The sequence below is a fragment of the Microbacterium nanhaiense genome (assembly GCF_014646015.1).
Taxonomy (GTDB): domain Bacteria; phylum Actinomycetota; class Actinomycetes; order Actinomycetales; family Microbacteriaceae; genus Microbacterium; species Microbacterium nanhaiense.
This window is the reverse complement of the sequence record NZ_BMMQ01000004.1, coordinates 1-230,686: the sequence shown is the minus strand read 5'-3', so window position 1 is coordinate 230,686 and position 230,686 is coordinate 1. Positions and strand designations below refer to the sequence as shown.

Genomic DNA, 230,686 nt, shown 5'->3' with positions numbered 1-230,686 from the left:
CCTCGAGGGTGTCGGGGAAGTGCACGATGTACTTCTCGTCGTTCGACGGCCACGGCACGTCCGGCTCGCCGGCCTCGAGCGGAGCGCCGACGGAGTGCACTGTCCGCACCCACGAGGCGCCGCCCGCGATGAGCTCGGTCACGGCGCTGCCGACGCGGGTCATGATCGCGATCGACGCGACCGCGTAGGGGCTATCGGTGATCTGCACGCCGAGCTGCGAGATCGGGCCGCCCAGCTTGCCCATCGAGAACGGTACGACGAACATCGTGCGGCCCCGCATGGATCCGTCGAAGAGCCCGGCGAGCGTCTCGCGCATCTCGCTCGGATCCGCCCAATTGTTCGTGGGGCCCGCGTCGATCGGGCGCTCGGAGGCGATGAAGGTGCGCGACTCGAGCCGCGCGACATCGCGCTCGTCGCTGCGGGCGAGGTAGCTGCCAGGGCGCTTGTCCTCGTTCAATCTGATGAGGGTGCCGGCATCGACCATGTCCTGCAGCAGCGCCGCACGCTCGCCATCGGATCCATCGACCCAATGGATCCGGTCGGGCCGCGTGAGGGCGGCCGTGCGCTCGACCCACGCGACGAGTTCGGCGAAGGCGTCGGTGTCGTAGGAGGGCTGCGCTCCGTATGCGTCGAGTCGTGAGGTGTGGGCGGTGGTGATGGTGGTGTCGATGAGGACCAATGCGCTCTCCTTCGAAAATCCGCGATACGGCAACGTCAGAACGAGCTTTTCGCATCTTCGGCGCTATTTGTTGAGGGGTATCGAGTAAAAAAGGGGAATTCTTTCGAAATGCGCAAGCCTCAAGGGGAGGCCGTTGACGGGCTCGGGCGCCTCATTCTCCACAAGTTATCCACAACGAGGCTCGCGTTCTCCCCAGATCGGCGCGCTCTCTCCACGCCGTAAGAGGCGTTCTCCACGGCGGCGAAGGGGTTTTCCCCGGAGTTATCCACAGATTCATCCCCAGCTGGGGAGAATCACACGCGTGTTATTCACACGCGGGGGAGAGGGCTGTGGAGAATTACAGCGGTGTGATTCGCGCACGCACGGCAAACGACACGCCCCGCCCGGACGGATCCGGACGGGGCGTGAGGACGAAGGTCAGCGGGTCAGCGCCAGCGCGTGGCCATGATGAGGCCGATGAAGGCCAGGCCGCCGCCGATCAGGAGGTTCCACGCGCCGATGTCGGGAATCGGCAGCGTCGATCCCGACATGTAGAACACCAGCACCCAGGCGAGGCCCAGCAGGAAGAAGGCAGCCATGACCGGCTTGAACCATGCGGGGTTCGGCAGGGGCTCACCCGGGATGTGGGTGATCTCGTCTTCTTCGTCGTGCTTCTTGCGCGCCATGGGGATCAGTCTACGGGAAGATCGCGGGGCGCCCGGAAGCAGGACAGAGCCGGATGCCCCCAGTCCCCCCCCCCCCGGGGACATCCGCCCCTGGTCTCTCACTCGGCCGGGGGCATCAGCACCGAGTCGATGAGGTACACGGTGGCGTTCGCGGTCTGCACGCCGCCGCAGAGCACCATCGCGTCATTCACCATCCACTCGTCGCCCGAGCCGGTCACCTCGACGTCGGCTCCCTGCACCGTGGTGTGCATGCCCGCGATGTCCGCGGGCTCGATCTGGCCGGGGACGACGTGGTACGTCAGGACCGAGGTCAGCAGATCGGCGTCGGTCGACAGGGTGTCGAGCGTTGCCTGGTCGACTGCGGCGAAGGCGTCGTCGACGGGAGCGAAGACGGTGAACTCGTCGCCGTTGAGCGTGTCCACGAGATTCACGTCGGGGTTCAGCTGGCCGGAGACCGCCGAGACGAGCGTCGTCAGCAGCGGGTTGTTGGACGCGGCCACGGCGACCGGATCCTGAGACATGCCCTGAACGGATCCGGGCCCGTCCGGCACCATCGACGCGTAGTCGGCACATGCCGGTCCGACGAGGTTCGCCGCCGGGTCCATCGCGCCGTCGGTGGCGTCTTCCGTCGGCTCCTCGGCCGGTGCGTCATCGGCGGGAGTCTCCGCGGGCATCGTCTCGGGAGCCTCTGACGCCACGGCGTCGTCGTTCTCGGGGGCGTCATCGCCGCCGGACATGCACCCCGTCAGGGCGATTGCTGCCGCGAGCGTGAAAGTGATTCCGCCGCCGATTCGAAGGCTGTTGCGCAACATGGGGTCCTCCTGGGTTGAGATCTGCGCCGTGCGGCGCTCCCGCCGGGGTGGCGGTTACAGGGCATTCGACGCCGCGCCCGAAACGGATGGGAAGAATTTCTCGGGGCCCCGAATGCCAATCCGGCGGCCCCGATGCGTCGAATACCTCTGCATCACCAGCGGAGGATCTCATGACACTCGTCATCATCGGCTTTCTCGGAGGCCTCATCACGGGCATCTCGCCCTGCATCCTGCCGATCCTGCCCGTCGTGTTCCTCACGGGCGGCGCGCAGTCGGCTCAGACCGGCACGAACGGCGAACCGACGGCGGCGGGGAGGTCGCGCCCCTACCTCGTCATCGCCGGATTGATCGTCAGCTTCACGGCCGTGACGCTCGCCGGCTCGCTCGTGCTCGGCGCGCTGGGTCTGCCGCAGAGCTTCCTGCGGTGGGCGGGGATCGTCGTTCTCGCCGTGCTGGGCATCGCCCTGATCGTGCCGCGCCTGGAGCAGCTTCTCGAGCGACCGTTCCAGTGGATCCCGCGCCGCGAGGTATCGAACGAGCGCGGGGGCTTCGGCGTGGGGCTCGCCCTCGGCACCGTCTTCGTCCCCTGCGCGGGACCGGTGCTCGCGGCGATCATCGTCGCCGGGTCCACGGGCCGCATCGACGCGGGAACAGTCGTGCTGACGGTCTCGTTCTCGCTGGGCGTCGCGATCCCGCTCCTCGCGTTCGCGCTCGCCGGCCGCGGCGTCGTGCGGCGGATCCGTGCCTTCCGCAACAGGGAGCGCGGGTTGCGCATCGCGGCGGGCGTCGCGATGCTGGCGCTCGCGGGCGGGCTCGTCGTCAACGCCCCCGCGTTCCTACAGCGGCTGGTCCCGGACTACACGGCCGCGCTGCAGCAGCCCTTGGCCGAGGACGAGGCCGTGCAGGAGGCGCTGAGCCTCGGCGGGCTCGTGACCGACGAGAACCGGCGGCTCGACGAATGCCTCGGCGCGGGCGACGAGCTCGCGTCCTGCGGCCCCGCGCCCGAGATCCGTGGCATCGACGGGTGGCTGAACACCCCCGGCGGTGAGGCCGTCTCGCTCGAGGATCTGCGCGGCGAGGTCGTGCTCATCGACTTCTGGGCGTACTCCTGCATCAACTGCCAGCGCAGCATCCCGCACGTCACCGCCTGGGACGACGCCTATCGCGACGCCGGCCTGCGGGTCATCGGTGTGCACTCGCCGGAGTACGCCTTCGAGAAGGATCGCGGCAACGTCGAGGCCGGTGCCCGGGATTTCGGCATCGAGTACCCCGTTGCGCTCGACAACAGCCTGGCCACGTGGACGGCGTACCGGAACCGCTACTGGCCCGCGCACTACCTCATCGACGCCTCGGGCACCGTGCGCCACATCGCCTTCGGCGAAGGGAACTACGAGGTCACGGAGAAGCTCATTCGGCAGCTCCTGGCGGACGCAGACCCAAACGTCGCGCTGCCGGCAGCCACAGACATCGCCGACGAGACGCCCGAGCTCGGATCCACGACCCCCGAGACCTTCCTCGGCGCGGCGAAGGAACAGACCTTCGGCGGATCCGAGGAGTACCGGCAGGGGGAGCGGGAGTTCGCGCTGCCGGAGGAGCAAGCGGCGGACACCTTCGCGCTCGACGGTACCTGGGAGATCGGAACCCAGGCGGCCACGCCGTCGGGCGAGGACGGCACGATCCGCCTGCGCTATCGCGCGGACGAGGTGCGGATCGTCGTTGCGGGCGAGGGAACCCTGAACGCCGAGGTCGACGGCGAGCGGACGGACATCGAGGTCTCGGGCACGCCCCGGTCGTACTCCGTGCGGGCGCCGAGCGGATCCGCGGAGGGCACGATCGAGGTCGTCGTACCGGCCGGCGTCGAGGTCTACTCCTTCACCTTCGGGTGAGCGGGCCCGGCGCGGCGGCCGCCCTCACGGCGAAGCGACGAAGGAATAGGGCATGCTGATCTCTATGACCCATGGCGGCGAGACGGCGGGCGCCGCGCACTCCGATGACGGCGACGTGTACGACGCGCTACTGCAGCGGATCGCGCGCCGCGACAAGCCCGCCTTCGCGGCGCTCTACGACCAGCTCTCGCCCCGCGTGTTCGGGCTCGTGCTTCGGATCGTGGTCGACCGGGCGCAGAGCGAGGAGGTGCTGCAGGAGGTGTTCCTCGAGGTGTGGGAGAAGGCGGATCGCTTCGCCGCCGACCGCGGCAGGGGCCGGGCGTGGGTGTTTATGATCGCGCACCGGCGCGCGGTTGACCGGGTCAAGTCCGCGCAGGCGAGCGTCGACCGCGATGTGCGCACCGGCCGCCGCGACCTCGAGGTTCCGTTCGATGCGGTCGCGGAGGACGCGGAGGTCCGCGTGGAGGGCGAGCGCGCACGTGCGGCGCTGGATCAGCTCCCCGCGGCGCAGAGGGAGGTGCTGGCGATGGCGTACTTCGACGGATACAGCCAGAGCGAGATCGCGGTGACCCTGAGCACGCCGCTAGGCACGGTAAAGACGCGAATGCGTGATGGTATTGCTCGCCTGCGGAAGGCGATGGGGGTGGCGGAATGATGACGGACGACGAGTTCGAGCAGCTCGCGGCGGGAGAGGCCGTGGGCGCCCTGAGCGACGACGAACGACGCGTGCTCGAGGCCGAGGCGGCCCGGGATCCGCGGCGCGCGGAGCAGCTGCTCGAGGCGCGGCTCGCGGCCGCCGCCTTCGCGGAGACGACCGCGGAGGTCGCTCCGCCCGCACGGATCCGCGAACAGCTCCTGGCGAGCATCGAGGCTGCCCCCGAGCCCGAGCCCGAGCCCGAGCCCGAGCCCGAGCCCGAGCCGCGCGCTCGCCGCCGGTGGTTCGCGCTCGCCGCGGCCGTTGCCGGCCTCGTCGTGGTCGGAGGCGGCGCCTATGCGCTCGTGTCTCAGCTGACGCGGCCCGCCGAGGTCGTCGCCCTCGACGAGATCGAGAACGCGGAGGACGCCGCGTCCGCCAGCGCCGCGCTGTCGACCGGCGGAGAGGTGACGCTGCACTGGTCGGTGGAGCTCGGCCAAGCGGTCATGACGGCCGACGAGCTGCCCGACATCGACGACGACCACGAGTACGAGATGTGGTTCGTGCGCGAGGACGGCCCCGTCTCCGCGGGCGTCTTCGATGAGGACGAGAACGCCGTGGCGCTCATCGACACCGAGATGCGGGAGGGCGATGTCTTCGCCGTGACGGTCGAGCAGGCCGGCGGCTCACCGTCCGGTCAGCCGACGACGGATCCCTTCGTCGTCATCGCGACGTCCTAGCCGTTGGCGTTCCCGGAGCCCTTGCCCTCGGAGCCCTTGTTCTCCGCACCCTTGTTGCCCGTGCCAGAGTCGCCCGTGTCCTGATTCCCCGAGCCCTCGTTCTCGCCGCCCGGATCCTCGGAGCCGACCTTCACCGGCGCGCACACCCGCAGGGTCACGGTCGAGTGGATGTCGACGTCTCCCGCGGCGGGGTTCTGCGTCTCGACGACGAGGGGGTTGGTGGCCGTGCAGCCGTCGTCGCGCGTCTGCGTGACGGTAAGCCCGAGGGCCTCAAACTCCTTCTTCGCGAGCTCGTAGGGCATACCCGTCAGGTCGTTGATGGTCACGCGGCCGGTCGCGACGGTGAGGTCGACCCGAGACCCCTCGAGGACCTCCTCGCCCTCGTCGACCTCGTCGCCATCGACCTCCGCGGCCAGCACGGTTCCCGCGGCGGCCTCGGGGTCGTTCAGGGGCAGGATCCGCCCGAGCTGCAGGCCGCTATCACCGTCCAGCGCGGCGCGGGCGGCCTCCTCTGTTCCGCCGACGAGCGATGGAATCTTCGCCATGAGCGGCCCGTCGGAGACGAGGATGTCGACGTGCGCGCCGAGCTCCAGCGAGGTGCCGGGGCCGGGCTGGGTCTCGATCACGGCGCCCTCCGGCACGCTGTCGCTCGGCTGCGACGACACCTGCACCTCGAGCCCGTCCGCCGTCAACTCCCTTTCGGCGGCCGATGCCGTCCACCCCGTGACGTCGACGACGTCGACCGTGTCGGCGACCCGGAGATCCATCGGATCCGACTCGACGACCCAGAAGGCGAGGGCGGCGACCGAGGCGACGATGAGGGCGATGGCAGCCCACACCCACGCCGTCGGAGGGCCGGACTGCGTGCGGGCGACGCCGTTCTCGCTCGACAGCTCGGCGAAGGTGTGCTCGATCTCGTGCTGCGCGCGCCGCTGGTCTCCGTAGAGCTCGTCAGCGAGGTGCGTCAGCTGCCGCTGGGACAGGGTCTTCCCGTCGAGCGCCGCGTCGAGCGCCTCGCGGAAGGTCGCGGCGTCGGGGTAGCGCTGTGCCGGATCCTTCGCGAGCGCCCGCATGACGATCGGGTCGAGCTGGGCGGGCGCGTCGGGGTAGCGCTGCGTGGGCGGAACCGGCGCCTCCCGCACGTGCTGGTACGCCACCGCGACGGGGGATCCGCCGACGAACGGCGGTCGGCCCGTGAGCAGCTCGTACAGCACGACGCCGGTCGAATACAGGTCGGCGCGCGCGTCGACGGGCTCGCCCTGGGCCTGTTCGGGGGAGAAGTACGCCGCCGTTCCCAGGATCGTCGTCGTCTCCGCGACCGTCGCGGAGGTGTCGCTGACGGCGCGGGCGATGCCGAAGTCCATCACCTTGACCTGGCCGTCGTCGGTGACCATGACGTTGCCCGGCTTGATGTCGCGGTGCACGACGCCCGCGCGATGCGAATACTCGAGCGCCTCGAGGATGCCGTCGACGTAGCGCGCCGCGTCCTCCGCGGAGAGCGGCGCGTCGGCGGCGATCTCGCTCAGCAACCGCCCGCGCACGAGTTCCATGACGATGAACGGCGTGTGCGTGATCCCGCCCGCCGGGTCGTCCTCGAGGTCCTCGCCCGCGTCGTACACCCGCACGATCGAGGCGTGCGCCATGCGGCTGGCGGCCTGCGCCTCGAGGCGGAACCGCGTGCGGAAGGTGTTGTCGCGGGCGAGGTCCCTGTCGAGGATCTTGATCGCCACAGTGCGGCCTAGGGTGAGATCGTAACCGCGGTGCACAGTGGCCATGCCGCCGCGGCCGATCAACGAGTCGACGCGATAGCGGCCCGAGAGGATCCGCTCCTCCGGCGCCTGCAGCGCCTGCGTCGGCTCGTCTGTCACGTTCTGGCCTCTTCCCCCGGGATCGATCATGCTACCGGAAGCACCCGACGCGTCGGGGATGCTCTCGGCTCCGCCGCGGGCTAGCCGGCGTTGTTCGCGCCGCCCGGCTGGCCGTTGCCGTTGCCGTTGTTGGCGTTCTCGGGGCCGTTCGTCGAACCGCCGTCGGCCGGGGGCTCCGTCTCGTCGCCGGGCTCCGCCGGGGTGCTCGGCTCCTCGGTGGGCTCCGAGGCCTCGGTGGTGGGCACGGGGGCCATCTCGGCGGGCGCGGAGTCGCGCTCGCTGTCGCCGCTCCGGCAGATCGCGGTGTACGACGCGCCGACGAGCGGGGCGTCCGAGTCGATGAGCACCTGCGTCACGAAGCCATCCGGTCCGAACACGCGCTCGGTCGCGCCGGCCTCGTCACCCGTGTGCGTCGCGCCGGTGAGGCTCACGCGGAATCCGGCGAGCTCGCCCGTGCCGGTGGGGCAGACGAAGTCGGCGTTCCAGCTGAGCTGCACGGTCTCGCCGCGCACCAGCTGGTCGGTGTCGAACTGTGGTGCCGCGCTCGGGGCGGGGATGTCGATGAGGGGGCCGTAGGTGGACGCGGTGACGACCGACCCCTCGTCGACGAATCCGCGCGGCTCGAGCTTGTAGATCACGTCGACGTTCTCGGCCGTCGCGGCGGCCTCGCCGGTCTCGCAGGTGAGCGCGATCTTGGCTTCCTTGTCGTGCAGGATCTGCTCGGCCTCGGCGCAGGTGTGCCCCTCGAGCCCCAGCGACTGCACGTCGACGAAGATCGAGGTCGGCGTCGGCTCGACCGACGGCTCCTCGCTCGGCGTCGCCACCGGATCCGGCTCGCTGCCCTCCGGTTCGCCGCCGAACTGTCCCGAGACGACGCCGTAGACGGCGCCCGCGATCACGACGACGAGCAGCACGATGAGCGCGATCAGCGGGCCCGTCCAGGGGCTGCGCTTCTTCTTCGGCTTCGGCGCCTGCTCACCCATGGGCAGCGGCGAGGTCGTCGGCATCATCTGTGTTGCGCCGCCGGCGGCGCCCAGCAGCTGCGTGACCTCGTCGGCCGCGGGGCTGCCGGCGTTCGCGAGCATCGGCGCGGCCGCGATTGCGGCGTTGATGTCGCCGCGGCGGAGCGCGTTGCACGCCCGAGAGACGGCGGCCGCGGAGGCGGGGCGCTCGTCGGGCTTCTTCGCAATCATCGACATCACGAGCTGACGCACCGGCGCGGGCAGGCGCTCGGACAGCGGCGGCGCCGTGTCGTTGATCTGCGCCATCGCGATCGCGACCTGCGACTCGCCCGTGAAGGGTCGGCGGCCCGCGAGGCACTCGTACGCGACGATGCCGAGCGAGTAGATGTCGGTCGCCGGGCTCGCCGGGTGACCCGACGCCTGCTCGGGCGACAGGTACTGGACGGTGCCCATGACCTGACCGGTGGCCGTCAGGGGCACCTGGTCGGCGATGCGGGCGATGCCGAAGTCGGTGATCTTCACGCGCCCATCGGGCGTGATCAGCAGGTTGCCCGGCTTGATGTCTCGGTGCACGAGGCCGGCCGCGTGCGCGGCCTGCAGCGCGGAGGCGGTCTGCGAGATGTAGTCGAGAACCGTGTCCGCGGGCAGCGCGTGGTCGCGCTCCAGGCGCGTCGACAGCGCCTCACCCGGCACGAGCTCCATGACGAGGTACGCGGATCCGTTTTCCTCGCCGTAGTCGAAGACGCTCGCGATGCCCTCGTGGTTCACGAGGGCGGCGTGCCGGGCCTCGGCGCGGAAGCGCTCGAGGAAGCCCGGATCCCCCATGTATTCGTCTTTGAGGATCTTGATCGCGACGGTGCGGCCGATGACGTGGTCGGTGGCCTCCCACACCTCGCCCATTCCGCCGATCGCGATGCGCGAACTGAGCTCGTAGCGTCCGCCGAACGTCACACCCTGGGTTGGCCTCATTGTGCGAGCACCGCCTCCATGACCTTCTTCGCGATGGGAGCCGCGATCGAATTTCCATCTCCTGATTGACCCTGCCCGCCGCCGTCGGCCACCATCACGGTGACCGCAACGTCAGGATCCTCCGCCGGGGCGAACCCGGTGAACCATAGCGTGTATGGGTCGTTCTCGCCGTTCTCCGCGGTGCCCGTCTTACCGGCAACGTCAACGTCTTCTATTCTTGCATTCGACGCCGCGCCGCTCGCGACGGAAGACGCCATCATCTCGGTAACGTCTTTGGCGATGTCCGCATCGATCGGCGTGCCGTATTCACTCGGCTCGAACTTCTTCTGCACCGAGAGGTCGTCGCCGACGACCTGATCGACGAGCAGCGGGTTCATCTCCACGCCGCCGTTCGCAATCGCCGAGGTCCACATGTGCACCTGGAGCGGCGTCGTGGTGATCTGGTTCTGGCCGAAGCCGAGGCGGGCCGTCTGACCCGTGTCGAGGTCGGCGCCGATCGTGGATTCGACGGTCGGCAGCGGCAGCTCGAAGCTCGATTCGAAGCCGAACTTCTCCGCCTGCTCGCGGATGGCGTCGTCGCCGAGCTCGATGGCGAGCTGGGCCATGGGCACGTTGCAGCTGAACTTGATGGCGTCCGCGAGCGTGACGGTCTTCGCCGAGCTGCCACCGCACGTGCCGTAGGGCGCGTTGACGATCTCGCGCGTCGTGCCCTCCGGCGTGTAGGTGGCGGTGTTCTCGAAGGTGCTGTCGGCCGTGAAGTCGCCCGAGGCGAGGGCCGCGGCGGCGACGACGAGCTTGAACGTGGATCCCGGTTGATACAGCTGGTTGATGGCCTTGTTGCGCAGCGGGTCGCCCTCGGCGGCCGCGTAGTCGTTCGCGGCGGCGTTGGCGGCCGTGCCGTCGTGGGAGGCCACGGCGTTCGCATCGAAGCCCGGCGTCGACACGAGCGCGAGGATCCGGCCGGTCTTCGGGTCGCTGGCGATGACCGCACCCTTGTAGCCGCGCTCGGTCAGCGCGCCATACGCGGCGCGCTGCACCTCGGGGTCGAGCGTGAGCTCGATCGAGGATCCGCGGGCCTCCTGGCCCGTCACGACCTGGTTCAGGCGGGCGAGGAAGCCCGAGTTCGCGAGGTTCGAGAGCTCCTGCGTCATCGACTGCTCGATGCCCGTGGCCGAGTTCAGGGCGGGGTTGAACCAGCCCGTGATGCCCGACCAGACGTCCGAGTCGTCGTAGACGCGCTGGAAGCGATAGGTGTCGTTCGTCGAGGTCGAGCGGGCGATCTGCTCGCCGCCCGCGATGATCGGCCCGCGGCGCACGTCGTACGAGTCGTAGAGCGTCCGCTTGTTGCGCGTGTCGGCCGACAGCGATTGTGCCTGCACGACCTGGATCACGCTCGTCGAGACGAACAGCGCCAGGAACATGCACACCACGATGATGCTGAGGCGTCGAATTTCCTTGGTCATCAGCCGATCACCGCCCGGGGTTGCCGGCGAACGGCGTCGCTGATGCGCAGGAGGAGCGCGACGATGAGCCAGTTCGCGAGGAGAGAGGATCCGCCGGCCGCGAGGAACGGAGTCGTCAGGCCGGTGAGGGGGATGACGCGCGTCACGCCGCCGACCATGATGAACACCTGCAGGGCGATCGTGAAGCTCAGGCCCACCGAGAGCAGCTTGCCGAAGTCGTCCTGGCCCGCGACGCCCACGTGCGCGCCGCGGCTGGCGAAGATGAGGTACAGCGACAGGATCGCGAAGACGCCCACGAGCCCCAGTTCCTCACCGAGGCTGGGAATGATGTAGTCGCTGCCGGCGACGGGCGTGATGTCGGGGCGCCCCTGGCCGAGACCGGTCCCGAACATGCCGCCGTGCGCCATGCCGAACAGGCCGTTGACCAGCTGGAAGCTCGCGTTCGACGAGGCGTTGTAGAGGTCGTCGTCGAGCGCGTGCAACCACTGTTCGAAGCGGCCGTGCACGTACGGCATCACGAAGGTGGCGGCGACGGCGCCGGCGCCCGCGAGCAGGACGCCGATGAGCACCCATCCCGTCTTCCCGGTGGCCACGTAGAGCATCGCGACGAACATGCCGAAGATGAGGATTCCCGTGCCGAGGTCGCGCTGCAGCACGATGATCGCCATCGAGATCAGCCAGATCACGAGTAGCGGGCCGAACTCGCGCGCCCGCGGGAAGGTGAATCCGAGGATCCGCTTGCCCGTGGAGGTCAGCGACTCGCGGGTGCGGACGAGATAGCCCGCGAAGAAGATCGCGAGGCAGATCTTCGCGATCTCGCCCGGCTGGAAGTTGAAACCGAAGATGCTGATCCACACGACCGCGTTGCCGCCGCCGTTGAGGAACGGGACGAACGGCAGGGCGAGGAGCACGACGCCCGACAGGCCGAAGATGTAGGTGTACCGGAACAGCACGCGGTAGTTGGCGAGCGCCCACACGAGCCCGATGCACAGCGCGATTGACAGCATGGTGTAGAGCATCTGGTGCTCGCCCGCGTTCGACGTCTCGGCGTCCCAGTGGGCGACGTAGGCGAGGTCGAGGCGATAGATCATCGCGGTGCCGAGGCCCGTCAGCATGAGCGCGACGGGCACGAGGAACGGATCGGCCTGCGAGGCGCGGATCCGCAGCGCGACGTGCAGCGCGACCGCGAGGACGCACATGCCGCCGACGAAGCCGAGCACCTCGGTGTCGAGCGCGCCGAGCGCACCGAACTGCACGAGCGCGAACGCACCGAGCGTCAGCGCGATCGCGAAGATGAGCAGCACGAGCTCGCGGTTGCGCAGCCGCTGAGGCTTGCGCATGCGCCGCAGCGCGCGCTTCACGCCCCGATCGGGGGCTTGTACGTCGGTCACGAGTCACCTCCGTCGTCGGTCGCCCGCGCGCGCAGATTGTCGACGATCTGCTGGGCGTGCTCGAGGGATCCCGCGGGGATCGTCTCCTCCGCGCGGAACAGCCACGCGTCGGGGAGGGTCTCGAGCAGGATGCCGGTGTCTTCGTACACCGTCGAGAACGTGATCGGGCCGATCGATTGCTGGATGCCCTGGTAGATCACGACGCTGTCCTGATCGGTGCCGACGTAGTACCGCGTCTGCGTCCAGTCGTAGAACGCCCAGGCGCAGGCGACGATCGCGGCGATGAGGAGCACGATCGCACCGATGCCGACGATGCGGCGGCGGCGCGCGCGGCGCTTGTCCTCCTCGATGAGCTCCTCGAGGTACTCCGTGTCGGGCTCGAAGTGGCTCGGCACGTTCGCGGCGGCGCGCTGCGGGTGCAGCCAGCCCGTGGGTAGCAGCGAGCGCGAGGCGGGAACGACCACGCCGTCGGGGTTCGACGCGGATCCGACGATCGTGGGCGTGCCCGTGTAGAGCGGGTGCTGGCCGCCCACGTCGACGATGACGATCGTCACGTTGTCGGGTGCGCCGCCGTCGAGCGCCTGCTTCAACAGGGCGTCCGCGGTGCGCGCCGGCGGCATGTGGCGGTCGAACAGCTTGGTGATGTGCGTCTCGTCGACGACGCCCGAGAGGCCGTCGGAGCACAGCAGCCAGCGATCGCCCGGGCGGGTCGGCATGATGAAGGTGTCGACCTCGGGGTTCGCGTCCATGTCGCCGAGAACGCGCATGAGCACGGAGCGGCGGGGGTGGTATCGCGCCTCCTCCGGCGTGATTCGCCCGGTCTCGACGAGCCGCTGCACGAAGGTGTGGTCGGTCGTGATCTGGGTGAGGGCGCCGTCCCGGTAGAGGTAGATGCGGCTGTCGCCGATGTGACCGATCACCGCGTATTCGTCGACCATGACGATGCCGCTCACGGTCGTGCCGAGCCCCGCGAGCTGTGGGCGTTCCTGCGCGGCCTCGATCAGGTCCTGCGCCGTCGAGGTGATGGTCGTGCGCAGGGCCGCCTCGGCCTCGGCCGTCGACTCGAAGTGGTGGTCCAGGTGCTGGATCCGGTCGATCGCGATCGCGGAGGCGACGTCGCCTCCGGCGTGCCCGCCCATGCCGTCCGCGACGACGAACAGGTTCGAGCCCGAATAGCCCGAATCCTGGTTGTTGGAGCGCACGCGACCGGTGTGACTGATCGCGGCGCTGGAACCCTGGAAGACCATCCCGGGAGCTATCCTCGCAGCTCGAAGGTCGTCTGGCCGACCGTGATGGGTGCCCCGATCCGCACCGCGACGGGGGAGTTGGGCGACACCTTCGCGCCGTCGTGGAAGGTGCCGTTGGTCGAGTCGAGATCCTGGATCATCCACTGATCCGCGTAGCGCACGAGGCGGGCGTGGTGGCTCGAGGTGTAGTCATCGCGGATCACGAGACCCGATTCCGCCGAGCGGCCGATCGTGAGCGGCTCGGATCCGAGCGGGATTTCGAGGCCCGCGCGCGGACCGGCCGTGATCACGATGCGATTGGTCGAGGCGGCCGTCGCCTGCTCGGATGCCCGCGCGGGCGGCGGCGTATCGACCGCGACCGGACGCGGTGCCGGAGCCGCGGCGGGCTGGGCGGGATGCTCCAGTTTGCGCACCCGTCCGCCGAACACGTCCGCGCGGAGCGCGAAGATCAGCACGAAGACGAAGACCCACAGCAGCAGCAGGAAGCCGTACTGCAGAACGAACAGAGTGAGTTCGCTCATCACTGCCCCCTCTGGAAATCATCGATGATCTGCGTTGCGTTCTGCTGCCCCGCCAGTACCTGACGGCCCGCCTGCGACGCGAGAATGCGGAAGACGATGTTCGTCCGGCCGATCGTGATGGTCTGGCCATCGGCCAGGAGGGCCTGCGAGACCAGTTCGCCGTCCAGGCGGGATCCGTTCGTGGATCCGAGATCGTGCACCATGCCGCGGGTGCCGTCCCACAGCACCTCGACGTGGCGTCGGCTGGTGCCCGCGTCGGCGAGCGGGATGTCGGCGTCGGAGCCGCGGCCGATGATCGTGCGGGCGCGGGTCACGGGGTAGCGGCGGCCGTTGATGTCGAGGGCCGCCTGCCAGACGACGTCGCCGTCGACCGCTCCCGAGGACACCTGGATCGTGCCGGTCTGTACATCCTCGGATGTACGCATCGAGATCGTCAGCGGGCCGGCGAAGGTGTAGCCCTGCGAGGTGCCGTGCTCCTGCGCCTTTGCGTGCAGTTCCTGCCGGAGCGCGGATCCGAGGGGCGAGAGCCGTTCGGCATCGGCCGGGCTCAGCAGGACGTCGTAGGAGTTCGGAGCGAGGATGCGGTCGCGGCCGATCACCTGAGCCCGCGTGTCCATCTCGCGGCGCAGCGCCGCAACGATCTCCACGGGCTGGACGCCGCTGCGGAAAGTCTTCGCGAATGCGCCGTTGACGGCGCGCTCGAGGCCCCTTTCGAAGCTGTCAAGCAATCCCACAGTGCTCCTTGGGGTCGGACGGGCGAATAGCGTCATGGTACTTGGAGGGCCTGACATCCCGAATCCAACCTCAGGATGATTCCACAGGAACCACGCGCGGGCGACGCGATTTCGCGTAGGCTCTTGGCGCCATGCTATGCTGACGAGGTTGGGTTTCACCCGGCAATAACTACACACGCGCAAGTGGCGGAATCGGTAGACGCGCTGGCTTCAGGTGCCAGTGTCCTTACGGACGTGGGGGTTCAAGTCCCCCCTTGCGCACTCGACATCGGGTCCCCCTGGTCGCGGCATTCGCCGCCACCAGGGGATTTCTCGTTGTATCTGTCGCGGGGGCGACCCCGAGGGCCCCGGCGCCTCTTCCGCGTCGATGAGCGCATTTGATCGATTTCCTCGCATGCCGCGAGGCTCGCTCCACGATGGATCCGACGCCCAGGGACGGGCGTCAGCGATCTGATTCGAGGAGGAAACAGATGACGGAACGAAACAAGAGACGCGTCGCATCGATCGCCCTCGCCGCCGTCGTGACGGCCCGCCTGTGCGTCGTTCCGGCGACCACGGCGCTGGCGCAGCCGGGCGGGGCCGGACAGGATACCGGCGGCGAGCGGATCATGGAGCGTCTGGATCGCGGAGTGGTCGCGGTGCGCTCGGGGGAGTCGGATGTGCTGGTGAGCTGGCGCCTCCTCGGGCTGGATCCCGAGGGCATCGGCTTCGTCGTCGAGCGCTCCACGAACGGCGGCGAGTACGAGCGGCTCACCCGACAGCCGCTCACGGGCGGCACGAACTTCGTCGACTCCACGGCGGATCTCTCCGCAGAGAACGCCTATCGCGTCCGCGCCGTCGCGAAAGGCTACCCGGGAAAGCCCAGCGAGGCGTTCGTGCTGACGGCCGATCATGCGGTGGAACCCGCGGTGCGCGTGCCGCTGCGCGATGGCGGTCCTCGACGGGATGACGGGCGAACTGCGCGCGCACGCCCCCATCCCCGACGACTACATCGCCGATGGACCGATGTACGCGCGTCTCGGCGTCGGTCACCTCGACGGCGTACACCCTAGCCTCGTCGCCTATATGAAGAACCGCGTCGGGAACACGGGCGAGAGCGGCCGTGGCTTCAACCTGATGTACCTCGCGTGGAGCTTCGACGGCGACGCGCTGACGCAGCAGTGGAAGTTCCTCCGGGGGGATCAGGACCTCCCCGATGGCCACAACACGCGCATCGTGGACGTCGACGGTGACGGCCGCGACGAGATCGGCGAGATCGGTTTCGTCCTCAACGGCGACGGAACGCTGCGCTACAGCCTCGCGTCGCAGGACATCATTCACGGTGACCGGTGGTACATCGCCGACATCGATCCCTCGCGCCCGGGCCTCGAAGGGTACGGCATCCAGCAGGACCACCCGCGCGGGATCCTCGATTATTACTACGATGCGGCCACGGGCGAGGTCATCTGGACGCACAGCGCCCCCGTCCCGGCCGACGCCGGACGCGGCATGGTCGCCGATATCGACCCCCGCTTCCCCGGAATGGAGACGTGGTCGAACAACGGCGAGGTCAACTACGAGCAGAGCACGCCGGTGGGCCTGTACAACGCGCCGACGAACGAACTCACGGAACCCGACACGACGAAGCAGCCGTGGCCGCACATGGGGGTGTGGTGGGACGGGGATCCCCTCCGGGAACTCTTCTCCAATGACCCCGTGCCGACAGCCCGGGACGCGCGAATCGTGAAATGGGATCCGGAGAACCCCACCGACCGGCAGACCGTGCCGCGGGTTCTGACCTTCGGCGACCACGGCGCCGTCACGGCGCTCGGGAACTCGGTGTATCCGACGCTGATGGCGGACATCATGGGCGACTGGCGCGAGGAGGTCGTGCTCCCCAGCGCCGAGTTCGACGAGCTGGTCATCTTCACGACCGATCAGCCGAGCGATCTGCGGCTCTACACCCTCGCGCACAACCCGGCCTACCGGAACGCGATGACGCTCAAGGGATACCTGCAGTCGAGCAACGTGGATTACTTCCTCGGACACGACATGGTCGCGCCGCCGGTGCCGAATATCCGCTACGCAGGAAATGGGCACCCGCGGAAATAGCCGCGAAAGAGCGCCCCGGGGGCGGAGGACGGCACCGCTCGCCCCGCCCTCGGGCACCCGGTAATCACGACATTGGGCGTGTCTGGTATCGCGAGGATTCATCCATGTATCCTGGAGTGAGACGTCCTCTCTCGGTCGTCCGGCCCTCACTGTTTCCCCCCAACGGTGAGGGCTGTTTCTTGTTTTTTGCGACCAATCTGCACTAAACCCTGTTGCAAAGCAGGGTGCGTGGGTTAGCGTGGGCACGTCGGCGCGAAATTGCGTCGACATTCGCTCCAAAAAGAACGGCAGTACATGAGCACGCAGGGCACCGTGAAGTGGTTCAACGCGGAGAAGGGCTTCGGCTTCATCTCCCCCGACGAGGGCGGCCAGGACGTCTTCGCGCACTTCAGTGCAATCAAGATGGACGGATACCGCGCGCTGGAGGAAAACCAGCGCGTCGAGTTCGACGTGACGCAGGGCGACAAGGGCCTCCAGGCCGAGAACATCGTCGCTATCTGAGACTTTCAGACCCGGGCCTCGCATCTCCTCGAGATGCGAGGCCTTTCTGTGTGCGCGACGCCCTCGTCAGCGGCGGCGTTTGCGGAACTTCGCCAGCGCGGTGGCGTCCTCCGCGTCGCGGCGGGCGCGGCGCGACGCGTCGAGCGCCTCGATCGGATCCTGCGCCTGGCGGGCCAGCGCCATCTCGCGCCGCGCGCTGTCCAGCCGCACCCGGGCGTCGACCTCGGCTCCCGTGACGACCGCCTCGGCGCGCGCGAGCGCGCTGCGGGCCGCGGCGAGGGATCCGGGAAGCGCGCTCCGCGCCCCGCGCAGCCGCTGCTGCTGCGTGCGTGCGTCGGCCAGGGCGATGTCGAGCTGGTCGCGCAGGCGGGCGATCCGCTCGTTCGCCGCGACGGGGCGGCGCGGGGCGATCTGCATCGCCGAATCGAGCGCGGCGGAGGCGACGCGGATCGCCTCGGCGAGCTTCGGCGCGTGCTCCGGATCCATCGCGAGCTGGGTGCCGGCGGCCGCGCGGATCGCGGCGGCCGCGCCCTTCTGCTCGTCGCCGATCGCGAGCGCCGCGTGCTGCACGAGGCGGTGGGTCTCTTCGAGCAGCTGGGAGGCCTGCTCCGCGCGCACGAGCGCCTTTTCGCAGGCGGTGAGGTCGTCGCGGGCGGAGCGCGAGGGATCCGCGGCCTTCTCCTCCGCGGCGCGCAGGTGCGTGCGAGCCGCCTCGAGGGCCTCCCTGGCCTCCTCGTCGGCCGTCGCGGCGTCCTCCCATTCGCTCTCGTCGGCGATCCGGGCGAGCTCCTCGCGCAGCGCGGCGGGGTCGCCCATGCGGGCCGCGAGCTCGTCGACGCGACGGCGCGCGACGGCGACCTGCTCCACGGCGTTCGAGTTCTCCGCGAGCCACGCCTCGTTGTCGGCGTGGGCGCGCTCGATGACGTCGAGCGCCTTCTGCACCGCGATCGTCAGCCGCTTCGATTCGGCGAGCTGCCGCGCCGGGAGCACCTCCTCCGCGGAGGCGGCGCTGTAGGCGGCGAAGGCGTCATCGCGGGTGTGCTGGGCCGTGAGTCGGGCGCGGCGGAGCGAGGCGGGCGGGCGGCCGTCGTACAGGGCGCTCGACATCCCGATCTCGAGATCCAGCTCCTCGGTCGCATCATCGAGCCGGACGAGCAGTGAGCCGAGGTCCTCGAGCGCGCGCGACGCCCGAGCTCGCGCGCGCTTACCGCGCCGCGCGAGGCGCACGCCGACGACCACCGCGACCACGACGAGCGCGGCGGATCCGAAGACGATCAGCGCGGGGACGCCCCACCGAACGAGCGTGTCGACCGTGGTCTCGTCCATGGTTCAGCCCAGCAGCGCGTCGCGGAGCTCGGCCGGGCTCTCGACCGCGAGCACCGAACCCGCCTCCTCCTCGGGGGAGCCGAAGCCCCAGCGTGCGAAGATGACCGGAACGTCGAAGCCCGCGGCCCCGTCGACGTCGTGGTGGCGGTCGCCGACGAGCACGGGCCGCGAGACGTCGACGCCGCGCGAGCGCATGTCCTCGAGGGCCCTCCCGAGCACGTCGGCCTTCGTGTCGTTGACGCCCGGCGCCGGCGTGGCTCCGTGCACGGCGACGAAGAGATCGGTCAGCTGGAAGTGCTCGAAGATCGCGTCGATCTGATTGCCGGGCTTCGTGCTGGCGGTCGTCTGCGGGATGCCGGCCGCGTGCACCTCGCGGATCACGTCGACGATGCCGTCGTAGAGGCGCACGGACTTCGCGTAGCCCTGCTGGCCCGCCAGCTGCCGGTAGCGCGCTACGGCGATCGTCGCCTCGTTCTCGTCGAGCCCCGCGAGGAGCTGGAAGGACTCGAGCATGGGCGGGCCGATCCAGCGGTTCACCTGATCCGCGGGGATCTGCGGGCGGTCGAGCTCGCGGAGCACCACCTCGATGCGCGGCAGGATTCCCGCCGAGGCATCCGCGATCGTTCCGTCGACATCCCACAACACACACGAAAATCGCGAACTCCCCATGGGATCCACCCTAGCCGAGCGTCAAAACAGGGTCGGGACGCCCGAGTCGATGCCCTTCATCCGCTCGTAGTCGAGGACGAGGCACTCGATTCCGCGGTCGCGGGCCAGCACGCGCGCCTGCGGCTTGATCTCCTGCGCGGCGAACACGCCCCGGATGCCGGTCAGCAGCGGGTCGCGCCCCAGCAGGTCGAGATAGCGCGTGAGCTGTTCGACGCCGTCGATGTCGCCGCGCCGCTTGATCTCGACGGCGATAGGCGCGCCGGACGCGTCGCGGATCATGAGATCGACGGGGCCGATCGCCGTCGGGTACTCGCGGCGGACGAGGCTGGAGCCCTCCGAGACGAGGTCGACCTGCTCGGCGAGGAGCCGCTGGAGGTCGGCCTCGACGCCGTCCTTGATGAGGCCGGGGTCGACGCCCAGATCGTGGGTCGTGTCGTGGATGATCTCGTGGATTCGCACCGTGAGCGTGTCGCCCGTCTTCTGGTGCGTCACCCTCCACGCCTCGATGACGCCCGCGCTCGCCAGCTCGTCGTCGACGTCGATCGCGTCGAGGCGGCACGGCGGGCTCATCCAGTTGAGCGGCTTGTAGCTGCCGCCATCGGAATGGATGAGCAGCGAGCCGTCGCCCTTGTGCATGAGAACACGGGTCGCGAGCGGCAAATGGGCGTTGAGGCGCCCCGTGTAATCCACGGAGCACCGGGCAATAACGAGGCGCACATATCGAGGTTATCGGCCGGGACATACTGGCGCGCCGGTAAACTACAGGAAACCCGCCGCCAGGTGCACGACGACGAGGAGCCACACTGATGATCGCGATCCTTGCCGTGTTTGGGATCGCCAGTGTCGTGCTCGTGCCGCTCACGCGAATTCTCGGGGCCCGTGTCTTCTACCTCGGCGCGCTCGTGCCGATCGCGGCGCTGGTGCACGCGCTCGCCGTCGGTCCCCGCGTCGCGGACGGAGACATTCCCTTCGAGGCATACACCTGGATCCGGCCGCTCGGCATCGAGCTCTCGCTGCGCATGGACACGCTGGGCTGGGTAATGACGCTCATCGTCACCGCCGTCGGCGCGCTCGTGATGATCTACTGCCGCAACTACTTCCGCGGCTCGAAAGAGGGCGTGGGGCGTTTCGCCGGCGTGCTGATGGGCTTCGCCGGGGCGATGTACGGCCTCGTGCTCACCGACGACCTCATCGTGCTCGTGATGTTCTGGGAGATCACGAGCGTGCTGTCGTACCTGCTGATCGGTCACACCTACGTGCGCGCCGCATCGCGCCGCGCCGCGCTGCAGGCGCTGCTGACGACGACCCTCGGCGGACTGGTCATGTTCGTCGGCGCCGTGATCCTCACGGTCGTCGCCGGCACGACCAGCATCGACGCGATCCTCGCGGATCCGCCAGCCGGCGCGCTCGTCGACGCGGCCCTGGTGTGCCTACTGATCGGCGCGCTCAGCAAGTCGGCGATCTTCCCCTTCCACTTCTGGCTCCCGGGCGCGATGGCCGCGCCCACCCCCGTCAGCGCCTATCTGCACGCGGCCGCGATGGTCAAGGCGGGCATCTACCTCCTCGCCCGCTTCGCCCCGGCCTTCGCCGAGGCCGCGCCCTGGCGGCCGATCCTCGTCTCCCTCGGCATCTTCACGATGCTGCTCGGCGGGCTCCAGGCGCTGCGCGAGGTCGACCTCAAACGCGTCCTGGCCTATGGAACCGTCAGCCAGCTCGGCTTCATCGCCGTCGTGATCGGCTTCGGCACGCGCGACACCGCCCTCGCGGGCCTGACGCTCGTCGTCGCCCACGCGATGTTCAAGGCCGCGCTCTTCCTCGTGGTCGGCATCATCGACCGCCAGCTCGGAACCCGAGACATCGACAAGCTCAGCGGCGTCGGGCGCCAGGCGCCGACGCTCATGGTGATCTCGATCATCGCCGCGGCCTCGATGGCGGGCCTGCCGCCCCTGGCGGGCTTCGTCGCGAAGGAGGCCGCCCTCACGAGCTTCCTCGACGAGGCGCTCGCCGGATCCGCATGGGCGTGGGTCGCGATCGTCGGCATCGTGCTCGGCAGCGTGCTCACGACCGGCTACGCGATCCGCTTCGTGTGGGGCGCGTTCGGCCGGAAGAAGGACGCGCAGGGCCGCCCCCTCGACGAGACGTCCTGGCCGGACCCGCCCATCGGCTTCCTCGTCAGCCCCCTCGCGCTCGCCGCCGCGACGATCGCCGTCGGCCTCGCCGCCCCGGTCGTCGGCAGCGTGCTGGAACCGTACGCCGACCTCGCGGGGGAGGGGCACTACCACCTCGCACTCTGGCACGGCCTCGAGCCGGCCCTGGGGCTCTCGGCCCTCGCGATCGGCCTCGGCGTCGTCGTGTTCTGGCTCTCGATCCGCACCGGGTGGGACCGCAAGAAGCGGCTCCTGGGCTTCCAGGCCACCGATGTGTACTACGTCGTCACGCGCGCCATCGACCGTCTCGCGGTCTTCATCACGGGGCGCACCCAGACCGGATCCCTGCCGATCTACGTCGGCACGATCTTCATCGTGCTCGTCGGCGCGGAGGCGGCCGTGCTGCTCTCCGGCGGCGAGTGGCGGTTCTCGCTCGACGCCTGGCAGCACCCCGTCCAGCCGATCGCGGCGCTCCTCATGATCATCGCGGGCTTCGTCGCCGTCAGGGCGCGCAAGCGGTACACCGGCGTCGTCCTCGTGTCGGTCACGGGCCTCGGAATGGTGACGCTGTTCGCCTTCCTCGGCGCCCCCGACCTCGCGATCACGCAGGTGCTCGTCGAGACCGTGACGCTCGTCGCCTTCACCCTGGTGCTCCGCCGGATCCCGTCCCGCATGGGCAGCCACAACGGCTCGGGTCACCCGATCCTGCGCGCCGTGATCGGCATCGCCGTCGGCGCGACCATGGCGGTCGTCGCGGTCGTCGCCGCCGGCGCCCGGATCCACGAGCCCGTCTCGGTCGAGTGGGCGGAGCTGGCGTATCAGATCGGCCACGGCAAGAACGTCGTCAACGTCGCGCTCGTCGACCTGCGCGGCTGGGACACCATGGGCGAGCTCAGCGTGCTCGTGCTCGCCGCGACGGGCGTCGCCTCGCTCGTGTTCGTCACGGCGCGGGCCGACCGTCTCGTCGAGGCGCGCGAGAAGCTGCGCGAGCAGATCCCCGGGCGCGCCCGCCGCAGGGCGGCCCGCCGCCCGCTCGTGGAGACCTCGGACGGTCTGCGCGTCGAGCGCGGCGAGAGCCGAAGCGGTCAGCGCGCGTGGCTCGTCGGCGGAACGACCCTCGTCTCGGAATCGCGTTCGCTGATCCTCGAAGTGATCGTGCGGATCCTCTTCCACACGATCATCGTCGTGTCGATCTTCCTGCTCTTCGCCGGGCACAACCTGCCGGGCGGCGGCTTCGCGGGCGGCCTCGTCGCGGGCCTCGCGCTCGTGATGCGGTACGTCGCGGGCGGGCGCTACGAGCTCGGCATCGCCGCGCCGACCGACGCCGGGCGCATGCTGGGCTTCGGGCTCCTGCTCGCCGTGACGACGGCGGCGGCGCCCATGCTGATGGGCCTGGATCCGCTGACGCGCGCCGTGTGGGAGGCGGAGATCCCCGTCATCGGGCACATCGAGTTCGTCACCTCGACCTTCTTCGACATCGGCGTCTACCTCGTCGTCATCGGGCTCGTGCTCGACGTGCTGCGCGCGCTCGGCGCCGAGGTCGACCGACAGATCACCGACGCCCGTGAGACGGAAGGAGCGCGCTCGTGACCGTATCGACGACTCTCGTCATCGTGATGGCGGTGCTCTACGCCTGCGGCGTGTTCGCGATGCTCGAGCGCAGCCTCACGCGCGTGCTCATCGGCTTCCTGCTGCTCGGCAACGCGACGAACCTCCTGCTGCTCATCTCGATGGGCTTCCCCGGCGTCTCGCCGTTCTACGGCGCGGAGGGCGCGAGCGATCCGCTGCCGCAGGCTCTCATGCTCACGGCGATCGTGATCACCTTCGCCGTCAGCGCCTTCCTGCTGGCCCTCATCTACCGCTCCTGGCAGCTCGGCGAGGCCGACACCGTGTTCGACGATGAGGAAGACATCTCGCTCCGGGTGCGCGCCGAGGAGACCGAGGACGCGCTGGACGTCGAGGAGGAGTCCGCCGAGACCGAGGACGAGCTGACCACCGACTTCACCGACGGCGTGGTGTCGCCCATCACCACGGCGGTCGAGCTGAACCGCGACGAGGAGTCGACCCGATGAGCCTGCTGGTCCCCCTCTTCGTCATCCTGCCGCTGATCGGCGCGGCGCTCACGCTGCTGCTCGGGCGCCGCAGCCGCGCCCAGGTGACGGTGTCGGTCGTGACCCTGTCGGCGACGTTCGTCCTCGCCGCCGTCATGCTCGTCACGGTCGACTCGGGCACACCCCTCGCGGTGTCGGTGGGCGGGTGGCCGCTGCCCTTCGGCATCGTGCTCTACGTCGACAGGCTCGCCGCGATGCTCGTTGCGGTCTCGAGCGTCGTGCTGCTCGCGGTGCTCCTGTTCTCGGTCGGTCAGGGCGCCGCGGACGGTGATTCCGAGACGCCGATCTCGATCTTCCACCCCTCATACCTGATCCTCTCGGCGGGAATCTTCAACTCCTTCATCGCCGGTGACCTCTTCAACCTCTACGTCGGTTTCGAGATCCTGCTCGTTGCCTCGTACGTCCTGATCACCCTCGGATCCACCGAATCCCGGATCCGTACCGGGACGGTGTACATCGTCGTCTCGCTCGTGTCGAGCATCGTGTTCCTCTCGGCGATCGCGGTGATCTACGCGTCCCTCGGCACCGTGAACATGGCGCAGATCGCCGAGCGCATAGACGAGATCGCTCCGAATGTGCAGATGATGCTGCACGTGATGCTGCTCGTCGGCTTTGCCGTGAAGGCGGCGGTCTTCCCGCTGTCGTTCTGGCTCCCCGACTCCTACCCGACGGCGCCGGCGCCCGTCACGGCCGTGTTCGCCGGGCTGCTCACCAAGGTCGGCGTCTACGCGATCATCCGCACCGAGACGCAGCTCTTCAACGACAGCGACCTCAACATCGTCCTCGCCATCGTCGCGATCGCGACGATGGTCGTGGGAATCCTCGGCGCGATCGCGCAGGCCGAGCTCAAACGGATCCTGTCGTTCACGCTCGTGAGCCACGTCGGCTACATGATCTTCGGCCTGTCGATCGGCACGGCGGAGGCGATCGGCGCGACCGCCTACTACGTCGTGCACCACATCGTCGTGCAGACGACCCTGTTCCTCGCGGTGGGGCTCATCGAGCGCTTCGCCGGATCCACGTCGATCGTGCGCGTCAAGGGGCTGCTGAAGGCCGCGCCGCTCATCGCGGTGCTGTACTTCATCCCCGCGCTCAACCTCGGCGGCATCCCGCCCTTCTCGGGCTTCATCGGCAAGTTCGCGCTCTTCGAGGCGGCGGCGGGCGTCGGATCCGCGATCATGTGGGTCTCGATCGGCGCGGGAGTGCTCACCTCGCTCCTCACCCTGTACGCGCTCATGCGCGCCTGGAACCTCGCCTTCTGGCGCGGTGGCGACGAGGCCGCGGACGTCGAGGCGGAGGCGCGGTTCAGCTACCTGACCAATGCCCCCGCCGCCGACGAGCAGGGCGAGCGGCGCGTCATCCCGAAGGTGATGACCGGTGCCACGCTCGGCATGGTCGCCGTCACCGTCGCCCTGACGGTGTTCGCAGGGCCGCTCTACGAGGTGTGCGAACGCATCGGTGAGGCGCTGCTGCAGCCCATCTCGCTCGTTCAGCTCGAGGATGTGGAGCAGACGACATGACAACCGCTCGCGAACAGGTCCTGCGGCTGTGGGTGCAGCTGCCCTTCTTCATCTGGCTCGTCGTGCTCTGGATGCTCCTCTGGGGCCAGCTCACCGTGCTCGCCGCCGTGACGGGCATCGTCGTGGCGGTCGTCGTCACCAACGTGTTCCGCCTCCCGGCCGCGGAGCTGACCGGCCGCGTCAACCTGTGGTGGCTCGTCGTCGCGATCGTGGCCTTCCTCGGGCACCTCGTCGCGGGCGCCGTGCAGGTCGCGTGGCTCGCGACCAAGCCTGGACGGACGCAGACCGCGATCATCCGAAGCCCGCTGCGCATCGACGACGACCTCATCATGACCCACGTCGCGGTCGCGCTCTCGCTCGTCCCCGGCAGCACCGTCATCGAATCCGACCGCACCAACCGGGTGCTGTTCATGCACGTCCTCGACGTCACCTCCGCCGAAGACGTCGAGAAGTTCCGGCGAGGTGCGCTCAAATGGGAGAAGCTGATCGTCCGGGCGGTCGGATCCCGGGAGGACCTGCGGCTCGTCACGGACGAGGTCCCCGTATTCGCCGAGCGCCGACGGGAGGAGGCACGATGACGGTACAGGCCGTTCTCATCGCCGCGATCGCGCTCGTCTTCACGGTCGCGGCGCTGCTCGCGCTGATCCGCATGATCAAGGGCCCCTCGATCCTCGACCGCGCCATCGCGAGCGACGTGCTGTTGAGCGAGGTGCTGTGCATCCTCGGCACCGAGGCCGTGATCAACGAGCACACCTACACGCTGCCGATCATGCTCATGATCGCCGCCACCGGCATCCTCGGCACCGTCGCGGTCGCCCGCTTCGTGGCCCGCCGCGACCGCGCACAGCAGACGGAGGGCGAACAATGACCCAGACGATCGCCCTCGTGCTCGTGCTCATCGGCGCGCTCCTGTGCCTCACGGCGTCGATCGGGCTGCTGCGCTTCCCGGACGTGCCCGCGCGTCTGCACGCCGCGACGAAGCCCCAGGTCCTGGGGATGATGATCATCGCGGTCGGCGTCGCGGTCGCCCTGCACAGCTGGACGGCGTTCGCCTTCCTCGTGCCCGTCGTGCTCATCCAGCTGGCGACCGCGCCGATCTCCGCCCACATGGTCGCCCGCCAGGCCTATCGCAACGGCAGCGTCGATCGCGACACGATCGTCATCGATGAGCTCGCCGATGACATCGAGGCCCAGCGGGATTCGGGCTAAGCCCGCGAACGTATCCTGAACGCATGGGATCCGACAAGAAGGCCAAGAAAAAGGGCCCGAAGAAGAAGTGCTGCAAGTCGAAGCCGCGCTGCAAGCGGTGCCCGATCCGCATGCTCGCGGAGGGGCGGCTGGATCCCGAACTCGCCCGCGAACTGTTCCGCAACGAACGCAATCGCAAGCAGGCGAAGAAGGAGAAGCTGAAGGTGTGAGGGGTTCCCCGGGCCGCCCGGCACGAGGAACCCCCGCGCTCAGTTCTGCTCTCCGCCGCCCTCGATCATCCAGGTGACGCCGAAGGCATCGACGAGCTGACCGAACCAGGACCCCCACGGCGCCTCGTTGAACGGGAGCTCGACGGACCCGCCCTCCGAGAGGCCCTGGAAGAGCCGCTCGAGCTCGTCTCGATCGTCGCCGTACAGGCACACGACGACCTTCGGGTTCTCGGCTGCGCGCGGCTGTTCGCCGTCGGCGGCCATGATGGTGACGCCGCCTTCGGTCTCGAGCTGGCCGTGCATGATCCAGTCGGGGTCGCCGCCCATGCCCTCCATGGGCAGGTCGCGGTAGTGCGTCAGCGTCACCTCGCCGCCGAGGACGCGCTGGTAGAAGTCGAGCGCCTCAGCCGCTCGGCCCTCGAGCATGATGTACGGAGCCTGCTTGAATCCCACGATGACCTCTCTCGCCGATGCCGGCGCCGAATGCCCCGGACGATGCGATCATCACACGCGGCGCCGGAATGCGGAAGGGCTTCCGCGTGCCTCATCCGGCCCGCAGCGCGGGGAGCACGAGTTCGCCGCCGCGCACGTTGATGCCGCGGGCGAGGGCGGCGTCCGCCTCTTCCCAGCCATCGCGGACGAGACGCTGGACGTAGGGGAGCGTCGCGTTCGTGAGCGCGCGGGTCGCCGTCTCCGGCACGGCCCCCGGCATGTTCGCGACGCGATAGAAGATGCTGTCGTGCACGCGGAAGGTCGGATCGTCGTGCGTCGTCGGCCGGGAGCCCTCGAAGCACCCGCCCTGGTCGATCGCGATGTCGACCAGCACGGATCCCGCGCGCATGCCGCGCACCATCTCGTCGGTCACGAGCTTCGGTGCGGCGGATCCGGGGATGAGCACCGAGCCGATCACGAGGTCCGCGGCGGCCACGGCCTCCGCGATCGCGAGGGGTGTCGAGGCGCGCGTCGAGAGCCCGTTGCCGTAGCGCGCCTCGAGTTCGCCGAGTCGGCGGGCGTCGACGTCGAACACGGTCACCTGGGCGCCGAGGCCCAGCGCGTTCGCGGCCGCGCCCTCGCCGGCGACGCCCCCGCCGATGACGACGACGTTCGCGCGCGGTGCGCCCGGAACCCCGCCGAGGAGCGTTCCGCGGCCGCCCTGAGAGTGCATGAGGTGGTACGCCCCGACGGACACCGACAGGCGACCCGCGATCTGACTCATGGGCGTGAGTAGGGGAAGCGACCCGTCCGGGAGCTGCACGGTCTCGTACGCGATCGCGGTCGTGCCCGCCGCGAGGAGGGCCTCCGTGAGCGGTCGGTCGGCCGCGAGGTGCAGGTAGGCGAAGAGCGTGAGATCGGAGCGGAGGAAGCCGTACTCGCTGGCGATCGGCTCCTTGACCTTGATCACGAGCTCGGCCTCGCCCCACACCTCGTTCGCCGTGTCGACGATCCGGGCGCCGACCGCGGCATAGGCGGCGTCGGCGATGCGGGATCCCTCGCCCGCTCCGGCCTGCACGAGCACCTCGTGCCCGCTGCGGACGAGTGCGTCGGCGCCGCTGGGGGTGAGGGCGACGCGCTCTTCGTTGTTCTTGATCTCGGTGGGTACCGCGATTCTCATAACGACCTCCTTGTCATACACCTTGTGGGTGTCAGACGAGCATCGCAGATCCCGACCCGGGAACGCGAGAGGCCCGCGGATCCACGGGGATCCACGGGCCTCTCGGCGGATGCGATCAGTCGGTGCCGGTGTCGAAGGCGGCCGACTCGCCGACGCTGTCGAGCGTCTCGTTGTCGATCGGGGTGACGCTCTTGGCGATCTGCTTCGCCTCGCCCTGCTCGAGCTGGCCGATGAGCTCCGCCGTCGTGCCGCCGATGAGGCCGCGCGAGACGTAGTTCTCGAGACGCGCGCGCGAGTCGGCGATGTCGAGGTTGCGCATCGTCAGCTGGCCGATGCGGTCGCCGGGGCCGAAGGCGGCGTCCTCGACGCGCTCCATCGACAGCTTCTCGCCCGCGTAGGAGAGCGAGGGGCCGACGGTGTCGAGGATCGAGTAGTCCTCGCCGCGGCGCAGGCGGATCGTCACGGTGCCGGTGATCTCGGATCCGACCCACTTCTGGATCGATTCGCGCAGCATGAGCGACTGCGGCTCGAGCCAGCGGCCCTCGTACATGAGGCGGCCGAGGCGGCGGCCCTGCTCGTGGTAGGTCGCGAGCGTGTCCTCGTTGAGGATCGCGTTGGCGAGGCGCTCGTAGGCGATGAACAGCAGCGCCATGCCCGGGGCCTCGTAGATGCCGCGGCTCTTGGCCTCGATGATGCGGTTCTCGATCTGGTCGCTCATGCCGAGGCCGTGGCGGCCGCCGATCTCGTTCGCCTTGAGGACGAGCTGAACGGCGTCGGTGTACTCGGTGCCGTTGATCGCGACGGGGCGACCGGCGTCGAAGGTGACCGTGACGTCCTCGGTCTGGATCTCGACCGAGGGATCCCAGAACTTCACGCCCATGATCGGCTCGACGGTCTCGAGCGAGACGTTCAGCTCCTCGAGGGTCTTCGCCTCGTGGGTGGCGCCCCAGATGTTGGCATCGGTCGAGTACGCCTTCTCGGCGGAGTCGCGGTAGGGATAGCCGTGCTCGACGAGCCACTCGCTCATGCCCTGACGGCCGCCGAGCTGGCTGACGAACTTGGCGTCGAGCCACGGCTTGTAGATGCGCAGGCGGGGGTTGGCGAGCAGACCGTAGCGGTAGAAGCGCTCGATGTCGTTGCCCTTGTACGTGGATCCGTCGCCCCAGATGTCGACGCCGTCCTCGCGCATTGCGCGCACCAGCAGCGTGCCGGTCACGGCGCGGCCGATGGGGGTCGTGTTGAAGTAGGTGCGGCCCGCCGAACGGATGTGGAACGCGCCGGTCGCGAGCGCCGACAGGCCCTCTTCGACCATGAGCGGCTTGCAGTCGATCAGGCGCGACTTCTCGGCGCCGTATTCGAGCGCGCGGGCGGGGATCGACGCGATGTCGTCCTCGTCGTACTGGCCGAGGTCGCCTGTGTAGGTGAAGGGGACAGCTCCGGCATCGCGCATCCACGCCACCGCACAGGAGGTGTCGAGACCTCCGGAGAAGGCGATCCCGACGCGCTCACCGACGGGGAGGTTCTCAAGAACGTTCGACATGCGCTCAATTCTAGTCGGGGCGCGGTGTGAGACCGACCGAGGGGGCGGCGGTGCGCGAGGGGCGGCTTCCGCACCGTTCTTCCCCGCGCCATCTCCGCGGGGTAAAATGCGTCGGAAGCCATCAAGCACGGGGGTAGACGTGGGCGAACGAGCGGATCTCCGCAACGGCACGAAGAAGAAGGGCCGCAAGGCCGGGAACATCGTGCTCGGCGCGCTCGGCGGCCTGCTCGTCGCGGGCGGCGTCGCGCTGCTGCTCGGCGTGTGGCTCATGCCCGAGACCGTCGAGAAGGGCTACGGGGCCCTCAAATCGGGCTACCGCGGCACCGTCGACAAGGTGCAGGAACAGGTCTTCGACGAGTACCCCACCGTGGCGCTCGGCGTGACGGGCGACGAGAGCGACCTCGACGTCGCGTGCCGCACCGGTGACACCTACCACACCTTCACGATCATGAAGTCGTACGAGCGCGACGGGGTGCCCCCGACGGCAGCGGCGCACAATAATTGCGGCGGCGACGTGCTGCTCCCCTGGGAAGAGGGGCAGAAGATCAACATCGAGGGCGACGGCGAGGACGGCCTCTACGAGATCATCGACATCCGCTACACCCCCAAGATCTGGGCCACGACGGAAGACCTCATCGGGCTCGAGGGCGAGCTCGCACTGCAGACGTGCTTCTACGGCGAAGACCGCATGAAGTTCATCGGTCTGCAGAAGGTCGAAGAGAGCTGATCTCAGGGCGATTTCCCCGCACCCGATAGACTGGGCTTCCAGCACCCGAATCTCAGGGGGATAACGCATGCCCGGAATCGTGATCATCGGCGTCCAGTGGGGCGACGAGGGTAAAGGCAAGGCCACGGACCTGCTCGGTGAGCGCACCGAGTGGGTCGTGAAGTTCAACGGCGGAAACAACGCCGGCCACACCGTCGTCATCGGCGACGAGAAGTACGCCCTGCACCTGCTCCCGTCGGGCATCCTCTCGCCGGGCGTGACGCCCGTCATCGGCAACGGCGTCGTCGTCGACCTCGAGGTGCTCTTCCAGGAGATCGAGGCGCTCGAGTCGCGCGGCATCGACACGTCGAAGCTCAAGATCTCGGCCAACGCCCACATCATCACGCAGGCGCACCGCACCCTCGACAAGGTGCAGGAGCGCTTCCTCGGCAAGCGCCAGATCGGCACGACCGGTCGCGGCATTGGCCCCGCGTACGCCGACAAGATCAGCCGCGTCGGCATCCGGATCCAGGATCTCTTCGACGAGTCGATCCTGCGGCAGAAGGTCGAGGGCGCGCTCGACCAGAAGAACCACCTGCTCGTGAAGATCTTCAACCGTCGCGCCATCACGGTCGACGAGATCGTCGACGACCTGCTGAGCTACGCCGAGCGCGTGCGCCCCATGGTGGTCGACGCCAGCCTGCTGCTCGATGAGGCCCTCGCCCGCGACGAGGTCGTCGTCTTCGAGGCCGGCCAGGCCACGATGCTCGACATCGACCACGGCACCTACCCGTTCGTCACCAGCTCGTCGGCGACGGCCGGCGGCGCCGCGACCGGATCCGGTGTCGGCCCGAACCGCCTCGACCGCATCGTCGGCATCGTCAAGGCCTACACGACGCGCGTCGGCGCCGGCCCCTTCCCGACCGAGCTCTTCGACGAGCAGGGCGAGTGGCTGCGCCAGCAGGGCTTCGAGTTCGGCACCACGACGGGCCGCTCGCGCCGCGTCGGCTGGTACGACGCGCCGATCACGCGCTACGCGACGCGCATCAACGGCATCACCGACCTCGTCGTGACGAAGCTCGACGTGCTCACGGGCCTCGAGGAGATCCCCGTCTGCGTCGCCTACGAGGTGAACGGCGAGCGCATCGACGAGGTGCCCGTCAACCAGAGCGACTTCCACCACGCGAAGCCGATCTACGAGAACTACCCCGGTTGGTCCGAGGACATCACGGGCGCCCGCACCTTCGAGGAGCTGCCCCAGACGGCGCAGGACTACATCCTGAAGCTCGAGGAGATGAGCGGCACCCGCATCTCGGTGATCGGCGTCGGCCCCGGCCGCGACCAGGTCATCGTGCGCCACGACCTCGTGGACTGACCCGCCCACGTGAAGACGCCCTCCCCGGTGGGAGGGCGTCTTCACGTGTCCGGGCCGCCGCCGACGGTGTTCCGGTCGCAGAATCTGCTCGGCACTCGGGCGCGAGGAGCAGATTTTGCGACCGGAGCCGGAGCCGGGTCAGGCGAGGGCGGATCCGTTGACGGCGCGGTCGGGGATGCGGCCGGCGACGATCTGGCGGGCCTGGTCGACGGTGTCCATCGCCTGCACGTGGCGGGCCGCGGCGGTCATCCCGGCCGAGTGGGGCGTCGCGACGACGTCGGGGCGCCGCGCGAGGCGCAGCGGCGGCGTCTGGTCGAGCCCCGACCCGACGTCGAGGCCCGCGCCGCGCAGGATCCCCGCGTCGAGCGCGCGCTCGAGCGCCGCCTCGTCGACGAGCTCGCCGCGCGAGAGGTTGAGGAAGATCGCGCCGCGCTTCATGGATCCGAAGGCGGCATCGTCGAAGAGGCCGCGGGTCTCGGGGACCGACACGGCGAGGCAGGCGACGACATCGGCGGTCGCGAGCAGCTCCGCGAACTCGAGGCGCTCGTAGGGCGCCTCCGCCGACGGATCCGCATAGACGACCCGCATGCCGAGCGCGGACGCGAGGCGGGCGAGCTCGCGGCCGATGCGCCCCATGCCGACGACGCCGAGCGTCGCACCGCCCAGTTCCATGCCCTGCCGGGTCGGCTGCTCGGTACCGGCGAGGAAGGCCTCACGGGCCCGGGTCATGTCGCGAGCGACATCGATCGCGAGCGCGATGGCGTGCTCCGCGACGGCGCGCTCGAAGCCCGAGGAGGTGTTCGCGACGACAACCCCCGCGCGCGTCGCCGCGTCCACGTCGATCGTGCTGACGTCCATCGCGCCGCGGATCACGGCGCGCACGCGCGGATCCCGCTTCTCGAAGAACGCCGCGTCGACGCCGACCGAGCGGTGGGCGATGACGATGTCGCATCCGCGGGCGGCGTCGGCGAGCGCCGCCTTCTCGATCACCTCGCCGGTGTCGTTGCGCACGACCTCGCCGAGCGCCTCGAGCGCCTGCAGCGCACCGGGGCTGTAATACCGCTCCAGCTCGTCGGCGGTGTAGGCGAGGAAGATGCGGGGGCGATGAACGGCAGCGGTCATGTGGGCATCGTATCGCCGCGCCGGCCCATCGCCCCCGCATCGTGGAGCCGCTGGCTACGCCACCTCGCGCCGCGAGGTGCGCCAGAAGCCGAGGAGGAGCGGCGCCGCGCACCAGAGGAGCGTGGCAGTGGCCAGGTGCGCCCATTCGGTCGCCGTCAGCGATCCGTCCATCAGCGGCAGGCTCGCGCCCGTCAGGTCGATCCACGGCACGAGGTCCGACAGGGCGGGGATCAGCGCCAGCACGCTCACGAGCAGCGGCAGCGCGACGAAGGCGACGATCGCGAGCGGGGTGCTGAGCAGCAGCAGCCCGAGCCCCACCCCGAGGGTCACGTACAGCGCCATCGTGCCGAGGTACCCGAGCACGCCGCCGCCGTCGAGTTCCCAGGATCCGCTGCCGTCGAAGAACGCGATGCCGATGACGTTGACGACGGCGGCCGCGAGATAGGTGGCCGCGACCATCGCGACGCCCAGCACGAGCGAGGCGATGAGCTTCGCGAGGTTCACGAGCGTGCGGCGCGGTTCGAGCGCGAAGGTCGCGAGGGCGGTGCGCTGCGTCCACTCGCCCGTCGCGGCCATGACCCCGATGAACGGCAGGAGGAACGACCAGCCGCTCGAGGCGAAGAGCACGAAGGAGGCCCAGTCGAGGCCCGAGCCGTCGTCGGTGAGGAACAGCGGAAGCGCGGTCGCGCCGATCGTGATGACGGCGATCGCGATCAGCAGCCACGCGCTGGCGCGGGTATCGACGGTCTTGCGCAGCTCGACGCGCACGTGTCGGAGGAACGGGATCCGCTCACCCTCGAGCACGGCCGGGTGGGTGTCGGTCACGGCGCTCATGCGGCGCGCTCCTCTCGGGCCGAGTCGCCCGTCGCGGCGAAGTAGGCGTCCTCGAGCGAGCCGCTGCGCGTCAGCTCCTCGCGGGATCCCTGCGCCTGCACGCGCCCGGATCCCATGATCACGATGTCGTCGGCGACGGCGTCGACCTCGGACAGCTGGTGGGACGAGAGCAGCACCGTGCCGCCCTCGTCCGCGAAGCCGCGCACGAGCTCGCGCATCCACCGGATGCCCGACGGATCCAGCCCGTTCGCGGGCTCGTCGAGGATCAGCACGGCGGGATCCGCGAGCAGCGCCTGCGCGATGCCGAGCCGCTGGCGCATGCCGAGGGAGTATCCGCCGGTGCGGCGCGCGGCCTCCTTCTTCGAGAGCCCGACGCGGTCGAGCGCGCGGTCGACGGATCCGTCGCCGAGGCCCATCGTCATTGCGGCGAGCCGCAGGGTCTCGCGGCCCGTGCGGCCCTTGTGCGTCGCCGACGCGTCGAGCAGGACGCCGACGTAGCGGCCGGGGTTCGGCACGTCGACGAAGGAGGCGCCGAGGATGCGCGCCTCGCCGTCGTCCGGGCGGGCGAGGCCGACGAGCATGCGCATCGTCGTGGACTTGCCGGCGCCGTTGGGGCCGAGGAAGCCCGTGACCCGGTAGGGGCGGGCCGTGAACGAGACGCGGTCGACCGCGGTGTGGCCGCCGTATCTTTTGGTGAGGTTGCTGGCTTCGATCATGCCGCCCACGATTCCCGGTGCGTACGGTGCCGCGCATCCCGCGCGAGGCTCGACCGCCTCCGCCTTTCGGCTATGTTCTTCCCCATCTGGCTGAGGCAGAATCGAGACCATGACTCCCGCAGAACTCGCGAAGACCGTCGACCACACGCTGCTCAAGCCCGAGGCGACGCGCGCCGACGTCGAGGCGCTCATCGCCGAGGCGGCCGCGCTCGGCACCTACTCGGTGTGTGTTTCGCCGAACATGCTTCCCGTGACGGTCCCCGAGGGGCTCAAGGTCGCCGTCGTCTGCGGCTTCCCGAGCGGGAAGCACGACAGCTCGATCAAGGCCGCCGAGGCGCGCCTCGCCGCCTCCCAGGGGGCCGACGAGATCGACATGGTCATCGACGTGGGTGCCGCGATTGAGGGCCGCTACGCCGACGTCGAGGCCGACATCCGCGCCGTTCGCGAGGCGATTCCGGGCGTCGTGCTGAAGGTCATCATCGAGTCCGCCGCCCTCAAAGACGAGCAGATCGTGGCCGTCTGCGAGGCCGCGCGCGCGGCGAGCGCCGACTTCGTGAAGACGTCGACCGGCTTCCACCCCGCGGGCGGCGCCTCGGTGCACGCCGTCGAGCTCATGGCCCGCACGGTCGGCGGCGAACTCGGCGTGAAGGCCTCGGGCGGGATCCGTTCGTGGGCCGACGCGACCGCGATGATCGCCGCCGGCGCCACGCGCCTCGGCCTCTCGAGCACCCGCGCGGTGCTCGACGGCGAACAGGCCGCCGCCGGCTACTGAGCCGCGCCGATCCACCTTTCGGTGGATGGTGCGGTGCGGACCCGCTGATTAGGCTCGAACGGGTGAGCTCAGCGGATCCGCGGATCGACTTCGCGACGGGCGCGCGCCTGCGCGTCTGGTCGCGGATCTGGCGATACCTCCTGGTCGTGTTGCTGTCGGTGATCGGCTGGTTCGGCGTCTACGGGCTCTTCGCGATCGCGGTCGACGAGGGAACCGCCGCGGACTCGACGCAGTTCTGGGTCCTGTCGCTCGTCGATCCCGTCATCTGGCTGATCGCAATGGGGCTCTTGCCGTTCCGGCGGCGGATCCCCGCGACGGTCGCGGTGACGGCGAGCCTGCTCTCGGCGTTCTCGGTCATGGCGGCCACGGGGCCCGCGCAGCTCGCCGTCGCCTCGAACGCGACGCATCGACGGTGGCGATCCATCATCGCGAGCATCGTCACCGGAGTCGTCGCCGCGACGCTCTACAACCGCTTCGTTCCGACCGGCTATGTCGAGGAGACGCCGTGGTGGATCGACGTGCTCGGCGCGGCCGTCGGCTTCGCGCTCCCCGCCGTCTTCGGCCTCTACATCGGCGCCAGGCGGGCGCTCATCGCCTCGCTCCACGACCGGGCGCTCGAGGCCGAGCGCGAGCGGGAGCTGCAGATCGCCGCAGCCGAGGCGGGCGAGCGCACCCGCATCGCCCGCGAGATGCACGACGTGCTCGCGCACCGCATCTCGCTCGTCGCGATGCACGCCGGCGCGCTCGCCTATCGCGACGACCTGACGCGCGATCAGGTGCGCGGCACCGCGGTGCTCGTGCAGGAGAACTCCCGCCGCGCCCTCGCGGAGCTCAGGCAGGTCCTGGGCGTGCTGCGCGCCGACGGCGCCGAGGGGATCGAGCCGCCGCAGCCGACCCTCGAGACGCTGCCGACGCTGATCGACGAGGCCCGCGCCGCGGGTGCGGTGGTCGACGCGTCCGGATCCGTCGCGGGCGAGGCGCCCGAGCTCGTCTCGCGCACGGCGTTCCGGATCGTGCAGGAGGCGCTCACCAACGCCCGCAAGCACGCCCCCGGCGCTCCGATCCGCGTGCGCGTGGACGGCCACGCGGGCGGCCTGCTCGCGGTCGAGGTCACGAACGGCGCCGCGCGCGCCGGCGCCGCCGCGATCCCCGGATCCGGGATGGGGCTCGCGGGGCTCGCCGAGCGCGTCGAGCTCGTGGGCGGGACGCTCGAATACGGCCCCGACGGCAAGGGCGGCTTCGCGGTGCGCGCGTGGCTGCCGTGGGAGGAATGCGATGAGTGAGCCGATCCGTGTCGTGCTCGTGGACGACGACCCGCTCGTGCGGGCGGGGCTGACGATGATGCTGGGCGGCGACGCGGGCATCGAGCTCGTCGGCGAGGCCGCGAACGGCCGCGAGGGAGTGGACCTCGTCTCGCGCCGAAAGCCCGACGTCGCCCTGATGGACATCCGCATGCCCGTCCTCGACGGGCTCGCGGCGGTCCGCGAGATCGTCGCCGGCGGATCCGGAACCCGCGTCATCGTCCTCACCACCTTCGACGCCGACGACATGGTGCTCACGGCGCTGCGCGACGGCGCCGCAGGCTTCCTCCTCAAGGACACCCCGCCCGCCGACCTCGTGGACGCCGTGCGGCGAGTCTCCCGCGGCGAGCCGATGCTCTCGCCGAGCGTCACGCATCGGCTCATCGCCGCCGCGACGGGCTCCCGCGCACAGGACGCCGACGCGCGGGCGCTCGCCGAATCGCTGACCCAGCGCGAGCGCGAGGTGGCGCTCGCCGTGGCGCGCGGCCTGTCGAACGCCGAGATCGCCGCCGAGCTGTTCCTCGGCGTCGCGACCGTGAAGACGCATATCGCGCACCTGTTCACGAAGCTCGACGCGGGCAACCGCGTGCAGCTCGCCCGCCGGATCCACGACGCGGGCCTGCGGTAGCGGAGGCGACCCCTGGCACGTCGTCGCGACCGCCGATAGCCTGGCCGCATGGCATCCGCATACCTCCGGTATCCGCACATCCATCGAGACCAGATCGCCTTCGTCGCAGCCGACGACATCTGGGTCGCGCCCGTCGAGGGAGGCCGAGCCTGGCGGCTCACGAGCGATCGCGCGCCGGTGCGCCAGCCGCGCTTCTCGCCCGATGGCGAGCACATCGCCTTCGTCTCGCACCGGGACGGCCATCCCGAGCTCATGGTCGCCGGTCTCGCGACGGGCGAGGTGCGCCGGCTGACGTACTGGGGAAGCCCCGCGCTGCAGAACTTCGGCTGGCTGGACGACGGCCGCGTCCTCGTCGGATCGAGCGCCGGCGAGTCGGAGATCCGCCACACGGTCACGAAGGCGGTCGCGCTCGACGGCAGCGTCGAGCGCCTCGAGATCGGCATGGCGTGGGGCGTGGCCCTGCACGCCGACGGCCGCCAGGCCCTCGTGACACCCGGAAGCCGCCCTCCCGCGTGGTGGAAGCGATACCGCGGCGGCACGGCCCCGCGGCTGTGGATCCGTGAGCCGGGCGGCGACTGGGCGCGCGTGCTCGGCGGCGACGAGGCCGCGATCGTCGATCCGATGTGGCTCGGCGACCGCCTCGCCTTCGTCTCCGACCGCGCCGCGCGCTTCCCCGACCGCGCGGACGAACAGGCCAATATCTGGATCCTCGACGGCGACGCGCCGCGCCAGCTCACCTTCCAGACCGCGGCCGACGGCTACGTCCGCGACGCGACGAGCGACGGCTCCCGGATCGTCTGGTCGAGCCGCGGGCGGATCCGCGTGCTCGACTCGCTGGACGGCGAGCCGCGCACCGTCGAGATCGAGGTGCCGGGCGCGGCCCCCGAGCCCGTCGCGCTCGATCCGAGCGAGAACCTCACCGAGCTCGCCCCCGATCACACGGGCGACGCGAGCCTCGCCATCTGGCGCGGGAAGCCCTTCTGGCTGACGCACCGCCAGGGCCCCGCCCGCGCGCTCCCGGGCGCCGAATCCGGTGTCCGCGCGCGCGAGGCCGTCGTGCTCGGCACGACGGGGCGGGCGGCCTACGTCACGGACATCGAGGGGGAGGACGGGATCCAGATCGTCGGCGCCGACGACGCCTTCCCGATCCTCACGGGGCAGCTCGGCCGCGTGCTGCACCTCGCGGCGTCGCCGAAGGGCGACACGCTCGCGTCGATCTCGCACGACGGATCCGTGCGCCTGATCGACGTCGAGGCCGCGTCGGCGCGCGAGGTCGCGCGCTCGCCGCAGGGCGAGGCCATGAGCCCCCGCTTCTCGCCCGACGGCCGCTACCTCGCCTGGTCGCAGCCGACGAGCGGCGAGGGCGAGCTGCACGCCCTGTGGATCGTCGAGACGAGCGACGACGCCGAGCCCGTGCGGCTCACCGACGGCCGCTTCCACGACCACTCGCCCGACTTCACGCGCGACGGCAAGCACCTCGTGTTCCTGTCGAACCGCACCTTCGACCCCGTCTACAACGCGCAGGCGTTCGACCTGTCGTTCGCGGGCGCGACGCGGCCGTGGCTGCTGCCGCTCTCGGCGACCGATCCGGCGCCCTTCGGGCCGAGCGCGGACGGGTGGCGCTTCGCCGCCGACAAGCGTCGCCTCCGACAGCAGTCCTCGCCCGACCTCGACGCCGAGGGCGCCGATCAGCGCGTCACGCCGTTCCCCGTGCCATCGGCCGACTACCGCGACCTGCGGGCGACCGCGGGCGGCGTCGCGTGGATCGCCGAGGGCGCCGACGTGGGCCGGCTCGGATCCCGCAGGGCGGGGGTGCCCGGCGAGAAGCAGCCGAACCGCCTCGAACGATGGTCGTTCGACGATCGCGAGGTCGTCACGGTCGTGGAGGGGCTCGACGAGTTCGAGGTCTCGGGCGACGGCGAGCGGATCCTCGTGCGGAAGGACGGCGACGCGAGCATCGTGCGGGCGACCCGCAAGGCCGACGGGGGCGAGCCGCCCATCTCGATCGATCTCGCACGCCTGCGATTCCAGCTCGACCCACGCGCGGAGTGGCTGCAGATGTTCGACGAGAACGCGCGCCTCATGCGCGATCACTTCTGGCGCGCGGACATGGATGGCGTCGATTGGGAGGCGGCGACCGCCCGCTGGCGCGAGGTCGTCCCCCTCGCCGCGAGCCACGACGACCTCGTCGACATCATGTGGGAGCACGTGGGCGAGCTGAACACCTCGCACGCCTACGTCCTGCCCGCCTCGCCGCTCGGCGACGCGTCGAAGAAGCTCGGCTTCCTCGGCATCGACGCCTCGCCCGTCGCCGACGGCTGGCGCATCGACCGGATCCTGCCCGGCGAATCGAGCGATCCGGGCGCGCGCTCGCCGCTGCTCGCCGCCGGTATCGGAGCGCGGGAGGGCGACGTGATCACCGAGATCGACGGGGCGCCCGTGGATCCCACGCTCGGGCTCGGCGCGTCGCTCGTCGGCGCCGCCGACAAGCCCGTCGAACTGACCCTGTCGCGCGAAGGCGAGACGCGCCGCGTCGCCGTCGTCCCCCTGCCCGACGAGCAGGCCCTGCGGTACCAGGACTGGGTGCGCTCGCGGCGCGAGTACGTGGCCGAGAAGTCCGGCGGTCGCCTCGGCTACCTGCACGTGCCGGACATGCAGGCGCCGGGCTGGGCGCAGCTGCACCGGGATCTGCGCACGGCGAGCGCCGCCGAGGGCGTGATCGCCGACGTGCGGTACAACCGCGGCGGGCACACCAGCCAGCTGGTCATCGAGCGGCTCTCGTCCCGCGTGATCGCCTGGACGCACGCGCGGCAGTACGAGCAAATGGTCGCGGATCCGGATCGCGCCCAGCGCGGCCCGGTCGCGTTCGTCGCGAACGAGTTCTCGGGATCCGACGGCGACATCGTGAACGCCCGCGCGCAGGCGCTCGGGCTCGGCCCCGTCATCGGCGCCCGCACCTGGGGCGGCGTCGTCGGCATCGACAGCCGATACGAGCTCGTCGATGGCACCCGCGTTACCCAGCCGCGCTACGGCTACTGGCTCCAGGGCAAGGGCTGGGGCGTGGAGAATCACGGCGTCGATCCCGATATCGAGGTCATCCACGACCCCGCTGATCTCTTCTCCGATGCGGATCCGCAGCTCGACCGCGCGATCGCCGAGCTACTCGCGGCGCTCGAGGCGAGCCCCGCGTCCGCCAAGCCCGAGCTGGGGGCGCCGAAGGTGCGGTGAGGGCGGGGGTCAGCTCCCCGCCTCGAACGCCTCCCGGTCGGCCTCGCTCAGCAGCTGTCGTGAGATGAACGTCAGGTCGAGGCCCTCGAGCGGGTCGTCGCCGACGCGCGAGGCCTCCTCTCGCGCACGGGCGTCGCCCGAGGCGTCGTTCGCGAGGTCGGTGATCGTCGCATAGAACAGCGTCGGCTCCGGGCCCGCGAAGCTCGCGTCCATGCGCGACGAACCGTACTCCCACAGCGACTGCTCGCGCGGGTCGGCGCTGCCGTAGAGCGACTCGAGCACGCTCTCGTCGACGGATCCATCGGGCACGTTGAGGGGGTAGAGCGCGTAGTACGCGCCGTCCCGGGCGAGCACCTCGTCGATGATCGACATCGCGCGGAGCTTCTCGTCGTAGTCGTGGAGCGGCTGCTCGGTGCGCCACGTGGGCGAGAAGTACTGCTGCAGCAGCGACTCGCCGCCGTAGCCGTTGCGTTCGCGGCGCGTGCTCGCGTCGGTGATCTGTACCCAGGTGTAGCCGAGCTCGTCGCTCAGCCGGTCGCGGATCTCCTGCGAGAGCGCGTCGGTGCTCGCGATGACCTGCTCCAGCGAGGGAGCGTTCAGCACGGCCCCGGAATCGATGCCCCGCACGCCCGGGTAGGCGAGCCGCGCGCGATCCTCCTCGCTGAGGGTTCCCGAGACGTCCCCCGCGGTGGTGGGGAACATCGCCCCGAGCGCGGCGGCCGTGCCGGCGTTGCAGACGAGCGCGATCGTGAGGGCGACGCCCGCGAGCACGCGCCCGCGCGGCACGCAGAACGCCGCGATGATCATGCCCACGACGACCGCCTGACCGAACAGTACCCCGGGCGAGAGCACGAGCTGGCCTTCCCCCGAGAGCAGCGAGAGGCCGAGAAGCAGCGCGAACAGGGCGGCGCCGCAGAGCGCGATCCAGCCGAGCGGGTGCGCACGCGGGCCGCGGGGCCGGGGGCCCGGCGCCACGAGGTCGCCGATGAAGGGACGGTCGGGGAAGCGGCGCTCGTGCCGGTAGCCGCCCTCCGGCGGCAGCGGCGGCGCGCCCTCGCTGCCGGCGACGTAGTCGCGACCGAGGCGCCTGTTCGAGCGGGCGCGGGCGTCGGAGCTCACCATGGCCTCTCCACCCCGGATCCCGAGCCGCCGTTCTCCTCGCCCTGCCGCTGCTGCTCGTCGCGCTGGCGCTGGCCCTCCTGGAGTCGATCCTCGATGTCGCCGAGAGCGTCGTCGTCCTGCGGCTGCTCCTCCTGCTCCTCGGGCTCCTGCTCCGGCGGCGGATCCTGCTGCGGCGGCTCCTGCATCTTCTCGCGCAGCCGCTGCTCGCCCTCGTCGAGCTCCTGGTCCGGATCCCGGGAGGGATCGGGAGACTGCTCGCGCGCCTCCTCCGAGCGGCACTCCTTCGGCATCTCGAGCGTGATCGTCAGCGCCTCGCCGTAGAGGCGGGTCGCCCAGTCCGGATCCGCGGCCCGGGCCTGGTCGCCCATGCGCTCGATGACGAGCGCGAGGTTCGTGCGCACGGGGCACACGTCCAGGCCCGTCGCGAGGCCGAGCGCGCCCTCGAAGCTCGCGCGCGCATCGGCGAGGCGGTCCGCATCGGCGAGGGCGACGCCCTTGTCGTAGGGCGCCTTCCACTCCTCGAACCAGTTGGCCGGTTCGAGATTCTCGGCACGGGCGATGCCCGCGGGGCCGTCTTCCTGCACGTGCGCGGCGATGGCGCCCTGGGCGAAGACGTACATCGAGATCCACTTGCCGACGAGGGCGAGCGCGAGGAGCACGACGGGGATGCTCGCGACCGCGATCCACAGCCGCGCCTGGCGGCGGCGATCCGGCGTTCGGGCGTCGCTCATTCGAGCCTCCGCACATCGGTGATGGTCTGCCGCACCCTGCGCGCCGCGCCCGCGAGCTCCCAGGCGAGCAGTCCCGCGGCGACGAGGGCGAGGATCCACGACAGCTCCGTGCGCGCGCCGACGCTCGCCGAATCGGCGAGCGATGCCGACACCCGCGGAGGGTCCGGCAGCGCGAGCGGCGCCTCGGGGGAGCGGTGTGCGTAGCTCACGCCGAGCTCCGCCGCCACGCGGGCGAGGTTCTCCTCGTCGATGACCGACATCGCGTCGGCGCCGTCGTACTGCAGGTACTCCGGATCCGTCTCCTCGCCGAGGCGCCCGGTGTCGACCCGCATGCGCCCGCCCTCGGCGGTGCCGTAGCCGAGCACCGCGCCGCCGGCGACGAGGTCTGCGGCGCCCGCGAAGGAGGTCGGATCCGTCTCGGCGGTCTGCTCGCCGTCGCCGAAGTAGAAGACGAACTGGGCGCGTGGGGCGGCGGCGGCCGTCACGGTGGAGGCCTGCGCGAAATCGTCGGCCGCGTCCTCCTGGGTCGTCAGAACCTGAGCGAGCAGGGGAGCGGCGACGCCGATGTCGGACCCGCGGGCGTAGGCGGTCGTCGGCGGGGTGAGCACCTCGAGGGCCGACATCACGGCGTCGACGTCGGTCGTCAGCGGCAGGCGCTGCGAGGCCGAATTGTCGAAGGTGATGAGCGAGAAGCGGGCGCCCGGGTACGCGTCGATGAGCTGCTGCACGTCGGCACGGACGCCGTCGAGGCGCGGACCGCCGTCCCAGTCCTCCGCGACCATCGACGTCGTGCTGTCGACGACGAGCACGACGTCGACGTCGGCGACGACCTGCTGCGCGGATCCGTCGGGCAGCCCCGGCCGCAAGGCGAGCGCGACGCACGTGAGCACGAGCAGCAGGCGGGGGATCCAGACACCGCGGCGGCCCGCATCGGCGATAAGCCGCCAGAGGACGAGGCCCACCGCGGCGATCGCGAGGACCGCGATCAGGGCGGGGTGGGCGATGGGAAGGAAGCTCATGCGCGCACCGTCCACAGCACGATCAGCAGCGCCGCGACGGCGGCGCAGAGCCCCGCGATCCACGGCGCCGGGGCGTCGGTCCAGACGACGCGATCGTGCTGCTCGATCGCCGCCGCGTCCTGCTTCTCGACCTCCGCGACGATGTCGCCCACCGTCGTCTCGCCGCGCAGGGCATAGGCCTGACCGCCGGTCGCCTCCGCCGCCCGCACGAGATCGTCGCTCACGGCCGAGGCGTCCTGGATGGGGTTCAGCGCGAAGACGCGGATGTCGTTGCGCGCCGCATAGTCGGCCGACTGCTCCAGCGACATGATCGCCGCGCCCTCGAGCTCGTTGTCGGTCGCGAGGATGATCGACCGCGAGCGGTCCTCGCCGGCGCGGTCGAAGCGCAGCGCGCAGGCCGCGAGGCCGTCGCCGATGAGCGAGGATCCGGGGCCATCGAGCGTGCCGACCCAGTGCTCCGGGATCTCGCCCGAGGAGGTGCCCCAGTCGATGCTCTCGCGCAGCGACTGGATGTGCGTGCGCACGAAGCCGTAGTCGTCGGTCAGCGGAAACACCTGCACCGGCGAGGCGTTGAAGATGGTCAGGCCGATGCGCTCGCCCTGGAAGCCGTCGAGCAGCTCGTCGAACACGTCGAGGATCTCGATGTCGACGTCGCTCATCGAGCCCGACACGTCGAGGCAGAGCATCACGTCGCGGCTGTGGTTCTCGGGGGTGACCTGCTGCACCGACATCGGCTTCGCCGCGATCACGCCGCCCGCGAGCACCGCGAGCGCGCCGAGGCCGCACACGGCGCCGAGGCCGATCGCGCGGATCCGCGCGGCGCGCCGCACGGACGCCATCCCGCGGATCCGCTCGGCGCGCGCGACGAGGGCGCCGGCGCCCTCGCGCGGGCGGCGCGGCCAGAGCAGGCCAGCGGCGATCGCGAGGATCGCGACGGCCGCGGCGACGAGGATCCACCAGGGGTTCGTCAGTGCCATCCCGTCACCACCCTTCGCGCGGCCTCGGCGCTCGCAACGGGGTCGATCGGCGGGCCCTCGACGTAGAGGCTCGGGTAGAAGTGCCGGCGCACGGCATCGATGAGCTCGGGGCTCAGGCCCCGCGCCTGCAGCTCGGCGAGGGAGAGCACCGGCGTTTCGACGCCCGTGTACTCGTTGACGAAGGCGCGCGTGATGCGGCTCAGCTCCGCGTTCGCCTCCCGGGGGCGCAGCCGGCGCGCCGCGTATCGCGCCTCGACGGAGTCGATCAGGTCCAGGTGCTCGCGGCGGAGGGCATCGAGGCGCGCATCGAGCGAGGCGACGGGCTCGGGGCGCTCCCGCGGAGGGCGCGTGAGCGCCCAGACGAGCCACGCCCCCGCCGCGAGCACCACGAGGATCGCGACGGCGAGCGCCAGCCACCACCACTCGTACTGAACAGGCGGGTACAGCTCAGGAACCTCGGACACGGGGCCTCCTCGCGAGCATCCGCAGGATCCGCGGCACCGCCGTGTCGGCGTGCGCCAGCTCGGTGTGGCTGACCTCGAGGCGGTCGAGCAGCGCATCGCGCTCCGCATCGTCGCGGGCGCGCCGCTCCGCGATCTCCGCCGCCACCCGGCGGTCGCCGCGCAGGTGCGCGGGAACCACCCAGCGGGTGCGCGCGTCGACCGCGTCGCGCGGCGCGATGGGGTCGGCGTCGCGCACCGCCACCCACAGCACGTCGTGCTGCGCCTGCAGGCGGCGGAGGAGGCGATCCTCGCGCTCGTCGAGGGGCTCCTCTCCCGCGACGACCACGACGATCGAGCGGCGCTTCACCGTGCCGACGACCGACTCGAGCAGCGCCGCGCGGTCGCTGGGCGCGGATCCATCCCTCGCGCGGTCGCGGATCGCTCGGAGGGTGAGCTCGAGCGCGCCCTCCGAGCGCCGCGCGGGCAGGCGGCGGGATCCGCTCGCGTCGCCCACGATGACCGAGACGTCGTCGCCGTGGCGGTGGGCGAGCAGGCCGATGGCGCCCACCGCGAGGATCGCGAGCTCGAACTTCGGCCGCTCGTCGGGGGAGAGGGAGGCCATGTGGAGCCCGGTGTCGACCGCGAAGACGACGGAGTGCATGCGCCGCGCCCGCGAGCGCTTCACCAGCAGCTCGCCGTGGCGGGCGGTCGCCTTCCAGTCGACGTCGCGCACGTCGTCGCCGAACTGGTAGTCGCGCAGGTCTTCGAAGTCCATGCTGCGGCCGCGCACGAGCGAGGCGTAGGCCCCGTCGAGCGGGTGCGCCGAGGCGAGCCGCGTGTGCACGAACAGGCGGCTGGCGACAGCGGGCAGCAGGGACGTCATGATGTCAGGGGGTCGGCACCGCGGCGAAGATCTGGTCGATGAGATCCTCGCTGCGCACGCCGTCGGCCTCCGCCTCGAAGGTCAGCAGCACGCGGTGGCGGAGGATCACGTGGCGGAGCGAGCGCACGTCCTCCGGGAGCACGTGCGAGCGGCCCTGCAGGAGGGCGAACGCCCGCGTCGCCTGGAGGAAGGCGATGGACCCGCGGGGGCTCGCGCCGTACTTGATGTAGCGCGCGTTCTCCTCGCCGATGTAACCGGCCGGGTTGCGCGTGACGTACATGAGGCCCACGATGTAGCGCCGGATCGCCTCGCTCACGTGCACACGGGCGGCCGTCCGCTGCAGGGTCTCGACGTCGGCGAGCGTCGCCGACGGCGCGAGGTGCCGCGCCGGATCCAGCACGCCCGAGTCGATGCGCGACAGCACCTCGAACTCCTCCTCGGGGCTCGGGTACGACACGATCTCCTTCAACAGGAAGCGGTCGAGCTGCGCCTCCGGCAGCTCGTAGGTGCCCTCCTGCTCGATCGGGTTCTGCGTCGCGATCACGAGGAACGGCTTCGGCAGAGGGTGCACCTCGCCGCCGATCGTCGTCTGGCGCTCCTGCATCGCCTCGAGCATCGCCGACTGCGTCTTCGCGCTCGAGCGGTTGATCTCGTCGAGCAGCACGAAGTTCGAGTGCACGGGGCCGAGCACGGTGCGGAACGACGACGCCTGCGCGTCGTAGATCTGGGTGCCCGTGATGTCGCTCGGCAGCAGGTCGGGGGTGCATTGGATCCGGCGGAAGCTCGCCTGCACAGTGTCGGCCAGCGACTGCGCCGCGGTCGTCTTCGCCAGGCCGGGCACCGACTCCAGGAGGATGTGGCCGCCCGCGATCAGGGCGATCAGCAGGCTGGCGCGGAGCCGCTCCTGCCCGACCATCTTCGCGGCGTACGCGGACGAGATCCGCGAGATGATGTCGCCCGCGACCTGGAGCTCGCCCTCGGCGAGCGGGGTGTTCTGATCGACCATGCGGATCCCTTCCGTCTACGTCCACGCTATCGGCCGCGTCTGGGCCCGGGCCGCGAGGCGCACGGCGCGGCGGGGCCTTCGTCGCGGTGGTGAAGCCCGATAGCATTTCCGCATGACCGACGCGACTGCGGACCCCATGGCCGAGCTGCTGCGCCTGCGCGCCAGCATCGACAACATCGACGCCGCGCTGACCTACATGCTCGCCGAGCGCTTCCGCTGCACGAAGCAGGTCGGGGCGCTCAAGGCGGCGCACGACCTGCCCGCGAGCGACCCCGCCCGCGAGGAGCGCCAGACGACGCGTCTGCGGCAGCTCGCGGAGGACGCGGACCTCGACCCCGAGTTCGCGGAGAAGTGGTTCAACTTCGTCGTCGCCGAGGTGATCCACCACCACATGCAGGCGAAGAACGCGGGCTGACTCACCCTAGGTATTCGCTACGCGACCGCACTCGCGGGCCCGCGATCCCGCGGATCCGCTGCGCGGATCCGCCCGCCAGGCCCGAGCCAGCGGCCCGCGGGTGCGGTCGCTCCGCTCCGGGCCGAGGGGCCGGTCGTGACGGTGCGAGAGGCGGCGGTTTAGCGCTCGAGGTGACCCGCGATGCGGCGGCGGAGCTCTTCGTCGGCGGCGTTCGAGATCACGATGAGGCCGTCGAGCTCCTCGCGCACCCGGCGGTACGCCGTTTGGCGTTCGGCCGCCGTCGCCGACTGGTCGACCGCCACGTTCAGCATGTGCTGCGCGCGGTCGAGGCGCTGGCGCTCCGCCTCCGTGAAGCCGCTCGCGCGCACACGCCGCGCCTCCTGCTCGGCGACGTCGAACGCGACCTCGAAATCGTGCACGGCGTCGCGGTACTCCGCATAGGCCTCGGCGTCGATGCGCTCCTGCGCCGACGACGGCCGGAGCGCATCGGCGACCTTCTTCGCGCGCAGGAACGCGCCCGTGTGCGGATCCCGCCCGTCGCTCATCGTCGGAAAGGCGATGAGCTTCGCGGCGTCGAGCTCGTACTCGAGCCATCGGCGCGACACCTCGTCGTGCGTGTCCATGAGCCGCTGCACGCGCTTCGCGCGGCCCGCGGCGTCGGCCTGCTCGACGGCCTCCGGATCCGTCGAACCCGCGAGTGCCCTCGCCCGCGCCTTCGCGTCGATCAGCTCGAGCTTGCGCTTGTGCCGCAGCTTCTGCTGCTTCGACGTCCACGAGCCGAGGGCGCTGAAGCCGCTGCCGATCGCCCCGCCGAAGACGAGCAGGAGCCACCAGTAGCTGCCGAGGAAGTGAAAGAGGGGCTCCATGCCGCCCAGCCTATGGCCACAGGCCCGCGGCGCCGAGCGCGCCGCGGGCCTGGTCGTCGGAACGGATCACACCGTGGCCCGGCGCAGGGTGGCGTAGGTGCCGAGGGCCAGGACCGCCGTGAGCACGAGACCGCCGAGGGTGACGTTCAGCGCGCCGACGTCGGCGAACCACGTGACCACGGGGACCCACCACTCCATCTTCGTGATGGCGAAGATGGCGATGGTGATGGCCAGACCGAGGGCCACGCTGATCGACACGACGGCGAGCGTGCCGAAGCGCTTCCAGATCGTCGCCATCCAGAACCCCACGACGAACAGGAGCACGGTCGCGGTGAAGTATCCCAGCCAGGCGGTCACCCAGCCCGATTCGAACAGATACGGCAGGTACGCGATTCGGCCGTTCATCCAGAAGCCGTCGGTGAGGGCCTCGATCCCCGCGAGGACGAGGTAGATCGATGCCATCATCGCCCCGGCGATCGCGCCGAGAAGCAGGGTTCCGACGAAGAACTCGCGTCGCGTGACGCTCATCGCCTGCGAGAACGGGAACGCGAGCGTCATCGACTGCACGCCGAGCGCAACGAAGTACCACAGGGGCGCGTTCGCGGCGCCGACGATCTTGACGTCATCGCCCGGGATCAGCCCGATGATGATGAGTGAGATCGCGACGGCACCCGCGAGCACGAGCAGGGGCACCCACACGAGCGACTGCGTGTTGATCAGCTGCAGGCGCACGACGCCCAGCATGCGGTTGGTGTGAGGCCGAGGTGCGGCCGTGGCGGTAGTCATCGCAGGGCTCCTTCTGTGTCGTTCGCGTTCTGGTGGTGCTGGGTCAGCCGCACGATCAGCTGCTGCAGCGGCACGGGGGCGAGCTCGAGGCCCGAGGCCTCGACGCGCCGGCGCTCGTCCGGGGTGAGCGTGCCGAGGAAGGTGACGCTCGCGACGCGGCCGAGGCTCTCGCGGTGCAGGACCTCGCGGCCCGCGACGAGGGCGTCGACGGTCTCCGCGTCGCCGACGACGTTGGTCGCCTGATCGCGGGTCTCCTCGGCCGACTGATCCATGATGATCCGGCCCCCGTCGATCACGATCACGTGCTCGATGAGGTGCGAGATCTCGTCGATGAGGTGGCTCGAGAGGATCACGGTGCGCGGGTGCTCCGCGTAGTCCTCGAGCAGGCGGTCGTAGAAGATCTGGCGCGCCACGGCGTCGAGCCCCAGGTACGGCTCGTCGAAGAAGGTGATCTCGGCGCGAGACGCGATGCCGATGATCACGCCGACGGCCGAGAGCTGGCCGCGCGAGAGCTTCTTGATGACGGTCTTGAGCGGCACCTGGAACTCGCCGATGAGCCGCTCGCACAGCTCCTGATCCCAGTTCGGGAAGAACATGGCGGCGGAGCGGAACGCGGTGCGCGCCGTCGCCTCGTCCGGATACTTCTGGCTCTCGCGCACGAAGCACAGGCGGCTCAGCACGCGCGGGTTCTCGTAGGGATCCTCGCCGAAGACCCGAACGGATCCGCTCGTCGCGAAGTTCTGCGCCGTCAGGATCGACATGGCGGTGGTCTTGCCCGCGCCGTTGCGCCCGAGCAGGCCGTAGATCGTGTTGCGCTCGATGTCGAAGCTGATGCCGTCGAGCGCCGAGGTGTTCTTGTAGGTCTTCGTGAGATCGCGGACCTGGATGACGGAGTCCATGGGATGTCCTTTGATGGAGGCTAAGAGGTGCGGGCGGCGCGCTCGGTGATGAGCTGCGTGACGTCATCTGCCGTGAGGCCGAGCTTCCGGGCCTCGGCGATGAGCGGTGCGACGTAGGTGTCGGAGAAGGCGGCCTTGCGCTCGCCGAGCACCTGCTCGCGGGCGCCGGGGGCGACGAACATTCCGATGCCGCGGCGCTTGTAAAGGATCCCCTTGTCGACGAGCATGTTCACTCCCTTGGCTGCGGTGGCGGGGTTGATGCGGGCGAATGCGGCGATCTCGTTCGTCGAGGGCGCCTTGTCTTCTTCGCGGAGGGTCCCGTCGACGATCTGGTCTTCGACCATCTCGGCGATCTGCACGAAGAGCGGCTTGCTCTCGTCCATGCGTCCTCCTTGGTGACTTGGTTAGTTACTTGACTAATGAACCATGTTACTTCGGGGGTGTCAAGGGTTTTGTGGATCTTAGTTTTTGGATCTTGGTTTGCGGTTTGTCTTGCGACCGCTACGCGATCGTGCGGGGGGTGGAGGACCCGGGGTGTCTGGGTGCGTGGGGGGCGTGTGTGCTTGGGGTGCTGTGTGTGTGCTTGGGGTGGGCGCGAAAAAGCGCCGGTCCTTGAGGGGACCGGCGCTTTTGGCGGGGTTCAGCCGAAGAGTGCGAGGAGGACGGTGGATCCGCCGCCGCCGACGATCAGGGCGACGACCACGATCCACGCGACCGCGCGGATCCGGCGGTTGCGGCGCGTCAGGCGGCCGTAGTCTTCGTCGGAGATGCCGTCGTAGGACGAGTCGCTCACGCGGGCTCCACGACCATCTCGCCGAAGTACTTCGGCAGAGTCTCGGTCGACATGGCGCGCAGCTCGGCGGCCGTATACGAGAAGACGTCCTGCACCTCGAGGACCGGCTCGGTGTCGGTCACGCCGATGCGGAGCACCGGGTAGCCCCGGCCCTCGCAGAGGCCGCGGAACTTGACGTCCTCCTCGCGGGGAACCGTGACGATGACGCGACCCGTCGACTCCGAGAACAGGGCGGCGGTCAGGTCGACGCCATCGCGGTCCATGAGCTCGTTCAGCCACACGCGGGCGCCGACGCCGAAGCGCATGACGCCCTCGGCGAGCGCGAGCGCCAGGCCGCCCTCGGAGAGGTCGTGCGCGCTCGAGACCATCCACTCGTCGCGCGCCCCCTGCAACAGACCCGCGAGGCGCTTCTCGCCCGCGAGGTCGACCTTCGGCGGGTGGCCGCCGAGGTGGCTGTGGATGACGTCGGCCCAGGCGGATCCGTCAAGCTCATCGGCCGTGGTGCCGAGGAGGTAGATGTTCTCGCCGGCGTCCTGCCAGCCGCTCGGGATGCGGCGCGAGACGTCGTCTATGATGCCGAGCACGCCGACGACGGGCGTCGGGTGGATCGGGGTGTCGCCGGTCTGGTTGTAGAACGACACGTTGCCGCCCGTGACGGGCACGCCGAGCGCCATGCAGGCATCCGACAGGCCGTCGACGGCCTGCTCGAACTGCCACATGACCTCGGGGTTCTCGGGGCTGCCGAAGTTGAGGCAGTCGGTCACGGCGGTGGGCACGGCGCCCGTGACGGCGACGTTGCGGTACGCCTCCGCCAGGGCGAGCTGGGCGCCCGCGAACGGGTCGAGCTGGCAGTAGCGGCCGTTGGCGTCGGTCGCGATCGAGAAGCCGAGGCCCGACTCCTCGTCGACGCGGATCATGCCGGCGTCGTCGGGGAACGACAGCGCCGTGTTGCCGAGCACGTAGTAGTCGTACTGGTTGGTGATCCAGCTCGTGTCGGCGAGGTTGGGGCTCTTCACGAGCTTCTCGAACTGCTCGGCGGCCTCTTCGGGCTTCGAGATGCGGGGCAGGCGCGCGGCCGAGTCGGCCTGCAGCGCGTCGATCCACGTCGGGTAGGCGACGGGGCGGTCGTACACGGGGCCGTCGACCGCGACGGTCGAGGGATCCACGTCGACGATGACCTCGCCGTTCCACGTGATGACGAGGCGGCCGTCGCCCGTGACCTCGCCGAGCACGCTGGTCTCGACGTCCCACTTGTTCACGACGGCCATGAAGGCGTCGAGCTTCTCGGGGCGCACGATCGCCATCATGCGCTCCTGCGACTCGCTCATGAGGATCTCCTCGGCGGTGAGCGAGGGGTCTCGCAGCAGGACGTTCGTGAGCTCGACGTTCATGCCGGATCCGCCGTTCGCGGCGAGCTCGCTCGTCGCGCAGGAGATGCCGGCGGCGCCGAGGTCCTGGATCGCCTCGACGAGCTCGTCCTTGTAGAGCTCGAGGCAGCACTCGATGAGCACCTTCTCGGCGAAGGGGTCGCCGACCTGCACGGCCGGCCGCTTCGTGGGGCCGCCGTCGCTGAACGAGTCGGAGGCGAGGATCGAGGCGCCGCCGATGCCGTCGCCGCCCGTGCGGGCGCCGAAGAGCACGACCTTGTTGCCGGCGCCCGTCGCGTTCGCGAGGCGGATGTCCTCGTGGCGCATCACGCCGACCGCGAGGGCGTTGACGAGGGGGTTGGCCTGGTAGACGGAGTCGAAGACCGTCTCGCCGCCGATGTTCGGCAGGCCGAGGCAGTTGCCGTAGGAGGAGATGCCCGACACCACGCCGTGCACGACGCGTGCGGTGTCGGGGTCGTCGATCGCGCCGAAGCGCAGCTGGTCCATGACCGCCACGGGGCGGGCGCCCATCGAGATGATGTCGCGGACGATGCCGCCGACGCCGGTCGCCGCGCCCTGGAAGGGCTCGATGTACGAGGGGTGGTTGTGCGACTCGACCTTGAAGGTCACGGCCCAGCCCTCGCCCACGTCGACGACGCCCGCGTTCTGCCCCATGCCGACCATGAGGCGTTCCTTCATCTCATCGGTGACCTTGTCGCCGAAACGGCGCAGGTACTTCTTCGAGCTCTTGTACGAGCAGTGCTCGCTCCACATGACCGAGTACATCGCCAGCTCGCCCGAGGTGGGGCGGCGCCCGAGGATCTCGCGGATCTGCTCGTACTCGTCGGGCTTCAGGCCCAGAGCGCCGTACGGCTGTTCCTTATCGGGGGTGGCGGCGGCGTTCTCGACGGTGTCGGCGACGTGTTCGGTGGTCACGCGTGAGCTCCATGAGTCAGGAGGGGCAAGATGCTCCCATTCTAGGCGCGCGAGCTGGGATCCCGGAGCGCGGCCCTTTTGGCGCAGCCCCCGGAGGAAATGCCCGCGCTGCCCGGCGCGTGGCCATGGCCAGAAAGTGCGGAACCGGCCCGGAAGTGCGGAGGGTGTCGCAGGTCTGATCCGCAGTATTGGATACACCCGCATTTCGCGCCCGCACCCGCTAGCCTCGCCTCATGCGCCGGATCCTGCTTGGGCTCGCCGCGATCGTCACGATCGCGGTCGGGCTGGGGGTGCACGCGCTCGGATCCGGCTTCGCGGGCGACGCGGCGGGCGATGTGCTCTACGCCGTGCTGATCTACCTGCTCGCCGCGATCGTGCTGCGCCGGGGTGCGTGGATCCTCGCACTGGCATGGTGCGTCGGCGTCGAGTTCTTCCAGCTGACGGGATGGCCGGCGGCGTGGGGATCCCCGTGGACGCTCGTCTTCGGCAGCGGCTTCGCCTGGACGGACCTTGCGTTCTACGCGATAGGCGTCGCGCTCGCCGCGGGCATCGACCGGGCGCTACTCGCGCGCCGGGTTCGCGGTGATACCGGCGATCGCGGTGCGGTATGACCGCTCGATGATCCCGCGCAGCACGCCCAGATCACAGGCCTCGAGGTCCTTGACGTAGAGGCAGCCGACACCGGAGGTGTGCGGGCCGAGCGTCTCGAGCGCGGCCGCGTGGGCGTCGATGCCGTCGGGCAGGTAGATCGACATCGCGGCCTTGCGCGGCGAGAAGGCCGCCGCGGGCGCATCGCCCTCGCGCCCCGACGCGTAGCGGTAGTGGTGGCTGCCGAAGCCGACGATGCTGCGGTCGACGACCGGATCCTCGCCCGTGATCTCGCGCATCATCGCCAGCAGCGTGACGGCATCGCGCCGCCGCTTGGCGGGCACGACCTCGGCGAACGTCTCGTCCATGCGCCCAGTATGCGCCTAGCGGGGGTACAGCACGCGGAAGCGCTCGCAGACCATCGGCATGTCGCCCGAGAAGGGGCGGCCCACGTCGATGTGATCCTCGAAGAACTCGCGGTGGATGCGCCGCCACGACTCGAGCGTGCGGTCGTCCTCGCCCTCCGCGTAGGCGTGCTCGGACGTCACCTCGTCGAACTGTACGACCTCGACCGATTCGGTGAGGAGCACGGCCCGCGGCTCCCCGGATCCATCGAGGACGATGTCGTGGCCTCCCGCGACCGGCAGTGGCTCGCCATCCTTCTCGTAATCCCACCCGTAGCTCGCGGTGCCGGTCTTGATGCCTGCCAGCACGAGCGCGAGCAGCTCATCGGCCTGCTCGGGCGTCGCCCCGAATCCCCAGGCGCGCTCGGCGGGCGGCGGATCCGCGGGCAGCTCGGGCACCGCCGCGCGTGCGGCGGCCCAGAACGTGGGAATGTCGGTCACCCGCCCAGTCTAGGCGCCGGTCGATTCCGCGGAGTTGGCCCCGTACTGCGGAGGAAAAGGGCACAAGGATCCGCACGTGCGGGTCAACTCCGCAGGTGCGGGGCGCGAGTCTAGGCGCGCTTGTGGACCGGGCACTCCGCGGGCGCGGCGGCGGGCGCCGCGGGGCGCGCGTCGATGCCGAACAGCGTCTCGACGGCGGCGAAGACGGCCTCGGCGTCGCCGGATCCGGCCGCCTCCTTCGCCCGCACCGTCGGCGTGTGCAGCAGCATCCCGGTGAAGTGGCGCAGTGCGTCGGCGATCTCGTCGGATCCGCTGCGCTCGAGCTCGCGCTCGAGCACGCCGAAGACGTGCTTGCGCAGAGCGATGACGGCGGGCTGCGCGTCCTGCTCGCGGCTCTCGCCGACGAACTTCGCGGTGGCGTCGCGCACGATCTCGCGGGCGGCATCGGTGGCCTGGAGTTCCTCGAGCGGCGCGTGCACGCGGATCGTCTCGAGGTCGAGCAGCGTCACACCGGGAACGGACGCGACGTCGGGATGCACGTTGCGGGGAAGGCCCAGGTCGATCACGAACAGCGGGCCCTCGTGCTCGCCGGCGCGGAGGGTATCGGCGGTGAGGACGGGCTCCTCGCGCGAGGTGCAGGTGATGACCATGTCGGCGCCCGCGGCGGCGTAGGCGAAGTCCTTTTCGCCGAAGACCTGCGGAAGGCCGTGCTTCGTGGCGAACTGGCGGCGGCCGGACGGCGAGTAGACCGTCACGCCCCGGACCCCGCGATCGCGGAGGGCCGCGAGGGTGGCGGCGGCGTAGGCGCCCGTGCCGACGAGCAGCACATCGAGCTCCGACCAGTCGATGAGGCGGCTGTCGGCGAGTTCGAGCGCGAGCCGGACGAGCGAGCGGCCGGCCCGTCCGAGGGCCGTGGAGTTCTTGACGGTCTTCTGCGTCTCGGTCGCGCGTTGGAAGAGCCGCTCGAGTTCGCTCGTCGTCGTTCCCTGCTGGCGGGCCTCGTCGAGCGAGCGGCGCACCTGGCCGCCGATCTCGCCCTCGCCGACGACGACCGACTCGAGTCCGGACGCGACGGCGAAGAGGTGCTCGACCGTGTGCCGGCCCTGCGTGACGACCTGCGAGGCGTCGAGCTCGCCGATGGGCACTCCCGTCGCCTCGGAGAGCGCGGCTCGGGCAGCGGCAACGGCGGCATCGGGGGAGGAGGTGTCGACGTAGGCCTCTACGCGGTTGCACGTAGAGACGACGACGGCACCTGCGACCGACGGATGCTCGGCGATTGCCGGGGCGAGGGGCGCAGTGTGGCCGCTCAGACGTTCGAGCACCTCGAACGGAGCGGTCTGATGACTCGCAGAGACACACAGCAGCACAGTTGACTATTCTACAGCGCGTCGAAGCTAGATCTGAATGATTCCAGAGAAGATAGGTCACCCTTACCTGACGCGGCCCCGCATGGATCCGCTCTATATTGGGCCCATGAGCATCGACCGCGCCCCGCGCCGCGTCGCCGCGCTGCCGCCCGCGATCCGCATTCTCGTGGTGTTGGCCTGCTCGGTCGTGGCGCTCGTGGGTATGTGGCTCGCGCGCGACGTGATCGGCCCGCTCGCAATCGGCGCGGTCATCGTCATCATCTGTTATCCGGTCGGGATGACGATCAATCGCTGGGGCGCGCCGCGCTGGGTCGGATCCACCGCGGTGATCCTGCTCGGATACGTGATCCTCGGCGTGCTCGCGGCCCTGCTCACGTTCGCGATCACCGAGTTCGTGCGCCTGATCACCGAACTGATGCCCGACCTGACGCGCCTCACCCAGCAGGTCTATGTCTGGCTGCGCGACCTGGGGGTCGATGCCGAGATCGGAACCCAGATCTCGACCCTGCTCAACACCTCGCGGGTGATCGACCTCGCCACCTCGCTGTCCGGAAGCGCCATCGGGGTCGTCACGGCTCTGTTCTTCGTGCTCGCCTACGTCATCTTCATGAGCGTCGACGTGTCGCGATACGCGCGCGCCGAAGAAGCCTTTGGCCCCAAGGTCCGCCCCGTGCTCGACCGGATCCGCGACTACTGCGCGGGCGTGCGGCGGTACTTCGTCGTCAACGCCGTCTTCGGTCTCATCGTCGCCGTCGTCGACACCATTTCGCTCTACATTCTCGACGTGCCCGCCCCGCTCGTCTGGGGGATCCTGTCCTTCGTCACGAACTTCATCCCGAACGTCGGCTTTATCCTGGGGCTCGTGCCACCCGCGCTCATCGCGCTCATCACGAACGACTGGGTGACCGCGCTGATCGTCGTCGCCGTGTACATCGTCGCGAACGTCACCCTGCAGGTGCTCGTGCAGCCGAAGTTCGTGAGCGACGCCGTCGGCATCACGCTCACGCTGAGCTTCTTCTCGGTCATCTTCTGGACGGTCGTGATCGGCCCGCTCGGCGCGATCCTCGCCGTGCCCCTCACGCTGCTGGTGCGCGCGCTCGTGCTCGAGTCGGATCCGGCGCACAGCTGGCTTCGCTGGCTCACGGGAGACGACGAGGCCGCGGAGCGTTCGTGGCGGGAGCCGCGCACCCCATAAACGCGTCAGGCGCAGGTGCAATGATTGAACCATGGCCCACGACGCACCTCTGGTAGCCGCGCTGCGCGGCGAACGCCCCGATCGTCTCCCCGTCTGGTTCATGCGCCAGGCCGGCCGTTCGCTGCCCGAGTACCGCGATCTGCGCGTGGGTACGCGCATGCTCGACGCGTGCCTCACCCCGGACATGGCGGCCGAGATCACGCTGCAGCCCGTGCGCCGGCACGACGTCGACGCCGCGATCTTCTTCAGCGACATCGTGGTGCCGCTCAAGATGGCGGGCGTCGAGGTCGAGATCGTGCCCGGCCGCGGCCCCGTGTTCGACAGCCCCGTCCGCACGGCGGGCGACGTCGCGCGGATCACGAGCATCCCGGCGTCGGCCGTCATCGACGCCGCCGAGCCCATCCGCGAGGCCGTGCGCATCACGACGCAGGAGCTCTACGGCCGCGGCACGCCGCTGATCGGCTTCGCCGGCGCGCCCTTCACCCTCGCCGCCTACCTTGTCGAGGGCGGGCCGTCGAAGGAGCACATGCGCGCCCGCGCCATGATGCACTCCGACCCCGACTCGTGGAACCGCCTCGCCGGATGGCTCGCCGAGATCTCGGCGGCCTTCCTCGGCGTGCAGGTCGAGGCCGGCGCACAGGCCGTGCAGCTCTTCGACTCCTGGGCCGGATCCCTCTCGCGCGCCGACTACCGCGCGTATGTGCAGCCGCACTCCGCGCGCGCGCTCGGATCCGTCGCGGGCGTGCCGCGGATCCACTTCGGCGTCGGAACCGGGCCGTTCCTCGACGACATGACGCTGGGCGGCCTCGCCGATGCCGTCGGCGTCGACTGGCGTATGCCCCTGGCGGAGGCGGCCGCCCTCGTCGGCCCCGACACCACGCTGCAGGGCAACATCGACCCGGCCATGCTCCAGGCGCCCTGGGAGGTTCTCGAGGCGCACGTGCGCGACGTCGTCGAGTCGGGCAGGGCCGCGCGCGCCCACGTCGTCAACCTCGGTCACGGCGTGCCGCCCGAGACCGACCCCGCTGTGCTCACCCGCATCGTCGAGCTGGTGCACGCGCTGTGACGAACGAACCGCAGTACGACCTCGCGGATCTCGCCGAGCGCGCCGCCGGGCGCCACGTCGTCGTGGTCGGCGCCGGCGCCTCCGGGCTCGTCGCGGCGCGGGAGATCGCGCGGCTCGGGATCCGGGTGACGGTGCTCGAGTCCGCCGCGAGCGTCGGCGGCGCCGTGCGCTCCGGCGATGTCGGCGGGATCCGCCTGGACCTCGGCGCGGAGAGCTTCGCGACCCGCGGGGGACACGTGCAGGCGCTCATCGACGAGCTGGGGCTCGCGGGCGACGTCGTCGAACCGGATCACTCGGCCGGCGGTGCGTGGGTCGCGGGACTTTCCGGCGGGGGAGCCGCGCCGCTCCCGAAGGGCGGGATCCTCGGGATCCCCGCGAACCCCTTCGCGGACGACGTGCGCCGCGTGATCGGCTGGCGCGGCGCCTGGCGCGCCTACCTCGACCGCCTGCGCCCCAACCTGCGGATCGGGCACGCCGATTCGCTCGGTCAGCTCGTGCGCTCGCGCATGGGCGCGCGCGTGCTCGACCGGCTCGTCGCGCCCGTCACGAGCGGCGTCTACTCGGCGTCGGCCGACGACATCGACCCCGCGATCGCGGCGCCAGGGCTCAACACGGCGCTCACCCGCGCCGGCTCGCTCAGCGGCGCCGTGCTCGAGCTGCAGGAGCAGCGGCGGACCGCACCGGGAGGCGCCGTCAAGGGGATCCGCGGCGGCATGGCGCGGCTCGTCGAGGCGCTCGCCGCCGATATCGCGGAGCGTGGCGGTGAGGTGCGCACGGGCGTCTCCGTCGTCTCGATCGACGAGGGCGCCGACGCCGCCTGGAGGGTCGTGACCGACCAGGTCGAGACCGACGAGGACGGCGCCGAGGCGCCCCTCGCGCTCGACGCCGACGCCGTCATCGTCGCGACCGAGGAGGCGACGGCGCGACGCCTCCTCGCGCCCCTCGTCGGATCCGGCCTCGCCGCGGCACTGCCCGCGCCCGGGCCCGCGGTCGCCATCGCCACCCTCGTGCTCGACCTCCCGGCGCTCGACTCCGCCCCGCGGGGCACGGGCGTGCTCACCGTCCCCGGATCGCACCGCGCGAAGGCGCTCACCCACGCGACGGCGAAGTGGGCCTGGGTGCGCGAGGCGGCCGGCAAGGGAACCCACGTCGTCCGGGTCTCCTTCGGCACGGTCGCGGAGGATCCCGCCACCGATGGCCTCTCCGCGCAGGAGCAGACCGAACTGGCCCGCGAGGAGGCCGCCCGCCTCCTCGGGATCGAGATCCCGGCGGGCGCGGTCCGCGGATCCCGGCTGGAGCGCTTCCAGCAATCGCAGCCCGCCGCGACGCACGGCCAGCGCGAGCAGGCCGAGACGGCGCGCGCGGCGATCCGCGCCGTGCCGACGCTCGGCGCGGTCGGCGCCTGGCTCGCCGGAACCGGCCTTGCACAAGTCGTTCCCGATGCCAAGGCCGAAACAGATCGCGTGCGCCGCGCGGTATTGTTCGGCGACCAGTAACGTAGTTTTAGCGAAGAGCGACACGACGAGGGGGATCCCCATGCGAGGAAAGATCGGGCTGGTCATCGGCCTGGGTGCCGGATACGTGCTCGGTACGCGGGCCGGACGCGCGCGCTACGAGCAGATCAAGAAGCAGGCGGAGAAGGTCTGGGAGCTGCCGCCCGTGCAGAAGCAGGTCGACCGGGTCAAGGCAGCCGCGAAGCGCCTGCCGGGCGCCGCGATCGCGTTCGTGCAGTCGAAGACATCCGACGCGAAGGCCTCGGGCGCCACGATGACCCCCGCGCAGCCGTCGCCGGCGTCGTCGGCTGACGCGAAGGCGGATCTGCGATGACGGAGCACAAGAAATCGCCCCTGCGCGACCGCGCCGACGACGGGCTCTTCACCCTGATCGGCGACGTGCCGCAGCTCGTGAAGAACCTCATCACGGCTGAGCTGAACGCGCTCAAGAAGTACGTCGGCCAGCTCGTCAAGCACGGCGGATGGACGCTGATCTTCGCGATCGCGGCGCTGTTCTTCCTGTTCTGGACCGTGCCCGCGTTCCTCGCGTTCCTCATCATCCTGCTCGACCTGTGGATGCCGCTGTGGGCCTCGGCGCTCATCGTCCTCGGCATCGGCGTCGTGATGATCGCGGTGTGCGGGCTGTGGGCGTACGTGCGCCACGTGCGCGCCATCATCAAGCTCGAATCCCCCGGCGCCGCGGCCAGGGCCGACGCCGCCATCGTGAAGGAGTTCGCGGATGAGTTCTGAGCTGCCCGACACCGTCGTCCCGAGCGGGATCAGCGACCCCGTGCAGCTGGCGAGGGCCGAGCTGAAGGCCGCGCTCGCCGCGATCGAGATCAAGGCGAACTACCCGCGGCGCATCAAGGAGGCCTCGGGTCGGATCGCCGCGAAGGCCCGCACCATCGCGGAGAAGAAGCCGGTCGTCGCGCTCACGGGCATCGTGGTCGGATCCGCCGCCGTCGGATCCGCCGTCTGGGGTATCGCCCGCGCGATCTCGCGCTGATCCCGCGCCCGCGCCGGCGACCCCGCAAGGCTGGGCGCCTCGATTCGCCGTTGTCAGGTCGCGGGAGGATGATGGGGGTATGGCAGATTTCGAAGCTCCCTCCGGTGACAACTACAGCCTGTGGACGGTGTGGCGCCGCGACCAGCAGCACCCCGTGTCGAGCGACGACAGCGCTGAGCTGCAGCGCGTCGTCGACGAACTTGCGGCGAACGGCGTGACGATCCGCGGTTTCTATGACGTGAGCGCAATGCGCGCCGACGCCGACCTCATGGTGTGGCTGCACGGCCCCGTCGCGGAAGACCTGCAGGCCGCGGTCCGGCGCCTGCGCCGCACGGCGCTGCTCGAGAACCTCGTCATCAGCTGGAGCGGGATGGCGGTGCACCGAGACAGCGAGTTCAACAAGTCGCACGTCCCCGGTTACCTGCGCGGTGAGCGGGCGCGCGACTGGCTCACGGTGTATCCCTTCGTGCGCAGCTACGACTGGTACCTCCTGCCCGACGACGAGCGCCGCACGATGCTCGCCGATCACGGACGCAAGGGCGCCGCGTTCAAGAGCGTCGTCGCGAACACCATGCCGGCCTTCGCGCTCGGCGACTACGAGTGGATGCTCCCGATGGAGTCCGACGTGCTCACCGACCTTGTCGACATGATGCGCGACCTGCGATACACCGACGCGCGCCTCCACGTGCGCGACGAGCTGCCCTTCCACACGGGCCGCCGCATCGACGTCGCCGAGGTTCCCGAGGTCGTGCGGTAACGACCATGGATGCCACGCAGCCGATCCGCCTCGGAACCCGCCGCAGCCGCCTCGCCGTCGCCCAGTCGGGCCTCGTCGCCCGCGAGCTCGAACGCGTCTCCGGGCGCCCCGTCGAGCTCGTCCAGATCACCTCGGAGGGCGACACGAACCGCGCCTCGCTGGCCTCCCTAGGCGGCGCCGGGGTGTTCGCGACGCGCCTGCGTGAGGCGCTGCTCGCGGGGGAGTGCGATCTGCTCGTGCACTCGCTCAAGGACCTGCCGGTCGAGCAGGCCCCCGGGCTCGTCATCGCGGCGACGCCCGCGCGCGTCGACGCCCGCGATGTCGTGATCACCCGCGACGGCACCCCGCTCGCGGAGCTGCCCCGTGGATCCCGCGTGGGCACCGGATCCCCGCGCCGCGTCGCGCAGGTCCGCCGCGCGAACCCCGGCGTCGAGGTCGTGGACATCCGCGGCAACATCGACTCGCGGATGGGGCGCGTGCGCGACGGCGAGCTCGATGCCGTCGTGCTCGCCGCTGCGGGCCTGACGCGGGTCGACGCCGACGGGGGCGAGATCCCCACGGTCGCGGGCCTGTTCGTCGAGGCCCAGAACCTTCCCGGCTGGCCGACGGCCGCCGGGCAGGCATCGCTCGCGGTCGAGACCGCCGCGGATGCGGATCCGCAGCTGCTCGCCTGGCTCGGAGAGCTCGACGCGCCCCTCACGCGCTTCGCCGTCACGCTCGAACGGGCCATCCTCGGGGGCGTCGAGGCGGGTTGTCACGCGCCCGTCGGAGCGCACGCGTGGACGAGCGATTCGCACGTGCACGTGCGGGTCGATGTGTACGGCGCGGATCATCACGAAGACGTCACACTCGACCACTCGGAACCCGTTGTGGGTTTCGAATCCCTGATTGAAGGGTATATTCAGGCACGAGGCAGCGGTGCGGCTGCCGACGGTTCGGACCTTCTGGTCCGGGCACGCGAGATCGGTCACGGTCTCGCGCGTCGGCTGCTCGACAACGGGGCGGCTGACATTGTGACAAGAGAGGCAGCCCCTACTACATGACGAAGGACGTCAAGGCCGATAAACCGCTCACCGGTTGGCGAGTTCTCGTTCCCCGCGGAGGCCCCTGGGGCGACGACGTCGCCGCCAAGCTGCGAAACAAGGGCGCCATCCCGGTCGTCTCCCCGCTGATCAACTTCGCTCCGCCCGAGGACAGCTCGGAGCTCGAGCGCGTCATCGCGGAGCTCGCGATCGGCCGCTACGACTGGCTCACCGTGACGAGCGCGACGACCGTCGACGTGCTGCACGCCTATGGCGCGAAGATCCCCGCCACGACCAAGGTCGCGGCGGTCGGCGAAACGACGGCCGCGGCCCTCGCGTCGGTCGGGTACCCCGTCGATCTCGTGCCCGAGGAGGAGAACTCGGCCTCCGGCGTCGCCCAGGCGATGATCGAACTCGAGAAGGATCCGGTGCGGGTGCTGTGCCTCCGCTCGGAGCTGGCCAAGCCCGAGCTGTCGCTGCGGCTCGCGGAGGCCGGTCACGATGTGACCGCCGTCGTGGCCTACCGCACGGTCGGCGTCCCGGCGACGGAGCGCGCCGAGCGTGACGTCAACAACGGCCGCATCAACGCGATCCTCGTGACGAGCGGATCCGTCGCCGAACAGGTGCGCACGCAGTTCCCCGACATCCCCGAGCAGACGGTGATCGCGGCGATCGGCCCCCGCACGGCGCAGGACGCGCGCGAGATCAACCTCCCGATCCGCGTGATCGCGCCCGAGCGCACGATCGAGAGCCTCATCGACACGCTCGGCGAGTACCGGGTCCCCGAGCCCACGACCGCCGCTCTGCAGATTCCCCCGACCGACGTGCTCCACCTGCCGCTCGATCGGGATCACGAAGAAGGCAAGTAATCCCCATGGTGTTCCCCACGCATCGCCCCCGCCGGCTGCGCCAGTCGGCCCCCGTCCGACGCCTCATGGCGGAGAATCACCTCGTGCCCAGCCAGCTCGTGCTGCCGCTGTTCGTGCGCGAGGGCATCTCCGAGCCGCAGGCGATCTCGTCGATGCCGGGGCAGAGCCAGCACACGCTCGACTCGCTCCGCCGCGTTGCCGCGGAGGCCGCCGAGGCGGGGATCGGCGGCGTGATGCTCTTCGGAGTGCCCGCCGTGCGCGACGCGGTGGGTTCGGGCGCTGACGATCCCGACGGGATCCTCAACGTCGCAACGACCGCGCTGCAGCAGGAGGTCGGCGACGCCCTCGTTGTGCAGACCGACCTGTGCCTCGACGAGTTCACCGACCACGGACACTGCGGTGTGCTCCGCGCCGACGGCGCCGTCGACAACGACGCGACGCTCGAACGCTACGTGTCGATGGGCATCGCGCAGGCGCGGGCGGGCAGCCAGCTACTGGGACTGTCGGGCATGATGGACGGCCAGGTCGCCGCGATCCGCGCCGGTCTGGACGCCGAGGGATTCACCGACACCATCATCATGGCCTACTCGGCGAAGTACGCCGGGGCGTTCTACGGCCCCTTCCGGGAGGCCGTCGACTCGCAGCTGAAGGGCGACCGCCGCACCTATCAGATGGATCCGCCCAACGCCCGCGAGGGCGTGCGCGAGGCGCTGCTCGACGTCGAAGAGGGCGCCGACATCGTCATGGTCAAGCCGGGCCTGCCCTACCTCGACGTGCTCGCGGAGGTGCGCGCCGCCGTCGACGTGCCCGTCTGGGCGTACCAGGTGTCCGGCGAGTACTCGATGGTCGAGGCCGCCGCCGAGCGCGGCTGGATCGACCGTCGCGCCACCATCCTCGATTCGCTCGCCGCGTTCAACCGCGCGGGCGCCGACGCCGTGCTGACGTACTGGGCGACGGAGGCCGCCGGCTGGATCCGCGAGGGGCTGTAGGGGGTCCGCCTCCCGCGGTTCGCGCCGCGCACCTCGTGATGCATGCATCAATGTATACTTGAGGCATGATCGAACTTCCGTGGAGCAACGCCGGGGCGACGACGATCGCTGATCGCGTCGCCGGGTCCCTCGCCCGCCGCATCGCCGAGGGCGAGATCGAGCCGGGGGAGGTGCTGACCGAGGTCGAGGTCGCCGCCGAGTTTGAGGCGAGCCGCACGCCCGCGCGCGAGGCAATGCTCAAGCTCGAGCGCTGGGGGCTCGTGCGCCTCGCGCCCAAGAAGGGCGCCGTCGTGACGAACCCGTCGGCGAGCGAGCGCCGCGAGCTGCTCGCGGTGCGATCGATGCTCGAGGCGAGCGCGGCGGCGTCGATCGCCGCGGATCCGGCGGCGCGCGAGCGCCTCGCCACCCTCCTCGACGAGAACCTGCGGGGGCAGGGGGCCGCGCTCGCGGATCCGGAGCGCTTTGCCCTGCTCGACTACGCCTTCCACCTCGAGATCATCGGGCATGACGACAACCGCGTCGTCGCCGAGATCTCGCGCTCGCTCGCGCCGCGGCTCTACCGGCTGACGCACCTCGCGGTCGTTCACGCCGTCGATCTCGGGCGGCTTCACGCCGAGCACGTCGCCCTCGCGGGCGCGCTGAGCGAGGGCGACGCCGAGCTGTTCCGCGCGCTCATGGCGCAGCACATCGGTGCCGGCCACGCGGGTTACGAGGTGTCGGAATGAGCGGGGCCGTCCCCCTCCTTTCCGTGAGATCTCACTCTTTTCGCGAGCCCTCCTCCGCGAGATCGCACTCTTTTCGCGAAGTCGCACTGAATTCGGTGAGATCTCGCGAAAAGAGTGAGATCTCGCGGGGCGGGGTGCGCGCGGGCGCGGGCGCGGGGTCCGGGATCCGGGGCGCGCGATGAACCGGCGCGCGTGGCTGCTGCCCGCGCCGACGGTGTTCGTGCTCGCGTGGGGCGGCAACCACTTCACGCCGCTGCTGCACCTGTACGAATCGCTCGGCGGATACGCCCCGTGGCAGGCCAACCTGCTGCTCGGCATGTACGTGTTCGGGCTCGTCCCGGGCCTGCTCGTCGCGTCGGCGTTCTCGGACCAGCACGGCCGCCGGCCCGCCACCTGGATCGGCCTCGCGGCCTCCGCGATCGCGAGCGGCCTGCTCGCCGCGGGGTTTGGATCCTTCGCCCTGCTCTGTATCGGACGCGTCTTCGCGGGCCTCGGCGTGGGTGTCGCGATGTCGGTGGGATCCAGCTGGATCAAGGAACTCTCGTCCGGCGCGCCCTCGCCCACGGCGGGCGCGCGGCGCTCGTCGATGACCCTGACGCTGGGCTTCGGACTCGGCGCCGGCGTCACGGGCGTGCTCGCGCAGTGGGGTCCGCTCCCCGCCGAGCTTCCGTACTTCGTGCACCTGGCGCTCTGCGTGGTCGCGGCCGCGGCGCTCCTGCGCGCGCCCGAATCACTGGATCCGGCCCGCCGCGCCGCGGGCCCCTGGTGGAAGGATCTGCGGGTGCCGTCGGCGGCGCAGCGCCCCTTCCTGCGCGTCGTTCTGCCGGCGGCGCCGTGGGTGTTCGCGGCCGCCGGCGTCGCCTACGCGATCATGCCGAGCGTCGTTGAGCACCGGCTCGGCGCGCACGCGACCCTCTACGCCACGGCGCTGACGGTCGTCACCCTCGGCGTCGGCGCGGTGTTCCAGACTCTCGTGCCATGGCTCAATCGCGTCACCCGCGGACGCGCCCTCATAGTGGGGCTGTCGGGGATGACGGCCGGCGTGATCCTCGCCGCCGTTTCGGCCGAGATCGGGGATCCGGCGCTCGCGTTCCTCGTCGCCGCGGTGCTCGGAGCGTCGTACGGCGTGTGCATCGTCTCGGGCCTCGTGGTCGCGCAGAGCCTCGCGACGCCGAGCGACCTCGCCGGCGTCACGGGCGTGTACTACTCGCTGACGTACGTCGGATTCCTCCTCCCGACGCTGGTCGCCGCGCTGCTGCCGGTGATGAGCTACCTGACGAGCCTGATCATCATCGCTGCCGTCTGCGCGGCGTGCCTGCTGGTGGTGGCCCGCAACCTGCGGGTGCGGTGAGTGCTGCCCCGCCCCGCGAGCGCACAAGATTTGCCCGAACGCCTACGTTATTTCGTATCCGTTCGGGTAAAGCTTGTGCGTTCGGCGGATGTGACGCTCGGCGCGAGACAATAGGCACATGGATCGCAACGACTCGCTCTTCGCCAGCGCTCAGAAGGTCATCCCCGGCGGCGTGAACTCGCCCGTGCGGGCATACGGATCCGTCGGTGGCACGCCGCGCTTCCTCGCCGAGGCGAAGGGCGCGTACGTCACCGATGCCGCGGGCCGCGAGTACGTCGACCTCGTCGCGACCTGGGGCCCCGCCCTGCTGGGCCACGCGCATCCGGCGGTCGTCGAGGCCGCCCAGCGGGCGGCTGAGCGCGGACTGTCCTTCGGCGCCCCGACCGAGGGCGAAGTGCAGCTCGCGTCGCTGATCTCCGAGCGGGTCCGGGCGGGTGGCCTGTCCCCGGTCGAGGAGGTGCGACTCGTCTCGACCGGCACCGAGGCGACGATGACGGCGATCCGCCTGGCCCGCGGAGTCACCGGGCGCGACCTGCTCGTGAAGTTCGACGGCAACTACCACGGCCACTCCGACGGGCTGCTCGCGGCAGCCGGATCCGGCGTCGCGACCCTCGCCCTGCCGGGCACGGCGGGTGTTCCGGCGTCGGTCGCCGCGTCGACGCTCGTCGTCCCCTACGGTGACCTCGACGCCGTGCGCGAGGTCTTCGCCGCGCGCGGCGGCAACATCGCGGCCATCATCGTCGAGGCGGCGCCCGCGAACATGGGCGTCATCGAGCCGCCCGAGGGCTTCAACGCGGCCCTTGCCGACATCGCGCACGCCGCCGGATCCCTGCTGATCGTCGACGAGGTTCTCACCGGCTTCCGGGTGCACCCCGCGGGCGAATGGGGGCGCCAGGTCGAGGCCGGCCACGCCTACACCCCCGACATCATGACCTTCGGCAAGGTCGTCGGCGGCGGCATGCCGCTCGCCGCGCTCGGCGGCAGCCGCGAGGTCATGGAGTACCTCGCCCCCGTGGGGCCGGTGTACCAGGCGGGCACGCTCTCGGGGAACCCGCTCTCGGTCGCGGCCGGCATCGCGACGCTCGAACTCGCGACGCCCGAGGTGTACGCGCACCTCGACCGTGCCGCCGATCGCGTGATCGCCGACCTGACCGCCGCGCTCCGGGCCGAGGGCGTCGCGCACTCCATCTCGCGCGTCGGGTCTCTCTTCGGGCTCGCGTTCATGCCGGAGAAGCCGGCGGACTACGAGCAGGCGAAGACGCAGGAGGCGCACCGCTTCACGCCGTTCTTCCACTCGATGCTCGACAGCGGGGTGAACCTGCCGCCGAGCATCTACGAGGCCTGGTTCGTCACCGCCGCCCACGACGACGCGGCGCTCTCGCGCATCGCGGAGGCGCTCCCTGCCGCCGCCAGGGCAGCCGCCGCCTAACGCGCGGAGTCCGGCGACGATCGTTCGCGGGTCAGCGGAACGATGCGCCCTCCAGGTCGAGGAGGAACCTCTTCACGTCCTCGCGGCCGGAGAACTCGCCCAGGGATCCGTCGGCGCGGATCACGCGGTGAACCGGGACCACGAGCGTCAGCGGTGTGAAACGGCAGGCCGTGCCGACGGCGCGGTGCGCGCGCGGACGCCCCGCCATCTCGGCGACCTCGCCATAGCTGGCGGTCTCGCCGTGCGGGATTTCGGCGACGCACTGCAGCGCCATCCGCGCGAAACCGTCGGTCAGGGCCCAGTCGATGGCGACGTCGAACGTCGTCCGGGATCCGTCGAAGTACTCGCCGAGCTGGGATCCGAGCCCCGCGATGTCCTCGTCGGCGGCCGCGAGCGAGCCGCGGATCTCCTGCGCGACCGAGTCGACGACCCACAGCGGATCCTCGGCCGTCCCGAGCGCGACGACCGCGTCGGAGGCGGTGAAGACGGCGACCGCCGCCCCGATCGGCGTCGCCGTGACGGTGTACCTGTAGCCCTGAGCTGCCATGTCCCACTTCCGGTCGTTATCCGCGCACTAATGCCACATTAAGTGGGACACGGGTCGGGGTGTGTCCCACTTAGTGCGGGTATGGGGGTGTGATTTCCGCGTTAAGTGGGACATGGGGCGGGGTGTGTCCCATTTGGTGCGGGTATGGGGGTGTGATTCCCGCATCAACTGGGACACGGGTCAGAGCGTGTCCCACTTAGTGCTTATAGGCCGGCGCCATTCCCGCATCAAGTGGGACACGCCCCACCCGGGACACGCCCCGCCCCCTACGCCGCGGTGCGGGCGCGGGCGGCGTTGAGGAGCGCCGCGGTGCGGGGGCCGACGCCGAGTTCGTACGCCTCGTGTAGGTGCTCGACGGTGTCGACGTCGCGGCGCAGGGTGTTGGTGGCGGGGATCGGCAGGCGCACGTGGCCCGCCTGCGCGTGCTTCTCGGCGGATCCGGATCCGAAGTGCGGTTCGAACGTCGCGGGGCTGCGCCAGGCGACGAACACGGATCCGGTCTCCTCGACGTCCGGGACGAAGGAGCGCTCCTCGGCGGTCGCCGAGAGCAGCGCGCGGTCAAGGTCGTTCGAGCGCAGTGCGGGCAGGTCGCCGAGCATGGCGGCCCTGGCGTCGTGCGTCGCGCGCTCGAGTCCGGCGCGCGCGGCCCCATTGAGCCCCATTCCCGGATCCGAGACCCACCGAGCACCCTCGATCTGCTCGACGCCGGCCTGCACATCGGCATCGCTCGTCACGACGACGACCTCGCCGACGGCCTCAGCTCGCGCGGCGGCCGCGATCGTGTCGAGAGCGATCGCGAGGGCGAGCTGGGGGCGGTCGGTTCCGGCGAGCTCCAGGCGGGTCTTCGCCGCCTGGGTGGTCTTCACGGGAATGATGACGCTCCAGAGCATGGGATCCCTTCGGGGGAGGACAGGGCAGGCCCTAGGCTACCGCGGCGCGGAGCCTCGGCAAGACATCGCGACCATAAATGTCGAGGAATTCGGCCTGGTCGTGGCCCGGATCGTGGAAGACCAGGTGCGTGAATCCGAGGTCGAGGTAGCGCTGAATCTGCGCGACGTGCTCGTCGGGGTCGTCCGAGACGATGAAGCGGCTCGCGGCGCGTTCAATGGGGAGCTTCTCGGCGAGACGCTGCATCTCGATCGGGTCGTGCACGCCGGTCTTCTCCTCGGGGCTGAGAGCGAGCGGCGCCCAGAACCGGGTGTTCTCCAGGGCTTTCGCCCGGTCGGGGCGGAACGACACCTTCACCTCGAGCATGCGGTCGACGCCCGTCTGCCCGCCCTTGGCGAGCCCCTCCTCGAAGGCGGGGATGAGCGTGTCGGCGTACAGCGAAGGATCCTTGCCGCTCGTGGTGATCCACCCGTCGGCGATCCGGCCCGCGAGGCGCGTGGCCGCGGGGCCCGAGGCGCCGATGTAGATCGGGACCTCCTGCTCGGGGCGGTCGTAGATCGTAGCGTTGCTCACTCGGTAGAAGTTTCCGTCGTAGCTGACGCGCTCGCCGCGCCACAGCTCGCGAATCAGCAGGATCGCCTCCTTCATCCGCTGGAAGCGCTCGGGCGGATCAGGCCACGCCTGTCCGAGGGTGACCTCGTTGAGCGCCTCCCCCGTGCCGACGCCGAGGATGATGCGACCGGGGTTCATGGATCCGAGGGTCGCGAACTCCTGCGCGATCACGCCCGGGTGATAGCGGAAGGTCGGCGTGAGTACCGAGGTGCCGAGCGTCACGCGCGAGGTCGCCTGACCGGCGGCGCCCAGCCACGGGATCGCGGCGGGCGCGTGCCCGCCCTCGTGCATCCACGGCTGCAGGTGGTCGCTGAGGAACACCGAGTCGAAGCCGTTCTCCTCCGCGCCCACGGCATAGTCGAGCAGCTCGCGCGGGCCGAACTGCTCGCTCGAGGCCTTGTATCCGAAGCGGATGGTCATGAGAGTGCTCCTTCGAGACGCTGCCGGAATTCGGCGACGGTGCCGGGCCACAGCAGGGCGAGTGCGCCGCTGCGTTCGTCAACGTACCAGTTGTGGCAGCCGCCCGTCAGCCAGGGGGTGCGCGCGGCGCGACGCGCGATGTCGGCGGTGGATGCGCTCTCGGCCTCGTCCGTAACCGCGACCCAGCCGCCGCGCGCGATGAGCCGGGCCGCGAACGACGCCTGCGCCTCCGAGATGAGGATCGACGAGTTGTGGCCCAGCGACGCGTTCGGCCCGTTGAGGACGAACAGGTGCGGGAACCCCGCGACGAGCGTCGACGCGACGGCCGTCATCCCGCGGGACCAGTGCGCGTCGAGCGTCTCCCGCTCGCCCGTGACGAGCGCCGCGTAGGGCTGCCGGGTCGTCTCGAAGCCGGTCGCGAGCACGACGATGTCGGCGTCGTAGCGCGCGCCGCTCGCGGCGACGAGTGCGGATCCGTCGACCTCCGCGAGCGCCGATGGCTCGAGCGCGATGGATCCGTCGGCGATCGCCGGGTAGAAGTCGTCGCTCAGCAGTACCCGCTTGCAGCCGAAGGCGTAGTCGGGCGTGAGCTGCGCGCGCAGCAGCGGATCCGGAACCTGCCGCGCGAGGTGATCGCGCGCGGCCGATTCGGCGGCCGCGGCCGCGGCCGGATCCCCCGATCGCGACGCGAAGCGCGCCTCGCCCTCGGCGTAGAGCGCGTCGCGGTGCGCGGCGAGCAGGGCCGGATCCGCCTCGAAGGTGCGTATCTCGGATCCGTCGACCGCGCGATCGCCGCGCGGCACGATCCACGCGGGGGTGCGCTGGAAGAGGGTGACGCGGGCGCCGAGGCGGGCGAGCGCGGGCGCCAGCTGCACGGCGGTGGCTCCCGTGCCGACGACGGCGACGCGCTTTCCGGTGACGTCGACCGAGTGATCCCACCGCGCGGAGTGGAACAGCGGGCCCGGGAAGGAGCCAAGCCCCGGAATCTCGGGAATCTTCGGCTCGGTGAGTCGGCCCGCGGCCAGGATCAGGTTGTCGGCAACGACCTCGCGCGTACACAACGACGCAGATTTTGGGGTCGGTGCCCCGGATGAACCCGTTTCCGGCCGAGTCAGCCGAAAATCTGCGTCGTCGTGTACGGCGAGGGTGATGCGCCAGGCGTCGCCGTCCCAGCGGGCGGAGGTCATCGTCGTCCCGAGCATCAGCTGGTTCGCCAGGCCCTCCGATTCGACGACGCGCTCCAGGTAGTCGCGGATCTCGGCGCCCGGTGCGAAGACGCGCGACCAGCGCGGCCACGGGTGCGACTCGAGGCCGTACAGGTGCGAGGGCACGTCGCACGCGATGCCCGGATAAGTGTTGTCCCGCCAGGTGCCGCCCACGGATGAGGCCCGCTCGACGACGAGGAACGAGGTCACACCGGCGTCGCGCAGCGCGAGCGCCTGCGCGATGCCGGCGAAGCCCGCCCCGACGATCAGGGCGGAGGCGCGCACGGTCACGGGCGCTCGCCGGATCCGGATCCGCGGCCGCCGCCCGCGGGGGTCGAGCCCCGCGACACCTCGCCGTAGGCGGTCGTGCGCTCGCGCAGCGGGCGGAACAGCGGCTTCACGAGGGCCCGGGCGGCATCGAAGGTCAGCTCGGATCCGGCCTCGACCCCGCTGGCGGGGCCGACGCGTCCGTCGAGCAGGGTGCCGCCGAGGTCGTCGCCGCCCGCGTTCAGGAGGGTCGCGGTGGTGGCGAGCCCGAGGCGCGTCCACGGCACCTGGATGTGCGCGATCGTGCCCGACAGCATCAGGCGCGACACGGCCACCATGGCGCGGTGCTCGTCGATCTCCGCGCGGCCCTCGACGAGGGGCGTGCCCCAGCCGGGCATCGGGATCGGCACGAACTCCGTGAAGCCGCCGGTCTCGCGCTGGATCCGCAGCAGCTCGCGCAGGTGCGCGATGCGTTCCTGGGCGGTCTCGACGTGGCCGTAGAACATGACGGACGTCGAGGTGAAGCCGGCGCGGTGCGCGGCGGTGACCCCGCGGATCCAGCCGTCGATCTCGATATCGGTGGGGGCGACGATGCGACGCACGCGCTCGGAGAGGATCTTGACGCCCGTGCCCGGCACCGTGTCGACGCCGGCGTCGCGGAGCGCCGCGAGCGCGTCGTCGAGGCCGAGGCCCGCGCGCTCGGCGAAGTCGCGAACGTCCTGCGGCCGGTAGGCGTGCAGGTGGATGCCGGGGGCCGCGGTCTTGATCGTGCGGGCGATCTCGAGGTAGCCCTCGGCGGGGCCGGCGACGACGCCCTGCACGCAGATCTCCGTCAGCCCGAGCTCGGCGGCGTCGCGCGCCATCTCGGCGAGAAGCGGCAGATCATAGCCGCCCGGCTCCGCGGATCCGTAGAGCGCGGAGGAGATGTTGCGGTTCGCGACGATCGAGACGGCCTCGCCGACGGTGTAGCGGCGCACGTCGTCGGCGGCCTGCGCGACGGCGTCGAGCTCGTCGCCCGTGGCTGTGAGCAGCCGCACCCACTCGGAGTCGTCGAGGGATCCGGGATCCTCCGCCGCCCGCTCCACAAGCGCTGCGACGAGCCCGCCCGGCGCGAACAGCACGGCGTCCGCCGCCTCCGCGCCGCCGCCGTGCGGCGATCCGGCGTCGGCGGCGTGTGCCGACCCGAGACTCGTGGGAGCGGTGTTCTCGCGGGCGAGGCCCGTGTCGGGATCCGCGAGGGCCCGCGTCGCCGCGCGCATCTCGGGGGCGAGCCACTCGTCGGTCAGATACTCGGGATGGGCGGTCAGGCGCTCCCGCAGCGCGAATCCGAGCTCGGCCGTGCGCGCGGCGAGATCGTCGAGGTGCGGCCAGGGGCGCTCGGGGTTCACGTGGTCGGCCGTGAGCGGAGACACCCCGCCCCAGTCGTCGGCGCCCGCGCGCGCGAGCAGCTTGAGCTCCACGACATCCTGCAGATTGGGCGGCACCTGGATCCGCATCCGCGGCCCCATCACGAGCCGCATCACGGCGACGGCCGCCGCGTACTCCACGAGCTGCGCATCGGCGGCGTTCTGCATCGCGGTGCGCGGCTTCGCGCGGAAGTTCTGCACGATGACCTCTTGAACGTGGCCGTGCTTCTCGTGCGCGTCGCGCAGCGCGACCATCGACTCGGCGCGGTCGCGCAGGCTCTCGCCGATACCGACGAGGATGCCCGTCGTGAAGGGGATCCGCGCGGCACCCGCATCCTCGATGACCCGGAGGCGCACGGCGGGATCCTTGTCGGGGGATCCGTAGTGCACCTCGCCGCGGTTCTCGAAGAGCGCCCGCGACGTCGTCTCGAGCATGATGCCCATCGACGGAGCCGTGGGGCGGAGCATCGCGAGCTCCTCCGGGTGCATGACGCCGGGGTTGATGTGGGGGAGTAACCCCGTCTCCTCCCGGATGAGACGCGCCATGTCGGCAACGTACTCGAGGGTCGACGCGTAGCCGTGCTCGTCCAGCCACGCCCGCGCCTCGGGCCAGCGGTCTTCCGGGCGGTCGCCGAGCGTCAGCAGAGCCTCCTTGCAACCCTTCGCCTGCCCCTGCCGGGCGACCGCGAGCACCTGCGACGCCGACATGTAGGCGGGCTTGCGCTTGGCGAGCAGCTGGTTCGGGGTATCGACGAAGACGCAGTAGTGACACCGGTCTCGGCAGAGCGTCGTCAGCGGGATGAAGACCTTGCGCGAGTAGGTGATGACGCCCTCGCGGCCCGCGAGCCGCAAGCCCTCGTCGCGGGCGGATCCGGCGAGATCCAGGAGGCGGTCGAAGTCGTCTCCGTCCGCGGCGAGCAGTGCCTCGGCTTCATGGGCATCGAGGCGCTCGCCGCGGGCGGCGCGGTCGAGGGCGAGAGCGAGCGGAGTCATCCCTCCCAGTCTTCCACCGACTCCGCCCGCGAGGCGCGCGACTCAGGCGGCGGCGATCGTCAGCGTGACCGTGCTCCCACCACGTCGACCTCGCGACCTCGCTCGTGGTGCGGGAGACGACGGCCCCGCCGCGCCACTGAACGGCGCAAGCGACGAGCGGTTCGCCGCGCCGCCGCGCGGCGCGGGGGCGGAAGTGCCAGGATAGAGGTCATGGTCAGGCTGCTGGTGGATTCCGACGCACTCGAGGTGCAGCTCTCCCCGCTGGAGCGCGCACTCGCCGTTCGAAAGGAGAGCGTGCGCATCGACCGAGCCCATATTCGCAAGGTGCAGTTGACCGAGGATCCGTTCACCTGGCTGCGCGGCGTGCGCGCGCCCGGCGCCCACGTTCCAGGGCGCCTGGCCTACGGCACGTGGAGGTCGGTCTTCGGATCCGACTTCGCCGCCGTGCGCACCGGCCGGCCGGGCGTGGTCATCGACCTCGAGGGCGACGACGAGTTCGAACGGATCGTCGTGACCACCCGACACGGTGTCGGCCTCGTGAAGGCCTTGCAGCGCGAGGGCGTCGACACCGGCGACGTCGCCGAGCTCGACTGAACCCGCGGGGTCAGTCGCCGTCGCCGTCGGCGCCGTCGAGGCCCTCGCCCGGGAACGGGTCGATCTCGATGACCGTTGTTGTGGCGCCATCCACGCCGCGCGGCTCGAACATGGCCTCGATCTGAGCGACGCCGTCGATGTTCTCGGCGCGCGCCTCCTGGGTCTCGATGTCGGCCTCGATGTCGTTCATCTGCGCCTCGATCTCGCCGGCGCGCGCGAACGCGGCGGCGAGGCCGGGGGACACGAGACCCTCGGGGAGCTCCTCGTCGGAATCCTCGTCGTCCGAGCGCAGTCCGTGAGCGAGACCGGCGAGACCCGCGAGCCCCGGCAGCGCCCCGCCCGCCAGCGCCGCGGCGCCCGCGGCGCGACCGCGCGGGCCGGAATCCTCTAGGGATCCCGCGTCTTCCGGGCCGCCGAAGACATCGGCATCGTCGCGATCGGCGCCGAGGTTCCCGTCCGCGGGATCGGCCGCCGTACGGCTGTCGTGGGCTGTGCCGAAGCTCGCGGCCGGGAAGGCGCCGTTCGGGGCCGCCGCGGCGGATCCGGCTCCGCTCTCCGGCGCCGCGAGACTCGCCGCCGGGAACGCCGCTGCGCTCGGATCGGCCGGCTGCACCGCGGACGTATCCGCGTTCTCACCGGTCGCGTCGCTCTCGTTCTCGGCCGGATCCTCGGCGGATCCTGCTGCCAGGGTCGCGCCGGCCGCCAGGGTCGCGCCCGCCGCGAGGGCCGCGGCGCCCGCCGTGGCCTCCTCGCGGGGTTCCTCGGTGGCGTTCGGGTCGTCGTCGGCGGCGCCAGCGGCGTCTGAGTCGTCGGCGCTGTCGGCGGCGTCCGCCTCGGTTGCGTCCGCCTCGGTGGCGTCCGCGTCGGTGACGTCCGCGTCAGCCGCGCTCTCGCGGGCGGCGTTGTCCGTACCCGCGCCCGTGAGGACCTCGTCGAAGGAGAGGGGTGCGGGGGCGAGCGCCGCCGTGCGGGCGGGGGCGACCCAGGATCCGTCGATGATCTGCAGGTAGACGTCCTCGAGCGTCGGACCGCGGTGCGTGAGCGTCGTCAGCGCGATGCCGGCGGTCTTCGCGAGCGCACCGATCTCCGCGGTCGTCGTGTCGTCGATCGCGAGGCCCGAGCGCAGCACGCGGAACGACAGCCCCGCCTTCGTGAGCGCGTCGGCGAGCGCCGGGCGGTCCTCGGCGTCGACGGTCACCATGCCGCCCTCAGCATCGGCGAGGAGCTCGATGGGTCCCTCGAAGAGGAGTCGGCCCTCGTTGAGGATCAGCAGGGCATCGGCGACCTGTTCCACCTCGCTCAGCAGGTGCGAGGACATCAGCACGGTGCGTCCCTCGTCGGCGAAACCGCGCATGAGCAGGCGGATCCAGCGGATACCCTCGGGGTCGAGGCCGTTCGCGGGCTCGTCGAACACGAGCACGCCCGGATCCCCGAGCAGCGCCTCGGCGACCGCGAGACGGTGCTTCATTCCGAGCGACAGGCTGCCGATGCGCATATCGCCCATCTCGGCGAGGCCCACGATCTGCAGCACCTCGCGCGCGCGCGACGCGCCCACGCCGATGCGCCGCGCGGCGCGACCGAGGTACTTGACGGCGGTCTTGCGCCGCGCGCGCTCGAGGGGTGCGATCGACATCACGGCGCCGATCGAGGAGGCGGGCTTCGCAATGCGCGTGTACTCGGTGCCGCCGATGGTCGCCGTGCCGCTCGTCGCGCGCAGATCGCCGAGGAGCATGCGCAGCGTGGTCGTCTTGCCGGCACCGTTCGGGCCGAGGAACGCGGTGACCCGACCGGGCTCGACGCGCGCCGTGAGATCCTCGACGGCTGGCGTATCGCCGAACGTCATCGAGACACCGACGAACTCGATCACCTTGCCTTCGCTCACGGTACCCTCCCTAGAAACCAGCGCGCCCGAGCGGGAACGTTCTCCCATCTTGTCCGAAAATCCTGGATCCTTCCGTATCTGAGGACGAGTAGCGTGAAGAAAGTGACCCAGACTTTCTTCGACGAGCGGATCCTCGTCACGAAGCACACGGCGCTCGGACGAATCACGATCGACCACCCGCGGGCGATCGGCGCCCTCGATCGGTCCATGGTCGAGGCCTTCGCGCACGCCCTCGAGGGGCTCGCCGTCGATACCGACGTCGATACGCTGCTGCTCGACGCCACGGATGAGCGCGGCTTCTGCTCGGGCGGCGATCTGCGTCGCCTGCACGGGCAGATCACGGCCGGCGATCTCGCGGGCGTCGACGGGTTCTTCCGCGCGGAGTACCGGCTGAATGCGGCGATCGCGGCGTTCCCGCACCCGGTCGTCGCCTTCGCGAACGGCGTGACCATGGGCGGCGGCGTCGGCCTCGCCTGCCACGCGCCGGTGCGCATCGTGACCGAGACCTCGCGGCTGGCGATGCCGGAGACGCGCATCGGGTTCACCCCCGACGTCGGTGGCACGCTGCTGCTCGCGAACGCGCCCGGACACGTCGGCGAGTACCTGGCCCTGACGAGCGCCGAGATGGATGCCGCCGACGCCATCTACGCGGGCTTCGCCGACCACCTCGTGCGCGGCGAGGACCTCGGCGCCGTGCGCGATGCGCTCGAGACCCGCGCCGATCCGTCGACGCCGGGCGAGCTGATCCTGCTCTTCGACGAGACCCCGGAACCGTCCGCGCTCGCCTCCGCGCGAGGCTGGATCGACGATGCGTTCTCCCGCGGATCTGTCCCGGAGATCCGCGCCCGCCTGACCGAACTCGCGGAGCAGGCCGACGACGGCGCCACGCACGATCTCGGCGCGCACACGCCCGCGGCGGCCCTGGCGCTGCTCGAGCAGCGCCCGCCGCTGGCTCTCGCGATCACGCTCGAGTCGGTGCGCCGCTCGCGCGAGACGAACGACCTGCGCGCGGCGCTCGAGCAGGAGTACCGACTGATGATGTGGTACGTCGAGACCCAGCCCGACATGGTCGAGGGGATCCGCGCGCACATGATCGACAAGGATCGCGCACCGCGCTGGACCCTCGCGACCGACGCCGAGGTCACCCCCGCCCTCGTCGCGGAGGCCTTCGACCACAAGGTCACCCCCCTCTTCCCCTAACCCCGGGTCCCCTAACCCCGGGCCGTCCATATGCGCGGGTGCCCGCCCCGCCCGCCCCGCCCCGCGTGGACGCGCCCGCCGTCCCGGCGCCCGCGCCGCCGTTCGAATGACACTTTTGGGTAGTCAAACGGGGTTCAACCCCCGAAAAGTGTCATTTGAACGGTGTGGGGATTGCGGTCGGTTACGCCGGTGACACCCGAAAGAAACCTCGATTGCGTATGGTGGGGTGCTCAGCGACCAGGAGGGGAGACCATGGTCAGCAGGAAACAGAACGGCGCCGCCGGGGCGTTCGGCGCGTTCGGCGTGTGGTTGGGCGAGGGCACGTGGGTGCCCGGCACCGCCGCCGTCGCGGAGCGCCTCGGCTATCGCACGCTCTGGATCGGCGGCTCGCCCGCCGCTGACCTCGTCTGCGTCGAGGCGATGCTCAACGAGACGGAGCACGTCACCGTCGCGACCGGGATCGTCAACATCTGGCAGGCGGATCCGCTCGAGGTCGCCGAGTCGTACCTGCGGATCCAGGAGGAGCACCCGGGGCGCTTCGTGCTGGGGATCGGGTCGGGGCACCGCGAGGCGACCCCGGAGCGCGTGCGACCCCTCGCCGCGCTGAACGACTATCTCGACGTGCTCGATGACGCGGGGGTGCCCGCCGAGGCGCGCCTGCTCGCGGCGCTCGGCGACAAGACACTCGCGCTCGCGGCGCGGCGCTCGCTCGGCGCGCACCCGTACCTGACGACGCCCGCGCACACCGCGCACGCCCGGCGGATCCTCGACCAGACCCGCCGCGAGCTGCGGGCGCCGGCCGCGGCGCCCGAGAACCCCCACGCGCCGTCCGCGGAAGCGGAGGCAGATACACGGGCGGACACAGGTGCCGAGGCGCCGGGCGAGACCTCGGCGCCCGTGCTCGCACCGGAGCTCAAGGTCTCGCTCGACGCCGACCGCGAGGTCAGCCGCCGCCGTGCCCGCGAGTACCTGTCGCGCTATTTCCGTCTCGAGAACTACGTCGGCACGCTGAAGCGGTTCGGATCCGCCGAGCGCGCCTTCACCGACGCCGACTTCGCGGACGGCGGATCCGACGAGCTGGTCGATGCCGTCTGCGCGAACCCCAGCGCGGAGATTGCCGCCCTCGGCCTGCGCGCCCACCTCAAGGCGGGAGCCGACCACGTCGCCGTCCAGCCCATCGGCCGCGACATCCTCGGCGACCTGGAGCGCGTCGCCGACGCCCTAGGCCTGACGAAGGACTAACCCAAGAGACCACCCCTCACCAGAGGCGTCTGCCCCCTCTACCTCCCGCCCATCCCAGTCGCCCCCAACACCCCAGTCCCCAACACCCCAGTCCCCAGCACCCCATCCGACTCCACCCACTACCGACGCCCCTCACGCACCCACCCACGCATGCGAGCGCTCCCACCCACGCAGGCGAGCGCAGCGGATGCCGAGGGGGCGCCGCAGGCATCGGGACTGGCGGTGAGAGGCCGCGTAGCGGCCTCGAGGGGACTGCGGCGCCCCCTCGGCATCCGCGGAGCGGCCCCGGCAACAGGCGGCCCCGGATAGCGCAGCGACCGAGCAACACAGCGCTCCAGGAAACGGCCGGACCCGGAAGAGCAAAAAACGAGAACGCGGACGCCGAAGCGCCCGCGTTCTCGTTGAGGGAGACTTACGCCTCGTCGACTCCGGAGTCGGAGGCGTGTTCGAACTGGCTCTGGTAGAGCCGCCAGTACGCGCCCTGGCGTGCGATGAGCTCGTCGTGGCTGCCCTGTTCGACGATCGAGCCGTGCTCCATCACGAGGATGAGGTCGGCGTCGCGGATCGTGGAGAGGCGGTGGGCGATGACGAAGGATGTCCGCCCCTCGCGCAGTGCGGCCATGGCCTTCTGCAGGAGCAGCTCGGTGCGGGTATCGACGGAGCTGGTGGCCTCGTCGAGGATCAGCACTTGTGGCCGCCGCACGAAGGCGCGGGCGATGGTGATGAGCTGGCGCTCACCGGCGGAGACGTTCGCCGCGTCTTCTTCGAGCATCGTGTCGTAGCCCTCGGGGAGCGAGTGCACGAAGCGGTCGACGTAGGTCGCCTCGGCGGCGGCGTGTACTTCCTCGTCGCTCGCGCTGGCGTTGCCGTAGCGGATGTTCTCGCGGATGGTGCCGGCGAACAGCCACGGATCCTGCAGAACCATGCCGGTGCGGGAGCGCAGGTCGCCGCGGGTCATCTCGGCGATCGGCTGGCCGTCGAGCAGGATGGCGCCACCCTTGGTCTCGTAGAACCGCATCAGCAGGTTGACGAGCGTCGTCTTGCCGGCGCCGGTCGGGCCGACGATCGCGACGGTCTGCCCGGGCTCGACCCGGAACGACACGTTGTCGATCAGCGGCTGCTCGTCGGTGTACGAGAAGCTGACGTCGCGGAACTCGATGATGCCACGGCCGTCCTCGGGGACGGTCGGTGCGTCGGTGGCGTCCGGATCCTCTTCGTCCTCGTCGAGGAGCGCGAAGACGCGCTCGGCCGAGGCCGTGCCCGACTGCACGACGGGCAGCATGCCGCCGAGTTCGGTGAGGGGCTGGGTGAACTGCTGGGAGTACTGCACGAAGGCCTGCACGTCACCGATGCGAATCTGGCCGCCAGCGACCATGATTCCACCGAGCACGGCGATGCCGGCGTAGCTGAGGTAGCCGACGAACTGCATCGACGGCATCATCACGCCCGAGAGGAACTGCGCCTTGAACGACGCCTCGTAGAGTTCTTCGTTCTCGACCTGGAACGCCTCGGTCATCGACTTCTCGCGACCGTAGACCTTCACGAGCGCGTGGCCGGAGAACGACTCCTCCACGCGCGAGTTGAGGCGGCCGACCTTCTTCCACTGCGCCTGGAAGGCCTTCTGCGACTTGGGGCCGATAATGCCCATGATCACGCCGATGAGGGGCAGGGCGATGAGCGCGACGAGGGCGAGCTGCCACGAGATCGAGAACATCATGGCGACGACGCCGATGACCGTCAGGAACGAGGTGATCGCGCCGGACAGCGATTGCTGCAGCGTCTGCGTCATGTTGTCGACGTCGTTGGTGACGCGGCTGATCAGCTCGCCGCGCTGCACCTTGTCGAAGTAGGATAGGGGCAGGCGGTGAATCTTGCGCTCGATGTCTTCGCGCACCCGCCACATGGTGCGCACCATGATGACGTTGATGATGTAGCCCTGCAGCCACTGCAGGATCGAGGCGACGACGTAGACCGCGACCGCCCACAGCACGACGACGCGCAGGCTCTCGAAGTCGATGCCGCCGCCCGGGGAGAAGCGCTCCATCTTCGCGATGATGTCGGCGATGTCGCCCTGACCGGCGGCCTCGAGGGCCGCGACGGCCTCGTCCTGCGACATGCCCTCGAACTGGGCGCCGTAGGTCTTGGAGAGGACGCCCTCGAAGACGATGTTCGTCGCCTCGCCGAGGATCTTGGGGCCGGCGACGGCGAGGACGACGCCGATCGCACCGAGGAGCGACGCTAACGCGAACGCCCACTTGTATGGCGCGAGCAGGCCGATGAATCGGCGGAAGCTTGGCCAGAAGTTCTGCGGCTTGCCGCCCATCGCTCCGGGCTCGTTCGCTCCGGCCGCGATCATGGCCTCCTGGCCGGCCTGGTCTTCGTCGTGCAGAGCAGTGCTGTCGCTCATACTCCGACCTCGCTCTCGTCGGCGCCCATCTGCGATTGCGCGATCTCTTGATAGGTGGTGCTCGTGCGGAGCAGCTCTTCGTGTGTTCCGTAGCCGGCGATCTTGCCGTCGTCGAGCACGAGGATCCGGTCGGCGTCGACGATCGTCGACACGCGCTGGGCGACGACGATCTTCGTCACCTGCGGCAGCTCGCGCCACAGCGCCTGCCTCAGGCGGGCGTCGGTCGTCAGGTCGAGCGCCGAGAACGAGTCGTCGAAGACGAGCACGTCCGGCTGGCGCACGATCGCGCGGGCGATGGCGAGGCGCTGCCGCTGGCCGCCGGAGACGTTGGTGCCGCCCTGCGCGATGGGGGAGTCGAGGCCCTCGGGCTTCTCGCGCACGAAGTCGGCCGCCTGGGCGATCTCGAGCGCATGCCAGAGCTCGTCGTCGGTGGCGTCCTCGCGCCCGAAGCGGAGGTTCGACGCGATCGTGCCCGCGAAGAGGAAGGGGCGCTGGGGCACGAGGCCGATGCCCTTCCACAGCTCGTCGAGGTCGGCCTGCGTCACGTCGACGCCCTGCACCCGAACCGCGCCGCTCGTGGCGTCGAACAGGCGGGGAATCAGCGAGACGAGGGTGGTCTTTCCGGATCCGGTCGAGCCGATGATCGCGACCGTCTCGCCCGGGTCCGCCCGGAAGGTCACGTGCGACAGGATCGGCTGCTCGGCCCCGGGGTAGGTGAACGACACGTCGTCGAACTCCACGACGCCGGGCTCCGGCATCTCGGTGATCGGGTTGGCGGGGCGCGTCAGCGACGATTCGCTGTCGAGCACCTCGCCGATGCGGTCGGCCGAGACGGCCGCGCGAGGGATCATGATCGCCATGAAGCTCGCCATCATGACTCCGCCGAGGATCTGACCGACGTACTGCATGAACGCGAAGAGCGTTCCGACCTCGGTGTTGCCCGCGTCGACCTCGATGCCGCCGAACCAGACGACGCCCACGATCGTCACGTTGAGCACGAGCATGACGAGCGGGAACATGAGGACGAAGAGCGAACCGACCTTGCGCCCGACGACGTAGATGTCGGTGTTGGCGAGCCGGAAGCGCTCCTCCTCGATCGATTCGCGCACGAAGGCGCGCACGACGCGCACGCCGGTGAGCTGCTCGCGCATCACGAGGTTCACGGCATCGAGCTTGCCCTGGAAGCTGCGGAACAGCGGGACCATGCGGCTGATCACGGCGGCCGCGACGATCAGCAGCACGGGGATCGATACCGCGAGGATCCAGCTGAGGCTGACGTCCTGGCGCAGGGCCATGATGATGCCGCCGATGGCCATCATGGGCGCCATGATGAGCATCGTCGCGCTCATCATCGCGAGCATCTGCACCTGCTGGACGTCGTTGGTGTTACGGGTGATGAGCGAGCCGGCGCCGAAGCCCGACACCTCGCGCTCGCTGAAGCCGCTGACGCGCTCGTAGACGTCGCGCCGCACGTCGCGGCCGAGGCCCATCGCGGCCCTCGCGGCGCAGAAGGTGGCGATGATGGCGGCGAGGATCTGACCGAGCGCGACGAGGAGCATCCACAGCCCGGTGCGCACGATGTAGGGCACGTCGCCCGCCGTCACACCGGTGTCGATGAGGTCGGCGTTGAGCGTCGGCAGGTACAGCGCTGCGAGCGCCGACGCGAACTGGAAGATCAGCACGCCCGCCAGCAGGATCTTGTACCTGGCGAGGTACTGCACGAGAAGTTTCAAGAGCACGATATGAAGCCAACCATGGACCACCGACATTTGACACGCGTCCGGCGGTATTTAGGGCGAATCCGCCAGAATAGGCGCCATGGCACTCACCTTCCGCGCCGCGCACGAGCAGATCTCCCCGTTCCGACGAGTCGCGATGCCGGAGGGCACCGCCCGCGCCTGCTACAACGAACCCCACCTCGCGCCCATCGCGGGGCTCGCCGAGGCGATCGCCGCCGAGATCCCGCACCTCAACGAGTACGGCTCGAGGTCCGAGCAGGCCGCCCGCAACATTGCCCGCGCGCACGGGACGGATCCGGACCGCGTGCTGCTCGGGTCCGGCAGCATGGACCTCATCCGCGCCCTCATCGGGTCGCTGTGCGAGCCGGGCGACGAGGTCGTCTTCAGCTGGCGCACCTTCGAGGGCTTCGTCGACGCATGCCGCGTGCACGCGGCCCAACCCGTCCGCGTGCCGACCGCGGGCGACGGATCCCACGACATCGACGCGCTCCTCGCCGCGATCACGCCGCGCACGCGGATCCTCCTCCTCGCGAGCCCCAACAACCCCTCCGGCCGAGCACTGACGCGCGAGCAGCTCGCGCGGCTCATCGACGAGGTGCCGGACACCGTCGTGCTCGCGCTCGACGAGGCCTATAGCGAGTTCGCCTCGAGCCCGCGCGCCGCGTTCGTCGCCCCGATGGAACGCGAGTTGATGAAGACGCCCGAGAACGTCGTGGTGCTACGCACCCTCTCCAAGGGCGCCGCGCTCGCGGGGCTCCGCGTCGGCTACCTGCTCGCGGATCCGATGGTGGTGCAGGCGGTCGCGAAGATGCGGACGCAGAACGGCGTCGACCGGCTGGCGGTCGCGGCGGCGGAGCACTGCTTCTCGCCCGACGGCCTCGCCCAGATCGAGGACCGCGTCGAGTGGATCAAGGCCGAGCGGCAGCGCATCGAGCGGACGCTGCGCGACCGGATGGAGCGCGCCGAGATCGACGGCAAGCCGCACATCGACATCTCGCACTCGGACGGCAACTTCGTGTGGCTGCCCGTGGGGGAGCGCGCCGAAGATCTGGGGGCACACCTGATCGAGGCGGCACGCATCAACGCCCGCGTCTACGCGGGCGAGGGAGTGCGGTACACCGTGATCGAGGAGGCCGTCAACGACGCGTTCATCGACGCGGTCGCCGAGTGGGCGATGCGTTAGGAGCTCTGCCCGGCTCGAACGGCCAGGCCCACGAGACCGCCCGCGACCGCGATCGCCAGCAGCGCGCTCGCGATCATGGCGATCGTGATCGCGAGGGGCGCGTGGGCGAAGATGACGACGGCGCACAGCACGCAGGCGACCCCCGCGATGATGGCGGCGCTCACGGCATACGTTGCGCGCATGTTCATGTCGGACACCCTAACCCGCTGCCGCTATGAATCGGAAGATCTACTTGCCGAAGCCGAGCAGCTCGAGCGGGTGCGAGAGCCGCCACTCGATCGACGGGCGCGGCAGCTCCTTGGTCGTCGTCAGCGGAACGGTCGTGGATCCGAACTCGCCCGTGATCGTGACCGTTCCGACCTCGGTTCCGGCGGGGTCGCCCAGGTCGACGTCGTAATCGACCACGACCTCGGCCTCCTCACCGTTCCAGAGGCTGAGCTCGGCGGTGTCGGCGGCGATGACGTTCGTCGAGGCGCCCCAGGGCGCCGTGACCGTTCCGACGACGGTGCCGGCGGCCATCGCCTCGACGGGCTGCAAGGCGTCGGTCACGGACTGCAGCAGCTCGCGGGTCTGCTGGCCGAACGGCGTCTGCTCCGTCGGCTCCGGCTGCCCCGTGACGACCGAGTACACGCGCACGGTCTCGGCGTCCGGGTCGTCGGAGAGCGGCACATCCGCGGCGGCCATCAGGTTGTAGCGGACGTGCTCCCAGGTGTTCAGGTGGCCGGTCTTGATGCCGACGACGCCCAGTTCGCCGAGGAGCGGGTTCGAGTTCTCGACGAGGCCCGCGCCGGGCAGCACGACCTCGTCCTCCCCGACGATCTCGGCGAAGGTCGGATCCTGCATCGCGATCTTCGCGATCTCGACGAGATCCGTCGCGGTCGACTGGGTCTGCGGGTTGATGCCGGTCGGCTCGAAGAGGTTCGTGTCGCTCAGCCCGTGGTTCTGCAACCACAGCAGCGCGTCGGCGCGGAAGGCGTCGCGGTTGAAGTCCCACAGGTTGTCGACGAGCTTGTTGACGTAGTTTCCGGCCGACGACAGCATGATCCCCTCGAGGATCTGGCGGTAGGTGAGGGTGCCGTCGACGGGCACCGGCAGCACGGACTCGCCGCTCCACAGCAGGGCGTCGTACTGCTGCTTATCGGCCCAGCCGAACTCGTACTCGGGGCCGTCCTCGCCCGGGGCGAGCGGCTGCTTCTCGAGGATCGTCATGACGGTGATGACCTTCGCCAGGCTCGCCGTCGGCACCGGATCCAGGCTCACCTCGTCACCGCCGGGGGTGAGCGGGGTGGCATCGTCGCCGACGAGGATCGCCGACTGTCCGACCTCCGGCCACGGCAGGTTCGCGACGGGCGCGACGGGGGTCGAGATCTCGGCCTCGGATGCCGTCGGGGCGACGTTCTGGAGCGGCCACACCGCGAACGCGACGACGTAAACGACCGCGAGGATCAGCGCCGTGACGAACGGGGCGATGATCGCGCCCACCCAGCGGCGGCGTCGCCGCGGCACGATCGACACCGCCGTCGCGATCGCGGGCGCCTGACCCGAGGCGACGTTCTCCGACGCCAGCCAGGCGAGAGCCTGCTCGGTCTCGTTGCTCGCGTCGTTCGGCACGTAGGTCGTCTTGATCGGCTGCGCGCTTGCGCCGCCGGACGGCTCGCTGGTCGACACGTCGTTCTCCTTGCTGATGTACGTCTTCGATCCCGAGGCGGATCCGCCGCCGGACCCGGCGATCACGTCGGCGAAGCTCGCCTCGGCGGCGGGGGCGAACGCCGGGGCGAGCACGGGCACGGGGGCCGTCGCCTCGTCGCCCGCGGCCTCGTCGACCGACTCCGCGTCGGCCTCGTCGTCCGTGCCGTCATCGATGATCTGCGGATCCTCGACCGCCGCGGGCGCGGCCGCAGCGGATCCGCGGCGGAAACCGCGGAACATCTCCGCGAAGATTCGAACGGAGTCGGTGTCCGCGGGGGGTTCTGCGGGCGAGCTCGCCGGCGCATCGGCCGGCTCCTGCTGCGCAGCCGTCGCGACCGGTGCGGTCTCGTCGGACACGAACAGTCCGAGGAACGCCGGCACGATCCCCGTCTCCGCGGCGGGCTCCGCATGGGGCTGCACGGGGCGGGATTCGTTCGCGGACGCCGCGGCGGTGGTGCTTGGGCCGTCCGTGGGGGCGGACGCGTCGCCGGGTTCGGGGGCGCCGGAGCCGATCACGGGCGTTTCCGTGTCGCGCGGTGCGGCGTCGTCCGCCGCGGCAGCGTCGCTCGAATCGGCGTCGACGGGCTCGACGTCTGTCGTCACTGTCTCGCCCGCTGTCTCGTCCGCCGGCTCGTCGGCGGGTGCGGTCGTGTCCGGCGCGACCGCGGCGTCGGCGGGTTCGCCGAACACCTCGCGCTCGTCGCGCTCGTTCGTGTCCTCGAGACTCCCCACGCGGTCAACTTACTGGATCCAGCCTGAGATCATCGCGCGGGCCCGCCGTGTGCTGTTCACGATTCGGTGACGTTCCCGCGGAATACTCACCCGAGCGTCACACAGGCCCGGTCCGCGAGGCTTCCGTAACGGCGCTCGAGGCGCTCGCGCAGCGCATCGACGTGCGGGTTCGCGCACTCGATCGCGAACGCCGACATCATGTCGTCGGTGATGAGCCGCCCCATCTCCGCCCATTCACCGCGGCGGCTCGCGGCGTGCAGCGCGTCTGCCGCCGCCTCCCACCCGTGGAGCTCCATGACCCCTCGGTAGCTCGGGGTGGATCCGTAGAACGCGATCTGCTCGCGCACCGCGCGCTCACTGGCCGCGCGCGCCGCATCGTCGGATCCGGTCACGACGAAGGGAGTCACGATGACGTCCGTCCGCTCCCGCCCGACGCGCTCGCGCCCCTCCGCGAGCGCGGGCAGGCTCACCTGTTCGAGGTACTCGGGGGTCGTGAACGCGTGCGCGATGAAGCCCTCGGCGGCCTCACCCGCGAGCCTCGTCATCGCGGGACCCACCGCCGCGAGCCACACGTCGGGCGTGCCATAGGGATTCGGGCCGGGCGAGAACATCGGCGTCATCAACGTGTGCGCGTAGTGCTCGCCCTCGAACGCCAGTCGCTCGCCCGACTCCCACGAGCGCCAGATCGCCCGCACAGCGCCGATGAACTCGCGCATGCGCGGGGCGGGAGCCGACCACGGCATCGAGAAACGGCGTTCGATGTGCGGCTTCACCTGCGATCCGAGCCCCAGCGCGAAGCGTCCCCGGGAGGCGAGCTGGGCGTCGTTCGCGGCCTGCGCGACGATCATCGGGTTGCGCGCGAACGCGACCGTGACGCTCGTCGCGGTGCGGATCCGTTCGCTCGCGCTTCCCGCGAGCGCGCACGCGATCAGCGGATCGTGCGCGAGTTCGGGGAACTGGATCCCGGCGAAGCCCTCGCGCTCCGCGCGGCGGGCGGCTGCGACGGCACTGTCTGGAGCGGCGTCCCTGACGCCCAGATCGATCTGCATGGCACCCAGCCTGCCGCGGCGCGCGGGCCAGCGCACGTCACTTGTAAGGCAGGCACAATCCGGCGCCGCTCCCGGGGCGGAGGATGCGCCGCCCGCCGCGCACGAGGCGTCACGGGCGGCGCATCGGCGATCAGCTACAGAGCTCGACGATCTTCGTCTGCGCGTCGGTGAGCTTCTGCGAGGCGTCGGTGAACGCGGCGGTGTCGGCACTGGCGGGATCCTCGGCGGCGGCGTCGAGGGCATCGGTCAGCGTTTCGAAGCTGTCGTTGAAGTCTCCGAACGCGGCCTTGACCTCTTCGTTGGTGATGGCGTCTTCCGCGTCGTTGAGCGCCTTCTCCATGTCGTCGAACATCGTCGTCATCGACTCGGGGTCGCTCATCATCGACGTGAGGTCGCCCATGTCGCCCATCGCGTCCTGAATGCTGTCCTGCGCCGCTGTGCAGGCATCGGCGACCGACTGCGATCCGCCCGAGCACGCCGTGAGGGCCGCGGGGACGAGGGCGATGGCGCCGAGGGCGGCGAGGATGCGGGCCTTGCGAGAAATGTTCATGTGATTCTCCTGACTGGGGGATCAGACGGGACTCTCGCAGGGGATCGAGGCACGGTCGAACTCCCCAGTTATCGACCGGACACCTATTGACTCTCTGACGATACTGCCTATCGCCCAGAGAAAAGAAGGCGGGTTCTCCTACCTGCCGCGCGGGTGGATCCGGGCTTCTGCCCAGCGGGAGAGGCCCCGGAACCCGTACCGTAGAAGGCATGACGACGTCGGGGATTCGCCAGGTCAAGCCCAAAGCCGAGGGCTGGGAGCAGCGCAAGGATGACAGCGGGCGACCGCTGCTACAGTTCGCGAGCCCCAAGCGCGGCAAGCCGCCCGTGCACCTCGCCGACCTCACCCCCGAACAGCGCGTCGAGAAGGCGAAGGAGCTCGGCCTGCCCGGGTTCCGCGCCAAGCAGCTCGCGAAGCACTACTTCGACCGCTACACGCGCGACCCCGAGCTGATGACCGACCTGCCGAAGGCCGGCCGCGAGGAGCTCGTGAACGGCATGCTCCCGACGCTGCTGACCGAGGTTCGTCGCCTGCAGACCGACGGCGGCGACACGATCAAGTTCCTGTGGAAGCTGCACGACGGCGCTCTCGTCGAGTCGGTGCTCATGCGCTACCCGGGCCGCATCACGCTGTGCGTGAGCTCGCAGGCCGGGTGTGGCATGAACTGCCCCTTCTGCGCTACGGGTCAGAACGGCCTGACGCGCAACATGTCGGCGGCCGAGATCGTCGATCAGGTCGTGCGGGCGAACGAGATCATCGCTCGCGGCGAGCTCGGCGGCAAGCGCGACGACGACAACAGCGCCGAGCGCGTCAGCAACATCGTCTTCATGGGTATGGGCGAGCCGCTCGCCAACTACGCCCGCGTGATGCAGGCCGTGCGCACCATGGTCGACAAGAAGGAGGGACTCGGCATGAGCGCCCGCGGCATCACGGTGTCGACCGTCGGGCTCGCGCCCGCGATCCGCAAGCTCACCGAAGAGGACATCCCCGTCACCTTCGCCCTCTCGCTGCACGCCCCCGACGACGAGCTGCGCGACGAGATGATCCCCGTGAACTCGCGCTGGAAGGTCGACGAGGTGCTCGACGCCGCGCGCGGCTACTTCGACAAGACGGGGCGCCGTGTGTCGATCGAGTACGCGCTCATCAAGGACATGAACGACCACCCGTGGCGCGCCGACCTCCTCGCGGAGAAGCTGCTCGCGCGCGGCAAGGGATGGGTGCACGTCAACCCGATCCCGCTGAACCCGACCCCCGGATCCGTGTGGGACGCCTCGCCGATCGCCGCGCAGCGCGAGTTCGTGCGGCGCCTCAACGACAAGGGCATCCCGACGACGATCCGCGACACCCGCGGCAAGGAGATCGACGGGGCCTGCGGTCAGCTCGTCGTGACGGAAGAGGACGAGCGGGCCTCGGCCGCCGCGGCCTCGCTCTGACGGGCCGATAGTCCTCACATTCCCGCCTAGGCGTCAATTCTCCGCGCGGTCAGCTGCGAGCGCGGAGATTTGCAGAGTTGGCGGGGTCGGGAGACCGACGACTCAGCGCTTCGGGAGCACCTTGACGTTGCCGAAGATGCGGGCGGGCTTCGCGATCCAGTCGTCGCGCACCGCGGCCCGCCAGCCGAACACCATGAGCAGGACGGATCCCGCGAACACCGCGAATCCGACCCAGCTCACCTCATCGCGCCCCGCGTACATGTGGTTGAGGTTGCGCAGCGCGCCCGTCGTGAGCACCAGCCCGACGTGCACGATGACGAACGCGACGAAGAAGAGCATCGTCGGGAAGTGGATCCGCTTTGCGAGGTTCCACGAGAGCACCCGCTCCCACTTCGGCGGATAGAACGCGCTCAGTCGGAAGCCCGTGATCGCCGCGAGCGGGGCCGCGAGGAAGACGACCGCGAAGTAGCTCAACTGCTGCAGGGCGTTGTAATAGGCCCAGCTGTTCTGCGTCGGCCAGTCGAGCGAGATGTACTGCAGCAGCGCCGAGAGCGCGTTGGGGAAGACCTCCCAGCTCGTCGGAACGATGCGGCTCCAGTGCCCCGTGGCGAAGAGCAGGATCACGAAGACGAGCCCGTTGAGGATCCACAGGCAGTCGACCGCGATGTGCCCCCAGAGCGCGAGCGACATACGGCGCTTCTTAACGCGCGTCGACGTCCACAGGCCGCCGGCGCGCTTCTCGCCGCGCACCCGGATCCCGGTGCGCACGATGAGGACGAGGAAGAACGCGTTGAGGAAGTGCGTCCACGACAGCCACGCGGGGAACCCCTCGGGCGTCGACGGGGGCTGCGGGGCGTCGCCGGGGAATCGGTCGAGGAAGCCCTGAAGCTCCGGCGTCGACAGCACCCCGCGCACGACGAACACGACGCACCAGGCGGCGAGCACGAGGGCCGCCGCGGCGAACAGCCCGGCGACGACCTGGACCCAGGTCGGACGCGAAAGGTTCTCACTCACCCGAGTATTCTTGCCGATCTCGCTGGGCGGGCGCGCAAGGGGAGTGTGGGCGGGCCCGTATTGCGGAGGTGGTCCGGGTTTGCGGAGTGATGTGGGTGTGGGATCCGCGGTTTGGGATGTTTTCCGCAGTTTGCGTCGCGCAGGGGGCAATGCGGTGGTCCCGTGTTGCGGAGATGTATGCGACTGCGGAGCTATTGAGGATTGGGATCCGCGGATGGGGGTTTTCTCCGCAGTTTGGGTGGTGCAGGGAGGGACAATCGGCTCTGAGTGGGCGCGGGGGCTGCGGCCCGTATTGCGGAGGTGTGGCGGGGCTGCGGAGGTGTGGCGGGGCTGCGGAGGTGTGGCGTGTGGGGATCCGCAGATTCGGGTTTTCTCCGCCGTGTGGGGCGTGCAGAGGCAGTCGGCGCCGAGAAGGCGCAGCTCTGTGACCCGAATTGCGGAGATGGTCCGTGATCGCGGAGCTCCAGGGGTAGGGGATCCGCAACTAGGGGTTTTCTCCGCAGTTTGGGCGGCACAGAGTGGCGGGTGGATCCGGAGAGGGTGGATCCTGGGCGCGTGGATCCAGGGCGCGTGGATCCAGGGAAAGGTGCAGGGTTTTGGGCCCGAATTGCGGAGATGAGCCGGGATTGCGGAGGTGTGGCGTGTGGGGATCCGCAGTAGGGGGTCGTTTCCGCAGTTTGGGTGAGTGGCGGGCGGATCCCGGGACGCACGTGGGGCCCGCCGAAGCGGGCCCCACGTTGGGTCATGCGATTATGCGCGGCGCAGGCGCCTGGTGAGCAGCAGGCCGGTCGCGATCAGTGCGGCGCCGCCGAGGGCGATGGCGAAGCCCATCTCGCCACCGGTCGGGGCGAGGTCGCCGTTGTCGGGCGATGCCGACGGCTGCTCCGATGGGGCAGGGGCGTCGGGGGTCGCCGAGGGGGCCGGATCCTCCGGGCTCGGCTCTGTCGGATCCGCGGTCTCGCTCGGCTCGGCGGGTGCGGCGGGAGCGGAGGGATCCGCAGGGGCGGTCGGTTCGGCCGGAGTTGTCGGTTCCGCGGGCTCGGCCGGAGCATTCGGCTCACCGGGCGTCGAGGGCTCACTCGGCTCCGAAGGCGCACCGGGCTCCGTCGGCTCGGCCGGAGCCGTCGGGTCGGCCGGAGCCGTCGGGTCGGCCGGAGCCGTCGGGTCGGCCGGAGCCGTCGGGTCGGCCGGAGCCGTCGGGTCGGCGGGCTCGGCCGGAACGTTCGGCTCACCGGGCGTCGCGGGCTCAGCCGGCTGCGAGGGCTCACTCGGTTCCGTGGGCACACCGGGTTCCGTGGGCTCGCCCGGCTGAGAAGGTTCACCGGGCTCCGCGGGCTCGCTAGGTTCCGTGGGCTCACCCGGCGTCGTGGGCTCCCCCGGCGTCGTGGGCTCGCCCGGCTGCGTGGGCTCCCCCGGCTCCGCCGTGGGGGCGCCGTCGAGGGCGTAGAGCGTGGTCGTGCCGGAGACCTCGTTGCCGACGACGACCATCGGGATGCCGGTCGGCGACTGCTCGGCCGGGATGAAGTCGAGGCCCTCGGGGCCGAGATCGCCGACGGAGTTCACGAGCTCGGCGAGCTGCTCTGCGGATCCGCCCGCCGCCTCGAGTTCCTCATAGGCGTCGGCGAGCGACAGCTCGAAGGAGCGGTTGTTGATGTACTCGACGTAGCTCGGCGCGGCCGGATCCGTGATGTCGTATACGATGACGCCGCCGAGGCGTTCGAAGCCGATGAACGCGTAGGTGCGGCCGTCGACCTCGCCGATCGTGAGGTTCTCCGGTTCGACGCCCTTCGCGTCGCTGCGGCTATCGAACTCGTTGTCGTCGTGCCCGGAGTTGAAGACGAGGTCGGTCGTCTCGGCGAGGCGTGCGGTGAGCTCCTCGAACTGCGCGCCCGAGTCGAAGACGAGCTCGCCGTCGGCCGAGTAGATCGCGAAGGACCGGCCGCCGAAGGCGTAGAGCTCGTCGTAGCAGCCGCGCTCGGCGTTGAAGCCCAGCTCCGTCGTGACCTCGAGGCGCCCGAGCGCCGCGTCGTCGGCGTAGTGCGCGATCTCCTCGCACAGCGGGGCCGTGCCCGGGGCGTCCTCCTCGTCGCCGAGGTGTTTCACCCGCGCCGGCTCGACGTAGTCACCCCACTCGCGGGCGTCGCCCTCGTTCGCGGTGACGATATAGGTCTCGCCGCCCACCTGATACGACTGGATGCCGTCCGGCATCGGGATGCCGTACAGGCCGGGGTAGCTCGCGATGTTGATGGTCGGCGAGTCCTCGGGGTCGCGGTCCGACGCGTCGAGAGGCACGGTGCCGCGGTCGATGAAGCCGAGGCCGAACACGTCGGTCACGGTCGCGGATCCGAGGTCGACGGTGGCGATCGCGTTCGCCTCCTGCATCGCGACGTAGGCGGTGCCGCCCTGCACCGTGATGTACTCGGGCTCCCAGTTCGTCGAGCGCGGGAACTCCTCGTCGAGGATCGGGCCGAACGCGTCGCGGACCGACGGGTCGAGCTCGACGCCCTCGAAGGCATGGAAGTCGGCGGTGCGCACGTCGGCCTGCGTAGGCGCGGCGAGCTCGTCCGGCAGCGCGATGACGCCCACGGATCCCTCGGGGTCGCTCGAGAAGTCGTCTGCCGGCTCGCCCTCGTTTGCGACGACCGCATACGCGCCGTCGGGCGAGACGGTGACCATGTCGGGCAGGGATCCGACGGTCACCGTGCCGAGCACGGTGGGCTCGTCGGCGTTCGCGTCGAAGAAGAGCACGCGCCCGGGGGCGGTCTTGTCGCCCGCGTCCTCGAGCGCGACCACGCCGAGGCCGTCGGCGCGGATCGCGACCGAGTTCGCGACGGATCCCTCGGCGCCGACCTGGTACAGCTCGGTCATCCGGGTGGGATCCGTCATGTCGATCGCGAAGACGGTGCCGGCCGCGGCGTTGACCGAGAACAGCCTGTTCTCGTAGGCCTGCACGATCTCGCTCGCGCCCGCGTCGAAGATGCCGGTCTCGAAGGTGCCGGCGACCGTCAGGTCGAAGGGCGCGTCGTCGATCGCGTCGTAGATCGGTTCGATGTCGCCCGGCTGCGCCGCGAAGGCGACGGCCGGGCTCAGCGCCAGGGCGCACGTGGCGCCCGAGGCGAGCAGGATTCGGGGAAGTCGGGACATGGGGAACATGCTGGTGCGCACGGGTAGTCGCCGGGTGTCTGGCCGGTGAACGCAAGTTGTACGCGAGCGCCCGAACGGGCCCGCGCCCTCGGAGGGTGCGGGCCCGTTCGGGCGCTTCGCTCAGGCCTTGCGGCGGAGGCGCGTCGAGATCACGAGGCCGGCCGCGATCATGACGGCGGCGCCGAGGCCGAGGGCCCAGCCCGTCTCGCCGCCGGTCGGCGCGAGGTCGTCACCGTTGTCGGACGGCGCGCTCGGGGTCTGACTCGGCTGCTCCGAGGGGGCGGGATCCTGCGTGGGCTCCGCGGTCGGGGTCGGCTCCTGCGTGGGCTCGGCCGTGGGCTCGCTCGTCGGCGTCGGCGTCGGCTCGGCCGTCGGCGTGGGCTCTGCCGTGGGGGTCGGCTCCGCGGTCGGCGTGGGCTCGGCCGTCGGGGTCGGCTCCGGCGTCGGCTCCGCCTCGACGTACTCGACGGCGCGGCCGAGCGGGGCCGGGTCGACGACGTCGTGCTCGGTCATGAAGTCGACCGAGGCCTCGAGGTCGATGAGGCCCGTGTCGCGGAACGGACCGTTGGCGAAGGCGGTGAAGCCGTCGCCTCCGGCGGCGATGAACGAGTTGGTCGTGACGGTGTACGTCGCGGCGGGGTCGACGGGCTCGCCGCCGAGCGTCATCGAGACGATGTGCTCACCGGGCTCGGCGTCTTCGACGTACTCGTAGCTGAAGCCCTCGGACACGCCGAGGTGCAGCTTCGGGCGGTCCTGTCCGGGCTGCCACTGCTGCTCGAGGATCTCCTCGATGTCGGCGCCGGTCAGCTCGCTCGTCGTGATCGTGTTCGCGAAGGGCTGCACGGCGGCGGCCTCCGCGTAGGTGACGACGCCGTCGCCCTCGCCCGCGTCGCTCGACGCGTAGATGAGGTCGTCGCGCAGGCCACCGGGGTTCATGAAGGCCACGTCGGCGGGCTCGCCGCCGTACTTGGCGTAGTCGGTCGTGGCCCACAGGTACATGTCGGCGACGAGGTTGCCCATGGTCGACTCGACACCGCGGTCGTCGCCGGGAGCCTCGCCACCGCGGAGGATGTCCGCGCTGATCTTGCCGACCGGCTCATTGCCCTGCACCTCGGCGTAGGCGACGGCGGCGTCGACGACGGCCTGCACGTCTTCCGCCGGGGCGTAGACGGGGGCGCCCTCTTCGTCCGTGAGCGGCACGAGCGACGAGCCGATCGAGACGAGCGAGGTGGCGCCGGTCTCGTCGGTCGACACCTCGATGTCGAGCTTCGAGAGGTTCGCGCCGTAGCTGCCGGTCTGCAGGACCGGGCGGTCCTGGATCGTGCAGGGGTAGTTCTGGTGTGTGTGGCCCGAGAGGATCGCGTCGACCGCGGGCGACGCGTCGCGCACGAGCGCGCCGAAGTCGGTCTGCTCGTTCGCGATGTCGGCGCAGGTCGTCTCGTCGGATCCGGAGACCTCGGCGCCCGAGTGCGTGAGCAGGATCGTCACATCGACCTGGTCGTCGATTTCCGCGGCGACGCGGTTGACGGCCTCGAGCTGGTCGCCGAATTCGATGTCGGCGATGCCGGCGGGCGAGACGAGCGTCTGCGTGTCGGCGGTGATCGTGCCGATGAAGCCGATCGTGACGCCGTCGACCTCGCGGATCGCGTACTCCTTGAGGGCGGGCTCGGTCGTGCCCTTCTTGTAGACGTTGGCGCCGAGGGTGAGGTCCGCGCCGTACTCGGCGTTGTCGCCGCCGAACTGCTGGTAGAACGGCTGCACGCGATCGGTGAGGTCGGCGAAGCCCTGGTCGAACTCGTGGTTGCCGACGACGCCGACGTCGAGGCCGCCGAGGCCGAGCGACTCCATCGTCGGGGTGTCCTGCTGGATGAACGACGTGAAGGTCGAGGCGCCGATGTTGTCACCCGAGCTGACGAACAGCGTGTTCGGGTTCTCGGTCTCGAGGGCGCGCACGGCGCCGACGAGGCCCGAGGCCCCGGGCAGCCCGCCGTAGGCGTCGGCCTCGATGCGGCCGTGGAAGTCGTTGATGCCGAGCACCTGGACGGTGGTCGTCGTCGCGGCGGTCGCCTCGGTCTCGTCGGCGGCCAGGGCCGCCTGCGGCACCATCAGCAGCGCACCGGCGGTGGCGAAGACGGCGCCCGCGCCGATGCAACGCCGAACCGAGGTGCGGGAGAAGGTGTGCGATGTCGTTCGCATAGGGATCCTCACAGGTCCTCACGGGTTGGGAAGTGCCCCGGATCGAGGCATCCCTCCTGTTCTAGCGTCTCGTCGTGCCGCGCACGAGGCCCCTGAGTGAACTGTTTATGAAGAAGACTCGGGCGCCTCGCCGAATCCGGCCTCGTAGCCCTCCGCGTATCCGGAGTCGTATCCCGCGCCGAAGCCGTCGGCGTGGGCCTCGTCGTAGCCCTTGCGGAACATGTCGTTCGGGCCGGTCCGGGGAATCGTCCGGGCGCCGGGCAGGTCGAGGGATCCGACGAGGTCCGCGCGCCCGCGCACCACCGCGACGGGGATCCCCGTCGCCTTGCCCTTCACGAGCTCCGCGGCCGAGCAGAGCTCGTCCGCGACGCACGGCAGGGTGACGACGAGCGGCCGGCCCTGCGTGTCGGTCGAGCCGCGCAGGTCCTCGAATACCCGCACCCCGGCGGATCCGATCGCCTGATCGATCTGCCCGTCGCGCCACGCGCGGCCCATCGTGTCGCTCACGAGGACGCCGATCTCGCGCCCGAAGCGGGCGCGGAGCGCGGCCGCGATGGCGCGCGCCGAGGCGTCCGGATCCACGGGGAGCAGCAGCACCGTTCCCTCGGGGGTGTTCGACGCGTCGACGCCGGCGGCGGCTTGCACGATGCCGAGCCGGTTCTCGACGATGCGGGTCGTGGATCCGGTGGCCGGGTTGGTGCGGCTGGCGACGACGCGCACCGTCTCCGCGGTGATCGCGTCCTCGCGATCGTCCGCCGTCACGAACCGCCCCTCGGCCTTCGAGACGATCTTGCTGGTGACCACGACGATGTCGCCGTCGAGCGCGCCGCGCGGGTCGCGCTCCAGCGCGTCGCCGATGAGGGACGCCAGCTCGTCGCCCGCGGTGATCTCCGGGATGCCCTCGAGGCCCCACAGCTGCATCATCATGTGTCCTTTATACGCCGCGGGGCGGGCATCGAATCGTCGATGTCCGCCCCGCGAGATCCGTGGATCACCGGCTGAAACGGATCTCCGTGAGCTCCTCGCCGAGGAACGGCTCGGTGCGCTTCGTGCCGTCGATCGTGAAACCGCGCTTCAGGTAGAAGTCGGTGCCACCGGGGTAGTTCTCGGCGATCCACCCGTAGAGCGGCTCTCCGTCATCGACCACGGCGTCGAAGAGCTTGCGGCCGATGCCCTTCCGGTGCCAGGTGTCGAGAAGGAACACGAAGTAGAGCTCGCGCGGTGCGGGGGCGTCGTCGTCGCGGGCCGGGCCGGAGGCGGCGAAGCCCACGATCTTGCCGTCGACGAGCGCCGCGGCGTGACGGTGCTCCGCGCCGCGGGCGGCGTAGCCCATCCACAGGTCGGCGAGACGCTTGGGGGAGACGGCCTCCAGTGCCGCCTGGGAGATCATGCCGTCGTAGGTCTCGTGCCAGACCTGGGCATGAACCTGCCCCATTTCGGTCGCGTCGACGTCGCGGATGGGGCGGATCAGAACCTCGAGTTGTGCTGTACTGCTCGTGTCGGTGCTCATGGCGGGAGCCTATTGCGCGCTCGCGTCATACGCGAATCGAGGGGCAGAATATGAAGCAGGCGTGCTCGCGCGCAGGCGTTCAGTCGCTCCGCCGAGCCCGAGGACAGCGTCCGCCGTTCGTCAACACGCGAGGAGCGTGAGATGTCGCAGAACACTCAGATGCCCGAACGAAGCCCGCACCGACGCCGCTACCTGATGAGTCGTCCCGAGCACTTCACGGTGTCGTACTCCATCAACCCATGGATGCACCCGGCGGATCCGACCGACACCGCCAAGGCCGTCGCGCAGTGGCAGGCGCTGTACGACGCCTACATCGGGCTTGGGCACGAGGTCGAGCTGATCGATCAGGCCCCGGGCCTCCCCGACATGGTCTACACGGCGAACGGCGGCTTCGTCATCGACGGCCGCGCGTACATCCCGAAGTTCCGGTACGCCGAGCGTCAACCCGAGTCGGCCCTGTTCGCCGAGTGGTTCGCGAGCAACGGCTTCGAGGTCGTCGAGCCGGAATACACGAACGAGGGCGAGGGCGACTTCCTGCTCGCGGGCGACGCGATCCTCGCGGGCCGCGGTTTCCGCTCGACCGACGACAGCCACCGCGAGATCGCCGATCTCTTCGGACGCGAGGTGCTGTCGCTGACCCTCGTCGACCCGCGCTTCTACCACCTCGATACGGCCCTGTCGGTGCTGGATCCCGTCGTCGCTCCCGGCGCGGAGCCCACGATCGCGTACCTGCCGGGCGCGTTCGACGACGAGAGCCGCGGCCTGCTCGAGGAACGCTTCCCCGGCGCGATCCGCGTCTCGGACGAGGACGGCGCCGTGTTCGGGCTGAACTCCGCGAGCGATGGACACAACGTGTTCCTCTCGCCCCGGGCGACGGGCTTCATCGCGCAGGTCGCGGAGCGGGGCTACAACCCCGTCACGATCGACCTCTCCGAGCTGCTGCTCGGCGGCGGCGGGATCAAGTGCTGCACGCTCGAGTTGCGCGGGGCGTCGTCGTGACCGCGCTCGCCGCATCGCACGTCGCACGGAACTACTCCCCGCTCCCGGTCGAGATCGCGACGGGGGAAGGGGCGTGGGTGAACGGCGCCGACGGGCGACGCTACCTCGACATGCTCGCGGGCTATTCCGCCCTGAACTTCGGGCACCGGCACCCGAGGCTCATCGCGGCCGCCCAGGAGCAGCTCGGCCGCATCACCCTGACGAGCCGCGCCTTCGACAACGACCGCCTCGAACCGTTCGCCGCGGCGCTCGCCGCACTCTGCGGCAAGGATCTCGTGCTGCCGATGAACACGGGAGCCGAGGCCGTCGAGACAGGCATCAAGCTCGCTCGTGCGTGGGGCTACCGCGTGAAGAAGGTCGCGCCCGGTCGGGCGAAGATCATCGTCGCGGACAACAACTTCCACGGCCGCACCACCACAATCGTCGGCTTCTCCAGCGATCCCGAGGCGCGCGACGACTTCGAACCGTTCGCGCCCGGCTTCGTCTCGGTGCCCTTCGGCGACGCCGACGCACTGGCGGCGGCGATCGACGACGACACGGTGGCGGTGCTGATCGAGCCCATCCAGGGCGAGGCCGGCGTCGTCGTCCCACCCGACGGGTATCTTCCGCGGGTGCGCGAGCTCACGCGGGAGAACAACGTGCTGTTCATCGCCGACGAGATCCAATCCGGCCTCGGCCGCACGGGCGAGACCTTCGCGTGCGACGCGGCAGGTGTCGTGCCGGACGTCTATCTCCTCGGCAAGGCCCTGGGCGGCGGCATCGTCCCCGTCTCGGCGGTCGTCGCGAACGAGGACGTGCTGGGTGTGTTTGGCCCCGGACAGCACGGATCCACCTTCGGCGGCAACCCGCTGGCGGCCGCCGTCGGCCTCGAGGTCGTGCGCATGCTCGAGGAGGGCGAGTGGCAGGAGCGGGCGCGGCTGCTCGGGGAGCACCTGGGCGAGCGGCTGGAGCCGCTGCGGGGACGGGGCGTGACGGGCGTGCGACGCGCGGGGCTCTGGGCCGGCATCGACATCGACCCGTCGGTCGGCTCGGGGCGGAGGGTCTGCGAGCGGCTGCTCGAACGCGGTGTCCTGGCAAAGGACACCCATGGGCAGACGATCCGCTTCGCCCCACCGCTGACGATTCGCGCGACCGAGATCGACTGGGCGGTCGAACAGCTGAGCGTCGTGCTGGGCTGATGCCGCGATCCGCGCGCGACCAGGTCGGGGCAGTCTCCTGCCCCGGCCTTAAGACACTCGGGTCGCGCGCGGCGTGGCGGTATCTCCGCGCCGTCGTCGGCGAATCTCGCCGCGCAGACTCCTGCGATTGATGACGGGGCGGAAGATTCCGCGCCGATCTACCCAGTGCGGGGCCTTCACGAAGGGCACTCCGTCTCGCATCTGGATCTCCCACCCGGAGCCGTCGAGGTCGTGATGGTGGGCCCAGCAGAGGAGCACCCCGTTATCGGTGTGGGTGGCCCCGCCCCTCGCGTGCTCTTCGACGTGGTGGATCTCACACCACGCCGCCGGAATCGTGCAACCGGGGATCACGCACCCGCCGTCGCGGGCCGCGATCGCGCGGCGCTGATGCGCCGTGAACAAGCGGCGGGGCGAGCCGAGTTCGATGATGCGACCGCGAGGATCGAGCACGAGCTTCTGCACGGCGCCCGTGCAGCCGATGCGGTGCGCGAGCTTCGCCGGGACGGACGCGTCGACGCCGTCGATGTCTGCGACGCCCGCCGGATCCGCGAGCTGCTCGGCGGCCACGGTGACGACCAGCGTCGGGGCGGCTCCGCCGATCGTGGGGGCGTGCTCGGAGGCGGCCGCGGCCTGCACCATCGAGACGAGCGCGTCGTGACGGCGCTGGCCGACGGTGCGCGTGTCGGCCGGTGCCTGCGCATCCGACCACGGCTCGTCTTCGGCGGCCTGTTCGGCGCACGTCGAGAACTGGACGGGCGAGCCCACGTGGGCGTCGAGCAGGCGCTGGAGGCTGCCCGCGGCCTCGGGCGTGAGCTTGCCCGACACCCGCACGAGGGCGTCGCGCACGCGGCCGACGGCGAAGTAGCGGTACCGCGCCGATTCGTCCGCCGACTGCTCGATACCCTCGCGGAGCAGGTACTCGAGCCACACGCCCGCCATCGCCCGGTAGTCGTCGAAGGTCTGCGGCAGCGCCTCGCCTGAATTCGCGAGCGGCCCCCGACCGGCGAAGCCCGCGGCGGTCGCGTTGACGATCTCGCGCTCGGCGGTCTCGACCTCGAGCGGGTCGATGACGGCGTCTTGTGCGGCCTTCTCGAGGGTGCGCGTCAGGTCGGCGGCGACGTCGACGCCGATGGCGCCCGCGTGCAGCGCGGCCGCGACGGCGGGAAAGGCGGAGGGGAGCGGCTCGCCCGCGAGCGAGACGGATCCGCGAGTGCGCCGATCGAGGGCGATCCGGGAGCGGATCTCGGCCGGCGCGGCGTGCGTGGTGTACGCGAGGAGGTTCGCCGCGGACGTCGAGTCGTAGCGGCGCGCGAGCGAGGACTCGCGCTCTGCGCCCGACCGGGCGTCGACCTCGCCGGCCGTCCTCACGCGTAGCGCGTCAACGTGGCGACCCACCTCTTCCGAGAGGCGGGAGAGAGCGACCAGCTCGGCATCCGAGAGGTGTGCGACCTCGCTCGAGAGCCTCTCGAGGAGGGGCAGTGCAGCCGTGACCCGCTCGCGCACCGAAAGGGTGCGGATCCGCGAGTTCGACGACGTTGCCATGGATCCAGTGTAGAACAAAAAGACGATAAAAGGAAAAAAACGAGAAAGGAAACCGAACATTTGCACCACGGCCATTCGCATATGTGTAATCGTCAGGTGTTGTCATGTACACTCTCCCCTCGGCGCTGAATCGTTTCATTTTCAGGGCGAGATCAGCAGCGGACGTTCAACGACGAAGAAGGCAACACATGGCACGCATCGGTGCGAAGAAGACGACGGGGTGGAAGGCCACCGCCGCCGTCGCAATGTCCAACTACATCGAGGCTGGATCGATCATCGCGATCGCGACCTCGATGGTGTTCTGGCAGGCCGAGTTCGGTTTCGACGAAAGTTTCAAGGGCCTGCTCGCCGCGCTGAGCGCGAACGCCTTCGGCGCCGCGATCGGTGCCATCATCGGCGGCCCCCTCTGCGACCGCTTCGGCCGCAAGTTCATCTACACCTACGACCTGCTCGTCTACATGGTCGGCGTTCTCGTCGCCGCGTTCGCGGTCAACCAGTGGATGCTGCTCGTCGCGTTCATCGTGACCGGCATCGCGGTCGGCGCGGGCGTTCCCGCCTCGTGGACGTACATCGCGGAAGAGGCGCCGAGCGACAAGCGCGCCGCGCACGTCGGCATGGCTCAGCTTGCATGGTCGGTCGGCCCCGCCATCGGCTTCCTGCTCGCCGCGCTCCTCACCCCCACGGGCCTGCTCGGATCCCGCATCATCTTCCTCCACCTCTTCGTCGTCGCGTTCATCACCTGGTGGGTGCGCCGCGGCCTCGAAGAATCGAAGAACTGGAAGAACACGCAGGCCATCCGCACCCAGCAGGGCGCGAAGGCCGCCGCGGGACAGGGCTTCCGGGCGTTGCTCGGCCGCAAGCAGAACATTCTCGCGCTGCTGTTCCTCATCGGCGTCTACTCGTTCTGGAACACCGTCGCGGGTCAGGCGGGCATGTTCATGCCCGACGTCTACAACGCCACCGGCCTGACCGACTCGGCGCAGCAGTACTTCCTGCAGTCGTTCCTCTGGACGATGACGGTCGTCGGCACCTTCACCTTCATGTGGCTCGGCGACCGCATGTCGCGACGCCTCCTGTTCTTCATCGGCGCCGTGCTCGGCATCGCCGGCTGGGTCGTGCTCGTGTACCTGCCGAGCGGCCCCGTGTCGCTGTTCGGCTTCGCGATTCTCTGGGGCTTCGCCTCCGGAATCGGCGCGCAGGCCTTCTACGGCCTGTGGACCGCCGAGCTGTTCGCGACGCAGTACCGCGCCTCGGCGCAGGGTGTGCTGTTCTTCACCGCGCGCATCATGGTGGGCGTGCTCAGCTACGGCTTCCCCGTGTGGCTCGAGATCCTCGGCCTGCACACCCTCGCCGCGATCCTCATCGCGATCCTCGCGGTCTCGATGCTCGTCGGCACCATCTGGGCGCCGAACACGCAGGGCAAGACCCTCGAGGAGATCGAGGAAGAGCGCTACGGCAAGGTCGACGCGTAAGCACGGCCCATAACGAGAGGCTCGCCCGACTGGGCGAGCCTCTCGTCGTCTTCCGCCAGCTATTCGGCCGCGGTCGGTGCGCTCCACTTCGCGGCCGGAGCCTCCCACGAGGCGAGCTTCTCGAGGAGCTCCTCGGGATCCGACGCGACGATCAGGCCGTCGCGGAATCGCGACGCGATGAAGCCCTGGGTGACGAGGTTGTCGAGCATCGCGAGCAGCGGATCCCAGAAGCCGTTCACGTCGTAGATCGCGATCGGCTTCGCGTGGATCCCGAGCTGCTGCCATGTCCACGCCTCGAAGAACTCCTCGAGGGTGCCGGCGCCGCCGGGCAGCATGACGAACGCATCGCTGAGGTCGGCCATGCGCTTCTTCCGCTCGTGCATATTGGCGACGACCTCGAGCCTCGTCAGATCGTGGTGGGCGATCTCCTTGTCGACGAGGGCCTCGGGGATGACACCGATCACCTCCCCCTCGGCCGCGCGGCCGGCGCTCGCGACCGCACCCATCAGTCCGACGTTGCCGCCGCCGTAGACCAGGCCGAGACCGGCGCGGGCGATCGCGGTGCCGACGGCCGTCGCGGAGGCGAGATATGCGGGGTCGGTGCCGCCCGCGGATCCGGTGAAAACGACGATGCGCCTCAGTGCACTCATGCTCCACACCATAGAGGGGCGGATGAACTGTCGCGAAACTGCGACAGCGCGGCGATAGCGCCGCGATATCGCCTCGCTAGTCTCAGATCATGAACATCACGAGCCGCGCGGGTCTCTCGCTCATCGGCGCCGCATTGCTCGCCGCCTCGCTCACCGCGTGCGGATCCGCGAACGACGCAGGCGCCGACGCGGCACCGGTGACCTCGGAACCGCAGACGACGGAGGAATCGGCGGCGCCGGAATCGGTCGCCGAGACCGAGACGCCCGAGACCGAGACGCCTGAGCCCGATGAGACCGAGCCCGATGAGACCGAGCCCAGTGATGACGCGACGGGGCTCCCCGCTGTCGCCGGCTACGACGTGGGGGAGTTTCCCGCCGTGCCGCTGTTTCAACTGCCCGACCTCTCGCTGCTCGACCCGTCGTCGGCAGATGGGTTCACGCTCGATCTCCGCGATGACGTCGTCGAGATTCCCGGCGTGCAGGTCTCGCCCGCGCACTGCGGCGAGGGCGGCAGCGTCTCGGCAGGCGCCGGGGCTGCATACCTGTATGGCGACGGATCCGGCACCTACACGGGCGCCGATGGATCGTCGGTCAAATACGGCGACGGATCCGGAACATTCACGCTCAACGGCGTGACCGTCACGAACTATGGTGACGGGTCCGGTAGGTACGACGACGGTACCGTGAGCATCGTCAATTACGGCGACGGATCAGGCGCCTACAGCGACGCCGACGTGAGCGTGCAGATCTATGGTGACGGATCCGGCACCTATACCGCGGGCGCGACCTCGATCGTGAACTACGGGGATGGATCCGGCGACTACACCGACGGCACCGTGAGCATCACGAACTACGGCGATGGCTCCGGCACCTACAGCGACGGTGACATCACGATCACCAACTACGGTGACGGCACGGGGCTCGTGAACGGGCAGGAGATCGAGCTGGATCCGATCGCGCGCGTGCCCGAGCTCGGCGTGTTCCCCACGCTCGACGCCCTGCAGCCGATCGAGTCGTGCGGCACGCTGATCATGTTCGAGGACGGCGTGCTGTTCGACTTCGACAAGAGCGAGGTGCGCGACGATGCCGCGGACACCCTCGGGGTCGTCGCCGAGGCGCTGACGGGCTACGAGGTGACCGAAGCCGTGATCTCGGGCCACACCGATTCGATTGGTGACGAGGCCTACAACCAAGCCCTGTCGGAGGCGCGCGCCGCGGCGGTCGTCGCCGCGCTCGAAGGAGCGGGCGTGAGCGCCCAGCTCACGGCGGAGGGCTACGGCGAGAGCCGCCCCGTCGCTGCGAACGAGATCGACGGCGCTGACAACCCGGCCGGCCGCCAACTGAACCGCCGCGTCGACATCTTTATCCCCACCTTCTTGTGACCCGCGAACGGAACCCGATCATGCGCGCACTTCCCGTCATTACCCTGTCCGCCCTTCTCCTTGTAGGGCTCACCGGCTGCTCGGTGGCGGTCAGCGAGCCCGACGAACAGGCCACCACGGCCGACAACGCGGCGTCGGATGCCTCCGAGGACACCTCCGAAACCGGATCCGCGGGGGAGCCCGCGGGCGAGGCGGGGGAGCCCGCCGAGACGGTATCGGAGGATCCGGAGCCCGAGGAGAGCGAGCTGTCGTCGAGCGATGGCGCGGGTGCGGATAGCGGCGCCGAGGATGCCGGGGGAGACGAGGCAGGTGCCGACAGCGACGGCGCGACCTCATGGAGCGCCGAGGAGGCCGCGTACCGCGACTCCATGCTCGAGCTCGTCACGCGCACGCTCACCTGCGACGGCGAGCTCGTCTTCGGGAAGAACGAGCCCGGTCAGATCGTGCGGATCGACGGGCCGTGCGAGCACGTCGTCGTTCACATGGACGCGGGCGTGGTGATCGCGGAGGAGGTGGGCTCGATCGAGGTCAGCGGCGCGGGCAACGTCATCTATCTCGACGGCGTCGACACGATCAGCGTCGCGGGCGACGCCAACGCGATCTCGTGGCTCGGTGCGACGCCGCAGGTCACCGACACGGGCGCCGGAAACGTGATCGTTTCGGGGTCATGACCGAGCGCACCCGCCTGCTGCTCGTCGACGACGACGCCGCGATCACGGTTCCCCTCGCCTCGTTCCTCGAGCGCAGCGGATACGCGGTGAGCGTTGCCGGCGACGGGCACGAGGGGCTCCAGGAGGTCGCCCGGACCAGGCCCGATCTCGTGGTGAGCGACGTGCTCATGCCGCGCATGGACGGCCGCGAATTCGTGCGGCGCCTGCGCGAGAGCGAGCCCTGGCTACCCGTGATCCTGCTGACGCAGGTGGGCGAGTCATGGGAGCGCAGCGCGGCCCTCGATGAGGGCGCGGACGATTACCTCAACAAGCCCTTCGACCCGCAGGAGCTGCTCTCGCGCGTGCGCGCGGTGCTGCGGCGGGCGACGCGCGGGGTGCCGACGAGCCAGCGGATCCGTGCGGACGAGCTCCTGCTCGATCGCACGTCGCGGCGCGTCTGGATGGGCGATCGCGAGCTGGACCTCACGCCGAAGGCGCTGACCCTGCTCGAGTTCCTCATGATGCACCCGCAGGAGGCCCACTCGCGAGAGCGATTACTCGCCGGGCTGTGGGGTTTCGACTTCGCGAGCTCGAGCCGCGCGGTCGATCACCGCATCGCCGAGCTGCGGCGGGTGCTGGGCGATAGCGCCGGCTCACCGCGCTTCATCGACACGGCGCAGGGCCTCGGCTATCGCTTCATCGCACAGGTGGTAGCCGCGTGAGGCGCTGGTGGCTGGCGGCGGCGCCGTTCGCGCTCGGCGCGGTGCTCGGAGGGGTGCTCGCCCTGCTCGGCGAACGCCGCATGATCGAGGTCGCCGTGGCGATCCCGCTCGCCTTCCTCGTCGCCGGCGCCCTCGCGAGCGTCGCGATCCTCGCGGCGCTGCTCGCGCGGCGCTCCCGCGAGGCGCGGATCCGCGAGCGGGAGAACGCGCGCGCTTCGGGATCCGCCGAGGCGACCGCCGAGACCCTGAGCGCGGAGCGGCAGCGTCACCGCCGCTTCCTCGCGCGGCTCGATCACGAGCTGAAGAACCCGCTCACGGCGATCCGCGCGACGGCCGCCGCGGCGGGCACCGGGGATCCGCACTGGTCCCTCGTCGACTCGCAGGCGCGCCGGCTCAGCGAGCTCGTGCGCGACCTCCGCAAGCTCGCCGAGCTCGAGACGAGGCCGCTCGAGCGCGAGCGCGTCGATCTCGAGGAGCTGCTCGTCGACGCGAGTTCGGCGCTCGCCGACCGCGACCCCGCCGCGGGCGGCCGGATCCGGCGGGAGATTTCTCGCGTGCCGTGGCCCGTCCCGGCGGTGTCGGCCGACCCCGACCTGCTCTCGCTCGCGGTGGACAATGTGCTCGGCAACGCCGCGAAGTACTCCTCGACCGGCCCCATCGAGGTGCGCCTTCGCGAGGAGTCGGGCGTCGCCGTGATCGAGGTCGCCGATTCCGGGCGCGGCATTCCTGAGGCGGATCTCCCGCACGTGTTCGACGAACTCGCGCGCGCCGGGAACGCGCGCGACGTCGCGGGATCCGGGCTCGGGCTCACCCTCGTGCAGGCGGTGATCGCCCGTCACGGCGGAACGGTGTCACTGAGATCGGTCGAGGGCGCGGGAACCGTCGTCGGCCTGCGGATCCCGCTGCGGGCGCCGTCCGAATAGCAGAGCGGGCCCGCAGCGTCCAGCCGGTACGGCAGCCGTCCCCGGATCCGCCAGACTGAGATTCATGACGAGAACCGTGCTGATCACCGGCGGGGCCGGCCGCATCGGCCGCATGCTGCTCGACCGGGAGCCCCGCGACGCGTGGCGATACGTGGTGTTCGACGAGGCGGATGCGCCGATCGAGCGCGAGGACGTGACGCTGCTGCGCGGCAGCCTGACGGATCCGGCCGCGGTGCGCGCCGCGATGCGCGGCGTGACCGACGTCGTGCACCTCGCGGGGATCGCCCACGAGGACGTCTGGGAGCGGATCCTCGCCGTGAATGTCGAGGGCACGCGCAACATTCTGGAGGCCGCGGCCTCAGAGGGGGTCGGCCGGTTCGTGTTCGCCTCGAGCAACCATGCTGTCGGGCTCGCCGAGGTGCAGGAAGGGCTCGCCGATGATGCGGCACCTCGCCCCGACAGCTTCTACGGGTGGAGCAAGGCTGCAGGCGAGGCGCTCGTGCGGCTGTACTGCGAGCGGAGCGGCATGATTGGGGTCGCCGTGCGGATCGGCGGGTGCAGCGAGCGGCCGAACTCGATGAACCGGGCGTCGGTCTGGCTATCGCCGGGAGATGCCCGGCGACTCGTCGACGCGGCGCTCGAGAACGACTTCGGGCAATTTGCGTACGTCTGGGGTGTATCGGCGAACACGCGCGGATGGTTGTCCCGCGACGGTGCGCGCCGCATCGGGTACGAGCCCATCGACGACTCGGAGGAGTACATCGACGGGCTGGACGGCGAACCGGAGACGCGTCTCGGCGGCGGGATGAGCGATGGTGAGCTGGGGGCTTCGCGACCCTAGTCCCAAGCCCTGTTCGCGTGTTAGGGACCGACGCACCCAGCTCACAGCCTCACGGGAGCACAATGACAACGTGTTCGATTTCGCGCCCCGATCCGCAGCCTCCCACCACGCACAGGACACCTCGACGATCGACATGTCGGTGCTCGACAGCCCGGCATGGTCGGCACTGAACGGGGAACACGCGCGCTTCGCCGAGGGGAACGACCTCGTCAAGCGCTACCAGGACGACGTGTCGCCGTTCGTCGGCGTCGCGTCATGGGACGAGCCCGCGGTATGGGACGCGCTCATCGACATGTTCGGCCGCGGTGCGACGGTCTCGCTCTCGCACTTCACCGGCTCCCTGCCCGAGGGATGGACCGAGGTGTCACGCGGCGCGGGCCTGCAGATGGTCGCCTCGCCCCGGGTCACGGGTCAGCCCTTCGAGGAGGCGATCGAACTCGGCGCGGACGACGCCGAAGAGATGCTCGCCATCGTCGCCCGGAACGAGCCCGGGCCCTTTCGCCCGCGCACGCACGAGCTCGGCCGCTACGTCGGCGTGCGCCGCGACGGCAGGCTCGTCGCCATGGCCGGAGAGCGCCTGCACCCGGACGGATTCACCGAGATCAGCGCCGTCTGCGTCGATGAGGACTACCGCCGTCAGGGACTCGCCTCCGCGCTCGTTCTCGACGTCGCACACGCGATCCGTTCGCGCGGCGACATCCCCTTCCTCCACGTCTCGGCCACCAACCTCGGCGCCGCCGCGGCCTACGAGAAGCTCGGCTTCGAACTGCGCCGCAAGGTCGCGTTCCTCGCCGCCCAGACCCCGGCCTGACTCCGCACTCCGAACGCCCCGGGAGCACCCGCTCCCGGGGCGTTCGCGCGTTCGGGATCCGGAACCGGCAGTCCCGTAACCCTCCGTTCATCGAGCATTCCTTTCTGGTACTCCGGTTCTCGTAATTGCCGGTCACTTGGCGTGGCTTATATGAGAGCCGTCACCCCACCGCCAGAAAGGCACCCCATGCGCTTCCCTCTCGTTGCCGGCGCCCTGCTCGCCGGATCCGCTCTTCTCCTCACCGGTTGCTCCGGCTCCGCCGACGCCTCGGAAGACGACGCCATCCGCTTCGCGACCTTGCCGATCGGCGACGACCCGACCTCCGCCACGCCGATCGAGAAGATCGCCGAGCTGCTCGAGACCGAGACGGGCATGACCGTCGAGATCACCGACGTTCCCAACTACTCGGCCGTCATCGAGGCGGTGCGCGCGGGACACGAAGACATCGGCATCATGAGCGCGTTCCCGTCGGCGCTTGCCGTCAACACCGGCGAGGTCGACTCGCTCGTCGCCTGGCCCGGCAGCGCGGACCCCGTCTCGACCTGCCTCGTGCTCGACGACTCGCCGCTCGAGACCCTCGAGGACATCACGCCCGAGACGACGATCGCCTTCGCCGACCCCAACTCGTCGAGCGGCTACTACATGCCGACCTACATGCTCGACCAGGTCGGCCTGCACAAGGACGACGGCGACTTCAAGGAGCTGATGTCCGGAAGCCACGAGAACAGCTTCATCGCCCTGAAGGAGGGACAGGCCGACGTCGCCTGCACCTCTTCGATCTTCCCCGCGATGGCGGGCCAGGACAACCCGATGTTCCCCTTCGAGGAGGGCGAGACGCGCTCGATCGGTGAGAGCCGCGACATGCCCATCTCGATCTCGATCCTGGGCAACCAGAAGATGTCCGATGAGAAGCGTCAGGCGCTCGTCGAGGCGCTACCGAAGGTGTTCAGCGACGAGAACCGCGACGAGCTCGGCCTGTACATGGACGCCATGCCCGAGGGCGTCGAGCCCATCATCGAGCCCGACGCGGCCGAATTCCAGCCCATCGTCGACATCGCCGCCGTCGCCGGCGTGGACATCTCGGACCTCGGATGAGCATCGTCGGCACCCCCGCGCTCTCGGCGCAGCAGAAGCCCGTCGCCGAGCCCCTCGTCTCGATCCGCGAGCTGCGCGTGCGCTACGCGCCGCAGGATCCGTTCGTGCTCGACGGCGTCGACCTCGACCTGTTCCGCGGCGAGACCGTCGCGCTCCTCGGATCCAGCGGATCCGGCAAGTCAACCCTCATGAAGGCGCTCACCGGCTTCGCCCCGATCCACTCGGGATCCGTTCGCGCCGGCGACTTCGACGTCGCGAAGCTGCAGCGCGGCCAGTTGCGCCGGCTACGCTCGCAGACCGGTCAGGTGTTCCAGCAGTTCAACCTCGTCGGCCGCCTCAGCGTCCTGACGAACGTGCTCACGGGATCCCTCTATGGCGCCGGCGCGCCCAACATGCTCGGCACCTTCCGCAGCGCCGACCGCAAGCGGGCGCTCGAGCTGCTCGACCGGGTCGGGATCGCCCACAAGGCGAACGAGCCCGCCCGCTCGCTCTCCGGCGGTCAGCAGCAGCGCGTCGCGATCGCGCGCGCCCTCATGCAGAACCCGCGCGTGATCCTCGCCGACGAACCGGTCGCGTCCCTGGATCCGAAGATGAGCCGCACGGTGCTCGAGCTGCTCCAGCAGATCGCGCGCGAGGACCAGATCCCCGTGCTCGTCAGCCTGCACGTTCTTCCGCTCGCGCTCGCGCACTCCGACCGCATCGTCGGGCTGCGCCACGGCGAGATCGTCGTCTCGGGCCACACTGCCGATCTGACCGCCGAGATGCTCGCCCCCGTGTACGACATCGACGAGGAAGAAGAAGACGAATGAGCACCTCGACGCTCACCCGCCCGAAGCTGGATCCGCGCGAACGCGAGCGCATGGAGCGCGCGTTCCGGATCCCGCGCTCGCGCTCGATCGTCGGCGTCGTGCTCGCCGTCGCGATCTTCCTCTGGTCGGCGAACGGCGCGCAGTTCGACTTCCTGAAGCTCGGCGAGGGCGCATCGAACATGGGGGAGTTCCTCCTGCGCATGTTCCCGCCCGACTTCTCGAAGATCGGGCTCATCCTGACGCTCCTTCTCGAGACGCTGCAGATGGCGATCGTCGGCACCGTGCTCGGGGCCGTGCTCGCCCTGGTCGTGGCGTTCGGCGCCGCGAGCAACATCGCCCCGACGTGGCTCTACTACCCGTGCCGCTGGATGATGAACATCATCCGCGCGCTGCCCGACCTCGTCATCGCGCTCATGTTCGTCTCCGCCGTGGGCCTCGGGCCGTTCGCGGGAATCCTCGCGATGACGATCGGATCCATCGGATCCATCGGCAAGATCTTCGCCGAGGCCATGGAGGCCGTCGACCGCGGCCCCATCACCGCGATGGAATCGGTCGGTGCCTCGCGCCGCCAGGTCATCCAGTACGGAATCCTGCCGCAGGCCATGCCGATGCTCGTCAGCTACACGTTGCTGCTCTTCGAAGGCAATGTGCGCGGCGCCACCATCCTCGGCCTCGTCGGGGCCGGAGGCATCGGCCTCGAACTCACGACCGCCATGAACCGCTACGACTACGGACACCTGTTCGCCATGGTCATCTGCATCATCGTGCTCGTCACGGTGATCGACCAGGCGAGCGCCATCATCAGAAGGAAGATCACATGACCATCGCCGACCTCGTCCTCTCCGCACCCGTCAACCTGCGCGACCTCGGTGGCGTGCCCGTCGCGGGCGGATCCGTTCGGAGCGGCTTCGCGATCCGCGCCGACGACCTGTCGGTCGTCGACCAGCAGACCGCGGAGGACCTCGTCGTCGACGGGCTCACCGCGATCATCGACCTCCGCTCGATCGACGAGATCGAGCTCACCGGCCGCGGCCCGCTCGGCCGCATGCCCGTGACCTACCACCACGTGCCGTTCATGGCCTCGATCGGTGATGCGGGCCCCGAGGCGCACGACCAGACGCAGTTCGGGACGATGTACGTGCGCATGTTCGAGGCGGCGGCGCCCCGCATCGTCGAGGCGCTCGCGATCATCGCCCACGCGCCCGGAGCCGTGGCCTTCCACTGCGCCGCGGGTCAGGACCGCACGGGCGTGCTCGCCGCGTCGCTCCTGCTCGCGCTCGGAGCATCGGAGGAGGCCATCGTCGCCGACTACGTCCGCACGGGCGAGAACTCGGACGCGATCATGGCCCGCCTCGAGCCGACGATCGGCCGCCTGATGGCGAAGTTCGGCTTCGACCTCGACGAGGCGGCCCGCGCGGCGGTGCGCAAGGAGTTCTCCCCGGAGCCCATGCGCACCCTGCTCGCCTCGCTCGGCGAGGATCCGCTCCAGGCGCTGCGCCAGGCCGGGCTCACCGACGGCCTGATCGCGCAGCTCCGCGCCCGGGCGGTCGCGTGACGCTCCGCGCGCCCGCCCGAGCCGCGACCCTCGACGGGGGTCGCGGCTCGCGCGCGCGAGGAACCGGATCCGCGGAGCTGAGCCCGAATTGCGGACCGGATGCCGGATCCGATCCGCAGAAGGGGGTCATCTCCGCAATTGCGGAGCAGCGGGGGCCCGGCCGGCCCCGCAAGGAGGGGCACGACGAGCGGATCCTCGACGCCACCGTGAAGCTCATCGAGAACGACAAGCCCGTCACGGTCGCCGCGATCGTCGCCGAGAGCGGCATCTCGCGCGCCGCGATCTACCGGCGCTGGCCGAGCCTGCCGGAACTGATCGCCGCCGCGTTGGACAAGGGCAGGGCCGCCCTCGAGGTCGACACCTCCGGTGACATCAAGGAAGCGATGATCGCGCTGATCTTCGGGGATCCGAAGGCCCTGCGCGGGTCGACCTACAGCGATCGGCGCTTCCGCGCGCGCATGAGCCTCGTCATGCAGAACCCCGATCTACAGGAGGCCTATTGGAAGAGCCACGTGCGCCGACGCCGCGGGGCCTTCGAGGCGGCGCTCGCCGAAGCGATGCGCCGGGGCGAGCTGCGCGACGACCTCGACATCGACGCGTGCATCGACCTCATCAACGGCGTCTTCTACTACCAGGTGGTGGTGCGCGGCACGGGCCTCGACGACCCGACGACCTTCGCCCGCTGCCGTGAGGCCTTCGAGGTCGCCTGGCGGGGGATGGCGAGCTGAGATTCTGACGTTGCGCCGAGATTCTGACGATTCCTCGCGGATCCGCCATTTCTCGCGCGATCGTCAGAATCTCGGCGCGCACCCGTGAGGATCCTGGGGTAGGCGCGCGGCGAGGATGCTAGGGTAGAGAAGTTGTCCCGTGTCGGTTCCGTTCTGGATCCGTTCGAGGCAACGTGCATTACACCCTCCTGGTGTCGGGAAAGACCCGGCATCCGTTCGAGTCCGAAGGAGGTGGGATAGTGACGCACGCACACCAGTACGAGATGATGGTTATCATCGCGCCGGAGATGGACGAGCGCCAGGTTCCCGCGTACCTCGACAAGTACCTCAAGGTCATCACCGACGCTGAGGGCACGATCGAGAACGTGGACATCTGGGGCAAGCGCAAGTTCGCTTACGAGATCCAGAAGAAGAACGAGGGCATCTACGCCGTCGTCAACTTCACCGCTACCAGCGCAGCCACGCAGGAGCTCGACCGCCAGCTCGGTCTTGCCGATGACGTGATCCGCACCAAGATCCTGCGCGCCGAAGAGGCCATCGCGATGATCGCCTCCGAGGCGAAGCGCGCTGAGGCCAAGGCGGCCCGCAAGACGGCGGCAAAGGCCTAAGGTAATCGCATGGCAGGCGAAACCGTTATCACAGTCGTTGGCAATCTGACCGCCGACCCCGAGCTGCGTTACACGCAGTCCGGCGTCCCCGTGGCGAACTTCACGATCGCTTCGACTCCCCGCACGTTCGACCGCGCGTCGGGCGAGTGGAAGGACGGCGACGCTCTGTTCCTGCGGGCCAGCGTGTGGCGCGAGTTCGCGGAGCACGTCGCGGGTTCGCTGACGAAGGGCATGCGCGTCATCGCGCAGGGCAACCTCCGCCAGCGCAACTACGAGACGCGCGAGGGCGAGCGCCGGTCGTCGATCGAACTGGATGTCCAGGAGATCGGCCCGTCGCTGCGCTACGCGACCGCACAGGTCACGCGTTCGGCCGCACCTGCCGGTGGATTCGGCGGAGGTCGCCCCGGCGGCGCTCCCCAGCAGATCCCCGGCGGCGCGCCTCAGGCCGCTCCGCAGTCGGCCGGTGAGCCCTGGGCGACGCCCGGCTCGACCGGTGCTGACGCATGGAGCACCCCGGGGTCGTTCTCTGACGACGACACCCCGTTCTAAATCTCTTTATCTCTGTAAGGACCCATAATGGCTGGAAAGTCAAGCGGCGACCGCCGCAAGCCGCGGAAGGGCGCGAAGAACGCCGCTCCCGCGAAGCACATCCGGGTCGGCCTCATCGACTACAAGGATGTCGCCACCCTTCGCAAGTTCGTTTCGGAGCGCGGCAAGATCCGTGCCCGTCGTATCACCGGTGTGTCGGTGCAGGAGCAGCGCCTCATCGCTCGCGCGATCAAGAACGCGCGTGAGATGGCACTCCTTCCCTACGCTGGCGCCGGCCGGTAAGGAGCACCCACATGTCGAAGCTGATTCTCACGCATGAGGTCGACGGCCTGGGTAGCGCCGGAGACATCGTCGAGGTCAAGAACGGTTACGCCCGTAACTACCTCGTTCCCCAGGGCTTTGCTGTCGCGTGGACGCGCGGCGGTCAGAAGCAGGTGGACCAGATCCGCGCCGCCCGCGAGGCTCGCGCGATCGCGACGCACGAGGAGGCCGAGGTTCTCAAGCAGAAGCTCGAGCAGGCTCGCGTCAAGCTCGCCGTGAAGTCGGGCGCCGAGGGTCGTCTGTTCGGTTCGGTCAAGCCGGCCGACATCGTCGCTGCGGTCGCCGCCGCCGAGCTCGGTGAGCTCGACAAGCGCCGCGTCACGATCCCCGCGCCGATCAAGACGGTGGGCGACCACGAGGCTCTCGTTCGTCTGCACGACGACGTGACCGCCGTGATCACCCTGCAGGTTGTCGCGCTCAAGAAGTAATACTTCTTCCGCGTTCGAAACCGGCGTCGCTCCTCGGGGCGGCGCCGGTTTCGCCGTCTCCGCGGCCGCGCTGTAGCGGATTCGTCCACAGGGCGCAATATCGGCAGGGGCGGTCTCGGAAACGCGGGGAAATGCACACGCTGTGGATCCTGAAAAGCCCAGGCCATACGCATTAATCCACGCGCAGAATCCTGCTCTGTCCACAGTTTTCCACACCCCGATTCCACAGTTTCGACGGCGTTTTGCCCAGGTCTCTCCACAGGGTTATCCACAGAGAGATCGCTCGTGGAATCGCGATACGCTGAGCGCTCAGGAGGAGCACAGATGTCGATGGACATTCCGGAGCCGCCGTACGGCGAAGACGAGTATGCGCGCGATTACGCCGGTGGCGGCGGGCGCGGATCGGGTGGATCCGGGAGCCGCGGCGGGGGACGCGATCAGGAGCGCACGCCCCCTCACGACCTGTTGAGCGAGCAGTCCACGCTCGGCGGCATGCTCCTGTCGAAGGACGCCGTCGCCGACGTCGTCGAGACGCTCCGCGGATCCGATTTCTACGTGCCCAAGCACGAGGTGATCTTCGAGGCGATCCTCTCGCTCTACTCGCACGGCGAGCCGACCGACGTGATCGCCGTCACCGACGAGCTGATGAAGTCGGGCGACCTGCAGCGGGCGGGCGGGGTCGACTACCTGCACTCGCTGACCTCGATCGTGCCGACGGCCGCGAACGCCGGCTACTACGCCGGGATCGTGCAGGAGCGCGCGCTGCTGCGCCGCCTCGTCGACGCCGGGACGCGCATTGTGCAGATGGGCTACGACGGCGAGGGCGAGGCCGTCGAACTCGTCAACCAGGCGCAGGCCGAGGTGTACGCCGTCACCGGCCAGGAGCAGTCCGAAGACTACGTTCCGCTCGAGGTCGCGATCGGCGCCGCCGTCGAGGAGATCGAGCTCGCGAAGGGGCGCGACGGTCAGATGACCGGTGTGCCGACGGGCTTCACCGACCTCGACAACCTCACGAACGGCCTGCACCCCGGCCAGATGATCGTCGTCGCGGCCAGGCCGGCCATGGGTAAGTCGACGCTCGCCCTCGACTTCGCGCGCGCCGCCGCGATCACGCACAACAGGCCGGCCGTCTTCTTCTCTCTCGAGATGGGGCGCTCGGAGATCGCGATGCGCCTCCTCAGCGCGGAGGGCGGGATCTTCCTGCAGAAGCTCCGCAAGGGCGACCTCGACTCCCGCGACTGGACGACGCTCGCGGCCACCCGTGGCCGGATCAACGACGCGCCGCTCTACATCGACGACAGCCCGAACATGACGCTCGTGGAGATCCGCGCGAAGTGCCGCCGGCTCAAGCAGCGCGTGGGCCTCAGCATGGTCATCATCGACTACCTGCAGCTGCTCACGAGCGGCAAGCGCGTCGAGTCGCGCCAGCAGGAAGTCTCCGAGTTCTCGCGCGCCCTGAAGCTCATGGCGAAGGAACTGCAGGTGCCGGTCATCGCGCTCTCGCAGCTGAACCGTGGCCCCGAGCAGCGCACCGACAAGCGCCCCATGGTCAGCGACCTGCGCGAATCGGGCTCGATCGAGCAGGACGCCGACATGGTGATCCTGCTGCACCGCGACGAGGTCTACGACAAGCAGTCGCGCCCCGGCGAGGCCGACCTGATCGTCGCGAAGCACCGCAACGGTCCGACGGCCGACATCGCCGTGGCGTTCCAGGGCCACTTCAGTCGCTTCCACGACATGGTGCAGGTGGCGGACAGCTTCGGCGAGGAGTGATCCGGCGATTCCCGTGACAAAAAGTGCTCTTCGCGAACTCGCGAGGAGCACTTTTTGATACCGGAAGGGCGCGTTGCGGGGATCGCGGGGCTGGAAGATTCGCCTTGAGGGAATTGTCAGCTTTGGGATAATGTCCTAACATCACATCAGCGCTCCGCGAGATCGGGCCCGCACGGGCAGGAGCGCGCGAGTGATCCCGACGATGACGTTGGCCCGGATGATCCGGGTGAAAGGAACTCCCCATGACGCGTTCAATCAAGCCCGCGCTGCGGCTCACCTTTGCGGTCGCGGCCGTCGCGGTCTCCGCGACGACCCTCGCCGCGTGCGGCGGATCCTCGGAGGCCGGGAGCGACCAGCCGCTCCAGTTCTTCCTCTCCGGCGACGCCAACCAGGGCGGCGGCTACGCCCACATGGCGCAGAAGTACGAGGAAGAGACGGGCGTCAAGGTCGAGATCGTCGACATCGCCAACGACGACCTCTCCACGAAGCTCCGCAACGCCGCACAGGCCGATGACCTTCCGGCGATCGCCCGCGTCGGCGCCGTCGATCCCGTGTGGCGCGGTGCCGCGTCCGACCTCACCGACATCACCGAGGGCAGCGGGATCCGCACCGAGCTGAGCGACTGGGACGGCGACAAGGTGATCTCGCTGCCGTCCGACATCACCGCGGTCGGCCTGTTCATCAACAAGACCCTGTTCGACGAGGCCGGCGTCGCCTATCCCACGAGCGAGGACGACATCTGGACGTGGGACGAGTACGTCGCGGCCGTCAAGGAGGTCCAGGAGGCGACCGGCACGAGCTACGGCATGGTCATGGACAAGTCGTCGCACCGCCTGAAGTCGCTGTTCTACGAGTTCGGCTCCGACTACTTCCAGCCCGACGATGAGGGCACCTTCAGCAGCAACGACGACACCAAGCGCGCGCTCGAGTTCTTCAACGAGCTCAACGACGACTCGTTCATGCCGCGGTCGGTCTGGCTCTCGGACGCCGACGGCAACGCGCTCTTCAAGAGCGGCGACGTCGTGTCGTACGTATCCGGCTCGTGGCAGATCGCCGACTTCGCCGTCAACATCACGGACTTCGAGTGGGCCTCCGTGTACATGCCGACGGAGAAGGAGCGCGCCACGAACTACGGCAACGCGGCATCGATCGTCGTCTTCGACGGCCCGCAACAGGAAGCGGCGTACGACTTCATCGAGTGGCTGTACGAGCCCGAGAACTACACAGAGCTCTCCGAGACCTCCTCGTTCATCCCCGCCGTCGACGGCCTGGAGATCGAGTACGCCTCGCACGCCGACGCATTCGACATCTACGCGCAGGACATCGCTGCCTCACCCGCGATCGTCGGCGACATCAAGTCGATGGAGCTCCAGTACGGCGCTCAGGGCGTGACGACGGAGGGCGACCCCGTGCGAGACGAGACGGTCAAGTACCTCAACGGCGAGCAGGACGTCGATGCGACGATCGAGAACATCAACGCACAGTTCACCGACCAGCTGGGCGCCCTGGAGTGACTGTGAGTCGCACCAACACGGTCGACGGGCTCAGCGCCGAGACGTCTGCGCTCGTCATCAAGGGGCGGCGTGCGCGCCGCGTTCGCCGCCCCGGGCAGCGCTCCACGAGCTTCGTTCTCGCGCCGCTCAGCTTCATCGCGGTCGCGGTGGTGCTGTTCGCGCTGTTCTTCGTGTGGCCCGGCGCTCTCGGCCTCTGGTACTCCTTCACCGATTACACGGGCGTCGGAACGCCCGATTTCATCGGAGCCGAGAACTACGTCGAGCTCGCGCAGGATCCGGACTTCTACGTCGTGCTCGGGCGCACGCTGCTCTACACGGTGCTCTCGGTGCCGCTGCACTTCGTCGCCGCGCTCGGCATCGCGGTTCTCTTGACGAGCACCGCCGCGAAGGGCAAGGCGCCCGCCCGGATCATCTTCTTCCTTCCCTGGCTGATCTCGCCGATCGTCGCCGGTGTCATCTGGAAGTGGCTCTTCGGCGAGAACTTCGGCATGGTCAACTTCCTCATCGAGCTCGCCGGGGGAACGGGGCTGCGCTGGGAGACCGACCCGACCCTGGCGCTCGTGCTGATCCTCATCGTGAGCACCTGGGGCGGCACCGCGTTCAACATGCTCCTGTTCATCGCCGCGATCCGGAACATCCCGCGCTCCTACCTCGAGGCGGCGCAGCTCGACGGCGCCGGCGGCTGGCAGCGGTTCACGCGCATCGTTCTCCCGCTGCTGCGCCCGACGTCGTTCATGGTGGTGCTGCTGACGACCATCGGGTCGATGAAGGAGTTCGCCATGGTCCAGGCGCTGAACGGCGGTGGTCCCGGAACGTCGAACATGTTCATCGTGCAGTACATCTACCGCACCGGTTTCGAGCGGGCCGACGTCGGCTACGCGAGCGCGGCGTCCATGGTGCTCATGGTGATCCTGATCGTCATCGCCATCATCCAGATGCGCTTCGACAAGAGGAATGATCTCGCATGAACGCGAAGAGATGGGGCATCGGGAGCACGATCGTGCTCTGGCTGCTGGCGCTCGGCTTCCTGATCCCGGTGGCGTGGTTCCTCCTGAGCTCGTTCAAGCCCGGCTCGGAGCTGTTCAGCCTGCCGCTGACGCTGTTCCCGAAGGACTGGACCGTCAGCGGATACGAGACCGCGTGGAACAGGTTCGACTTCGCGCGCTACTTCCTCAACACCTCGATCGTGGCGGTCGTCACGACCGTGCTCACCGTGCTGGTGAGCGCCATGACGGGATACGCGTTCGCGAAGTACCACGCGTGGTGGCTGAAGGCGTTCTTCATCTGCATCCTCGCGACGACGATGCTCCCCACCGAGGTGATCATGCCGTCGTCGTTCGCCGTCGTGCGCGACCTCGGCCTGTACAACAGCCTCGCGGGTATCATCGTGCCGTCGATCATCACGGCCACCGGCATCTTCATGTTCCGCCAGTACTTCAAGACGATTCCGGACGAACTGCTCGAGGCGGCCCGCATCGACGGCGTCGGCGAGTTCGGTGCGTTCTGGCGCATCATGCTGCCCCTGGCCCGGCCGATCGCCGTCGTCCTGGCGATCTTCTCGTTCCAGTGGCGCTGGAACGACTACATCTGGCCGCTCATCGTGCTTCGCGATCCGTCGCAGTACACTCTGCAGGTCGCGCTGCGCTCGATCGTCGGCGCGGACAACGTCGACTGGTCGGTGCTGCTCTCGGCTTCCGTGATCTCGCTGATCCCGATGGTGATCCTGTTCGCGATCTTCCAGCGTCAGATCATGAACGCCGACATCAACTCCGGACTGAAGGACTGACGTGGGGGAGGACCTCGCCTTCGAGCGGCGCCTGCGCGAGGCGATCGATGCCGAGATCGCCGCGGCGCTCGCGGAATCGGAGGATCCGCGCCGCGCGCACCGCGCGGTGATGGAGCGCGTGCGACTGCTGGTAGCCGCGTACCTGTGGCCGGCATCGTCGAGCTTCGGCGATCCCGCGTTGATCGAGGCGGCCCGGCGAGGCGCGCGCGCCCTGAAGCGGCTGCAGGGGCCGAGCGGGCTCTTCGTCGGCGGCGACAACGTCGACTCGCCCCCCGACTCGGCCTTCACCGTCAACGACCTGTGCGACGCGCTTCGCCTGCTCGAGACGGTGCCGCACGAGAGCACTCCCGAGACGGAGGCGCTCAGCCGCGAGCTGGCCGCCATCGCCGACGCGGTTGAGCCCGCGCTGATCTCTGGCGGGGTGCACACCCCGAACCACCGCTGGGAGATTGCGGCCGCCCTCGCGCGCCTGCATCGGCGTCGGCCGTCCGAGGCGCTCGCCGATCGCGCGGCCCGGTGGCTGGCCGAGGGCATCGACATCGATGCCGACGGCGTGTATTCCGAGCGCAGCGCGAACTACGCGGCGTATGTCTCCAACCCGTCGCTCAGCATCATCGCCGACGTCTTCGGGCGGGTGGACGCCCGCGACGCGGTCGTGCGCAACCTCGAGGCGACCCTGGGCCTGATCCACCCCGACGCGACCGTCGAGACGGTGCACTCGCGCCGTCAGGACCAATCGATGCGTTTCAGCCTCGCCCCCTTCCTCGGCCTCTATCGGCGTTACGCCGTCGAACTCGGCCGCGGCGATTTCGCGTGGGCGGCCGAGAGAGCGGCCGAGCAGGGGATCCTGCATCCGGCGTCGCTTGTGACCGAGCTGCTGCTCGGCGGCCGGCTCGGAGAGCGCCTGCCGGTCGCCCTCGCGCCGGCACCGCACGGGGGCTGGGCGCACAGCGGCCTGGTCGTGGACGAGAACGATCGGCGACGGCTCGTCGTGTTCGGCGGCTCGGACTATCCCGCCGTGGGACGGATCCGCTCGGGTCTCGCCACGAACCCGACGTTCCTGAGGATGTTCGCCGGCGGGGCCGTGCTCGACTCGGTCCGGCTGTCGCGCGACTTCTTCGGTCTCGGCCCCTTCCGCTCCGGATCCGTCACCGACCTCGGCGACCGGTGGCGCCTCGCCGAGACGGTGTCGGCGAACTATTACCAGCCCATGGTGCCCGAGGGCCGGGACGCCCGCGGGGAGTACGCGCTCACGGACGACGGCCGGTTTTACGGGTCGATGTCGTTCGGCGAGCGCGGGCGCGACGCGGTGTCGATGACCACCGTCGTCGACGTTGTGCCGACCGAGCGGGGCGCACTGCTCGAGATCGCGATCGACGGCCCCGACGTGCCGTGGGCGCTGGAACTTGCGTTCCGCGGCGGCCGATTCGAGGATCCCCCCGCCGCCGAGGGCGGCGTCGTCGCTCTCGAGTCGGGCGCGGCACGGTACCGGGCGAGCGACGATGTCATCGTCGTCACCCCCGATCCCGGCTATCGCGCGGACGGCGTCGCCGCCTACCGACCGGGGGAGGACTACGCGTACCTCGGCGCCACGGATGCCCTCAGGGGAGACCGGCTGTACCTCACGGGCCGCGCCCCGACCCGGCTCGCGGTCGAGCTGCGAGCCGAACGCCGGGCGCCCTGAGGCGCGGGGCGGTTCCCGTGACAAAAGGTGCTCTTCGCGAACCCGCGAGGAGCACCTTTGACATCGGAAGCGTGTGCGGGGCGGTCGGAGGGCCCGCGAGGCAAGGTATATCGTCCGCTAGGGTGGTGGGCAACACCCGACGATGACGAGGATTCTCATGCGCAACTTCTCCGCCCGCCGTACTCGGACGTCCATCTTTCTCGCGTTGGGAGCCGTGGCCGCACTGACGCTGACCGGCTGCTCCGGCGACGGCGACGGAAACGGGGAAGGACCGGAGGAGACACCGGTGACGGAGGAGACTCCCGCGACGGAGGCGCCCGCCCAGGCGGAGGCGATCGAGATCCCCGATACACCCGTCGGTGAGGTTGCGCAGAAGATGGTCGACACCATGAACGCGGCCGACGACACGACCGAGGCCGATTGGGAGGGGCTGCTGCACGAGAGCTTCACCGCCCAGGTGCCCGTCAGCGACTTCGTGGGCCTGCTGAACACGAACATTCGGCCGGCGCAGCCCTTCGTGCCCACGGCCTATGAGGGCGGCGAGCGCCAGTCGGTGACGACGCTCGACGCCGCGATCGGCGACCCCATCGACCTGTCGATCGTGCTCGACCCCGAGGGCCTCATCACGGGTCTCACGTTCACGCCCGCGGCGCCCGAATCGTGAAGAGAACCGGCCTCCTTCGCTGAGCTCGAGGAGCTGCTGGCCGAGTTTCCCGCGACGGTGCGGGCGTTCGTCGGCGCGGCCGACGGACCCGCGGATCCGCTTCTCGACGTCGCGAGCGAGGAAGCGGCGCCGCTCGGCTCCGCGTTCAAGCTCTACGTGCTGCTCGCGCTCGCACAGGAGATCGAGGCGGGGCGGGTCTCGTGGGATGACGAGCTGACGCTCGACGACACGGTGCGCAGCCTGCCCTCGGGCGAGCTGCAGGACGAGCCGAACGGCACCGTCGTGACGGTGCGCGAGGCGGCGCGGAAGATGATCGCGATCAGCGACAACACCGCGACCGACATGCTCATCCACCTGCTCGGGCGAGAGCGGGTCGAGCGTGCGGTGGCCGACGCCGGTCACCACGATCCGTCGCTGCTCGAACCGTTCCTGTCGACGCGCGAGCTTTTTCAGATCGGCTGGGGAGACGACGCGACGTTGCGGGAGCGGTGGAACGCAGATCCGGGAGCGCGGCGGGCGCTCGTCGACGAGATCGCGGAGCGGACGATGGAACCGGGATCCGTCGCCGTCGGCGGTGACCCGGTATGGCCGGAAGGGCTCGGCTGGTTCGCCTCCCCGCGCGACCTCGTGCGGGTGCACGAGGCGCTGCGGGCGCTGGAGGATCCCGCGATCGACGCGATCCTCCGGGAGAACCCGGGGATCCAGGTCTCGGGGTGGGAGAGCGTTGCGTTCAAGGGCGGCTCCTCGCTCGGCGTGCTGACCGGATCGTGGCTCGTCGAAGACGCGGACGGCGCCGCCTACGCGGTCGTGCTGCAGCTGTCGACGGCGGAGCCGGCCGGGCTCGGCGCGCAGGAGGACGCGTTCACCCGCCTCGCGCAGAGCGCGTTCTCATTCCTGCGCGAGGCCGTGTAGCGGCCACGGGGCCCGTCGAGGGGGTGCGGCTGCGGCCGTGCCCCCTTTTCGCGCGCCCGGCGCCTGCGCAACGGCTAGACAATTGTTTTTTCACGTTTTGTCTTGTGGCAGGGCGGGGCGCTCGCTAGCATCTGAGAAAACGATTCATCATTACGACGAGGTCATGATGTCATCGCCCCGCGCTCCGCCGGGCCGACAGCGCCTCGGTGTAGACCGATAGGAGTCTCCGTGGCGAACATCGCACCAACGATGACGTCGCCGTCGGCGCGTGCGGCGAAGGGTGCCGCGACGAAGAACGGTCCCGTTCGCGGCGCGCCGCGCCGCCCCGGTCGCCTCGCGCGATCGTTCCGTCAGTACTGGCAGCTCTACCTGCTCGTCATTCCGCCGGTCGCGTACTTCGTGATCTTCCAGTACGTGCCGATGGCGAACGCGGTGATCGCGTTCAAGGACTACAACGTCGTCGACGGAATCTGGGGCTCCTCGTGGGCGGGGCTGAAACACTTCGAGCGCTTCTTCGACAACCCGATGTTCACGACGGTCGTGAAGAACACCTTCCTGCTGAGCCTCTATGCGCTCATCGCGAGCTTCCCGATCCCGATCATCCTGGCGCTCGCGCTGAACGAGATCCGGGCGCGGTTCTTCAAGAAGACCGTGCAGATGGTCACGTATGCGCCCTATTTCATCTCGACGGTCGTCGTGGTGTCGATGGCGATGCTGCTGCTCTCGCCTCGCGTCGGCATCATCGGAGACTTCACGGGCTTCTTCGGCGTCCCGGCGGCCGACTACATGGCCAAGCCCGACTTCTTCCGCCACATCTACGTGTGGACGGAGGTCTGGCAGACCACGGGATACTCCGCGGTCATCTACCTCGCCGCGCTCTCGGGTGTCGACCCGTCGCTGTACGAGGCGGCGCGGATGGACGGCGCGAACCGCCTGCAGAAGATCTGGCACGTCGACCTGCCGAGCATCCTGCCCACGATCGTCGTGGTCCTGATCCTCTCGGTCGGCAGCATCATGGCGGTCGGCTTCGAGAAGGCGTTCCTGCTGCAGAACCCGCTGAACCTCTCGCAGTCCGAGATCATCGCGACCTACACCTACAAGGTCGGTCTGCAGCACGCGGACTTCAGCCTCTCGACCGCGATCGGCCTGTTCAACTCGGTCATCAACCTGGTGCTGCTTGTCGGCGTCAACATCATCGCGAAGCGAGTCACGGGGAAGGGGCTGTGGTGAGCGCAGTAGTCATGTCGCGCGGGCGCGCGGCCACCCGCGTCAAGGAGCCGGTCGTCGACCGGGTGTTCCTCATCGGCGTCTACGTTCTGCTCGCGGTCTTCCTCGTGATCGTGCTGCTGCCGCTGTGGTACATCCTCGTCAGTTCCGTCTCGAGCCCCGCGGCGGTCTCGGCGGGCAAGGTCTTCCTGTGGCCCGTCGAGTTCACGTGGCGCGGATACGAGACGGTCCTGACCAACTCGAAGATCCTCCTGGGCTTCGCCAACTCGGTGTTCTACACCGTCGTCGGCACGATCGTCAGCGTCGCCCTCACCGTGATGCTCGCCTACCCGCTCTCGCGGGCGAACTTCGTGGGCGGCAAGTTCCTCACGGGCGCGGTCGTCTTCACGATGCTCTTCGCCGGCGGCCTCATCCCCACCTACCTCGTCGTGCAGGAGCTCGGGCTGCTCGACACCCGCTGGGCGCTGATCATCCCCAAGGCCGTCGCGGTGTGGCCCGCGATTCTCGCGATCACCTTCTTCCGCACCTCCGTCCCCGACGAGGTCTACGAGGCCGCGCGGATCGACGGCGCGAGCGAGCTGCGGATCCTCTGGCAGGTGGTGCTTCCGCTCGCGAAGCCGATGATCGCCGTCATCGCGCTGATGTACGCGATCGTGCAGTGGAACTCCTACTTCGACGCGCTCATCTACCTGCGCGACGACACGCTGTACCCCCTGCAACTCGTGCTGCGCAACATCCTGATCCTCAACAACGACGCCGGTACCGACGTCGCCGCGGCGATCGAACGCCAGCAGCTCGCGAACCTGCTGAAGTACTCGCTCATCGTCGTCTCGACGGTGCCGATGCTCATCATCTACCCGTTCGTCGCGAAGTACTTCACCCAGGGGCTCGTGCTCGGCGCCGTCAAGGGCTGAGTGCGACCCACCACCCCCTTTTGTCCCCACGGCATCACCTCACAATGAAGAGAGGCACCCCATGAAACGCACCATCACCCGGCCGCTCGCGCTCGCCGCATCCGCGGCGCTCGTCGTCGGCGCGGCCGCCTGCACGTCCGGCGGCGACGGCGGATCCGCGGAAGACGACAACGTCATCACGATCTTCAGCCAGCAGGGCCCGGACCGTGACCTCAACGGATCCACCTTCACGAAGCTGATCGAGGAGGAGTTCGACGTCGATCTGCAGTTCGAGACGACGACGTGGGACGCGGCCTCGGCCGCCGAGGCTCGCCAGATCGCCCTCGCGAGCGGCGACCTGCCCGACGCCTTCCTGCTCATTCCATGGGTCGACCAGTTCTCACAGGCCGAGCTCGTCAAGTACGGCGAGCAGGGCCTGATCCGCCCGCTGAACGAGCTGATCGACTCGAGCGCGCCGAACCTGCAGAAGGCATGGGGCGACACCCCGGACTGGGAGAAGCTCGCCACCGCGCCCGACGGCAACGTGTGGGGCCTGCCGCAGTGGAACGACTGTTTCCACTGCACCTTCCCCTCGAAGATGTGGCTGAACACGGCCTGGCTCGATGCGCTCGGCCTCGAGACGCCGACGACGCCCGACGAGTTCCGCGAGGTGCTGAAGGCGTTCAAGGAGCAGGATCCGAACGGCAACGGCACCGCCGACGAGGTTCCCCTGACGGGCGCCACAGGCGGCAACTCCGTCTTGCCCTTCCTGATGAACCCGTTCGTCTACGTGCCCACCTCGACGCTCAACGGCGCCGTGCCCGCGTCGCTCGCGCTCGATGGCAGCGATGTCACGCTGCAGCCGACCCTCGACGGGTGGCGCGACGGCCTCCGCTACGTGAACTCGCTCTTCGAAGAGGGGCTCATCGACGAGTCGGCGTTCACCCAGAACCAGGACGCGCTCCTCGCGCTCGGTGACATCGCCGGCGACCCCGTCGTTGGCGCCGCGAGCGTCGGCCACCCCGGCGTGTTCGTGACGATCGGCCAGGAGGACGAGCGCGACCGCGGCTACGACGCGATCGCGCCGCTCGAGGGCCCCAACGGATCCCCCGCATCGAAGACGCCGTCCTCGGTCGCCGGCGCCGCGTTCGTGATCACGAACCAGGCCTCGGACGCGAAGGCCGAGAAGCTGATGCAGATCGTCGACTACATGATCGACTACGACAACCACCTGCGCGCCGAGTTCGGCGAGGAGAACGTGGGCTGGGCGTATGCGGAGGAGGGCGACACAGCGATCGACGAGACGCTCGAGCCGCTCTGGCGCCAGATCCGCGTGAGCGGTGCCGAGGCGAACGACAACATCACCGCCTCGTGGGGTCCGCTCGCCCAGTACTACGGCGACCTCGTCTTCCGCGGATCCGAGGTGCGTCCGAAGGACGTCGACATCTACGACCTCGAGGGCTACAACGTGCGCCTGTTCGAGGAGACCCAGGACTACGCCGAGAACGCGGCCGACGACAAGGTGCTCCCGTACTGGAACATGTGGATTCCCGAGGAGGAGTCGTCAGAGCTCGCCACGACGCAGACGAACGTCGAATCGCTCATCACGCAGGCGAGCGCCGAGTTCGTGACGGGCGTGCGTGACATCGACAACGACGATGACTGGCAGGCCTTCCAGGACGCGCTCGTCGCCAACGGCAGCGGCCGCTACATCGAGATCTACCAGAAGGCATACGACGCGATCTCGTAGCCGAAGACGGATGCCCGGGTGAGAGCCCGGGCATCCGTGCGCGCAGGAGAATAATCGCCTCGAGGAGAACAGACATGAGCACCCGCACCACCCTTCGCTACACCCGGCCGGCCGCGAGCTGGCGCGAGGCGATGCTGCTCGGCAACGGACACCTCGGTGCCGCGGCCTGGGGCGGCGTCGCCCGCGAGCGGATCGACCTGAACGAGGACACGCTGTGGACGGGCGAGCCCGACTACGAGCCGAACCCGCGCGCCCGCGCCGCGCTCCCCGAGGTGCGCGAGCTGCTGCTCGCCGGCGAGTACGCCCGCGCGCAGGAGATCACCGCCGAGTCGCTCGGTGGCGTCGGCGACATCGCGACGTACATGCCGCTGGGGGAGCTGCTCCTCGACACCGGCATCCCCGACGAGGGGGTGAGCGGGTACCACCGTACGCTCGACCTCGACTCGGCGGTTGCGACCGTACAGTACGAGCACGAGGGCATCACCCACCGGCGCGAGCTGTTCGCCTCACACCCCGCGGGCGCGCTCGTCATGCGGGTCAGCGCGGACCGGCCCGGAAGCGTCGCGTTCCGCGCGGGGCTGGCGAGCGCGCTGCGCCACGAGCTCGTCGAGACCGACGGATCCCTGCGCATGCGGGGCCGCGCGCCGATATCGGCCTTCCCGTACACGGGGCAGACGCGCGAGCCGCTGTACGACGAGAGTGGCGCGGATCGCGGGACGCGCTGGGAGGCGCGTCTCGCCGCGCTCCCGGAGGGCGGATCCGCGCACATCGACGGGGATCGGCTCGTCATCGAGGGCGCCGACGCGGCCACCCTGATCCTCGTCGCCCGCACGAGCTACAACGGGCCCGCAGCGAGCCCCAGCCGCGAGGGCGCCGACGAGGCGGCCCTCTGCGAGGCAGAGCTCCGAGCCGCGACCGAGCGGGGCTACGACGCGCTCCGGGAGGAACACATCGCCGACCACCGCGCGCTGTTCCGCCGCGTCGAGCTCGATCTCGGATCATCCGCCGCCGATGAGCTGCCGACCGACGAACGGATCCGCCGCTACCGCGCCGGATCCGGTGAGGATCCGGGGCTCGCCGCGCTGTACTACCAGTTCGGCCGCTACATCCTGATCGCGACCTCGCGGCCCGGCAGTCAGCCCGCGAACCTGCAGGGGGTCTGGAACCCGTCGGTCAACCCCGCCTGGGGCTCGAACTGGACGATCAACTGCAACGCCCAGATCAACTACTGGCCCGTCGAAACCGCGGGCCTCGCCGAGTGCCACGAACCGCTCCTGCAGCTGACGCGCGAGCTCGCCGAGAGCGGATCCCGCGTCGCGCGCGACCACTACGGCGCGCGCGGCTGGGTGAGCCACCAGGGCACGGACGTCTGGCGCTACGCGCAGCCCGGCGGCAACGTGCCGCAGTGGTCGAACTTCGTCGCGAGCAACGCGTGGCTGTGCCAGCACCTGTGGGAGCACTACGCCTTCTCGGGCGACGAGGCGGAGCTGCGCCGGATCTGGCCCACCCTGCGCGGCGCCGCGGAATTCCACCTCGACATGCTCGTCGAGGAGCCGGAACACGGCTGGCTCGTGACGGCCCCCGACCTCAACTTCGAGAACATCTGGGTCGCACCCGACGGGCGCACGGGATCCATCGCGATGGGCACGACGCCGACGACGCAGATGGTGCGTGAACTGTTCCGCAACGTGCTCGCCGCGGCGTCGGCGCTCGGGCTCGACGACGCGCTGATCGGCGAGGTCGAGGCCGCGCTTCCCCGGCTCGCCCCGATGCAGATCAGCCCCACGACCGGACAGCTGCAGGAGTACCTCGACGACTGGACGCGCACCATGAAGGCCGAGGTGCTCTCGAGCTGGGGCGCCGTCTGCAGCGCGCAGATCCACCCCCGCCTCAGCCCCGCGCTCGCCGCGGGCCTGCGCCTCATCTTCGACACCGAACGCTGGTGGGAGGAGAAACCGGATCCGCTGAAGGGCCCCTGCCTCGGCAGCTGGGAGGGGGCCTTCCAGGCCAACGCCTACGCCCGCTTCGGCGACGGCGACGCCGCGCTGAAGATCCTCGACCTGCACCTCGAGAAGGCCGTGCAACCGAACCTCGGATCGAAGTTCATCGGTCACGCGCCGAACGACCCGATGTTCCAGATCGACGGCAACCTCGGCCAGACCGCCGCGATCGGCGAGATGCTGCTGCAGAGTCACGCGGGCGAGCTCGAGCTGCTGCCCGCGCTCCCGAGCCGCTGGCGCGACGGATCCGTTCGCGGCCTCCGCGCCCGCGGCGGCATCGAGGTCGACCTCGTGTGGGCGGACGGCGCGCTCGCATCGGCGACGCTCCGCGCGACGCGCTCGCAGAGCGTGTTCGTGCGCCGCGGATCCTGGACCGCAACGGTCGACCTCGCCGCGGGCGTGCCGCTGACGCTGACGGGGGAGCTCACCCCCGCGTGACGTCCCGATATGCGCGGCCGGTAGATTGGATTTCTCGCTGGGCAAGGAGCGCGGAATGGTCGATGTGCAGTTCACGGATGGAGACATTCGTTTCAAGCTCCGCGCGACCGCGGCGATCCTTCGCGGCCGCCAGGTCCTCGTGTGCGATGTCGAAGGCCTCGACTACTTCTTTCTTCCCGGCGGAAAGGTCGAGCTTGGCGAGCATGCGGAGGACGCGGTACGCCGAGAGATCCTCGAGGAGATTGGCCAGAACGTGCCGATCCTCGGACTTCGCGCGGTCGTGGAGTCGGTGTACCAGGACGCGCATGCCGACCGGCCCGGCGGGCGCGCCCACCAAGTGAGCTTTGTCTTTGCGTGCGATGGTAAAGACCTTGAGCTCGATCCGGCGAAGTGGGAGGCAGGGCACCGCTTCCGCTGGGTCGACATCGAGTCGCTTGAAGGATCCGCGTTCAAGCCACAATCGTTCGTTCCGCATTTGGCTGGACTCGGTTCGCGCGTGGGAATTACTCACGCAGCGCTCGAGTCGGCGTAACACGCGGCATCTGCGACGCGCCTCGTCCTCCCACCCGCGTTCGTCCGCCCGTCCCGCGAGATCGCATCGTTTTCGCGAAGTCGCACCGAGTTCGATGCGATCTCGGCAAAAGGGTGAGATCTCGCGGGCGGCGGCGACCGGGGCGGCGACGGGGGAGCGCCGACGGCCCCGGCGTCAGCCGGCCGTCGAGGCGCGCACGACGAGCTCCGGCTCGAACTCGATCGTCTCGGGGGCGCGGGTGGGGTCGTCGACGAGGGCCTCGAGCAGCTCCAGCGCGCGCGAGCCGATGAGGTGCGCGGGCTGGCGGATCGAGCTCAGCGGCACAACCGTCGAGGCCGCGAAGTCGATGTCGTCGTAGCCGATCAGCGCGATGTCGTCCGGGATCCTGAGATCGGCGGTCATGACGAGCGCCTGCATGACGCCGACGGCCAGGAGGTCGTTCGCGGCGAAGACCGCATCGGGGCGGTCCGCGCGCTCGACGAGCGTCGCGCCCGCGTCGCGCCCCGCGAGCACCGTGAGCTGGTCGGTGGGGATCCGCTCGATGGTCGCGCCGGGAACCTCCGCGACGGCGCGCGTCGCGCCCGCGAAGCGGTCCTCGACCTGCCGGAGGGATCCGCCGCCGACGAACGCGATGCGTCGCCGCCCCTGTTCGAGAAGATGGTGCGCGGCGATGTATCCGCCGCGGACGTCGTCGACGGCGACGGACGAGAAGTCGGATCCGGGGGCCGTGCGGTCGACGAGCACGACGGGCGTGCCGTGCTCGCGGAGGCGCTGGGCCGTGGTGAGCGTCTCGGAGACAGGGGAGAGGAGCACGCCGCGCACGCGCTGCTCCTCGAAGAGCGAAAGGTACGCGTCCTCGCGGTCGAGGCGTTCGTCGCTGTTGCCCAGCAACACGGACACTTCCCGGTCTGCGGCGGCGTCCTCGGCCCCGCGCGCGATGTCGGTGAAGAAGGGGTTGCCGGCGTCGAGCACGACAAGCCCCACGGTCGAGCTGCGGCCCGCGCGTAGCTGCCGGGCGGCGTCGTTGCGCACGTATCCGAGCTCGTCGATGGCCGCGCGCACGCGGTCGACCGTGGCGTCGCTGACGGCGTCGGGCCGGTTGAGTACGTTGGAAACGGTGCCCACCGAGACACCCGCGCGCTGCGCGACTTCGCGGATACTGACCGCCATGGAACCTCCTGAACGCCTGGAGCGATCCTACTGGTACGCAAGCGCCGCGGCCTCGTCGATGACGTCGACGAGGGTGTCGGGGTCGTGGGCGAAGCGCCCGAGGAACACCCCGTCGACCGCGTCGCCGAGGCGCGGGAGGAGGCCCGGTTTCGCGGCACCCCCGTAGATCACCGCGGATGCCGGGCGTCCCGCGAGCGCGGCCCGGAGCGCGGCCGCGACGACGCGCACGTGGTCCTCGCCGGCGGGCGCGGGCGCGCCGATCGCCCAGACGGGCTCGTAGGCGACGATGACGGATCCCGCGGGGGCGCCCGCGAGCGATGCGCGCAACTGGGTGACCGCGACCGCGGCGGCGACATCGGGATCCTGCTTCTCGGTCTCGCCGATGCACAACAACGGCTCGAGGCCGGCCTCGAGCGAGCGCGCCGTCTTCTGCGCGACGGTGACGTCGGTCTCCGCGAAGAGCCGTCGCCGCTCGGCATGGCCGATCTCGGCGATCCCCGCGCCGACCTCGGCCAGCTCGGCTGCCGAGACCTCGCCAGTGTAGGCGCCCTCCGCCTCGGCTGCGACGTCCTGTCCGCCGACGCGCACGGGGGTTCCGCGGAACGCGGTGACGGCCGCGGGCACCTGCAGGAAGGTGGGGGTGACGAAGACCTCGACGGCGCCGCTCATGACGGCGGGGGAGTCGGCAACGCGGGACGCCACCTGGGCGAACCACTCGGTCGCGCGCGCGTGCCCGAAGTACATCTTCAGGCTGATGCCGACGATGCGTCGCGTCATCAGCAGCTTCCGGTGGTCTCGTACTCGGTGACCACGGCGACCTTGTCCGCCGAAGCGCTGGTCTCGTCGAAGCGGTAGGTCAGCCACTCGCGCACGAGGCGGCGGGCGAGCTCGATGCCGACGACGCGCTGCCCCATGCAGAGCACCTGGGCATTGTTCGAGAGCACGGCGCGCTCGACCGAGAAGCTGTCGTGGGCGGTGACGGCGCGGATGCCGGCGACCTTGTTCGCGGAGATGGCGACGCCGAGTCCCGTGCCGCAGAAGATGAGAGCGCGGTCGGCCTCGCCGCGAGCGACGCGTTCGGCGGCCTCGATCGCCACCGTGGGGTAGGGGGTGTGGCCGTCGGCGCCCACGCCCACGTCGACGACGCTCACGACGCCCTCATTGGCCTCGAGATCCTTCTTGAGGATCTCCTTGTAGTCGAATCCGGCGTCGTCCGAGCCGATGACGATGCGAAGCTGGTCGGTCATGGTCATGCCTTTCGGTTGAAGAGGTCGTTAAGGGAGGTCACGAGCAGGGCGAGCGAGTGGGCCCCCGGATCCGGGGTGCCGAGCGCCCTCTCGTGGTGCGCACGGGCGCGCCCCATCTGGGGCAGCATGTCGGCGGTTGCGGCGGCGGCGTCGGTGGCGGCCTCCGCGGCCGCGCGCCAGGCGTCGGCGAGGCTCTGGCGCTCGCTGAGCTCCGCGAAGGTGTCGATGAACGGATCAAGTGAATCGACGAGCGTCTTGTCACCCGGCACCGCGCCGAAGGTCGCGACGCGGGCCTTCGCGTTCTCGAGCCCCTTCGCGAGGGCGGCGGGCTCGGGCACTCCGACGTCGCCGAGGGTCTTCGCGACGGTGTCGAGGATCGCGCCCCAGATCGCGCCCGAGGTGCCCCCGGCGCGGTCGCTCCACGCATCCGCGGCGCGGGCGAGCGTCGTCGCCGCTCCGGCTCCGCGCTCGGCGGCGTCGCGCGCGGCGGTCTGGGCGGCGTGGATCCCGCGCTGCATGCCGATCCCGTGGTCGCCATCCCCGGCGATCGCGTCGAGGCGGCCCAGCTCGTCGACGTTCTCATCGATCGTGGCGCGCCAGATGTCGAAGCCGGCCGCGATCGTCTGGGCGATGCCGCGCGAGGCGTCGTCGGCGTCACCGATCACGTCGTCGTCTTCGTCAGCGTCGGTTGAGGCGAGCACGAGGGGGGAGGTGTCGACGGACCCGCGGCGATATGCCGGGGTGTCGACGCCCGTGTCCCACAGATCTTCGAGCTCGTCGTCGAGCCAGAGCAGGGTCAGCGATGTGCCGGCCATGTCGAAGCTCGTGCAGTACTCGCCAACGTGCGGATCCACGGTAACGATGCCGTTCTCCTCCAGCAGGAGGGCGATGCGGCGGTAGACGACGAACATCTCCTCGTATTTGAGGGATCCGAGGCCGTTGAGCACCGGGACGACGCGCGCGCCGCGAACGTCGGCGACGTCATCCGGAACCTCCTCGAGCAGGCGGTTCACGAGCATCTCGGCGAGTCCGTCGGCCGTCGGGATGTCCGCGTCGCCGAGGCCGGGCTCGCCGTGGATGCCGAGACCGATCGCCATGTGACCGGGCTTGACCTCGAAGAGCGGCTCGTCGGCGCCCGGCAGTGAGCAGCCCGAGAAGGCGACGCCGAACGAGCGCGTGCGGTCGTTGGCGCGGCGGGCGAGCCGGGTGACCTCGGTGAGGTTCGCGCCGCGCTCTGCGGCGGCGCCGGCGATCCGGAACACGGTCAGGTCGCCCGCGATGCCGCGGCGCTTGTGGATCTCGCTCTTGTCGGCGGACGAGACGTCGTCGGTGACGGTGACGGTCTGGCAGGGGATTCCGGCCGCGCGGAGCTGTTCCTGTGCGGCGTCGAAGTTGAGTACGTCGCCGGCGTAGTTGCCGTAGCTGAGGAACACGCCGCCGCCGTTCTCGACGGCCTTCGCGACCGAGAGGACCTGCTGCGTGGAGGGAGAGGCGAAGAGGTTCCCCATCGCGGCGCCGTTGGCGAGGCCGGGGCCGACGAGGCCGCCGAAGGCGGGGTAGTGGCCGGATCCGCCGCCCGTGACGAACGCGACCTGCCCCTCGGGGGTCTGCGTGGCGCGGGCGACGCCGCCCGAGACCCGGCGCACGTAGCGACCGTTTGCCGCGACGAAGCCGTCGATCATCTCGTCGGCGAAATCGGCCGGGTCATTCCACAATCGGGTCATCGTTGAATCCGTTCTGCGTTCGGAGGGGGTCAGCTATTGGGCGTGACGATGGACTTGATGGTCGTCGGATCCGACGTCGATTCGAGCGCGTCGACGACGCGATCGAGCCCGAAGCGGCCCGTCACCATCCGGTCGAGGTCGACGCGGCCAGCGGCCACGAGAGCGATTGCGGCCGGCCAGGTGTTCGCGTAACGGAACACTCCCGTGATCGTCAACTCAAGGTTCTGGATGTACGAGATCGGCAGCGCCAGTTCGTCGATGCCCATTCCGACGAGCACAACCCGGCCGCCCGGACGCACGGCACGGATACCGCTGAGCACCGCAGGCGCGGCACCCGAAGCGTCGATGAACGCGTCGACGGGGCCGCCGAGGTCCGCGGATCCGCCCGCCGCTGGGTCGACGACGCGCGTCGCGCCGAAGCTCAGCGCCGTCTCGCGGCGTGCCTCGGCGAGGTCGGAGACGATGATGTCGGTCGCGCCGAACGCGCGGGCCACCTGGGCGGTGACGATGCCGATCGGGCCGGCGCCCGCGATCAACACGCGCGACCCGGGCTGGATCCCCGCCTTGCGCGCGGTCGCAATCGCGACCGAGAGCGGCTCCATGAGGGCCGCAGCCTCGTCGCTGACGGTATCGGGGATCGCGAACGCGAAGTGGCTCTGGATCGTGACGTACTGCTGGAACGCGCCATCGGTTCCCGGCACGGCGTAGAACTGCATGTCCGGGTCGAGGTTGTACTCGCCGCGCAGCGTCTCAGCCGAGGTGTGCGAGGGGTGCTGGGGCTCGATCGACACACGCTCACCCACGCGGGTGGCGTCGACGTCGGCGCCCACAGCGACGATCACGCCGCCCGACTCGTGGCCGAGCACGAGGGGCTCGTCGACGCTCCAATCGCCGAGGCGGCCGTCGTGGAAGAAGTGCACGTCGCTTCCGCACACGCCGACCGATGTGACCCTGACCAGGACCTCGTCGCCGGCCGGCGTCGGCACCGGGCGTTCCTGGATCCGCACGTCGTGCGCGGCGTGGAGAACCGCCGCGCGTTGCGTGGTGGGGATGGCGTCGGAAGCCTGAGGCGTCGCGGGCGCGCTGCTGTTCATGGGACGATCTCCTTCGATGTCACTATCTGAACGTTGAATCTAACGTAATCTGTGTTCTAATGTAGATCAAGGTAACACCGCTGGCGATCGTCTTGACGAGACGAGCGGTGAGATCGGGCGAAGATCGCCCAGAGGCGCGGGCCAACGATGGCCCGATGCCGGATGCGAACAGGAGCAAAGATGCGCGCAGTCGCTTTTCAGCAGCAAGGGGTGCTGGCACTCGAGGAACGGGAGAAGCCCCGTCCCGGCTACAAGGAGATCCTGATCGAGACGGCCGCGGTCGGCATCTGCGGCACGGATACCCACGTCTTTGATGGCGAGTTCGAGGGAACGATCTTCCCGCTTGTGCCGGGGCATGAGGCCACGGGCACGATCGTCGAACTTGGCGAGGGCGTCAACGATGGCGTCTTCGACTTCCGCGTCGGCGACAAGGTTGCCGTCAACCCCAGCACCACCTGTGGTGAGTGTGAGCAGTGCCTGAACGGGCACCAGAACCTCTGTCCGAAGTGGAACGGTCTCGGTGTGGTCGCCTCTGACGGCGCCTCGCAGCAGTTCTTTACCGCGCCGTCGACCAATGTGTACAAGCTCAAGCCCGAGACCGACATCTACGAGGCGGCGCTCATCGAGCCGCTGGCCTGCGCGATTCGTGGATGGGACGTGTTGCCCCGACGTATGGGCGACCACGTTCTCGTCTATGGTGCGGGGACGATGGGCCTCCTGATGGCGCAGCTTGCGCACCGTGCCGGTGCCGCGAGCGTCACGATCGTCGACCTGAACGCCGAGCGTCTGAAGACTGCGGAGGAGTGCGGGATCGAGCTCCGATACACCTCGGCGGACGACGCTGAACGCGCGAAGTGGGACGTCGTGATCGACTGCACGGGCAACATTCGCGCGATCGAGGACGCGCTGACGCGAGTGAAGCCCGCCGGATACTTCCAAGACTTCGGCGTCGCGCCCGCCGACCGGACCGCGCAGTTCTCGCCGTTCCGCATCTACCGTGACGAGATCTCGATCGTCGGAACGATGGCCGTGCTCAACTCGTTCGGACGGGCCGTGGAGATGTTCGAGGCGGGAGCGATCAACGCGCGTGCCATGATCAGCCACTCGTTCACGCTCGACGACTACGAGCAGGCACTCGAGATGTTCCGCCGCGGCGAGGGGCGCAAGCTGCAGATCCGCCCCAACGACACCGAATCGCGGGTCCTGCTGTGAGCGCAATCGCAGAGGCGCGCCCGCGCCGCGGCCTGGGCGTCGGTGCGAAGCGCGGGATCCTCGTCGTCGTGATACTCGCGGTCGTCGCGTTTATTGCGCTGGGTACGCGCGTCGTCCCTTATGGATCCGAGGTTGCCGGCGCTGAGCAGGCTTTCGATGCCGAGGCGTACGGGCCTGAGAAATTCCCCGAGGTGCGAGACACCGTCGCCGAGCGCGCGGTCGAGGCAGACGTCCTCGCTGCGGCACTGGCCGAGGACAAGGACGCGGCCATCGCCGAGTATGGTGTGCCGAGCTCCGGTGGCACGGTCTTCAGCGTCACGATGACGGGAGAATTCGGCGAGAGCGCCTCCGGCATCTATGACTTCAGCGTCGAGGGGCTGCCCGACGGCCTGACCATCCGCGTACAGACCGGGCCCGCGATCAACGGCACCGAGCTGCGCGACGCGACCGGCGAGATCACGTTCGGTGAGTTCACCAACCAGATCGACTACCAGAACGCCGCGGCCTCGCTCAACGAGGCGATGAAGGCCGAGGTGCTCGAGGGGCTCGACACGAGCGCGCTCGAGGGCACGACCGCGACGATCACCGGGGCGTTCACGCTCATCAACCCCGAGGCATGGCTCGTGACCCCCGTCTCCGTCGAGGAGGGCTGAACGACATGACCACGAAGGACAACGTCGTCCTCGAAGCCCGCGACATCGTGAAGAACTACGGTGGCACGCGCGCTCTCAAGGGCGTCAACTTCGAGATCAGATCCGGTACCGTCACGACGCTGTTCGGCGAGAACGGCGCGGGCAAGTCGACGCTGATGAAGATCCTCTCCGGCGTCGAACAACCCACGTCGGGCCAGATCCTGATGGGCGGCGAACCCGTCTCCTTTTCGTCGACGACGGACGCGGCCGAGCACGGCATCTCGATCATCCACCAGGAGCTGAGCCTCGCGCCGAACCTCACGGTGCGCGACAACATCTTCATGGGACGCGAGATCATGCGCCGCTTCGGCGGGGTCGACTACGCGGAGGAGACCCGGCAGACGCGGGCACTCCTGAAAGAGATGAAGCTCCCCATCGAGCCCGACACCTACGTGTCGGATCTGCGGGTGGGCCAGCAACAGATCATCGAGATCGCGCGCGCCCTCTCGGTCAACTCGCGGATCCTGATCATGGACGAGCCGACCTCGGCGCTCGCGGCGGCCGAAGTCGAGACACTCTTCGGCATCGTGCGCGACCTGCTCTCGCGTGGCGTCGCGATCGTCTACATTTCGCACCACCTCGAGGAGGCGCTCGAGATCACCGACCACGCCGTCGTGCTACGAGACGGCAACATGACGGCCCGCGCCGAGCGCGCCGACATCGACCTCGCCTGGATCGTGCGGAACATGGTCGGCGAGAACTTCGACCTGGGTTCGCCGCCCGAGGGCTACGAGTTCGGCGAATCGGTTCTGAGCGTCGACGGCCTCACGGTGCTCGACCCCGAGAACCCCGAGCGCGCCGTGGTGAACGGCATCGACCTCGACGTGCGAGCCGGTGAGATCGTCTGTATCTACGGGCTCATGGGCGCCGGTCGCACCGAGCTCCTCGAAGCGATCGCCGGGCGCGAGCGCGTCGAGAGCGGCGAGATCCTGCTCGAGGGCAAGTCGATCCTCGGCGACTCGATCGCGACGCGCATCGAGAAGGGCGTCGGCCTCGTTCCCGAGGATCGCCAGCGCGACGGCCTCGTGCAGACGTTCTCGGTCGGGCGCAACCTCACGCTTGCGAGCCTCGACCAGAGCATGTCGGGCTGGGCGATCTCGGGCAAGAAGGAGAAGCAGCGGGCCCGCGAGCTCATCACGGCCGTCACGGTCAAGACGCCGGGGCCCGAGCTCAACATCGGCGGCCTCTCGGGCGGTAACCAGCAGAAGGTCGTGATCGGCAAGATCGTCGCGACCGACCCCCGGTTGATCCTGCTCGACGAGCCCAGCCGCGGAATCGACGTCGGCGCCAAGGCCGAGGTGTTCCGGTTGCTCGCCGACCGTGCGCGCGGCGGCGTCGGGGTGGTCTACACCACGAGCGAGGTCGGCGAGTGCCTCAGCATCGCCCACCGCATCATCGTGATGAGCCGCGGGCAGGTCTCGGCGGAGTTCGGGCCGGACGCCACCAAGGACATGATCATGGCCGCCTCGGGCGAAGCCTGACCTCTAGAACGGATCGACAATGACGACGACAACAACAACCGCGATCATCGAGAACCGCAAGAGGTTCTCGATCGCGAAGCTGCTTCTCGAGGGGCGCGCATTCCTCGCGCTCGTGCTCATCATCGTGGTGTTCGCCCTGCTCTCGCCGAACTACCTCACGTGGAACAACGTGCTGATCATGACGAGCCACGTCGCGATCTACGCGCTGCTCGGCATGGGAATGCTGCTCGTGATCCTTAACGGCGGCATCGACCTCTCGGTCGGATCGACCCTCGCCTTCTCTGCGGTGATCGCCGGCTTCTTGCTACGAGGCGTGCCGATCGATATCTTCGGCGTCACGCTCTACCCGAGCGTGCCGGTCACTGTGCTGATCTCGTGCGGCGTCGGAGCCCTCGTTGGCCTCATCAACGGCATACTCGTGGCGAAGTTCAAGATCGCGCCCTTTGTCGCGACGCTCGGCATGCTCTACGCCGTGCGCGGATTCGCGCTGCTCATGACCGGCGGCCTGACGATCAACAAGATGTCGGGTAGCGAGGAACTCGGTAACACGGGCTTCGACTGGCTCGGCTTCAACCGCATCCTCGGGATCCCGGTCGGCGTGCTCGTGATGGTCGCGGTCGCGCTCGTGCTCGGCGCGGTGCTCGGTCGCGCGAAGTTCGGCCGCTGGCTGTATGCGGCCGGTGGCAACGAGCGCGCTGCGGAGCTGAGCGGTGTTCCCACCTCGCGCGTGAAGATCTGGGTCTACGTCGTATCGGGCCTGACGGCCGCGATCGCCGGCCTCGTTCTCGCCTCGACCCTGACGAGCGCCGACCCCAACGCGGGCAGCACCTACGAGCTCACCGCGATTGCCGCGGTCGTGATCGGCGGCGCGGCCCTCACGGGTGGCCGGGGCAACGTGCGGGGCACCCTGCTCGGAGCCTTCGTGATCGGCTTCCTCTCCGACGGCCTTGTGATCATCGGCGTCTCGGCCTACTGGCAGATGGTGTTCATGGGCGCGGTGATCGTTGTCGCCGTGATGCTCAACACGCTCCAGTACGGGCGTCGCCGGCGCCCCGCTACAGACAAAACATCCGACAAAACACCCGGCGAGAAGAGCAACAGCGCTCAGACCGCCACGACCGGCGCGGGTTCATCGGAATCCTAAGCGGGCCACCCGGCACCGATGACCGTTGCCGGGCCACTGAGAAAGGACAATCACATGTTTCGGAAGAAGACACTCGGCGCGATGATCGCCGCAGGCGCGCTCGTGATGGGGCTTGTCGGCTGCTCCTCGAACGGCACCGAGGGCGACGCGCCGTCGAACGAAAGCGGTAGCGGCGAGGCGGGCGGCCTGATCACGATCATCGTGAACGACCCCGCCAACCCCTACTGGAAGACCGAGGGCGACCTGGCGCAGGCGAAGGCCGAGGAGTTGGGCTACGAGGCCACCGTTGGCGCGCACCGTGGCGACACGAACACCGAGAACACGCTCATCGACACCGCGATCGCGAACGACTCCGTCGCGATCATCCTCGACCCGGCGAACGCCGACGGATCCATCGGCGCGGTGAAGAAGGCCGATGCGGCGGGGATCCCGGTGTTCCTCGTGAACGCCGAGATCAACGAAGCGGGCCTCGCGAAGGCGCAGCTCGTCTCGAACAACGCTCAGGGTGCGGCACTCGGCGCGCAGGAATACGTGGCTCAGATGGGCGAGGAAGGCACGTACGTCGAGCTGTTCGGCGCGCCGAGTGATAACAACGCGCAGACGCGTTCGAACGGATTCAGCACGGTGATCTCGCAGTACCCCGACCTTGAGAAGGTCGGCGAAGAGGTCGCCAACTGGGACCGCACCGAGGGCCACGACAAGGCTCAGGCGCTGATGCAGGCCAACCCCGACATCAAGGGCGTGCTCGCCGGTAACGACGAGATGGCGCTCGGAGCGATCGCGGCGCTGAAGGAGGCCGGTAAGCTCGATGGCGTCGTCGTCGGTGGTTTCGATGGCGCGCCGGACGCCGTCGAGGCTGTGCGTAACGGCGAGATGGCCTACACCGTCCTTCAGCCCGTTGCCCAGTTCTCGGAGACGGCAGTGGAGCTTGCCGACGAGTTCATCCGCACGGGGGAGGCGCCCGAGACGGAGAAGCAGGCGATCGACTGCATCCTCATCACCGCCGACAACGTCGACAACATGGTGTCGCCCTTCGTATACGAGGAGTGAGGCCGGGCGGACTCGCCTGGCGGAGAAGAATGACGTGGTGCGGGGCGGGCGAGACACGCCCTCCCCGCACCATCGTGCAGAGAAGAGGAACGATGGGCAAGGAAGACACGGTCGCGGGCGACGACTCGGCGACGTCGCGCCTCACCCGGCAGAACGATCGGCGTAACGCGATCACGGAGGCCGTGATGACGGCCGGATCCATCCGGATCCCGGAGCTCGCGGAGCGGTTCGGGATCAGTACGATGACCGTCCATCGCGATCTCGACGAGCTGGAGTCTCGTGGCCTGCTGCGGAAAGACCGCGGCATCGCGACCGCCCTGTCGACCGGCCTGGTCGAGTCGAGCGACGTCTACCGGGCGAGCAGGGAGCTCTCCGAGAAGCGCGCGATCGCGCTGGCGGCCCTCGAGTTCATCGAGCCGGGGCAATCGATCATGCTCGATGACTCGACCAGCGTGCTGCATCTCGTGCCGCACCTGCAGGAGCGACGGCCGCTGACCGTGATCACCAACACCCTGACGGTGATGAACGAGCTCCGCTCGGTCACGGGGGTGACGCTTCTGGGGCTGGGCGGCCAGTACTACAACTGGTGCAGCGCGTATATGGGGCGCATTACGACCGAAGCGATCTCGCAATTGCGCGCCGACGTGTTGGTCATGTCGACCTCCGCGATCACCGACGGCGTCGCGTTCCACCAGACGATGGAGACCGTCGACGTCAAACGGGCCATGTTCGATGCGGCGAGCAAGCGCATCCTGTTGGCGGATCACACGAAGTTCGACAAGCGAGCCCTGCATGCGATGCAGCCGCTCGTCGATTTCGACGCCGTCATCGTCGACGCGGGCACCGACAAGGCCCACGTCGAGGATATGCGTCGGCGCGGGATCAACGTCGTGATCGCGCCGCGTTCGCGCGCATCGAGCTGACGCGGCGTCCCCGCGAAATCGGATCCGGGATCCGACTTGATCTGCGCGCCGCACTGTGCGCATAATGAAACGATTCAAAGAGGAGGTCGACGATGCCACAGCGCATTGCCTTCCGGCTTTACGTGAAGCCGGAGATGCTCGACGAGTACCTGCGTCGCCACGACCCGGTCTGGCCGGAGATGCTCGAAGAGATCGCCGCCAGCGGTCGCCGCAACTATTCGATCTTCCACGTGGGCGGCGGCGAACTCGTCGGCTTCTACGAAACGGATGACGACGCGGCATCGCAGGCCTATCTCGCCCAGAGCGAGGTCGCCGCGAAGTGGGAGGCCGACATGGGCCGCTTCTTCGTCGCTCAGGAGGGTCGCGCGGATCAGAACGCCGAGACCTTCCCCGAGGTGTTCCACCTCGAATCGCAGCTCGCTGCCGCACGCTCCTAAACCACCGGATACGCGACCGACGAGGGTCGCAGAACAGAAAGGCTCAACCATGGGCATCCTTTCGCAGGACATCCTCGACCAGCTCGAGAAGCAGGCCATCGAACTCCCCTCGTGGGCGTTCGGAAACTCGGGCACCCGCTTCAAGGTCTTCGGCACCCCCGGCACCCCGCGCGACCCGTTCGAGAAGATCTCGGACGCGGCTCAGGTGCACAAGTACACCGGCCTCGCCCCGACCGTCGCGCTGCACATTCCGTGGGACATGGCGAACTTCGCCGACCTGCGCAAGCACGCCGAGGACGAGGGCGTCGCGCTCGGCACGATCAACTCGAACACCTTCCAGGACGACGACTACAAGTTCGGCGCCCTGACGCACGAGGACGCCACGATCCGCAACAAGGCGATCGACCACCACCTCGCCTGCATCGACGTCATGGACGAGACCGGTTCGCGCGACCTGAAGATCTGGCTCGCCGAGGGGTCGAACTACCCGGGCCAGGCCGACATGCGCGGCCGCCAGGACCGCCTGCAGGAGTCGCTCCAGAAGATCTACGCCCGCCTCGGCGACGACCAGCGCCTCGTGCTCGAGTACAAGTTCTTCGAGCCCTCGTTCTACCACACCGATGTTCCGGACTGGGGCACCTCCTACGCCCAGGTCTCGGCCCTTGGCGACAAGGCCCTCGTGTGCCTCGACACGGGCCACCACGCGCCCGGCACGAACATCGAGTTCATCGTCATGCAGCTGCTGCGCCTCGGCAAGCTCGGCTCGTTCGACTTCAACAGCCGCTTCTACGCTGACGACGACCTCATCGTGGGCGCCGCCGACCCGTTCCAGCTGTTCCGCATCATCTTCGAGGTCGTCCGCGGTGGCGGCCTCAACAACCCGGACGTGCAGTTCATGCTCGACCAGTGCCACAACGTCGAGGACAAGATCCCCGGCCAGATGCGCTCCGTGCTGAACGTTCAGGAGATGACCGCCCGCGCCCTCCTCGTCGACACCGAGAAGCTGCGCGCCGCGCAGGTCGCCGGCGACGTGCTCGGCGCCCACCAGGTGTTCATGGACGCCTTCTACACCGACGTGCGCCCCGCGCTCGCCGAGTGGCGTGAGAGCCGCGGCCTTGCGGCCGACCCGATGGCGGCCTTCGCGGCCTCCGGTTACCTCGAGAAGATCGCCGCCGACCGCGTCGGCGGCCAGCAGGCCAGCTGGGGCGCGTAAGCGCAACGCAAAAGGGCGGATCCGGTCAGGATCCGCCCTTTTTGCGCTTCACCCCGCTAACCCCGGCTCGGGGATTCCACGCGCCGCGCGATACGGTGCAGGGTATGTCGACAACGAGTTCCGTGCACGGAGAACAGCGCAGGCAGGCGCTTGTGGAGATGCTCGAGGCTGCGGGCAGCGTACAGCTCGCGGAGGCCGCGGCGGCTCTCGGCGTCTCGGAGATGACGATCCGTCGCGACCTCGACGGCCTCGTGCAGGAGGGCCTCGCGCGCCGCGTGCGCGGCGGGGCGACCCGGGCCGTCGGGCCCCGCCCGTTCGGGGAGCGCATGGGGCAGCGCCGCCAGGCGAAGGCGCGGATCGCCCAGAAGGTGCTCGACCTCGTCCCCGCCCACGGCGCGATTGCGCTCGACGCCTCGACGACTGCGGGCGTGCTCGCGGAACAGCTGGGCCAGCACGACGACCTCGTCGTGGTCACGAACTCATGGGAGAACTTCGGCGCGCTGCGCCGCGCGGGGGTCGCACGGGCGACGCTCACGGGCGGGCAGGCCGACGAGCTCACGGGCAGCCTGGTCGGACCGATGGCCTGCCGATTCGCCTCCGAGGTGCGGTACTCGATGCTGTTCGCGAGCGGCGCCGGAATCGACGTCGAGCACGGCGCGAGCGACGTGTCGCTCGAGGAAGCGCAGGTCAAGCGCGAGTTCGCCCGCGGATCCGAGCGCGTGATCCTCTTGATTGACTCGACGAAGCTCGCGCGGCCCGGGATGGCGCGCGGAATCGACTGGCGCGAGGTCGAGTTGCTCGTAACGGAACTGGATCCGACCGACGCGCGGCTGGATCCGTATCGGGGCATCGTCGACATCCGTTAACCCGATGTTGTGCTCTGCGTTAGAAGATGTGAGAATTACAGCAAGTAACATCACGGGTGACGCACTGTCGCTGTCGCCCAATTTTTCCCCGCGTTAGGAATCTCATGACGAACCCCACCGTCGCAGACCTCATCATCCGGTCGAACCGCCTCGGTTCCGACCCCAAGAACACCAACTACGCCGGCGGCAACACCTCCGCCAAGGGCACCGAGATCGACCCGGTCACGGGCGAGCCGGTCGAGCTCGTGTGGGTCAAGGGATCCGGCGGAGACCTCGGCACGCTCACTGAGTCGGGACTCGCGGCGCTGCGCCTCGACCGCATGCGCGCGCTCGTGAACGTCTACCCGGGCCTCGAGCGCGAGGACGAGATGGTCGCCGCGTTCGACTACTGCCTGCACGGAAAGGGCGGCGCCGCCCCCTCGATCGACACGGCCATGCACGGCCTCGTCGACGCCGCGCACGTCGACCACCTGCACCCCGACTCGGGCATCGCGATCGCGACCGCTGCCGACGGTGAAGAGCTGACGAAGAAGATCTTCGGCGACAAGGTCGTCTGGGTCCCGTGGCGCCGCCCCGGCTTCCAGCTCGGCCTCGACATCGCCGAGATCAAGAAGGCCAACCCGCAGGCGATCGGCACGATCCTCGGCGGCCACGGCATCACCGCCTGGGGCGACACCTCGGAAGAGTCGGAGCGCAACTCGCTCTGGATCATCGAGACCGCCGAGGCCTACATCAACGACAACGGCAAGGCGAACCCCTTCGGTGGCGTCCGCGCCGGCTACGAGGCCCTGCCCGAGGCCGAGCGCCTCGCGAAGGCCGCCGCCCTCGCCGCCACGATCCGCGGCCTCGCGTCGCACGACGCCCCCATGGTCGGCCACTTCACCGACGCCGCGGTCGTCACCGACTTCCTCGCCTCGGAGCGCGCCCCCGAGCTCGCCGCCCTCGGCACGAGCTGCCCGGACCACTTCCTGCGCACCAAGGTCAAGCCGATGATCCTCGACCTGCCGGCAGACGCCTCGGTCGAAGACTCGATCGCGCGCCTCAAGGAGCTGCACGAGGAGTACCGTGCCGACTACAAGGCGTACTACGACGCCTACGCGACCGACGAGAGCCCCGCGATGCGCGGCGCCGACCCGCTCATCGTTCTCGTGCCGGGCGTGGGCATGTTCAGCTACGGCAAGAACAAGCAGACCGCGCGCGTCGCCGGTGAGTTCTACATCAACGCCATCAACGTGATGCGCGGTGCCGAGTCGCTCTCGACCTACGCCCCCATCTCCGATGAGGAGAAGTTCCGCATCGAGTACTGGGCCCTCGAAGAGGCCAAGCTCCAGCGCATGCCGAAGCCGAAGACCCACCAGGGCCGCATCGCCTTCGTGACCGGCGCCGCCTCGGGCATCGGCAAGGCCATCGCCACCCGCCTGGCCGCTGAGGGCGCCTGCGTCGTCGTCGCCGACCTCGACCTCGAGAAGGCCCAGGCCGCCGCGGCCGAGCTCGGCGGCACCGACGTCGCGATCGGTGTCGCGGCGAACGTCGCCGACGCCGCGGGCGTGCAGGCCGCGATCGACGCCACGCTCCTCGCGTTCGGCGGCATCGACCTCGTCGTGAACAACGCCGGCCTGTCGCTGTCGAAGCCCCTCCTCGAGACCACCGAGAAGGACTGGGACCTGCAGCACGACGTCATGGCGAAGGGCTCGTTCCTCGTCTCGAAGGCCGCGGCTCTGCCCCTCATCCAGCAGGGCATGGGCGGCGACATCATCTACATCTCGTCGAAGAACTCCGTCTTCGCCGGACCGAACAACATCGCGTACTCGGCAACCAAGGCCGACCAGGCCCACCAGGTGCGCCTCCTCGCGGTCGAGCTCGGCGAGCACGGCGTGCGCGTCAACGGCATCAACCCCGATGGCGTCGTCCGCGGATCCGGCATCTTCTCGTCGGGCTGGGGCGCGAACCGCGCCGCCACCTACGGCGTCAAGGAAGAGGACCTCGGTCAGTTCTACGCGAACCGCACCATCCTCAAGCGCGAGGTCGTTCCCGAGAACGTCGCCGACGCGGTCTACGTGCTGACGGGCCCCGAGCTCAGCCGCACGACCGGTCTGCACATCCCGGTCGACTCGGGCGTCGCCCAGGCGTTCGTCCGCTGATCTAGCCGAAATCGCGCGGGCGCGGATCCTCCTCCGGGATCCGCGCCCGCCGCGCCGCATCTGGAGAACACAATGACATCTGGTTCTGTTGCCGCAGTTGATCTCGGCGCGACCAGCGGCCGCGTCATCGTCGGCCGTTTCGTCGATGGATCCATCGAGATGGAGACCGTCGGCCGCTTCCTCAACGAACCCATCCAGACCCCGGGCGGTCTGCAGTGGGATCTCATGGCGCTGTACCGCGGCGTGCGCGACGGCCTACGCGAGGCCTTCCGCGTCGCGCCGGACATCGCCTCGATCGGCATCGACTCGTGGGCCGTCGACTACGCGCTGCTGCGCGGCGACCGCATGCTGGGCACGCCGTTCCACTACCGCGACGAGCGCACCGCCGCGGGTGTCGAGGCCGTGCACGACGTCGAGAGCTTCGAGGAGCTCTACCGCCGCAACGGCCTGCAGTTCCTGCCGTTCAACACGCTCTACCAGCTCGCCTGCGAGCAGGGCGTGACCGACACCGCCGACGCGATGCTGCTCGTGCCCGACCTGTTCGCGTGGCTGCTCACGGGCGAGAAGGTCGCCGAGCGCACCAACGCGTCGACGACGGGCCTGCTCGACGTCACGACGAAGGAGTGGGATCTCGAGCTCGCGGAGAAGCTCGGTCTGCCGACCCGCATCTTCCCGAAGCTCGTGGATCCGGGGGAGACGATCGGAGATCTGCTTCCCTCGGTCGCGAAGGAGCTCGGCGGATCGGCGCCCGTGGTCGCCGTCGGCTCGCACGACACGGCGTCGGCCGTCGTCGCGGTGCCGATGAAGGCCGATCGCGCGGCGTACATCTCGTGCGGCACCTGGGGCCTTGTGGGTGTCGAGACGCGCGAGCCGGTGCTAACCGACGCCGCGCGGGAGCACAACTTCACGAACGAGGGCGGCGCCTTCGGCCGCACGCGCTTCCTGCACAACGTGATGGGGCTCTGGCTGCTCAGCGAGACGATTCGCGAGTGGGAGCGCACCTCTGGCGAGAAGATCGACCTGCCCGCGCTGCTCGCCGAGGCCGCCGCGGTCTCCGGCGAGGTCGGCGTGTTCGACGCGAACGACCCCGTGTTCATGCCGCCCGGCGACATGCCGGGCCGCATCGCGGAGTGGCTCGCGGCGCACGGTCAGCCGGTTCCGCAGACGCGCGCGGAGTTCGCGCGCTCGATCGTCGAGAGCCTCGCGGAGGCCTTCGCGGGCGCCGTGCGCACGGCGGGCGAGCTGAGCGGGATCCCGGTCGAGACGATCCACATCGTCGGCGGCGGATCCCTCAACGAGCTGCTCTGCCAGCGCACCGCCGACCGCGCCGGGGTTGCCGTCGAGGCCGGCCCCGTCGAGGCGACCGCGATCGGCAACCTGCTCGTGCAGGGCCGCGCCGCGGGCTTCGTCGAGGGCGAGCTCGATGAGATGCGCGAGGCCGTTGCCGCGGCCTTCCCCCCGAAGCGCTACGCCCCGGCGTAACCCGCCGCTAACTCTGCGATTCTCCGCGCGGGCATCTGCAATTCGCAGATGCCCGCGCGGAGAATTGACGTTTTGGCGGGGCGTCGAGGAATTGTGCATCGTCGGAGGCGTCACCCCGGGTAGCGTTTTATATCGAGTCGTGGAGGAGAAGAGATGATCGAGGACAACCGCGAGGACGCTTACCCCGAGACGGGGAAGATTCCCGTATCGACGGGTCTCATCGCGGTCCCGACGGGCCTCGTCCATGTTCCGGATCGGGTGCGCGAGGCGGGCGAGGAGATCGCCCACACCCACCCGGGCGACAAACTCTCGTCGACGCGGCTGTTCTTCTACGTCATCCTGCTCGGCGCGCTCACGGCCCTCGGGCCGTTCACGGTCGACATGTACCTGCCCGCGTTCCCGATGCTGCAGGGCGAGTTCGACGCGTCCGAGGGCGCGGTGCAGCTGACCCTGACGGGGACGATGGTCGGCTTCGCGCTCGGCCAGCTGATCGTCGGACCCCTGAGCGACGTCGTCGGCCGCCGCGTGCCTCTTCTCGTCTCGACGACGCTGCACCTCATCGCGAGCGCTATCGCGGTGTTCGCGCCGACGCTGCTCGTGCTGGGTGGCGCGCGCATCCTCATGGGAATGGGCGCCGCGGGCGGCGCGGTCGTGGCCATGGCGATGGTGCGCGATCTCTTCGGCGGACGCCGACTCGTGATCATGCTCTCCCGCCTCGCGCTCGTCTCGGGGCTCGCCCCCGTGATCGCGCCGCTGGCCGGATCCGGTCTGCTGCAGGTGATGCCGTGGCGCGGCATCTTCGTCGTGCTCGCCGCGTATGCGGCGCTCATCCTGCTCTGCGCGCTCTTCGCCCTGCCCGAGACGCGACCGAAGGGCGACCGGGCGACCGCCGAGAAGGTGTCGATCCGGCACCGCTATCGCGTTGTCTTCAGCGACCGCGTGTTCGTGGGCGTGCTGCTGATCGGCGGCATGACCTTCTCGGGGCTGTTCTCGTACCTGTCGAGCTCGTCGTTCCTCTTCCAGCAGAGCTATGGCCTGTCGACGCTCGAATACGGCATGGTGTTCGCGGCCAACTCCGTCGGGCTCATCATCGGCAACCAGACCGCCGCCCGCCTCGCGGCGCGGTTCGGCCCGCAGTGGGTGCTCGCCTTCTCGACCGTGGCGCTGCTCGTCGCGGCCGTGGCGATCCCGATCTGCGCGGAGCTGATCGACGGCCCATGGGGCGTCATCGTGCCGCTGTTCTTCTTCATGATGTCCTGCGGCTTCACCTTCCCGTGCGCCCAGGTGCTCGCGCTCGATCGACACCCCGAGGCAGCCGGAACCGCGGCGAGCGTGCTCGGAGCCGCGAACAACGGCATCGCCGGCATCGTTTCCCCTCTCGTCGGCGTGATCTCGGCGTGGACGGGCGGCATCACGCCGCTGTCGATGTCGTCGATCATGATGGGCTGCTCGGTCGTCGGGATCCTCGCGCTGTGGCTCGTCGTGCGCCCGCGCACCCTCGGCCAGCTCTCCGACTGACGCCGGAGTTCCCGCTCGCGCCCTGGGAGGCCTACTGATCCTCGGGGCGGTCCTTCAGGACCGGCTGCGCGGAGGTCGCGAGCGAGACGGTGTCGTCGGTCGACGGCACCTGGGGCATCGCCTCCGTGATGATCGAGATGGGCCGCGTCTCTTCGAGCTCGAACTTGAAGCCGCCGGTGTCGGCGCGGTGTAGGCGCCCCGAGAACACGAGCCAGCCGGCGCCGATCGCGCAGGCGATCACCGAGGCGGCACCTCCGACGAAGATCGCCTGGCGGGCGCCGAAGGCGTCGGCGATCCAGCCGATGATCGGTGCGCCGATCGGCGTCGAGCCCATCGTGACCGCGAGGTAGAGCGCGAGCACACGGCCGCGCAGCGCCGGATCCGTCGTCGTCTGCACGTACCCGTTGGCAGTCGTCATGAACGTCACGGTGCAGAAACCGATGAGGATGCTCACCCCGGCATAGGCGAGGTATGCGGGCGTGAAGGCTGCAAGGATCTGGAAGATTCCGAAGCCTCCGATCGCGACGATCGCGACCCGAAGGCGGGCGCGCGATCGCCGGGCGGCGAGCAGCGCGCCCGTCAGGGATCCGATCGCGAGCGTCGAACTCAGCAGCCCGTAGCCGTCGGCGTCGCGCCCGAACTCGATCGCCATCGTCGAGGCGAAGATGGGGAAGTTCATGCCGAAGGCGCCGATGAGGAACGCCATGATGAAGGTGACGATGAGGTCCGGACGGCCGGCGACGTAGCGCGCACCGTCGGCCATCTTGTTCGCACCGCGCTTGGGTTTCGTGTGCGGCTCGAGCTCGTTCTTGCGCATGAACAGCAGGGCCAGGAGCATCGCCCCGAAGGTCGCGGCGTTGATGACGAAGACCCAGCCGCTGCCCATCACGATCAGCAGCAGGCTGCCGACGGCGGGGCCGATGAGGCGCGCCATGTTGAACGAGGTCGAGTTGAGGGCGATCGCGTTCGAGGCGTTCTGCCGGTTGACGACATCCGTGACGAAGGCCTGTCGCGTCGGGTTGTCGATCGCGTTCATGACGCCCACCGCGAGAGCGATGACGAGCATGATCGGCAGCGTCAGCACGCCGAGCAGCAGCAGCACGCCGATGAGCAACGACAGCAGGCCCAGGACCGACTGGGTGAGCAGCAGAACCTTTCGCCGGTCGAAGCGATCCGCGATGGCCCCCGCCACCCCCGCGAGCACGAGGGGAGGCCCGAACTGGCACGCCATCGTGAAGCCGACGGCGGTCGCGTCGTGGTCGGTCAACTCGGTCAGCACCACCCAATCCTGGGCGGTCGACTGCATCCACGCACCGACGTTCGAAATCAGCGCACCGATGAACCAGATGCGGTAGTTGAAAATGCTGAGTGAGCGGAACATCGACTTCATTACTTATGCACCTCTCGCAGGATGATCTTCGCCGCTTCGTGAAGCGTCGATCGTTCCGCGTCGGTCATCTTCTCGAGCACCTGCGACAGCCACATGTCGCGCCGTTCGAGCGTGTCGGCAACCACCTGCGAGCCCGCCTCGCTGATCGCGATCTGCACCTTGCGGCGGTCCGTCGGATCCGTTACCCGCGACACGTAGTCGTGCTCGATGAGCGCGTTGACGGTGCGATTCATCGAGGGGGCGGTGACCCCGTCGCGCTCGGCCAGGGCCGTGAGCGTGTGCGGACCGTGAAGGTGCAGGGCGACGAGCACGGCGAACTGCCCGTCGGTCATGAGCTTCACGGATCGTTGCTGGCGAATACGACGGGCGAGGCGCAGCGTTGCGGCGCGCACATCCGAGACCTCAGCACGAAACTTTTCATTAGACATATCAACTATTAGTTTAGGCCATTAGTTTCGATAAAGGAATGGCCGGCCGCGATCTGCCATGATCGGCGGGTGAGCACTTTCGTCGACCGACGCGGAACGCGCATCCACTACGACCGGATCCTGCCCGACGGCGAGCCCCGCGGAGCCGTCCACGTGCTGCATGGTGTCGGGGAGCACGCCGGCCGATACGCCGCCCTCCTGGAGGCGCTCGCCGGCGCCGGCTGGGCGGCCTACGCCGACGACCACCTCGGGCACGGTCGCACGGGCATGGAGCAGCACGGATCCGCCGAGCTCCTCGGCCGCCTCGGCCCGGGTGGGCACGCGGCGGCCGTCGACGCCGCCTGGCGCATGTCGCAGATCGCGCGCGAGGAGAACCCCGGGAAGCCGCTCGTGATCCTCGGTCACTCCTGGGGATCCTTCCTCACCCAGAAGCTCGTCAACGCGCATCCCGGCGCCTACGACGCCGTCGTCCTCGTCGGAAGCTCGCTGCTCTGGCCCGGCTCGCTCAACGCCGGCCCGCTCAACAAGCTCTGGGCGGGGCCGAACGCCAAGGGAAACGAGTGGATCTCCGAGGATCCCGCCGTGCAGGATGCTGCGATCGCGGATCCGCTCACGGTGCAGCAGCCGCTCCTGAAGCTCTTCGGGCTCGCGGGCGCACTCGCCCTCTATGGGCTGCCCGCGCGGAACCTGCCGGACACCTCGGTGCTGCTGCTCGTCGGGCGCGACGACAGCGTCGGCGGGCCGCGGTCCGTGCACAAGCTCGCCGCGGCCTACCGCAAGCGCTCCGGCTTCACCGACGTGACGACCCACGTCTACAGCGGCCGGCACGAGATCCTGAACGGCTTCGAGCAGGCGAGGGTGCGCGCCGACATCCTCTCGTGGCTGGACGCACGGTTCCCGCGCGACTCATCCCGTTGACCACAACTCATCAAGTCTCCTACGAATCATCCCGCGTCGACGGATGAGTTGTCGGAGACATGATGACGGGTCGGGATCCGGATGAGTTGTCGCGGGGCCGGCGCCGCCGGGAGCCGCCGTCCGACCCCGTCGTCGGACCCCGCCGTCGGGTCGCTCGCGGGTGGGCGCGGCTACGCTGGAACCATGCACGGTGAGTACAAGGTTCCGGGCGGCAAGCTCGTCGTCGTCGACCTCGAGGTGAGCGACGGGCGGATCAGCGAGTTCGCCCTCGCGGGTGACTTCTTCCTCGAACCCGATGAGGCGCTGCTCGACATCAACCGCGCCGTCGTCGGGCTGCCCGACACCGCCGACGTGCCCACGATCGCCGCGGCGATCCGTCGCGAGCTGCCCGTCGACGCGCAACTGCTCGGCTTCACGCCTGAGGCCGTCGGCACCGCCGTGCGGCGTGCGCTCGTCACCGCCTCCACCTGGAGCGACTTCGAGTGGCAGATCGTCGACGACCCGGCCGTCTCGCCGCACATGAACCTCGCCCTCGACGAGGTCCTCACCGAACGCGTCGGCGCGGGCCTGCGCCAGCCGACGCTGCGCATCTGGGAGTGGGACCGCTCGGCGGTCGTCATCGGATCCTTCCAGTCGTACAAGAACGAGGTGGATCCGGAGGGCGCCGCGCGCCACGGCTTCGACGTCGTGCGCCGCATCTCCGGCGGCGGCGCCATGATGATGGGCGCCGAGCAGATCATCACCTACTCGCTCTACGTGCCCGCCTCGCTCGTGGCCGGCCTGACCTTCGCCGACTCCTACGCCTTCCTCGACGACTGGGTGCTGCAGGCGCTGCACTCCATCGGCATCGAGGCGAGCTACCAGGGGCTCAACGACATCACCAGCCCCGCGGGCAAGATCGGCGGCGCCGCGCAGAAGCGCCTCGCCAACGGCGGAATCCTGCACCACGCAACCCTCAGCTACGACATCGACGGCCAGATGATGACCGAGGTGCTGCGCATCGGCCGCGAGAAGCTCAGCGACAAGGGCACGACCTCCGCCGCGAAGCGCGTGGATCCCATCCGCAGCCAGACCGGCATGGAGCGCCGCGCGATCCTCGACGCCTTCATCGAGCAGTTCGCCGCCTTCACGGGCGCGAGCCGCGGATCCATCACGCCCGACGAATACGCCGCCGCCGAAGAGCTCGTCCGCACCAAGTTCGCCACGGACCAGTGGCTCTACCGGGTTCCGTGAGCGCCGCACAGCGCGGACTGGGCCGCGGCGCGCCCGTCGCCATCCACCACGGCGACAACCTCGAGGTCATCAGCGAGATGCCCGACGGCGCCTTCACAATGATCTACCTGGATCCGCCCTTCAACACCGGACGCAAGCGCCAGCACACGACGCAGCGCGTCACGCACGCGCCCGACGCCGTGCACGTCGACAAGCTCGCCGAGCCGACGGGCGATGCCCTCTTCGACGAGGAATTCCTCCACGCGACAGAGAACCCCGTCTGGGCGGGCTTCCATGGCCGCAAGTACGAGCGGATCCGCCAGACCCTCACCACCTTCGACGACCGCTTCGACAACTACTGGGAGTTCATGGAGCCCCGCCTCGCCGAGGCATGGCGCCTGCTCGCCGACGACGGCACGCTCTACCTGCACCTCGACTACCGCGAGGCGCACTACGCCAAGGTCATGCTCGACGCCGTCTTCGGCCGCGACAACTTCCTCAACGAGATCATCTGGGCCTACGACTACGGCGCGAAGAGCCGCTCCCGCTGGCCCACGAAGCACGACACCATCCTCGTGTACGTGAAGAACCCCGCCGCATACTTCTTCGACTCCGAAGCCGTCGACCGCGAGCCCTACATGGCGCCCGGGCTCGTCAACAGCGAGAAGGCCGCGCGCGGCAAACTCCCGACCGACGTGTGGTGGCACACCATCGTCCCCACGAGCGGAGCCGAGCGCACCGGGTACCCCACCCAGAAGCCCGAGGGCATCCTCGAGCGCATGATCAAGGCCTCCACGCGCCCCGGCGACCGCGTGCTCGACTTCTTCGCCGGATCCGGAACCACAGGCGCCGTCGCTTCACGGCTGGGTCGCCAGGCCGTGCTCGTCGATGGCAACCCCCGAGCGGTCGAGGTCATGCAGCAGCGCATCCCGCATGCGGTGGTGATTCGGTAGGGGGCCTGCTGCTTTCGCAGGCTTGCTGTTTTCGGGGTCCGCTGCTTTCTCGGGGTCCGCTGCGCGATGCCGCCTCCGCTCGGCCGCGATCCCGCGGTATCCGCGGTGCGGATCCCGCCCGCCAGGCCCGAGCCAGCGGCCGGGCGGAGGCGGCATCGCTTCGCTCGCCGGGTGGCCGGGGTTCCGGTGACAGAATGTGCTGCTTCTTGCGGGGCGAGGAGCAGATTTTGCGACCGGAATGGATCCGGGTGGTGCGGCGGCGTCGCTGCGCTCGCCGGGTGCGGGCGTTGCGGTCGCAAAAATTGCTCTTTCTCGGAGAGTGAGGAGCAGTTTCTGCGACCGGAACGGAGGCTGACGTCAGGGCGTGCTGAATGAGTTCGGCCGGCCCCTTGGGTGCAACCGACGGACTGCGTGATCGTCTCGTAGTGGGGACTAGCCGGAAACTCGTGAGCGGCGAGATGTGAGCAGACGCGGAATGACCCCGTACGCAAGCGCAGCAACGAAGAGAAAGAGCCAACCGCCGAGGGCCGCTTGGTCTGCAGAGTGAGACGTGTAGGTCGCTGCGGCGGGAACGATCCATGCAGATGCGACAAAAGCTGACACGGTGCCGACAACGGTCACTGACTTCACGGTGTCCTCGTGATCACGACTCGGGATCAGAAGCACGGCAAGGCCTATGCACGAAAAAAGCGAAGAGGCGCCGAATGCGACCCAGAACAGGGGCTCCGTGGCAAAGAATCCGTCGGGCCGTCCCGATGCGCTCCAGTGGAAGGCGAGTTGAGCCGGAAGTCGGCCCAGCCAGGAGAGGCCGGTTATCGCAACTGCTCCTGCAGGAAGAACGAGCGAGACAGCAGCCAAGACGGTCCATACACCAGAGCGACGCCCGCGCTCTGACAGAGGCACCTCATGGGTAGAGATCCTGGCGTCCTTCATGCCTCCAATGTAGGAATCGGCTCGTCGACGTCGCTTCCCCCGCAAGGGGGATTTGCGACCGATGCAGGACTCGAACGCGCGTGGCGTTGAGTCAGAGCCGATCTTTCCGCGCGCGGACGGGCGTCTCGCGTTGCCGGCACGGCACCCCTAACCGAGGGTCCGCGCGTCGGCGTAGGCGTCGTCGAGGCTCGTCGGCGGGGTGTCGAACACGGCCGCGGCGGGCCACGTTGCGCGCCGGAGCGCGTGGGTCGTGATGAATTCGACGGCGGATCCATGGATCTCGTCGGCCAGCTCCTGCGGGGGATCCTCGCCCGCCACCCGCGCCACACCGGGCGCGCGCAGCACGTCAAAGAAGAAGGGAACATCGAGGCAGTGCAGCGCCCACCCGCTGACGGGCGATGGCCACGCGAAGCGGTATCCCCAGGTGTTCGCGGCGCGGCGCGCGTCGCCGACGCGGCGCACGTGGCGGCGGAATCCCATGTCGGTCGCGTACTGACCGAGGAGCCGCGCCGCGCCGCCCGTGCGCGGGTACCCGGCGCGCCAGGCGTGTGCCCGTTCGCCGCGGAAGCCGATCAGCGCCAGCGCGAGGCTCGCGGGCACCCAGCGGAGAAGGCGGGCGTACGGATCGAGGACCATCGTGAACTCGTCGTCGGTGGATCCGATCACGAGCGGGATCGCGGATCCGGATCCGGCGCGGATCGCCGAGATCGTCGGGCGGTCGATCAGCTCGCCGTCGATCGTCGGGCCGATGCGCAGGCCGCCCGCGACGGACTGGCGGATCCCCGCGAGGCTCCGCGACCCCGCCACGAGCGGCTTCTGCGCGCGGCCGAGCTCCCGCGGCGGAACGGATCCGAGCCCCTCGGCGGTGTTCTCCACGCCGAGGGCGGCCGCGAGCGCCTCCGAGAGGGCGAGCGCCGCGTGCCGGTCGACGAGCGACAGCGTCGGCGACATGCACCACGCGGCGTGGAAGAGATCGTGCGTCTCCGGGATCCCGAGCAGCGTGAGCACCGCGCCGCCGCCGGCCGACTGCCCGGCGATCGTGACGCGATCCGGATCCCCACCGAAGGCGGCGATGTTCTCGCGCACCCACTCGAGGGCAGCGATCCAGTCGCGCACGCCGCGGTTCTGCTCGGATCCGGGCACCCACCCGAAACCCGGGAACGCGAGGCGGTACGAGAGCGTCACGGTGACGACGCCGTCGCGCGCGAAGGAGGCACCGTCGTACCAGGGGCTCGCGATGGACCCGGCGGCGTACGCACCGCCGTGGATGTAGACGAGCACGGGCAGTTTCGCGGCCGGATCCGGCGACGGCGTGAAGACGTTCACGTTCAGGGGCGAGTCGCCGGGGACGCTCGGCTCGGGGATCAGCGTAACCCCTGTGCGGCCGCGCTGCGGCGTCGCGCCCTGGTGCACGGCGTCGCGCACGCCATCCCATCGCTCGTGCGGCCGCGGGGCGCGGAACGCGAGCGCGCCGACGGGCGGGGCGGCATATGGGGTCCCGGTGAAGGTCGCGCAGGATCCGCGCCAGAAACCGCGGACGGATCCGCGGGTCGTGCGCACGACGGGCGGCGTTCGATCGGACGCGGGGGAATTGCGCTCATCGATGAGCGGGATGCCCTGCACCTCGCGGGGCGGAAGCTGCGCCATGGCGTCAGAATACTTGTTGGCAGCGGGGTCGGCGCCGGTTACGCTCACCTCATGCGCACCTTCGCCGCGCTCCTGGCCAACACGGCCGTCGCGAACATCTCGACGATGTTCATGTGGTTCGGGCTCACGTTCTGGATCTACCTCGAGACCCGCAACGTGCTCTCCACGGCGCTCATCGGTGCCGCGCTGATGATCTTCATCGCGCTGTCGAGCATGTTCTTCGGGACCCTCATCGACCGCTTCCGGAAAAAGCCCGTCATGGTGTGGGGCACGGGCATCGCGCTTGCCGTCTTCATCGCCGATGCGCTGTTCTTCTTCGCGATGGGGGAGGACGCGATCTCCGACCTGTCGCGGCCGTGGTTCTGGATCTTCGCCGTCGTCATGCTCGCGGGCGCCGTCGTCGAGCAGCTGCGCGGCATCGCGATGTCGACCGCCGTGACGCTGCTGGTGCCCGAGGAGAAGCACGCCAACGCGAACGGGGCGGTGGGCGCTGTCGATGGCGTCTCGATGCTCGTGACGAGCGTGTTCTCGGGCCTCGCGGTCGGGTACCTGGGGATGGGATGGACCCTCGTCATCGGCGTGACGGCCGTGGCTCTCGCCTTCGCGCACCTGCTGACGCTGCGGATCGACGAGCCCGAGGTGGTCGGATCCGGCGAGGCGCCGACCGGGTGGGTCGACATTCGCGGCGGGTGGCGCGCGGTGCGGGCAGCGGAGGGGCTGCTCTTCCTCGTCATCTTCACCACGCTGAACAACTTCGTCGGCGGGGTCTTCATGGCGCTGATGGATCCGTACGGGCTCGAGCTCATGACGGTGCAGCAGTGGGGGTTCGCCTTCGCCTTCGCGTCGACGGGATTCATCGTGGGCGGCATCGTGGTCTCGCGCACGGGGCTCGGCGCGAACCCGACCCGCACCATGCTCGTGCTGGGGGCGGCGACGGGTGCCGTCGGCATGGTCTTCGCGCTGCGCGAGTCGTTGTGGCTCTACATCATCGGGATCTGGGTGTACATGGCGCTCGTCCCCGCGATCGAGGCGGCGGAGCAGACCGTGATCCAGAAGGTCGTGCCGTACCGCCAGCAGGGGCGGGTGTTCGGCTTCGCGAAGACCATAGAGGCCGCCGCCGCACCCGTGACCTCGCTCGCGATCGGCCCGATCGCTGAGTTCCTGGTGATCCCGCGCCTGCGCACCCCGGAGGGGCAGGCGCAGTGGTCCTGGCTGCTCGGCGAGGGCGACGCCCGCGGTATTGCACTGATCTTTGTCGGCGCGGGGCTCGTCACCGTGATCCTCGGCCTCGGCGCCCTCCTGCTCCCGCAGTACCGCGTCATCTCGCGGCAGTACGCGCGCGCCGACTCCTCACCCGACGCATAGCACCTGCATAGCTCCGGCGTTCGCAGACCCCGTAAGGTCAATGGCATGCACGAGGTACACGTCGACGACAGCATCATTCGGCTCGCGCGAGGCCTGCGCGACGAGATGCAGCAGTTCCTCAACGAATATCGCTTCGGTATGCGCGAGGTCGAGACGAAGCTCGAGATCCTGCGCGACGACTTCGAGCACCAGCACTCTCACAACCCGATCGAGCACCTGTCGAGCCGGCTGAAGAGCATGGACTCGCTGCTCGAGAAGATCCAGCGCCGCGGCGTGGAGCCGTCGTTCGATGCGATCCGCCGCGAGATCACCGACATCGCGGGCGTGCGGGTGACCTGCAGCTTTGTCAGCGACGCCTACCGGCTCTTCGAGCTGCTGATCGGGCAGGACGACATCGGGGTCATCGCCGTGAAGGACTACATCGCGCAGCCCAAGGGCAACGGGTACAAGAGCCTGCACGCGATCATCACCGTGCCGGTGTTCCTGCCGCGCGGCAAGGTGCGCGTGCCCGTCGAGGTGCAGTTCCGCACGATCGCGATGGATTTCTGGGCGAGTCTCGAGCACAAGATCTACTACAAGTACGACAAGCAGGTGCCGCAGGAACTGGTCGACGAGCTGAGCGCCGCCGCGAGCACCGCGAGCGATCTCGACGAGCGGATGGAACGCCTGCACCGCCAGATTCGCGGATCCGAGAACCCGCCGCCTCCCGCGCCTCCGATGCGCGAGATCGCGGCCTCGAACGCGACGCACGACGCGTAACGGCGGCGGCGTCGCCCGCGCGGGGCGTCGCCGCGCGGGTCGCGCGGAGCCGCGAGATCGCACCCATTTCGGTGCGACCTCGGCAAAAGGGTGAGATCTCGCGGGAGGGGCCGCCGCCGTGCTCAGCGACGAACCGTCATCCCGTCCGGCGCGTCGATGCGCACGCCGTCGGCGTTCGCTTCGATCGTGAGGTCGCCGAGCGGGGTCGGGATCACGGCGGCGGCCCAGTCGAGCTCGCCGAGCCTCGGACGCACGCGCACCTCGCGCCAGCCGTCGGTGAGCGGCTCGACGCCGAGGATCGCCATCGGCAGGAGGAACGCGGGCGCCGAGGCCCAGCCGTGGCACAGGCTCTTGCCGAACGGGCGGCCGTACATCTCCCAGGGGGAGGCGTCCGAGACGCCCTCCTCCCAGAAGGTGGCGGCGCCGAGGTCGAGCATGGGCTGCCAGCGTTCGCGCACCCCGGTGACGACGTCGGCGGATCCGCCCGTCGCGGCGAGGGCCAGCAGGCCGAAGCCGGCCATGAACGGGGTGCCCATGAGGCGGGCGTCGTCGAGCGCATAGCCGCTCGCGTATGCGTCGTCTCCGCGGGCAATGTCGCCGAGCACCGCAAAGGCGTCGGCGTACGAGCAGGCGACGGCGCCGCCATCAAGGTTCTTGTTCCAGCGGCGGCGCGCCGGATCCCAGGCGCGTGCGATGAGCGTCGCGCGGATACTGTCGGCGAGCGCATCCCAGCGCGGTTCTCCCGTCAGCTCGGCGACCGAGCGCAGCGCCCAGTGCCACAGCATCTGGAGGGCGGTGGGCATCAGCCCCTCGTCGACCGTCATGCCCCAGTCGATAAAGATCGCGCCCGCCGAGGAGTCCGCGAAGTCGCTCTCGAACGAACGCGGGCGGAACACCCCGTCGTCGTCGCATATCTCCGCGAGACCGCGCACGATCTCCTCTGCCGTGGCGGTCAGGCGCGGGGAATCGACGCCGTGGAAGCGGCGCAACTGCCGCGCAGCGACGACCCACCACAGGCTGTAGTCGCTGATGCCGTTGGCGTAGCCCTCGCCGGGGCGACCCAGCGCGTCGAGCCCGTCGACGAGGATTCCTGCGTCGCCGAACGCGTAGGCGTTGGAGAGCAGCGCGAGGGCCTGATCGCCCACCCAGGGCATGCGATCGCGCTTGATGCCGTCGAGGGTGAGGCGCTGCATACTCGCTCGCAGCGTGTAGGCGCTCGTAGCCCAGATGCGGTCGAGGCGCGGGTCCGAGCTGACGAAGGCGCCGCGCCGCGGGGCGGGGCGCACCTGCGCCTCGACATATGCCTCGAGCGGCATGTGGTCGATGCGCAGGTAGCGGAAGCCGAGGGGGTGTGCGGTGGTCCAGCGCCCGTCGGGACGTCGGACGACGTCGTGTCGCGACTCGTGCTCGTCGTCCGATAAGGCCTCCGCGCGGGACTCGCCGGTGCGCACGACGGGCTCCGCGTCGCTGTTGATCACGGGTCGGCCCAGCACGGGCACGCCGGTGTCGAAGAGCTCGCCGTCGTGCGTCAGTGACACGCGCTGTACCGGCTCGCCGCTGGTGTGCGGGGCGGTGTCGGCCGATCCGTCCCGCACGTCCGCCGGCTCGCCGTCGGCGAACCAGGCGGCCGGTCCCTCGATGACCGCGAGAGTCGCGGCCTCGCCCGGATCGGCGGTGACGGTGACGACGATCTCGCGCGCGCCCGCGCGCGGGCTGATGCGCCCCGCGGCCGGCTGCGGGGCGCCGTCGATCTCGATGGCTGCGGATCCGCGGGCGGCGATCTCGACGGATCCGCCGTCGAGCGCCGCCGAGAAGCGCACGCGCGCACGCGGAGCCGCGAAGTTCGTCGCGTAGTGCACGTTGCGGTTCGCGGCGAAGCCCTCGCGCACGAGGCGCGCGATCACGGCGCTCGCGAAGTCGCCGGGCGCGTAGAGCCAGCGCGTCCCGCCCGCGGGCGCCGCATCCGCGAGGATGTCGGGGCCCGCGGCGCGCGAGAGTTCGCGGATCCGCTCGGGCGTCATCGGCTCTCGCGCTCCAGACCCGTGCGGCCCTCGGCCTTCGGCAGCCGGGGAATCCAGAAGAAGCCGATCGAGACGGCGACGACCGTGGTGCCGACGAGGATGATGAACAGAACGCGCGGGCCGAGGTCGATGAGGCCCGTCGTGATGAGCGCCATGCCCGCGGCGACGAGGCGGGTGAAGGCGATCATGATGCCCTGCGCGGTGCCGCGGTAGAGCGTCGGGAACAGCTCCTGCGACCACACCTTGAAGATCGGTTCTCCGGCCATCGGGCCGCCGAGCGCCGTCATGAACGACAGGGCGATCATTGTGGCGAGCGAGACGCCGAGGGCAGCGGGCACGCCGTACGCGAAGATCGTGATGAGCGCGCCCACGCCGAAGACGAGCATGCGATAGCGGGTCGAGATGAACTTCACGACGAAGTACATGGCGACGAGGTTGAACGCGTACGAGGCGAGGGAGATCGTCGACGCCGTGCTGACGTCCGAGCCCGCGACGTTGACGTAGAGGTACGTGTTGAACTGGCCGAGCGTGTTGGCGGTGATGTTGCCGATCGCGAAGAACAGGCCGAGCGCGATGAGGGGCAGGAGGTACTTGCTCCGGAAGAGGTCGCGGATCGAGGCCTCCTGCGTGTGCTCGCTCGGGGCGGCGGCGATCGCACCCGTGCGGACGTCGTGCGCGTGCTGCCACTCGCTCGACTCGGGCAGGCGCGTGCGCAGGACCAGCACGATGACGGCGACGACGAGCAGCACGCCGTAGAGCCAGCGCGCACCGGCGGAGCCCATGTTGCCGACGAAGATCCCCATGAAGGTGGGCACCAGGATGCCCGCGACCCACAGGACGTGGGTGAAGCTGACCATGCGGCCGCGCTGGTCCGCGGGCGCCGTTTCGGCGATCATCGCGAGCGAGACGGGCAGATCGGCGCCCGCCGCGAGGCCCACGAGGATGAGGCCCACGTAGAGCATCCACGGGTCGATCGCGACCGTGAGGAACGCGGCGCCGACGATGTAGAGCAGCATCGTCACCGTGAACACGCGTCGGCGGCCGAAGCGGTCGCCCAGGCGTCCGCCGACGAACGCGCCGATCGCGATCATGACCGTGAGGAGCGCCGAGAGGCGCGAGATGTCGGCGCCCGCGAGGGCGAAGTCGTCCTGGTAGAGGACGAGGGCGGTTCCGGTCGCGACGATCGCTCCGGCGTCGAGGAACGACGCCATTCCGGCGATCACGGCAACCCACCACGGGTTGGTGGTCTTCTTCGTTGAGACAGCGCTCACGGGCTCTCCTTTGAGGCACAGTGCTTATGAGGCAGAACGCCACACGAAAGTGTGTTGCGTTCTACACGAGATGTTGTAGAACGTAACACACATTCGGCTCGGCTAATCTGGACGAGTCTCAGCGAGGAACGGGAGGGCGCATGAGCACACCGAGCTCGCGGGTGACCCTCCGCGACGTTGCCCGCGCGTCCGGGGTCTCGCCCGCCGCCGTGTCGAAGGTCGTTCGCGGCGCCTACGGTGTGAGCGAGCAGATGCGCCAGCGCGTCAACGCCGCGATCGAAGAGCTCGGGTACCGGCCCAGCATCGCCGCCCGGGCGATGCGCGGATCCAGCTCGACGATCGGCGTCGAGCTCGCGAGCCTCGGAAACCCCTTCTTCGCGCCCGTTCTCGACGCCGTGATGTCGGTCGTCGACGACTCGCGCTATCAGGTGATGGTTGCGCCCTCGCAGTCGCCGGAGCGGGAGGGACAGCGCTCGCTTGAAACGCTCTCCGACCACAACGTCGCGGGCGTGATCGCCGTGTCGCCCGTCATCGACCAGGCGTGGCTCGAGGAGTACGCCCGGGCGATGCCGCTCGTGATCCTCGGGCGCGACCTGGCCTCCGACGCCTTCGACGTCGTCTCGGGCGATGACGCCGACGGCACCCGTCAGGTGATGGCGCACCTCTTCGAGCGCGGCCACCGCCGCATCGCGCACCTCACCCGCTCCGAGCAGGTCACGGATCCCGCCTCCGGCAGCCCGCACGCGCGGCGCCTCGCGGGATACCTCCGCGCGATGGACGTCGCGGGGCTCGAGGCCCGCGTGTCCCGCAGCGGCCCGCGGGAGGAGGACGCCTTCGCCGTCGGCGTCGACCTGCTCCGCGGGGGTGAGCGCCCGACCGCCGTCTTCGCCGCGAACGACGCGCTCGCGTTCGGCATGCTCCGCGCCGTCGACCACCTCGGGCTCACCACCCGCGACGTGGCGGTCGTCGGTTACGACGACGTTCCCCTCGCACGCCAGCCCGGCGTCTCCCTCACGAGCGTCAACCAGAACGGCGAGCAGATGGGCCGCCGCGCCGCCGAGCTCCTGCTCTCGCGCCTCGACGGCCGCACGGATCCGGTGCGCGAGGTCGTGCCGGTCAGGCTCGAGGCGCGCGGCTCGACCGCCTGAGCGAGTCCCGTCAGGCGTGCGGCCAGTCTCCGACGGCGCGCTCGATGCGCTTCCTCGTCGCCGCCGTGACCTTCTCGACGAGCTCGAACGTCGCCTCGCGGCGGCTCCTCGTGCGGTGCTGCCACGTGCCCACCGTCACCCCGTCCACGAGCACGGCGGGGCGGAACACGCCGTTGTTGCCGGGGACGAGCGCCTTCTGCACCGCGCTCGACGCCGTGAAATCGCGTTTCTCGTAACCGAGGATCCACTCGTCGAAGCCGGGCAGGAGCGTCACCCCGGTGTCGCCCGGATCCGCCAGCTCGCCCGCAACCCACGCGCGCTCGCCCTCGACGCTCACCTCGGTGAGCCCATCGAGCGCGCGCCGGATCGCCGTCTTCGGCAGCTTCAGCCACCACGCGAGGTCGTTCTCGGTGACGGGCCCCCGCGCGGCGACCAGCCCGCGGACGATCGCGGGCAGCGGATCCGGATCCGCCGCCGCCGCGACGGTCTCCGTCAGCAGCTGCTCGTCGCCGCGGAAGGCACCCCAGTGCCACGCGCCCGCGACCGCGTGGTGGAAGATGAGGTGATAGCCGCGCCCGCCCGACGGATCCAGCCCGGCCGCGGTCCACGCGGCGAGCACCTCCGCGCGCGTCGCGGCGCGCGGCGCGATCTCGAGCGCACGCGCGAGCGTGGCGTCGTCGAGCCCCAGTTGGGCGCGGCGGGTGGCCGTCGACCGGTGGATCCGCTCGGCCGTAAGCGAGAGGAGGTTCGCCAGGTGGCGTGGCGTCGTCGCGAACAGCGTGCCGCGCGCGGGCCAGGACCTCACGATCTCGCCGCGCTCGAAGGCCGCCTTGACGTCGTCGATCGTGGTGCCTGGCGCCGAGCGAATCGCGATCGCCCTCATCACGGCGGGCAGATCCTGGCCCTGCAGCGCGACGGCGCGGTCGACGACCTGCGCGGGCGTGAGCTCGGATCCGCCGAGCAACTGGCTCGCCCAGCGCGCGCGCCGCGCCTCGGCGATCGTGAGGTTCTGCATGGGGACAGCGTAGGGCTAGCCGAGGCCCGCGTGCGCCGCCCAGCGGTGCGAGGCCTCGGTCGCGGCCTCGGTGATCAGCGCGTCGATCTCGGCGCTGCGGCGCACGGCGAAGGAGACGTACGCGCCGCGCCCACCCGCGACGGGCCTGCCGTACGCCTTGGCCGCGAGGGATCCGTCGGCGAGCAGGCGCACCGTGATGGACTGCAGCTCGAACTCCTCGCCGCGCCGCTCGTCGCGCCACCGCAGATGCTCGGGAATCGAGACGTTGAAGGCGAGTGCGTTGATGTCGATGTCAGACATGCTTCGAGCGTACGGGGGCGTGTCCCAGTTGGTGCGGGAATGGCGGTGCTATTCCCGCGTTAAGTGGGACACGGGCACAGGGCATGTCCCACTTAATGCGCGTATCCCGCCCCCATACCCGCACTAGGTGGGACACGCCCTCTCAGCCGAGCAGGGAGGGGCGGAGGTCGCGCATGGTGCGGGTCCTGGTCATGCGCGTGATCGCGAGGTAAGCGACGCCGAGGGCGATCACGAGCCAACAGCCGAGGAAGAGCACGTCGTGCCAGACCCGCGACATGTCGCCGCCGTACATGAGCTGGCGCAGCGCGTCGACGGCATAGCTCATCGGCAGAGCCTCGTGAAGCGTACGGAGCGGCGTCGGCAGCGTCTGGTACGGGAAGGTGCCGCCGGCCGAGACGAGTTGCAGCACCATGAGCACGAGCCCGAGGAACTGCCCGACGCTCCCGAGCAGCACGTTGAGCGTCAGGATGATCGCGGCGAAGGTCACCGAGGTGAGCGCCATCATCCCGATCATTCCCGCCGGGTGCGTGATCTGGTATCCGAGCGCGAACGCCACGATGAGGAACACCGCGCCCATCTGCAGCACGCCGAGCGCCGCGGGGGTGGCCCACGCACCGAGCGTGATCGGCAGCGGCCTCCGCAGCGCGGTGACGGCGCGCTGCGAGTACGGCTTGACGATGAGGAACAGCGCGTAGATGCCGATCCAGGCCGCGAGACTGATGAAGAACGGCGCCATCCCCGCGCCGTAAGACGAGGCCGCGGAGGTCGCGCCCGACTCGACCGACACCGGATCCGACATCATCTTCGCGGCCGTCTGCCGCTCGCTCTCCGACTGGTCGGGGATCTCCTGGACGGCGTTCGCGAGCGAGGTCGCGAGCTCCGCGGATCCGTCCTTCAGGTCTCCGAGGCCGTCCGCGAGCTCTGCGGATCCGTCGGCGAGCTGGTGGACGCCGTCGTTCAGCGACGACGCCCCGCTCGCCGCGGAGGCCACGCCGCTCGCGAGCGCGGGCATGTTGTCGGAGAGCTGCTGGGCGCCGTCGGCGACCTGACGGGATCCGTCGGCGAGCTGCGCGACCGCGCCGGCCGCGGCCTGCACGTCGTCGTTCGCCTGACGAATGTCGTTGCCCGCGGGCGCGATGAGCTGCACGATGGGCTCGATCTGTTCCTCGGGCACGCCGATCTCTGCGAGGCGATCGCGCACGTCCTGGTCGCTCGGGAGCTTCGCGACGGCGTCAGCGATGCGCTGGGCCGCCGGAGCGACCTGGGCGTTCAGTTGCTGGTTGCCGTCGGCGACCTGACGGGCACCGGTGGCGAGCTCGCTCACCTTTCCCGGCAGCGGCTCGACCGACGAGTTCAGGGTGTTGAGCCCCGTGAGCAGCTGCTCGGATCCGCTGGCGGCTTCGCCGGCACCGCTCGCGAGCGTGTCGGCGCCGTCCTTCGCGGTCGCGGATCCATCGGCGAGCTGCTGCGCGCCGTCGGCGGCGTCGGCGAGGCCGGAGCGGATGGTCGCGACGGAGTCGAGGAGTGTCATGGCCGCGGTCTCGCCGACCTCCTGCGTGAGCGAGTCGCGCACCGTGTCGGTGACGGTGTCGGCGATCGTCCCGGCGAGGTAACTGTTGGCGTCGTTGGTGGTGAGCTCGACGACGGCCTTCGTCGGGTCGTCGTCGGCGATCGAGGTGAGGGCGGACGAGAAGTCGGGCCCGAAGCGCACGATGAAGTCGTATTCGCCCGCCGCGAGCCCCGATTCGGCCTCCTTCAGGCTGGTCTCGTGCCAGTCGAGCGTGCCGTCGTCGATCAGGTCGTCGCGCACCTGCTCGCCGTAGTTGACGTCTTCGCCGTCCTGCGTGGCGCCGGCGTCGTCGACGACGAGCGCTGCGGGCACGCTGTCGAGGTTGCCATACGGGTCGTCATTGCCCCACAGGTACAGCCCCGCGTAGAGCAGGGGCACGAGCATGAGCGCGACGAGGGCGAGGATCTGCATCGGCGAGCCGGTCAGGCGCTTGAGCTCGGTGCGGACGAGGGTGAGGAACGTCATGTGAGTGCTTCCCGGTGTGGTTGCGTCACGAATATCGGAGAAATCACGAAACTCGGAGCGATGCGCGGAATCCTTCCGATTCTCGTGACATCTCCGAGTTCTGTGCGGTGCGGCTTAGCCCGCGGCGTCGACCGCCGCGGCGGAGGCGAGGACGATCACCGTGTAGCCGCGGGCGGCCCAGGCGTGCGCCGTGTCGTACCAGGCGGCGGTGTCGCCGCCGTGGCGATCGGGCGTGGCGATGACGAGGATGTCGACATCGGGGTGGGCCGCGGCCGTGCGCGTAAGCACGCGAATCCGCGCCGCGGCCGGTACCTCGCCGATCGGTGTCGAGGCGAGGTCGGAGAGGTTCTCGTCCGCGAGCAGCTTGCGCGTTGCGCGGCGCGGCGCGCGTAGCCCCGCGAAGACGAGCTCCTCGGTGACGACGGACGCGAGCGGGAGCGAATCGGCCGGTGCGCTCGTGTCGGGGGCGTCGACGATCGCGACCCGCTTGCGCAGGCCCTTCGGATCCTCGCGCCCGTCGAGCTCGACGACGCCGGCCTTCGGAGTCATGCGCCCCGCGAGCATGAGCGCGAGGAAGTCGGCGCGTTGCCCGCCCTCGACGGCGACGAGCGTCACCTCGCCCGCCCTCGCCTCGACGTCGGTGGCCGAAAGGGGCCCGACGGTGATGCCGCGGGCGGCGAGCGTGGGGACGGTCGGGAGCTTCTCGGTGGTCACGCGACTCCTCCCGTGGGGGAGCCGAGGGCGTCGACGACGTCTCGCGAGGCGCGCCAGTCGAGACCCGCGATGCCGAGTGCGCTGACGGCGAGCATGCGCTGCGCGTCGTCGTCGAGTCCGCGGGCGACGGCCACGTCGAGCATGCCGAGCGCGGTGCGCTCGATGAGCAGGGAGGTGAGGGCGGGATCCTGATCCCGCCGGAAGGATCCGCGCGCGGCGCCGCTCTCGACCGCCTCGAGGAGCGCGCGGCGCACGGGCGCGATCGCCTCCCCGACGAGCTTCTCGAGCGGCCCGTGCACGAGCATTTGCACGACGAGCTTGATATCGGCGATGGACTGCCAGATCGCGGTGGCGAGCATGGCAATCCGCGTGGCGGGGTCGTCGTGGCGGATCCCCTCGACCGCGCGCGAGATCTCGGCAGCCCCGCGCTCGAGGAGCTCCGCGAGGAGCGCCTCGCGCGACCGAAAGTGGCCGTACACGGCGCGGCGGGTGAGCCCCGCGGACGTGGCGATCGCGTCGATCGAGGCCTGCGGATCCTGTCGGAGGAGTTCGGCGGCCGCGTCGAGGATCGCCTGCCGGTTGGCGACCGCATCGCGTCGCCGCGTCGATGTGGTCATGAGGAGAGTCTATATAGTTTGCACACCTGCGTGCAAACTATATAGCTGAGACGAGCGATCGGCTTCTCCGGGGACGGGAAATGGGGATCGCGGCCGCGCAGAGCGCGATCGGGATCGTGAGGAGGAGGTACATCGCGCCATAGCCGTCGGTCTGCCAGGGGATGATTCCGGGCATAACGAGCGCGCCGGCGAGAAGGGGGGCGATGGCCGGGGCCAGCGTGTTCGCGGCGTTGAGTACGCCGAGTCCGAGGCCGGAATCCGCAGCTGGCAAAGCGCTTTGCGCGAGCGATCGCGAGGCGGTGAACCCTGTGCCGATCGCACAGCCCGCGATGAACGTGGCGACGAGGAACACGGTGGGCGTCGGGGCGAGGCCCCGCGCGGCGGTGCCGAGTGCCAGTGCGCCGAGCCCGATTCCGAGCAGCACGCGCGGGGCGATCACGCGGAGGCGGGTGAGCGAGATGGCGCAGGAGCCGCCGACGATCCCGACAGCACCGAGCAGCGTTGCGATGGAGACCAGCCGAACCGCTGCGGACGTGCCCAGATGCCACCGGTCCGTGAAGAGATAGAGCGCGAAGATCAGGCCGGCCGCGAGTTCGAGGGCGATGACGAACCGTGCAGCGACGGCGAGCCCGAACGCGGATGTCGCGATGGTGCGAATCGGCACGTGCAACCGACTGCGGCGCGTCGCCGATGCGCTCTCGCCGGGGAGGCGCGACGCGATAAGGGGGATCGCGACGAGCGCTGCTGCTGGTACGGCGAGTACCATCAGAGAGCGGTGGTTGGCGAAGACAGCGGCGGCCGCGAGTCCGGGCAGCGCGCCGAGCACAGTGACGGCGGAGAGTACACCGGCCGCACGGGTTCGGTCGGCGGGTGCGAGTTGCGCCGAGACAAGGCCGTTGATTGCGCCGAAGCACATGTTGTAACCCACTTGCGCGGAGATCCAGGCAACCGTGAGCATACCGATGCAGGGAGCCCAGAGGAGTGCGGTACAGCCAGCAAATCCACCGGCCGCGCCCGCGACGAGAAGCGTCCGGCGCCGCCTCGTGGCGTCGGCTAGCCAACCGAAGAGGGGGTTGGCGACAAGCGCGGCGATGGATCCGGCGGAGATGATCGCCGCGAGAGTTCCGGCCTCGTCGCCGTTCGGGAGGAGCCGCCGCACATCGATCGACAGCCCGACGACGGCGGGCGCGGTGAGCGACGCGAGCACCAAGGCCTGGGCGAGGGCGAGGATCAGGATGCGCTTCATAGGTCGGGCGCGGGGCCTTCCATTCGTTTGGTCGGGGCAGAAGCGGTGCCGTCAGATCAGGCCGAAGTGTCGCGCCTTCTCGAGAACCTCTTCGGCGGATCCCGCATCGAGCTTCTTGTAGAGCGAACGGCGCTGGCTCTTCACGGTGTTCACCGAGACTGAGTTGTTCTCGGCCGTCTCGGCGAGTGTGAACCCCCGATTGAGGTCGTGGAGGACGACGAGCTCCTTCTGCGTCAAGCGCGGATGTGCGGAGGTCCAGCGGAACAGGACTGGAAGATCCGCGATCTCACTGATCAGCGCTGGCGGCGTATCCGGATCATCGAGTAGCGCCGCACGGTCCTCGGCCGACATCATTGCGAAGGGTGCTCTCAACCCTGTGCGCATCGCGAGGGCGGTCGCGTGCTGACGGTGCCGCGCCGCGCTCGGTTGGTTGCTGAGCTTCGTCGTTGCTGTCGCTGCTGCGAGATGCAGGTCGAGCTGTTCGCGCGGCGCGAGCTCGGCTGCGATGAGCGCATCGTCCGCCGTCTGTAGCGCCTGGGAGAACTGCTCCTGAAGGATCAGCAGTCGTGTCCGCGCGGCGGCGAGCGTCGGCGAGTTCCTCCGCGACGAGAGGAGCTTCTGCGCGTCGCCGATCCGGCCGGCGCCGAGCAGCAGCTCGGCCTTCTTCGCCGTGAGCCGTCCCGACAGGTGCGCGCTGGCGCCGGAGCGATGCCGCTGTTCGCGGTGACGGATGGCGAACGTTTGAAGTGCTGCGAGAGCGTCGTCGCGATGCCACACGCCATCCACGTGCATGAGCAGCAGCAGCGGCCAGTTCTCTGTCGATCTCCAGTGCTTCTCCGTTGGGGCAAGCGCATCCGCGACGCGATCGGGCTCATGCTCCTCGAGGAACAGCTGCGCCTCGGCGAGATGCAGCGGGATCGCGTAGAAGCTCTCGAGGAAGGGGAGGGGAAGTGCTTGTGCTCTGAACTCGCGGAGCGCCTCGCGCGCCTGATCGACGTATCCCTGCGATGCGAGCAGTTGGATCTCGAGCGCGTCTCCGTAGAAGTGGTGGCTCCTCGTGCGGGGCGCGCGCAGCGGGCGCCTGCGCAGTGTCTCGTACGCCGCCCCTGTCTGACCTAGGTATAGCTCGGTGACTGCCGTCTCCGTGAGGAAGAGGTCCTCCGTGTGGTCGAGTTCCGGCGTCGTGGACGAAACCGATTCGAACAGGTGCCTGAAGCGTCGCAGGGCCGCGGGGACCATCTCGTACCGTCCGGCGAGGCGAAGGCCGATCGTGATGATTCCCTGCGTCCACACATGATCCGGCGAGGTGGTTCCGCGGCGCAGTAGGCGATCTCGTTCGACCGTCGCGATCGCCGCGCCGAGCTTGCTCACAGCGCTCGCCGTGTGGCCCTGGATGTAGTCCGCAAGGGCCGCCAGCAGGCCGATGAGCGGTTCGCTTTTGAGCGTCGAACGAGGAACAGCCCGCAGACAGGCAGGATCGGCGCTGATCGCGGCGGCGACTTCGTTGAAATCCCTATTCGTGATCTCACGCAGGAGATCCCAGCGCTGTGCGCCGATCGCCGTCGTGAACGCCTCGTGGAAATGGCCGTGTTCGAGATACCACTCGGCGAGGGCGGCCTCGGCACGACGCTGCCGCGAGGCGCCGAACTGCGCCAGCAGGCGTTGTCGGATCAGCGGCTGGAACGTGAATGAGCGCTCTCCGCCGTTCTGGCTCCACCATCCGAGTCCTCGCCGTTCCGCGTCGTCGAGAATGCCGCTGTCGGCTGGTGCGACTCTGAGCGCATTTGCTTGCGCGGAAACGAAAGTTTCTGGGACAGCTGCAGCGAGAAGGTACCCGAATTCCTCCCGCTCGGACAGATCACCAACGAGCGCGTGCTGCACATCCGCGATGCTCTCGTAAAGGTCGTTCCACTCATGCACGCCGACGCGTGCGGCCTTCTCGAGCACGAGTCGCGTCGCGCGCGGCCATCCGTTCGTCGTGCGATGCAGCGATTCGACGGCTGCCTCGTCGAGGTCTACCCCGAGTAGGGAAGCGAGTTCTACCGCCTCAGAGGCGTCGAACGAGAGGTCGTTGTGATTGACGACGGGCACGACAAGGCCCGGGCGCGCCAGGGGGTTCGAGATGGGGGAACGGGTCGTCACCACGAGGCGCAATCTCGAATCCTGCGCGACGCGCGCGAGAAGAATCTGCGCTGTGTCTGCATCGAGGTCGTCGAACCGGTCGACGACCACGGTGAGCGGACCGTGGGAATGCAGCACTGTATCGAGCCAGCTGGCGACGCGTAGGTCGTTAACCGGCACGCCGGCGACCGGAGGAACGTCGGGGTGCGTCGCGCGCATCTCCTGCTCGAACGTACGCCAAAAGGCCGCGGAGTCCTCCGTGAGCGCGATGGTCCACACCGTGGCCTCATCCGTTGTGCGGGCCCATTCGGCGACGAGCTCGGTCTTACCGTAGCCGCCTGGTGCGCACACGAGGCGCACCGGAGCGTCTGCGGCTTCGTCGAGCATGCGGGCCAGGTGTGCTCGGGCAACATGACGATAAGCGCGACGGGGCGGGCGGGCGTGCCGGAGACGAGCCGTCGCGTCCGCGCTAGGTGACGTCACAGCCGCTCCTCACAAGCAGTCGCCATCGTCATGCTCTCCATCCTCCACAATACTCGGTGTCTGCGGGAGGAGCATAGCCCTTCCCGCCAGTACCGGCATTCCGGGCCAAAGCACGCCGGCTGACAGGCCCATCCTGCCGTGGCTTCGGCTGGTAGGCCACGCAAGGGGGGTGATTTCCATGGGTGAAATAGTTCATTGCGTCACACCCGACCGGACCTGTCCACTAGCTATGGAAAGGGTATCGAAAGACCGATATACCTTCGCGCGCCGCGCACGGCGGCAATACGTTCGAACTAAAGGGGACCGTGATGTCATCACGTCATCGTTGGCGGCCGCTCAGCCGCCGACACGCTGCGGGGACGAGAACACTGTTCTCGACCCGCTCTGACAGGGCCAAGCCCGTACGGAGGAGCGTCGCGACCATCGCCGCGACAACGCTCGTCACAGGGATGCTCGGCTTCGCCGGCGCCGTGACCGTGCCGACCGCCGCGAATGCGGCTGCGGGAGACCCATTCGATCCGACCAATCCCACCGTGTACGTTTCCCAGACGGTGACGACACAGCTCTATCGTTCGTTGACGAACCCGGACGGCTCCTTCTCGTTCTCACCCGAGGGCGTTGCGCAGGACCTCACCTACAACGCGATCGGGTTCGACCCGTCGAGCAACTATATCTATGGCATCGCGACGACGGGGAACACAGAGATCCCGGGTGGATCCGTCATCAGAATCGGTCAGGAAGGGGCGGTCTCCCGCGTGGGGAACGCGACCTACGCCGGGCCGTCGGGCTCGACGAACTTCCAAGCTGGGGCAGTCGGTGACGACGGCTTCTACTACATCGTTCAGCAGGGCACCGATGTCGCATACCGGATCGATCTCACTGACGGGTCGCCCGCGGGCACGGTCGCGTTGGATGGCGCGTTTGGGTCGCCCGACCTCACCTTCGCGGATGGTTTTGCCTGGTCGTTGACGGCCGATGGCGCGCTCATGCGTCTCGATATGTCAACGGGAGAGCTCACGACGTTGGACCAGGTCGTGATAGACGCATCAGGTGCCGGCTTCGGCGCCGCATGGACGTTCGGAAACGGCAACCTCGGCTTCTCTGACAATGCGACGGGCGCGGTTTATCAGCTCTCCGTCACCGATGGGGGAAGCGCGCAGCCGACGGTCGCACTTGTCTCGGTTTCGAGCGGCCCCGCTTCTACGACGAACGATGGTACGGCCGTTCCTGGTCTGCCTGTCGACCTCGCCGTCGAGAAGACGACCGCCGCCACGCACCTGCTGGACGGCCGCGTCGAGTACTCGATCAGCGTTCGCAATCTCAGCGATACAGCCTCGAGCGGTTGGTCGGTTGCCGACACGCTGCCTGAGGGGCTTGTTGACCCGGCGGTCATCGAGGAGCTCACGAACTCGTACGACTCAGCGACGCGTACGCTCACAGTCACCGGCGGGCGTCTCGAGGCCGGTGCGTCCGTCACCTTCACGGTGGTCGCACTCTCCGAGCTGGCTGACGAAACATGCGTGGTGAACACCGCCACGGTCATCGGCAACGAACGCGACGACAACGAAGCGAATGACACCTCCGAAGCGGAGACGTGTGCGGTGATTCCGCCGATGGACTTCGGCGATGCTCCCGAATCGTACGGCACGCTCGCGACGGATGACGGCGCACGCCATATCGTCCCGGATTACGACGCGGCAACGCTGACCGCGCCGGTCATGCTCGGTGAATCGATCGATGCCGAGGACGACGGGCAGCCATCGGTAGCGGCTGATGGCGATGGCGTCGACGAGGACGGGGTCGTATTCAACCCTGCGCTCGGATACCAGAGCAACGTCATTCGCACGGGCGTCGACCCGAACTCCCTTTCCGGCATCGAGAACGCGCTCGAGGTCACGGCCTCCGCGGACGGTTTCGTTTCGGTGTGGGTCGATTGGAACCAGGACGACGACTTCGGAGACGAAGGCGAGCGTGTGGTATCTGCGCAGGCTGTTACGGCGGGTACCAACGCTGTGACTTTCGCACAGATGGAGAACCCCGCTGGTCTCGAGTCCTACGTGCGAGTCCGTTACAGCACCGACGCGGCAGCGATCGCGACGCCGACCGGGCCAGCTCCCGATGGTGAGGTTGAGGACTACTCCGTGCTGTTCGAACGCATCCTCGCACCGACCAGCTGCGTCGTCAGCGACGCCGAGTACTATGCTTTTACCTTCGACGACCCCACAGAGCGAACGGGCGATGGCGGACAGGGAACGACGGCGCTCTTCAGTGACGTCAGCGTGATCGGCGGTCAGCCGGTGGATATGCTCGTCGAGGTTCTCGATGGTGACACGCACTCGATCCGTCGCGGGCAGGGCGGTATCTTCGGTACGGACGATGCGAATTGGCAGATCAGTCGGGACGCTACGCTGCGCTACAGCTTCTTCGCAGCCGGCACCGATGAACCTATCGACGTGAACGCGGCGTTCGTCGTCAGCGATATGGACACAGGCGAGATCGCGACTTTCGCATCCGCCGACCTCGCGAGCTACGCGGTCACTGCCGGCAGTGCCGTGCGGATTTCGGAGACGTCTGCGGGCGAGGTGCAGTTCGAGGGCAACGGCAACTGGAACGGCGACCCGGAGAGCCGCTTCCAGTTCGTGCTCGAGGGCATCAACACCTTCGAATCGCGCTGGCAGGGCGGTAGCAACTCGGGCTTCGGCTTCGACGGCGACGGTGACTTCGCCATCCAGCCCTCATGCTTCGACTTCGGTGATGCACCGGAGAGCTACGGGACGACGCTGGAGAACGATGGCGCCCGTCACCTCCTCACGCCGGGGCTGACGCTCGGTGAGCGCATCGACTTCGACCCGGACGGGCAGCCGTCGGACGACGCACTCGGCGACGACGAGAACCGTGCGGCGGACGAGGACGGCGTGGCGGACGAGATCGTCGTCACGACCGGCGGTCAGTCGGTCGTGACCGTCTCTGCTACCAACGCCACAGGTGCGGCGGCGACGCTGGCGGGCTGGGTCGACCTCGATGGCAACGGCACGTTCGACGAGGGCGAGCTGGTGACCGTGGAGGTGCCTGCGAACAGCGGCACGGCGTCCTACGAGCTGACGTTCCCCGCGGCGACGACGGCGGACGACACGTTCGCGCGCTTCCGTCTCTTCGCCGGCGACGTGACAACGTTCGCGCCGACGGGCGAAGCGTCCGGCGGCGAGGTCGAGGACTACACCGTTTCGGTCCTGGACCGCGACATCGCGATCGACAAGGAGTCGGACTTCACGGAGGATTCGCGCCCGGGCGACACCATCACTTACACGGTGACGGCGACGAACACGGGCACGGACGCCTACACGGAAGACGAGCCGGCGGTCGTGTTCGATGACCTGTCGGGTGTGTTGGACGACGCGGTCTACAACGACGATGCCGAGGCTGTCGCCTCGGACGAGTCGGAGGTGCCGGCACCGGCCTTCCTCGAGCCCTCGCACCTGTCGTGGGCTGGGGCCCTTGCCGGAGGCGAGTCGGTGACGATCACCTACACCGTCACGCTGGGCAACGACGGAGACCACACCGTGCGCAACGTCGCGTGGCACTCGGAGGAGCCTCCTGGGGAGGAACCGCCGACGACGCCGGAGTGCGAGCCCGGTGACGAGGACTGCATCACGGTCACCGACCTCCTGCCGGAGCTGGCTGTCGAGAAATCGGCCGACTTCACGGAGCTGCCCCGCGTGGGCGACACGGTGACGTACACGGTCACGGCGACGAACATCGGCCCCGGCATCTACACGGATGAGGCTCCGGCTGTCGTTCTCGACGACATGAGCGATGTGCTCGATGACGGCGAGTTCGTGGACGGTTCGATCACGACCTCGCTCGGTGAGGGCGCGACGCTCGAGGACGGACGTCTGAGCTGGTCCGGTGCCCTGGGCGTCGATGAAACGGTGACGATCACCTACCAGGTGACCTACACCGCGGCCGGAGACGCTTTCCTGTCCAACGTGGCATGGCAGCCGTCCGACCCGGAGAACCCGGGTGACGCACCGGTCTGTGACCCGCGTGACGCCGACGGCCGCGATCCGGTCACGGGCGAGCCCTGCGGCTTCATCCAGATCCCCGGTGGTCAGTACAACGTGACCAAGGACGTCAACCCTGAGGACGGAAGCACGGTTGTCGCCGGTCAGGAGCTGACGTACACGATTACGTTCAACAGCACGGGTACCGCTCCGGCCGACATCGAGTCGTGGACGGATGACCTCTCGAGCGTTTTGGATGACGCGGAGATCGTCACGGCCCCGACCTCGTCGAACCCCGACGTGCTGACGGTGTCGGAGATCGAGGACGGACAGTTCTCGGTCAGCGGTAAGAGCGTTCCGCAGGGTGAGTCGTTCACGGTGACCTACACCGTGCGCGTCCTGCCTGACGGTGAGCGTGGCGACAACACGCTCGGCAACGTGGTCTTCCCCGAGAACACGCCTCCTGGTGAGGACGACGTTTGCGAAGACGACGACCCGCTGTGCACCGTGAACTACGTTCCCGAGATCATCGACTCCAAGTCGGTGAACCCGGAGGATGGGTCGGCGGTGCAGCCGGGTGCTGAGCTGACGTACACGCTGGAGTTCGAGAACATCGGGACCGGTGTCGGCTCGGTGGACCGGGTCGATGACCTGACCCATGTGCTCGACGATGCTGATGTGACGGTTGCTCCGGTGGCGTCGAATGAGGCGCTGGCGGTGTCGGAGATCGAGGACAACCGCTTCTCGATCACCGGTGACCTCGAGGCGGGTCAGACGGTCACTGTGACCTACACGGTGACGGTGAAGTCGGTCGACGACCTCGGCGACACCCGTTTGGGTAACTTCCTGCTGAACCCGGATGAGGTTCCGCCGGCCGAGCTCGAGGAGTGCGTGCCGGGCGAGATCGAGGACGCCACGTGCAACTCGATCTCGCGGATCATCGACTCGAAGTCGGTGAACCCGGAGTCGGGTTCGGTCGTGGAGCCGGGTCAGGCGCTGACCTATACGCTGTCGTTCGAGAACACGGGCACCGGTTCGGGTGACGTGGACCGGGTCGATGACCTGACCCACGTGCTCGATGACGCCGACGTAACGGTGCAGCCGACCGCGTCGGATGACGCGCTGACGGTGTCGGAGATCGAGGACGGACGTTTCTCGATCACCGGTGAGCTCGCTCCAGGTGAGTCGGCGATGGTGACGTACACGGTGACGGTCAAGGCCGCTACCGACATGGGCGACACGATCCTGGGTAACTTCCTCCTTGACCCTGATGAGGACACCCCGGAGGACCCGACGGTGTGTGAGCCGGGCGATGAGGACTGCACCATCAACACGGTGCCGCGCCTTATCGACTCCAAATCGGTTGACCCCGAGACGGGCACTGAGGTGGAGCCGGGGCAGGAGCTGACCTACACGCTGTCGTTCGAGAACACCGGCAGTGCGCTGGTGGCTGTGGATCGCGTCGATGACCTGACTCACGTGCTTGACGATGCTGACGTGACGGTTGCGCCGGCCGCGTCTGATGAGGCCCTTGCGGTCTCGGAGATCGCGGATGGTCGCTTCTCCATCACGGGTGAGCTCGAGCCCGGGCAGGTCGTCACGGTCACCTACACGGTGACGGTGAAGGCTGCGGACGAACTCGGTGACGCGCAGCTGGCGAACTTCCTCCTCGACTCGGGCGAGGAGCCGCCGACCGACCCGAGCGAGTGCGTCGAGGGCAGCGAGGACTGCACCTACAACCCGGTGCCAAGGATCCACGATTCGAAGACGGTCGACCCGTCGTCGAACACGTCGGTTCGTGCGGGCCAGGAGCTGCGCTACACGCTCACCTTCACGAACGACGGCACCGCCCCGGGCGCCGTGAACCGGGTCGATGACCTGACTCACGTGCTCGACGACGCCGACGTCACACTGGCACCGTCGGCATCCGATGACGCGCTGACGGTCTCGGAGATCGAGAACAACAGGTTCGCGATCACCGGAACGCTCGAGCCCGGTCAGACGGTGACGGTCTCGTACACGGTGACGGTGAAGGCTGCCGAGCAGCTCGGCGACACTATGCTGGCGAACTTCCTGCTCGACCCGTCGGAGCAGCCTCCGGCCGAGCCGGTGTGCACGGACGGCGAGGACTGCACCTTCAACCCCGTCTCGGATGTCACAGTCGTCAAGACCGCAGACCCCGAGAGCGGCGAGGCCGTGAAGGAAGGCCAAGAGCTGACGTACAAGCTCACATTCGCGAACAGCGGTGAGGGTGCCGAGTCGATCGACTACACCGACCACATGGCCGGCGTGCTCGACGACGCGGAGCTCATCGAGGCGCCGATCGCGTCGGACGACGCGCTCGCGGTTTCGGATGTGGTCGACGGCGCGTTCTCCGTCAGCGGCGAACTCGCCACGGGCCAGACGGTCACCGTCACCTACACGGTGAAGGTGCGCGAGTGGGCCGAGCAGGGCGACCGCGCCCTCGGCAACTTCGTGACCGTGTCCGGTCAGGAGCCGCCGGCAGTGTGCCAGGACGACAGCGCCCTGTGCACGGAGCACCCGGCCGAGGAGCCCGCGACTCCTGCAGAGCCGTCGACTCCTGCCGAGCCCTCGACCCCAGCCGAGCCCTCGACTCCCGCTGAGCCGTCGACTCCCGCTGAGCCGTCGACCCCAGCGGAGCCGTCGACCCCAGCGGAGCCGTCGACCCCCGCGGAGCCGTCGACTCCGGCGGAGCCGTCGACTCCGGCGGAACCGTCGACCCCGGCCGAGCCGTCGGCTCCTGCGAGCCCGCCCGCGCCGGCGGACCCGCCGCTGAACCCGACCGGTGGCGACATCGGGTCGGTCGTGGCGCTCGGCGCGCTCGGCCTGCTCATCCTCGGGGGTGGCGCAATCCTCATCACCCGACGCCGCACGCCCGCCGGACGCGGGGAGGAACGGATCTGAAGCGAGCCCCGCTGAGGTAGCGTCTCCCCTCGCGTTACCTACGCAGACGGATCCCCCCGCGTCGTTCTCGAACGGCGCGAGGGGATCCGTCGTTTCGCGGCTCGACGTTAGGCGCCGGACGGCCCGCGTCGCCGAGGATGACAACGTCGAGGCGGGTGATCCGGGGCCATCCGGACCACCCGCCTCGACGGGTCTGTTGAACGGTTCTGTTCAGTTGTGCGGCGGTGAGACGGCGGGGCTGTGAGGGGGAGAGACCCCGCCGCTCACCGCCGGGCTCAGCGCTCCGAGCGACGGCGCCGGATCGCGATCCACAGTGCGGCTGCGATCATCCCGCCGCCCGCCCAGGCCACGGTCCACGGCATGTCGCCTCCGGTGGGGGAGAGCGGCGTGGGCGCCGGGGACGGGGCCGGCTTCGGCGCGGGGCTCGGCGCCGGCGACGGAGTCACATGCGGGACGGGGGTCGGTTCCGGGCTGGGCTCGGGCGTCGGGCTGGGCGTGGGCTCGGGGCTCGGCTCAGGCGTCGGCTCCGGAGTCGGGCTCGGCTCGGCGGTCGGCTTCGGCGTCGGCTCCGGGGTTGACGTCGGCGTGGGCGTGGGCTCGGGCGTCGGTTCCGGCGTCGGTTCCGGTGTCGGCGTAGGAGTAGGTGTCGGCTCCGGCGTGGGCGTGGGCTCAGGCGTAGGAGTCGGCGTCGGCTCAGGAGTCGGCTCCGGCGTAGGCGTAGGCGTCGGGGCCGGAGGCTCCTCATCCTCGGCGTCGACCTCGACGGGGTTCGTCGGCTTCTCGGGTGAGCGGTACGCGGCAACGGTCGCGACGTTCTCGAAGGTCTCCGTCACGCTCTCGCCCGGTTCGAGGGCGGGGGCGTCGGGGATCCGAGCCGAGAAACCGAAGACCGCGCTCTCGCCCGGCGCGAGTTCGTCGATCGTCACCGTGAAGGTGCTCGTCGCCTCGTCGTAGGTGACGCCGCACTCGACGTCGCAGCCCCAGTCGCCGGTGGCCACGAGGCCGTCCTGCAGCTGGTCGGTGATGACGATGTCGCGGCTGGGCGCATCGCCCGAGGCCTCGACGGTGACGCGGTAGCGCACCGTGTCGCCGAAATCGACGTGGCCGTCCGAGGCGACCCACTCGTCGCCCTCGCTCTCGAACACCGCCTTGGAGGCGTCGATCGTGCCGTCGACGAGCTCAACCTCGTCGCAGCCGACGTTGTCGTCCTCGCATGTCGGATCCTCGGGCTTCGGGTCGTCGGGGGTGTCGACGACGGCGACGTTCGTCACCGGCCCAGCCACCGCGTCCGCGGAGAACTGCACCGAGAACACGATGTCCACGTGCGCGTCGACGGTGAGCAGCGTCGGATCCACGTCGCAGGTGACGACGGATCCGTCGACCGTGCAGCCCTCGGGGGCGGCCAGCACCTCGAGGCCCGCGGGCAGTTCGTCGGTGACGGTGACGGGCTCGCCCGGGTCGGCATCGCGTTCGCCGACGTTCGTGACGGTGAGCGTGAAGTCGAACGTGGTCTCGGCCGGCACCCGGTCGACCGAGGAGGTCTTCTCGAGCGTCAGGTCGAACGGCAGATCGTTGTTCACGAACACGCAGTAGGCCGTGTCGCCATTGGCGAGGGTCACGGATCCGTCCGTCAGCTCGAGGGGCGTCTCGCGGTCGTCGCTCGTCCAGCAGGCGAGCGAGTCGAGCACGTATCCCGGCACCGAGGTCTCGGCGAGGGCGTAGCTTCCCTGCGGCAGCTCGACGTCGGTGACCGCCGCCGTGCGGGTCTTGCCTTCGATCGTCACGACACCCGTTCCCGAGAGCGTGAAGTCGGCCGGGCCGGCGTTTCCGCCGTCGTCGTTGATGACCTCCTTCACGAGCGTGATGAGCGCCGGGTTGTCGTCGTTCAGGATCGTGCAGCTCGCGTTCTCGCCGAGGCCGAGCGTCAGCGTCGACCCCTCGAGCTCGCCGGCTGTGCACGTCCAGCCCTCGCCGGTGTACTCGGCGGGTCCGGACTCGCTCAGCTTGTACACGCCGGCCGTGACGGTGCGTCCCGTGACCTCGTCGCTGCCGGTCACACCCGAGAGGGGAGTGGGGCCGTCGGCCGTCAGCGTGAAGTCGGTCTCGCTCGCGCCGCCGCCGTGATCGTTGAGCACCTCCTTCACGAGCGTCAGCGTCGGCGCGATGTCGTCGTTCGTGATCTCGCAGGTGACCCGGTCACCGGCGGCCAGGGTGACGACGGATCCGTCGAACGCGTCCGTCGTGCAACTCCACGCGGACGGGGCGTAGGTGGAGAGCTCGCGCTCGAACAGTTCGTAGGATCCCACCTTCACGGGGACGCTCGTGACGTCCTCGGATCCGCTGAGACCGCCGATCGACGTGCCCGCGCCGACGGCGCGGAGCGGGAAGTCGTCGGTCGTCGCGGTGCCGCCGTTGTCGTTCGTGACGTGCTTGACCAGCGTCAGCTCGGGGGCGATGTCGTCGTTCGTGATGGTGCAGGTGGTGGTCTCGCCGAGGCCGAGCTCGAGCGCGCCATCGTCGAGCGTGAACTCGAGATCGCGGCCGGTGCAGACCCAGTCGCTGGCGGCGTAGCCGTCGTGCTCGGACTCCGTCAGCGTGTACGAGCCGGCGGGGACCGCGCCGGTGACGCCGGCGATCAGCGACTCGTCCGTGTCGGTTCCCTCGAGCTGCGTGCCGTTCGCGTCGGCCGCCGTCAGCGTGACGTCGTCGATCGCGAGCGATCCGCCGTCGTCGTTGATGACGAGCTTGTTGAGCGTCAGCTCCGGGGCGATGTCGTCGTTCGTGATGGTGCACATGACGTCCTCGCCGAGCGCGAGCGTGAGCTCGTCGCCGTCGAGGGGTGCCGCGTTGCCCGTGCACGTCCAGTCGCTGGCCGCGTAACCCGGGGTGGGCGACTTGCTGAGCGTGTAGGTGCCCGCGGGGAGTTCGCCCGTGAGGCCCTCGCCCTCGGCGCTCGGGTCGTTGCCGGTGAGCGTGTTCTCGCCGTCCGTCGCCGTCAGCTCGACCTGGTCGAGGGTGAGCGTTCCGCCGTCATCGTTCACGATGACCTTGTTGAGCGTCAGGGTCGGGGCCTGGTCGCTGTTCGTGATGGTGCAGACGATGTCCTCGTCGAGCCCAAGCTCCAGGAGCCCGCCCTCGAGCTCGAACTCGTCGGATCCGTTCGAGCACACCCAGGCGCTCGCCGCGTAGCCGGCGTGCTCCGACTCCGTCAGGACGTAGGATCCGGCGGGCACCGTGCCCGACAGGCCGATCTCCTCCGAGACGCTCGGGTCCGTCCCGTTCAGCTGCACGGCATCGGTGTCCCTCTCGGTCAGGGCGGCCGTCAGCGTGACGTCGCCGATGTCGAGCGTGCCGCCGTGCTCGTTGCGGACGACCTTGTTGAGCGTGAGCGTCGGCGCGATGTCGTCGTTGATGATGGTGCACGTCGCGTTCTCGCCGAGCGCGAGCGCGATCGAGGATCCGTTCTGCTCGCCGTCGCCCGTGCAGACCCATTCGCCCGCGGCGTAGCCGCCGACGAGGGCCTCCTCGGTGAGCTCATAGCTGCCGGCAGCGACGGCGACCGAGGTCACCTCGTCGGTGCCGCTGATGCCCGTGAACGGCACCGGGCCGTCTGCGGAGAGCGGGAAGTCGGCGACCGTCGCCGTGCCGCCGTCGTCATTGACGACGTTCTTCACGAGGGTGAGGTGGGCGGCCTGGTCGCTGTTCGTGATCGTGCATGTGACGTTCTCGCCGACGCCGAGCGAGAGCACGTCGCCCTCGAGCGCCGTCGCGTTGCCCTCGCACACCCAGTCCGACGCGTCGTAGCCCGGCACGCTCTCCTCCGAGAGCGTGTAGTCGCCGGCGTCCACCGTTGCGGTCACTCCGCCCTCGTCCGTCGTGTAGCCCTCGACGATATTGTCGCCCGGGCCCGTGGCGGTGAGCAGGACGTCTTCGGGGCTGAGGGTGCCGCCGTGGGCGTTGTTGACCTTCTTCACGAGCGTCAGCGTCGGAGCGACATCGCGGTTGACGATCTCGCAGCTGACGTGCTGGCCGAGCGCGAGTGTGATCTGGTTTTCGGCGGAGATCTCGATGCCCTCGTCGGTGCCGTCGTCGGCGCAGACCCAGCCGCCATCGGAGACGTAGCCCGAGGGGCCGTCCTCGCTCAGCGTGTAGGTTCCGGCGTGAACGGCGTCGTCGGTGACGGTGCCTTGGCCGGTGACGGTGTATCCCTCGCTCGCCGCCGTCAGTGTGAAGTCGTCGGCGGTCGCGTCACCGCCGTGCTGCAGCTCGACGATTTTCGTCAGGGTGAGCCCGGCGGGCACCGCCGTGTTCGTGATGTGGCACTCCACGTTCGTGCCCGGAAGGACCGTGACCGTCGCGCCGTTCAGGGTGCCGTCGGTGCAGACCCAGTCGCCCGCGGTGTAGCCGCTGCGGCTCGTTTCGGCGAGCAGGTAGTCGCCGGCGTTTACGAGCGAGGTCACGCCGATCGCGGGATCCGCGTCCGGGTCGGCGGTGTCGATGACCTTGGTGCCGTCGCGCTCGGCGCTCAGGGTGAAGTCGGCGACCGTCGCGCCGCCGCTGTAGTCGTCGGCGACGATCTTGTTGAGCGTCAGTGTCGTGGTCTCGTTCGTGATGGTGCAGTGCGCGGGGCGCCGCCGAGGGCGTCGGGGAAGACGGGGAAGACGTTGCCCGTCGCGGATCCGTTCTCGTAGAGGACCACGTCGGTGCGGGGGGCGCCGGGGGCGAAGAAGTTCGTCGCCGAACACACGACGCTCTTGAGGGTGACGCCCGCGGGCAGCTCGCCCGTAAGCTCCTGCACCATGTAATCGGGGCTGGTGACGAGGCCCATCCAGGTGTGGGTCTGGCCGCCCTGGATCGTCGAGGTGATCGTGGCCTCGGATCCGTCGGAGTCCGTTGCGCCGGCGGGGGTGCCGAGGTCGGCACCGTCCTTCTGAGAGACCTGGTAGGGGAAGCCGAGCCCCTCCGGCACCGCGCCCTCCACGACCTTCTCGACCTGCAGCGAGGCGCAGGTGTTGATCGTGAGCGACGGCGGGTTGAGGAAGTCTTCGATGTTGGCGTTCTGGCTGTTTCCGGTGCGCGAGAGCACCTGGCCGGTCGTGAAATCGCTGCACCTGTCGGTGGGGATGAGCCCGCTCGCCGTCAGGTCGATGGCCATCTCGCCGAAGGTCTGGCTGGGGGCGACGACCGCCTGACAGGTCTCTGTCGCGGGGCTCGATGCCCATGCTGAGCCGTTCCATCGCAGCGCATCGACGGAGGTGCCCGACGACGGGTCGTAGTTGAACTCGATGAGGAGGTCTCCCGTGCGGCCCGCGCCGGCGCCCTGGAGGTGCTGGTACACCGTCAGGTCGCCGGTGCCGCCCGTGACGCGCGTCCAGTTGAGGTAGAGGATGACGTGGTTCGTGCCGCCGACGTCGACGATCTCGTACGCCGAGCCGGCGCTACAGAGGTCGGCCTTCGTCTGCACGCTCGTCGGGGTCGCGTTCGGCGGCCAGGTGCCGTCGATCTTGGATCCGTTGGTGAAGGTCGTCGGATCCGGCGCGCCGCAGGCGTCCGATCCGATCTGCTTCGCGAGGACACCGGTGCTCAGGTTGCCCGAGCTCGTCGTGTAGGGCGAGAAGGCACCGGTGTTCCAGTCGACGGCACCGCCCGAATCACCGTCGATCTCGAAACTCGTCGCCAGGCCTCCCGGAAGCACGGCCGCCGCCGCGGGTGGAGCAGCCACGAGGCTCGCGGTGATCAGCGCCGCCGCTCCCAAAAATGCGCCGAGGCGCGAGCGTGTACGCGACATGGTGGTGCCCCCTCTGAAAATCTGTGGAGATTTCGATAACAGGCACGTTATGGTGCGCGGTCGCACACCGTTATATGCGGCGGAGGCTTCGTTGCGAAGGCGACACGAAGGGCCGATGGGGCGGGTAAACTCACAGCAAGAAACGGCCAGACAACGGCGCGATCCCGCCATCCGCACAATGCGCGGATGAGAGCGGGTGAGGTCCGGAATCCAAGGGGTGAAACGCGGGGTGAAGAGCCCTAGCCGAGCAGCCCCGCGGCCCGCGCCGCGAGGACCGCGTCGTCGCGGGACGCGGCGCCGAGCTTGCGGTACAGGCCGCGCAGCTGGCTCTTGATCGTGTTCTGCGTCACCCCAAGCGTCTCGGCGATCTGGGCGATCGTTCCCGTCCCGGCGATGAGGTCGAGCACATCCCGCTCGCGCGGCGTCAGCGTCACCGTATCGCCCGAACCGCCAAGGTCGCGCAGGGTCTCGTGCATTGACCTCACGAGGCGCCCCACGGCCGGGTCGCGGGTGAACGGCACCGCGGCGTCGAGGATCCGCGCGACCCACGCGCGGCCGTGCCGGAAGAAGGGGAGGATCAGGCCCGTCTGGGCGGCCTTGTGCAGGGCATCGACGAGGGCGGCGTTCGCGCCCTCCTCGTCGCCGCTCTCGAGCAGCGCGCGATGCAGCGTCACCTGGGCGCGGATCGTGAAGCGCACCGATCTCCCGCGGACCTGCGGCAGGAGATCGCGCAGCAGAGTGGCGGCCTCCTCGCCGCCGCCGAGAAGCGCGAGCGCGTGGGCGCGATGGAGCACCGCGTGCGGCGTGCCGAACTCCGAGAACGCGACATCGTCGAGGATCTCGAGCACGTCGGCGGCATGCCGCAACATCAGCAGCGCCTCGGCGCGCGAGAGCAGCACCCAGCGCCGCAGCGACGCCGTCGGCAGCCCCCGGTAGAGACCGGCCTCGAGGAGATCGAGCTCGCCGAGGGCGGAATGCCCGAGCCCGAGCACGGTGTACGCGCGGGCGCGCAGCGTCGCCTCGAGCACGCTCAGTGCCGTCATGCCGGAGGCGGAGTAGTCGGCCGGGTTCGCGAGAAGGCGGCGGAGCGCGGGCACGTCGACCGTGTCGAGTGCCGCCGCCAGCGGCAGTGAGGATCCGGTGAGCGCGGTGCGCGGGATCGCCGGCCAAGTCGAGAACTGGCTCGGCAGCTGCACATGCATGGCGACGAGCGACAGCTCTTCCGCGAGCAGGGCGACGTTGTCATCGCCCGCGGCCAGCGCCTCGCTCCGTGCCGCGTCGAAGTTCTCGAGTGCGGCCGTCGCCTCGCCGAGTTCGAGGTGCATGAGGCCGATGTGGAAGCGCACGGTCGCGCCATCCGCGCGCGCCGGCCGCACGGACTCGAGCGCCCGCAGGCGCGCGAGCCCTTTCTCGGGGTGCCCGTCGATGCGGTCGACCGTCGCCCTCATCGTCACCACGATCGCCGCATCCTCCGGCTCGAGCCCCGCGGTCGTTTCGATGCGCGCGAGCAGCGCCTCCGCCTCCCGCACCTGCGCCGACGAGACCCGATTGTCGAACTCGTGCTGGACGGGGTCGATGAGTGCGCGGACGAGGGCGAGCATCAGCCGCGGATCCGGGAGCCGGCGCACCGCGTCGCGCAGCGCCTCGCGCGCGCTCGCCGAGGGCAGGCAGAGCGCATCGCGCCAGTGCCGCGCGAGGAAGCGCGCGCGGGTTGCGGGCGAGAGTGCGCCGACCTGCACCGCGTCGGCGAAGCGGCCCTGTGACGCGAGGCGCCCGACCGCCTCGGACACGGCGGCGCGGTTATCCGCGTCGTCGATGACGTTCGTGAGCGACGCCATCGCTTTCTGGAAGCCCGGCACATAGCTGTGCACGCCGGGCGCCGACTCGATGAGGGCGCCCGCATCGGCGAGCGTGTATCGATAGGAGAGGGCGTTGTCGCCCCGGTCCCATACCGCGTCGAGAGCCGCGGTCGAGAGCGGCCCGAGGTGTGCCGTCGCCACGCCCGCCTCCCAGGCGGCGCGGCGGTAGGGAAAGTCGACGCGGGCCGTGAGCAGCGGCGTGAACGCGGCAATGCACCCGGCCTGCACCTCCGCCTCGCCGAGCGTGCCGGAGCGTGCCGCCGCGTCGAGCGCCGCGAGCACGATCCCCGCTATGCCCGCGCTGGCGCCGAGCAGGGACGCGCGCTGGTGCTGCGTCGTCGTCACGCCGAGCCGCTCGCCGATGACCTCGACCTCGCGATCCGTGAACGCGAATTCACGGGGCGTGACCCGCACGTCCGGATGCAGGGCCGCGTCCGCCGCGCGTTGCGGCCAGGCGTGCGTCGACAGCACGATCAGGATCGCCTGCGGAAACATCTCGCGGGTCGTGACGATCGCCTCGCCCTCGTCAGGCACCCCGCCGATGAGGTTGAGGACGACGGCGTCCGGCGATCCGAGTGCCTGGCGCGGGGCGCGTGCGAACCACTCCGCGGCGCGACCGCGTGCCGCCAGCCAGAGCGCGCACTGCGCGTGCGCGTCCGAACCGTCGGTGACGCGACAAAACACGATGTCTCCCGCCCGCGCCTCGTCGAACAACGACTGAACGCGCGGTCTGGAGAATAGGCTCGCCTGAGACTCCATGGATCCCCCGATCCTCGGCGAGATCCGACCTCCCATAAGATTGGCAGCTCGCACTGGGGTCCAGTATCCCGCAGAAGTGCGCGCCGGGCGAGTCTTATGCCTCGGGAAGTCTCATAACGTTGTTCTCGTCGACGCGGAGGTCCTCGACCCAGCGCAACGTGCGGGCCAGCTCGTCCAGCGCGTCGACGAACAGCAGGAACCGTTCCCGGTCGGCGCACACGGCGTGCAGCGTGATCAGGTGCGTGCTGAGGTCCCACGTGTAGCTGACGAAGGGCATCCGCGCGTGCGCCGACGATTCCATCACGAGCTTCTCGCCGACCCCGAGGTGCGGATTGGCGAAGTTTTCGGTGTCGTCGAACTCCATCGGCATGGAGGCCCGCGCCGCGCGGAGGTGCGGGCTCATCTCCTGCACCTGCGCGAGCGCGGCGAGGGCGGAGGGATCCTCTTTCCACGACCAGGCGAGGAAGCGCCCGTTCGCGTTCCGCAGCCCCGCCTTGATCGTGCGGGTCGCGATGAAGTTCAGCAGCCCGGATCCGGGCTGGCCCGCCGTGATCCCGACGGTCGACATCAGGAGCTTGATGGCCGCCTTGCGATGTCGGGATCCGGCGATCCCGCTACCGCGGATCGCGACCCAGCGGGTCGGATCCGGATCCGCCTGGAGATGCGGGTTCATTCGGGACGGTTCTTGTTTCGGGCGCGGATGGCGAAGAAGATGCCGCCGCCGGCGATGACGAGCACGGCGGCGATGATCGCGATCATGCCGCCCATCTGGCCGCCGGCCTCGATCAGGCCCGCGTTCTCTGCGACGTAGCTGAGCGTGTTCATGCTTCCATCCTCGCCCATCGGGCGCCGTTTCAGGTCGAATCGGTACGCTCGAGCGGTGACGAACATCGACCTCGCGTACGCCGAATCGCTGATCGCCGAGACTCCCGACTACCCGGAGCCCGGCGTCCTCTTCCGCGACATCTCCCCTCTGCTCGCGGACCCGTCGGCGCTCCGCGACGTGTGCGCCGCGATCGTCGAGCCGTTCGCGGGTCAGTTCGACATCGTCGGCGGCATCGAGGCGCGCGGTTTCCTCCTCGCGGGGTACATCGCGGCGACCGAGGGCGTCGGCATGCTGCCGATCCGTAAGGCGGGCAAGCTGCCGACGCCGGCCGCGGCCGTCACCTACAAGCTCGAGTACGGATCCGCCACGATCGAGGCGCCGGGCGTTCTGAAGCCGGGCGAGCGGGTGCTGCTCGTCGACGACGTGCTCGCGACCGGCGGGACCATCGCCGCCGCGCGCGAGATCGTCTCGCAGCTCGGTGCCGTGACGGTGGGGTCCGCCGTCATTCTCGAACTCCTCGGCCTCGGCGGCCGCGAGAACGTCGGCGACGTGCACACCGTCTTTACGGCCTAATTCCCCGGGGCGTGTCCCACTTGGTGTGGGTATGGCGGTGCTATTCCCGCGTTAAGTGGGACAAGCCCGGAGCCGTGTCCCACTTGGTGCGCGTATGGCGGCCTTATTCCGGCGTTACGTGGGACATGCCTGAACCCGTGTCCCACTTGATGCGCGTATGGCGGCGCTATTCCCGCGTTAAGTGGGACATACCCGGACCCGTGTCCCACTTGGTGCGCGTATGGCGGCCCTATTCCCGCATTAAGCGGGACACGCCCCGACCCGTGTCCCACGTAATGCGCCCGTCGGCCGGTGCGAACGCCCACACAGCGAATCGGCCCCTCCGTGGAGGGGCCGATTCGTCGTTCACTTGGTCGTTTCGCGGTGCAGGAGGAACCCGGCGAGCAGCGCGCCCACGATCGGGAACACGATGAAGACCCAGATCTGGCTCCAGGCGTCGGCACCGCCGTAGATCGCCGCGGCGATCGAGCGGGCGGGGTTCACGCTGGTGTTGTCGACGGGGATCGTGATGAGGTGGATCAGGGTGAGCGTCAGACCGATCGCGAGTCCGGCGAGGGCGGGGTTGCCGCGCTTCGGGTGGGTCACGCCGAGGATCACGAAGAGGAAGATCGCCGTGAAGACGATCTCGACGACGATCGCGCCCGTCAGCCTGAAACCACCGGGGAGTGCTCGCCGTAGCCGTTGCTCGCGAATCTTCCGGCCGTCGCCGCCTCGTACCACTCGGAGTTCGACGAGCCGATGAGCGCGATGATGCCCGTTCCGCATGCGCCGCCGAGCAGCTGGGCGACGATGTAGCCGGGAACCTTCGACCATTCGATCCGACCCGCGGCGGCGACGCCGAGCGTCACGGCGGGGTTGAAGTGGCCGCCCGAGATCGGGCCGAACGCGTACGCGCCCGCGACGACCGTGAGTCCGAACGCGAGGGCGACGCCGACGAAGCCGATGCCGAGGCTGGATCCGTTTGCGCCCGTGCCGAAGTCGGATGCGAACAGCGCGGCGCCGACGCCGCCGAGCACAAGGAGGAGCGTGCCGAGGAATTCGGCGATCAGTGCGGATGTTGCCGTGGGCACCGCTTCGTGAGCTGTGTTTCGTGCCATGGCCTGATCTTTCTCGAAGTGATTATCACGCTCAACGTAGCGGCACAGCGTCGCTGCGCACCATAGTGCGCGAGAAAGACCTGGCCGTGGTTACCGAGGGTTACGGATCCGCGGCGCGTTCGCGACCGGATCCTCGAGCAGCGGTGCGAACGCCAGCTCGGCGGGCGCGATCTGCATGAGGTGGGAGCGCATGCGTGCGCGCTCCAGCCGCACCGATCGCCCCTCGGATCCGACGGGATCGACGCGCACCGCCGTCGAGAGGCGTTCCCGGCTCGTGGCGAGCAGCACGCCGAGGTACCCAGAGAGCACCACGACCTCGGGTGCGAACGCGTTGACGAAGTTCGTCAGGGCGATCGACAGCACGTCGACCTGACGCTCGATCTCGGCGAGAACCTTGGGGTTTCGCGCGATGCTCAGCTCGATGTCGAGCTCGTCCTCGTCGAGCTTGCGGCGCTTCAGCAGACCCAGTACCCGCTCGGGGCTGAGCTCGACCTCGAGGCATCCTCGGCGGCCGCACGAACAGCGGGCCCCGCGCGTGTCGATGACGGTGTGCCCCAGCTCACCCGCGAAGCCCGAGGTGCCGCGCAGCAGCGTGCCGTCAAAGACGAGGCCGCCGCCGATGCCGTTCGTGGATCCGTTCATGTAGAGCATGTTCGAGATGCCGCGCCCGACCCCGAAGCGCGACTCGGCCATCGCGCCGACGCTCGCGTCGTTGCCCGCCATGACGGGCATGCCGAGGGCGTCGGTGAGCCGGGCGGTGATGTGTTCGCGCTTCCAGCCGAGCGGGGGAGCGAGCATGACGGTGCCCGTCTCGTCCACGAGGCCCGGCACGGCGATGCCCGCGCCGACGAGCCGGTAGTGCCGCTCGATGTCCGCGCGCATGCCGTCGACGAGCGAGGCGGTGATGTGCGCGAAGCGGCGCGGATTCGGCGCGCCCGCCAGGTCGTGCCTGACCCGCGAGCGCACGGCGCCACCCAAGCCGACGAGCGACACGGTCACGGCGTCCGGCTCGGCGCGGATGCTCAGGGCGACGACGGCGTCATCGGCGGCGACCACCAGGGACGGGCGCCCGACGCGACCGGTCGGGGCGCTCGACTGCTCGACGGCGACGCCGAGTTCCATGAGCTCCGTCACGAGGCCCGTCACGGTCGACCGGTTGAGGCCGGTCGCGGCGCCGATGTGCGAGCGGGAGAGCCCGCCGTCGGTGTGCACGAGCTGCAGAACGGTCGCGAGGTTCTGTGCGCGAACGTCCTCGTTGGTGGTGCGCCCGGCGGTGGGGCGCGCGGGAGGAGCGGTCACGTCGTGCTGGTTCTGCATTGTCTTGTCACGCTACCCGTCACAGCCCGGCGGTCATGAATCGCATGAGCTGTTCCTGCGTGGCATCCTCCCGCGCCACCTCGCCCGTCAAGCGCCCGCCCGCGAGCGTGTAGATGCGATCCGACAGCCCGAGTACCTCTGGCAGTTCCGAGGAGATGACGATGATGGCCTTGCCCTGCGCGGCGAGCTCGTTGATGAAGCCGTAGATCTCGTACTTCGCGCCCACGTCGATGCCGCGCGTGGGTTCATCGAGGATCAGCACGTCGGGGTTGGCGAACATCCACCTCGCCAACACGACCTTCTGCTGGTTGCCGCCGGACAGCGTGCCGACGGGCACGAGCACGTTCGGGGCCTTGACGTTCATCTTGTACCGGTACGCGTCGGCGATCTTGCGTTCGCGGATCAGGTTCAGGAGGCCGCCGTGCGAGAGCCGGGAGAGCGCGACCGCCGAGGTGTTCGTCTGGATGTCGCCGATCAGGTTGAGGCCGAGCTCCTTGCGGTCCTCGGTCGCGTACGCGATGCCGTGGCCGATCGCTTCCTCGACGCTGCGCGCCTGGATCGGCACGCCCTTCTTGACGAGCGCGCCGCTGATGCGCGAGCCGTAGGCGCGCCCGAAGATGCTCATGGCGAGCTCCGTGCGCCCGGATCCCATGAGCCCCGCGAACCCGACGATCTCGCCGGCGTGCACCGAGAACGATACGTCGTCGACGACGACGCGCGACGGGTCGGCCGGGTGGTGCACCGTCCAGTTCTCGACGCGCAGAAGCTCCTCGCCGATCAGCGGATCCCGGGGCGGGAAGAGGCTGTCGAGGTCGCGCCCCACCATGGCGCGGATGATGCGCCCCTCGTCCGTCTCGGGATCGTCACGCTCCATCGTCTCGATCACGGATCCGTCGCGGATTACCGTGATCCGGTCGGCGATGCGCAGCACCTCGCGCAGCTTGTGCGAGATCACGATGCAGGTGATGCCCTGCCCGCGCAGCTGCTCGATGAGCCCGAGCAAGCGGTCGGAGTCGGCCTGCCCGAGCGCGGCCGTCGGCTCGTCGAGGATCAGCACGCGGACGCGTTTGGAGAGTGCCTTGGCGATCTCGACGAGCTGCTGCTGTCCGATCCCGAGCTCGCGGACGGGCGTCGTGGGGTTCTCGTGGAGCCCCACCCGCGCCATGAGCTCGGCCGCGCGCTCGTTTGTCGCGCGCCAGTCGATGAGGCCGTGCGACCGGAGCTCGCCGCCGAGGAAGATGTTCTCGGCGATCGACAGGTGCGGGATGAGCGCGAGCTCCTGATGGATGATCACGACGCCGGCGTCCTCGCTCTCCGCCAGCGAGCGGAACCGCACCTCGCGGCCGTCGAGCTCGATGGATCCCTCGAAGGATCCGGCCGGGTAGACGCCCGAGAGCACCTTCATGAGCGTCGATTTTCCGGCGCCGTTCTCTCCGCACAGCGCGTGCACCTCGCCCTCGGCGACGTCGAGCGAGACGTCGGAGAGCGCCGTCACGGCGCCGAAGCGCTTGGTGATGCTCGTCGTACGGAGGAGGGTTTCGGTCATCGGATCGCCTGTGATCGGGAAATTTCGTCATGCAATGTTATGCGAAAGTAATTTGTACGCAGGCCCGTCAATATGTATTGTTCATGAAGCAGACGGCACGAAGCCGCTCTGACCACCGCGACCCCGACCGGGGCGCACCTTTCGATGAAGAGAGAACAGCAATGATGCGAAATGGTATGCGGACGATCGCGCTCACGGGCGCGTTGGCGCTGGGCCTCGGCCTCGCGGGCTGCTCCAGCAACGCGGAAGAACCCGCCTCGAACGGCGGCGAAGAGGTCGCTGCCTCCGACATCACCGTCGGTGTCGCGATGCCGACCGAGACCTCGGAGCGCTGGATCGCCGACGGCGACGCCGTCAAGTCGCAGCTCGAGGAGGCCGGCTACGACGTCGACCTGCAGTACGCGAACGACGACATCCCGCGCCAGCAGCAGCAGCTCGACCAGATGATCACGAACGGCGCCGACATCCTGATCGTCGCGTCGATCGACGGTACGGCGCTCGCGACGCAGCTCGAGAACGCCGCCGACAAGGGCATCCCCGTCATCGCCTACGACCGCCTGATCAACGGAACGGAGGCCGTGGACTTCTACGTGACCTTCGACAACTACCAGGTTGGCGTGCAGCAGGCGCAGACCCTGCTCCAGGGCCTCGGCTACCTCGACGCCGAGAACGCCGACACCGGCCTGACGGACAAGAAGATCATCGAGGTGTTCGCGGGCTCGCCCGACGACAACAACGCCCCGTTCTTCTTCAACGGCGCGATGGAGACCCTGAAGCCGTACCTCGACGACGGTCGCCTGACGATCGGCTCGGGCCAGGACGACTTCGACACCGTCGCGACGCTGCGTTGGGACCAGGCCACGGCGCAGAAGCGCATGGAAGACCTCATCACGAGCACCTACAGCGGTGGCTCGAAGCCGCTCGACGGCGTGCTCTCGCCCTACGACGGCATCTCGCGCGGCATCATCACCGCCCTTGAGAACGCGGGCTACGGCTCGACCATCGAGGAGGGTCTGCCGATCGTCTCGGGTCAGGACGCCGAGATCGCGTCGGTCAAGATGATCCAGGACGGTGTGCAGTTCGGCACAATCTTCAAGGACACGCGCAAGCTCGCCACCCAGGCCGTCGAAGCCGCCTCGGCCTACGCCGAGGGCACCGAGCCCGAGGCGAACGACACCGAGACCTACGACAACGGCGTGAAGGTCGTGCCGTCGTTCCTGCTCGAGTCGGACATCGTCACCGCCGGCTCGATCCAGTCGCTGCTCGTCGACTCGGGCTACTGGACCGAGGAAGAGATCGCGGCGGGCGTCGCGGAGTAAGACGCACCCCTCTGCTCGCTTCTCGCCGGGGCCCGAACGGGCCCCGGCGAGAAGCGAGCGACCCCGACCTGCGACCAAACGACAGGAGCAGCGATGAGCGACGCAATCCTCGAGATGCGCAACATCATCAAGAACTTCCCCGGCGTCAAGGTGCTCAAGAACGTCACCCTGAGCGTCGAGCGCGGCGAGATCCACGCGATCTGCGGCGAGAACGGTGCCGGAAAATCGACCCTCATGAAGGTGCTGTCCGGCGTCTACCCGCACGGATCCTTCGACGGCGAGATCATCTTCGACGGCGAGCCGCAGCGCTTCAGCGCCATCAAGGACTCCGAGCGCGCCGGCATCGTGATCATTCACCAGGAGCTCGCGCTGGTGCCCTATCTGTCGATCGCCGAGAACATCTTCCTCGGCAACGAGACCGTCAAGGGCGGTCTCATCGACTGGAACGAGGCGAACTCCCGCGCCATCGAGCTGCTGCGCCGCGTGGGGCTGAACGAGAACCCCACGACGCCGGTCGGCCAGCTCGGCGTCGGCAAGCAGCAGCTCGTCGAGATCGCCAAGGCGCTCACGAAGGATGTGAAGCTGCTCATCCTCGACGAGCCCACCGCGGCGCTGAACGACACCGACTCCGAGCACCTGCTCGGCCTGCTCCGCGACCTGCGCGAGCAGGGCATCACGTGCATCATCATCAGTCACAAGCTCGGCGAGATCGTCGACATCGCCGACTCGACGACGATCATCCGTGACGGCGAGACGATCGAGACGATCGATATGCACGGCCCGGACGCGACGCAGAGCCGCATCATCCGCGGCATGGTTGGCCGTTCGCTCGACAACCGCTTCCCGGACCGCACGCCCGACATCGGCGAGGAGATCTTCCGGATCGACAACTGGTCGGTCTCGCACCCGACGCAGGCGGGCCGCAAGGTCGTCGACGACGCGTCGATCACCGTGCGCGCGGGCGAGATCGTCGGCATCGCCGGCCTCATGGGCGCCGGCCGAACCGAGTTCATGATGAGCGTGTTCGGTCGCAGCTACGGCCGCGACGCATCGGGTCGCGTCACACTCCACGGCAAGGAGATCTCGACCCGCACCGTCAAGGACGCGATCAAGAACAAGATCGCCTACGTGTCGGAGGACCGCAAGCAGTACGGCCTGAACCTCATCTCCGACATCAAGACGAACGTGTCGTCGTCGGCGCTCGGCAAGGTCGCCACGGCCTCGATCTTCGTCAACAGCAACGAGGAGATCAAGGTCGCGGAGCAGTTCCGCAAGGACCTCAACATCAAGTCGCCGACGGTCGCGCAGGTCGTCGGCAACCTCTCCGGCGGCAACCAGCAGAAGGTCGTGCTGTCGAAGTGGCTTTACACCGATCCCGAGGTGCTGATCCTCGACGAGCCCACCCGCGGCATCGACGTCGGCGCGAAGTACGAGATCTACGAGATCATCAACGCTCTCGCCGCCGCGGGCAAGGCCGTCATCGTCGTCTCGAGCGAGCTCCCCGAGCTGCTCGGCCTCGCGGACCGCGTCTACACCCTGGCCTACGGCCACATCACCGGTGAGCTTCCCATCGCCGAGGCGACGCAGGAGAAGCTCATGGAACTCATGACAATCGAACCGATTTCCTCGAAGGAGGCCGCGGCATGAAGAACAACGTCTTCGTCGAGGTCAAGGATCTGCTGACGCAGAACCTCCGCACGTCCGGCATCTACATCGCGTTCGTCGCGATCATCCTGATCTTCACGGTGTTCACGGGCGGCACGTTGCTCAGCCCCGAGAACGTCACGAACATCCTGCTGCAGAACGCGCACATCCTCATCATGGCGCTCGGCATGATCCTCGTAATCGTCGGCGGGCACATCGACCTCTCGGTCGGATCCGTGCTCGCCTTCGCCTCGGCGGTCTCGGCCGTGCTCGTGATCAGGATGGACATGCCGTGGTGGGCCGGCGTCCTCGCCGCCATCGCCGTGGGCATCGTCGTCGGTGCATGGCAGGGCTTCTGGGTGGCCTTCGTGGGCATCCCCGCCTTCATCGTGACGCTCGCGGGCATGCTGCTGTTCCGCGGCCTCACCTACCTCGTGCTCGACAACGTGTCGCTCTCGCCGTTCCCGTCCGACTACCGCAACGTCGCGAGCGGATTCCTCGACGGCCTCTTCGGTGAGATCGTCGTCAGCGAGGGCCAGGGGCTCAAGGGCGTCGCGCAGACCGTCGACGTGTTCACGCTCGTGATCGGCGTGCTCGCCGTGATCGGCCTCGTCGTCAGCTCGCTGCGCACCCGCCGCGCTCGCCAGAGCTACGGGCAGGCCGTCGAGTCGATGTTCCTGTTCGTGCTGAAGCTCGTCGCGATCTCGGTCGTGCTGCTCGCCTTCGCATGGGCGCTCGCCTACAACCGCGGCTTCCCGTGGGTGCTCATCATCGTCGCGGTTCTGATCCTCGCGTACAACGTCGTGACCAACCGCACAGTGTTCGGTCGCCACGTCTACGCCGTGGGTGGCAACCTCGCCGCGGCGCGCCTCTCGGGTGTCAACGTGAAGAGCGTGAACTTCTGGATCTTCGTCAACATGGGCTTCCTGACGGGCATCGCCGCCGCGGTGTTCTCGTCGCGCTCGAACGGCGCGCAGCCCGGCATGGGCAACATGTTCGAACTCGATGTGATCGCGGCCTGCTTCATCGGTGGCGCCTCGACGATGGGTGGCGTCGGCCGCGTCGGCGGCGCGCTCGTCGGTGGTCTCGTCATGGCCGTCATCACGAACGGCATGCAGCTGCTCGGCGTGCCGCAGTCGAGCCAGCAGATCATCAAGGGCCTCGTGCTGCTGCTGGCCGTCGCCTTCGACGTCTACAACAAGCGCCGCGCGGGTACCGTGCGCTGATCCGGCTCGCGCCGATCGACGCAGAATGCCCCGCACTCGTCACGAGTGCGGGGCATTCTGCGTGCGACGATCAGACGGTGGTGTAGCCGCCGTCGATCAGGTAGTACGCGCCGGTCACGAACGAGGCGTCCTTGCTGAGCAGGAAGCGCACGACCGTCGCGATCTCCTCCGGCTGGCCGAGGCGGCCGAGGGGGTGCTTTCCGGCGAGGGCGTCGTAGGCCTCCTTCGGGAGCGAGCTGACGACGAGCGGGGTCTCGATGTAGCCGGGGCCCACGGCGTTGATGCGCAGGCCGGCCGGGCCGTACTCGGCGGCGGCGTTCTTCGTGATGCCCACCACGCCGTGCTTTGCGGCGGTGTAGGCACCGCTGCCGATAGCGGCCACGGTGCCGTGGATCGACGCCATGTTGACGATGGCCGACTCGTCGGCGCCCGCCTCGAGCATCGCCGGGATCTGGTAGCGCATGCCGTACAGCACGCCGTTGAGGTTGATGTCGATGACCCGCTTCCAGTCGTCGAGGTCCACCTCGCCGGCCGGCGCCAGCTTGCCGCCGATGCCGGCGTTGTTCACGGCGTAGTTGAGCTTGCCGTACGTTTCGACGGCGAACTCGACCGACTTGCGGCTGTCTTCCGGATCCGCGGTGTTGCCGGCGAACGCGGCAGCGGTGCCGCCGTCCGCGACGATCTCGTCGACGACGCGCTGCGCCGACTCGAGCCGGATGTCGGTGACGACCACCTTCGCGCCGAGCTTCGCGAGCTCCTTCGCGATCGCTTCGCCGATTCCCGATCCGCCGCCCGTGACCAGCGCGACCTTGTTCTCGAAACTCATCTCGTCCTCCTCGGAACGTTCGTCATGTTCATTCGCATGAATGAACTTCATGTCTTTACTATACGCCTGTTGAATACTGCGGGTTCCGTGCACGGCCATTCTGCCGAGATCCCAGGCGACTGTGGAAATATCCTCCTTATGAATTCGGTGAACGCCCCGACAGCGCCCCGCGGGGCCGTCGATCGCTTCTTCAAGATCAGCCAGCGAGGATCCACCGTCGGCCGCGAGATCCGCGGCGGGCTCGTGACCTTCCTCGCCATGAGCTACATCCTCGTCCTCAACCCGCTGATCCTCGGCACGACGCTCGACGGCACCGGCCAGCTGCTCGGCGGCGGCACCGACCTGTCGCAGCCGAACCTGTCGATGATCGCCTCGGCGACGGCGCTCGTCGCCGGCGTCATGTCGATCCTCATGGGCGTTCTCGCGAACTTCCCGCTCGCGCTCGCGGCGGGCCTCGGCCTGAACGCCGTCGTCGCCTTCTCGATCGCCGGCATCCCCAACGTCACCTGGGCCGACGCCATGGGCCTGATCGTGATCGAGGGCATCATCATCCTGCTGCTCGTGCTCACCGGCTTCCGCGAGGCCGTGTTCAAGGCGGTTCCCGCCGAGCTGAAGACCGCGATCGGCGTCGGCATCGGCCTGTTCATCACCCTCATCGGCCTCAGCAACGCGGGCATCGTCACCCCCGGATCCGGCACGATCCTCGGCCTCGGTAACCTCGGCACCTTCCCCGTGCTGGTCTTCGTGATCGGCCTCGTGCTCACGATCGTGCTGCACGTGCGCAAGGTTCCCGGCGCCCTGCTGATCTCCATCCTGGTCGCGACGATCATCGCCGTGATCCTCGAGAACACGCTGCACCTCGGCACGCTCGGCGAGGACAACCCCGGCGGGTTCAAGAGCGCCCCGATCTTCCACGGCGTCGTCGACCTGCCCGATTTCTCCCTGCTCGGTCAGTTCTCGCTGCTCGGTTCCTTCCAGAACATCGGCGTCGTCACGATCGTCCTGCTCGTGTTCTCGCTCATGCTCGCCGACTTCTTCGACACGATGGGCACGATGGTCGCCATCGGCGGCGAGGCGAAGCTGCTCGACTCCGAGGGCAACCCTCCGCGCTCCAAGTGGATCCTCCTGGTCGACTCCTTCGGTGCCATCGCGGGCGGCATGGGATCGACCTCGTCGAACACCGCGTTCGTCGAGTCGAGCGCCGGCGTCGGTGAGGGCGCCCGCACGGGTCTCGCCGCGGTCGTCACCGGAGTCGCCTTCCTGCTGTCGACCTTCCTCGCGCCGCTCGTCGCGCTCGTGCCCTACGAGGCCGCGGCTCCCGCGCTCGTGCTCGTCGGCTTCCTGATGATGACCCAGATCGCGGGCGTCGACTGGAAGAACCCCGATATCGGCATCCCCGCCTTCCTCACGATCGCGCTCATGCCGTTCACCTACTCGATCTCGGATGGCATCGGCGCCGGATTCATCTCCTTCGTCATCGTGAAGCTCGCGCGCGGCAAGATCCGGGAGATCCACTGGCTGATGTGGCTCGTCTCGGTGCTCTTCGTCGTGTACTTCCTGCTCGACCCGATCCAGGGCTGGCTCGGGCTCTGACGCCCGCGCACGAAGGCCCGCCTCTCCGAACGGAGGGGCGGGCCTTCGTCATCCCCGGGTCAGGCGCGCGAGGTGTTCGTTGATCTGGCGCGAGACGCCGACGAGGCTCGCATCCGCGCCGAGCGCCGCCGGCGCGATCGTGAGGTCCCGCGTCATGAGCGGGTGCGATCCCTCGTAGATCTCGCTGCGCAGGGCGGACACGAACGGTTCGAGCGACGAGAGGGAGCCGCCGAGGTAGATCGCGCTGGGATTGAAGAAGTTGACGACCGCGCAGAGCACCTCGCCGAGGTGGTGCCCGGCCGACCGCGCGAGGGCCGTGGCCCGCGGATGGCCATCGCGCACGAGCGAGAGCACCTCCTGCGTCGTGGCGACCTCGACGCCCTCGTTCTGGAGCAGCCGCACGAGGGCGGCGCCCGAGGAGACCGTCTCGAGGCAGCCGAGGTTCCCGCACGAGCACGGGAACTGGTGGGCCGCCGCGACGCGCGTATGCGTGATGTCGCCGGCGACGCCGCCCGCGCCCCGATACACGGATCCGCCGATCACGATGCCGGAGCCGATCGCGGTTCCCGCCTTGACGGTCACGGACGAGTCGGCATGCGGCGTGCGAGCGAAGTGCTCGCCGAGCGCCATCGCGTTCGCGTCGTTCTCGACGACGGCCGGGGCGCCCGTGAGGCGTTCGACGAGCGCCGCGATGTCGCGGCCGGCCCACCCCGGCATGCGCGAGGGGCTCACGACCCCGTGCGTCTCGGGATCCACCGGGCCGGGCAGGGCGACGCCGATTCCGGCGAGCGTCTGCCCCTTCGCGAGCGAGCGGATCTCCTCGATGCAGCGTTCGAGCACGGCCTCCGCGCCGACGCGCAGGTCGACGGTGATCTCGGACGTCTCGCCGAGCGCACCGCCGCGGGGGAGTACGGCGAGGCGGGCGTGTCCACCGCCGAGATCGATTGCGCCGAGCCGGTCCGTCTCACCGGCGAGCTGCAGCTCGCGAGCGCGGCGGCCACCGGTGGATCCGCGGGCCTCGCCCTCGGCGATGAGGCCCTGCGCAAGCAGCGACTGCACGTGCTGGGAGACCGTGGACGCCGAGAGACCGAGGATGCTCGAGATCTCGCGGCGGGAGCGCGCTCGACCCGATCCGATGACCGCGAGGACCTGATTCTCGGCGGCGCTGCTGCTGGTGCGTGACATGGATGTCCTTGGTCGGCACGGGTTTCTCGCCCTAATCGTACGAGAAGCGGAACTTTTTGCGATCGCGGATTAACTTATTTGTGACAGTTCATACCATTTACGGATGAACTTTGTTCGGTTACCGTATTCATTGTTCCACTCACCCAGCCCCAGCGCGCCGTTGCGCTCACACCAGGAGGACCTCCATGCGATCGACATTCGCGTTCCGAGGGCGTCGGCTCGCCCTCACAGCCGTCGGCATCGCCGCAACAGCGGGCCTGCTCGCCGGCTGCTCGTCCGACGGCAGCTCGACCACCGGCGGCGGCTCGAAGGACGAGATCAACTACGCGCTTCCGGCGAACGCCACGCCGAACTGGCTCGTGCCGCTCGCGACGGCGGGCAAGATGACGACGCACAACTCGTCGCTGATCCGCTCTCTCTACGAACCGCTCGTCGCATACGACGGCTCGACCGGCACCGTCGACCGCGTCCCCACCGCCGACCTCGCGAAGGACATCACCTTCGGCGACGACGACGCCAGCGTCACGATCACGCTCGACGACCGCACTTGGTCGGACGGCGAGCCGATCACCTCGGCCGACGTGGCCTTCTGGTTCGATCTCGTCAAGGCGAACAAGGATGTCTGGGGCAGCTACCGGGCAGGATCCATGCCCGACCTCGTCGCGAGCGTCGAGACGCCCGACGACAAGACCGTCGTGCTGACGTTCGACGACTCGTACAACGAGGAGTGGCTCCTCGCCTCGCAGCTGACGCTCATCATGCCGCTGCCGGTGCACGCCTGGAGCATCACCGAGGACGGCGGCACTCCCGACCCCGAGCTCGCGAAGACCCCCGAGGGCGCGCAGGCCATCTGGGAGTACCTCATCGGCGAGGGCGAGGACCTCGGGGGCTACGCCGAGAACCCGCTCTTCGACACGATCAGCGGGCCGTACGGGCTCGAGTCCTTCAGCGACTCGGGTCGGATGACGCTGCAGAAGAACGAGAAGTACGACGGCGAGGACGCCGCGAACATCTCGACCGTGAACTTCCTGCCGTTCACGTCGAACGACGCGGAGGTCGCGGCCGTGCGCTCCGGCGACGTCGACTACGGCTACGTGCCCACGAGCGAGCTCGACAACTCGGCGCAGTACGAAGACCTCGGCTACGACGTCGTGAACTGGGACGGCTGGGCCATCACCTACCTGCCGTACAACTTCAACAACCCGACCATGGGTCCCGTCTACTCGCAGCTGTACGTGCGCCAGGCGCTGCAGCAGCTGATCGACCAGGACACGATCTCCGACGTCGTCTGGCACGGCGCCGCGAACCCCGTCTACGGCCCCGTTCCGCAGGATCCGGACAACAAGTTCCTCTCCGACGAGCAGCGCGAGAACCCCTACCCGTTCGCCCCCGAGGCGGCGAAGGCCCTCCTCGAGGACAACGGCTGGACCCTCGGCTCCGACGGCATCTTCGTGTGCGAGACCGGCGCCGACTGCGGTGACGGCATCGCGGACGGCCAGAAGCTGTCGATCACGATCCTGTCGCAGAGCGGTTCGACCGAGACCGACAACATGTTCGCCGAGATGAAGTCGACCTTCGAGGAGGCCGGCGTCGGCGTCACCATCGAATCTGCGCCGCTCAACACGGTTCTGGGATCGATCCCCTCGTGCGAGTCGGACTCGCCCGAGTGCACCTGGGAGCTGCCGTACTTCGGTACCGCGGGCTCGTGGTACTTCCCCGCCTACCCGACGGGAGAGCAGCTCTTCTCGACCGGCGGCGGTTCGAACTTCGGCTCCTACAGCGACGAGAAGATGGACGAGCTCATCGCCGCGACCCTCGCCGCGGGCGACGAGACGGCTATGCAGGAGTACTCGGCGTACGGCGCCCTGAATCTCCCGGTCATGTGGGTTCCGAACCCCGTCTACCAGGTGTCGGTCATCGACGCCGGCCTGACGGGCGTGGACCAGGACTCCATGGGCAACTTCCACCCCCAGCGCTGGGCCTGGGCGGAGTAAGACGCGCTCGTGAGTCAGACGCCTGATCAGCTTCCCGCGACCGTCGCCGCACAGGCGGCGGTCGCGGGGGCGCGCCCCCGCCGCCATCCGTTCCTCTTCTTCCTGCTGCGACGCATCGTCCAGGCGATCGTCGTGATCTTCGTCGTCACGATCGTCGTGTTCGCGCTGCTGCAGATGCTTCCCGGTGGCCCCGCCCGCGGCGTGCTCGGCGTTCAGGCGACGGCGGAGCAGATCGCGCAGTTCAACCACGAGCAGGGATACGACCGCCCCGTCTGGGAGCAATACATCCTCTTCCTCGGGCGCCTGCTCTCGGGCGACCTCGGCCAGTCCTTCCTGCTCAACATGTCGGTCTCCGACGCCATCATGCAGCGCCTGCCGAAGACGCTCCTCCTGACGGGACTCTCGCTCGTGATCGCCCTGGTCATCGCGATCCCCGTCGGTATCTTCCAGGCCGTGCGCCGCAACCGCGGCGCCGACTACACGCTGTCGACTCTAGCGATCATCGCGTACTCGACGCCGAGCTTCTTCCTCGGCATGATCCTCATCATGGTGTTCAGCCAGGGCTTCGGCATCCTGCCCGCCGGCGCCCCGCAGGGCGAGACGATCGGCGACGTGCTTCTCGAACCGCAGCGCATGATCCTGCCCGTAATCACGGGTGCCATCCCGCTCGTCGCGAACTTCAGCCGCTACATGCGCTCCTCGGCGCTCGACAGCCTCAGCGAGGACTACATCCGCACGGCCCGTTCGAAGGGCACGCCCTTCCGTCGCGTGCTCTCGCGCCACCTTCTGCGCAACTCGCTCACTCCCGTCATCGCGATGCTCGGCTACCAGCTGCCCGTCATGTTCGGCGGGGCCCTCGTGATCGAGCAGCTATTCAACTATCCCGGGATGGGCCTGCTCTTCTGGAGCGCCGCCCAGTCGAGCGACTTCCCCGTGCTTCTCGGCTGCGTGCTCGTCATCTCGATCGCAACGGTCGTCGGATCGCTGCTGGCCGACATCATCCAGGCCGTCCTCGACCCGCGCACCCGAGGAGGCCTCGCATGAGCGCGCTCACACGCTTCGCCGCGAACAAGCTCGCACTGGTCGGCCTCGTCGTGCTGATCCTCGCCGTCCTGTTCGTCACGATCGGACCGATCATCCACCCCACCGAGCAGGTGCGCACGGCTCTCGAGTCGGCGAACCTCAAGCCGGGCGTCGACGGCCACCCGCTCGGCACCGACGCCCTCGGCTACGACGTGCTCGGCCGCCTGATGATCGGCGGGCGCACCTCCCTACTCGTGGGCATCTTCGCGGGCATGCTCGCGACGGTGATCGGCACCCTGTGGGGCGCCATCGCCGGTTACGTCGGCGGCATCGTCGACGCGTTCATGATGCGCATCGTCGACGCGGGCATCGCCATCCCCGCGATCTTCCTGCTACTGGTGCTCTCGAGCATCGTTCAGCCGAGCCCGCTCGTGATGATCCTCGTGATCGGCTTCGTCTCGTGGCTCGTGCCCGCCCGGCTGGTGCGGGCCGAGTCCCTCTCCGTGAAGACGCGCGACTACGTCGTCGCGGCGCGCGCGATGGGCGGATCCCACTCGCGCATCGTGGTGCGGCACATCGTGCCCAACACGATCGGGACCGTCGTCGTCAACGCGACCTTCCAGGTCGCCGACGCCATCCTGCTCGTCGCATACGTCAGCTTCCTCGGCATGGGCCTGCAGCCGCCCGCCACCGACTGGGGAGCGATGCTGTCGAGCGGGCTGTCTCTGATCTATCAGGACGCCTGGTGGCTCATCCTGCCACCGGGAATCGCGATCGTGCTCGTGGTGTGCGCGCTGAACTTCGTCGGCGACGGACTGCGAGACGTGTTCGACGTGAAGGGACGGACCTCATGACGACTCAAACGGTGCTGCGCATCGACGACCTCCGCGTGCGCTTCGCCGGACGGGCGGAGGAGGCCGTCGCGGGCGTCAGTCTCGACGTCTCGGCCGGCGAGGTCGTTGCGCTCGTGGGCGAGTCCGGATCCGGCAAGAGCGTGACCTCCTTCTCCGTCATGGGCCTGCTGCCGGGCACCGCGACGGCGAGCGGATCCATTCGCGTCGCGGATCGCGACGGCGAGCGAGAGATCATCGGGTCGACCACCGCCGAGCTCGACGACGTTCGAGGCCGCGTCGTGTCGATGGTGTTCCAGGAGCCGATGACGGCGCTGAACCCGACCATGACGCTCGGCGCTCAGATCGCGGAGGCCGTGCGCAACCACACCTCCGCGACGAAGGCCGAGGCCGCCGAGCGCGCCGTCGAGCTGATGCGCCAGGTGGGGATCCCCGACCCCGAGCGCCGTGCGAAGCAGTTCCCGCACGAGTTCTCGGGCGGCCAGCGCCAGCGCGTCGTCATCGCCATCGCGCTCGCGTGCGAGCCCCGCCTGATCATCGCCGATGAGCCGACGACGGCGCTCGACGTGACCGTGCAGGCCGAGATCCTCGACCTGCTGCGCACCCTCGTCCGCGAGCGCGGCGTCGGCGTGCTGATCATCACGCACAACATGGGCGTCGTCGCCGATCTCGCCGATCGCGTGTTCGTCATGCGCCACGGTCGCGTCGTCGAGTCGGGCCCCGCCGAGCGCGTGCTGACGACCCCCGACCACGACTACACCCGCACGCTCCTCGCCGCGATCCCCGAGCTGCCCCCGGCGGCGTTCGGGGGAGCCGGCGTTGCCGGCGAGGCGCACGCGTTCGACGAGCCCGCGAATCCGGTCATCTCGATGCGCGGCGTGACGGCCGGTTACCGGGTGAGCGGACGTTTCGTCCCCGCCGTGCACGACATCGATCTCGCGGTCGGTCAGGGCGAGTTCGTGGGCCTCGTCGGTGAATCCGGATCCGGCAAGTCGACGGTGAGCCGGCTCGCGCTCGGCCTGCTCCCGGCCCACGCCGGCGAGATCTCCTTGCTCGGCCAACCCCTCGGCTCCCTCCGCGGCCGCGCGGCACGTCGCCTCCTGCGCGACGTCGGCGTGGTCTTCCAGGATCCGGGCGGATCGCTCGACCCGCGCATGACCGTGGGGGAGTCGATCGCGGAACCGCTGGCGATCCACGGGCGAGGGATGTCGCGTGCGGACAAACGCGCGCGCGTCGCCGAACTGCTCGACGCCGTGCGCCTGCCGAAGGACGCCGCCAGCCGCTACCCGCACGAGTTCTCCGGTGGCCAGCGGCAGCGCGTGGGCCTCGCCCGCGCCCTCGTGCTGAAGCCCCGCCTCCTCGTCGCCGACGAGCCGACGAGCGCGCTCGACGTGTCCGTGCAGGCCGAGGTGCTTGACGTGCTGCGCGTGCTGCACGAGGAGCTCGAGTTCGGGTGTTTGTTCGTCAGTCACGACCTCGGCGTCGTGAACCAGCTCACGCAGCGCGTCGTCGTCATGCGGCGCGGACGCATCGTCGAGCAGGGGCCCACCTCGGACGTCCTGCGCGCGCCGCGCGAGCTCTACACACAGGAGCTGCTGGCTTCCGTGCCGTCCCCCGATCCCGTGGCGCAGCGCCAGCGTCGAGCAGCGCGCGCCGGACTCCTGGAGAAGTGAAGATGACCCAGCCCCGCATCGCGATCGTCGGCATGGCGATCGAGTCGAGCGCCTATGCCGCGCACCGCGCCGGCTACCGCGACTTCCCCGTCCTCACGGGGGCGGAGCTCATCGCCCGCTACGACTTCCTCGCCCCCGGCCGGCCGCTCGCGGACGCCGCCGAGTGGATCCCCGTGTTCATGGCGCGCGCCATCCCCGGCGGCGCCGTGCTGCGCGAGGTGTACGACGACTTCAAGGGCAGGATCGTCGAGGGCCTCCGCGAGGCCGGCGACGTCGACGGCGTGTACTTCGACATCCACGGCGCGATGAGCGTCGTCGGTCTCGACGACGCCGAGGGAGACCTCGTCACCGCGGTGCGCGAGGTCGTCGGACCCGACGCCCTCATCGCGGCGCCGATGGACCTGCACGGCAACATGTCCGAGACGCTCGCGCTCGCGCTGGATCTGCCGACCTGCTACCGCCTCGCCCCGCACGAGGACGCGTGGGAGACGAAGGAGCGCTCGGCCGAGCGCCTCGTCGAATGGATCCGCCGCGGCGAGAAGCCCTCGACCGCGTGGGTGCGCGTGCCGATCCTGCTGCCCGGCGAGAAGACGTCGACGCGCGTCGAGCCTGCCAGGTCGCTCTATGCGCAGCTCGAGGACGTCGAGAAGAAGCCGGGCATCAGCGACCTCGGGCTCTGGATCGGGTACGCCTGGGCCGACGAACCGCGGTGCCACGCGACGGTCATGGTGACGGGAGACGATGAGGCGGTGATCACGGCGGAGGCGGAGCGCATCGCCGGCGAGCTGTGGGACGCCCGCGACGACTTCGCGTTCGTGGGCCCTCCCGGCTCGCTCGACGAGGCGGTCGACGCCGCACTCGCCCACGGGGCGGCGGGCGGCGAGAAGCCGTACCTCATCAGCGACTCGGGCGACAACCCGGGAGCCGGCGGATCCGGAGACGTCACGTGGACGCTGACCCGGCTCCTGGCCGACGAGCGCCTGACCGGCGACGGCGCACCACTGGTCTACGTCGCCTCGATCTTCGACCAGGGTGCGATCGAGCAGCTCTTCGCGCAGGAGCCCGGCGAGCAGGTGGACGTCGTCGCCGGCGCCCGCGTCGATCATCGCGTCTCGGAGCCCATCCGGATCCGCGGCGAGCTCGTCTCGCTCCACGAGGGCGACCCGGCCGCCGGGCGCATCGCCGTCATCGGCGTCGGCGGGATCCGCGCGATCGTGACGGAGTTCCGCAAGGCCTATCACGACGTCGCCGACTTCCACGCGATCGGGCTCGACCCCGAGGCCGCCGACATCGTCGTGACGAAGATCGGCTACCTCGAGCCGACGCTGTACGACGTCGCCAAGGGATGGACGCTCGCGCTCACACCGGGGCCGGTCGATCAGGATCTCGAACGCCTCGGCCACTCGCGCATCGTGCGGCCGATGTTCCCGTACGACGCCTTCGACGAACGCCCCGACCTCTCGGCGGCCGTCATCCGCGGGCGTCGCTACGTGCGCGGTTTCGCCGGGACGGCGAGCGCATGACCGCGTTCGAGCTCGCGGTGCAGGATCCGCAGGGGCTCGCGGTCGCCGCGCGTGTGCGGCCCGACCGCATCGAGCTGTGCTCGGCCCTGTCGACCGGGGGTGTCACCCCCTCGGCCGGACTCGTCGAGGCCGCCGTCGCAACCGGCGTGCCCGTGCATGCGCTCATCCGCCCGCGAGAGGGCGGCTTCACCCACAGCGCCGACGAGACGGCGCTCATCCTCGCGGACGTGCGTCACGCGCTCCGCCTGGGCGCCGCGGGCGTCGTGATCGGGGGACTCGTCGAGGGATCCGTGGACGGCGAACTCGTGCGCCGCGTGCGCGAGCTCGCGGGCGATGCGGAGGTCACCTTCCACCGCGCATTCGACCAGGCCGCCGATCTCGATGCCGCCCTCGACGCGCTCATCGAGTCGGGGGCGACGCGGGTGCTCACCTCCGGCGGGCGACCGTCCGCCTCGGAGGCCCTCGACGTCTTCCCACGCCTCGTCGAACGCGCCGCGGGGCGCATTCAGGTGATGGCGGGGGCCGGCGTCACCTCGGCGAACGCCGCGGCGATCGCCGCCACGGGCGTCGACGCGGTGCACGCGTCCGCGAAACGCACCGTCACCGCGACCCTCGCCGTCTCGCTCGGATCCGCCGCGGCCGCGGGCGAGTCCAGCTACACGACCGCGGACGAAGCGGAGGCCGCCGCCCTCCGCGAGCTGCTGGGCGTCGCGCTGTGACCTCGCTCGGCATCGACTACGGCGGCACGCACACCAAGCTCATGCTGGTGTCGGAGGAGGGCGAGGAGATCGCCCGGGCGAGCGTGCCGTCGGGATCCCTCGACGAGCTCGCCATCTCGGCGCGCCGATTCCTCGACGAGTCCGGCCGCGCGGCGACGGGGTTCGCGGTCACGATCGCGGGCACGCTCGACCCGGCGACCGGCCTCGTCGGCCGTGCCGCCAACATGAGCTGGCTCAACGGGACGCGCCCCGCCGAGACACTCGCGGGGGCGCTCGGCATTCCCGGCCGTGCCGTGCAGGACGGCGAGGCCGCCGCAACGGCGGAGGCGCGACTCGGCGCGGGCCACGGCCGCGACGACGTGTTCGTCATCGCCCTCGGCACCGGCATCGCGGGCGCCCATGTCGTCGGCGGTGCCGTTCGCCGGGGCGCGCACGGCGCGGCCGGGGAGATCGGCCACATCCCCGTCGCCGGCAACGGTGTCCGATGCTCCTGCGGACAGATCGGCTGCCTCGAGACGGCGATCGGGGGAACCAAGATCGCGGCGCGATGGGCGGACCACGGCGGCAGCCCCTCGGACGGCGCGACGGCGCTCGACGTCGTGCGCGCCGCCGAGTCCGGCGACGGGTCGGCCGCCGCGGCGCTCGACGCCGCGGCGCGCGCACTCGGGCGGGCGATCCTCGAGCTCGCCGCTCTCGTCGATCCCGGCCTCATCGTCGTCGGCGGGGGGCTTTCCCGATCGCCGCGGTGGACGGTGGATCCCGCCATCGACGCCGCGCGCGCGGGCGCGACCTTCCACACGATCCCGGAGGTGCGACTCGCGACCCTCGGCGTATGGGCGGGGGCGCGTGGGGCGGCGCTGCTCGCGCCGCGTTGACGCCCGGGGGCGAGTCATCCCTTTCCCCACGCCTCATCAAGTCTCCGACAAGTCATCCGTCGGTGCGGGATGATTCGTCGGAGAATTGATGAGGTGTCGCGAATGTGAGGAAAAGTCAGCCGCCGATGACGACGTTGATCGGATCCTCGCCCCGCGCGAGGCGGTGCGCCTGGTCCGCGATCAGCTTCGCGATGCGCGGGGCCATCGCGTTCGTGAGGCCGCCGACGTGGGGCGTGATGAACACGTTCGGGAGCGTCCACAGCGGGTGATCCGCGGGCAGGGGCTCCGGGTCGAACACGTCGCTCGCGACGCGGATCCGCCCGCGGCGCACGTGGTCGACGAGCGCGTCCGTGTCGACGGTCGGCCCGCGGCCGACGTTCACGACCAGCGCGCCGTCGGGGAGGGCCGACAGCGCCGCGTCGTCGATGAGGTGACGCGTGTCTTCGCCGCCCGGCAGCACGTTGATGAGGATGTCGGCGTGCGGCAGCAGCTCGCGGTACTCGTCGATCCCGCGCACGCGGCGGCCGTCCTCCTCGCGCGCCCGCGACGCCACGGGCGTCAGCTCGACCTCGAACGGATCGAGTCGAGCCGCGATCGCCTTCGCCACGCCGCCGTAGCCGAGCATCAGCACCCGGGCGTCGGCGAGGCCCGGAGTTTTCACGTAGTACCAGTCGGACTGACCCTGATGCCGCACGAAGTCGGCGAAGCCGCGCTGCGCCGCGATCAGCAGGCCCAGCGTGAGCTCGGCCGTCGCCGTCTCGTGCACGCTCGACGCGTTCGCGTAGACGAAGCCCTCCGGCAGCACATCCGCCACCCCGTCGTATCCGATCGCCTGCCCCTGGATCAGCCGCGGCTTGATCGCCTGCACCGCGCGCAACATGCGGCCCTGCTTCATGTAGGGCGGCACGACGATGTCGATGTCGTCGCGCGGCGCGTCTCCGTCCTCCCACAGGACGACCTCGATGTCGTCGGCGGGATCCAGGAGTGCGCTCACGTCGGTGACGAGCTGGGCGGTGGGGACGGAAACGATGAGGGTCACGGGATCCAACCTACTGGGTTGCTCCGCTTCGCGGTCGCTTTGTGGGGCCGCTCCGCGATCGCCCGCCCGGCCCCGCGTCCCTCGGATCCGCTGTGCGGATCCTCCGCCAGACCCGGAGCCAGCGGGGCCGGGCGGGCGGTCGCTGCGCTCCGCCGGTGACGCGAGGAGGAGCGGTTCCGTGGGTGTGTTAGGTGGCTGGTGAAACGACGGTTGGCCCACCCCTAAGGGGCGGGCCAACCGTCGTTTGTGCGCTTAGACCAGCTGGAGGGCGCGGAGGGCGCTTTCGAAGAAGCGGAGGCCGTCGACACCGGAGCGCATGGCCTCGGGGGTGTTGGGGCCGAAGCCCGGCTCGATCGCGTGCTCGGGGTGCGGCATGAGGCCGACGACGTTGCCCGCCTCGTTCGTGAGACCCGCGATGTCGTCGAGCGAACCGTTAGGGTTGACGCCCGCGTAGCGGAACGCGACCTGGCCCTCGCCGTTGATCCGCTTGAGCGTCTCGGCGTCGGCCGTGTAGCCGCCGTCGGCGTTCTTCAGCGGAATGACGATCTCCTCGCCGCGGCGGAACGCGTTGGTCCAGGCGGTGTCGGCGTTCTCGACCACGAGCTTCTGGTCACGGCGGATGAACTGCTGGTGCGCGTTGCGGATCAGGCCGCCGGGCAGCAGGTGCGCCTCGACGAGCATCTGGAATCCGTTGCAGATTCCGAGCACGGGCACCCCCTTGCCGGCCGCGTCCTTGATCTCGGTCATGATCGGCGCGAGCGCGGCGATCGCGCCGGCGCGCAGGTAGTCTCCGTACGAGAAGCCGCCCGGGAGGATGACCGCGTCGACGCCCTCGAGGTCGTGGGATCCGTGCCACAGGGCCACCGGCTCGGCACCCGCGACGCGCACCGCGCGCTGCGCGTCACGGTCGTCGAGCGAACCCGGGAACGTGACGACACCGATCCGGGCGGCCATCAGACGACCTCGATGCTGACGACGTCTTCGATGACCTGGTTCGAGAGGATCTCCTCGGCCACCTTCTTGGCCTCGGCGAGCACCTCGTTGGTCACCTCGCCCTCGACGGTCAGCTCGACGCGCTTGCCGATGCGCACGTTCTGGAACTGGCCGTGCCCGAGACGGGCGAGGGATCCAGTGACTGCCTTGCCCTGCGGGTCAAGCAGCTCGGCCTTGGGCATGACGTCGACGACGATGGTGGGCATGTGTGAGCTCCGTGAAGTCGCGGGCGGGAGAGAATACGACGATTCTATCCTGCCGCCGCTGACGGTTAATAAGATGCGGGTATGCCCTTCCTGCTCGGCGCGATCAACCTCGCCATCTTCATCGCCTCGCTGATCGACATCATCCGGATCCCGGACGATCGTGTGCGCTATCTGCCGAAGATGGGGTGGATCATCGTCGTGATCCTGCTGCCCTTCATCGGCAGCCTGCTGTGGTGGGTCATCGGGCGCGAGTACGAGCAGCGGTCCTTCCCGTCGCCGCGCTTCCCGCAGCAGATGCAGCAGACCGCGCCGCAGCCGCAGCGCCCCCAGCCGGCGCCCTACCGAACGACCGAGCAGCAGCTCGCCGACCTCGAGCGCGAGGAGTACGAGGCGAAGCTCCGCGAAGAACTAGCCCGCCGCCGCAAGGAACGCGAGGGCGAATAGCCCCCACCCACCCCATTCACCGTTCATATGACACCTTTGCGCACTTCGGGCCGGCGCGCACTACGCGTAAGTGTCATACCAACGGGTGGGCGGGGTCGGGCGTCGCCCTCACCATTCGAATGACACCTTTGTGCCCTTAGGGCCGCGCACACTACGCGTAAGTGTCATACGAACGGGGTGAGGCACGAGGAGCGCCCACCTTCCCGTTGAAATGACACCTTTCGTCAGTCCGGGGCGCTCGCACTGCGCGTAAGTGTCGTTCCAACGGTGGGTGGGGCAAGGGACACCCACCTTCCCGTTGAAATGACACCTTTGCCCAGTCCGGGGCGCTCGCACCACGCGAAAGTGTCATACGAACAGGTGGGGTGGGGGTGGCGTGCGAAAGCTAGCCGAGGAGGGCGAGGCGGCTGAGGAGGCGGGTGGCGTCGCGGGTGCCCGCGAGGGTTGTCGCGAGTGATGCGCGGGTCAGGGCCGATACGAAGACGGTCTCCACGTCGCGGTCGACGAGCACGTCGACGGCCGTCACGAAGCGCTGGCGCGGCGCCTCCGGCAGTTCGCCAACGTCGGGCACATCGAGCACCACCCACCGGTCGAACCGCTCGGCCCAGTCCAGGTATTCGATCGCGCTCGTCGGCGCCGTGCACAGCTGATCGAAGGTGATCCAGAGTTCGTCGCCCGCAGAGACCACCTCGAACTTGCGGTCGCGGACCCGCACGACCCGCGACCCGTCGGGCACGGCAGCGGGCGGATCCGCCACCCACGCGCCCGCGGCGAACCCGCGCCGCGCGGGATCCGCGGGCGACCCCGCGCGATAGTCGGTGCCGCCATCGAGGCGCACGTGACGCATGGTCTCGCCGATGATGCGGATCGCCGGCGCGACCAGGTCGTGGAACAGGGGGCTCGGCAGGAGCTCGTCGGGGGAGTAGTTCGACGTCGCGACGAGACGGATGCCGCGCTCCGATGCATGCGCGAGCAGCCTCGTCAGCAGGAGCGCATCGGCCGGGTCGTGCAGGTGGAACTCGTCGAAGACGATCAGCTCCGCGTCGCCCACGACGTCGACGATGGCGTCCCCAACCGGATCCGGCGCGGTCGTCGTCGGCGCGGACGCGAGGACATCGCGCTGCGAATCGGGCCCGCCCGTGATCACGACGGGCTCCGCCCGCCCGTGGGTCGCCAGAACTCGCGGGGCTTCGACGCGCGAAACCGTAGGCCCGCCCAGGGGCTGGGCGAGGCGTCGGTCGCGGAGGGCGGTCTGGCGCGCGAAGACCGCGCGGTGCAGTTCGTCGAGGAACGCATGGAAGTGCACGCGCCGTTTCCTGGGCGTCGGGGCGTGCCGGAACCACGCGTCGGCGAGCCACGATTTGCCCCGGCCCACGGGCCCGGAGAGGTACACCCCCGCCGACGGATCCGCGAGCGCGTCGAGCGCCGCGAGCTGCGCGCCGTCGAGCGCGAAGCCGCTCGCGGCCGCGTCGTTGTGGATCCGTGAGACCGGCGCCTGCATCGCTTCCCGGCCGCTCCGCGACACCTCAGTTCTCCGGGTCGCCCCCCAGCTGGCCGACGGCCGGGATCGGGCCGCCGTCGTCGGCGCCGGTCTTGCGGGCGCGGGCGATGGCGTTGCCCACGTGGTAGATCACGAGGGCCGCGACGGTGCCGAGCACGATGCCGCCGAAGGCGAAGTCGGCGACCTGCATCGTGAAGCCCGCGATGCCGATCACGAGCGACACCGCGGCGGTGTACTGGTTCACGGGGCGCGAGAAGTCGACGCGGTTGTCGACCCAGATCTTGATGCCGATGATGCCGATCAGGCCGTAGAGCGCGGTGGTGACGCCGCCGAGGACCCCCGGCGGGATCGAGTTGAACACGGCTCCCACCTTGGGCGAGAAGGCCAGCAGGATCGCGGCGAAGCCGGCGACCCAGTAGACGGCCGTCGAGTACACGCGGGTCGCGGCCATGACGCCGATGTTCTCGCCGTAGGTGGTGGTTCCGGATCCGCCGCCGATGCCCGCCACGGTGGTCGCGAGGCCGTCGGCGAGCAGCGCGCGGCCGGTCTCCTTGTTGAGCGCGTCGTCGCCCGTCATGGTGGCGACGCCGCGCACGTGGCCGACGTTCTCGGCGATCAGCACCAGCACGACGGGGAGGAACATCGCGAGGGTCGACCAGGTGCTCGACGAGGCGAAGTCGGGCAGGTGGAACTGCGGTGCGCCGACCCAGGCCGCCTCGTCGATGACCTGCGCCGGAGTGAGGCCCGTGGTGGGGTTGACCTGGCCGAACCAGCCCGTCGCGATCGCGTAGAGGAAGCCGACGAGCACGCCGAGGAAGATCGAGATGCGCCCGAGGAAGCCCCGGAACAGCACGGCGAAGAGGATCGTCGCGACGAGCGTGATCGTCGCGGCGGTCGCATCCGCCTTGAAGTTCGCCCAGGCCGTGGGGGCGAGGTTGAAGCCGATCAGCGCGACGATGGATCCTGCCACGACGGGCGGCATGAGGGCGTCCACCCACTTCACGCCGGCCACGTGCACGACCACGCCGACGATCGCGAGCAGCACGCCGACGGCGACGACGCCCGCGAGGGCGGACCCGATCGCGCCCTGCGCGGTCGCGGCCGTGATCGGCGCGATGAACGCGAACGAGGATCCGAGATAGCTCGGCATGCGGTTGCGCGTGACGAGCAGGAAGAGGATCGTGCCGACACCCGAGAACAGGAGCGTCGTCGGGACGGGGAAGCCCGTGAGGGTCGGCACCAGGAAGGTCGCGCCGAACATGGCGACGACGTGCTGCACGCCCATCGCGATCGTCGCGGGCCAGCTGAGGCGCTCGCGGGGTGAGACGACGGCGCCGGGGGCGACGTCCCGGCCGTTTCCGTGCAGCTTCCAGACGGGCATGCGGTTCCTCTCGTGCAATGGACCGCACGCGCGGTCTCGTCAACGTTACAGGGCGCGCCTGAATCGGCCACGGTGCTTGGGAATCCGGCGATCGTGCGGAAGAGTGTGAGCAACGAGAAATGGGAGACCATGAACGACAGCGAACAGAAGAAGGTCAAGAAGAAGCCGGTGGCGAACCTCATGCATGAGGTCTCGCACCCCGCGCTGATTCCCGGTATCGGCGTCGAGGACACTCCTCGAGAGTTCCCGACCAACAAGCTCGTGCTCGCCGTCGCGGCGATCGTCACGATCGGCATCGTCATCTGGGGCATCGCGGCGCCCGATAATCTCCTCGGGGTCGGCACCGCCTCGCTCGACTGGGTGATGACGAACTTCGGCTGGCTGTTCTCGGCGCTCGCGATCGTGACGCTCGTGTTCATGCTCGTCATGGGCTACGGCCGAACCGGCGGCGTGAGGCTCGGCGCAGACGACGAGGAGCCCGAGTTCTCGACGGGCGCGTGGATCGCGATGCTGTTCTCGGCGGGCATGGGCATCGGACTGCTGTTCTGGGGGCCGGCGGAGCCGCTCGACTTCTTCCAGAACGTGCCCCCGGGCGTCGACGCGGATCCGGGATCCCGCGAGGCGATGATGGCCTCGCTCGCGCAGGCGACCCTGCACTGGGGGCCGATGGCGTGGGCGCTGTACGCGCTCGTCGGCGGCGCGATCGCGTATTCCGCCTATCGCCGCGGTCGCGCCCCGCTGATCTCGGCGATCCTCACCCCGATCTTCAAGGAGAAGACGGAGGGCTGGATCGGATCCGTCATCGACATCTTCGCGATCCTCGTCACCCTTTTCGGCACGGCGGTGACGCTCGGTCTCGGCGCCCTGCAGGTCGCCGAGGGCGTCGAGGTGGTGTCGGGAATCGGGCACGTCGGCAACGCCGGCCTCATCATCATTGTGACGCTGCTCACGGTCGGATTCGTGCTCTCGGCGGTCTCCGGCCTCAAGAAGGGGATCCGCCTGCTGTCGAACTTCAACATGATCCTCGCGGGCATCCTCGCGCTGGTCGTGTTCGTGGGCGGTCCGACGCTGTTCCTGCTGAACATCATCCCGTCGAGCATCCCGCACTTCTTCGGCGAGCTGTGGACGATGCTGTCCCGCAACGCGGCGCAGGGCGAGGAATCCGCCGCCTTCGTATCGTCGTGGACGAACTACTACTGGGCGTGGTGGACCTCGTGGACGCCGTTCGTGGGCATGTTCATCGCGAAGATCTCCCGCGGCCGCACGCTGCGCGAGTTCGTCACGGTCGTCATCATCGTTCCGGCGGCCGTGTGCATCGCCTGGTTCGGGATCATGGGCGGCGCGTCGATGTACTTCGACGAGCAGTCGGGCGGCGAGCTCACCTCCGCGTACGGCGAGGGTGGCGGCCAGGCCGTGCTCTACGCCCTCTTCGACGCGCTGCAGTCGCACCTGACGATCGGCGGCGTGGAGCTGCCGATCGCGGTCGTGCTCAACGTTGCGGCGATGATCTCGATCGTCCTGTTCTTCGTGACGAGCGCCGACTCGGCGTCGATCGTCATGGGATCCATCGCCCAGCGCGGTCGCCCCGAGCCCGCGAGCTGGATCACGATCATGTGGGGCGTGCTGCTCGCCGCGACGGCTCTGGTGCTGCTGATCGCCGGCGGCACGAACGCGCTGTCCGGGCTGCAGTCGATCATGGTTGTCACGGCGCTTCCCTTCGCCTTCATCATGATCGGCGTGATCATCTCGTGGGCGAGCGAACTCAGGAACGACCCCTATATGCTGCGCCGCAGGTTCGCGAGGGCGGCGATCGCGCAGGGTGTGCGCCGCGGCCTCGAGGAGCACGGCGATGACTTCGTGTTCGACGCCGCCCAGGTGGCGCCGGCCGAGGGTGCGGGCGCCGGCATCGACACCGATGCCCCCGAACTCACCGAGTGGTGGGACACCGCCACGGCGCAGATCCCGATCCTCGACCCGGAGACGGGCCGCGTCGTGACGCCGGAAGACGTCGCGCGCACGCTCGAGCCCGGCCGGATCCAGCACCGCGGCGAGCCGAACCCGAAGCACACGGCCTCGGGCGAGGCCTCGACGACCGTCGGCGAGACCCGCCGTGAGCGCAGGGCGAAGGGCGAGGATCCGGAGGAGCCGGAGAGCCCGACCCCCTAAAGCCACCGCGTCTCCGCACGGTCCGCAGGCGGCCGCGCGGAGACGCGGGAACGCGTTACGCCCCGAGGCGCGTCAGCAGATCCTCGTAGCGCGCGACGGTGCGGTCGATGATGTCCTGCGGGAGCTCGGGCGGGGTGCCCTGCTTGTCCCAGTTCGCCGCGAGCCAGTCGCGCACGATCTGCTTGTCGAAGCTCGCCATGCGCTCGGCCGGGGTCGCGCCGTTTCGCCAGGCCTCGAGATCCCAGTAGCGCGACGAGTCGCTCGTGAGCACCTCGTCGGCGAGGCGCAGCACGCCGTCGTCGTCGGTGCCGAACTCGAACTTCGTGTCGGCGAGGATCAGGCCGTGCTCCTCCGCGAGGGCCGCGGCGCGGGCGTAGATCGACAGCGACGCGTCGCGCAGGTCGGCCGCGCGCGCCTCGCCGACGAGCTCGACGCTCTTCTCGTAGGAGATGTTCTCGTCGTGCTCGCCGAGGGGCGCCTTGTACGCGGGCGTGTAGATCGGCTCGGGCAGCTTGTCGCCGTTCTGCAGGCCCTCGGGGAGGGCGATGCCGCAGACCGTGCCCGACTCCTGGTACTCGGCCCAGCCGGATCCGGTGATGTAGCCGCGGACAACGCACTCGATCGGCAGCATGTCGAGCGAGCGAACGAGCATCGCGCGCTCGGCGACCTCGGCGGGGGGCTCGCCCGCGATGTGGTTCGGCACGTCCGAGAGCTGCTCGAACCACCACATGCTGAGGCGCGTCAGCAGCGCGCCCTTCCCCGGGATGCCGGGCTCGAGCACGTGGTCGAAGGCGCTGACGCGGTCGCTCGCGACGACGAGCATGCGGTCGTCGTCCCCCGAGGCGGGCGCGTAGAGGTCGCGCACCTTCCCGGAGTAGGTGTGGTTCCAGCCGGGGATCTCGGGTGCGGTGCTCATGGATCCATTATCGCCGACGCCGCCGCCCGCACCGTGGTGCGGCCGGCGGCGTCCGGGACGGTCACTTCGCGGCGAAGAAGACGTCGTCGCCGAAGATGCCGGGCGTGACGACGATCGTGCCCTCGCCGGCGGTGTCGCTCGGCACCGCGAGCGCGATGTTGCCCGTGATGCTCGCGTCGGTGTACAGCTCGGCCATGCTGTCGAGTGCGTCGGGCGCGACGGCGATGGTGTCGTAGCTGTGAACCGTGACGCCGTCGGCCGTGACGTAAGCGAACGACAGGTCGACCGCGGGCATGCCCGTCTCGGCCCCCGTGTAGGTCGCGGTGGCGTTGACGAGGATGTACTGCTCGCCCTCGGCCGGAGCGGGGTTGATGACGTTGGCGGCGAGCACCGCCTCGGTCGCGTCGAGCTGCACGCTGTTGATCGTCACCGACCACTCGTCGTTCGACACCGTGGTGCCGAGCGGGTGCGGGTGGGACCGCGTGCCGGCGGGATCCTCCGCGGCCTCCTCCTCGGGAGCCTCCTCCTCGGGAGCCTCCTCCGCCGCGGGCTCGGCGGGCTCGACGGATGCGAGATCGCCGCCCGAGACGCTGTCGTCGATCGCGTCGGATACGGCGTTCGCCAGCCCGCCGACGAAGACGATGACACCGGCGATCGTGCCGACGATCGACAGCGCGAGCGCGAGCACGCCGAACAGCTTCCGTCCCTTCTGGAACAGCGCCACGATGGCGAGGACGAAGGCGATCGGCAACAGGATCCAGCCGATGATGAGGGCGCCGGGGATGACGGCGAAGACGGTGCCGACCACTGCGGTGATCAGCGCGATCGTGCCGAGCAGCGAGTTCTTCGGCGCGGCGTCGGCGGGCGGGAGGGGGTGGTGCAGATCGGTGCTCATGAGCGGCTTTCTCGAAGGTGCGTCGAGCGACGACGCGGGACGGTACGCGGCCTGCGGGGCCGCCGCCCGGGGACGGAACGGGATCCGCCGGGCGATGACTCCAGCCTCCCCGGCACGCCCTGCCCCGAACATCGGCCGGTCGGCCGGGATCCGCTCGGCCGACCGGCCGATTCGCGTGTCGGTGCTTCGCCCTATGGTCGATCTATGACCACTTCGTCGCCGCCGCTCGTTCGGCGGATGTCGCGCCGCGCCTGGAGCACGACGCTGTACTGCCTCGGCGGCTTCCTCGAAATCATCGGGATGTGGAGCCTGCCCGGTTTCATGCCGACCGACGGCGGCGAGCCGAGCGATCTCTCGGTCGGTTACTGGCTCATCGCGCTGCTGCTGTGGGTGAGCGTCTTCTTCCGAGCGCGCTACCCGCTGGCACCGACCATCGCGGGCGGGCTGCTGGCGCTTGCCGGCTCGAGCTACCTACTGCTGTTCATCGGCCTGCACCACCTGATGGTGCGCGCGCGCAAGCCCGTCGTGCACAAGCTCTTCGGCCTTGCGCTGGGCGTCGTCGTGCTCTCGGTGCTGCGCGACGGGCTCACCCCGTGGGGCGACGACCTGGCCGTGCTATTCACGGTGGCGCCGTCGTCGGTGATCCCCTCGGCGGTGCTCGGCGGGTTCTCGTTCGCCGGCCTCGTGCTCTTCACCGTGATCGAGCGCAGCCGCCGCGCGGGGCGGGTGCTGCAGGACCGCGTCGATCGCGAGCACGACCGCGCCTCGCAGCTTGACGAGGAACTCGCCCGGAAGAGCGAGCGGGAGCGCATTGCCCGCGAGATGCACGACACCCTCGCGAGCCGCCTCTCCGCGGTCGCGCTCCAGGGCGACGAGCTGGCGCTCGCCGTATCGGAGGGGGATCCGCAGGCCGACGCGATCGCGCGCTCGCTTCGGCAGGAGGCGAGGCGCTCGCTCGACGACCTGCGGGGCCTGCTGGGCGAGCTCCGCGAGGGCCCGGGCGCCGACTACGACCCGTCCCAGCATTCGATGCGGCGAATCGGCGAGCTGGTGCGCACCGCGCGGGCGACGGGCACCTCGGTCGACGCGCTCGTGCTCGTCGACGGCGTCGATCGCGCCGCCGCTGTTCTCGACCACACCGTCTATCGCATCGTGCAGGAGGCGCTGACAAACGCGACGAAGCACGCGGCCCGCGCGCCGATCTCGATCTCCGTCGAGGCCTCGCCCGCCACGGGCGTGCGGGTGCGCGTCACGAACCCGCTTCGCGGCGCGAGCGAGCTCGCCGCGCACGGCTCGCGCACGGGCCTCATCGGGATCCGCGAGCGCGTCGACCAGCTCGGTGGCGCGTGCGAGATCGGCGAGCGCGACGGCGAGTTCGTCGTCGACGTGAGCCTGCCGTGGGTCGAGGTCGAGACCGAGTAACTCGTTCGTCGGACCGAGCGGATATCGTCGATCCGTGACACAAGCCGATATCTCCGCACCCGTGCGGGTGCTGATCGTCGACGACGACCCCATCGTGCGCCGCAGCCTCACGCGCCTCGTCGCCCACACCGGGGCGAGCGTCATCGGCGACGCGGCAGACGGATCCCTCGCGATCGCGGCCGTGCGCGAGCACCGGCCCGAGCTGGTGCTCATGGACGTCAGCATGCCGGTGATCGCGGGGCCGGCCGCCACGGAGGAGATTCTGCGGCTGGTGCCCGGCACGCGGGTCATCGCGATGACGAGCCTCGGCACGGAGGAGGCACTCACGAGCATGATCTCCGCCGGGGCCCAGGGCTTCCTCGTCAAGGACCGTGTCTTCGACGAGATCGAGCAGGCCATCGACGCCGTCATGGCGGGGGAGGGCTTCGCATCCCCGCGCGCGACCGCGCAGCTGATCCGCCGCGCATCGGCGGGATCCGACGACGCCGAGCGGCGAGACGCTCGCGAACGCTTCGCGGCGCTCAGCCCTCGGGAACAAGAGGTCGCGCGGCTCGTCGCCGACGGATCCACGAACCCGCAGATCGGCGACCGCCTCTTCGTCTCGACGTCGACGGTGAAGACCCATCTGGAGCAGATCCAAGCGAAACTGGGCGTCGCCGGGCGCACCCACATCGCGATTCTCGTCGACCGCGCGGGGCATGGCCCGGCGCTCTCCTGAGACGCGAAACGGCCGCCCCTCCGGGCGGCCGTTCGTCGGGATGCGCGGGAGAATCGCGCGACGGGCTCAGCGCTCGACGTTGTCGAGGGCGTACTGCGCCTGCTCGTCGGTGAACTGGCTACCCGCATCGCTCGTCAGCAGCTCGAGGATCTCCTCGTCGGAGGCGCCGATCTCGTCGACGTAGAGCTGCGCGGTCTTCAGCGCGTTCTCGTTCCAGTTGACGTCGAGGTTCGACATGGCGTAGTCGGCCTCCTCGGTCGTGAACATGCCGCCGACCTCGTTCGTGAGCAGTCCGTATGTGGCCTTCTCGCTCATCGCCATGTCGATGGCGTAGGTTTGGGCCGTGGCGAGGGCGTTGGCGTTCCAATCGGCGTCGACGTTGTCGACGGCGTACTGCGCCGCCTCCTCGGTGTACAGCTGCGTGTACTCCGACTCCATCGTGAGCATCGCGAAGACGGCGGCCTTGCTCATCCCGAGGAGGCCGGCGTAGGTCTGCGCCTCCTCGAGGGCGGCCTCCTGGTCGTCCGACGCGGTCGCCGAGACGCCCTCGTCACCCGGGTCCTCGGTGGCCTCCTCGATCGCGCTCGGCTCGTCCGTGGCCTCCTCGACCGTGAGCGGGGTGCCGTTCTCGACCTGCTCGGCGACGGCGGAGAAGGTCGCGAAGGTCGTGAAGATCAGCGAGCCAAAGACGATCGTCGTGATCACCGTGCTGATGATGCCGAGCAGCCACAGGCCGGCGGTCACGAGCCATGCCACGAGGCGGTAGCGCGTGTAACCGGCAAGGCGCAGGCCCTCCTTGTCGCGCATTCCGCCGCACAGGATGACGATCAGGTCGATGAGCGCCCAGATGCCCAGGCCTCCGAGCGTGATCAGCTTGACGATGGCGGTGCCGATCTTGCCCAGGTAGAAGCGGTCGATGCCGAGGACACCGAGCAGAAGCGACAGGATCCACGTGACGACGAACGACTTCTGGCCGACGTCCGGGCCCTCGCCGGGACCGGTGGGCGGCGCGTAGGCGGGCGGCGCGGGGTAGCCGGGCGCGGCGTAGGCGGGGTTCGTCCCGTATGCTCCCGGGGTGCCGTCGACGGGCTGGATCGGGAAGGCGGGCTGATCGGGGAGGCCGGACCCCGAGGGCTGGCCCGGGCTCGACGGCGGAACCGGCGGGTACTGGTTGGGGTCGCTCATGAGTGCTGTCCTCTGCTTTTCGGCGTTGGAAGCATCATATGCGGCCGCTATGAACGGCGAGGGGTGCGCGTGAAGCGCCCGCCGCGGATCCTCACCCGCCACTCGATATGATCCGTGTATCAAGGGGCGGGGCGACGGGGTCGCTTCGCCGTGGGTATCGGCCTAAGGACGGCATGCACTGATGTCGACATCGCACGAGATCGCAGCGATCGTTCCGTGCTACAACGAGGAGGTCGCGATCGGCCAGGTGATCGCGGATCTTCGCGCCGCCGTGCCCGAAATGGCGATCTACGTCTACGACAACAACAGCTCGGACCGCACGGCGGAGGTTGCCGAGGCGGCGGGCGCGATCGTCCGGCGCGAGGAGCGCCGGGGCAAGGGCAACGTCGTGCGCCGCGCCTTCGCCGACATCGACGCCGAGGTGTACGTCATGATCGACGGCGACGACACCTACGACGCGGCCGCGCTGCCGGAGATGATCCGCGCCCTGCGCGAAGGCCCCTATGACCACGTTCTCGGCGTGCGCACGCAGGTCGACCACTCGACGTCCGCATACCGGGCCGGGCACGAACTCGGGAACAAGGGCTTCAACTGGCTCGTCGGCGGCATCTTCGGCGACGAGGTCAGCGACATGCTGAGCGGGTACCGCGTCATGTCGCGGCGCTTCGTGAAGAGCTTCCCCGCCGCGTCGCGCGAGTTCGAGATCGAAACCGAGCTCACGGTGCACGTCATGAGCCTGCGCGTGCCGCAGACGGAGGTCGCGGTCGGCTTCAAGGACCGCCCCGACGGCAGCGAGAGCAAGCTGCGCACCTATCACGACGGCTTCCGGATCCTGAACCTCGTCATGCAGCTCGTCCGCCACGAGCGTCCGCTGTTCTTCTTCGGGATCATCGGGAGCGTGCTCGTGCTGGTCGGGGTGATCCTCGGGATCCCGCTGGTCGTCGAGTTCGCGCAGACCGGCCTCGTGCCCCGTTTCCCGACGGCGATCCTCACGGTCGCCTTTGGCGTCATGGGCGCCCTGGCGTGGGCCGTGGGCCTCGTGCTCGACGGGGTGCTGAAGGCGCGGCGGGAGACGAGCCGCCTGCTCTACCTGCAGTACAACGCGCCGAGCGGCGCACGGTCACGCGCGCTCTGAGGCCGGCGCGTTCTCGTGCGGGAACACGAATCGGTCGTACGTGACGAAGCGGAACGCCGTCGCCAGCACCTGCCCGATGATCGTGCCGGAGATGTTGTCGGCGAGAACGCTGTCGAGGCCGAGCACGTAGCGCGAGAACCACAGGCACCCCAGCTGCAAGCCCATCGCGACGAGGTTGAAGACGACGAACAGCACATAGCGTGACAGCTTGGGCGGGAGGTGCCGGTCGTTGAAGGTCCAGTACCGGTTGCCGACGTACGTCACCAGCGATGCCACGACGATCGCGATGATCTTCGCCGGCACCGGGGCATCGAACATCGGCCCCCGGCCGTCGAGCCAGAACACGAGTGCGTTGTACGTGACGGCGTCGACGACGAAGGCGAGGCCGCCGATGACGAGAAACGCGCTCGCCTGACGCAGCTTCTTCATGTGCGTGCCCTCTGCCATGCGCGGTATCCGTTCTCACAGCGAACGAGGCGCCCACGCGCGGACGCTCCGAGATCTGGGACACGAGTGTATCGGGCGATGCCGAGCCTTCGATCCGTGCGCGCGACCCGCCCCGGGCGCACGGGGGCGCTCTCGTAGGATGCACGTATGACGTCGAGCGCACTGCCCTCTCGGAAGACGGGGCAGCGGCCCTCCGGATCCCCGACGCAGCCCGGGCGGGCCTGGCACCACGTCGTCGCCGGCGCGGGCGCCCTCGCGGCCGTCGCCTCCTTCGCGGCTGGATCCGTCCCGCTCCCGATCTTCGAGGCCTTCGACGGGAACTCCATCGTCGCCGTGGCGGCATTCGTCGCGGCCTGGGCGGGCGGGGCCTGGGTGATCGGATCCGCTCGCCGCTCCGCGCGCCCCGTCTTCGCGTGGGCGATCCCCTTCGGGATCCTCTTCGCGCTCGCCGAGCTCGCGGGGGTGTCGCTACTCCGGGGCGAGGCGGATCTCGCCCTGCTGCTGCACCCTTCCGCGTGGGCGGCCGTGCACCTGCTCGGCGTCGCCTACGCGGCGACGATGCTCGTCGCGCTCGTCCTCCTGCTCGCCGACCGGGGCGACGAGGATCGGGGCGCCGAGGGCCTCGAGCCGACCCGCGGGCGGCTCGCGATCCTCGGGCGGGGCCGCGGGCGGGACCGCTGGATCCTGGTGGCGGCGACGTTCGGCGCCACCCTCTTGGCACGGGTCCCGTACCTGGCCGTGTGGTGGCCGGGGCTGATCTTCTTCGACACCTACCGCAGCCTCTCCTACGCCCGAGGGATCATGCCGTGGGACGCGTACGAGCCCGTCGGGCACTCGCTTCTGATCGCCGGGTGGAACGGCGTGTGGCAGTTCTTCGGCTGGAGCGACGCGACCGCTCTCGCCGTGGCGTCGACGGTGCAGCTGCTCTCGAGCACGGCGGCGTTCACCTTCGTGCTCGTGCGCCTGGCGGCGTGGGGCGTGGAGCGCCGGGTGTGGGGCTTCGCGCTGGCCTGGGTCGCGCTCGTGCCCGTGCTCTCGCTGTCGTCGATCACGGTTGTGAAGGACATCCCCTTCATGTCGGCGTTCCTCGTGCTCGCCGTCACGATCGTCGACCTCTCGCGCGGCGCGAGGACGCAGCGCGCCGCGCCCTGGATGTGGTGGACGCTCGCGATCTCGGCGATCGCCGTGGCGGTGCTTCGCAGCAACGGCGTCTACGTCGTCCTGCTCGCCCTGCCGCTACTGTTCATCCCGTTGCGTCATGAATGGAAGAGGCTGCTCCTCGCGTCCGCGGCGGTCGTCGTCGCGATCGCGGCGTACCTGGGACCGCTCGCAGCGGCGATGGGGGTGGGACCCGGACCGAAGACCGAGATGTGGTCGATTCCGCTGCAGCAGATCGCTCGGATCGCGCTGGACCACCACGACGAGCTCTCCGCGGAGGACCGCGCGTTCGTCGACTCCATCTTCACCACGTGGACGGTCGACGAGGTCGGCGAGCACTACATTCCGCAGTTCGCGGATCCCATCAAGCTCGACGCCCGTGAGAAGTGGGAGGACACGACGACGACCGAGTTCCTCGGTGGCTGGGCGCGCCTCGTGGGGGAGTACCCCGTCTCGGCGGTTGTGGCGACGCTCGGCAACACCGTCGGCTACTGGGCACCCGGCGCGCCGTCTTACGACGGTCTCGTCGCCGAGTCGCACAACGACGTGCGGACGATCTCGCTCGACATCCCGGACCGCGACGACGAGCGCACCGGGGTGCAGCGCTACCTGCATGAGAACGGGCTCGTCGGCTACTTCAACACCACCGCGTCGCTCGACGTGCCGGTTCTGGGGCAGGCGATGTCGCCGGGGACGGTGACCTGGGCCTGGCTGCTTACCCTGATGATCGTCGTGCGGCGCCGCACCTGGCGCCGGCTCGCGCTGTACATCCCCATCGGTGTGCTGATGCTGACGTTCCTCGCCGGCCCCGTCTCGGGCGGCATGCGGTACATGCTCGTCTTCGTTGCCGCGCTGCCCATCGCGGTCGGTCTCGCGTCGCTCGGCCGACGCGGCGCGGAGGATCCGACAGCCGGGGCCGGCGACCGCGACGACGAAACGGGCGTGCCCGGCCGGCTCGTGTGAGCCGACCGGGCACGCCCGTGAGTCGCGATGCGGCGATTGGCCCGTACGCGTAACTGCTTTTGCCGCATGATTCCGAGGGTGCTTTCGAGGTGGCATCACGCCGATCCTTTCGCATTGATTCGCCCTGAGTTTTGTTCCTATCGGGCGGTTTGGGGGCTCATCGTGTTTGAGGGTGTAGTAGCGGTCTGAAGCCGCCGGCCTCGAGTAGCGATCGGGCGATGTAGTGGGTCAGGTTCCGGAAGCCCAGCGCGGTGCCGCGGAGGTGCTCAAGGCGACCGTTGATCGCCTCGGACGAGCCGTTGGACGTGCCGGGGTGGTCGAAGAACGCGAGGACGTCGGCAGCGCGGCGCGTGATCGTGCGGCCGAGGCTGATCAACTCGGGCAGATCCTTCGGAACGCTGCTGGCGAGCCCCGCGATCACGGCCTCGAGGATCTTCTTCCCGCGCGCCGGGTCCTTGTGTCGGTAGGCAGCAACGGCGCGCTGGTAGATGTCCCAGGCGATCTCGACGGCGAGGTGGTCGGGGTGCTGGTCGAATACGTCCTCGAGCTTCGCGAGCTGATGCTGCGTCAACAGGCCGAGCCCCGTCCTGAGCAGGCGCCGGCAACCGTAAAGCGGATCACCCTTCCGGCCTCGATGCCCGAGAGTCTCCTGCTGAACACGCTGGCGGGTCATATCAAGCGCGTCGCCGAAGAGCTGGACGACGTGGAATGGGTCCATCACCGCGATCGCGTCGGGGATCTCTTCGCCGGCGGCGGTCTTGTAGCCGGTGAACCCGTCCATCGCGACGATGTCGACCCCGTCCCGCCAGGCCTTCGGGCGTCCGGCAAGCCAGGTCTTGAACGCCTGCTTCGACCGGCCGGGAACCATGTCGAGCAGCCGGGCGGGGCCGGTCTTCTCGGGGGCCGGGGTGAGGTCGATGATCACGGTCACGTACTTGTCGCCGAGGCGCGTGTGGCGCCAGACGTGCTCGTCAACACCGATCGTGGTCACCCCGTCGAACCGGGCGGGGTCATCGATCAGGACGCGCCGCCCTTCGGCGAGGATCGCGTCGCCAGCGGCATGCCAGGACACATCGAGAGACTCCGCGACTCTGGTGACCGGTAGGTGCTGGCAGACGACCGCCTCGAGCGCCCACCGGACAGCGGCGCGGGTGAGCTTCCCGCGCGGCTCGGCAGCCGCTGTGGTGTCCTCGCGCCAGATCGTCCCGCACGAGGAACAGGCGAAGCGGCGGACGCGGACCAGGAGCGTCGTCGGCCGCCAACCCAGCGGGACATGCGCGAGACGGCGCGCTTGCGTTCCTCGGGCTACGCCCTCAGCACCGCAACCGCGACAGAACGGGTCGCGGTCGGTGACACGGCACTCCAGCACCGCCTTGTCCGGCGAGATCTCCTGACCGGTGACGGTGAGGCCGTGGTCGTCGAGGAGGCAGAACGCAGAAAGATCGGGGGTGGCGAAGGTACCGTGGGACACGTCGAGGTCTTTCGGATGGCGAGCGTAGGAACTTCCATCATCGGAAGGCCTCGACCTCGTCTCCGCGACCGCCACGCCGCCGACTCGTCAGGCGGGCGCTACACCCTCAAACACGATGAGCCGCGTTAGCGGCGGGAGCCGCCAGAGTATCCACGAGCGGTTCAGCTTGCTCAAGGAGAGTGAGACTGCGCGCGCGGAGGGGGTCGTTGGTGCTGGCCTCTGAGGGTGTCGTGGCGAAGAGGAAGATGAGGGGTACGGCGATACCTAGAGTCACAATGGCTAGGATCAGGTCGCGCGCGGTGTACTGCCTGCTTGCGATGTTCTTGAGTGCGGCGTGGATGGTTGTGATGGACATGACGGTTCTCCTCGTAATCAGGCCATCGTGTCGGCCTGTCAAGAAGCTCTCTAACGAGTTCTGGCAGCAATCTCGCATACAAAGCTAAAGAGCCCCACATGTAATATCCGCAAACATGTGGGGCTCTCGGAAGCCCGAAGGCCTATGAACCCGGCTCAACCATTAACCGGCACAACCCGAAGAGGAAGTGTTCGATGTCTTATATCAGTCCGTCTCTTCGGTGAACAAAGACCACAGGCGAGCAATCATCGCGGGATCATCGGCTGCCGTGAGCTTCAAGTTTGCCCAGTCCTCATCAGTCAGTGGTTCAACTTCCGGATGCGGCTGCTTCCAGACGATCCGAATCCTCTTTCGGAAGGCTTCCTCGCTTCGTGATCCCGGCCCCTTTGCGGCCTTCTCGATGAAGACTGCCTCTACCTCGGAACGAATAGCAGACTGCTTATCCTCAAAGAGCGCATCACTCCTGTTCAGCGCCGCCGTATGAGTCCATACGGACTCAAGACGATTGGCAGGAGCCGCTTGCTGAGTGAGGTAGTGATCGTCACGCTCCTTCCGAAGTTGCGAGCGCTCCTCTTCGAGCTTCTGGATCTGAGGGAAGACGACCTCACTGCTGAGGATTCCTGCTCCATGAGCCGCCATGAGTTCCGCAATGCGGTCGTCAAGCGCGGACAGCTTCCCTTCGTCGGGCCATGGCTGGTTTGTGAGCGTCGGTGCCTCGACCCCGCGGAACGTCTTCGCTACGAGGTAGTTGAATACCTCCTGAGCGACTAGCTCTTCAAGTCTTCGCGCGCTGACCCCGATGTGATTAGCCGTAGTACCTGAGTTACACCCGTAGGTGCTTCGTTCCTCAGGTTCCATTCGCTGACCGTAGAGCTTGCCTCCGCAGATTCCACAACGGAGGAGGTCCGAGAGTAGCCAACGGCCTTCCTTCACTCCCCGGCGGCTTCGCTTTTCCAGCATCGCTATGCCTGCGGCTCGCTCCTCGAGGCTGATGATCGCTTCCCAGTTACCCATGACCATGTTGCCGTCCGCGTCATAGAGCGGCTCACCGTTGTGGCTGCGCACACCGGCTGTCTTCCATGAAAAGAGTGAACGGTACACCGGAGTCCAGCCCCACGCCGCCTTCCCTTCGACAGTGAGGACTCCGAGAGACTCCCACTTGCGTCGGATAGAGGTGATGGAGGCTCCACCGATGATGTCTTTCACGGCTTCACGAATGAGAGCTACTTCATTGGGCTTGTGGGTGCGGGCGTCCTGCTCGAACCCGAATGCTCTTCGGTGCTGAACTCCCGGCTCACCCTTCATAGCCTTCTGGAGGTTGGCTCGACGGATGCGCTCTGAGATGCGTTCGGCTTCGGCAGCGTCCCAGGTCGCGAGGGTGAGGGCCACGGCCCTGCCATCCGCGGTAGCAAGGTCGTGGTCGCCGGATACCACCGTGTGGATGGTGACCTTGTGCTGTTTGTAGAGGTCGATGAGGTCGAGGTATTCGCGGACTCTTCGAGTGAGGCGAGAGTTGGAGTAAGCGAGGATGTGCTTGAACTCTCCGGTGGTCGCCCTCTGGAGCATGTCCTGGTAGGCGGTGCGCACCTTGCGCCGTGATGAAAGCTCCGATGCTCCGATGTCGTTATCCAGGAATCTATCTACGACTACAAAACCCAGTCGATCCGCGAGGGCTTCGCAATCGTGGACCTGACGCTCCACTCCCAGTGCTTGCCCTTCGCGATCATCACTGATCCGGGCATACACCACGCACTTCGGTGATTCACTCGATGCCACGCCTCTGGACGATGATGACAATGACATGCCCCTCCCGTGATCGTACGGTTCAGAACCGAACACATACTTAAGCAACAACGTGCCAGGCGGTCGTCGCGTTCGTGATCATCAAGCAGAGCTACCTCGACGCGCACTCCCCCGAGGGACTCGCCGACACCCTGCGTCGGTGGGTGAGCGACCAGATCGACGCCATCGCCCGCCCGCGCGACGTCTACATCGTCGGGGAACTCCCCAAGACCCGGTCGGGCAAGATCATGCGCCGTCTCCTGCGCGATGTCGCCGAAGGGCGCGAGGTCGGCGACACCACGACGCTCGCGGATACCGCGGTGATGAGCGTGATCTCGGCGCAGGTGAAGTAGCGGCGGTCCCGAACGCCTCGTACCGCTGATCGCGGTGCGGGGCGTTCACCGTGCGGGTACGCTCAGCTCCCTCATCCGCTCGCGCACCGTGCGAAACACGGCGGGGTCGAACGGGAAGTCCCTGCCGTCCTCACCCACCAGCCGCATAACCTCGTCGCCGAGCGTGATGGAGAAGTTCACGATCATCCGCGCCTCGGTGGCGTGATTGGCGTCCGCCAGGCGAGCCGATGCCGGATGCGCATCGAGCCAGTTCTCGATCACGTCCTGCAGTCCGGCGCGGCTCGTCCCGGCCGCCCACGATACCGTCGTCGTCGTGCCCGGCTCCCGGGCGAAAAGCGCGAACCGCTTGCGCAGGAGTTCGTCGTCACCCTGCCCGCGGACGGTCTCCATCACGATCCGCGAGGCGGCGATCACGAGGTCGTCTCGGTGTGCGCTCAAGATGCGCTCGGTGAGCACAGGGTCGTAGACCAGGGCGGATCCGAAGATCGCATGCTCGAGCGAGGGGAAGTAGTTGAAGAACGTGCTGCGCGACACCATCGCCACTTCGCAGATGCGGTCGACCGTCACGGCGTGAACGCCTTCCTCATAGGCGATTCCGACCGCGGCCTCCTCCATGGCCCGACGCGCGACGCGCATCTTCTTCTCGCGGAGCCCTTCCGTCATCGCCGTCCCTCCTCTCCCTTCATCCCACCCTAGGTCGATCTCCCTGGGTTGCGTAAAAGGTTGGACTGAGTCCATACTTGGCCACGAACCATCAGAAAGGATCGCCATGCCTCACACCGTCGCACGACGACGTCGGAATCTGGTCTCCCCGCTACGCACCGCAGGTGTGCTGTCCGTAGCCACCGGCCTTGTCTTGGTGGGGCTGCCCGCGATCGCCAGCGCCGCGGAGTCCGAAGCAGGCCACATACTCATCACGACGACTCTCTCCGACGGGACGGCATCCGCTCCGCTCGGCGGCGCGACGGTGACCGTGCTCTCCACCGGCGAGCTCGACCAGGTCATCGCCACCGGCACCACCTCGGCAGACGGAACCGTGTCCGTGCGCATACCCGCGACGGACACCAGCTTCATCGCCGAGGCATCCTGGCCCGGTGCTGTCGGCGATCTCCTCGCACCCGTGGCGAGGAGGGAGTTCAACCCCACGCGGGGAGATGCCGTCACCGTCCCGCTGGAGGGCTCCTTCGGTGAGATCAGCGGCGCGGTGACCGCGACGTCGGATGCCTCCCCTCTCGCCGACCTCTCGGGCGCGAGCGTCACCATCCTCAGTGGCGGCACGGCAGTGCAGCGCGTCGCCGTCGCCGCAGGCGGCACATTCCGATCAGGCTCATTGCCGACGACATCCACCGACGATTACAGCATCCGCTTCGAGCCGGCCACGGGATTCACGCTCGCGGATGCGCAGCCGTCGGACAATCCCGCCTTCGCGCTTCCCCGAGGCGAAGAGAGTCCCAGCCTCATCGATGTGGCCCGCTCCTTCGCGCTCATCTCGGATACCGCGGCACCGACACCCACACCCACCCCGACACCCACACCCACCCCGACACCCACACCCACCCCGACACCCACACCC

Annotated in this window: 202 protein-coding genes, 1 tRNA gene and 1 pseudogene (1 of these 204 cut by a window edge); 109 read left to right on the top strand and 95 right to left on the bottom strand. The window is 69.3% G+C overall.

Features of this window, described 5'->3' with window-relative positions; translation table 11 throughout:
* The 3 genes from IEX05_RS08710 to IEX05_RS08700 all read right to left on the bottom strand — a co-directional run.
* Positions 1-670 carry the beginning of a phosphoenolpyruvate carboxykinase (GTP) gene (locus IEX05_RS08710; protein ID WP_373286297.1) on the bottom strand. 1,172 nt of this gene lie to the left of the window's left edge, so the window shows 670 of its 1,842 coding nt (coding positions 1-670); it begins with the start codon at positions 668-670; its stop codon lies beyond the left edge, outside the window.
* A gap of 434 nt (positions 671-1,104) precedes the next feature.
* Positions 1,105-1,344 carry a cell division protein CrgA gene (locus IEX05_RS08705; protein WP_188700979.1) on the bottom strand — a complete coding sequence of 80 codons (240 nt, stop codon included), beginning with the start codon at positions 1,342-1,344 and terminating at the stop codon, positions 1,105-1,107.
* A 98-nt stretch (positions 1,345-1,442) separates the two neighbouring features.
* On the bottom strand, positions 1,443-2,156 hold the full coding sequence (locus IEX05_RS08700; protein WP_229661218.1) for a fasciclin domain-containing protein: 714 nt from the start codon (positions 2,154-2,156) through the stop codon (positions 1,443-1,445).
* A 170-nt stretch (positions 2,157-2,326) separates the two neighbouring features.
* On the opposite strand from IEX05_RS08700, the gene IEX05_RS08695 reads away from it, so the two are divergent.
* The 3 genes from IEX05_RS08695 to IEX05_RS08685 are packed head-to-tail and all read left to right on the top strand — an operon-like array spanning position 2,327 to position 5,416.
* Positions 2,327-4,042, top strand: coding sequence for a cytochrome c biogenesis protein DipZ (locus IEX05_RS08695; protein WP_188700978.1), 1,716 nt, complete (start codon positions 2,327-2,329; stop codon positions 4,040-4,042).
* A gap of 52 nt (positions 4,043-4,094) precedes the next feature.
* Positions 4,095-4,697, top strand: a complete 603-nt coding sequence (gene sigK / locus IEX05_RS08690) for an ECF RNA polymerase sigma factor SigK (RefSeq protein WP_229661217.1) — start codon at positions 4,095-4,097, stop codon at positions 4,695-4,697.
* Positions 4,694-5,416 (top strand): anti-sigma factor, encoded by a 723-nt coding sequence (locus tag IEX05_RS08685; RefSeq protein ID WP_229661216.1) that lies wholly within the window; start codon positions 4,694-4,696, stop codon positions 5,414-5,416. The genes sigK and IEX05_RS08685 overlap by 4 nt, the downstream gene beginning before the upstream one ends.
* Here the strand turns inward: IEX05_RS08685 and pknB are convergent.
* From pknB to IEX05_RS08650, 7 genes are all read right to left on the bottom strand, one after another.
* Entirely contained in the window at positions 5,413-7,284 is a 1,872-nt protein-coding gene (gene pknB / locus IEX05_RS08680; RefSeq protein ID WP_268237871.1) for a Stk1 family PASTA domain-containing Ser/Thr kinase, read from the bottom strand. The two genes, IEX05_RS08685 and pknB, sit on opposite strands and share 4 nt — an antisense overlap.
* Before the next feature lie 80 nt (positions 7,285-7,364).
* Complete coding sequence (locus IEX05_RS08675; protein ID WP_188700975.1) at positions 7,365-9,215, bottom strand: serine/threonine-protein kinase; 1,851 nt, start codon at positions 9,213-9,215, stop codon at positions 7,365-7,367.
* Entirely contained in the window at positions 9,212-10,678 is a 1,467-nt protein-coding gene (locus tag IEX05_RS08670; protein WP_188700974.1) for a penicillin-binding transpeptidase domain-containing protein, read from the bottom strand. The genes IEX05_RS08675 and IEX05_RS08670 overlap by 4 nt, the downstream gene beginning before the upstream one ends.
* Positions 10,678-12,018, bottom strand: coding sequence for an FtsW/RodA/SpoVE family cell cycle protein (locus IEX05_RS08665; protein ID WP_188701032.1), 1,341 nt, complete (start codon positions 12,016-12,018; stop codon positions 10,678-10,680). Before IEX05_RS08665 ends, IEX05_RS08670 begins: the two co-directional genes overlap by 1 nt.
* A gap of 47 nt (positions 12,019-12,065) precedes the next feature.
* Entirely contained in the window at positions 12,066-13,316 is a 1,251-nt protein-coding gene (locus IEX05_RS08660) for a Stp1/IreP family PP2C-type Ser/Thr phosphatase (RefSeq protein WP_188700973.1), read from the bottom strand.
* An 8-nt stretch (positions 13,317-13,324) separates the two neighbouring features.
* The gene (locus IEX05_RS08655; protein ID WP_188700972.1) at positions 13,325-13,837 is read right to left on the bottom strand and encodes an FHA domain-containing protein FhaB/FipA; all 513 of its coding nucleotides are present in this window, start codon (positions 13,835-13,837) and stop codon (positions 13,325-13,327) included.
* A complete protein-coding gene (locus tag IEX05_RS08650) occupies positions 13,837-14,571 on the bottom strand; it encodes an FHA domain-containing protein (RefSeq protein ID WP_188700971.1) in 735 nt (244 codons plus the stop codon). Before IEX05_RS08650 ends, IEX05_RS08655 begins: the two co-directional genes overlap by 1 nt.
* A gap of 177 nt (positions 14,572-14,748) precedes the next feature.
* Here IEX05_RS08650 and IEX05_RS08645 point away from each other — a divergent pair.
* From IEX05_RS08645 to IEX05_RS08635, 4 genes are all read left to right on the top strand, one after another.
* Positions 14,749-14,832: transfer RNA gene (locus tag IEX05_RS08645), tRNA-Leu, on the top strand.
* A 209-nt stretch (positions 14,833-15,041) separates the two neighbouring features.
* Positions 15,042-15,623, top strand: coding sequence for a rhamnogalacturonan endolyase family protein (locus IEX05_RS15305; RefSeq protein ID WP_229661215.1), 582 nt, complete (start codon positions 15,042-15,044; stop codon positions 15,621-15,623).
* The gene (locus IEX05_RS15525; RefSeq protein WP_373286296.1) at positions 15,517-16,662 is read left to right on the top strand and encodes a rhamnogalacturonan lyase family protein; all 1,146 of its coding nucleotides are present in this window, start codon (positions 15,517-15,519) and stop codon (positions 16,660-16,662) included. The genes IEX05_RS15305 and IEX05_RS15525 overlap by 107 nt, the downstream gene beginning before the upstream one ends.
* A 294-nt stretch (positions 16,663-16,956) precedes the next feature.
* Positions 16,957-17,163 carry a cold-shock protein gene (locus tag IEX05_RS08635; protein ID WP_188700970.1) on the top strand — a complete coding sequence of 69 codons (207 nt, stop codon included), beginning with the start codon at positions 16,957-16,959 and terminating at the stop codon, positions 17,161-17,163.
* Positions 17,164-17,229: 66 nt separating this feature from the next.
* On the opposite strand, the gene IEX05_RS08630 is transcribed toward IEX05_RS08635, so the two are convergent.
* Genes IEX05_RS08630 through nucS form a run of 3 tightly spaced genes read right to left on the bottom strand, consistent with a single transcriptional unit; the run spans position 17,230 to position 19,875 of the window.
* A complete protein-coding gene (locus IEX05_RS08630) occupies positions 17,230-18,489 on the bottom strand; it encodes a coiled-coil domain-containing protein (RefSeq protein WP_188700969.1) in 1,260 nt (419 codons plus the stop codon).
* A 3-nt stretch (positions 18,490-18,492) separates the two neighbouring features.
* Entirely contained in the window at positions 18,493-19,134 is a 642-nt protein-coding gene (locus tag IEX05_RS08625) for an HAD hydrolase-like protein (RefSeq protein ID WP_229661214.1), read from the bottom strand.
* 45 nt (positions 19,135-19,179) lie between these two features.
* Positions 19,180-19,875 carry an endonuclease NucS gene (gene nucS, locus IEX05_RS08620; protein ID WP_188700967.1) on the bottom strand — a complete coding sequence of 232 codons (696 nt, stop codon included), beginning with the start codon at positions 19,873-19,875 and terminating at the stop codon, positions 19,180-19,182.
* Positions 19,876-19,964: 89 nt separating this feature from the next.
* Between nucS and IEX05_RS08615 the strand changes: the two genes are divergently transcribed.
* Genes IEX05_RS08615 through IEX05_RS08585 form a run of 7 tightly spaced genes read left to right on the top strand, consistent with a single transcriptional unit; the run spans position 19,965 to position 26,354 of the window.
* Positions 19,965-22,895, top strand: a complete 2,931-nt coding sequence (locus tag IEX05_RS08615) for a Na+/H+ antiporter subunit A (protein ID WP_188700966.1) — start codon at positions 19,965-19,967, stop codon at positions 22,893-22,895.
* Complete coding sequence (locus tag IEX05_RS08610; RefSeq protein ID WP_188700965.1) at positions 22,892-23,377, top strand: Na(+)/H(+) antiporter subunit C; 486 nt, start codon at positions 22,892-22,894, stop codon at positions 23,375-23,377. Before IEX05_RS08615 ends, IEX05_RS08610 begins: the two co-directional genes overlap by 4 nt.
* A complete protein-coding gene (locus IEX05_RS08605) occupies positions 23,374-24,936 on the top strand; it encodes a Na+/H+ antiporter subunit D (protein ID WP_188700964.1) in 1,563 nt (520 codons plus the stop codon). Before IEX05_RS08610 ends, IEX05_RS08605 begins: the two co-directional genes overlap by 4 nt.
* Positions 24,933-25,514: a Na+/H+ antiporter subunit E gene (locus tag IEX05_RS08600; protein ID WP_188700963.1), complete on the top strand. Its 582-nt coding sequence runs from the start codon at positions 24,933-24,935 to the stop codon at positions 25,512-25,514. The genes IEX05_RS08605 and IEX05_RS08600 overlap by 4 nt, the downstream gene beginning before the upstream one ends.
* Positions 25,511-25,804 (top strand): MrpF/PhaF family protein, encoded by a 294-nt coding sequence (locus IEX05_RS08595; RefSeq protein WP_188700962.1) that lies wholly within the window; start codon positions 25,511-25,513, stop codon positions 25,802-25,804. The genes IEX05_RS08600 and IEX05_RS08595 overlap by 4 nt, the downstream gene beginning before the upstream one ends.
* Positions 25,801-26,145: a monovalent cation/H(+) antiporter subunit G gene (mnhG, locus tag IEX05_RS08590; protein WP_188700961.1), complete on the top strand. Its 345-nt coding sequence runs from the start codon at positions 25,801-25,803 to the stop codon at positions 26,143-26,145. Before IEX05_RS08595 ends, mnhG begins: the two co-directional genes overlap by 4 nt.
* Before the next feature lie 23 nt (positions 26,146-26,168).
* The gene (locus IEX05_RS08585; protein ID WP_188700960.1) at positions 26,169-26,354 is read left to right on the top strand and encodes a hypothetical protein; all 186 of its coding nucleotides are present in this window, start codon (positions 26,169-26,171) and stop codon (positions 26,352-26,354) included.
* 39 nt (positions 26,355-26,393) lie between these two features.
* Here IEX05_RS08585 and IEX05_RS08580 read toward each other — a convergent pair whose 3' ends face one another.
* The 3 genes from IEX05_RS08580 to argG form a co-directional block, all read right to left on the bottom strand.
* The gene (locus tag IEX05_RS08580) at positions 26,394-26,807 is read right to left on the bottom strand and encodes a VOC family protein (RefSeq protein ID WP_229661213.1); all 414 of its coding nucleotides are present in this window, start codon (positions 26,805-26,807) and stop codon (positions 26,394-26,396) included.
* A gap of 91 nt (positions 26,808-26,898) precedes the next feature.
* Positions 26,899-27,966, bottom strand: a complete 1,068-nt coding sequence (ald, locus tag IEX05_RS08575) for an alanine dehydrogenase (RefSeq protein ID WP_188700959.1) — start codon at positions 27,964-27,966, stop codon at positions 26,899-26,901.
* Positions 27,967-28,081: 115 nt separating this feature from the next.
* On the bottom strand, positions 28,082-29,506 hold the full coding sequence (gene argG, locus IEX05_RS08570) for an argininosuccinate synthase (RefSeq protein ID WP_188700958.1): 1,425 nt from the start codon (positions 29,504-29,506) through the stop codon (positions 28,082-28,084).
* 139 nt (positions 29,507-29,645) lie between these two features.
* Between argG and IEX05_RS08565 the strand changes: the two genes are divergently transcribed.
* Both IEX05_RS08565 and IEX05_RS08560 read left to right on the top strand, forming a co-directional pair.
* A complete protein-coding gene (locus tag IEX05_RS08565) occupies positions 29,646-30,233 on the top strand; it encodes a hypothetical protein (protein ID WP_188700957.1) in 588 nt (195 codons plus the stop codon).
* 67 nt (positions 30,234-30,300) lie between these two features.
* A complete protein-coding gene (locus tag IEX05_RS08560; protein ID WP_188700956.1) occupies positions 30,301-31,587 on the top strand; it encodes an adenylosuccinate synthase in 1,287 nt (428 codons plus the stop codon).
* Positions 31,588-31,725: 138 nt separating this feature from the next.
* On the opposite strand, the gene IEX05_RS08555 is transcribed toward IEX05_RS08560, so the two are convergent.
* The 3 genes from IEX05_RS08555 to IEX05_RS08545 are packed head-to-tail and all read right to left on the bottom strand — an operon-like array spanning position 31,726 to position 34,259.
* Positions 31,726-32,709 (bottom strand): 2-hydroxyacid dehydrogenase, encoded by a 984-nt coding sequence (locus IEX05_RS08555; RefSeq protein ID WP_188700955.1) that lies wholly within the window; start codon positions 32,707-32,709, stop codon positions 31,726-31,728.
* A 54-nt stretch (positions 32,710-32,763) separates the two neighbouring features.
* Positions 32,764-33,543 carry an ABC transporter permease gene (locus IEX05_RS08550; RefSeq protein ID WP_188700954.1) on the bottom strand — a complete coding sequence of 260 codons (780 nt, stop codon included), beginning with the start codon at positions 33,541-33,543 and terminating at the stop codon, positions 32,764-32,766.
* Positions 33,540-34,259 carry an ABC transporter ATP-binding protein gene (locus IEX05_RS08545; RefSeq protein ID WP_188700953.1) on the bottom strand — a complete coding sequence of 240 codons (720 nt, stop codon included), beginning with the start codon at positions 34,257-34,259 and terminating at the stop codon, positions 33,540-33,542. The genes IEX05_RS08550 and IEX05_RS08545 overlap by 4 nt, the downstream gene beginning before the upstream one ends.
* Positions 34,260-34,368: 109 nt before the next feature.
* On the opposite strand from IEX05_RS08545, the gene deoC reads away from it, so the two are divergent.
* The 4 genes from deoC to IEX05_RS08525 all read left to right on the top strand — a co-directional run bounded on the left by deoC (position 34,369) and on the right by IEX05_RS08525 (position 40,188).
* Positions 34,369-35,031, top strand: a complete 663-nt coding sequence (gene deoC / locus IEX05_RS08540; RefSeq protein WP_188700952.1) for a deoxyribose-phosphate aldolase — start codon at positions 34,369-34,371, stop codon at positions 35,029-35,031.
* Positions 35,032-35,093: 62 nt separating this feature from the next.
* Positions 35,094-36,314 (top strand): sensor histidine kinase, encoded by a 1,221-nt coding sequence (locus IEX05_RS08535; RefSeq protein WP_188700951.1) that lies wholly within the window; start codon positions 35,094-35,096, stop codon positions 36,312-36,314.
* Positions 36,307-36,960, top strand: coding sequence for a response regulator (locus tag IEX05_RS08530; RefSeq protein ID WP_188700950.1), 654 nt, complete (start codon positions 36,307-36,309; stop codon positions 36,958-36,960). The genes IEX05_RS08535 and IEX05_RS08530 overlap by 8 nt, the downstream gene beginning before the upstream one ends.
* 48 nt (positions 36,961-37,008) lie before the next feature.
* On the top strand, positions 37,009-40,188 hold the full coding sequence (locus tag IEX05_RS08525; RefSeq protein ID WP_188700949.1) for a S41 family peptidase: 3,180 nt from the start codon (positions 37,009-37,011) through the stop codon (positions 40,186-40,188).
* A gap of 9 nt (positions 40,189-40,197) precedes the next feature.
* Here IEX05_RS08525 and IEX05_RS08520 read toward each other — a convergent pair whose 3' ends face one another.
* Genes IEX05_RS08520 through IEX05_RS08490 form a run of 7 tightly spaced genes read right to left on the bottom strand, consistent with a single transcriptional unit; the run spans position 40,198 to position 46,369 of the window.
* Positions 40,198-41,310 (bottom strand): hypothetical protein, encoded by a 1,113-nt coding sequence (locus IEX05_RS08520; RefSeq protein WP_188700948.1) that lies wholly within the window; start codon positions 41,308-41,310, stop codon positions 40,198-40,200.
* On the bottom strand, positions 41,304-42,041 hold the full coding sequence (locus IEX05_RS08515; RefSeq protein WP_188700947.1) for a hypothetical protein: 738 nt from the start codon (positions 42,039-42,041) through the stop codon (positions 41,304-41,306). Before IEX05_RS08515 ends, IEX05_RS08520 begins: the two co-directional genes overlap by 7 nt.
* A complete protein-coding gene (locus IEX05_RS08510) occupies positions 42,038-43,060 on the bottom strand; it encodes a VWA domain-containing protein (protein ID WP_188700946.1) in 1,023 nt (340 codons plus the stop codon). Before IEX05_RS08510 ends, IEX05_RS08515 begins: the two co-directional genes overlap by 4 nt.
* Positions 43,057-44,037 (bottom strand): VWA domain-containing protein, encoded by a 981-nt coding sequence (locus IEX05_RS08505; protein ID WP_188700945.1) that lies wholly within the window; start codon positions 44,035-44,037, stop codon positions 43,057-43,059. The genes IEX05_RS08510 and IEX05_RS08505 overlap by 4 nt, the downstream gene beginning before the upstream one ends.
* Positions 44,028-44,501 (bottom strand): hypothetical protein, encoded by a 474-nt coding sequence (locus IEX05_RS08500; protein WP_188700944.1) that lies wholly within the window; start codon positions 44,499-44,501, stop codon positions 44,028-44,030. The genes IEX05_RS08505 and IEX05_RS08500 overlap by 10 nt, the downstream gene beginning before the upstream one ends.
* A complete protein-coding gene (locus tag IEX05_RS08495) occupies positions 44,485-45,363 on the bottom strand; it encodes a DUF58 domain-containing protein (protein WP_188700943.1) in 879 nt (292 codons plus the stop codon). Before IEX05_RS08495 ends, IEX05_RS08500 begins: the two co-directional genes overlap by 17 nt.
* A gap of 4 nt (positions 45,364-45,367) precedes the next feature.
* On the bottom strand, positions 45,368-46,369 hold the full coding sequence (locus IEX05_RS08490) for an AAA family ATPase (RefSeq protein ID WP_188700942.1): 1,002 nt from the start codon (positions 46,367-46,369) through the stop codon (positions 45,368-45,370).
* 112 nt (positions 46,370-46,481) lie between these two features.
* Here IEX05_RS08490 and IEX05_RS08485 point away from each other — a divergent pair, with 112 nt between their 5' ends.
* Positions 46,482-46,784: a chorismate mutase gene (locus IEX05_RS08485; protein ID WP_188700941.1), complete on the top strand. Its 303-nt coding sequence runs from the start codon at positions 46,482-46,484 to the stop codon at positions 46,782-46,784.
* A 158-nt stretch (positions 46,785-46,942) separates the two neighbouring features.
* On the opposite strand, the gene IEX05_RS08480 is transcribed toward IEX05_RS08485, so the two are convergent.
* From IEX05_RS08480 to purL, 6 genes are all read right to left on the bottom strand, one after another.
* Positions 46,943-47,650, bottom strand: a complete 708-nt coding sequence (locus IEX05_RS08480) for a hypothetical protein (protein WP_188700940.1) — start codon at positions 47,648-47,650, stop codon at positions 46,943-46,945.
* Between the two features lie 66 nt (positions 47,651-47,716).
* Positions 47,717-48,436, bottom strand: a complete 720-nt coding sequence (locus tag IEX05_RS08475; protein ID WP_188700939.1) for a hypothetical protein — start codon at positions 48,434-48,436, stop codon at positions 47,717-47,719.
* Positions 48,433-49,335 (bottom strand): ABC transporter ATP-binding protein, encoded by a 903-nt coding sequence (locus tag IEX05_RS08470; RefSeq protein ID WP_188700938.1) that lies wholly within the window; start codon positions 49,333-49,335, stop codon positions 48,433-48,435. The genes IEX05_RS08475 and IEX05_RS08470 overlap by 4 nt, the downstream gene beginning before the upstream one ends.
* Positions 49,336-49,355: 20 nt before the next feature.
* Positions 49,356-49,718 (bottom strand): GntR family transcriptional regulator, encoded by a 363-nt coding sequence (locus IEX05_RS08465; RefSeq protein ID WP_188700937.1) that lies wholly within the window; start codon positions 49,716-49,718, stop codon positions 49,356-49,358.
* Between the two features lie 257 nt (positions 49,719-49,975).
* A complete protein-coding gene (locus tag IEX05_RS08460) occupies positions 49,976-50,128 on the bottom strand; it encodes a hypothetical protein (protein ID WP_188701044.1) in 153 nt (50 codons plus the stop codon).
* The gene (purL, locus tag IEX05_RS08455; protein WP_188700936.1) at positions 50,125-52,431 is read right to left on the bottom strand and encodes a phosphoribosylformylglycinamidine synthase subunit PurL; all 2,307 of its coding nucleotides are present in this window, start codon (positions 52,429-52,431) and stop codon (positions 50,125-50,127) included. The genes IEX05_RS08460 and purL overlap by 4 nt, the downstream gene beginning before the upstream one ends.
* Positions 52,432-52,664: 233 nt before the next feature.
* On the opposite strand from purL, the gene IEX05_RS08450 reads away from it, so the two are divergent.
* A complete protein-coding gene (locus IEX05_RS08450; RefSeq protein WP_188700935.1) occupies positions 52,665-53,042 on the top strand; it encodes a ribosomal maturation YjgA family protein in 378 nt (125 codons plus the stop codon).
* Here IEX05_RS08450 and IEX05_RS08445 read toward each other — a convergent pair.
* The 3 genes from IEX05_RS08445 to IEX05_RS08435 form a co-directional block, all read right to left on the bottom strand.
* Positions 52,992-53,387, bottom strand: coding sequence for a DUF1801 domain-containing protein (locus IEX05_RS08445; protein ID WP_188700934.1), 396 nt, complete (start codon positions 53,385-53,387; stop codon positions 52,992-52,994). The two genes, IEX05_RS08450 and IEX05_RS08445, sit on opposite strands and share 51 nt — an antisense overlap.
* A gap of 15 nt (positions 53,388-53,402) precedes the next feature.
* Positions 53,403-53,864, bottom strand: a complete 462-nt coding sequence (locus IEX05_RS08440) for an ASCH domain-containing protein (RefSeq protein WP_188700933.1) — start codon at positions 53,862-53,864, stop codon at positions 53,403-53,405.
* Between the two features lie 110 nt (positions 53,865-53,974).
* Entirely contained in the window at positions 53,975-55,231 is a 1,257-nt protein-coding gene (locus IEX05_RS08435; RefSeq protein ID WP_188700932.1) for a glutamyl-tRNA reductase, read from the bottom strand.
* Positions 55,232-55,337: 106 nt separating this feature from the next.
* Between IEX05_RS08435 and IEX05_RS08430 the strand changes: the two genes are divergently transcribed.
* The 13 genes from IEX05_RS08430 to hemL all read left to right on the top strand — a co-directional run bounded on the left by IEX05_RS08430 (position 55,338) and on the right by hemL (position 67,133).
* A complete protein-coding gene (locus IEX05_RS08430) occupies positions 55,338-56,426 on the top strand; it encodes an AI-2E family transporter (protein WP_188700931.1) in 1,089 nt (362 codons plus the stop codon).
* 31 nt (positions 56,427-56,457) lie between these two features.
* Positions 56,458-57,492, top strand: a complete 1,035-nt coding sequence (hemE, locus tag IEX05_RS08425) for a uroporphyrinogen decarboxylase (protein WP_188700930.1) — start codon at positions 56,458-56,460, stop codon at positions 57,490-57,492.
* Positions 57,489-58,988: a protoporphyrinogen/coproporphyrinogen oxidase gene (locus IEX05_RS08420; protein WP_188700929.1), complete on the top strand. Its 1,500-nt coding sequence runs from the start codon at positions 57,489-57,491 to the stop codon at positions 58,986-58,988. Before hemE ends, IEX05_RS08420 begins: the two co-directional genes overlap by 4 nt.
* A 40-nt stretch (positions 58,989-59,028) precedes the next feature.
* Positions 59,029-59,319 carry a YtxH domain-containing protein gene (locus tag IEX05_RS15520; RefSeq protein WP_188701043.1) on the top strand — a complete coding sequence of 97 codons (291 nt, stop codon included), beginning with the start codon at positions 59,029-59,031 and terminating at the stop codon, positions 59,317-59,319.
* On the top strand, positions 59,316-59,735 hold the full coding sequence (locus IEX05_RS08410) for a phage holin family protein (protein ID WP_188700928.1): 420 nt from the start codon (positions 59,316-59,318) through the stop codon (positions 59,733-59,735). Before IEX05_RS15520 ends, IEX05_RS08410 begins: the two co-directional genes overlap by 4 nt.
* The gene (locus IEX05_RS08405) at positions 59,725-59,991 is read left to right on the top strand and encodes a hypothetical protein (RefSeq protein WP_188700927.1); all 267 of its coding nucleotides are present in this window, start codon (positions 59,725-59,727) and stop codon (positions 59,989-59,991) included. Before IEX05_RS08410 ends, IEX05_RS08405 begins: the two co-directional genes overlap by 11 nt.
* A 79-nt stretch (positions 59,992-60,070) precedes the next feature.
* Entirely contained in the window at positions 60,071-60,748 is a 678-nt protein-coding gene (gene hemQ / locus IEX05_RS08400; protein ID WP_188700926.1) for a hydrogen peroxide-dependent heme synthase, read from the top strand.
* Positions 60,749-60,753: 5 nt separating this feature from the next.
* Positions 60,754-61,791 (top strand): hydroxymethylbilane synthase, encoded by a 1,038-nt coding sequence (gene hemC / locus IEX05_RS08395; protein WP_188700925.1) that lies wholly within the window; start codon positions 60,754-60,756, stop codon positions 61,789-61,791.
* Entirely contained in the window at positions 61,788-62,639 is an 852-nt protein-coding gene (locus IEX05_RS08390) for a uroporphyrinogen-III synthase (protein WP_188700924.1), read from the top strand. The genes hemC and IEX05_RS08390 overlap by 4 nt, the downstream gene beginning before the upstream one ends.
* A gap of 5 nt (positions 62,640-62,644) precedes the next feature.
* Positions 62,645-63,628: a porphobilinogen synthase gene (gene hemB / locus IEX05_RS08385; RefSeq protein WP_188700923.1), complete on the top strand. Its 984-nt coding sequence runs from the start codon at positions 62,645-62,647 to the stop codon at positions 63,626-63,628.
* Between the two features lie 65 nt (positions 63,629-63,693).
* Positions 63,694-64,353, top strand: coding sequence for a GntR family transcriptional regulator (locus IEX05_RS08380; RefSeq protein ID WP_188700922.1), 660 nt, complete (start codon positions 63,694-63,696; stop codon positions 64,351-64,353).
* A 178-nt stretch (positions 64,354-64,531) separates the two neighbouring features.
* Complete coding sequence (locus IEX05_RS08375) at positions 64,532-65,704, top strand: MFS transporter (protein WP_188700921.1); 1,173 nt, start codon at positions 64,532-64,534, stop codon at positions 65,702-65,704.
* A 118-nt stretch (positions 65,705-65,822) separates the two neighbouring features.
* On the top strand, positions 65,823-67,133 hold the full coding sequence (gene hemL, locus IEX05_RS08370) for a glutamate-1-semialdehyde 2,1-aminomutase (protein ID WP_188700920.1): 1,311 nt from the start codon (positions 65,823-65,825) through the stop codon (positions 67,131-67,133).
* A gap of 31 nt (positions 67,134-67,164) precedes the next feature.
* On the opposite strand, the gene IEX05_RS08365 is transcribed toward hemL, so the two are convergent.
* The 5 genes from IEX05_RS08365 to cofG form a co-directional block, all read right to left on the bottom strand.
* Positions 67,165-67,680, bottom strand: a complete 516-nt coding sequence (locus tag IEX05_RS08365; protein WP_188700919.1) for a methylated-DNA--[protein]-cysteine S-methyltransferase — start codon at positions 67,678-67,680, stop codon at positions 67,165-67,167.
* A gap of 266 nt (positions 67,681-67,946) precedes the next feature.
* Positions 67,947-68,570: a 2-phospho-L-lactate guanylyltransferase gene (cofC, locus tag IEX05_RS08360; protein WP_188700918.1), complete on the bottom strand. Its 624-nt coding sequence runs from the start codon at positions 68,568-68,570 to the stop codon at positions 67,947-67,949.
* Between the two features lie 31 nt (positions 68,571-68,601).
* On the bottom strand, positions 68,602-69,600 hold the full coding sequence (gene fgd, locus IEX05_RS08355) for a glucose-6-phosphate dehydrogenase (coenzyme-F420) (protein WP_188700917.1): 999 nt from the start codon (positions 69,598-69,600) through the stop codon (positions 68,602-68,604).
* The gene (locus tag IEX05_RS08350) at positions 69,597-71,096 is read right to left on the bottom strand and encodes a flavin-containing monooxygenase (RefSeq protein ID WP_229661212.1); all 1,500 of its coding nucleotides are present in this window, start codon (positions 71,094-71,096) and stop codon (positions 69,597-69,599) included. The genes fgd and IEX05_RS08350 overlap by 4 nt, the downstream gene beginning before the upstream one ends.
* Positions 71,093-73,471, bottom strand: a complete 2,379-nt coding sequence (gene cofG, locus IEX05_RS08345; protein ID WP_188700916.1) for a 7,8-didemethyl-8-hydroxy-5-deazariboflavin synthase CofG — start codon at positions 73,469-73,471, stop codon at positions 71,093-71,095. The genes IEX05_RS08350 and cofG overlap by 4 nt, the downstream gene beginning before the upstream one ends.
* A gap of 210 nt (positions 73,472-73,681) precedes the next feature.
* Between cofG and IEX05_RS08340 the strand changes: the two genes are divergently transcribed.
* Positions 73,682-74,065: a hypothetical protein gene (locus IEX05_RS08340; RefSeq protein ID WP_188700915.1), complete on the top strand. Its 384-nt coding sequence runs from the start codon at positions 73,682-73,684 to the stop codon at positions 74,063-74,065.
* A gap of 10 nt (positions 74,066-74,075) precedes the next feature.
* Here IEX05_RS08340 and IEX05_RS15300 read toward each other — a convergent pair whose 3' ends face one another.
* On the bottom strand, positions 74,076-75,947 hold the full coding sequence (locus IEX05_RS15300; protein WP_229661211.1) for an ATP-binding cassette domain-containing protein: 1,872 nt from the start codon (positions 75,945-75,947) through the stop codon (positions 74,076-74,078).
* Positions 75,948-76,049: 102 nt separating this feature from the next.
* On the opposite strand from IEX05_RS15300, the gene IEX05_RS08330 reads away from it, so the two are divergent.
* Both IEX05_RS08330 and IEX05_RS08325 read left to right on the top strand, forming a co-directional pair.
* Positions 76,050-77,147 (top strand): enoyl-CoA hydratase/isomerase family protein, encoded by a 1,098-nt coding sequence (locus IEX05_RS08330; protein ID WP_188700914.1) that lies wholly within the window; start codon positions 76,050-76,052, stop codon positions 77,145-77,147.
* Positions 77,148-77,399: 252 nt separating this feature from the next.
* Positions 77,400-78,389, top strand: a complete 990-nt coding sequence (locus IEX05_RS08325; protein ID WP_188700913.1) for an LLM class flavin-dependent oxidoreductase — start codon at positions 77,400-77,402, stop codon at positions 78,387-78,389.
* Positions 78,390-78,801: 412 nt separating this feature from the next.
* On the opposite strand, the gene IEX05_RS08320 is transcribed toward IEX05_RS08325, so the two are convergent.
* Positions 78,802-80,796, bottom strand: coding sequence for an ABC transporter ATP-binding protein (locus IEX05_RS08320; protein WP_188700912.1), 1,995 nt, complete (start codon positions 80,794-80,796; stop codon positions 78,802-78,804).
* Entirely contained in the window at positions 80,793-82,535 is a 1,743-nt protein-coding gene (locus tag IEX05_RS08315) for an ABC transporter ATP-binding protein (protein ID WP_188700911.1), read from the bottom strand. Before IEX05_RS08315 ends, IEX05_RS08320 begins: the two co-directional genes overlap by 4 nt.
* A 79-nt stretch (positions 82,536-82,614) precedes the next feature.
* Between IEX05_RS08315 and IEX05_RS08310 the strand changes: the two genes are divergently transcribed.
* On the top strand, positions 82,615-83,718 hold the full coding sequence (locus IEX05_RS08310; RefSeq protein ID WP_188700910.1) for an aminotransferase class I/II-fold pyridoxal phosphate-dependent enzyme: 1,104 nt from the start codon (positions 82,615-82,617) through the stop codon (positions 83,716-83,718).
* On the opposite strand, the gene IEX05_RS08305 is transcribed toward IEX05_RS08310, so the two are convergent.
* The 4 genes from IEX05_RS08305 to IEX05_RS08290 all read right to left on the bottom strand — a co-directional run bounded on the left by IEX05_RS08305 (position 83,715) and on the right by IEX05_RS08290 (position 87,738).
* Positions 83,715-83,906 carry a hypothetical protein gene (locus IEX05_RS08305; protein ID WP_188700909.1) on the bottom strand — a complete coding sequence of 64 codons (192 nt, stop codon included), beginning with the start codon at positions 83,904-83,906 and terminating at the stop codon, positions 83,715-83,717. The genes IEX05_RS08310 and IEX05_RS08305 overlap by 4 nt on opposite strands.
* A gap of 40 nt (positions 83,907-83,946) precedes the next feature.
* The gene (locus IEX05_RS08300) at positions 83,947-86,139 is read right to left on the bottom strand and encodes a D-alanyl-D-alanine carboxypeptidase family protein (protein ID WP_188700908.1); all 2,193 of its coding nucleotides are present in this window, start codon (positions 86,137-86,139) and stop codon (positions 83,947-83,949) included.
* An 86-nt stretch (positions 86,140-86,225) separates the two neighbouring features.
* Positions 86,226-87,188: a TIGR03617 family F420-dependent LLM class oxidoreductase gene (locus IEX05_RS08295; RefSeq protein WP_188700907.1), complete on the bottom strand. Its 963-nt coding sequence runs from the start codon at positions 87,186-87,188 to the stop codon at positions 86,226-86,228.
* Between the two features lie 130 nt (positions 87,189-87,318).
* Positions 87,319-87,738 (bottom strand): hypothetical protein, encoded by a 420-nt coding sequence (locus tag IEX05_RS08290; protein ID WP_188700906.1) that lies wholly within the window; start codon positions 87,736-87,738, stop codon positions 87,319-87,321.
* 209 nt (positions 87,739-87,947) lie between these two features.
* On the opposite strand from IEX05_RS08290, the gene rlmN reads away from it, so the two are divergent.
* Positions 87,948-89,171: a dual-specificity RNA methyltransferase RlmN gene (gene rlmN, locus IEX05_RS08285; RefSeq protein ID WP_188700905.1), complete on the top strand. Its 1,224-nt coding sequence runs from the start codon at positions 87,948-87,950 to the stop codon at positions 89,169-89,171.
* Positions 89,172-89,273: 102 nt separating this feature from the next.
* Here the strand turns inward: rlmN and IEX05_RS08280 are convergent, their stop codons facing one another.
* From IEX05_RS08280 to IEX05_RS08260, 5 genes are all read right to left on the bottom strand, one after another.
* A complete protein-coding gene (locus IEX05_RS08280) occupies positions 89,274-90,185 on the bottom strand; it encodes a cytochrome b/b6 domain-containing protein (protein ID WP_188700904.1) in 912 nt (303 codons plus the stop codon).
* Positions 90,186-90,935: 750 nt separating this feature from the next.
* Entirely contained in the window at positions 90,936-93,329 is a 2,394-nt protein-coding gene (locus tag IEX05_RS08275; protein WP_229661210.1) for a choice-of-anchor I family protein, read from the bottom strand.
* Between the two features lie 120 nt (positions 93,330-93,449).
* Positions 93,450-95,525 (bottom strand): 5'-nucleotidase C-terminal domain-containing protein, encoded by a 2,076-nt coding sequence (locus IEX05_RS08270; RefSeq protein WP_188700903.1) that lies wholly within the window; start codon positions 95,523-95,525, stop codon positions 93,450-93,452.
* A gap of 105 nt (positions 95,526-95,630) precedes the next feature.
* Complete coding sequence (gene cofE, locus IEX05_RS08265; protein WP_229661229.1) at positions 95,631-96,449, bottom strand: coenzyme F420-0:L-glutamate ligase; 819 nt, start codon at positions 96,447-96,449, stop codon at positions 95,631-95,633.
* A 67-nt stretch (positions 96,450-96,516) separates the two neighbouring features.
* Positions 96,517-97,035: a GNAT family N-acetyltransferase gene (locus IEX05_RS08260; protein WP_188700902.1), complete on the bottom strand. Its 519-nt coding sequence runs from the start codon at positions 97,033-97,035 to the stop codon at positions 96,517-96,519.
* Between the two features lie 141 nt (positions 97,036-97,176).
* On the opposite strand from IEX05_RS08260, the gene ddaH reads away from it, so the two are divergent.
* On the top strand, positions 97,177-98,034 hold the full coding sequence (gene ddaH / locus IEX05_RS15295) for a dimethylargininase (RefSeq protein ID WP_229661209.1): 858 nt from the start codon (positions 97,177-97,179) through the stop codon (positions 98,032-98,034).
* The gene (rocD, locus tag IEX05_RS15290) at positions 98,031-99,212 is read left to right on the top strand and encodes an ornithine--oxo-acid transaminase (RefSeq protein WP_229661208.1); all 1,182 of its coding nucleotides are present in this window, start codon (positions 98,031-98,033) and stop codon (positions 99,210-99,212) included. The genes ddaH and rocD overlap by 4 nt, the downstream gene beginning before the upstream one ends.
* Before the next feature lie 48 nt (positions 99,213-99,260).
* Here rocD and IEX05_RS08250 read toward each other — a convergent pair whose 3' ends face one another.
* Positions 99,261-100,754 (bottom strand): HNH endonuclease signature motif containing protein, encoded by a 1,494-nt coding sequence (locus IEX05_RS08250; protein WP_188700901.1) that lies wholly within the window; start codon positions 100,752-100,754, stop codon positions 99,261-99,263.
* 188 nt (positions 100,755-100,942) lie between these two features.
* Here IEX05_RS08250 and IEX05_RS08245 point away from each other — a divergent pair, with 188 nt between their 5' ends.
* A complete protein-coding gene (locus IEX05_RS08245) occupies positions 100,943-102,226 on the top strand; it encodes an MFS transporter (RefSeq protein ID WP_229661207.1) in 1,284 nt (427 codons plus the stop codon).
* Between the two features lie 59 nt (positions 102,227-102,285).
* Here IEX05_RS08245 and IEX05_RS08240 read toward each other — a convergent pair whose 3' ends face one another.
* Positions 102,286-102,876 (bottom strand): LOG family protein, encoded by a 591-nt coding sequence (locus tag IEX05_RS08240; protein ID WP_229661206.1) that lies wholly within the window; start codon positions 102,874-102,876, stop codon positions 102,286-102,288.
* A gap of 89 nt (positions 102,877-102,965) precedes the next feature.
* On the opposite strand from IEX05_RS08240, the gene IEX05_RS08235 reads away from it, so the two are divergent.
* From IEX05_RS08235 to IEX05_RS08105, 27 genes are all read left to right on the top strand, one after another.
* A complete protein-coding gene (locus IEX05_RS08235) occupies positions 102,966-104,258 on the top strand; it encodes an OmpA family protein (RefSeq protein WP_188700899.1) in 1,293 nt (430 codons plus the stop codon).
* A gap of 20 nt (positions 104,259-104,278) precedes the next feature.
* Positions 104,279-104,929, top strand: a complete 651-nt coding sequence (locus IEX05_RS08230) for a DUF3060 domain-containing protein (protein WP_188700898.1) — start codon at positions 104,279-104,281, stop codon at positions 104,927-104,929.
* The gene (locus IEX05_RS08225) at positions 104,926-105,630 is read left to right on the top strand and encodes a response regulator transcription factor (protein WP_188700897.1); all 705 of its coding nucleotides are present in this window, start codon (positions 104,926-104,928) and stop codon (positions 105,628-105,630) included. Before IEX05_RS08230 ends, IEX05_RS08225 begins: the two co-directional genes overlap by 4 nt.
* Complete coding sequence (locus tag IEX05_RS08220; protein ID WP_229661205.1) at positions 105,627-106,553, top strand: sensor histidine kinase; 927 nt, start codon at positions 105,627-105,629, stop codon at positions 106,551-106,553. Before IEX05_RS08225 ends, IEX05_RS08220 begins: the two co-directional genes overlap by 4 nt.
* 64 nt (positions 106,554-106,617) lie before the next feature.
* Entirely contained in the window at positions 106,618-107,394 is a 777-nt protein-coding gene (locus IEX05_RS08215) for an NAD-dependent epimerase/dehydratase family protein (protein ID WP_188700896.1), read from the top strand.
* 70 nt (positions 107,395-107,464) lie between these two features.
* Complete coding sequence (locus tag IEX05_RS08210; RefSeq protein ID WP_308423412.1) at positions 107,465-108,205, top strand: GNAT family N-acetyltransferase; 741 nt, start codon at positions 107,465-107,467, stop codon at positions 108,203-108,205.
* A 186-nt stretch (positions 108,206-108,391) separates the two neighbouring features.
* Entirely contained in the window at positions 108,392-109,300 is a 909-nt protein-coding gene (phnD, locus tag IEX05_RS08205; RefSeq protein WP_188700895.1) for a phosphate/phosphite/phosphonate ABC transporter substrate-binding protein, read from the top strand.
* Positions 109,297-110,109, top strand: coding sequence for a phosphonate ABC transporter ATP-binding protein (locus IEX05_RS08200; RefSeq protein ID WP_188700894.1), 813 nt, complete (start codon positions 109,297-109,299; stop codon positions 110,107-110,109). The genes phnD and IEX05_RS08200 overlap by 4 nt, the downstream gene beginning before the upstream one ends.
* Complete coding sequence (phnE, locus tag IEX05_RS08195) at positions 110,106-110,930, top strand: phosphonate ABC transporter, permease protein PhnE (protein WP_188700893.1); 825 nt, start codon at positions 110,106-110,108, stop codon at positions 110,928-110,930. The genes IEX05_RS08200 and phnE overlap by 4 nt, the downstream gene beginning before the upstream one ends.
* Complete coding sequence (locus IEX05_RS08190) at positions 110,927-111,664, top strand: tyrosine-protein phosphatase (protein WP_188700892.1); 738 nt, start codon at positions 110,927-110,929, stop codon at positions 111,662-111,664. The genes phnE and IEX05_RS08190 overlap by 4 nt, the downstream gene beginning before the upstream one ends.
* Positions 111,661-112,392 carry a TetR/AcrR family transcriptional regulator gene (locus IEX05_RS08185; protein WP_229661204.1) on the top strand — a complete coding sequence of 244 codons (732 nt, stop codon included), beginning with the start codon at positions 111,661-111,663 and terminating at the stop codon, positions 112,390-112,392. Before IEX05_RS08190 ends, IEX05_RS08185 begins: the two co-directional genes overlap by 4 nt.
* Positions 112,393-112,655: 263 nt before the next feature.
* The gene (rpsF, locus tag IEX05_RS08180; RefSeq protein WP_229661228.1) at positions 112,656-113,000 is read left to right on the top strand and encodes a 30S ribosomal protein S6; all 345 of its coding nucleotides are present in this window, start codon (positions 112,656-112,658) and stop codon (positions 112,998-113,000) included.
* 9 nt (positions 113,001-113,009) lie between these two features.
* Positions 113,010-113,549 carry a single-stranded DNA-binding protein gene (locus IEX05_RS08175; protein WP_188700891.1) on the top strand — a complete coding sequence of 180 codons (540 nt, stop codon included), beginning with the start codon at positions 113,010-113,012 and terminating at the stop codon, positions 113,547-113,549.
* Positions 113,550-113,576: 27 nt separating this feature from the next.
* Entirely contained in the window at positions 113,577-113,831 is a 255-nt protein-coding gene (gene rpsR, locus IEX05_RS08170; protein WP_114117478.1) for a 30S ribosomal protein S18, read from the top strand.
* Positions 113,832-113,842: 11 nt separating this feature from the next.
* A complete protein-coding gene (gene rplI, locus IEX05_RS08165; protein WP_188700890.1) occupies positions 113,843-114,298 on the top strand; it encodes a 50S ribosomal protein L9 in 456 nt (151 codons plus the stop codon).
* Between the two features lie 324 nt (positions 114,299-114,622).
* Entirely contained in the window at positions 114,623-116,071 is a 1,449-nt protein-coding gene (gene dnaB, locus IEX05_RS08160) for a replicative DNA helicase (RefSeq protein ID WP_229661203.1), read from the top strand.
* 242 nt (positions 116,072-116,313) lie between these two features.
* Complete coding sequence (locus IEX05_RS08155) at positions 116,314-117,585, top strand: ABC transporter substrate-binding protein (protein WP_188700889.1); 1,272 nt, start codon at positions 116,314-116,316, stop codon at positions 117,583-117,585.
* A 2-nt stretch (positions 117,586-117,587) separates the two neighbouring features.
* The gene (locus tag IEX05_RS08150) at positions 117,588-118,553 is read left to right on the top strand and encodes a carbohydrate ABC transporter permease (protein WP_229661202.1); all 966 of its coding nucleotides are present in this window, start codon (positions 117,588-117,590) and stop codon (positions 118,551-118,553) included.
* Positions 118,550-119,371, top strand: a complete 822-nt coding sequence (locus IEX05_RS08145) for a carbohydrate ABC transporter permease (protein ID WP_188700888.1) — start codon at positions 118,550-118,552, stop codon at positions 119,369-119,371. Before IEX05_RS08150 ends, IEX05_RS08145 begins: the two co-directional genes overlap by 4 nt.
* A 1-nt stretch (position 119,372) precedes the next feature.
* Positions 119,373-121,055 carry a hypothetical protein gene (locus tag IEX05_RS08140; protein WP_188700887.1) on the top strand — a complete coding sequence of 561 codons (1,683 nt, stop codon included), beginning with the start codon at positions 119,373-119,375 and terminating at the stop codon, positions 121,053-121,055.
* Positions 121,056-121,341: 286 nt separating this feature from the next.
* Positions 121,342-121,719, top strand: a complete 378-nt coding sequence (locus IEX05_RS08135) for a Cpe/LpqF family protein (protein WP_229661201.1) — start codon at positions 121,342-121,344, stop codon at positions 121,717-121,719.
* Positions 121,720-121,752: 33 nt separating this feature from the next.
* Complete coding sequence (locus IEX05_RS08130; protein ID WP_505744125.1) at positions 121,753-122,631, top strand: serine hydrolase; 879 nt, start codon at positions 121,753-121,755, stop codon at positions 122,629-122,631.
* A 228-nt stretch (positions 122,632-122,859) separates the two neighbouring features.
* The gene (locus tag IEX05_RS08125; RefSeq protein ID WP_229661200.1) at positions 122,860-123,861 is read left to right on the top strand and encodes an ABC transporter permease; all 1,002 of its coding nucleotides are present in this window, start codon (positions 122,860-122,862) and stop codon (positions 123,859-123,861) included.
* Complete coding sequence (locus IEX05_RS08120; RefSeq protein ID WP_229661199.1) at positions 123,858-124,772, top strand: carbohydrate ABC transporter permease; 915 nt, start codon at positions 123,858-123,860, stop codon at positions 124,770-124,772. Before IEX05_RS08125 ends, IEX05_RS08120 begins: the two co-directional genes overlap by 4 nt.
* 61 nt (positions 124,773-124,833) lie before the next feature.
* Positions 124,834-126,501, top strand: coding sequence for a type 2 periplasmic-binding domain-containing protein (locus tag IEX05_RS08115; RefSeq protein ID WP_188700884.1), 1,668 nt, complete (start codon positions 124,834-124,836; stop codon positions 126,499-126,501).
* A gap of 74 nt (positions 126,502-126,575) precedes the next feature.
* Positions 126,576-128,939 carry a glycoside hydrolase family 95 protein gene (locus IEX05_RS08110; protein ID WP_188700883.1) on the top strand — a complete coding sequence of 788 codons (2,364 nt, stop codon included), beginning with the start codon at positions 126,576-126,578 and terminating at the stop codon, positions 128,937-128,939.
* 55 nt (positions 128,940-128,994) lie between these two features.
* Positions 128,995-129,471, top strand: a complete 477-nt coding sequence (locus IEX05_RS08105; protein WP_188700882.1) for an NUDIX hydrolase — start codon at positions 128,995-128,997, stop codon at positions 129,469-129,471.
* A 174-nt stretch (positions 129,472-129,645) separates the two neighbouring features.
* Here the strand turns inward: IEX05_RS08105 and IEX05_RS08100 are convergent, their stop codons facing one another.
* From IEX05_RS08100 to IEX05_RS08080, 5 genes are read right to left on the bottom strand one after another with little or no spacing between them, the layout of a single operon-like run.
* Positions 129,646-130,641 carry a LacI family DNA-binding transcriptional regulator gene (locus IEX05_RS08100; protein WP_188700881.1) on the bottom strand — a complete coding sequence of 332 codons (996 nt, stop codon included), beginning with the start codon at positions 130,639-130,641 and terminating at the stop codon, positions 129,646-129,648.
* 27 nt (positions 130,642-130,668) lie between these two features.
* Entirely contained in the window at positions 130,669-131,418 is a 750-nt protein-coding gene (locus IEX05_RS08095) for a triose-phosphate isomerase family protein (protein ID WP_188700880.1), read from the bottom strand.
* Positions 131,418-131,888, bottom strand: a complete 471-nt coding sequence (locus IEX05_RS08090) for a ribose-5-phosphate isomerase (RefSeq protein ID WP_188700879.1) — start codon at positions 131,886-131,888, stop codon at positions 131,418-131,420. The genes IEX05_RS08095 and IEX05_RS08090 overlap by 1 nt, the downstream gene beginning before the upstream one ends.
* Before the next feature lie 2 nt (positions 131,889-131,890).
* Positions 131,891-133,612 carry a dihydroxyacetone kinase family protein gene (locus tag IEX05_RS08085; protein ID WP_188700878.1) on the bottom strand — a complete coding sequence of 574 codons (1,722 nt, stop codon included), beginning with the start codon at positions 133,610-133,612 and terminating at the stop codon, positions 131,891-131,893.
* A gap of 29 nt (positions 133,613-133,641) precedes the next feature.
* Complete coding sequence (locus tag IEX05_RS08080) at positions 133,642-134,706, bottom strand: NAD(P)-dependent alcohol dehydrogenase (RefSeq protein ID WP_188700877.1); 1,065 nt, start codon at positions 134,704-134,706, stop codon at positions 133,642-133,644.
* Between the two features lie 180 nt (positions 134,707-134,886).
* Between IEX05_RS08080 and IEX05_RS08075 the strand changes: the two genes are divergently transcribed.
* The 12 genes from IEX05_RS08075 (at position 134,887) to IEX05_RS08020 (ending at position 148,865) form a co-directional block, all read left to right on the top strand.
* Positions 134,887-135,918 carry a zinc-dependent alcohol dehydrogenase family protein gene (locus IEX05_RS08075; protein ID WP_188700876.1) on the top strand — a complete coding sequence of 344 codons (1,032 nt, stop codon included), beginning with the start codon at positions 134,887-134,889 and terminating at the stop codon, positions 135,916-135,918.
* Positions 135,915-136,571, top strand: a complete 657-nt coding sequence (locus tag IEX05_RS08070; protein ID WP_229661198.1) for a DUF2291 family protein — start codon at positions 135,915-135,917, stop codon at positions 136,569-136,571. The genes IEX05_RS08075 and IEX05_RS08070 overlap by 4 nt, the downstream gene beginning before the upstream one ends.
* A gap of 5 nt (positions 136,572-136,576) precedes the next feature.
* Positions 136,577-138,091: a sugar ABC transporter ATP-binding protein gene (locus IEX05_RS08065; protein WP_188700875.1), complete on the top strand. Its 1,515-nt coding sequence runs from the start codon at positions 136,577-136,579 to the stop codon at positions 138,089-138,091.
* Positions 138,092-138,110: 19 nt separating this feature from the next.
* Positions 138,111-139,235 (top strand): ABC transporter permease, encoded by a 1,125-nt coding sequence (locus IEX05_RS08060; protein ID WP_188700874.1) that lies wholly within the window; start codon positions 138,111-138,113, stop codon positions 139,233-139,235.
* 54 nt (positions 139,236-139,289) lie between these two features.
* On the top strand, positions 139,290-140,285 hold the full coding sequence (locus IEX05_RS08055; RefSeq protein ID WP_188700873.1) for a D-ribose ABC transporter substrate-binding protein: 996 nt from the start codon (positions 139,290-139,292) through the stop codon (positions 140,283-140,285).
* A gap of 92 nt (positions 140,286-140,377) precedes the next feature.
* Positions 140,378-141,208, top strand: coding sequence for a DeoR/GlpR family DNA-binding transcription regulator (locus IEX05_RS08050; RefSeq protein ID WP_188700872.1), 831 nt, complete (start codon positions 140,378-140,380; stop codon positions 141,206-141,208).
* 92 nt (positions 141,209-141,300) lie between these two features.
* Positions 141,301-141,645 carry an L-rhamnose mutarotase gene (locus IEX05_RS08045; protein ID WP_188700871.1) on the top strand — a complete coding sequence of 115 codons (345 nt, stop codon included), beginning with the start codon at positions 141,301-141,303 and terminating at the stop codon, positions 141,643-141,645.
* Between the two features lie 49 nt (positions 141,646-141,694).
* Positions 141,695-142,858: an L-rhamnose isomerase gene (gene rhaI, locus IEX05_RS08040; RefSeq protein ID WP_188700870.1), complete on the top strand. Its 1,164-nt coding sequence runs from the start codon at positions 141,695-141,697 to the stop codon at positions 142,856-142,858.
* 104 nt (positions 142,859-142,962) lie between these two features.
* The gene (locus IEX05_RS08035) at positions 142,963-143,724 is read left to right on the top strand and encodes a DeoR/GlpR family DNA-binding transcription regulator (protein WP_188700869.1); all 762 of its coding nucleotides are present in this window, start codon (positions 142,963-142,965) and stop codon (positions 143,722-143,724) included.
* Positions 143,725-143,828: 104 nt separating this feature from the next.
* Positions 143,829-145,865, top strand: coding sequence for a bifunctional aldolase/short-chain dehydrogenase (locus IEX05_RS08030; protein ID WP_188700868.1), 2,037 nt, complete (start codon positions 143,829-143,831; stop codon positions 145,863-145,865).
* Positions 145,866-145,937: 72 nt separating this feature from the next.
* Positions 145,938-147,347: a rhamnulokinase gene (locus tag IEX05_RS08025; protein WP_188700867.1), complete on the top strand. Its 1,410-nt coding sequence runs from the start codon at positions 145,938-145,940 to the stop codon at positions 147,345-147,347.
* Between the two features lie 153 nt (positions 147,348-147,500).
* Complete coding sequence (locus tag IEX05_RS08020; RefSeq protein WP_188700866.1) at positions 147,501-148,865, top strand: multidrug effflux MFS transporter; 1,365 nt, start codon at positions 147,501-147,503, stop codon at positions 148,863-148,865.
* A gap of 31 nt (positions 148,866-148,896) precedes the next feature.
* Here the strand turns inward: IEX05_RS08020 and IEX05_RS08015 are convergent, their stop codons facing one another.
* Positions 148,897-150,255, bottom strand: a complete 1,359-nt coding sequence (locus IEX05_RS08015; protein WP_229661197.1) for an MFS transporter — start codon at positions 150,253-150,255, stop codon at positions 148,897-148,899.
* On the bottom strand, positions 150,255-150,683 hold the full coding sequence (locus IEX05_RS08010) for a MarR family winged helix-turn-helix transcriptional regulator (protein WP_188700865.1): 429 nt from the start codon (positions 150,681-150,683) through the stop codon (positions 150,255-150,257). The genes IEX05_RS08015 and IEX05_RS08010 overlap by 1 nt, the downstream gene beginning before the upstream one ends.
* Before the next feature lie 69 nt (positions 150,684-150,752).
* Here IEX05_RS08010 and IEX05_RS08005 point away from each other — a divergent pair, with 69 nt between their 5' ends.
* From IEX05_RS08005 to IEX05_RS07995, 3 genes are all read left to right on the top strand, one after another.
* Positions 150,753-151,601: an alpha/beta fold hydrolase gene (locus IEX05_RS08005; RefSeq protein WP_188700864.1), complete on the top strand. Its 849-nt coding sequence runs from the start codon at positions 150,753-150,755 to the stop codon at positions 151,599-151,601.
* A gap of 183 nt (positions 151,602-151,784) precedes the next feature.
* Positions 151,785-152,834 (top strand): lipoate-protein ligase LplAB, encoded by a 1,050-nt coding sequence (lplAB, locus tag IEX05_RS08000; RefSeq protein ID WP_188700863.1) that lies wholly within the window; start codon positions 151,785-151,787, stop codon positions 152,832-152,834.
* A gap of 77 nt (positions 152,835-152,911) precedes the next feature.
* Positions 152,912-153,766: a DNA-methyltransferase gene (locus IEX05_RS07995; RefSeq protein ID WP_188701016.1), complete on the top strand. Its 855-nt coding sequence runs from the start codon at positions 152,912-152,914 to the stop codon at positions 153,764-153,766.
* Positions 153,767-154,846: 1,080 nt separating this feature from the next.
* Here IEX05_RS07995 and IEX05_RS07990 read toward each other — a convergent pair.
* A complete protein-coding gene (locus IEX05_RS07990; protein ID WP_229661196.1) occupies positions 154,847-156,394 on the bottom strand; it encodes a carboxylesterase/lipase family protein in 1,548 nt (515 codons plus the stop codon).
* Between the two features lie 3 nt (positions 156,395-156,397).
* On the opposite strand from IEX05_RS07990, the gene IEX05_RS07985 reads away from it, so the two are divergent.
* Together IEX05_RS07985 and IEX05_RS07980 are read left to right on the top strand one after the other, a co-directional pair.
* On the top strand, positions 156,398-157,711 hold the full coding sequence (locus IEX05_RS07985; RefSeq protein WP_188700862.1) for an MFS transporter: 1,314 nt from the start codon (positions 156,398-156,400) through the stop codon (positions 157,709-157,711).
* A 45-nt stretch (positions 157,712-157,756) separates the two neighbouring features.
* Positions 157,757-158,470: a GTP pyrophosphokinase gene (locus IEX05_RS07980; protein WP_188700861.1), complete on the top strand. Its 714-nt coding sequence runs from the start codon at positions 157,757-157,759 to the stop codon at positions 158,468-158,470.
* A gap of 122 nt (positions 158,471-158,592) precedes the next feature.
* Here the strand turns inward: IEX05_RS07980 and IEX05_RS07975 are convergent, their stop codons facing one another.
* Both IEX05_RS07975 and IEX05_RS07970 read right to left on the bottom strand, forming a co-directional pair.
* Entirely contained in the window at positions 158,593-160,491 is a 1,899-nt protein-coding gene (locus IEX05_RS07975) for an alpha-L-rhamnosidase-related protein (protein ID WP_188700860.1), read from the bottom strand.
* The gene (locus IEX05_RS07970; RefSeq protein ID WP_188700859.1) at positions 160,488-161,762 is read right to left on the bottom strand and encodes an MFS transporter; all 1,275 of its coding nucleotides are present in this window, start codon (positions 161,760-161,762) and stop codon (positions 160,488-160,490) included. The genes IEX05_RS07975 and IEX05_RS07970 overlap by 4 nt, the downstream gene beginning before the upstream one ends.
* A 140-nt stretch (positions 161,763-161,902) precedes the next feature.
* Between IEX05_RS07970 and IEX05_RS07965 the strand changes: the two genes are divergently transcribed.
* Entirely contained in the window at positions 161,903-162,910 is a 1,008-nt protein-coding gene (locus IEX05_RS07965) for a LacI family DNA-binding transcriptional regulator (protein ID WP_188700858.1), read from the top strand.
* 10 nt (positions 162,911-162,920) lie between these two features.
* On the opposite strand, the gene IEX05_RS07960 is transcribed toward IEX05_RS07965, so the two are convergent.
* From IEX05_RS07960 to IEX05_RS07930, 7 genes are all read right to left on the bottom strand, one after another.
* Positions 162,921-163,925, bottom strand: a complete 1,005-nt coding sequence (locus IEX05_RS07960) for a DNA glycosylase AlkZ-like family protein (protein ID WP_188700857.1) — start codon at positions 163,923-163,925, stop codon at positions 162,921-162,923.
* 15 nt (positions 163,926-163,940) lie between these two features.
* Positions 163,941-164,225, bottom strand: coding sequence for a hypothetical protein (locus tag IEX05_RS07955; RefSeq protein WP_188700856.1), 285 nt, complete (start codon positions 164,223-164,225; stop codon positions 163,941-163,943).
* Positions 164,226-164,367: 142 nt separating this feature from the next.
* Entirely contained in the window at positions 164,368-166,260 is a 1,893-nt protein-coding gene (locus IEX05_RS07950; RefSeq protein WP_188700855.1) for a YhgE/Pip domain-containing protein, read from the bottom strand.
* A gap of 114 nt (positions 166,261-166,374) precedes the next feature.
* The gene (locus tag IEX05_RS07945; RefSeq protein WP_188700854.1) at positions 166,375-166,974 is read right to left on the bottom strand and encodes a hypothetical protein; all 600 of its coding nucleotides are present in this window, start codon (positions 166,972-166,974) and stop codon (positions 166,375-166,377) included.
* Positions 166,971-167,591, bottom strand: coding sequence for a TetR/AcrR family transcriptional regulator (locus IEX05_RS07940; protein WP_188700853.1), 621 nt, complete (start codon positions 167,589-167,591; stop codon positions 166,971-166,973). The genes IEX05_RS07945 and IEX05_RS07940 overlap by 4 nt, the downstream gene beginning before the upstream one ends.
* Before the next feature lie 37 nt (positions 167,592-167,628).
* Positions 167,629-168,837: an MFS transporter gene (locus IEX05_RS07935; RefSeq protein ID WP_188700852.1), complete on the bottom strand. Its 1,209-nt coding sequence runs from the start codon at positions 168,835-168,837 to the stop codon at positions 167,629-167,631.
* 51 nt (positions 168,838-168,888) lie between these two features.
* Positions 168,889-171,345 (bottom strand): LuxR C-terminal-related transcriptional regulator, encoded by a 2,457-nt coding sequence (locus tag IEX05_RS07930; protein ID WP_188700851.1) that lies wholly within the window; start codon positions 171,343-171,345, stop codon positions 168,889-168,891.
* 545 nt (positions 171,346-171,890) lie between these two features.
* Here IEX05_RS07930 and IEX05_RS07925 point away from each other — a divergent pair.
* Positions 171,891-178,367: a DUF7927 domain-containing protein gene (locus tag IEX05_RS07925; RefSeq protein ID WP_188700850.1), complete on the top strand. Its 6,477-nt coding sequence runs from the start codon at positions 171,891-171,893 to the stop codon at positions 178,365-178,367.
* 275 nt (positions 178,368-178,642) lie between these two features.
* Here IEX05_RS07925 and IEX05_RS07920 read toward each other — a convergent pair whose 3' ends face one another.
* From IEX05_RS07920 to IEX05_RS07905, 5 genes are all read right to left on the bottom strand, one after another.
* Positions 178,643-182,944, bottom strand: a complete 4,302-nt coding sequence (locus IEX05_RS07920) for a DUF11 domain-containing protein (RefSeq protein ID WP_229661227.1) — start codon at positions 182,942-182,944, stop codon at positions 178,643-178,645.
* Between the two features lie 11 nt (positions 182,945-182,955).
* Positions 182,956-184,155 carry a hypothetical protein gene (locus IEX05_RS15285; RefSeq protein ID WP_229661195.1) on the bottom strand — a complete coding sequence of 400 codons (1,200 nt, stop codon included), beginning with the start codon at positions 184,153-184,155 and terminating at the stop codon, positions 182,956-182,958.
* Positions 184,156-184,394: 239 nt separating this feature from the next.
* Positions 184,395-186,773 (bottom strand): helix-turn-helix domain-containing protein, encoded by a 2,379-nt coding sequence (locus tag IEX05_RS07915; RefSeq protein ID WP_188700848.1) that lies wholly within the window; start codon positions 186,771-186,773, stop codon positions 184,395-184,397.
* A 94-nt stretch (positions 186,774-186,867) separates the two neighbouring features.
* The gene (locus IEX05_RS07910) at positions 186,868-187,446 is read right to left on the bottom strand and encodes a hypothetical protein (RefSeq protein ID WP_188700847.1); all 579 of its coding nucleotides are present in this window, start codon (positions 187,444-187,446) and stop codon (positions 186,868-186,870) included.
* Positions 187,443-187,598 carry a hypothetical protein gene (locus tag IEX05_RS07905; protein ID WP_188700846.1) on the bottom strand — a complete coding sequence of 52 codons (156 nt, stop codon included), beginning with the start codon at positions 187,596-187,598 and terminating at the stop codon, positions 187,443-187,445. Before IEX05_RS07905 ends, IEX05_RS07910 begins: the two co-directional genes overlap by 4 nt.
* A 55-nt stretch (positions 187,599-187,653) precedes the next feature.
* Here IEX05_RS07905 and IEX05_RS07900 point away from each other — a divergent pair, with 55 nt between their 5' ends.
* A complete protein-coding gene (locus IEX05_RS07900) occupies positions 187,654-188,172 on the top strand; it encodes an adenine phosphoribosyltransferase (RefSeq protein ID WP_229661194.1) in 519 nt (172 codons plus the stop codon).
* Positions 188,173-188,517: 345 nt separating this feature from the next.
* Here IEX05_RS07900 and IEX05_RS15470 read toward each other — a convergent pair whose 3' ends face one another.
* The 4 genes from IEX05_RS15470 to IEX05_RS07885 all read right to left on the bottom strand — a co-directional run bounded on the left by IEX05_RS15470 (position 188,518) and on the right by IEX05_RS07885 (position 192,132).
* A complete protein-coding gene (locus tag IEX05_RS15470) occupies positions 188,518-188,892 on the bottom strand; it encodes an aquaporin (protein ID WP_308423411.1) in 375 nt (124 codons plus the stop codon).
* Entirely contained in the window at positions 188,817-189,269 is a 453-nt protein-coding gene (locus tag IEX05_RS15465; protein ID WP_308423410.1) for an aquaporin, read from the bottom strand. Before IEX05_RS15465 ends, IEX05_RS15470 begins: the two co-directional genes overlap by 76 nt.
* Before the next feature lie 90 nt (positions 189,270-189,359).
* Positions 189,360-190,586 carry an ROK family protein gene (locus IEX05_RS07890; protein WP_188700844.1) on the bottom strand — a complete coding sequence of 409 codons (1,227 nt, stop codon included), beginning with the start codon at positions 190,584-190,586 and terminating at the stop codon, positions 189,360-189,362.
* Positions 190,587-190,605: 19 nt separating this feature from the next.
* Positions 190,606-192,132 carry an ATP-binding cassette domain-containing protein gene (locus IEX05_RS07885; protein WP_188700843.1) on the bottom strand — a complete coding sequence of 509 codons (1,527 nt, stop codon included), beginning with the start codon at positions 192,130-192,132 and terminating at the stop codon, positions 190,606-190,608.
* 164 nt (positions 192,133-192,296) lie between these two features.
* On the opposite strand from IEX05_RS07885, the gene chvE reads away from it, so the two are divergent.
* The 3 genes from chvE (at position 192,297) to mmsB (ending at position 196,321) form a co-directional block, all read left to right on the top strand.
* Positions 192,297-193,451 (top strand): multiple monosaccharide ABC transporter substrate-binding protein, encoded by a 1,155-nt coding sequence (gene chvE / locus IEX05_RS07880; RefSeq protein WP_373286295.1) that lies wholly within the window; start codon positions 192,297-192,299, stop codon positions 193,449-193,451.
* Between the two features lie 93 nt (positions 193,452-193,544).
* Entirely contained in the window at positions 193,545-195,098 is a 1,554-nt protein-coding gene (gene mmsA / locus IEX05_RS07875; RefSeq protein ID WP_188700842.1) for a multiple monosaccharide ABC transporter ATP-binding protein, read from the top strand.
* Positions 195,095-196,321, top strand: a complete 1,227-nt coding sequence (gene mmsB, locus IEX05_RS07870; RefSeq protein WP_188700841.1) for a multiple monosaccharide ABC transporter permease — start codon at positions 195,095-195,097, stop codon at positions 196,319-196,321. Before mmsA ends, mmsB begins: the two co-directional genes overlap by 4 nt.
* Before the next feature lie 70 nt (positions 196,322-196,391).
* On the opposite strand, the gene IEX05_RS07865 is transcribed toward mmsB, so the two are convergent.
* Complete coding sequence (locus IEX05_RS07865; RefSeq protein ID WP_188701013.1) at positions 196,392-197,147, bottom strand: SDR family NAD(P)-dependent oxidoreductase; 756 nt, start codon at positions 197,145-197,147, stop codon at positions 196,392-196,394.
* Between the two features lie 138 nt (positions 197,148-197,285).
* Between IEX05_RS07865 and IEX05_RS07860 the strand changes: the two genes are divergently transcribed.
* Positions 197,286-198,740 (top strand): NCS2 family permease, encoded by a 1,455-nt coding sequence (locus IEX05_RS07860; protein ID WP_188700840.1) that lies wholly within the window; start codon positions 197,286-197,288, stop codon positions 198,738-198,740.
* A gap of 48 nt (positions 198,741-198,788) precedes the next feature.
* Here IEX05_RS07860 and IEX05_RS07855 read toward each other — a convergent pair whose 3' ends face one another.
* Complete coding sequence (locus IEX05_RS07855) at positions 198,789-199,925, bottom strand: ROK family transcriptional regulator (protein ID WP_188700839.1); 1,137 nt, start codon at positions 199,923-199,925, stop codon at positions 198,789-198,791.
* A 185-nt stretch (positions 199,926-200,110) separates the two neighbouring features.
* On the opposite strand from IEX05_RS07855, the gene IEX05_RS07850 reads away from it, so the two are divergent.
* From IEX05_RS07850 to IEX05_RS07820, 7 genes are read left to right on the top strand one after another with little or no spacing between them, the layout of a single operon-like run.
* Positions 200,111-201,919 carry a peptide ABC transporter substrate-binding protein gene (locus IEX05_RS07850; RefSeq protein ID WP_188700838.1) on the top strand — a complete coding sequence of 603 codons (1,809 nt, stop codon included), beginning with the start codon at positions 200,111-200,113 and terminating at the stop codon, positions 201,917-201,919.
* Positions 201,920-201,928: 9 nt separating this feature from the next.
* Complete coding sequence (locus IEX05_RS07845; protein WP_308423408.1) at positions 201,929-202,963, top strand: ABC transporter permease; 1,035 nt, start codon at positions 201,929-201,931, stop codon at positions 202,961-202,963.
* Entirely contained in the window at positions 202,960-203,796 is an 837-nt protein-coding gene (locus IEX05_RS07840; protein WP_188700837.1) for an ABC transporter permease, read from the top strand. The genes IEX05_RS07845 and IEX05_RS07840 overlap by 4 nt, the downstream gene beginning before the upstream one ends.
* Positions 203,793-205,466, top strand: coding sequence for an ABC transporter ATP-binding protein (locus IEX05_RS07835; RefSeq protein WP_188700836.1), 1,674 nt, complete (start codon positions 203,793-203,795; stop codon positions 205,464-205,466). The genes IEX05_RS07840 and IEX05_RS07835 overlap by 4 nt, the downstream gene beginning before the upstream one ends.
* Positions 205,467-205,468: 2 nt before the next feature.
* Positions 205,469-206,989 (top strand): M81 family metallopeptidase, encoded by a 1,521-nt coding sequence (locus IEX05_RS07830; RefSeq protein ID WP_188700835.1) that lies wholly within the window; start codon positions 205,469-205,471, stop codon positions 206,987-206,989.
* On the top strand, positions 206,986-207,708 hold the full coding sequence (locus IEX05_RS07825) for a copper homeostasis protein CutC (protein WP_188700834.1): 723 nt from the start codon (positions 206,986-206,988) through the stop codon (positions 207,706-207,708). The genes IEX05_RS07830 and IEX05_RS07825 overlap by 4 nt, the downstream gene beginning before the upstream one ends.
* Complete coding sequence (locus tag IEX05_RS07820) at positions 207,705-208,583, top strand: ROK family protein (protein ID WP_188700833.1); 879 nt, start codon at positions 207,705-207,707, stop codon at positions 208,581-208,583. The genes IEX05_RS07825 and IEX05_RS07820 overlap by 4 nt, the downstream gene beginning before the upstream one ends.
* A gap of 115 nt (positions 208,584-208,698) precedes the next feature.
* Here the strand turns inward: IEX05_RS07820 and IEX05_RS07815 are convergent, their stop codons facing one another.
* The 3 genes from IEX05_RS07815 to purS all read right to left on the bottom strand — a co-directional run bounded on the left by IEX05_RS07815 (position 208,699) and on the right by purS (position 210,821).
* On the bottom strand, positions 208,699-209,622 hold the full coding sequence (locus IEX05_RS07815) for a 2-hydroxyacid dehydrogenase (protein ID WP_188700832.1): 924 nt from the start codon (positions 209,620-209,622) through the stop codon (positions 208,699-208,701).
* A 252-nt stretch (positions 209,623-209,874) separates the two neighbouring features.
* The gene (gene purQ, locus IEX05_RS07810; protein WP_188700831.1) at positions 209,875-210,576 is read right to left on the bottom strand and encodes a phosphoribosylformylglycinamidine synthase subunit PurQ; all 702 of its coding nucleotides are present in this window, start codon (positions 210,574-210,576) and stop codon (positions 209,875-209,877) included.
* Entirely contained in the window at positions 210,576-210,821 is a 246-nt protein-coding gene (gene purS / locus IEX05_RS07805) for a phosphoribosylformylglycinamidine synthase subunit PurS (protein WP_188700830.1), read from the bottom strand. The genes purQ and purS overlap by 1 nt, the downstream gene beginning before the upstream one ends.
* Positions 210,822-210,902: 81 nt before the next feature.
* On the opposite strand from purS, the gene IEX05_RS07800 reads away from it, so the two are divergent.
* A complete protein-coding gene (locus tag IEX05_RS07800) occupies positions 210,903-211,265 on the top strand; it encodes a PLD nuclease N-terminal domain-containing protein (RefSeq protein ID WP_188700829.1) in 363 nt (120 codons plus the stop codon).
* A gap of 385 nt (positions 211,266-211,650) precedes the next feature.
* Here the strand turns inward: IEX05_RS07800 and zapE are convergent, their stop codons facing one another.
* Together zapE and IEX05_RS07790 are read right to left on the bottom strand one after the other, a co-directional pair.
* Entirely contained in the window at positions 211,651-212,790 is a 1,140-nt protein-coding gene (zapE, locus tag IEX05_RS07795; protein ID WP_188700828.1) for a cell division protein ZapE, read from the bottom strand.
* A gap of 1 nt (position 212,791) precedes the next feature.
* Positions 212,792-214,147, bottom strand: coding sequence for a uracil-xanthine permease family protein (locus IEX05_RS07790; RefSeq protein ID WP_188700827.1), 1,356 nt, complete (start codon positions 214,145-214,147; stop codon positions 212,792-212,794).
* A 129-nt stretch (positions 214,148-214,276) separates the two neighbouring features.
* Here IEX05_RS07790 and IEX05_RS07785 point away from each other — a divergent pair, with 129 nt between their 5' ends.
* Complete coding sequence (locus tag IEX05_RS07785; protein WP_188701011.1) at positions 214,277-216,313, top strand: BCCT family transporter; 2,037 nt, start codon at positions 214,277-214,279, stop codon at positions 216,311-216,313.
* Positions 216,314-216,368: 55 nt separating this feature from the next.
* Here IEX05_RS07785 and IEX05_RS07780 read toward each other — a convergent pair whose 3' ends face one another.
* Both IEX05_RS07780 and IEX05_RS07775 read right to left on the bottom strand, forming a co-directional pair.
* A complete protein-coding gene (locus IEX05_RS07780; RefSeq protein ID WP_188700826.1) occupies positions 216,369-217,229 on the bottom strand; it encodes a phosphoribosylaminoimidazolesuccinocarboxamide synthase in 861 nt (286 codons plus the stop codon).
* Between the two features lie 61 nt (positions 217,230-217,290).
* Positions 217,291-218,124: a DUF4352 domain-containing protein gene (locus IEX05_RS07775; RefSeq protein ID WP_229661192.1), complete on the bottom strand. Its 834-nt coding sequence runs from the start codon at positions 218,122-218,124 to the stop codon at positions 217,291-217,293.
* A 204-nt stretch (positions 218,125-218,328) separates the two neighbouring features.
* On the opposite strand from IEX05_RS07775, the gene IEX05_RS07770 reads away from it, so the two are divergent.
* A complete protein-coding gene (locus IEX05_RS07770) occupies positions 218,329-219,546 on the top strand; it encodes a sensor histidine kinase (protein WP_188700825.1) in 1,218 nt (405 codons plus the stop codon).
* A gap of 34 nt (positions 219,547-219,580) precedes the next feature.
* The gene (locus IEX05_RS07765; protein WP_188700824.1) at positions 219,581-220,264 is read left to right on the top strand and encodes a response regulator transcription factor; all 684 of its coding nucleotides are present in this window, start codon (positions 219,581-219,583) and stop codon (positions 220,262-220,264) included.
* A 66-nt stretch (positions 220,265-220,330) separates the two neighbouring features.
* Here IEX05_RS07765 and IEX05_RS07760 read toward each other — a convergent pair whose 3' ends face one another.
* Positions 220,331-221,449 carry an Ltp family lipoprotein gene (locus tag IEX05_RS07760; RefSeq protein ID WP_188700823.1) on the bottom strand — a complete coding sequence of 373 codons (1,119 nt, stop codon included), beginning with the start codon at positions 221,447-221,449 and terminating at the stop codon, positions 220,331-220,333.
* Between the two features lie 181 nt (positions 221,450-221,630).
* Between IEX05_RS07760 and IEX05_RS07755 the strand changes: the two genes are divergently transcribed.
* The gene (locus tag IEX05_RS07755; RefSeq protein ID WP_188700822.1) at positions 221,631-222,584 is read left to right on the top strand and encodes a glycosyltransferase; all 954 of its coding nucleotides are present in this window, start codon (positions 221,631-221,633) and stop codon (positions 222,582-222,584) included.
* On the opposite strand, the gene IEX05_RS07750 is transcribed toward IEX05_RS07755, so the two are convergent.
* Positions 222,570-223,031, bottom strand: a complete 462-nt coding sequence (locus tag IEX05_RS07750) for a GtrA family protein (RefSeq protein ID WP_188700821.1) — start codon at positions 223,029-223,031, stop codon at positions 222,570-222,572. The genes IEX05_RS07755 and IEX05_RS07750 overlap by 15 nt on opposite strands.
* 147 nt (positions 223,032-223,178) lie before the next feature.
* Between IEX05_RS07750 and IEX05_RS07745 the strand changes: the two genes are divergently transcribed.
* Complete coding sequence (locus tag IEX05_RS07745) at positions 223,179-225,152, top strand: DUF6020 family protein (RefSeq protein ID WP_188700820.1); 1,974 nt, start codon at positions 223,179-223,181, stop codon at positions 225,150-225,152.
* A 157-nt stretch (positions 225,153-225,309) separates the two neighbouring features.
* On the opposite strand, the gene IEX05_RS07740 is transcribed toward IEX05_RS07745, so the two are convergent.
* The 3 genes from IEX05_RS07740 to IEX05_RS07730 all read right to left on the bottom strand — a co-directional run bounded on the left by IEX05_RS07740 (position 225,310) and on the right by IEX05_RS07730 (position 228,754).
* A complete protein-coding gene (locus tag IEX05_RS07740; RefSeq protein ID WP_188700819.1) occupies positions 225,310-226,623 on the bottom strand; it encodes an ISL3 family transposase in 1,314 nt (437 codons plus the stop codon).
* 106 nt (positions 226,624-226,729) lie between these two features.
* Positions 226,730-226,978, bottom strand: coding sequence for a hypothetical protein (locus tag IEX05_RS07735; RefSeq protein ID WP_188700818.1), 249 nt, complete (start codon positions 226,976-226,978; stop codon positions 226,730-226,732).
* A 204-nt stretch (positions 226,979-227,182) separates the two neighbouring features.
* The gene (locus IEX05_RS07730; RefSeq protein ID WP_188700817.1) at positions 227,183-228,754 is read right to left on the bottom strand and encodes a recombinase family protein; all 1,572 of its coding nucleotides are present in this window, start codon (positions 228,752-228,754) and stop codon (positions 227,183-227,185) included.
* A gap of 74 nt (positions 228,755-228,828) precedes the next feature.
* On the opposite strand from IEX05_RS07730, the pseudogene IEX05_RS07725 reads away from it, so the two are divergent.
* Positions 228,829-229,113, top strand: a pseudogene (locus IEX05_RS07725) (AMP-binding enzyme); the annotation flags it as partial.
* Between the two features lie 45 nt (positions 229,114-229,158).
* Here the strand turns inward: IEX05_RS07725 and IEX05_RS07720 are convergent.
* Entirely contained in the window at positions 229,159-229,776 is a 618-nt protein-coding gene (locus IEX05_RS07720) for a TetR family transcriptional regulator (protein ID WP_188700816.1), read from the bottom strand.
* Between the two features lie 106 nt (positions 229,777-229,882).
* Here IEX05_RS07720 and IEX05_RS07715 point away from each other — a divergent pair.
* Positions 229,883-230,686: hypothetical protein (locus IEX05_RS07715; RefSeq protein WP_229661191.1), on the top strand; the 804-nt coding region annotated here is incomplete at its 3' end.

Bases quoted from the DNA above. Each gene is read 5' to 3' on its own strand.
- IEX05_RS08705 (WP_188700979.1), bottom strand. From the start codon at position 1,344: ATGGCGCGCAAGAAGCACGACGAAGAAGACGAGATCACCCACATCCCG.
- IEX05_RS08700 (WP_229661218.1), bottom strand. From the start codon at position 2,156: ATGTTGCGCAACAGCCTTCGAATCGGCGGCGGAATCACTTTCACGCTC.
- IEX05_RS08695 (WP_188700978.1), top strand. From the start codon at position 2,327: ATGACACTCGTCATCATCGGCTTTCTCGGAGGCCTCATCACGGGCATC.
- sigK (WP_229661217.1), top strand. From the start codon at position 4,095: ATGCTGATCTCTATGACCCATGGCGGCGAGACGGCGGGCGCCGCGCAC.
- IEX05_RS08685 (WP_229661216.1), top strand. From the start codon at position 4,694: ATGATGACGGACGACGAGTTCGAGCAGCTCGCGGCGGGAGAGGCCGTG.
- IEX05_RS08675 (WP_188700975.1), bottom strand. From the start codon at position 9,215: ATGAGGCCAACCCAGGGTGTGACGTTCGGCGGACGCTACGAGCTCAGT.
- IEX05_RS08670 (WP_188700974.1), bottom strand. From the start codon at position 10,678: ATGACCAAGGAAATTCGACGCCTCAGCATCATCGTGGTGTGCATGTTC.
- IEX05_RS08665 (WP_188701032.1), bottom strand. From the start codon at position 12,018: ATGCGCAAGCCTCAGCGGCTGCGCAACCGCGAGCTCGTGCTGCTCATC.
- IEX05_RS08660 (WP_188700973.1), bottom strand. From the start codon at position 13,316: ATGGTCTTCCAGGGTTCCAGCGCCGCGATCAGTCACACCGGTCGCGTG.
- IEX05_RS08655 (WP_188700972.1), bottom strand. From the start codon at position 13,837: ATGAGCGAACTCACTCTGTTCGTTCTGCAGTACGGCTTCCTGCTGCTG.
- IEX05_RS15305 (WP_229661215.1), top strand. From the start codon at position 15,042: ATGACGGAACGAAACAAGAGACGCGTCGCATCGATCGCCCTCGCCGCC.
- IEX05_RS15525 (WP_373286296.1), top strand. From the start codon at position 15,517: ATGACGGGCGAACTGCGCGCGCACGCCCCCATCCCCGACGACTACATC.
- IEX05_RS08635 (WP_188700970.1), top strand. From the start codon at position 16,957: ATGAGCACGCAGGGCACCGTGAAGTGGTTCAACGCGGAGAAGGGCTTC.
- IEX05_RS08630 (WP_188700969.1), bottom strand. From the start codon at position 18,489: ATGGACGAGACCACGGTCGACACGCTCGTTCGGTGGGGCGTCCCCGCG.
- IEX05_RS08615 (WP_188700966.1), top strand. From the start codon at position 19,965: ATGATCGCGATCCTTGCCGTGTTTGGGATCGCCAGTGTCGTGCTCGTG.
- IEX05_RS08605 (WP_188700964.1), top strand. From the start codon at position 23,374: ATGAGCCTGCTGGTCCCCCTCTTCGTCATCCTGCCGCTGATCGGCGCG.
- IEX05_RS08600 (WP_188700963.1), top strand. From the start codon at position 24,933: ATGACAACCGCTCGCGAACAGGTCCTGCGGCTGTGGGTGCAGCTGCCC.
- IEX05_RS08595 (WP_188700962.1), top strand. From the start codon at position 25,511: ATGACGGTACAGGCCGTTCTCATCGCCGCGATCGCGCTCGTCTTCACG.
- mnhG (WP_188700961.1), top strand. From the start codon at position 25,801: ATGACCCAGACGATCGCCCTCGTGCTCGTGCTCATCGGCGCGCTCCTG.
- IEX05_RS08585 (WP_188700960.1), top strand. From the start codon at position 26,169: ATGGGATCCGACAAGAAGGCCAAGAAAAAGGGCCCGAAGAAGAAGTGC.
- ald (WP_188700959.1), bottom strand. From the start codon at position 27,966: ATGAGAATCGCGGTACCCACCGAGATCAAGAACAACGAAGAGCGCGTC.
- argG (WP_188700958.1), bottom strand. From the start codon at position 29,506: ATGTCGAACGTTCTTGAGAACCTCCCCGTCGGTGAGCGCGTCGGGATC.
- IEX05_RS08560 (WP_188700956.1), top strand. From the start codon at position 30,301: ATGCCCGGAATCGTGATCATCGGCGTCCAGTGGGGCGACGAGGGTAAA.
- IEX05_RS08555 (WP_188700955.1), bottom strand. From the start codon at position 32,709: ATGACCGCTGCCGTTCATCGCCCCCGCATCTTCCTCGCCTACACCGCC.
- IEX05_RS08550 (WP_188700954.1), bottom strand. From the start codon at position 33,543: ATGAGCGCCGTGACCGACACCCACCCGGCCGTGCTCGAGGGTGAGCGG.
- IEX05_RS08545 (WP_188700953.1), bottom strand. From the start codon at position 34,259: ATGATCGAAGCCAGCAACCTCACCAAAAGATACGGCGGCCACACCGCG.
- deoC (WP_188700952.1), top strand. From the start codon at position 34,369: ATGACTCCCGCAGAACTCGCGAAGACCGTCGACCACACGCTGCTCAAG.
- IEX05_RS08530 (WP_188700950.1), top strand. From the start codon at position 36,307: ATGAGTGAGCCGATCCGTGTCGTGCTCGTGGACGACGACCCGCTCGTG.
- IEX05_RS08525 (WP_188700949.1), top strand. From the start codon at position 37,009: ATGGCATCCGCATACCTCCGGTATCCGCACATCCATCGAGACCAGATC.
- IEX05_RS08520 (WP_188700948.1), bottom strand. From the start codon at position 41,310: ATGGTGAGCTCCGACGCCCGCGCCCGCTCGAACAGGCGCCTCGGTCGC.
- IEX05_RS08515 (WP_188700947.1), bottom strand. From the start codon at position 42,041: ATGAGCGACGCCCGAACGCCGGATCGCCGCCGCCAGGCGCGGCTGTGG.
- IEX05_RS08510 (WP_188700946.1), bottom strand. From the start codon at position 43,060: ATGAGCTTCCTTCCCATCGCCCACCCCGCCCTGATCGCGGTCCTCGCG.
- IEX05_RS08505 (WP_188700945.1), bottom strand. From the start codon at position 44,037: ATGGCACTGACGAACCCCTGGTGGATCCTCGTCGCCGCGGCCGTCGCG.
- IEX05_RS08495 (WP_188700943.1), bottom strand. From the start codon at position 45,363: ATGACGTCCCTGCTGCCCGCTGTCGCCAGCCGCCTGTTCGTGCACACG.
- IEX05_RS08490 (WP_188700942.1), bottom strand. From the start codon at position 46,369: ATGGTCGATCAGAACACCCCGCTCGCCGAGGGCGAGCTCCAGGTCGCG.
- IEX05_RS08485 (WP_188700941.1), top strand. From the start codon at position 46,482: ATGACCGACGCGACTGCGGACCCCATGGCCGAGCTGCTGCGCCTGCGC.
- IEX05_RS08480 (WP_188700940.1), bottom strand. From the start codon at position 47,650: ATGGAGCCCCTCTTTCACTTCCTCGGCAGCTACTGGTGGCTCCTGCTC.
- IEX05_RS08475 (WP_188700939.1), bottom strand. From the start codon at position 48,436: ATGACTACCGCCACGGCCGCACCTCGGCCTCACACCAACCGCATGCTG.
- IEX05_RS08470 (WP_188700938.1), bottom strand. From the start codon at position 49,335: ATGGACTCCGTCATCCAGGTCCGCGATCTCACGAAGACCTACAAGAAC.
- IEX05_RS08465 (WP_188700937.1), bottom strand. From the start codon at position 49,718: ATGGACGAGAGCAAGCCGCTCTTCGTGCAGATCGCCGAGATGGTCGAA.
- IEX05_RS08450 (WP_188700935.1), top strand. From the start codon at position 52,665: ATGCGCCGGATCCTGCTTGGGCTCGCCGCGATCGTCACGATCGCGGTC.
- IEX05_RS08445 (WP_188700934.1), bottom strand. From the start codon at position 53,387: ATGGACGAGACGTTCGCCGAGGTCGTGCCCGCCAAGCGGCGGCGCGAT.
- IEX05_RS08430 (WP_188700931.1), top strand. From the start codon at position 55,338: ATGAGCATCGACCGCGCCCCGCGCCGCGTCGCCGCGCTGCCGCCCGCG.
- hemE (WP_188700930.1), top strand. From the start codon at position 56,458: ATGGCCCACGACGCACCTCTGGTAGCCGCGCTGCGCGGCGAACGCCCC.
- IEX05_RS15520 (WP_188701043.1), top strand. From the start codon at position 59,029: ATGCGAGGAAAGATCGGGCTGGTCATCGGCCTGGGTGCCGGATACGTG.
- IEX05_RS08410 (WP_188700928.1), top strand. From the start codon at position 59,316: ATGACGGAGCACAAGAAATCGCCCCTGCGCGACCGCGCCGACGACGGG.
- IEX05_RS08405 (WP_188700927.1), top strand. From the start codon at position 59,725: ATGAGTTCTGAGCTGCCCGACACCGTCGTCCCGAGCGGGATCAGCGAC.
- hemQ (WP_188700926.1), top strand. From the start codon at position 60,071: ATGGCAGATTTCGAAGCTCCCTCCGGTGACAACTACAGCCTGTGGACG.
- hemC (WP_188700925.1), top strand. From the start codon at position 60,754: ATGGATGCCACGCAGCCGATCCGCCTCGGAACCCGCCGCAGCCGCCTC.
- IEX05_RS08390 (WP_188700924.1), top strand. From the start codon at position 61,788: ATGACGAAGGACGTCAAGGCCGATAAACCGCTCACCGGTTGGCGAGTT.
- hemB (WP_188700923.1), top strand. From the start codon at position 62,645: ATGGTGTTCCCCACGCATCGCCCCCGCCGGCTGCGCCAGTCGGCCCCC.
- IEX05_RS08380 (WP_188700922.1), top strand. From the start codon at position 63,694: ATGATCGAACTTCCGTGGAGCAACGCCGGGGCGACGACGATCGCTGAT.
- IEX05_RS08375 (WP_188700921.1), top strand. From the start codon at position 64,532: ATGAACCGGCGCGCGTGGCTGCTGCCCGCGCCGACGGTGTTCGTGCTC.
- hemL (WP_188700920.1), top strand. From the start codon at position 65,823: ATGGATCGCAACGACTCGCTCTTCGCCAGCGCTCAGAAGGTCATCCCC.
- IEX05_RS08365 (WP_188700919.1), bottom strand. From the start codon at position 67,680: ATGGCAGCTCAGGGCTACAGGTACACCGTCACGGCGACGCCGATCGGG.
- cofC (WP_188700918.1), bottom strand. From the start codon at position 68,570: ATGCTCTGGAGCGTCATCATTCCCGTGAAGACCACCCAGGCGGCGAAG.
- fgd (WP_188700917.1), bottom strand. From the start codon at position 69,600: ATGACCATCCGCTTCGGATACAAGGCCTCGAGCGAGCAGTTCGGCCCG.
- cofG (WP_188700916.1), bottom strand. From the start codon at position 73,471: ATGACTCCGCTCGCTCTCGCCCTCGACCGCGCCGCCCGCGGCGAGCGC.
- IEX05_RS08340 (WP_188700915.1), top strand. From the start codon at position 73,682: ATGGTCAGGCTGCTGGTGGATTCCGACGCACTCGAGGTGCAGCTCTCC.
- IEX05_RS08325 (WP_188700913.1), top strand. From the start codon at position 77,400: ATGGTCAGCAGGAAACAGAACGGCGCCGCCGGGGCGTTCGGCGCGTTC.
- IEX05_RS08320 (WP_188700912.1), bottom strand. From the start codon at position 80,796: ATGAGCGACAGCACTGCTCTGCACGACGAAGACCAGGCCGGCCAGGAG.
- IEX05_RS08310 (WP_188700910.1), top strand. From the start codon at position 82,615: ATGGCACTCACCTTCCGCGCCGCGCACGAGCAGATCTCCCCGTTCCGA.
- IEX05_RS08305 (WP_188700909.1), bottom strand. From the start codon at position 83,906: ATGAACATGCGCGCAACGTATGCCGTGAGCGCCGCCATCATCGCGGGG.
- IEX05_RS08295 (WP_188700907.1), bottom strand. From the start codon at position 87,188: ATGCAGATCGATCTGGGCGTCAGGGACGCCGCTCCAGACAGTGCCGTC.
- IEX05_RS08290 (WP_188700906.1), bottom strand. From the start codon at position 87,738: ATGAACATTTCTCGCAAGGCCCGCATCCTCGCCGCCCTCGGCGCCATC.
- rlmN (WP_188700905.1), top strand. From the start codon at position 87,948: ATGACGACGTCGGGGATTCGCCAGGTCAAGCCCAAAGCCGAGGGCTGG.
- IEX05_RS08275 (WP_229661210.1), bottom strand. From the start codon at position 93,329: ATGTCCCGACTTCCCCGAATCCTGCTCGCCTCGGGCGCCACGTGCGCC.
- IEX05_RS08270 (WP_188700903.1), bottom strand. From the start codon at position 95,525: ATGCGAACGACATCGCACACCTTCTCCCGCACCTCGGTTCGGCGTTGC.
- cofE (WP_229661229.1), bottom strand. From the start codon at position 96,449: ATGATGCAGCTGTGGGGCCTCGAGGGCATCCCGGAGATCACCGCGGGC.
- IEX05_RS08260 (WP_188700902.1), bottom strand. From the start codon at position 97,035: ATGAGCACCGACACGAGCAGTACAGCACAACTCGAGGTTCTGATCCGC.
- ddaH (WP_229661209.1), top strand. From the start codon at position 97,177: ATGTCGCAGAACACTCAGATGCCCGAACGAAGCCCGCACCGACGCCGC.
- IEX05_RS08250 (WP_188700901.1), bottom strand. From the start codon at position 100,754: ATGGCAACGTCGTCGAACTCGCGGATCCGCACCCTTTCGGTGCGCGAG.
- IEX05_RS08245 (WP_229661207.1), top strand. From the start codon at position 100,943: ATGGCACGCATCGGTGCGAAGAAGACGACGGGGTGGAAGGCCACCGCC.
- IEX05_RS08240 (WP_229661206.1), bottom strand. From the start codon at position 102,876: ATGAGTGCACTGAGGCGCATCGTCGTTTTCACCGGATCCGCGGGCGGC.
- IEX05_RS08235 (WP_188700899.1), top strand. From the start codon at position 102,966: ATGAACATCACGAGCCGCGCGGGTCTCTCGCTCATCGGCGCCGCATTG.
- IEX05_RS08230 (WP_188700898.1), top strand. From the start codon at position 104,279: ATGCGCGCACTTCCCGTCATTACCCTGTCCGCCCTTCTCCTTGTAGGG.
- IEX05_RS08225 (WP_188700897.1), top strand. From the start codon at position 104,926: ATGACCGAGCGCACCCGCCTGCTGCTCGTCGACGACGACGCCGCGATC.
- IEX05_RS08215 (WP_188700896.1), top strand. From the start codon at position 106,618: ATGACGAGAACCGTGCTGATCACCGGCGGGGCCGGCCGCATCGGCCGC.
- phnD (WP_188700895.1), top strand. From the start codon at position 108,392: ATGCGCTTCCCTCTCGTTGCCGGCGCCCTGCTCGCCGGATCCGCTCTT.
- IEX05_RS08200 (WP_188700894.1), top strand. From the start codon at position 109,297: ATGAGCATCGTCGGCACCCCCGCGCTCTCGGCGCAGCAGAAGCCCGTC.
- phnE (WP_188700893.1), top strand. From the start codon at position 110,106: ATGAGCACCTCGACGCTCACCCGCCCGAAGCTGGATCCGCGCGAACGC.
- IEX05_RS08190 (WP_188700892.1), top strand. From the start codon at position 110,927: ATGACCATCGCCGACCTCGTCCTCTCCGCACCCGTCAACCTGCGCGAC.
- rpsF (WP_229661228.1), top strand. From the start codon at position 112,656: ATGATGGTTATCATCGCGCCGGAGATGGACGAGCGCCAGGTTCCCGCG.
- IEX05_RS08175 (WP_188700891.1), top strand. From the start codon at position 113,010: ATGGCAGGCGAAACCGTTATCACAGTCGTTGGCAATCTGACCGCCGAC.
- rpsR (WP_114117478.1), top strand. From the start codon at position 113,577: ATGGCTGGAAAGTCAAGCGGCGACCGCCGCAAGCCGCGGAAGGGCGCG.
- rplI (WP_188700890.1), top strand. From the start codon at position 113,843: ATGTCGAAGCTGATTCTCACGCATGAGGTCGACGGCCTGGGTAGCGCC.
- dnaB (WP_229661203.1), top strand. From the start codon at position 114,623: ATGTCGATGGACATTCCGGAGCCGCCGTACGGCGAAGACGAGTATGCG.
- IEX05_RS08155 (WP_188700889.1), top strand. From the start codon at position 116,314: ATGACGCGTTCAATCAAGCCCGCGCTGCGGCTCACCTTTGCGGTCGCG.
- IEX05_RS08145 (WP_188700888.1), top strand. From the start codon at position 118,550: ATGAACGCGAAGAGATGGGGCATCGGGAGCACGATCGTGCTCTGGCTG.
- IEX05_RS08115 (WP_188700884.1), top strand. From the start codon at position 124,834: ATGAAACGCACCATCACCCGGCCGCTCGCGCTCGCCGCATCCGCGGCG.
- IEX05_RS08110 (WP_188700883.1), top strand. From the start codon at position 126,576: ATGAGCACCCGCACCACCCTTCGCTACACCCGGCCGGCCGCGAGCTGG.
- IEX05_RS08105 (WP_188700882.1), top strand. From the start codon at position 128,995: ATGGTCGATGTGCAGTTCACGGATGGAGACATTCGTTTCAAGCTCCGC.
- IEX05_RS08100 (WP_188700881.1), bottom strand. From the start codon at position 130,641: ATGGCGGTCAGTATCCGCGAAGTCGCGCAGCGCGCGGGTGTCTCGGTG.
- IEX05_RS08095 (WP_188700880.1), bottom strand. From the start codon at position 131,418: ATGACGCGACGCATCGTCGGCATCAGCCTGAAGATGTACTTCGGGCAC.
- IEX05_RS08090 (WP_188700879.1), bottom strand. From the start codon at position 131,888: ATGACCGACCAGCTTCGCATCGTCATCGGCTCGGACGACGCCGGATTC.
- IEX05_RS08085 (WP_188700878.1), bottom strand. From the start codon at position 133,612: ATGACCCGATTGTGGAATGACCCGGCCGATTTCGCCGACGAGATGATC.
- IEX05_RS08080 (WP_188700877.1), bottom strand. From the start codon at position 134,706: ATGAACAGCAGCGCGCCCGCGACGCCTCAGGCTTCCGACGCCATCCCC.
- IEX05_RS08075 (WP_188700876.1), top strand. From the start codon at position 134,887: ATGCGCGCAGTCGCTTTTCAGCAGCAAGGGGTGCTGGCACTCGAGGAA.
- IEX05_RS08065 (WP_188700875.1), top strand. From the start codon at position 136,577: ATGACCACGAAGGACAACGTCGTCCTCGAAGCCCGCGACATCGTGAAG.
- IEX05_RS08060 (WP_188700874.1), top strand. From the start codon at position 138,111: ATGACGACGACAACAACAACCGCGATCATCGAGAACCGCAAGAGGTTC.
- IEX05_RS08055 (WP_188700873.1), top strand. From the start codon at position 139,290: ATGTTTCGGAAGAAGACACTCGGCGCGATGATCGCCGCAGGCGCGCTC.
- IEX05_RS08050 (WP_188700872.1), top strand. From the start codon at position 140,378: ATGGGCAAGGAAGACACGGTCGCGGGCGACGACTCGGCGACGTCGCGC.
- IEX05_RS08045 (WP_188700871.1), top strand. From the start codon at position 141,301: ATGCCACAGCGCATTGCCTTCCGGCTTTACGTGAAGCCGGAGATGCTC.
- rhaI (WP_188700870.1), top strand. From the start codon at position 141,695: ATGGGCATCCTTTCGCAGGACATCCTCGACCAGCTCGAGAAGCAGGCC.
- IEX05_RS08035 (WP_188700869.1), top strand. From the start codon at position 142,963: ATGTCGACAACGAGTTCCGTGCACGGAGAACAGCGCAGGCAGGCGCTT.
- IEX05_RS08030 (WP_188700868.1), top strand. From the start codon at position 143,829: ATGACGAACCCCACCGTCGCAGACCTCATCATCCGGTCGAACCGCCTC.
- IEX05_RS08025 (WP_188700867.1), top strand. From the start codon at position 145,938: ATGACATCTGGTTCTGTTGCCGCAGTTGATCTCGGCGCGACCAGCGGC.
- IEX05_RS08020 (WP_188700866.1), top strand. From the start codon at position 147,501: ATGATCGAGGACAACCGCGAGGACGCTTACCCCGAGACGGGGAAGATT.
- IEX05_RS08015 (WP_229661197.1), bottom strand. From the start codon at position 150,255: ATGAAGTCGATGTTCCGCTCACTCAGCATTTTCAACTACCGCATCTGG.
- IEX05_RS08010 (WP_188700865.1), bottom strand. From the start codon at position 150,683: ATGTCTAATGAAAAGTTTCGTGCTGAGGTCTCGGATGTGCGCGCCGCA.
- lplAB (WP_188700863.1), top strand. From the start codon at position 151,785: ATGCACGGTGAGTACAAGGTTCCGGGCGGCAAGCTCGTCGTCGTCGAC.
- IEX05_RS07995 (WP_188701016.1), top strand. From the start codon at position 152,912: ATGCCCGACGGCGCCTTCACAATGATCTACCTGGATCCGCCCTTCAAC.
- IEX05_RS07985 (WP_188700862.1), top strand. From the start codon at position 156,398: ATGCGCACCTTCGCCGCGCTCCTGGCCAACACGGCCGTCGCGAACATC.
- IEX05_RS07980 (WP_188700861.1), top strand. From the start codon at position 157,757: ATGCACGAGGTACACGTCGACGACAGCATCATTCGGCTCGCGCGAGGC.
- IEX05_RS07975 (WP_188700860.1), bottom strand. From the start codon at position 160,491: ATGACGCCCGAGCGGATCCGCGAACTCTCGCGCGCCGCGGGCCCCGAC.
- IEX05_RS07965 (WP_188700858.1), top strand. From the start codon at position 161,903: ATGAGCACACCGAGCTCGCGGGTGACCCTCCGCGACGTTGCCCGCGCG.
- IEX05_RS07960 (WP_188700857.1), bottom strand. From the start codon at position 163,925: ATGCAGAACCTCACGATCGCCGAGGCGCGGCGCGCGCGCTGGGCGAGC.
- IEX05_RS07955 (WP_188700856.1), bottom strand. From the start codon at position 164,225: ATGTCTGACATCGACATCAACGCACTCGCCTTCAACGTCTCGATTCCC.
- IEX05_RS07950 (WP_188700855.1), bottom strand. From the start codon at position 166,260: ATGACGTTCCTCACCCTCGTCCGCACCGAGCTCAAGCGCCTGACCGGC.
- IEX05_RS07940 (WP_188700853.1), bottom strand. From the start codon at position 167,591: ATGACCACATCGACGCGGCGACGCGATGCGGTCGCCAACCGGCAGGCG.
- IEX05_RS07935 (WP_188700852.1), bottom strand. From the start codon at position 168,837: ATGAAGCGCATCCTGATCCTCGCCCTCGCCCAGGCCTTGGTGCTCGCG.
- IEX05_RS07930 (WP_188700851.1), bottom strand. From the start codon at position 171,345: ATGCTCGACGAAGCCGCAGACGCTCCGGTGCGCCTCGTGTGCGCACCA.
- IEX05_RS07925 (WP_188700850.1), top strand. From the start codon at position 171,891: ATGCTCGGCTTCGCCGGCGCCGTGACCGTGCCGACCGCCGCGAATGCG.
- IEX05_RS15285 (WP_229661195.1), bottom strand. From the start codon at position 184,155: ATGTCGCGTACACGCTCGCGCCTCGGCGCATTTTTGGGAGCGGCGGCG.
- IEX05_RS07915 (WP_188700848.1), bottom strand. From the start codon at position 186,773: ATGGAGTCTCAGGCGAGCCTATTCTCCAGACCGCGCGTTCAGTCGTTG.
- IEX05_RS07910 (WP_188700847.1), bottom strand. From the start codon at position 187,446: ATGAACCCGCATCTCCAGGCGGATCCGGATCCGACCCGCTGGGTCGCG.
- IEX05_RS07905 (WP_188700846.1), bottom strand. From the start codon at position 187,598: ATGAACACGCTCAGCTACGTCGCAGAGAACGCGGGCCTGATCGAGGCC.
- IEX05_RS15465 (WP_308423410.1), bottom strand. From the start codon at position 189,269: ATGGCACGAAACACAGCTCACGAAGCGGTGCCCACGGCAACATCCGCA.
- IEX05_RS07890 (WP_188700844.1), bottom strand. From the start codon at position 190,586: ATGCAGAACCAGCACGACGTGACCGCTCCTCCCGCGCGCCCCACCGCC.
- IEX05_RS07885 (WP_188700843.1), bottom strand. From the start codon at position 192,132: ATGACCGAAACCCTCCTCCGTACGACGAGCATCACCAAGCGCTTCGGC.
- chvE (WP_373286295.1), top strand. From the start codon at position 192,297: ATGCGAAATGGTATGCGGACGATCGCGCTCACGGGCGCGTTGGCGCTG.
- mmsA (WP_188700842.1), top strand. From the start codon at position 193,545: ATGAGCGACGCAATCCTCGAGATGCGCAACATCATCAAGAACTTCCCC.
- mmsB (WP_188700841.1), top strand. From the start codon at position 195,095: ATGAAGAACAACGTCTTCGTCGAGGTCAAGGATCTGCTGACGCAGAAC.
- IEX05_RS07865 (WP_188701013.1), bottom strand. From the start codon at position 197,147: ATGAGTTTCGAGAACAAGGTCGCGCTGGTCACGGGCGGCGGATCGGGA.
- IEX05_RS07860 (WP_188700840.1), top strand. From the start codon at position 197,286: ATGAATTCGGTGAACGCCCCGACAGCGCCCCGCGGGGCCGTCGATCGC.
- IEX05_RS07855 (WP_188700839.1), bottom strand. From the start codon at position 199,925: ATGTCACGCACCAGCAGCAGCGCCGCCGAGAATCAGGTCCTCGCGGTC.
- IEX05_RS07850 (WP_188700838.1), top strand. From the start codon at position 200,111: ATGCGATCGACATTCGCGTTCCGAGGGCGTCGGCTCGCCCTCACAGCC.
- IEX05_RS07840 (WP_188700837.1), top strand. From the start codon at position 202,960: ATGAGCGCGCTCACACGCTTCGCCGCGAACAAGCTCGCACTGGTCGGC.
- IEX05_RS07835 (WP_188700836.1), top strand. From the start codon at position 203,793: ATGACGACTCAAACGGTGCTGCGCATCGACGACCTCCGCGTGCGCTTC.
- IEX05_RS07830 (WP_188700835.1), top strand. From the start codon at position 205,469: ATGACCCAGCCCCGCATCGCGATCGTCGGCATGGCGATCGAGTCGAGC.
- IEX05_RS07825 (WP_188700834.1), top strand. From the start codon at position 206,986: ATGACCGCGTTCGAGCTCGCGGTGCAGGATCCGCAGGGGCTCGCGGTC.
- purQ (WP_188700831.1), bottom strand. From the start codon at position 210,576: ATGGCCGCCCGGATCGGTGTCGTCACGTTCCCGGGTTCGCTCGACGAC.
- purS (WP_188700830.1), bottom strand. From the start codon at position 210,821: ATGCCCACCATCGTCGTCGACGTCATGCCCAAGGCCGAGCTGCTTGAC.
- IEX05_RS07800 (WP_188700829.1), top strand. From the start codon at position 210,903: ATGCCCTTCCTGCTCGGCGCGATCAACCTCGCCATCTTCATCGCCTCG.
- IEX05_RS07790 (WP_188700827.1), bottom strand. From the start codon at position 214,147: ATGCCCGTCTGGAAGCTGCACGGAAACGGCCGGGACGTCGCCCCCGGC.
- IEX05_RS07785 (WP_188701011.1), top strand. From the start codon at position 214,277: ATGAACGACAGCGAACAGAAGAAGGTCAAGAAGAAGCCGGTGGCGAAC.
- IEX05_RS07780 (WP_188700826.1), bottom strand. From the start codon at position 217,229: ATGAGCACCGCACCCGAGATCCCCGGCTGGAACCACACCTACTCCGGG.
- IEX05_RS07775 (WP_229661192.1), bottom strand. From the start codon at position 218,124: ATGAGCACCGATCTGCACCACCCCCTCCCGCCCGCCGACGCCGCGCCG.
- IEX05_RS07770 (WP_188700825.1), top strand. From the start codon at position 218,329: ATGACCACTTCGTCGCCGCCGCTCGTTCGGCGGATGTCGCGCCGCGCC.
- IEX05_RS07760 (WP_188700823.1), bottom strand. From the start codon at position 221,449: ATGAGCGACCCCAACCAGTACCCGCCGGTTCCGCCGTCGAGCCCGGGC.
- IEX05_RS07755 (WP_188700822.1), top strand. From the start codon at position 221,631: ATGTCGACATCGCACGAGATCGCAGCGATCGTTCCGTGCTACAACGAG.
- IEX05_RS07750 (WP_188700821.1), bottom strand. From the start codon at position 223,031: ATGGCAGAGGGCACGCACATGAAGAAGCTGCGTCAGGCGAGCGCGTTT.
- IEX05_RS07745 (WP_188700820.1), top strand. From the start codon at position 223,179: ATGACGTCGAGCGCACTGCCCTCTCGGAAGACGGGGCAGCGGCCCTCC.
- IEX05_RS07735 (WP_188700818.1), bottom strand. From the start codon at position 226,978: ATGTCCATCACAACCATCCACGCCGCACTCAAGAACATCGCAAGCAGG.
- IEX05_RS07720 (WP_188700816.1), bottom strand. From the start codon at position 229,776: ATGACGGAAGGGCTCCGCGAGAAGAAGATGCGCGTCGCGCGTCGGGCC.